The 230,686-nt window shown below is 69.7% G+C and carries 218 protein-coding genes, 1 tRNA gene and 4 pseudogenes (2 of these 223 only partly in view); 110 read left to right on the plus strand and 113 right to left on the minus strand.

The annotated features are described in order from the left end of the window. The 14 genes from FLL47_RS00170 to FLL47_RS00230 form a co-directional block, all read right to left on the minus strand. Positions 1-94, minus strand: partial view of a pentapeptide repeat-containing protein gene (locus FLL47_RS00170; protein ID WP_186315489.1) — the 5' portion only. 1,175 nt of this gene lie to the left of the window's left edge; 94 of the gene's 1,269 nt are visible here — the first part of the coding sequence; the start codon lies at positions 92-94; its stop codon lies off the left edge, out of view. An 8-nt stretch (positions 95-102) separates the two neighbouring features. Further along, the gene (locus FLL47_RS45075; RefSeq protein ID WP_144118331.1) at positions 103-876 is read right to left on the minus strand and encodes a carbohydrate deacetylase; all 774 of its coding nucleotides are present in this window, start codon (positions 874-876) and stop codon (positions 103-105) included. 18 nt (positions 877-894) lie between these two features. Further along, the gene (locus FLL47_RS00180) at positions 895-1,968 is read right to left on the minus strand and encodes an ROK family protein (RefSeq protein WP_144118332.1); all 1,074 of its coding nucleotides are present in this window, start codon (positions 1,966-1,968) and stop codon (positions 895-897) included. Between the two features lie 706 nt (positions 1,969-2,674). Continuing rightward, on the minus strand, positions 2,675-3,013 hold the full coding sequence (locus FLL47_RS00185) for a hypothetical protein (protein WP_144118333.1): 339 nt from the start codon (positions 3,011-3,013) through the stop codon (positions 2,675-2,677). An 11-nt stretch (positions 3,014-3,024) separates the two neighbouring features. Then, positions 3,025-3,750: a hypothetical protein gene (locus FLL47_RS00190; protein WP_144118334.1), complete on the minus strand. Its 726-nt coding sequence runs from the start codon at positions 3,748-3,750 to the stop codon at positions 3,025-3,027. Next, a complete protein-coding gene (locus FLL47_RS00195; RefSeq protein WP_144118335.1) occupies positions 3,747-4,103 on the minus strand; it encodes a type VII secretion target in 357 nt (118 codons plus the stop codon). Before FLL47_RS00195 ends, FLL47_RS00190 begins: the two co-directional genes overlap by 4 nt. Next, complete coding sequence (locus FLL47_RS00200) at positions 4,100-5,212, minus strand: S8 family serine peptidase (RefSeq protein WP_186315490.1); 1,113 nt, start codon at positions 5,210-5,212, stop codon at positions 4,100-4,102. The genes FLL47_RS00195 and FLL47_RS00200 overlap by 4 nt, the downstream gene beginning before the upstream one ends. Beyond that, positions 5,209-6,474, minus strand: coding sequence for a hypothetical protein (locus tag FLL47_RS42615; protein ID WP_186315491.1), 1,266 nt, complete (start codon positions 6,472-6,474; stop codon positions 5,209-5,211). The genes FLL47_RS00200 and FLL47_RS42615 overlap by 4 nt, the downstream gene beginning before the upstream one ends. Continuing rightward, entirely contained in the window at positions 6,471-6,878 is a 408-nt protein-coding gene (locus FLL47_RS00205) for a hypothetical protein (protein WP_144118337.1), read from the minus strand. Before FLL47_RS00205 ends, FLL47_RS42615 begins: the two co-directional genes overlap by 4 nt. A gap of 188 nt (positions 6,879-7,066) precedes the next feature. After that, positions 7,067-8,365 carry a hypothetical protein gene (locus FLL47_RS00210; protein WP_144118338.1) on the minus strand — a complete coding sequence of 433 codons (1,299 nt, stop codon included), beginning with the start codon at positions 8,363-8,365 and terminating at the stop codon, positions 7,067-7,069. Continuing rightward, on the minus strand, positions 8,362-9,039 hold the full coding sequence (locus tag FLL47_RS00215; protein WP_144118339.1) for a GGDEF domain-containing protein: 678 nt from the start codon (positions 9,037-9,039) through the stop codon (positions 8,362-8,364). Before FLL47_RS00215 ends, FLL47_RS00210 begins: the two co-directional genes overlap by 4 nt. Positions 9,040-9,182: 143 nt before the next feature. Next, the gene (locus FLL47_RS00220) at positions 9,183-9,497 is read right to left on the minus strand and encodes a hypothetical protein (RefSeq protein WP_144118340.1); all 315 of its coding nucleotides are present in this window, start codon (positions 9,495-9,497) and stop codon (positions 9,183-9,185) included. Continuing rightward, a complete protein-coding gene (locus FLL47_RS00225; RefSeq protein ID WP_144118341.1) occupies positions 9,491-9,772 on the minus strand; it encodes a hypothetical protein in 282 nt (93 codons plus the stop codon). The genes FLL47_RS00220 and FLL47_RS00225 overlap by 7 nt, the downstream gene beginning before the upstream one ends. After that, complete coding sequence (locus FLL47_RS00230) at positions 9,769-10,383, minus strand: hypothetical protein (RefSeq protein WP_144118342.1); 615 nt, start codon at positions 10,381-10,383, stop codon at positions 9,769-9,771. The genes FLL47_RS00225 and FLL47_RS00230 overlap by 4 nt, the downstream gene beginning before the upstream one ends. A gap of 95 nt (positions 10,384-10,478) precedes the next feature. Here FLL47_RS00230 and FLL47_RS00235 point away from each other — a divergent pair, with 95 nt between their 5' ends. Beyond that, positions 10,479-10,769 carry a hypothetical protein gene (locus tag FLL47_RS00235; protein WP_144118343.1) on the plus strand — a complete coding sequence of 97 codons (291 nt, stop codon included), beginning with the start codon at positions 10,479-10,481 and terminating at the stop codon, positions 10,767-10,769. A gap of 64 nt (positions 10,770-10,833) precedes the next feature. Here the strand turns inward: FLL47_RS00235 and FLL47_RS00240 are convergent, their stop codons facing one another. The 4 genes from FLL47_RS00240 to FLL47_RS00255 all read right to left on the minus strand — a co-directional run bounded on the left by FLL47_RS00240 (position 10,834) and on the right by FLL47_RS00255 (position 13,590). Then, positions 10,834-11,082, minus strand: coding sequence for a hypothetical protein (locus tag FLL47_RS00240; RefSeq protein ID WP_144118344.1), 249 nt, complete (start codon positions 11,080-11,082; stop codon positions 10,834-10,836). 73 nt (positions 11,083-11,155) lie between these two features. Further along, a complete protein-coding gene (locus FLL47_RS00245; RefSeq protein ID WP_144118345.1) occupies positions 11,156-11,611 on the minus strand; it encodes a hypothetical protein in 456 nt (151 codons plus the stop codon). Between the two features lie 685 nt (positions 11,612-12,296). Next, the gene (locus FLL47_RS00250) at positions 12,297-13,139 is read right to left on the minus strand and encodes a TRM11 family SAM-dependent methyltransferase (protein WP_144118346.1); all 843 of its coding nucleotides are present in this window, start codon (positions 13,137-13,139) and stop codon (positions 12,297-12,299) included. After that, positions 13,132-13,590, minus strand: a complete 459-nt coding sequence (locus FLL47_RS00255; protein WP_246157405.1) for a hypothetical protein — start codon at positions 13,588-13,590, stop codon at positions 13,132-13,134. The genes FLL47_RS00250 and FLL47_RS00255 overlap by 8 nt, the downstream gene beginning before the upstream one ends. A gap of 384 nt (positions 13,591-13,974) precedes the next feature. Between FLL47_RS00255 and FLL47_RS00260 the strand changes: the two genes are divergently transcribed. The 21 genes from FLL47_RS00260 (at position 13,975) to FLL47_RS00360 (ending at position 36,733) form a co-directional block, all read left to right on the plus strand. Continuing rightward, the gene (locus FLL47_RS00260) at positions 13,975-14,754 is read left to right on the plus strand and encodes a hypothetical protein (protein WP_144118347.1); all 780 of its coding nucleotides are present in this window, start codon (positions 13,975-13,977) and stop codon (positions 14,752-14,754) included. Between the two features lie 361 nt (positions 14,755-15,115). Further along, positions 15,116-15,415 carry a pilin gene (locus tag FLL47_RS00265; protein WP_144118348.1) on the plus strand — a complete coding sequence of 100 codons (300 nt, stop codon included), beginning with the start codon at positions 15,116-15,118 and terminating at the stop codon, positions 15,413-15,415. A gap of 16 nt (positions 15,416-15,431) precedes the next feature. After that, positions 15,432-16,340, plus strand: a complete 909-nt coding sequence (locus tag FLL47_RS00270) for a TrbL/VirB6 family protein (RefSeq protein WP_144118349.1) — start codon at positions 15,432-15,434, stop codon at positions 16,338-16,340. Then, positions 16,337-17,227 (plus strand): PrgI family protein, encoded by an 891-nt coding sequence (locus tag FLL47_RS00275; RefSeq protein ID WP_144118350.1) that lies wholly within the window; start codon positions 16,337-16,339, stop codon positions 17,225-17,227. Before FLL47_RS00270 ends, FLL47_RS00275 begins: the two co-directional genes overlap by 4 nt. Before the next feature lie 44 nt (positions 17,228-17,271). Further along, positions 17,272-18,975, plus strand: a complete 1,704-nt coding sequence (locus FLL47_RS00280; protein WP_144118659.1) for a VirB4 family type IV secretion system protein — start codon at positions 17,272-17,274, stop codon at positions 18,973-18,975. Continuing rightward, positions 18,972-21,443 carry a type IV secretory system conjugative DNA transfer family protein gene (locus FLL47_RS00285; protein WP_144118351.1) on the plus strand — a complete coding sequence of 824 codons (2,472 nt, stop codon included), beginning with the start codon at positions 18,972-18,974 and terminating at the stop codon, positions 21,441-21,443. The genes FLL47_RS00280 and FLL47_RS00285 overlap by 4 nt, the downstream gene beginning before the upstream one ends. A gap of 201 nt (positions 21,444-21,644) precedes the next feature. Next, entirely contained in the window at positions 21,645-22,502 is an 858-nt protein-coding gene (locus tag FLL47_RS00290) for a replication-relaxation family protein (protein WP_144118352.1), read from the plus strand. A 309-nt stretch (positions 22,503-22,811) separates the two neighbouring features. Next, entirely contained in the window at positions 22,812-23,513 is a 702-nt protein-coding gene (locus tag FLL47_RS00295) for a hypothetical protein (protein ID WP_144118353.1), read from the plus strand. An 83-nt stretch (positions 23,514-23,596) separates the two neighbouring features. Continuing rightward, complete coding sequence (locus FLL47_RS00300; RefSeq protein WP_144118354.1) at positions 23,597-24,298, plus strand: hypothetical protein; 702 nt, start codon at positions 23,597-23,599, stop codon at positions 24,296-24,298. Between the two features lie 9 nt (positions 24,299-24,307). Continuing rightward, on the plus strand, positions 24,308-24,904 hold the full coding sequence (locus FLL47_RS00305) for a hypothetical protein (protein ID WP_144118355.1): 597 nt from the start codon (positions 24,308-24,310) through the stop codon (positions 24,902-24,904). Positions 24,905-25,077: 173 nt separating this feature from the next. Then, entirely contained in the window at positions 25,078-26,403 is a 1,326-nt protein-coding gene (locus FLL47_RS00310; protein ID WP_144118356.1) for a winged helix-turn-helix domain-containing protein, read from the plus strand. 378 nt (positions 26,404-26,781) lie between these two features. Then, entirely contained in the window at positions 26,782-27,771 is a 990-nt protein-coding gene (locus tag FLL47_RS00315; protein ID WP_144118357.1) for a DUF932 domain-containing protein, read from the plus strand. Positions 27,772-27,887: 116 nt separating this feature from the next. Next, entirely contained in the window at positions 27,888-28,286 is a 399-nt protein-coding gene (locus FLL47_RS00320; protein ID WP_144118358.1) for a hypothetical protein, read from the plus strand. Continuing rightward, complete coding sequence (locus FLL47_RS00325; RefSeq protein WP_144118359.1) at positions 28,283-28,720, plus strand: hypothetical protein; 438 nt, start codon at positions 28,283-28,285, stop codon at positions 28,718-28,720. Before FLL47_RS00320 ends, FLL47_RS00325 begins: the two co-directional genes overlap by 4 nt. Positions 28,721-28,811: 91 nt before the next feature. After that, positions 28,812-29,138, plus strand: coding sequence for a hypothetical protein (locus tag FLL47_RS00330; protein ID WP_144118360.1), 327 nt, complete (start codon positions 28,812-28,814; stop codon positions 29,136-29,138). A 216-nt stretch (positions 29,139-29,354) separates the two neighbouring features. Beyond that, positions 29,355-29,567, plus strand: coding sequence for a hypothetical protein (locus FLL47_RS00335; RefSeq protein WP_144118361.1), 213 nt, complete (start codon positions 29,355-29,357; stop codon positions 29,565-29,567). Between the two features lie 82 nt (positions 29,568-29,649). Then, positions 29,650-30,666 (plus strand): C40 family peptidase, encoded by a 1,017-nt coding sequence (locus FLL47_RS00340; RefSeq protein ID WP_144118362.1) that lies wholly within the window; start codon positions 29,650-29,652, stop codon positions 30,664-30,666. 567 nt (positions 30,667-31,233) lie between these two features. Then, a complete protein-coding gene (locus FLL47_RS00345; protein WP_186315492.1) occupies positions 31,234-32,850 on the plus strand; it encodes a tetratricopeptide repeat protein in 1,617 nt (538 codons plus the stop codon). A gap of 1 nt (position 32,851) precedes the next feature. Next, positions 32,852-33,859, plus strand: a complete 1,008-nt coding sequence (locus tag FLL47_RS00350; RefSeq protein ID WP_144118364.1) for a tetratricopeptide repeat protein — start codon at positions 32,852-32,854, stop codon at positions 33,857-33,859. Between the two features lie 1,007 nt (positions 33,860-34,866). After that, entirely contained in the window at positions 34,867-35,751 is an 885-nt protein-coding gene (locus tag FLL47_RS43515) for a DUF2716 domain-containing protein (protein ID WP_222105925.1), read from the plus strand. A 223-nt stretch (positions 35,752-35,974) separates the two neighbouring features. Further along, positions 35,975-36,733 carry a hypothetical protein gene (locus FLL47_RS00360; protein ID WP_144118365.1) on the plus strand — a complete coding sequence of 253 codons (759 nt, stop codon included), beginning with the start codon at positions 35,975-35,977 and terminating at the stop codon, positions 36,731-36,733. A 138-nt stretch (positions 36,734-36,871) separates the two neighbouring features. On the opposite strand, the gene FLL47_RS00365 is transcribed toward FLL47_RS00360, so the two are convergent. Both FLL47_RS00365 and FLL47_RS00370 read right to left on the minus strand, forming a co-directional pair. Further along, positions 36,872-37,396, minus strand: a complete 525-nt coding sequence (locus FLL47_RS00365) for a hypothetical protein (RefSeq protein WP_144118366.1) — start codon at positions 37,394-37,396, stop codon at positions 36,872-36,874. Positions 37,397-37,889: 493 nt separating this feature from the next. Beyond that, positions 37,890-39,098 carry a WapI family immunity protein gene (locus tag FLL47_RS00370; RefSeq protein ID WP_144118367.1) on the minus strand — a complete coding sequence of 403 codons (1,209 nt, stop codon included), beginning with the start codon at positions 39,096-39,098 and terminating at the stop codon, positions 37,890-37,892. Positions 39,099-39,317: 219 nt separating this feature from the next. On the opposite strand from FLL47_RS00370, the gene FLL47_RS00375 reads away from it, so the two are divergent. Beyond that, positions 39,318-40,163 carry a hypothetical protein gene (locus FLL47_RS00375; RefSeq protein WP_144118368.1) on the plus strand — a complete coding sequence of 282 codons (846 nt, stop codon included), beginning with the start codon at positions 39,318-39,320 and terminating at the stop codon, positions 40,161-40,163. 357 nt (positions 40,164-40,520) lie between these two features. Beyond that, positions 40,521-40,661 (plus strand): hypothetical protein, encoded by a 141-nt coding sequence (locus FLL47_RS42620; RefSeq protein ID WP_186315493.1) that lies wholly within the window; start codon positions 40,521-40,523, stop codon positions 40,659-40,661. 565 nt (positions 40,662-41,226) lie between these two features. Here the strand turns inward: FLL47_RS42620 and FLL47_RS00380 are convergent. Continuing rightward, complete coding sequence (locus FLL47_RS00380; protein WP_144118369.1) at positions 41,227-41,466, minus strand: hypothetical protein; 240 nt, start codon at positions 41,464-41,466, stop codon at positions 41,227-41,229. A 240-nt stretch (positions 41,467-41,706) separates the two neighbouring features. On the opposite strand from FLL47_RS00380, the gene FLL47_RS00385 reads away from it, so the two are divergent. Beyond that, positions 41,707-43,083, plus strand: coding sequence for an IS30 family transposase (locus tag FLL47_RS00385; protein ID WP_186315519.1), 1,377 nt, complete (start codon positions 41,707-41,709; stop codon positions 43,081-43,083). Between the two features lie 360 nt (positions 43,084-43,443). On the opposite strand, the gene FLL47_RS00390 is transcribed toward FLL47_RS00385, so the two are convergent. Both FLL47_RS00390 and FLL47_RS00395 read right to left on the minus strand, forming a co-directional pair. Beyond that, positions 43,444-44,658 (minus strand): AlbA family DNA-binding domain-containing protein, encoded by a 1,215-nt coding sequence (locus FLL47_RS00390; protein ID WP_144118370.1) that lies wholly within the window; start codon positions 44,656-44,658, stop codon positions 43,444-43,446. A gap of 290 nt (positions 44,659-44,948) precedes the next feature. Then, entirely contained in the window at positions 44,949-45,275 is a 327-nt protein-coding gene (locus FLL47_RS00395) for a hypothetical protein (protein ID WP_144118371.1), read from the minus strand. Positions 45,276-45,389: 114 nt separating this feature from the next. Here FLL47_RS00395 and FLL47_RS00400 point away from each other — a divergent pair, with 114 nt between their 5' ends. Together FLL47_RS00400 and FLL47_RS00405 are read left to right on the plus strand one after the other, a co-directional pair. After that, positions 45,390-45,776, plus strand: coding sequence for a hypothetical protein (locus FLL47_RS00400; protein ID WP_144118372.1), 387 nt, complete (start codon positions 45,390-45,392; stop codon positions 45,774-45,776). A gap of 122 nt (positions 45,777-45,898) precedes the next feature. After that, the gene (locus FLL47_RS00405; protein ID WP_144118373.1) at positions 45,899-46,123 is read left to right on the plus strand and encodes a hypothetical protein; all 225 of its coding nucleotides are present in this window, start codon (positions 45,899-45,901) and stop codon (positions 46,121-46,123) included. 17 nt (positions 46,124-46,140) lie between these two features. Here the strand turns inward: FLL47_RS00405 and FLL47_RS00410 are convergent, their stop codons facing one another. Genes FLL47_RS00410 through FLL47_RS00415 form a run of 3 tightly spaced genes read right to left on the minus strand, consistent with a single transcriptional unit; the run spans position 46,141 to position 50,325 of the window. Then, positions 46,141-47,553: a hypothetical protein gene (locus FLL47_RS00410; protein WP_144118374.1), complete on the minus strand. Its 1,413-nt coding sequence runs from the start codon at positions 47,551-47,553 to the stop codon at positions 46,141-46,143. A gap of 37 nt (positions 47,554-47,590) precedes the next feature. Continuing rightward, complete coding sequence (locus FLL47_RS42625; RefSeq protein WP_186315494.1) at positions 47,591-47,743, minus strand: hypothetical protein; 153 nt, start codon at positions 47,741-47,743, stop codon at positions 47,591-47,593. Next, positions 47,740-50,325: a BTAD domain-containing putative transcriptional regulator gene (locus FLL47_RS00415; protein WP_246157406.1), complete on the minus strand. Its 2,586-nt coding sequence runs from the start codon at positions 50,323-50,325 to the stop codon at positions 47,740-47,742. The genes FLL47_RS42625 and FLL47_RS00415 overlap by 4 nt, the downstream gene beginning before the upstream one ends. A gap of 320 nt (positions 50,326-50,645) precedes the next feature. On the opposite strand from FLL47_RS00415, the gene FLL47_RS00420 reads away from it, so the two are divergent. From FLL47_RS00420 to FLL47_RS00425, 3 genes and pseudogenes are all read left to right on the plus strand, one after another. Next, the gene (locus tag FLL47_RS00420) at positions 50,646-52,526 is read left to right on the plus strand and encodes an acetate and sugar kinases/Hsc70/actin family protein (RefSeq protein ID WP_144118376.1); all 1,881 of its coding nucleotides are present in this window, start codon (positions 50,646-50,648) and stop codon (positions 52,524-52,526) included. A gap of 435 nt (positions 52,527-52,961) precedes the next feature. After that, entirely contained in the window at positions 52,962-53,132 is a 171-nt protein-coding gene (locus FLL47_RS42630) for a hypothetical protein (RefSeq protein ID WP_186315495.1), read from the plus strand. Then, positions 53,129-54,247 (plus strand): annotated as a pseudogene (locus FLL47_RS00425) (recombinase family protein); the annotation flags it as partial. The gene FLL47_RS42630 and the pseudogene FLL47_RS00425, both read left to right, overlap by 4 nt. A 36-nt stretch (positions 54,248-54,283) precedes the next feature. On the opposite strand, the gene FLL47_RS43830 reads toward FLL47_RS00425, so the two are convergent. After that, a complete protein-coding gene (locus tag FLL47_RS43830) occupies positions 54,284-54,652 on the minus strand; it encodes a hypothetical protein (RefSeq protein ID WP_246157407.1) in 369 nt (122 codons plus the stop codon). A gap of 111 nt (positions 54,653-54,763) precedes the next feature. Next, positions 54,764-54,847: transfer RNA gene (locus tag FLL47_RS00430), tRNA-Leu, on the minus strand. A 137-nt stretch (positions 54,848-54,984) separates the two neighbouring features. On the opposite strand from FLL47_RS00430, the gene FLL47_RS00435 reads away from it, so the two are divergent. Further along, complete coding sequence (locus FLL47_RS00435) at positions 54,985-55,548, plus strand: P-loop nucleotide/nucleoside kinase family protein (protein ID WP_144118377.1); 564 nt, start codon at positions 54,985-54,987, stop codon at positions 55,546-55,548. A 205-nt stretch (positions 55,549-55,753) separates the two neighbouring features. Here the strand turns inward: FLL47_RS00435 and FLL47_RS00440 are convergent, their stop codons facing one another. Beyond that, positions 55,754-58,657 carry a glycoside hydrolase family 2 TIM barrel-domain containing protein gene (locus FLL47_RS00440; protein ID WP_246157408.1) on the minus strand — a complete coding sequence of 968 codons (2,904 nt, stop codon included), beginning with the start codon at positions 58,655-58,657 and terminating at the stop codon, positions 55,754-55,756. Between the two features lie 203 nt (positions 58,658-58,860). On the opposite strand from FLL47_RS00440, the gene FLL47_RS00445 reads away from it, so the two are divergent. Next, positions 58,861-59,565, plus strand: a complete 705-nt coding sequence (locus FLL47_RS00445; RefSeq protein WP_144118379.1) for a DUF4386 domain-containing protein — start codon at positions 58,861-58,863, stop codon at positions 59,563-59,565. A gap of 70 nt (positions 59,566-59,635) precedes the next feature. Here the strand turns inward: FLL47_RS00445 and FLL47_RS00450 are convergent, their stop codons facing one another. Then, positions 59,636-60,595, minus strand: a complete 960-nt coding sequence (locus tag FLL47_RS00450) for a hypothetical protein (RefSeq protein ID WP_144118380.1) — start codon at positions 60,593-60,595, stop codon at positions 59,636-59,638. Positions 60,596-60,804: 209 nt separating this feature from the next. Between FLL47_RS00450 and FLL47_RS00455 the strand changes: the two genes are divergently transcribed. Next, complete coding sequence (locus FLL47_RS00455) at positions 60,805-61,290, plus strand: VOC family protein (RefSeq protein WP_186315497.1); 486 nt, start codon at positions 60,805-60,807, stop codon at positions 61,288-61,290. A 337-nt stretch (positions 61,291-61,627) separates the two neighbouring features. Here FLL47_RS00455 and FLL47_RS00460 read toward each other — a convergent pair whose 3' ends face one another. The 4 genes from FLL47_RS00460 to FLL47_RS00475 all read right to left on the minus strand — a co-directional run bounded on the left by FLL47_RS00460 (position 61,628) and on the right by FLL47_RS00475 (position 66,166). Next, on the minus strand, positions 61,628-64,321 hold the full coding sequence (locus FLL47_RS00460) for a DEAD/DEAH box helicase family protein (protein ID WP_144118381.1): 2,694 nt from the start codon (positions 64,319-64,321) through the stop codon (positions 61,628-61,630). A gap of 47 nt (positions 64,322-64,368) precedes the next feature. After that, on the minus strand, positions 64,369-64,983 hold the full coding sequence (locus FLL47_RS00465; protein ID WP_144118382.1) for a hypothetical protein: 615 nt from the start codon (positions 64,981-64,983) through the stop codon (positions 64,369-64,371). 23 nt (positions 64,984-65,006) lie between these two features. Next, on the minus strand, positions 65,007-65,213 hold the full coding sequence (locus FLL47_RS00470; RefSeq protein ID WP_222105926.1) for a hypothetical protein: 207 nt from the start codon (positions 65,211-65,213) through the stop codon (positions 65,007-65,009). A 155-nt stretch (positions 65,214-65,368) separates the two neighbouring features. Further along, complete coding sequence (locus FLL47_RS00475) at positions 65,369-66,166, minus strand: hypothetical protein (RefSeq protein ID WP_144118383.1); 798 nt, start codon at positions 66,164-66,166, stop codon at positions 65,369-65,371. Between the two features lie 388 nt (positions 66,167-66,554). On the opposite strand from FLL47_RS00475, the gene FLL47_RS00485 reads away from it, so the two are divergent. Continuing rightward, positions 66,555-67,352 carry an inositol monophosphatase family protein gene (locus FLL47_RS00485; RefSeq protein ID WP_144118384.1) on the plus strand — a complete coding sequence of 266 codons (798 nt, stop codon included), beginning with the start codon at positions 66,555-66,557 and terminating at the stop codon, positions 67,350-67,352. A gap of 110 nt (positions 67,353-67,462) precedes the next feature. Here FLL47_RS00485 and FLL47_RS00490 read toward each other — a convergent pair whose 3' ends face one another. The 6 genes from FLL47_RS00490 to FLL47_RS00515 form a co-directional block, all read right to left on the minus strand. Next, positions 67,463-68,008: a hypothetical protein gene (locus FLL47_RS00490; RefSeq protein WP_144118385.1), complete on the minus strand. Its 546-nt coding sequence runs from the start codon at positions 68,006-68,008 to the stop codon at positions 67,463-67,465. Between the two features lie 120 nt (positions 68,009-68,128). Then, positions 68,129-69,295, minus strand: coding sequence for an aromatic ring-hydroxylating oxygenase subunit alpha (locus FLL47_RS00495; RefSeq protein ID WP_144118386.1), 1,167 nt, complete (start codon positions 69,293-69,295; stop codon positions 68,129-68,131). Next, on the minus strand, positions 69,292-70,887 hold the full coding sequence (locus tag FLL47_RS00500) for a phytoene desaturase family protein (protein ID WP_144118387.1): 1,596 nt from the start codon (positions 70,885-70,887) through the stop codon (positions 69,292-69,294). The genes FLL47_RS00495 and FLL47_RS00500 overlap by 4 nt, the downstream gene beginning before the upstream one ends. A 135-nt stretch (positions 70,888-71,022) precedes the next feature. After that, positions 71,023-71,556, minus strand: a complete 534-nt coding sequence (locus FLL47_RS00505) for a permease-like cell division protein FtsX (protein ID WP_144118388.1) — start codon at positions 71,554-71,556, stop codon at positions 71,023-71,025. Positions 71,557-71,617: 61 nt separating this feature from the next. Beyond that, positions 71,618-72,550, minus strand: coding sequence for an NAD(+) diphosphatase (nudC, locus tag FLL47_RS00510; protein WP_144118389.1), 933 nt, complete (start codon positions 72,548-72,550; stop codon positions 71,618-71,620). Between the two features lie 88 nt (positions 72,551-72,638). Further along, positions 72,639-73,493: a class I SAM-dependent methyltransferase gene (locus FLL47_RS00515; protein ID WP_144118390.1), complete on the minus strand. Its 855-nt coding sequence runs from the start codon at positions 73,491-73,493 to the stop codon at positions 72,639-72,641. A 132-nt stretch (positions 73,494-73,625) separates the two neighbouring features. Between FLL47_RS00515 and FLL47_RS44615 the strand changes: the two genes are divergently transcribed. After that, positions 73,626-76,688, plus strand: coding sequence for an ATP-binding protein (locus tag FLL47_RS44615; protein ID WP_186315498.1), 3,063 nt, complete (start codon positions 73,626-73,628; stop codon positions 76,686-76,688). 105 nt (positions 76,689-76,793) lie between these two features. Here FLL47_RS44615 and FLL47_RS00525 read toward each other — a convergent pair whose 3' ends face one another. The 4 genes from FLL47_RS00525 to FLL47_RS00540 all read right to left on the minus strand — a co-directional run bounded on the left by FLL47_RS00525 (position 76,794) and on the right by FLL47_RS00540 (position 81,493). Then, positions 76,794-77,183 (minus strand): hypothetical protein, encoded by a 390-nt coding sequence (locus tag FLL47_RS00525; RefSeq protein ID WP_144118392.1) that lies wholly within the window; start codon positions 77,181-77,183, stop codon positions 76,794-76,796. 97 nt (positions 77,184-77,280) lie between these two features. Further along, complete coding sequence (locus tag FLL47_RS00530; RefSeq protein ID WP_144118393.1) at positions 77,281-77,658, minus strand: hypothetical protein; 378 nt, start codon at positions 77,656-77,658, stop codon at positions 77,281-77,283. A 220-nt stretch (positions 77,659-77,878) separates the two neighbouring features. Further along, the gene (locus FLL47_RS00535) at positions 77,879-79,447 is read right to left on the minus strand and encodes a hypothetical protein (RefSeq protein ID WP_144118394.1); all 1,569 of its coding nucleotides are present in this window, start codon (positions 79,445-79,447) and stop codon (positions 77,879-77,881) included. A 162-nt stretch (positions 79,448-79,609) separates the two neighbouring features. Then, positions 79,610-81,493, minus strand: coding sequence for a trypsin-like serine protease (locus FLL47_RS00540; RefSeq protein WP_246157409.1), 1,884 nt, complete (start codon positions 81,491-81,493; stop codon positions 79,610-79,612). A 240-nt stretch (positions 81,494-81,733) separates the two neighbouring features. Here FLL47_RS00540 and FLL47_RS00545 point away from each other — a divergent pair, with 240 nt between their 5' ends. Continuing rightward, on the plus strand, positions 81,734-82,129 hold the full coding sequence (locus tag FLL47_RS00545; protein ID WP_144118396.1) for a hypothetical protein: 396 nt from the start codon (positions 81,734-81,736) through the stop codon (positions 82,127-82,129). 389 nt (positions 82,130-82,518) lie between these two features. Here FLL47_RS00545 and FLL47_RS00550 read toward each other — a convergent pair whose 3' ends face one another. From FLL47_RS00550 to FLL47_RS00560, 3 genes are all read right to left on the minus strand, one after another. Beyond that, a complete protein-coding gene (locus FLL47_RS00550; protein WP_144118397.1) occupies positions 82,519-83,100 on the minus strand; it encodes a hypothetical protein in 582 nt (193 codons plus the stop codon). Between the two features lie 341 nt (positions 83,101-83,441). Beyond that, entirely contained in the window at positions 83,442-83,864 is a 423-nt protein-coding gene (locus FLL47_RS00555) for a DUF6188 family protein (RefSeq protein WP_144118398.1), read from the minus strand. A gap of 224 nt (positions 83,865-84,088) precedes the next feature. Further along, the gene (locus FLL47_RS00560; RefSeq protein ID WP_144118399.1) at positions 84,089-84,457 is read right to left on the minus strand and encodes a hypothetical protein; all 369 of its coding nucleotides are present in this window, start codon (positions 84,455-84,457) and stop codon (positions 84,089-84,091) included. 176 nt (positions 84,458-84,633) lie between these two features. On the opposite strand from FLL47_RS00560, the gene FLL47_RS00565 reads away from it, so the two are divergent. After that, a complete protein-coding gene (locus FLL47_RS00565; RefSeq protein WP_144118400.1) occupies positions 84,634-85,101 on the plus strand; it encodes a hypothetical protein in 468 nt (155 codons plus the stop codon). A gap of 337 nt (positions 85,102-85,438) precedes the next feature. Here the strand turns inward: FLL47_RS00565 and FLL47_RS42635 are convergent, their stop codons facing one another. Continuing rightward, complete coding sequence (locus tag FLL47_RS42635) at positions 85,439-85,669, minus strand: hypothetical protein (RefSeq protein WP_186315499.1); 231 nt, start codon at positions 85,667-85,669, stop codon at positions 85,439-85,441. A 169-nt stretch (positions 85,670-85,838) separates the two neighbouring features. Here FLL47_RS42635 and FLL47_RS00570 point away from each other — a divergent pair, with 169 nt between their 5' ends. Beyond that, positions 85,839-87,140: an outer membrane protein assembly factor BamB family protein gene (locus FLL47_RS00570; protein ID WP_186315500.1), complete on the plus strand. Its 1,302-nt coding sequence runs from the start codon at positions 85,839-85,841 to the stop codon at positions 87,138-87,140. 81 nt (positions 87,141-87,221) lie between these two features. Here the strand turns inward: FLL47_RS00570 and FLL47_RS00575 are convergent, their stop codons facing one another. Together FLL47_RS00575 and FLL47_RS00580 are read right to left on the minus strand one after the other, a co-directional pair. Continuing rightward, a complete protein-coding gene (locus tag FLL47_RS00575) occupies positions 87,222-88,655 on the minus strand; it encodes an RICIN domain-containing protein (RefSeq protein WP_144118402.1) in 1,434 nt (477 codons plus the stop codon). Positions 88,656-88,686: 31 nt separating this feature from the next. Next, complete coding sequence (locus FLL47_RS00580; protein WP_246157410.1) at positions 88,687-90,105, minus strand: pectinesterase family protein; 1,419 nt, start codon at positions 90,103-90,105, stop codon at positions 88,687-88,689. 249 nt (positions 90,106-90,354) lie between these two features. On the opposite strand from FLL47_RS00580, the gene FLL47_RS00585 reads away from it, so the two are divergent. After that, on the plus strand, positions 90,355-91,308 hold the full coding sequence (locus FLL47_RS00585) for an inositol-3-phosphate synthase (RefSeq protein ID WP_144118403.1): 954 nt from the start codon (positions 90,355-90,357) through the stop codon (positions 91,306-91,308). Between the two features lie 10 nt (positions 91,309-91,318). Here FLL47_RS00585 and FLL47_RS00590 read toward each other — a convergent pair whose 3' ends face one another. From FLL47_RS00590 to FLL47_RS00600, 3 genes are all read right to left on the minus strand, one after another. Next, the gene (locus FLL47_RS00590) at positions 91,319-93,526 is read right to left on the minus strand and encodes a sigma-70 family RNA polymerase sigma factor (RefSeq protein WP_144118404.1); all 2,208 of its coding nucleotides are present in this window, start codon (positions 93,524-93,526) and stop codon (positions 91,319-91,321) included. A gap of 184 nt (positions 93,527-93,710) precedes the next feature. Further along, positions 93,711-94,034, minus strand: a complete 324-nt coding sequence (locus FLL47_RS00595) for a hypothetical protein (RefSeq protein ID WP_144118405.1) — start codon at positions 94,032-94,034, stop codon at positions 93,711-93,713. A 128-nt stretch (positions 94,035-94,162) separates the two neighbouring features. Next, the gene (locus tag FLL47_RS00600) at positions 94,163-94,654 is read right to left on the minus strand and encodes an allene oxide cyclase barrel-like domain-containing protein (RefSeq protein ID WP_144118406.1); all 492 of its coding nucleotides are present in this window, start codon (positions 94,652-94,654) and stop codon (positions 94,163-94,165) included. A gap of 739 nt (positions 94,655-95,393) precedes the next feature. Here FLL47_RS00600 and FLL47_RS00605 point away from each other — a divergent pair. Both FLL47_RS00605 and FLL47_RS00610 read left to right on the plus strand, forming a co-directional pair. After that, positions 95,394-96,029 carry a GNAT family N-acetyltransferase gene (locus tag FLL47_RS00605; protein WP_144118407.1) on the plus strand — a complete coding sequence of 212 codons (636 nt, stop codon included), beginning with the start codon at positions 95,394-95,396 and terminating at the stop codon, positions 96,027-96,029. A gap of 33 nt (positions 96,030-96,062) precedes the next feature. Beyond that, a complete protein-coding gene (locus tag FLL47_RS00610) occupies positions 96,063-97,265 on the plus strand; it encodes a cation:proton antiporter (RefSeq protein WP_144118408.1) in 1,203 nt (400 codons plus the stop codon). A gap of 15 nt (positions 97,266-97,280) precedes the next feature. On the opposite strand, the gene FLL47_RS00615 is transcribed toward FLL47_RS00610, so the two are convergent. From FLL47_RS00615 to FLL47_RS00650, 7 genes and pseudogenes are all read right to left on the minus strand, one after another. Then, positions 97,281-98,378 carry an enoyl-CoA hydratase/isomerase family protein gene (locus FLL47_RS00615; RefSeq protein WP_144118409.1) on the minus strand — a complete coding sequence of 366 codons (1,098 nt, stop codon included), beginning with the start codon at positions 98,376-98,378 and terminating at the stop codon, positions 97,281-97,283. Positions 98,379-98,785: 407 nt separating this feature from the next. Continuing rightward, a complete protein-coding gene (locus FLL47_RS00620; RefSeq protein WP_144118410.1) occupies positions 98,786-99,175 on the minus strand; it encodes a hypothetical protein in 390 nt (129 codons plus the stop codon). 121 nt (positions 99,176-99,296) lie between these two features. Continuing rightward, positions 99,297-99,755 (minus strand): annotated as a pseudogene (locus FLL47_RS00625) (GPP34 family phosphoprotein); the annotation flags it as partial. 144 nt (positions 99,756-99,899) lie between these two features. Continuing rightward, complete coding sequence (locus FLL47_RS00630; RefSeq protein WP_144118412.1) at positions 99,900-100,235, minus strand: MerR family transcriptional regulator; 336 nt, start codon at positions 100,233-100,235, stop codon at positions 99,900-99,902. Positions 100,236-101,260: 1,025 nt separating this feature from the next. Next, entirely contained in the window at positions 101,261-101,980 is a 720-nt protein-coding gene (locus FLL47_RS00640) for a sulfite exporter TauE/SafE family protein (protein WP_144118413.1), read from the minus strand. A 228-nt stretch (positions 101,981-102,208) separates the two neighbouring features. Further along, positions 102,209-104,392, minus strand: coding sequence for an FG-GAP-like repeat-containing protein (locus FLL47_RS00645; protein ID WP_144118414.1), 2,184 nt, complete (start codon positions 104,390-104,392; stop codon positions 102,209-102,211). A gap of 261 nt (positions 104,393-104,653) precedes the next feature. Next, complete coding sequence (locus FLL47_RS00650) at positions 104,654-104,983, minus strand: hypothetical protein (protein ID WP_144118415.1); 330 nt, start codon at positions 104,981-104,983, stop codon at positions 104,654-104,656. A 123-nt stretch (positions 104,984-105,106) separates the two neighbouring features. Here FLL47_RS00650 and FLL47_RS00655 point away from each other — a divergent pair, with 123 nt between their 5' ends. From FLL47_RS00655 to FLL47_RS00665, 3 genes and pseudogenes are all read left to right on the plus strand, one after another. Further along, on the plus strand, positions 105,107-105,964 hold the full coding sequence (locus tag FLL47_RS00655; RefSeq protein ID WP_144118416.1) for a GNAT family N-acetyltransferase: 858 nt from the start codon (positions 105,107-105,109) through the stop codon (positions 105,962-105,964). 207 nt (positions 105,965-106,171) lie between these two features. Continuing rightward, positions 106,172-106,666, plus strand: coding sequence for a hypothetical protein (locus FLL47_RS00660; protein ID WP_144118417.1), 495 nt, complete (start codon positions 106,172-106,174; stop codon positions 106,664-106,666). Between the two features lie 46 nt (positions 106,667-106,712). Further along, a pseudogene (locus FLL47_RS00665) lies at positions 106,713-106,892 on the plus strand (IS5 family transposase); the annotation flags it as partial. Positions 106,893-106,896: 4 nt separating this feature from the next. On the opposite strand, the gene FLL47_RS00670 reads toward FLL47_RS00665, so the two are convergent. The 3 genes from FLL47_RS00670 to FLL47_RS00680 form a co-directional block, all read right to left on the minus strand. Then, on the minus strand, positions 106,897-107,277 hold the full coding sequence (locus FLL47_RS00670; RefSeq protein ID WP_144118418.1) for a hypothetical protein: 381 nt from the start codon (positions 107,275-107,277) through the stop codon (positions 106,897-106,899). Positions 107,278-107,382: 105 nt separating this feature from the next. After that, on the minus strand, positions 107,383-107,961 hold the full coding sequence (locus FLL47_RS00675) for a hypothetical protein (RefSeq protein ID WP_144118419.1): 579 nt from the start codon (positions 107,959-107,961) through the stop codon (positions 107,383-107,385). Between the two features lie 637 nt (positions 107,962-108,598). Beyond that, positions 108,599-108,829: a hypothetical protein gene (locus tag FLL47_RS00680; protein ID WP_144118420.1), complete on the minus strand. Its 231-nt coding sequence runs from the start codon at positions 108,827-108,829 to the stop codon at positions 108,599-108,601. Between the two features lie 47 nt (positions 108,830-108,876). Between FLL47_RS00680 and FLL47_RS00685 the strand changes: the two genes are divergently transcribed. The 3 genes from FLL47_RS00685 (at position 108,877) to FLL47_RS00695 (ending at position 111,931) form a co-directional block, all read left to right on the plus strand. Beyond that, on the plus strand, positions 108,877-109,314 hold the full coding sequence (locus FLL47_RS00685) for a hypothetical protein (protein WP_144118421.1): 438 nt from the start codon (positions 108,877-108,879) through the stop codon (positions 109,312-109,314). A 491-nt stretch (positions 109,315-109,805) separates the two neighbouring features. Continuing rightward, positions 109,806-111,644, plus strand: a complete 1,839-nt coding sequence (locus tag FLL47_RS00690; protein WP_144118422.1) for an RICIN domain-containing protein — start codon at positions 109,806-109,808, stop codon at positions 111,642-111,644. Positions 111,645-111,751: 107 nt separating this feature from the next. Beyond that, positions 111,752-111,931: a hypothetical protein gene (locus tag FLL47_RS00695; protein WP_144118423.1), complete on the plus strand. Its 180-nt coding sequence runs from the start codon at positions 111,752-111,754 to the stop codon at positions 111,929-111,931. A gap of 531 nt (positions 111,932-112,462) precedes the next feature. Here FLL47_RS00695 and FLL47_RS45080 read toward each other — a convergent pair. Beyond that, entirely contained in the window at positions 112,463-112,951 is a 489-nt protein-coding gene (locus FLL47_RS45080; protein ID WP_144118424.1) for a transposase, read from the minus strand. A 903-nt stretch (positions 112,952-113,854) separates the two neighbouring features. Here FLL47_RS45080 and FLL47_RS00705 point away from each other — a divergent pair. Continuing rightward, the gene (locus FLL47_RS00705) at positions 113,855-114,304 is read left to right on the plus strand and encodes an adenylyltransferase/cytidyltransferase family protein (protein ID WP_144118425.1); all 450 of its coding nucleotides are present in this window, start codon (positions 113,855-113,857) and stop codon (positions 114,302-114,304) included. 65 nt (positions 114,305-114,369) lie between these two features. Here FLL47_RS00705 and FLL47_RS00710 read toward each other — a convergent pair whose 3' ends face one another. The 5 genes from FLL47_RS00710 to FLL47_RS00730 form a co-directional block, all read right to left on the minus strand. Beyond that, positions 114,370-114,840, minus strand: coding sequence for an NUDIX domain-containing protein (locus tag FLL47_RS00710; protein ID WP_144118426.1), 471 nt, complete (start codon positions 114,838-114,840; stop codon positions 114,370-114,372). An 11-nt stretch (positions 114,841-114,851) separates the two neighbouring features. After that, a complete protein-coding gene (locus FLL47_RS45085) occupies positions 114,852-115,832 on the minus strand; it encodes a GHMP family kinase ATP-binding protein (protein ID WP_144118427.1) in 981 nt (326 codons plus the stop codon). Beyond that, entirely contained in the window at positions 115,829-117,064 is a 1,236-nt protein-coding gene (locus FLL47_RS00720) for a B12-binding domain-containing radical SAM protein (protein WP_186315502.1), read from the minus strand. Before FLL47_RS00720 ends, FLL47_RS45085 begins: the two co-directional genes overlap by 4 nt. A 10-nt stretch (positions 117,065-117,074) precedes the next feature. Beyond that, positions 117,075-118,064 carry an ion channel gene (locus FLL47_RS00725; RefSeq protein ID WP_144118429.1) on the minus strand — a complete coding sequence of 330 codons (990 nt, stop codon included), beginning with the start codon at positions 118,062-118,064 and terminating at the stop codon, positions 117,075-117,077. A 396-nt stretch (positions 118,065-118,460) separates the two neighbouring features. Then, on the minus strand, positions 118,461-119,132 hold the full coding sequence (locus FLL47_RS00730; RefSeq protein WP_144118430.1) for a GOLPH3/VPS74 family protein: 672 nt from the start codon (positions 119,130-119,132) through the stop codon (positions 118,461-118,463). Positions 119,133-119,358: 226 nt separating this feature from the next. Between FLL47_RS00730 and FLL47_RS00735 the strand changes: the two genes are divergently transcribed. Then, positions 119,359-120,864: an APC family permease gene (locus FLL47_RS00735; protein ID WP_246157411.1), complete on the plus strand. Its 1,506-nt coding sequence runs from the start codon at positions 119,359-119,361 to the stop codon at positions 120,862-120,864. A 72-nt stretch (positions 120,865-120,936) separates the two neighbouring features. Here the strand turns inward: FLL47_RS00735 and FLL47_RS00740 are convergent, their stop codons facing one another. Then, positions 120,937-122,904 carry a primary-amine oxidase gene (locus FLL47_RS00740; RefSeq protein WP_144118431.1) on the minus strand — a complete coding sequence of 656 codons (1,968 nt, stop codon included), beginning with the start codon at positions 122,902-122,904 and terminating at the stop codon, positions 120,937-120,939. A 137-nt stretch (positions 122,905-123,041) separates the two neighbouring features. Here FLL47_RS00740 and FLL47_RS00745 point away from each other — a divergent pair, with 137 nt between their 5' ends. After that, positions 123,042-123,566, plus strand: a complete 525-nt coding sequence (locus tag FLL47_RS00745; protein WP_144118432.1) for a GNAT family N-acetyltransferase — start codon at positions 123,042-123,044, stop codon at positions 123,564-123,566. A gap of 138 nt (positions 123,567-123,704) precedes the next feature. Here the strand turns inward: FLL47_RS00745 and FLL47_RS00750 are convergent, their stop codons facing one another. Then, a complete protein-coding gene (locus FLL47_RS00750; RefSeq protein ID WP_144118433.1) occupies positions 123,705-124,775 on the minus strand; it encodes a hypothetical protein in 1,071 nt (356 codons plus the stop codon). Positions 124,776-124,891: 116 nt separating this feature from the next. Further along, on the minus strand, positions 124,892-125,782 hold the full coding sequence (locus FLL47_RS00755) for a phosphotransferase (protein WP_144118665.1): 891 nt from the start codon (positions 125,780-125,782) through the stop codon (positions 124,892-124,894). 235 nt (positions 125,783-126,017) lie between these two features. On the opposite strand from FLL47_RS00755, the gene FLL47_RS00760 reads away from it, so the two are divergent. Continuing rightward, positions 126,018-126,740, plus strand: coding sequence for a HEAT repeat domain-containing protein (locus FLL47_RS00760; RefSeq protein WP_186315503.1), 723 nt, complete (start codon positions 126,018-126,020; stop codon positions 126,738-126,740). 24 nt (positions 126,741-126,764) lie between these two features. Here the strand turns inward: FLL47_RS00760 and FLL47_RS00765 are convergent, their stop codons facing one another. From FLL47_RS00765 to FLL47_RS00790, 6 genes are all read right to left on the minus strand, one after another. After that, positions 126,765-127,208 (minus strand): hypothetical protein, encoded by a 444-nt coding sequence (locus tag FLL47_RS00765; protein ID WP_144118435.1) that lies wholly within the window; start codon positions 127,206-127,208, stop codon positions 126,765-126,767. Continuing rightward, a complete protein-coding gene (locus FLL47_RS00770; RefSeq protein WP_144118436.1) occupies positions 127,208-127,612 on the minus strand; it encodes a hypothetical protein in 405 nt (134 codons plus the stop codon). The genes FLL47_RS00765 and FLL47_RS00770 overlap by 1 nt, the downstream gene beginning before the upstream one ends. A 46-nt stretch (positions 127,613-127,658) precedes the next feature. Then, a complete protein-coding gene (locus tag FLL47_RS00775; RefSeq protein ID WP_144118437.1) occupies positions 127,659-128,297 on the minus strand; it encodes a GOLPH3/VPS74 family protein in 639 nt (212 codons plus the stop codon). Between the two features lie 79 nt (positions 128,298-128,376). After that, positions 128,377-129,381 (minus strand): acetamidase/formamidase family protein, encoded by a 1,005-nt coding sequence (locus tag FLL47_RS00780; protein WP_144118438.1) that lies wholly within the window; start codon positions 129,379-129,381, stop codon positions 128,377-128,379. Next, the gene (locus FLL47_RS00785; protein ID WP_425457635.1) at positions 129,378-130,841 is read right to left on the minus strand and encodes an APC family permease; all 1,464 of its coding nucleotides are present in this window, start codon (positions 130,839-130,841) and stop codon (positions 129,378-129,380) included. The genes FLL47_RS00780 and FLL47_RS00785 overlap by 4 nt, the downstream gene beginning before the upstream one ends. A gap of 132 nt (positions 130,842-130,973) precedes the next feature. Then, positions 130,974-131,390, minus strand: coding sequence for a helix-turn-helix domain-containing protein (locus tag FLL47_RS00790; RefSeq protein ID WP_144118440.1), 417 nt, complete (start codon positions 131,388-131,390; stop codon positions 130,974-130,976). Positions 131,391-131,570: 180 nt separating this feature from the next. On the opposite strand from FLL47_RS00790, the gene FLL47_RS00795 reads away from it, so the two are divergent. Together FLL47_RS00795 and FLL47_RS00800 are read left to right on the plus strand one after the other, a co-directional pair. After that, positions 131,571-132,296: a FadR/GntR family transcriptional regulator gene (locus FLL47_RS00795; protein ID WP_144118441.1), complete on the plus strand. Its 726-nt coding sequence runs from the start codon at positions 131,571-131,573 to the stop codon at positions 132,294-132,296. Then, a complete protein-coding gene (locus FLL47_RS00800; protein WP_144118442.1) occupies positions 132,293-133,009 on the plus strand; it encodes a sterol desaturase family protein in 717 nt (238 codons plus the stop codon). The genes FLL47_RS00795 and FLL47_RS00800 overlap by 4 nt, the downstream gene beginning before the upstream one ends. A gap of 64 nt (positions 133,010-133,073) precedes the next feature. Here FLL47_RS00800 and FLL47_RS00805 read toward each other — a convergent pair whose 3' ends face one another. From FLL47_RS00805 to FLL47_RS00820, 4 genes are all read right to left on the minus strand, one after another. Then, the gene (locus tag FLL47_RS00805) at positions 133,074-133,667 is read right to left on the minus strand and encodes a GNAT family N-acetyltransferase (RefSeq protein WP_144118443.1); all 594 of its coding nucleotides are present in this window, start codon (positions 133,665-133,667) and stop codon (positions 133,074-133,076) included. Next, positions 133,664-135,109, minus strand: a complete 1,446-nt coding sequence (locus FLL47_RS00810; RefSeq protein ID WP_425457636.1) for an APC family permease — start codon at positions 135,107-135,109, stop codon at positions 133,664-133,666. Before FLL47_RS00810 ends, FLL47_RS00805 begins: the two co-directional genes overlap by 4 nt. Positions 135,110-135,223: 114 nt before the next feature. Next, positions 135,224-135,841, minus strand: coding sequence for a GOLPH3/VPS74 family protein (locus FLL47_RS00815; RefSeq protein ID WP_144118445.1), 618 nt, complete (start codon positions 135,839-135,841; stop codon positions 135,224-135,226). 363 nt (positions 135,842-136,204) lie between these two features. Beyond that, a complete protein-coding gene (locus tag FLL47_RS00820) occupies positions 136,205-138,046 on the minus strand; it encodes a M14 family metallopeptidase (protein ID WP_144118446.1) in 1,842 nt (613 codons plus the stop codon). 164 nt (positions 138,047-138,210) lie between these two features. Here FLL47_RS00820 and FLL47_RS00825 point away from each other — a divergent pair, with 164 nt between their 5' ends. From FLL47_RS00825 to FLL47_RS00850, 6 genes are all read left to right on the plus strand, one after another. Then, positions 138,211-138,483: a Smr/MutS family protein gene (locus FLL47_RS00825; protein WP_120319484.1), complete on the plus strand. Its 273-nt coding sequence runs from the start codon at positions 138,211-138,213 to the stop codon at positions 138,481-138,483. Between the two features lie 132 nt (positions 138,484-138,615). Continuing rightward, positions 138,616-140,604: a tetratricopeptide repeat protein gene (locus FLL47_RS00830; protein ID WP_144118447.1), complete on the plus strand. Its 1,989-nt coding sequence runs from the start codon at positions 138,616-138,618 to the stop codon at positions 140,602-140,604. Between the two features lie 124 nt (positions 140,605-140,728). Further along, complete coding sequence (locus FLL47_RS00835) at positions 140,729-143,329, plus strand: fibronectin type III domain-containing protein (RefSeq protein ID WP_246157412.1); 2,601 nt, start codon at positions 140,729-140,731, stop codon at positions 143,327-143,329. Between the two features lie 92 nt (positions 143,330-143,421). Then, positions 143,422-144,450 carry an AAA family ATPase gene (locus FLL47_RS00840; protein ID WP_144118448.1) on the plus strand — a complete coding sequence of 343 codons (1,029 nt, stop codon included), beginning with the start codon at positions 143,422-143,424 and terminating at the stop codon, positions 144,448-144,450. Continuing rightward, the gene (locus FLL47_RS00845; protein WP_144118449.1) at positions 144,447-145,655 is read left to right on the plus strand and encodes a DUF58 domain-containing protein; all 1,209 of its coding nucleotides are present in this window, start codon (positions 144,447-144,449) and stop codon (positions 145,653-145,655) included. Before FLL47_RS00840 ends, FLL47_RS00845 begins: the two co-directional genes overlap by 4 nt. Next, positions 145,649-147,862: a transglutaminase TgpA family protein gene (locus tag FLL47_RS00850; protein ID WP_246157413.1), complete on the plus strand. Its 2,214-nt coding sequence runs from the start codon at positions 145,649-145,651 to the stop codon at positions 147,860-147,862. Before FLL47_RS00845 ends, FLL47_RS00850 begins: the two co-directional genes overlap by 7 nt. Positions 147,863-147,940: 78 nt before the next feature. On the opposite strand, the gene FLL47_RS00855 is transcribed toward FLL47_RS00850, so the two are convergent. Beyond that, the gene (locus FLL47_RS00855) at positions 147,941-148,219 is read right to left on the minus strand and encodes a hypothetical protein (protein WP_144118451.1); all 279 of its coding nucleotides are present in this window, start codon (positions 148,217-148,219) and stop codon (positions 147,941-147,943) included. Between the two features lie 200 nt (positions 148,220-148,419). Here FLL47_RS00855 and FLL47_RS00860 point away from each other — a divergent pair, with 200 nt between their 5' ends. Both FLL47_RS00860 and FLL47_RS00865 read left to right on the plus strand, forming a co-directional pair. Further along, positions 148,420-149,115: a Clp protease N-terminal domain-containing protein gene (locus FLL47_RS00860; RefSeq protein WP_144118452.1), complete on the plus strand. Its 696-nt coding sequence runs from the start codon at positions 148,420-148,422 to the stop codon at positions 149,113-149,115. Positions 149,116-149,345: 230 nt separating this feature from the next. Beyond that, positions 149,346-150,107 (plus strand): hypothetical protein, encoded by a 762-nt coding sequence (locus tag FLL47_RS00865; protein WP_144118453.1) that lies wholly within the window; start codon positions 149,346-149,348, stop codon positions 150,105-150,107. A gap of 73 nt (positions 150,108-150,180) precedes the next feature. Here the strand turns inward: FLL47_RS00865 and FLL47_RS00870 are convergent, their stop codons facing one another. The 4 genes from FLL47_RS00870 to FLL47_RS00885 form a co-directional block, all read right to left on the minus strand. Then, a complete protein-coding gene (locus FLL47_RS00870; RefSeq protein ID WP_144118454.1) occupies positions 150,181-150,933 on the minus strand; it encodes a hypothetical protein in 753 nt (250 codons plus the stop codon). Between the two features lie 106 nt (positions 150,934-151,039). Beyond that, a complete protein-coding gene (locus FLL47_RS00875) occupies positions 151,040-154,270 on the minus strand; it encodes a lamin tail domain-containing protein (protein ID WP_144118455.1) in 3,231 nt (1,076 codons plus the stop codon). A gap of 125 nt (positions 154,271-154,395) precedes the next feature. Then, complete coding sequence (locus FLL47_RS00880; protein WP_144118456.1) at positions 154,396-155,055, minus strand: hypothetical protein; 660 nt, start codon at positions 155,053-155,055, stop codon at positions 154,396-154,398. A gap of 74 nt (positions 155,056-155,129) precedes the next feature. Continuing rightward, complete coding sequence (locus FLL47_RS00885; RefSeq protein WP_144118457.1) at positions 155,130-156,626, minus strand: peptidase M16 family protein; 1,497 nt, start codon at positions 156,624-156,626, stop codon at positions 155,130-155,132. A gap of 177 nt (positions 156,627-156,803) precedes the next feature. Between FLL47_RS00885 and FLL47_RS00890 the strand changes: the two genes are divergently transcribed. Beyond that, on the plus strand, positions 156,804-157,205 hold the full coding sequence (locus tag FLL47_RS00890) for an LPXTG cell wall anchor domain-containing protein (protein ID WP_144118458.1): 402 nt from the start codon (positions 156,804-156,806) through the stop codon (positions 157,203-157,205). 127 nt (positions 157,206-157,332) lie between these two features. Then, positions 157,333-157,923 carry a hypothetical protein gene (locus FLL47_RS00895; RefSeq protein ID WP_144118459.1) on the plus strand — a complete coding sequence of 197 codons (591 nt, stop codon included), beginning with the start codon at positions 157,333-157,335 and terminating at the stop codon, positions 157,921-157,923. A 46-nt stretch (positions 157,924-157,969) separates the two neighbouring features. Here the strand turns inward: FLL47_RS00895 and FLL47_RS00900 are convergent, their stop codons facing one another. Continuing rightward, the gene (locus FLL47_RS00900; RefSeq protein ID WP_246157414.1) at positions 157,970-158,815 is read right to left on the minus strand and encodes an alpha/beta fold hydrolase; all 846 of its coding nucleotides are present in this window, start codon (positions 158,813-158,815) and stop codon (positions 157,970-157,972) included. A 60-nt stretch (positions 158,816-158,875) separates the two neighbouring features. Here FLL47_RS00900 and FLL47_RS00905 point away from each other — a divergent pair, with 60 nt between their 5' ends. Next, positions 158,876-159,697: a TetR/AcrR family transcriptional regulator gene (locus FLL47_RS00905; RefSeq protein ID WP_144118460.1), complete on the plus strand. Its 822-nt coding sequence runs from the start codon at positions 158,876-158,878 to the stop codon at positions 159,695-159,697. 58 nt (positions 159,698-159,755) lie between these two features. On the opposite strand, the gene FLL47_RS00910 is transcribed toward FLL47_RS00905, so the two are convergent. After that, positions 159,756-160,364 carry a TetR/AcrR family transcriptional regulator C-terminal domain-containing protein gene (locus tag FLL47_RS00910; protein WP_144118461.1) on the minus strand — a complete coding sequence of 203 codons (609 nt, stop codon included), beginning with the start codon at positions 160,362-160,364 and terminating at the stop codon, positions 159,756-159,758. Between the two features lie 70 nt (positions 160,365-160,434). On the opposite strand from FLL47_RS00910, the gene FLL47_RS00915 reads away from it, so the two are divergent. The 15 genes from FLL47_RS00915 to FLL47_RS00980 all read left to right on the plus strand — a co-directional run bounded on the left by FLL47_RS00915 (position 160,435) and on the right by FLL47_RS00980 (position 172,620). Next, a complete protein-coding gene (locus FLL47_RS00915; RefSeq protein WP_144118462.1) occupies positions 160,435-161,013 on the plus strand; it encodes a peroxiredoxin-like family protein in 579 nt (192 codons plus the stop codon). A 123-nt stretch (positions 161,014-161,136) separates the two neighbouring features. Next, positions 161,137-161,595 (plus strand): hypothetical protein, encoded by a 459-nt coding sequence (locus FLL47_RS00920; RefSeq protein WP_144118463.1) that lies wholly within the window; start codon positions 161,137-161,139, stop codon positions 161,593-161,595. Between the two features lie 102 nt (positions 161,596-161,697). Next, the gene (locus FLL47_RS45090) at positions 161,698-161,775 is read left to right on the plus strand and encodes a putative leader peptide (RefSeq protein WP_407924605.1); all 78 of its coding nucleotides are present in this window, start codon (positions 161,698-161,700) and stop codon (positions 161,773-161,775) included. 160 nt (positions 161,776-161,935) lie between these two features. Further along, complete coding sequence (locus FLL47_RS43845; protein ID WP_246157415.1) at positions 161,936-163,681, plus strand: sulfatase family protein; 1,746 nt, start codon at positions 161,936-161,938, stop codon at positions 163,679-163,681. Beyond that, positions 163,681-164,490, plus strand: a complete 810-nt coding sequence (locus FLL47_RS00930) for a formylglycine-generating enzyme family protein (RefSeq protein ID WP_246157416.1) — start codon at positions 163,681-163,683, stop codon at positions 164,488-164,490. The genes FLL47_RS43845 and FLL47_RS00930 overlap by 1 nt, the downstream gene beginning before the upstream one ends. A 75-nt stretch (positions 164,491-164,565) precedes the next feature. After that, positions 164,566-165,069 carry a potassium channel family protein gene (locus FLL47_RS00935; protein ID WP_144118465.1) on the plus strand — a complete coding sequence of 168 codons (504 nt, stop codon included), beginning with the start codon at positions 164,566-164,568 and terminating at the stop codon, positions 165,067-165,069. Positions 165,070-165,179: 110 nt separating this feature from the next. Continuing rightward, on the plus strand, positions 165,180-165,683 hold the full coding sequence (locus FLL47_RS00940) for a hypothetical protein (RefSeq protein ID WP_144118466.1): 504 nt from the start codon (positions 165,180-165,182) through the stop codon (positions 165,681-165,683). Positions 165,684-165,964: 281 nt separating this feature from the next. Then, positions 165,965-166,489, plus strand: coding sequence for a SigE family RNA polymerase sigma factor (locus FLL47_RS00945; protein ID WP_144118467.1), 525 nt, complete (start codon positions 165,965-165,967; stop codon positions 166,487-166,489). Then, entirely contained in the window at positions 166,486-167,658 is a 1,173-nt protein-coding gene (locus FLL47_RS00950; protein WP_144118468.1) for a hypothetical protein, read from the plus strand. Before FLL47_RS00945 ends, FLL47_RS00950 begins: the two co-directional genes overlap by 4 nt. Before the next feature lie 205 nt (positions 167,659-167,863). Then, complete coding sequence (locus FLL47_RS00955) at positions 167,864-168,430, plus strand: septal ring lytic transglycosylase RlpA family protein (protein ID WP_246157417.1); 567 nt, start codon at positions 167,864-167,866, stop codon at positions 168,428-168,430. Positions 168,431-168,456: 26 nt separating this feature from the next. Beyond that, positions 168,457-169,098, plus strand: coding sequence for a DinB family protein (locus FLL47_RS00960; protein WP_144118470.1), 642 nt, complete (start codon positions 168,457-168,459; stop codon positions 169,096-169,098). A 96-nt stretch (positions 169,099-169,194) separates the two neighbouring features. Further along, on the plus strand, positions 169,195-170,898 hold the full coding sequence (locus FLL47_RS00965) for a proline--tRNA ligase (RefSeq protein ID WP_144118471.1): 1,704 nt from the start codon (positions 169,195-169,197) through the stop codon (positions 170,896-170,898). Between the two features lie 10 nt (positions 170,899-170,908). Continuing rightward, positions 170,909-171,979: a GNAT family N-acetyltransferase gene (locus FLL47_RS00970; protein WP_144118472.1), complete on the plus strand. Its 1,071-nt coding sequence runs from the start codon at positions 170,909-170,911 to the stop codon at positions 171,977-171,979. Between the two features lie 9 nt (positions 171,980-171,988). Further along, complete coding sequence (locus FLL47_RS00975; protein WP_144118473.1) at positions 171,989-172,237, plus strand: hypothetical protein; 249 nt, start codon at positions 171,989-171,991, stop codon at positions 172,235-172,237. Then, entirely contained in the window at positions 172,234-172,620 is a 387-nt protein-coding gene (locus FLL47_RS00980) for a hypothetical protein (RefSeq protein WP_144118474.1), read from the plus strand. Before FLL47_RS00975 ends, FLL47_RS00980 begins: the two co-directional genes overlap by 4 nt. 27 nt (positions 172,621-172,647) lie before the next feature. Here the strand turns inward: FLL47_RS00980 and FLL47_RS00985 are convergent, their stop codons facing one another. Further along, on the minus strand, positions 172,648-173,835 hold the full coding sequence (locus FLL47_RS00985) for an LCP family protein (RefSeq protein ID WP_186315505.1): 1,188 nt from the start codon (positions 173,833-173,835) through the stop codon (positions 172,648-172,650). 171 nt (positions 173,836-174,006) lie between these two features. On the opposite strand from FLL47_RS00985, the gene FLL47_RS00990 reads away from it, so the two are divergent. Then, a complete protein-coding gene (locus tag FLL47_RS00990) occupies positions 174,007-174,975 on the plus strand; it encodes a GNAT family N-acetyltransferase (protein WP_144118476.1) in 969 nt (322 codons plus the stop codon). A 72-nt stretch (positions 174,976-175,047) separates the two neighbouring features. Here FLL47_RS00990 and FLL47_RS00995 read toward each other — a convergent pair whose 3' ends face one another. Both FLL47_RS00995 and FLL47_RS01000 read right to left on the minus strand, forming a co-directional pair. Continuing rightward, positions 175,048-175,443, minus strand: coding sequence for a hypothetical protein (locus tag FLL47_RS00995; protein WP_144118477.1), 396 nt, complete (start codon positions 175,441-175,443; stop codon positions 175,048-175,050). Positions 175,444-175,637: 194 nt separating this feature from the next. Beyond that, positions 175,638-176,186 carry a TetR/AcrR family transcriptional regulator gene (locus tag FLL47_RS01000; protein ID WP_144118478.1) on the minus strand — a complete coding sequence of 183 codons (549 nt, stop codon included), beginning with the start codon at positions 176,184-176,186 and terminating at the stop codon, positions 175,638-175,640. 100 nt (positions 176,187-176,286) lie between these two features. Here FLL47_RS01000 and FLL47_RS01005 point away from each other — a divergent pair, with 100 nt between their 5' ends. Continuing rightward, positions 176,287-177,435, plus strand: a complete 1,149-nt coding sequence (locus FLL47_RS01005) for an FAD-dependent oxidoreductase (RefSeq protein ID WP_144118479.1) — start codon at positions 176,287-176,289, stop codon at positions 177,433-177,435. 100 nt (positions 177,436-177,535) lie between these two features. Here the strand turns inward: FLL47_RS01005 and FLL47_RS01010 are convergent. Continuing rightward, positions 177,536-178,146: pseudogene (locus FLL47_RS01010) on the minus strand (class I SAM-dependent methyltransferase). A 40-nt stretch (positions 178,147-178,186) separates the two neighbouring features. Further along, positions 178,187-178,888 (minus strand): MBL fold metallo-hydrolase, encoded by a 702-nt coding sequence (locus tag FLL47_RS01015; protein ID WP_222105927.1) that lies wholly within the window; start codon positions 178,886-178,888, stop codon positions 178,187-178,189. A 134-nt stretch (positions 178,889-179,022) separates the two neighbouring features. On the opposite strand from FLL47_RS01015, the gene FLL47_RS01020 reads away from it, so the two are divergent. Further along, positions 179,023-179,337 carry a hypothetical protein gene (locus FLL47_RS01020; protein WP_144118480.1) on the plus strand — a complete coding sequence of 105 codons (315 nt, stop codon included), beginning with the start codon at positions 179,023-179,025 and terminating at the stop codon, positions 179,335-179,337. Positions 179,338-179,346: 9 nt separating this feature from the next. Here FLL47_RS01020 and FLL47_RS01025 read toward each other — a convergent pair whose 3' ends face one another. Together FLL47_RS01025 and FLL47_RS01030 are read right to left on the minus strand one after the other, a co-directional pair. Next, positions 179,347-179,985, minus strand: a complete 639-nt coding sequence (locus FLL47_RS01025; RefSeq protein WP_222105928.1) for a DUF47 domain-containing protein — start codon at positions 179,983-179,985, stop codon at positions 179,347-179,349. A 19-nt stretch (positions 179,986-180,004) separates the two neighbouring features. Next, positions 180,005-180,973, minus strand: coding sequence for an inorganic phosphate transporter (locus FLL47_RS01030; protein ID WP_222105929.1), 969 nt, complete (start codon positions 180,971-180,973; stop codon positions 180,005-180,007). A gap of 124 nt (positions 180,974-181,097) precedes the next feature. On the opposite strand from FLL47_RS01030, the gene FLL47_RS01035 reads away from it, so the two are divergent. Next, positions 181,098-181,829, plus strand: a complete 732-nt coding sequence (locus FLL47_RS01035) for a DUF7873 family protein (RefSeq protein ID WP_144118481.1) — start codon at positions 181,098-181,100, stop codon at positions 181,827-181,829. Positions 181,830-182,209: 380 nt separating this feature from the next. Here FLL47_RS01035 and FLL47_RS01040 read toward each other — a convergent pair whose 3' ends face one another. The 3 genes from FLL47_RS01040 to FLL47_RS01050 are packed head-to-tail and all read right to left on the minus strand — an operon-like array spanning position 182,210 to position 186,674. Next, positions 182,210-183,418 (minus strand): right-handed parallel beta-helix repeat-containing protein, encoded by a 1,209-nt coding sequence (locus tag FLL47_RS01040; RefSeq protein ID WP_246157418.1) that lies wholly within the window; start codon positions 183,416-183,418, stop codon positions 182,210-182,212. After that, positions 183,415-185,373 carry a right-handed parallel beta-helix repeat-containing protein gene (locus FLL47_RS01045; RefSeq protein WP_144118672.1) on the minus strand — a complete coding sequence of 653 codons (1,959 nt, stop codon included), beginning with the start codon at positions 185,371-185,373 and terminating at the stop codon, positions 183,415-183,417. The genes FLL47_RS01040 and FLL47_RS01045 overlap by 4 nt, the downstream gene beginning before the upstream one ends. Then, positions 185,373-186,674 (minus strand): glycosyltransferase, encoded by a 1,302-nt coding sequence (locus FLL47_RS01050; RefSeq protein ID WP_144118482.1) that lies wholly within the window; start codon positions 186,672-186,674, stop codon positions 185,373-185,375. Before FLL47_RS01050 ends, FLL47_RS01045 begins: the two co-directional genes overlap by 1 nt. 194 nt (positions 186,675-186,868) lie before the next feature. Here FLL47_RS01050 and FLL47_RS01055 point away from each other — a divergent pair, with 194 nt between their 5' ends. Together FLL47_RS01055 and FLL47_RS01060 are read left to right on the plus strand one after the other, a co-directional pair. Then, positions 186,869-187,600: a hypothetical protein gene (locus FLL47_RS01055; protein ID WP_144118483.1), complete on the plus strand. Its 732-nt coding sequence runs from the start codon at positions 186,869-186,871 to the stop codon at positions 187,598-187,600. 32 nt (positions 187,601-187,632) lie between these two features. Next, entirely contained in the window at positions 187,633-188,043 is a 411-nt protein-coding gene (locus tag FLL47_RS01060) for an RDD family protein (protein WP_144118484.1), read from the plus strand. Between the two features lie 77 nt (positions 188,044-188,120). Here FLL47_RS01060 and FLL47_RS01065 read toward each other — a convergent pair whose 3' ends face one another. Next, positions 188,121-189,173 (minus strand): hypothetical protein, encoded by a 1,053-nt coding sequence (locus tag FLL47_RS01065; protein WP_144118485.1) that lies wholly within the window; start codon positions 189,171-189,173, stop codon positions 188,121-188,123. Positions 189,174-189,395: 222 nt separating this feature from the next. Here FLL47_RS01065 and FLL47_RS01070 point away from each other — a divergent pair, with 222 nt between their 5' ends. Continuing rightward, positions 189,396-190,082: a M23 family metallopeptidase gene (locus FLL47_RS01070; RefSeq protein ID WP_144118486.1), complete on the plus strand. Its 687-nt coding sequence runs from the start codon at positions 189,396-189,398 to the stop codon at positions 190,080-190,082. Positions 190,083-190,184: 102 nt separating this feature from the next. On the opposite strand, the gene FLL47_RS01075 is transcribed toward FLL47_RS01070, so the two are convergent. Both FLL47_RS01075 and FLL47_RS01080 read right to left on the minus strand, forming a co-directional pair. Further along, complete coding sequence (locus tag FLL47_RS01075) at positions 190,185-191,693, minus strand: MFS transporter (protein WP_144118487.1); 1,509 nt, start codon at positions 191,691-191,693, stop codon at positions 190,185-190,187. A 26-nt stretch (positions 191,694-191,719) separates the two neighbouring features. Continuing rightward, on the minus strand, positions 191,720-192,280 hold the full coding sequence (locus FLL47_RS01080) for a TetR/AcrR family transcriptional regulator (RefSeq protein ID WP_144118488.1): 561 nt from the start codon (positions 192,278-192,280) through the stop codon (positions 191,720-191,722). A gap of 281 nt (positions 192,281-192,561) precedes the next feature. On the opposite strand from FLL47_RS01080, the gene sigK reads away from it, so the two are divergent. The 6 genes from sigK to FLL47_RS01110 all read left to right on the plus strand — a co-directional run bounded on the left by sigK (position 192,562) and on the right by FLL47_RS01110 (position 198,041). Further along, positions 192,562-193,179 carry an ECF RNA polymerase sigma factor SigK gene (gene sigK, locus FLL47_RS01085; protein ID WP_144118489.1) on the plus strand — a complete coding sequence of 206 codons (618 nt, stop codon included), beginning with the start codon at positions 192,562-192,564 and terminating at the stop codon, positions 193,177-193,179. 49 nt (positions 193,180-193,228) lie between these two features. Beyond that, positions 193,229-193,966, plus strand: a complete 738-nt coding sequence (locus tag FLL47_RS01090; RefSeq protein ID WP_144118490.1) for an anti-sigma factor — start codon at positions 193,229-193,231, stop codon at positions 193,964-193,966. A gap of 99 nt (positions 193,967-194,065) precedes the next feature. Continuing rightward, on the plus strand, positions 194,066-194,716 hold the full coding sequence (locus FLL47_RS01095) for a fasciclin domain-containing protein (RefSeq protein ID WP_144118491.1): 651 nt from the start codon (positions 194,066-194,068) through the stop codon (positions 194,714-194,716). 105 nt (positions 194,717-194,821) lie between these two features. Next, on the plus strand, positions 194,822-196,495 hold the full coding sequence (locus FLL47_RS01100; protein WP_144118492.1) for a molybdopterin-dependent oxidoreductase: 1,674 nt from the start codon (positions 194,822-194,824) through the stop codon (positions 196,493-196,495). Positions 196,496-196,526: 31 nt separating this feature from the next. Next, complete coding sequence (locus FLL47_RS01105) at positions 196,527-196,937, plus strand: ACT domain-containing protein (RefSeq protein ID WP_144118493.1); 411 nt, start codon at positions 196,527-196,529, stop codon at positions 196,935-196,937. 165 nt (positions 196,938-197,102) lie between these two features. Next, positions 197,103-198,041, plus strand: a complete 939-nt coding sequence (locus tag FLL47_RS01110) for an NmrA family NAD(P)-binding protein (RefSeq protein ID WP_186315506.1) — start codon at positions 197,103-197,105, stop codon at positions 198,039-198,041. 99 nt (positions 198,042-198,140) lie between these two features. On the opposite strand, the gene FLL47_RS01115 is transcribed toward FLL47_RS01110, so the two are convergent. Continuing rightward, positions 198,141-198,617, minus strand: coding sequence for a VOC family protein (locus FLL47_RS01115; RefSeq protein ID WP_246157419.1), 477 nt, complete (start codon positions 198,615-198,617; stop codon positions 198,141-198,143). A 613-nt stretch (positions 198,618-199,230) separates the two neighbouring features. Here FLL47_RS01115 and FLL47_RS01120 point away from each other — a divergent pair. The 6 genes from FLL47_RS01120 to FLL47_RS01145 all read left to right on the plus strand — a co-directional run bounded on the left by FLL47_RS01120 (position 199,231) and on the right by FLL47_RS01145 (position 205,449). Beyond that, complete coding sequence (locus FLL47_RS01120; RefSeq protein WP_186315507.1) at positions 199,231-200,307, plus strand: sensor histidine kinase; 1,077 nt, start codon at positions 199,231-199,233, stop codon at positions 200,305-200,307. Beyond that, on the plus strand, positions 200,304-200,987 hold the full coding sequence (locus FLL47_RS01125) for a response regulator (RefSeq protein WP_144118497.1): 684 nt from the start codon (positions 200,304-200,306) through the stop codon (positions 200,985-200,987). The genes FLL47_RS01120 and FLL47_RS01125 overlap by 4 nt, the downstream gene beginning before the upstream one ends. Then, positions 200,984-201,517: a DUF2269 family protein gene (locus tag FLL47_RS01130; protein ID WP_144118498.1), complete on the plus strand. Its 534-nt coding sequence runs from the start codon at positions 200,984-200,986 to the stop codon at positions 201,515-201,517. Before FLL47_RS01125 ends, FLL47_RS01130 begins: the two co-directional genes overlap by 4 nt. Positions 201,518-201,620: 103 nt before the next feature. Then, positions 201,621-202,067: a hypothetical protein gene (locus FLL47_RS01135; protein ID WP_144118499.1), complete on the plus strand. Its 447-nt coding sequence runs from the start codon at positions 201,621-201,623 to the stop codon at positions 202,065-202,067. Between the two features lie 487 nt (positions 202,068-202,554). Continuing rightward, positions 202,555-203,247, plus strand: a complete 693-nt coding sequence (locus FLL47_RS01140) for a hypothetical protein (RefSeq protein WP_144118500.1) — start codon at positions 202,555-202,557, stop codon at positions 203,245-203,247. 153 nt (positions 203,248-203,400) lie between these two features. Next, complete coding sequence (locus FLL47_RS01145) at positions 203,401-205,449, plus strand: Hsp70 family protein (protein ID WP_144118501.1); 2,049 nt, start codon at positions 203,401-203,403, stop codon at positions 205,447-205,449. A 108-nt stretch (positions 205,450-205,557) separates the two neighbouring features. On the opposite strand, the gene FLL47_RS01150 is transcribed toward FLL47_RS01145, so the two are convergent. Further along, positions 205,558-206,082: a hypothetical protein gene (locus FLL47_RS01150; RefSeq protein ID WP_144118502.1), complete on the minus strand. Its 525-nt coding sequence runs from the start codon at positions 206,080-206,082 to the stop codon at positions 205,558-205,560. Between the two features lie 97 nt (positions 206,083-206,179). Further along, the gene (locus FLL47_RS01155; protein WP_144118503.1) at positions 206,180-207,298 is read right to left on the minus strand and encodes an AI-2E family transporter; all 1,119 of its coding nucleotides are present in this window, start codon (positions 207,296-207,298) and stop codon (positions 206,180-206,182) included. A gap of 92 nt (positions 207,299-207,390) precedes the next feature. On the opposite strand from FLL47_RS01155, the gene FLL47_RS01160 reads away from it, so the two are divergent. The 4 genes from FLL47_RS01160 (at position 207,391) to FLL47_RS01175 (ending at position 213,579) form a co-directional block, all read left to right on the plus strand. Further along, the gene (locus tag FLL47_RS01160; RefSeq protein WP_246157420.1) at positions 207,391-208,728 is read left to right on the plus strand and encodes an efflux RND transporter periplasmic adaptor subunit; all 1,338 of its coding nucleotides are present in this window, start codon (positions 207,391-207,393) and stop codon (positions 208,726-208,728) included. Further along, on the plus strand, positions 208,725-209,456 hold the full coding sequence (locus tag FLL47_RS01165) for an ABC transporter ATP-binding protein (protein WP_144118504.1): 732 nt from the start codon (positions 208,725-208,727) through the stop codon (positions 209,454-209,456). Before FLL47_RS01160 ends, FLL47_RS01165 begins: the two co-directional genes overlap by 4 nt. Next, positions 209,453-210,637, plus strand: a complete 1,185-nt coding sequence (locus FLL47_RS01170) for an ABC transporter permease (protein ID WP_144118505.1) — start codon at positions 209,453-209,455, stop codon at positions 210,635-210,637. The genes FLL47_RS01165 and FLL47_RS01170 overlap by 4 nt, the downstream gene beginning before the upstream one ends. A gap of 71 nt (positions 210,638-210,708) precedes the next feature. Beyond that, positions 210,709-213,579 carry an AfsR/SARP family transcriptional regulator gene (locus FLL47_RS01175; protein WP_186315508.1) on the plus strand — a complete coding sequence of 957 codons (2,871 nt, stop codon included), beginning with the start codon at positions 210,709-210,711 and terminating at the stop codon, positions 213,577-213,579. 156 nt (positions 213,580-213,735) lie between these two features. Here the strand turns inward: FLL47_RS01175 and FLL47_RS01180 are convergent, their stop codons facing one another. Next, positions 213,736-214,221, minus strand: coding sequence for an NUDIX hydrolase (locus FLL47_RS01180; RefSeq protein ID WP_144118507.1), 486 nt, complete (start codon positions 214,219-214,221; stop codon positions 213,736-213,738). 140 nt (positions 214,222-214,361) lie between these two features. On the opposite strand from FLL47_RS01180, the gene FLL47_RS01185 reads away from it, so the two are divergent. Further along, on the plus strand, positions 214,362-214,775 hold the full coding sequence (locus FLL47_RS01185) for a heavy metal-binding domain-containing protein (protein WP_144118508.1): 414 nt from the start codon (positions 214,362-214,364) through the stop codon (positions 214,773-214,775). Between the two features lie 76 nt (positions 214,776-214,851). Beyond that, positions 214,852-215,691: a SigB/SigF/SigG family RNA polymerase sigma factor gene (locus tag FLL47_RS01190; RefSeq protein WP_144118509.1), complete on the plus strand. Its 840-nt coding sequence runs from the start codon at positions 214,852-214,854 to the stop codon at positions 215,689-215,691. A gap of 36 nt (positions 215,692-215,727) precedes the next feature. On the opposite strand, the gene FLL47_RS01195 is transcribed toward FLL47_RS01190, so the two are convergent. The 3 genes from FLL47_RS01195 to FLL47_RS01205 form a co-directional block, all read right to left on the minus strand. Beyond that, complete coding sequence (locus FLL47_RS01195) at positions 215,728-217,824, minus strand: amylo-alpha-1,6-glucosidase (protein WP_144118510.1); 2,097 nt, start codon at positions 217,822-217,824, stop codon at positions 215,728-215,730. Then, positions 217,821-219,026 carry a glycosyltransferase family 4 protein gene (locus FLL47_RS01200; protein WP_246157421.1) on the minus strand — a complete coding sequence of 402 codons (1,206 nt, stop codon included), beginning with the start codon at positions 219,024-219,026 and terminating at the stop codon, positions 217,821-217,823. The genes FLL47_RS01195 and FLL47_RS01200 overlap by 4 nt, the downstream gene beginning before the upstream one ends. Before the next feature lie 83 nt (positions 219,027-219,109). After that, positions 219,110-220,396 carry an MFS transporter gene (locus tag FLL47_RS01205; RefSeq protein ID WP_246157442.1) on the minus strand — a complete coding sequence of 429 codons (1,287 nt, stop codon included), beginning with the start codon at positions 220,394-220,396 and terminating at the stop codon, positions 219,110-219,112. 77 nt (positions 220,397-220,473) lie between these two features. On the opposite strand from FLL47_RS01205, the gene FLL47_RS01210 reads away from it, so the two are divergent. Further along, positions 220,474-221,439: a GlxA family transcriptional regulator gene (locus tag FLL47_RS01210; RefSeq protein ID WP_144118512.1), complete on the plus strand. Its 966-nt coding sequence runs from the start codon at positions 220,474-220,476 to the stop codon at positions 221,437-221,439. A 128-nt stretch (positions 221,440-221,567) separates the two neighbouring features. On the opposite strand, the gene FLL47_RS01215 is transcribed toward FLL47_RS01210, so the two are convergent. After that, positions 221,568-222,482 (minus strand): hypothetical protein, encoded by a 915-nt coding sequence (locus tag FLL47_RS01215; protein WP_246157422.1) that lies wholly within the window; start codon positions 222,480-222,482, stop codon positions 221,568-221,570. Between the two features lie 34 nt (positions 222,483-222,516). Between FLL47_RS01215 and FLL47_RS01220 the strand changes: the two genes are divergently transcribed. From FLL47_RS01220 to FLL47_RS01240, 5 genes are all read left to right on the plus strand, one after another. After that, complete coding sequence (locus FLL47_RS01220; protein WP_144118513.1) at positions 222,517-222,723, plus strand: DUF2277 domain-containing protein; 207 nt, start codon at positions 222,517-222,519, stop codon at positions 222,721-222,723. Positions 222,724-222,828: 105 nt separating this feature from the next. After that, on the plus strand, positions 222,829-223,467 hold the full coding sequence (locus FLL47_RS01225) for a flavin reductase family protein (protein ID WP_144118514.1): 639 nt from the start codon (positions 222,829-222,831) through the stop codon (positions 223,465-223,467). Positions 223,468-223,755: 288 nt separating this feature from the next. Continuing rightward, positions 223,756-224,919, plus strand: a complete 1,164-nt coding sequence (locus tag FLL47_RS01230; RefSeq protein ID WP_144118515.1) for a sporulation protein — start codon at positions 223,756-223,758, stop codon at positions 224,917-224,919. Positions 224,920-225,041: 122 nt separating this feature from the next. Then, positions 225,042-225,398: a VOC family protein gene (locus FLL47_RS01235; RefSeq protein WP_144118516.1), complete on the plus strand. Its 357-nt coding sequence runs from the start codon at positions 225,042-225,044 to the stop codon at positions 225,396-225,398. Between the two features lie 159 nt (positions 225,399-225,557). Next, positions 225,558-227,948 carry an ATP-binding cassette domain-containing protein gene (locus FLL47_RS01240; RefSeq protein ID WP_144118517.1) on the plus strand — a complete coding sequence of 797 codons (2,391 nt, stop codon included), beginning with the start codon at positions 225,558-225,560 and terminating at the stop codon, positions 227,946-227,948. 130 nt (positions 227,949-228,078) lie between these two features. On the opposite strand, the gene FLL47_RS01245 is transcribed toward FLL47_RS01240, so the two are convergent. The 3 genes in view from FLL47_RS01245 to FLL47_RS01255 are tightly spaced (at most 57 nt apart) and all read right to left on the minus strand, a layout consistent with a single transcriptional unit that may run on beyond the window. Then, positions 228,079-229,623, minus strand: coding sequence for an MFS transporter (locus tag FLL47_RS01245; protein ID WP_144118675.1), 1,545 nt, complete (start codon positions 229,621-229,623; stop codon positions 228,079-228,081). A gap of 54 nt (positions 229,624-229,677) precedes the next feature. After that, the gene (locus FLL47_RS01250; protein WP_144118518.1) at positions 229,678-230,169 is read right to left on the minus strand and encodes a hypothetical protein; all 492 of its coding nucleotides are present in this window, start codon (positions 230,167-230,169) and stop codon (positions 229,678-229,680) included. A gap of 57 nt (positions 230,170-230,226) precedes the next feature. Continuing rightward, positions 230,227-230,686, minus strand: partial view of a DUF998 domain-containing protein gene (locus FLL47_RS01255; RefSeq protein ID WP_144118519.1) — the 3' portion only. Its footprint extends 167 nt past the window's final position; 460 of the gene's 627 nt are visible here — the last part of the coding sequence; its start codon lies off the right edge, out of view; its stop codon occupies positions 230,227-230,229.

Consider the following 230,686-nt stretch of genomic DNA (forward strand, 5'->3'; position numbering starts at 1 on the left):
TGAGGTCGATTGCGCGCTCAGGGGCTTCGTTGATGTAGGTCTGCCAAGCATTCTCCCCAGCCAGGAGACGCTCTACCGCTTCCACGGACGCCATGTCGCAACCTATGCAAGAGATGGAAATGACACCATGCGGAAATTGTTGCGAGCTAGCCATCCTTCGGTCGCGAGTTCGTGAAGGCTCGTTCGATCACCCTCTCTACCGAGATTTAGAGAAGAGTGGCTCTGAAGATACTCATCCCAGTAAGCGGGGTGCGTTACAAGTTCCACGACATCAGCGTCTTCCATCTTGGCCGCTGTTGCCACGAGAGTGGCTTTTAGCTCATCGGTCCCATGGAATCCACCAGTCCATTCACGTAGAAGAACGGTGCTTCCAACCACGCCATTCGCTTTCATCCTGCTGACGTAGTCCTCGCCCATCCCTCCTCGTACAGACAGTCCATATTCTCGTGCCAAGGATAGGTATACGTCGAAGCAGCCGGGGAGTCGATGCACACCCTGGTGACTATCGAGGTGAGTAGGGCGCCCTCCAAGGAGGTCCGCCGCAGCCTCGATCTGTCGTCTCCACTCTGATTCGACCTCGACCGGATTGACGTTCGTCAGGCTTTGTCTGGGTAGGAAGTTGCCTGATGCCGGATTAGAAAAGCTGGATACCTCCGACAACGGCGAAAGCGGCGCACCACCTGACAGTTGCAAATGTACCCCGGCGATTCCGAGGAGCTCAGGTACCCGCCATTTGCGGCACCGGTCAAGCGCATCCGGGGCTGCAGTCATAAGTGTCGTGTTCGAGATCGCTCCGGCGTCGAGCAATTCTCTGATCGCGCGACAAATTCCGTCACTTAATCCGAAGTCATCTCCGTTGATTACTATTCTCTTCATCCCAATGACCTCTTATCCTTATGTGTTTTGTTGTCCCACGGGGTGGAGCACGTCCTTCAGCATTTCAACAGCCCCTAATACCTGCGCGTCGCGACCCAGAGTGGCAATGCTGATGGTCGTTCGATTCCACGCTAGGCGCCACGAGAATCTACGGGCATATGAAATAATCTTGTCGGCAAATCCCGGCAGTTGCTCGATCATCGCTCCGCCGAGGACAATTGAAGGCGGGTTTACGATCGTAATTACTGCGTTCACGGCGAGGCCGAGGTACTGTGCTGCATTCTCAAGTACCGTGAGGACTATTGGATCCTCTGACTTCATTCCCATGTCAACTTGGCGAACGGTCAGGGCACTCCAGTCCTTTTCCGCGGCGGCCGCCACCGTGGCCCGAAAGGCGTTATTGGATGGGGATTTTGCACCTTGTTTACCCTGCTCGGCCAAATACTCGCCAACGATGTGCTGACTGATCCACGGTCGGGCCGCAAAGACCTCGAGCGGTCCTCGAGACGCGAACGTCTTGTTATATGCGCCGTCGGGTTCAACGACTAGCCGGCCCAAGTGGCCGGCTGACCCCGCTCCCTTAAGAACCTTGCCATCGATGAAGATCGTAGAACCAACCCCTTCATCAACGAGAATGTACGCAAAACTCTCATGCGCTGCCGGCAGACTCGCACCCCTCAGCGCACCGTGGCGGGCCTCGCCCAGGGCAAGACATTCAGTATCATGGAACACGTGGCATTGTGGCGCACCTAGGCGCTTGAATTCGGCAGCTAAGTCGATTGCTTCGCGGATTCCGAGCCTCGTTGAGCGAAGTACTGTTGTATGACTCTCAAGGGTCCCGGGTAGCGTCACTACGACGTTGTCGAAGATCTTTCCGATCTCGCCGGAAAGCGTCCGAACTCTCCGAACCATCTCCTCGGCGAGTCTGAGGCCTGTCGGATCAGTTAGGAAAGGCGTACAGTCCCAGCTGCTCGGTGGTATGGGGATACGCTGCAGGCCGGCAGGTGTAAGCTCGACAACCTCTTGCTTAACATACGTAGCTTCAGCTGCTGCGACCAGGATTAGCCGCCCTTGTTCGGCTTTGCGGGTCATCAGATTGCACCCCGCAGAAGGGGGCAGGGGTCGATTGTGGGTGAGCCGTCATGTGTCGTGCTGAGAAGTCGTCGGAAGCGCCGATTCTTGCCTGGCAATGCAGCGATCAAACGGTCACCACCTCTGGTTGCGGCATGTCGCCGGGATGCACGCAATTACAGCACGTTGCACTGATCCGGTCACTCAAGGTTTTCGACGTGTCCTTGATCTGACTTGTATCTGCGAGCACGCCATGTCGGCTCGACGAAGACGGCGAGGCCGCGAGGCTTTTCCTAGACTGCTGTCTTTGAGCCCGCCCGGTCGAGCCCACCGACGACCACATCGCCGTGCTCGAAAGCTCCCTTGAACAGGTCGCCGACGCACCTTGGCACGGCAACTCAGTAGCCGATGGTAGATCCAAAAAGGAGCGTTATGCCAACGCCGGCTGCGAATAGGCCAACCGACCAGGTGACGAAACGCCACTCTCGCTCAGGACTTCGTCCGAGCAGTGTCCTGACCGCGCAGACCAACGCCGCAGCGAACAGCACGTTGGGAATGATGACCGCCATCCAGTACGGCAGGCTTGTATCCGATCGCGGTCCGCCGAAGAGGCCGACCCTGTCCGCAAGTGCGAACATCGACGTCACGGATACGGCATACAGCACGCACATGAACCACGAGATAGCGCGGCGAGCCTCGCGACCCGGGCTTCTGTCAACCGGCACGGCTACCGCCCATCATGCGGCGGAGCGTCGCGCTCGGCTTCGATCCGCTCGCGCAGCTTCCGGGCCGCTTGTCGAGCGTCACCAGCGTAACGGGAGAACTCCTCAGGACCGATCTCCTCACGCCAGCGCAGGAATCCGGACATGCCGCGGCGGACAGTGTCTCTCGCGGCGGCGGAATCGAGCGCCTCTCGCACGTCCGCGCGGCCGGCGAGCACGTCGCGGGCCAGCTCACGCCAGGCGGTGCCGGCTGCGCCGGTGGCGAGAGTCTCCAGGTGTTTGCGGGTGATCCGGGACAGTGCCGGGTCGTCGCCAGCCGGCCCAAGGGCCTCGTCGGCCGCCATGGTTGCACCTCTCAGGTCAGCGCCGGGTGATGGTAGCTCAGGTCGGGTAGGGCCAGGGCTGGTATCTCACCGAGATCCTTGGTGAGGGCGGCGATGAACGAGCCGCCTCCCACGAGGAGCGTGACGGCTGCCTGGGCTTTGGTGGCCGCCCGGTTGATCAGCTGAATGACCTCGATGACCTGCCAGGCCGCCACACCGTACCCGGCCACCCCGCCGATCACGGTCTCCGACAGCGCGGTGCCCGCAGCGGCGGCGATACCCGCGATGATCAGCCGGTCGAGGATGAGTTCAAGCAGGCCCTGCACCTGCGTGGCCAGCACGTTGATGCCGAAACTGAGGCGCACATACTCCTTGCTAGCAGCCAGCAGGGCCGTCTGCTGCGAGCGGATGCTGCTCACGCAGTCGGCGAAGTAGGTCTGGGCCGACTCGGCGGCGCCGCCCTGCCACGACGTGCCGGCTTCCTTGCTGCTGTGCTGGAGGTTTTCGATGAGCTGCCCGCTGAACAGGCTGAGGCTGTTGAACGCCGCGCCGCACTGGTGGAGCTTCTCCCAGTCGCCGAGGAACACCTGGACGATGTCGCCCAGAGGGTCGAAGTCGAACAGGTCCTCCAGCAGGTCGCTGATGCGCGCGGACAGACTGGCGATGGACGCGAACAATGCCGGGTCGAGGTCGCCGTGCTCGACGTCGTCTGGCGGGGTGGGTGGTTCCGTCAGGAACCGCGTCGGGTCGTCGATCATCGCGGGTCGCTCCGCTCTGTATGGCGTGGCAGCTTGTCGTCGAACGTGCGGGCGGTGTCGCGGTCCGTCGACTCGTAGTAGCGGGCTGCGGCTTCGATGCCGCGTGCGGATTCGGCGAGAAGCGTCTCGAGCCGGTTCGTCCAAGCCAGCAGCTGTGCTCGGTACTGGTCGTGCTCGTCTTGAATTTTCTGCATCAGGCCCTGGTCGTACCAGGAGAGATCGGTGTGGCGGTCGACGTACTCCACTGCCCGATGAGCGTGGGCGCTGTAGTCCGCCAGCTGACGTGACAGCTTGCGCAGGCCTTCGGGCTCGGCGAAGAACGCGGGACCGGCCGAGGTGGGCGAGTCGTTCATTTGTGCCTCCGGCTACGCGCGAACACCACGATGGCGGCCACGACGGCGAGAACCGCCAGCACGCCGCACAGAACCAGGGCGAGCAGTGTGCCGGCGCCTATCTCGGCTCCGGGCGCGGCGATCGCCGTCGGCACGGCGGCCGCGGAGTCTGACGGCTGCGCCTGGGACGAAGGCTTCGCGGCTTTGGCATCCGCGAGCGCACGGACCGGGTTCACCACGCCGTACCCGAACTCGCTATCCCTGCCGGGGGTGCCTTTGTCGGTCGCCGTCTCGGTCAGCAGCCGTACGACCTCGGATGCGGGCAGGTTGGGGTACTTGGAGCGGATAAGCGCGGCAGTGCCCGCAACGAGCGCTGTTGCGTTCGAGGTTCCTGTAGCCACCACGCGCTGGCCATCACGGTAAGCGGTGCTGATCATGTCTGACGGTGCCGACAGCGCCAGCTCAGGACCGGTGACCGAGGTCGCGGAGTGTTCGCCCTTCTTGCCGACCCCGGCCACCGCGATCACTCCGGGGTAGGCGGCGGGGTAGGCGACCCGCGACGAGCGGGGCGTGTTCCCGGCGCCCGCGACCACCACGATGTCTTTCGCGACGGCAGCCTGGACGGCCTGTTGCAGGACCAGGTCGTCGGAGTCGTGGGCCGAAGAGATCGAGATGACCGGGATGTCGTGGTCGGCCGCCCAGGAGACAGCCTGCCCGATCGATGTGGCTGAGCTGCTGGTTCCGTTGGACGCGCGGATGGACACGATCGTCGCGTCGGGTGCGACACCGCGGATCTGGCCATTTCCGGCGATGAGGCTGGCCATCGACGTCCCGTGGCCGTCGGTGTCGGTCAGCCCGTCGCCGGGGCCTTCGCGGCTGAAGTCGGCGCCCGCGACGACCGAGCCTTTGAGGTCCGGGTGCCGGGCGTCGACGCCGGTGTCGATCAGCGCGATTCTGACCCCGTCGCCGCGGCTGACCTTGTGCGCCACGTCCAGGTCGAGGAAGTCCACGTACCACTGGCCGTCGCTGATCCGGTCGGCCGCGCTTGCCGGGGTTGCGGCGAGAGGCGCGGCGGCAGCCAGCAAGGCCGCCACCGCGGCGAGACCACGGCGGCGAAGGAGAGCGTTCACGAGGGCTGGTCCGTTCGTCGAGGCAGGGTCACGCTCAGGTCGTCGGTCCAAGGCGTCGCGACGTCGGCGAACCAGTCGACGAACGCCTGCTCGACCGCTGCGGTCTCTGGCGCTTGTTCTTGTGTAAGCGCAGGCGCCTGGACATCCCCGATGACTGGCGGAACGCCCTGGGCGACCTGCCACACGACGTCACCGGCTCGGCCCCCGCGCGAGCCTCGCTCGGGTCCCCCCGTCGGCGGCACCGCCATTCCGGCCATCGGCATCATCCCCGCCGCACCCCCGGCACCGGCACCCCGCTGAGCCGCGGCAGCCGCTGCCGCCGAGTTGGCGATGCTGGCCGGAACCGGCATCGGCGCGATCCAGCCGCCCCGGCCAACGCCTGGCCCCGGGAGCACGTAGGCACCGCCGGTGGGCGCGTATGCATTACCGGGCGGGACCGGAAGCACGGAGATCGGCGAACCGGGCACGGCCGGCACTGGCTGCGGCATTCCCTCGAGAACCGGACCGCCTGGCAGCACCGGGTCGTATCCCGGCACCGGCGGTGGAGGCACGGCAGGCCTACCGGCAGCGACCATGCCCGGCTTGCCTCCTCCGATGGTCTTGACGGCGGGCGGCGGTGGCGGCGGTGGCGGTGGCGGTTCGACGATGTCCGATATCGAGTCCCGGAACTCGTACTCCGCAGGTATCACCACCCGCGTTCGGTACTGCTTCACGGCCTGCTCGGATTCGAGCATGACCTGCCGCGCCTGCGTATTCAGATCTGCCGCCGCGCTGTCCCACCGCTCCGGCAGCCAGTCGGTGGTGACGCTGTCCCACTCGGACTTCATGTTCCCGAGCTTTTCCTTTGCCGTGGCGAGCACGGACAGGATGCCGTCGAGGCTGCGTGCGGTTGCGGAGTGCGCGTACGCGTCCTCGCGCAGCGAGAAGACGAGGTCGTCGACGACCCTGAAGAACGCCTTGGCGGCGGGCGACCGCTCCGGGTCCCAGCCTGATGCCAGGCCCTCCCGGAGCCTGGCCAGTGAGTCGTGGTGTGCGGCGAGCAGCTGGCCGAGATTCTCCCAACCACGTGCCTGTGCCCAGGCCTGCTCACTTGCCTCGCCACGCACCGAGTCCCACATCCGTGGGACGTCGTAGGCCGGCCAGTTGGTCTGGGCGGCCTCGAAGACGGGCTGCGGCGAGAAGGTCGTCTGGACGGGGCCGATGAACTCGCCTTTGACGATGCTGGAGACCGTGGGAGGGACGGGAGTTACCTGGTCGGTCATTCGGCGAGCTGCCCGCGCGGGATCGGGTACACCTGTTCGGAAGCTTTGACGGCGTCCGAAAGCGTCTTTTCCACCGCCGCTATCTGCTCGGCTGTCGCCAGATCGGCATTGGTGTAGTTGGTGAGGATGTGGTTGACGGCCTTGATGAGGATGTCGGCGGCCTCGATCTGCTTCGCGGCGTTGTGCTGTGCTCGGGCCAGCGCCACCGTGACAGCCTTCCTCGCTGCCTGGGCTTCTCCGCCGATCGACTGGGAGCCGAAGGGGACTCCGGTCAGCGCCTCGCGAGTGGCACGCGCGACACCCGGCCGTAGGCCGAGCTCCGCATCGGACTTAAGACTATCGGCGAAGACCCTGAGCATGCCGAGGTCGACCGAGACCTCGGCTGGTTGCTGACTCCGTTCCAAAGCTGCCCTCCCCGCCGGCCTGGAATGACAGGGAGCGTACCGAACATCACTCGGTGTGTCGATCTTGCTTAATTAGGTCGACTAACTCACTACCCTTTGGTCCATAAGTGCATGGCGCGCTCCACACCGGATGCTTCGGCCGTGGGTGGGCAGGGCGCTGAAGCCCTGCCCACCCGACCAGCTACCGGCTACGCCTCGCCGTCCGCAGCAGGTCGCACTAGGGTGCCGAGCACGCGGACCGTGGTGGACTGCCGGATCGGCAGATCTGCCGAACCCTTCAGGAACGGGTTGATGTAGACCGGTCGGCGCAGCGCGCGGCCCCGCCCGTATGCCTGGTTGCGCCAGTGCCCCGAAGTCCACCACCTGTGGGTGCGCCCGCTACCCGTCCTCTCCGTGGCGGCGGAACCCGCCTCGGTCCGCGCAGTGCCCCGGATCCGGACCAGGCGAACATCCGGTGCCGGGCGCCCAGCGCGCTGGTATGCCTTCCGGATCGGCGGGTCTACCTCTGCGGGCTCGGTTGCCGCCACTGACTCCTGGCCGATGAGCAGCCACGTAGCGAGAAGTGCCGCGGCTGGATGGCCTGCGCCGACCGCGTCGGTGTAGCCGATTTCAGCTGCGTGCGTCGGTAGCAGCCAGCCCACAGCGTCTCGCAGGTGCTGCGCGGCTTCCTCAGAGTGCCCGTCTGTGCTAATCCCGCGGTACCGCACGATCAGCCAGCCGCCAGCCCTACTGCTCCAGCTGGCCGCGTTGATGTCACCGACGGGCGTCGCCCAGACGAGCAGACCGTGCTGGGATGGCGCGAGCTCCGGCACGGCTGCCGCGTCGGGCAGCACTGCTGCCGCGTGCTCTGCCATTTGGCTGAACTGCGCATCCACGTAGTACAGCGGCCCCTGGTCCAGGGTGTCGGCGACGTCTCCCCCGGCGTCGACGAGTGCTGGGGCGCCGAGGACATCCGGGCCGCGTAGCAGTCTTGCCAACCGGTCGCGAACCTTGGGCATCGCCCTCGCGGGAGGTGCCATAGCGGGCCATTCGCTCGTAGTAATGAGGATGCGGCCGGGCAGCAGGCTGTTGAGCACAGCACGCTGCAGGTGTCCGGTGACAGCCAGCCCGATGTCGCCGTGAGGCAAACCGCTGATGGCGGCCGCGCGGTCGAGGAGCTTCGCGGGCTTGGCTGCGGCCAGCCAGTGGGAGCAGGCCGCGCAGGCCGACCAGTCCGTGCCGTAGTGCTCAAGGCGTTGGACGTCACCGCTGACCGCCACCGCGCTGATGGGGCTGGTGCGGTAGATGAACAGCAGCAGCGCTGTGCCCGAGCCGCAGAAGTCGCAGACTCGCCGCAGCTTGTCCAGCCGGTCTGCGGGCACCACGACAGGCCCGTGGTCGACCGGGCCGAGGACGAGCGGGTGCTCGTAGACGGCGATACCGTGCTCGTCGGCGTACCGGTTGAGCACATGGGCACAGATCTGGCAGCCGTACTCGCGCCTGTTCATCGGGCGGCTCCCCCGTGCTCGCGACGGTCGCGGCGCCGCGGGCCGCGCCGGGCCGAGGCTTGGGGCATGGCCATGCCCGCCTCGTAGACGGCATACGGCCGGTCGGACTGCTTGGCCCGGTAGAGAGCAATGTCGGCGCGGCGGAGCAGGGTGTCGAGGGTTTCGGACGGCGCGCCCGTGCACGCCCCGGCGCTGGCAGAGGGGACGAGTTTCACCACCACGTCTTCGACGGCGATGCTGACGGGGAGGCCGGTGATGGCGATGATGGCGTCGACGGCGCGCTGAATGTCGCTCCGGATGGGCAGCAGAACGGCGAACTCGTCACCGGATTGGCGGGCGGCTACCCCGCCGTACAGGTGCGCGGCCTCACCGAGGCTGTCGGCGATCTCGATCAGGAGGTCGTCGCCGGCCTGGTGGCCGTACGTGTCGTTGACGGACTTGAAGTCGTCGAGGTCGAGCAGCACCAGGATGAGCTGCTGCTGCTCCCGCTGCCACATGGCGTGTGCGGCGGTAAGACCGGCCCGGCTGAGCAGCCCGGTGAGCGGGTCATGGTTGATCTGCCGGACCGCGTCGGCGAGCTGCCTGCGCAACCGGCGGATGGGAGGCACGCCGGCGAGCCTGCCGAGTGCGAGCGCCGCCACGAAAGTGGCGATCATGGAGATGAGCTCGGACACTGGAGTCCTCTCTTCACGAGAGAACCCGGGACGCCACGTTTCCTAGGCGATGCGTCCCGGGTCCTGAATGTCGACAGCCCGCCGAGTGGCGGGCTGTCGCGTTGTGTAATGCGGAGGGATCGTGGTGCGGTCTTGATGGCCCGTCAGTCGATGCTTGGCCGGAGCGTGATCACCCGGTCTTCGGCGTGGAGCCAGATCCGCGGGCTCTGGAGGCGGTCGATCTGAGCGCGCATACCGCGGCGGACCTCGTCGGTGAGGTCGACGCTGACGTAGCCGGCCGTCCACGGCGGCCGGATGTCGACCTGGACCGGCAGACCGGTGATGGTGGCGGTAAAGGTGCACGGCCAGCCCCAGGGGCGAAGGTTCGCGTAGGCGTCGGTGGCCGGATCCAGCAGGGTGAGGAGGCTGTCGAGGTCGCGGCGGTCAAAGATGCCGTCGAAGATGTTCAGCATCAGCACCCGGCACCCCCGCGAACGAATGCGTACGGATCGAGGGGTCCGTGCGCTCCTTGGGTGCAGGCCCAGCGGGAGTAGCGCGCTTCGAACAGGTAGGTTCCGGCGTGCGGTGACTTGTACAGCGTGTCGTCGCTGCCGTGGAGCATGGGTGCCTGTTCGGCGCGCAACCGCCGGTCGGCCTGGTAGGTGGCGCATGCCTGGCAGGACGGGCCTTCATGTCCCGGCTCGAAGTCGTTGATCTGCCGCACGGCGAACGGCAGTTCCCAGGGCTGTCTCATCGGGGTGTCTCGCTTTCGCTGGGGTCGATGGAGCAGTCGGGGCGCTGCTCGCCGCCTTGTCGCGGGTTGTCGCCGATGCGGCGCACGCGCAGGATCTGCTCTGGCAGCACCATCGCGGCGAGCAACTTGGTGCGCGGGTGGGTGTAGACGCGGTAACCGCTGGCCCAGACGAGCTGCCATGGCTCGGCGGCGGACCCTGCCCGCGTGTCAGTGGGATCGCCGTGGGAACTGACGCCGAGGTCGGCCAACTGTCCGGCGAGCGAGGTCGCCCGGTAGTGGATCATGCGACCGGCCAGCATCGGGCAGGCGGTGGCGGCGTAGGCGGCGCACACTGGATGCATGGCGGGCTCGTGGCTGGTCAGCGACCGTAGGTCGCTGTCTCGCATGGCGAAGACCAGGCGGGTGTCCAGCGTGGTTCCGCAGGTCTGGCAGAGCTTTTCGTTCATTGCCCGGTTGTGGCGGTCGAGGTCGACGGCACCGAAGCGGTAGCGGCCGTCCGGGGTGCGCCCGGTCGTCCACGGGGCGGCGAGTCCGCCGATGGTGGGCTGACCTGCGAGCTGGAGCGGTATATCGGGGATGGCGGGGCTGGGGTTGTTGCTGTGTGGTTCCAACGGATTCTCCCTGGTGATGGGTGGGTGGAATCCGGGCACGGCTTTCGGCCGTGCCCGGAGGTGCGCGGTTAGCGCGGTCGGCCGGGCGACGGCTGATGGTGGTGCTGGCGATGGCTGCTGGGTGGCGGATGCCCGTGGGCGGCCCGCCGGGGTCACCGGCGGGGCGGGTGGGCGGTCTTGTCGGCGCGCAGGCGGCCGATCAGGTCGTCGGGGATGACGGCGTACGGTTCGACGGCGATCAGGACTTCTGCGGGGTCGAGGATCTGGGCGCCAATGCCGAGCCGGACGGTGTCCGGTTCATCGGGGTTGATCGAGGGGTCCCAGGCGAAGTCAATGACGGTGGCGAGGAAGCTGTTGTGGGGTTCCAGCCGACCTGGATGGTGTAGCGCTCGCAGCCGGGTTTCGGGGTGAGGGAGTACAGGCTCATCGGGATGCCTTTCGGCGCGTGGGTTAGGGCAGGTGCACGACGTGGGTCGTGCCGTCTGGGGCCAGGACGTGCAGGGTGCCGTTGGGTTGCGCAAGGGTGAGCAGGGTTGCGGCCAGGCGCAGGGCGGCGTTGATGGCGTCGGTGCGGTTGGTGCGGGATGCGGCGACGAGCATGTCCAGGGCGGCGACTGCGCGGCCGGTGGCGTTGAAGGTGATGCGGGTCGGGCCGCTGTCGGCGGTGTCGTGCGGCGATTCGGTGTCGGGTGTGGTCATGGCAGCTCCTGCGTGGGAGAAGGAGGCGCGCGTCCGTCGCCGGATCGCGCGCCTTCGGGCGGACGGGTAGGGGTTACTTGGTGAGCCCGCGCAGGGTGAGATGGGCTTCCTTGAGGTGCCCGGCGCAGACCTCACCGCTGGCGCCGGCGGCGCAGAGGCTGTCGATGACGGTCTTGACCGCCGCGGCGGGCAGGTCGGCCAGGCCGGTGAAGGTGCGCTTGTCGCAGTGTTCGGCGAGCTTCTGGATGGTCTGGGTCAGGTGGGCGTGCAGCAGGTTCAGGCCGTGCAGCAGCCGGGCCAGCTCGACCAGGGTGTGACGCCGGGCGTTGTAGGTGATCTCATCGTTGAGGTGCTCGGCGGCGAGCAGGGCCATGTAGGTAGCTGCGGCCGTCTGCGCCGGGCTGAACTCGCCCTCGTCGCTGAGCAGGTGCGGGGAGCTGATTGCAGACTCGACCGTGTCCATCTGCGCCACCTTGGAAAGCGCACCGAAGTAGTCGCCGTCTGTCAGGTACCAGGCCGGTTTGAGCATGTCGCCCTCCAGGGGACAGCAAGAAGGCGGCCACCGAGTGGTGACCGCCTGAAGGGATGGGGATACCGCGCCCCGGTCGCGTACGCCAGGGACGTGGGCTTTATGGGTGCCGGATCTGGGGCTGGCGAAGGCGGCCGACCGTAGGCGGTGGGCAAGGTGCCGTCGCGCGAGGCGTCAGATCGGGGGGCACATAAGAAATAAGGGGAACCTCCAGGCTATGCGCGCCGGAGGTGGGATGAGCGGTGCTGTCAGATTCGCTCGTCTGGCAGAACCTGTCAGACCCGCCCGGCGGACGGTTCTGTCAGGTTCGGCGGTGATGCGGGACCCGGCCGTGCCGGTCGCCGCCAGCAGCGGGACAGGTCCCGCTTCACGGCTGACGGAGCGGGACCTCGAGCGGGACTGTCCCGCCGCGCGGTGACGGCGGGTCCCGCCGCCGGGCGGTGGAGTCCCGCACCCGGACCGGCGGTGCGGTACCCGATGCGGGACCGCCGCCGCCGGATCGCTGCCACGCCGTGCGGCAGCGGGACCTCACCGCCCGGCGGTCCCTCATGGAAGCGAAGCGGTGGCGGGACAGGGCTGAGCTGCCCACATCCCGCCACCCTGCCCGCAGACGAGGCCAAGGACCCACTACCATCAAGCCCGTGACCTGCCCATATGTTCAGGATTCCTGAACTGGCGGTGAGATTCACACCCGGCGCAGGACCAGGACATCCTCGTGCGCCACGAGGTGCACGGGGACGCCTCCGGAGCGGGCACGACGTACCGCCATCAGGCCGAACATGCTGGCCCGGTGCACGATCTGCCCGTCGCGGACGGCGGCGAGCATCGCCGCGCACCGCTCTACCGGGACCAGCCCGACCGACCGGGCGACGGCGAGCAGCTCGCCGGGCAGGTCGATCAGGTCGTCCCGCTGGCGGCGTACCGGTCGGCAGGTGATGACCACGGTCCCGCCGGGACGCAGCAGCAGGGTGCTGGCCGCCAGGATCTCGGCGAACCCGTCGAGCAAGCGGGACCAGCCGCCGTAGGCGAGGTTGCCTTTCTCCCGGTCTCCATAGAGGTGGTCCCGCTTGCGTACCCCGCTACTGGTCGCCCGCACGAGGCCGTGGGTCGCGCGCCCGTAGGGAGGAGAGGTGAGCACGAGACTCACCTGTCCGACCGCGGACGCGGGCACCAGATCGAGCAGACCAGTGGCATCTCCGGTGACGACTCGGCCGCTGCCGGCGGCGCCCTGCGACGCAGCCAGCGCGACATTGGCCACGGCCAGGGCGGTGAACCTCGGCTCGATGTCCAGGCCGATGCCGTGCCGCCCGAGGTGCATGGCCTCCACGAGGGTGGTGCCCGACCCGCACATCGGGTCGAACACCAGGTCTCCCGGCGTGGTGTAGGTGCTGATCGCGTGCGCTGCCAGGTTCGGCAGCATCTTGCCCGGATGGCTGCTGCTCTCCGGGACGTAGCGGCCTCGCCGCTGGTCGCGGGAGGGCTGCTGGCAGGTCAGCCACACGGAGGTGACCGGCATGGGCTCAGTCATCGGTGCCGCCGTTGGTCGTGCTGCGGGTCAGGATCAGCACGTCGGTGTGGATGTCGAGCCGGGTGGGCGTGCCCTTGCGGGGCGGCTGGTCGGCCGCCACGATGTGCTGCAGGTACGCCAGCCCGGCCGCCTTGGCGGCAATGACGACGTCGACCGGGGCGGTCACGTCGTGGGCCAGTAGGACCGCGACGCAGCCGCCGGCCAGCAGCTTGGCCTTGCACCGGGCGAAGAACTCGTCCGGCGTCATCGCTTCACCGGTCAGCGGCCAGCCGGTGACGATCAGGCTGGCCGCCTCCCGGCCCCAACCGCTCTGCCGGGCCGAGCTCAGGTGGCTGCGGCGGCGGGCGGCGATGACCGCGCGGGCCAGCTGCGGCCCGTCTGCCAGGTCGATGACCAGCTGGGACGGGTGGGTGAGGTTGTGCACGAGCCGCACGCCCAGGGCATTGGACATAGTCTCGCCCCGCTGCGGGGCGGGAACAGGCCAGACTGTGATCGGCACGGGCGGGATGCCCGGCACGACGTCCCCGATTGGGACCGGGGCACTGTGGCGGTGGTTGGTTTCGGTCATGGGCACGTGGCCCCCGGACCGGCGGGCGGACTGACGAATCCCAGAACGGCGCTGACAGCCCGATCGAACCCGCCCCCGCCCTGACAGAACCGGTCAGCAGCGGCCGGGCAGCCCGGCGCGCGGGCGTTCTGACAGGCGAAAACCTGACACGACCTGGCAGAACCTGTCCCGATCTGACAAACGCTTGTGGTGTCAGGTCGGCCTGTCCCAATCGGTGTCTTCGAGCCTTCGCATCAGGCGAAGCGCTCCGCTGAGGAGGACGCCACCATGGCCACCACCACCCGCCGCGCCCGGACCGCCGACACCGCCCTGACCACCGCCGAGACAGCATTCGCGCTGCTGACCTGCGAGCCCGCGCCGCTGAGCTTCGACGCCCGGCCGGTGCCTGGCATGCCGGACAAGACCATGCCGCTGGACCAACTCCGCAAAATGCTGCTGTTCGAGCGCTACGACTCCGACACCGTCAATGCCCTGTGGCGGCAGCTGGCTCTGCACGCCCGTGAGTGGGGTCCGGCGTGGGTGGTCGGCGCGATCGGCGTCGCTCTGCCCGCGCTGACCCACCTCGCGGCGAAGATCAGCCGTGGACGGCCGCGGCACGCCGAGGATGTCGACTCGGAGGTCCTGGCGGGCTTCTTGCAGGCGCTGCGCACCGCCGACCTCGACACGCCCCGGCTGTGGCTGCGGCTGTGCTGGGCGGCGTGGCGGGCCGGTGTCGCGGTCATCAAGGACCGCGACACCGAGGAGCTGCCGCTGGACCTGTCCAACGGCTCGCGCTCGCCGCGTATGCCGTACGGCCACCCGGATCTGCTGCTCGGACGGGCCGCCGCCGCCGGCCTGATCTCCGGCGAGGCCGCCGAGCTCATCAGCGCGACCCGGTTCGGTGACTCGCTCATCGAGCAATTGGCCGCCGAGCGGGGCGTGACCGCCTCCTCGCTGCGGATGCGCAGGCGCCGCGCGGAGCGAGCCGTGGCCGCGGCGGTGATCCGGGGAGACCTGACCGGCCCGGTGCTGACCACGGGCCGCCGCGAGCCCGCCCTCGCGGCCTGACCGGCACCACGCACCGCATCAGAGGCCGTTCCGGGCAGCTGCCCGGGACGGCCTCTTTCTGTCTGCGCTTCGGGCATCGATTGCGCGCCAACAGCTTCGCTGTCTGGTTCTGCCAGGTCGTAACAGGAAATCGGCGGGTTCGATCGACCTGACAGCACGGATCTGGGCGTTGCATGTCATCCACGGCATGCCCGCCAGGTGGGGACCGCCCATCGACGAGGCCCATAGGTCCGGCACGGCTGGCGCGGCGTACTGACACCGCAATCCCTTCCCTTGCAAGGGAGGAGCGCCCCCACCGGACCTTCCCAAGGACTTCGCCCGGTCCCCATCGGGCGGCCCCACATCCCTGTGGAGCGCCGCAATGCACACGACTCTCAACCTTCTCAACGACCTCGTCCTGGCCGCGCCCGACCCGGGCGGCGGCGGGCCGAAGACCCTGCCCGAGGTCATCGACGGCATCCGTCTGTGGATCATGGGCATCATCGCCGTCGTCGCAACCATGTTCCTCGTGGTCGGCGGCCTGCGCTACATGGCAGCCGGAGGCGACCCCGCCCAGGTCGAACAGGCCAAGGGCAACTTCAAGTCAGCCTTGATCGGCTACGCCCTCGCCGTGCTGTCTCCGGTCATCCTGACCGTGCTGCAGGGCATCATCGGCGGCTGAGGCAGGACACCCCATCATGGTCGACTGGCTGATGAACGGGCTGGTCAAGTGGCTCGCCGAGCGGTTGCAAGACCTGCTCGGCGGGCTCCTTTCCTACCTGACTTCATCGATGTTCCTATCGCCGGACGTCACCGTCCTGCCGCAGGTGCAGACGATCGCGGGCAAGAGTGCCCTGGTCGTCAACGCCTGCTTCGTCCTGGCCATCATCGCCGTGGGTATCGCGACCATGGTCGGCAGCTCGGTCGAGATGCGCTACACCCTCAAAGACCTGTTCCCCAGACTGATCGTCGGCCTGGTGGCGTCGTACTTCGCGGTCCCGCTGACCTCGGCCACCATCGACATCGCCAACTCGCTGACGGTCGCCATGGTTGGCCCGTCCGCGCCGCACACGACCGATGTGGTCAACATGACCCGGACCCATGTCGTTGCGGCTCTGACCGACCCCGCCAACGCTCTGGTCGCCCTCGTGATCGGTCTTCTGATCGTCGGGCTGATGTTCACCTTCATCACTGGGTGGATCGTGCGGGTCGGGGTCCTGGTCATCCTGGCCGGTATCGCCCCGGTCGCGCTGGCCTGCTACGCCACACCGTGGACGCAGGAGGCCGCGCAGTTGTGGTGGCGAACCCTGCTGGGCTGTCTGGGCACCGTCACCTTGCAGGCCATCGGGTTTTCGACCGGCCTCGATCTTCTGGTCGATCCGGATGCGAACCTGCCGATCCTGCTGGGGCTGCCCGGCTCCGACGTGCTCAACCTGCTGCTGGTCGCGGTCCTGCTGTGGGTCACGATCAAGATTCCGGGCCTCATGCGCCGGTTCGTGACCCGTCAGGGCGGAACCAACATGGGCGGGGTGCTGCTGCGGGCGGTGCTGATCCAGAGCGTCACCCGCAGGATCCCGTTCGGGCGTGCGGTGCGAGGTGGGCGATGACCCGCGACGACACCACACCCCGCGCCGCGGTCCCAGCCGACGTCAACTCCCCCGACCGCATCGCGTTCGGCTTGACGTTCCGGCAGCTGGCCATCATCGGCGGTGCCGTTCTATGCGGCGTCGGCGTCTACCGCACCTTCGGGCACCTGCTCTCGGCGGCAGTCTGGATCGTCGCCGGGATCATCGTGTTCTCCGCCGCCGTCGCCGTAGCCCTGGGCCGACGCGACGGCCTCCCGCTCGATGTGTGGCTGCGCCATGGTTTCGCGCTGTCGCGCAGCCCGCGCCAGTTGACACCGGGCAGCGCTCGGGCCACCTCGGTTGCGGCGTTGGCCGGCAAGACGAGCGTCCCGGCGCCGCTGCGCTCGCCGGTCACGGCGATCAGCCCTACCGGAGTCCTCACCAGCGAAGGCCGCGCCAAGGTGCTCATCGCCTGCGGCACCACCAACATCCACCTGCGTACCGGCGGCGAGCAGAGCGCGCTGCTGGACGGGTTTGGCCGGTTCCTCAACTCGCTGACCGGTCCGGCGCAGATCGTCGTGGCCGCGCAGCGCCACGACCTGACCGGCCACGCGCAGGCCATCGTCGACCACGCCCCGCGCCTGCCGCACACGGCGCTCGCCCTGGCGGCCGAGGACTATGCCGAGTTCCTCCTCGACCTGGACGAGGAACGCGACCCGTTGCGCCGTCAGGTGCTCGCGGTCGTCACCGGCGAGCAGGTCGCCGACGCCGCAGCCCGCGCGCTGACCGGGCTCGGTGTGGAAGCCGCCGCGCTGGACGGCCCGGCGGTGTCGGCGGCGCTGGCCAGCGCGGTCGATCCCTTCAATCCTCCGGTGCCCGGCCCGCGTGCGGTGCCCGGCGCCCCTGTCACCCTACGGAGCACAACGTGAACCTGTTGAAGTCCATGAAGAAGAGCGTTGCGGCCGGGGAGGGCATGCCCTCCCCGGCCGCTTTGTCGGTCACCCCCTGGCACGTGCAGGTCGGTGACGGCTGCAGCGCGACGTTCGCCGTGTGCGGGTACCCGGCAGAGGTCGGCCCGGCGTGGCTGGACCCGCTGCTGTCCTACCCCGGCCGCGTGGACGTGGCCGTGCACATCGACCCGGTCGCGGCGCAGCTGGCCGCGCCAATGCTGAAGAGGCAGCGGGCGCGGCTGGAGTCATCGCGGCGGCTGGACGCCGACCAAGGCAAGCTCGGTGATCCGATGACCGACGCCGCGGCGGCCGACGCCGCCGACCTGGCCGAGCGGGTCGCCCGGGGCGCAGCCCGGCTGTTCGACGTCGGGATCTACGTCACCATCCACGCCCGAGACCTCGACGAGCTGCGCACCGTGACCGCGGGCGTCAAGTCCGCCGCCGCCAGCGTCATGCTCGACCTGCAGCCCGCGACGTTCCGCCACCAGGCGGGCTGGGTCGCGACGCTGCCGATAGGGGTTGACCCGCTGAGGATGCGCCGCATCCTCGACACCAACGCTCTGGCGGCGGCGTTCCCGCTCGCCTCGGCCGACCTGGCGGCCCCGGCCCCCGGCGTCGTCGCCCCGCCTGACGGGGTGCTCTACGGCGTCAACACCACGTCCAACGGGGTGCTGCTGTGGGACCGCTGGCGGCAGGACAACCACAACAGCGTGGTCCTGGCCAGGTCGGGTGCGGGCAAGTCGTACTTCGTCAAGCTCGAAGTGCTGCGGAACCTGTACCAGGGCACGGCGGTTTCAGTCATCGACCCCGAGGACGAGTACGCGCCCCTGGCCGAGCACGTCGGAGGTACCGTCGTGCAGCTCGGCGTGCCCGGTGTGCGGATCAACCCGCTCGACCTGCCGACGGATGGCCGGGCCGACACGCTGACCCGGCGCGGGCTGTACCTGCACACGTTGATCTCGGTCATGCTCGGTGCGACCCCGCCGCCGACCGAGCGGGCCGCGCTCGATCGGGCGATCACGGCCACCTACGCGGCAGCCGGGATCAACGGCGACCCGGCCACCTGGACCCGGCCCGCGCCGCTGCTGCGGGACCTGGCGGCGACCCTCGCCGCCGATGACGACCCCGCCGCCGGGCAGCTGGCCGCGCGGCTGGCCCCGTGGACGGCCGGGAACTTCGCCAGCCTGTTCGACGGGCCGACGACCACCAGCCCGCACGGGCACCTGGTGGTCTGGAGCCTGCGGCACCTTCCCGACGAGCTGCGCACGGTCGGGACCCTTCTGGCGCTGGACTCGATCTGGTCGGGCATCGACGCTCCGGTCCCCGGCGCCCGCCGGCGGCGGCACCTCGTCGTCGTCGACGAAGCCTGGCTGCTGATGCGCGATGGCGAGGGCGCACGGTTCTTGTTCCGGATGGCCAAGGCCGCCCGCAAGCGTTCGGCGGGGCTGTGCGTCATCACCCAGGACGCCGCCGACGTGCTGTCAACTGACCTCGGCCTGGCCGTGGTGAGCAACGCGGCGACGCAGGTGTTGATGCGCCAGTCCACGCAGTCCATCGACGCGGTGTCCGAGGCGTTCTCGCTGACCGCCGGGGAGTCGCGACTGCTGTTGTCGACACCCAGGGGCGAGGGCCTGCTCGTCGCCGGGCGTTCGCGCATCCCGTTTCGCAGCGTCGGGTCGGCGGCAGAGCACAAGATCGCCGTGACGGGGATCGGTGAGGCCGAATGAACGCCGACGTCCTCATCAAGCCCGGCGAGGTCTGGGCCTGGATCGTCGCGCGGCCGTGGCTGGGGTTTATCGCCGCCGCCGCGATCGCGGGCTACGTCTTCGGCCATGACCAGCTGCTCGCGTGGCGGCACGAGCGCTACGCCACCGGCGCGCGGTGGCTGACCATCGCCGCGCCGCCAGAGGTCACCGAGGAGGCCGCCGCGGCGTTCTGGACAACGCTCGTCGGCGTCCTGACGCCTTCAGTGTGGCGGCGGCGGATCTACGGCATCCCGCACGTCGGCTGGGAGTACACCTGGACCGGCCGAGCCCTGGCTATCCGCGTGTGGGTGCCGGGCACGGTGCCGCCCGGCGCGGTCGAGGCCGCCGTGCGGGCGGCCTGGCCCGCCGCCACGCTCACCAGCGAGGACGCCGCCGCGCCGATCCCGCTGACCGTGGGTGAGCAGGTAGGCGGGGCGCACTGGCCGCAGTCGGCCGACGTGCTGCCGCTGCGCACTGAGCACGACGCCGACCCGCTGCGGGCGCTGCTGTCGGCCGGGGCCGAGGTCCGCCACCGCGAGCACGCGGTGGTGCAGATCCTGGCCCGGCCCGCAACCGCGCGGCGGGTGCGTGCGGCCAGACGCACGGCGGCGGCCAGCAGCACGCACCCTCACGGGCGGCCCGATGTGGCCACCCGCGCTGTGTCCGGGGTCGCGCGGCTGATGATCGAGCCGCTGTTGTGGGTCCTTGAAGTGTTCACCCCCGGCCCGTCCCGCCCGCGCACCACGGCCCACACCACGGCGGTCCGGGCGGAGCGGGACCCGGTGGCCACCGCCGACGCCCGCCAGGTGGTGGAGAAGGCGGTGCGGGTGCCGCACTACGAGATGGCGGTGCGGTTCGCCGTGGCTGCCGACCCGGACAAGACGCCGCCGGATAAGCAGCGGGACAGGCAGATCCGCGAGCGGCTCGTCGGGCTCGGTCACACGATCGCTGCTGCGGCGGCGGCCTACACCGGGCCGAACCGGCTGCGGCGGATGAAGATGTCTGCTCCGGTGGCCACGGTCTCCGGACGGCGGTTGCGGCGCGGGTTCCTGGCCTCGGTGCCGGAGCTCGCGGCGATGGCAGCGCTGCCGCAAGACCTCGCGGTGCCGGGCCTGGACCGGGCTCGGGCCAAGGCGGTGCCGGCGCCCGTGGCCGTGCCTTCGGGCGGGCGTGGGGTGAAGCTGATCGGCCGTTCGCAGTTGGGCCGTCACTCGGTCGGTATGAACGTGACCGACGCCCGGCAGCACGTGCACGTGGTCGGCAAGACTGGTGTCGGCAAGTCCACCCTGTTGCTGAACATGATCGTGGGTGACATCAAGGCCGGGCGCGGGACGGTGGTCATCGACCCGCGCGGGGACCTGATCACTGACATCCTCGACCGGCTCCCCGCCTCGTACGCCAAGAAGATCGTCATCATCGACCCTGACCAGGAGAACCCAGGTTGCTTCAACCCCCTTGATGACCGAGGTGATCCACACCTGGCTGTGGATAACCTTGTGGGTATCTTCGCGAAGATCTTCGCCGGGCAGTGGGGTCCGCGTATGGACGACACCATGCGGGTCGCCTGTTTGACCTTGATGAGGCATGCCAAGCCGACCCTGAGCCTCGTTCCGTCACTGTTGCAGGACAAGGAGTTCCGGGCCAGGTTCACCCACGGTCTGGACGATCCGGACGGCCTGGGCGGGTTCTGGGTCTGGTACGACGGCATCAACGAACAGTTCCGGGGCCAGGTCATCGCCCCGGTCCTGGCGAGGCTTCGCGCGTTCCTGCTGCGCGACTTCGTCAAGAGCGTGATCGGCAATGCCCAGTCGTCGTTCGACATGGGCATGATCCTCGACGGCGGAGTGCTGCTGTGCCGGCTGCCGAAAGGCATCCTCGGCGAGGAGACCAGCCGCATCCTAGGCTCGCTCATCGTCGCCCGCGTGTGGCAGGCCGCCATTGCGCGGGCCAGCATCCCTGAAGACCAAAGAAAAGACGCCTGTCTATATATCGACGAATGTCAAAACTTCCTGACCTTGCCTGGCAGCGTCGGGGACATGTTGGCCGAGGCACGCGGGTTCCGGCTCGGCCTGGTGCTGGCGCACCAGGACTTGGCGCAACTGCCCAAGGACATCGCCGCGGCGGTGTCGGCCAACGCCCGATCGAAGCTGTTCTTCAACGTCGACCCCGGCGACGCCCGCGAGCTGTCGCGGCACACCAAACCGGAGATGGACGAGCACGACCTCGCCCATCTCGACGTCTACACCGCCGCCGCCCGGCTCCTGGTCGGTAATCGCGAGCTGCCCGCCTTCACGTTCACCACCAACCCGCCGGTGGAGATCGCGGGTGAGGCGACCGCGATCCGCCAGGAGGTCGCCGCCGCACACAGCCGCGACGGCGAGCAGGAGCCGCCGATGGAACGGCTCGCCCGCACGGCGATGAGACGGCGGATGGAAGCCCGCGAGCGCTGATCAAGCCGCTCGTTTCGGGGCTGCATTGGGTGCTGCATCGGGGGCTCGCTTGGGGGTGTCTGCGACACGAGACCTCAAGCGAGCCCCATCGCCGACGTCTGTCAGGTGCCCGGCCTGGCCAAACCCGGCCAGTGCCGGGCCCACCAGCAAGATCAACCTATCCAGACTCCTATCGGTCTCTCTCTCCAGGGGTATCCACCTATGCCGCAATCGCGTCCTGATGGCCTGCTGGCCATCTACCCGCACATCACCAGCCGTGACCGTCAGCTGCTCCAGCTGCTCGACGACCACCAGGTCCTCACCACCGACCAGATCCACGCCCTGTTCTTCCACGCCCGGCGTACCTGTCAGATCCGCCTGACCGAGCTGCGAGCCCTGGGACTGCTGGACCGGTTCCGGTTCGCCCGCGACGGCGGAGGCTCCCAGCCGTGGCACTGGACGCTGGGCCACAACGGGCACCGCTTCCAGGCCGCCGCCCACGGCCGGGCCGAGCCCACCGCCCGCACGAGCCGCCAGACCACGCAGCGCCTGTCGGCCAACCCGAACCTGACACACCTGCTCACGGCCAACGAGTTTGGCGTCCGGCTGTCGGCCCACACCCGCCGCCACCCTGCTGCGCGGCTTCAGCGCTGGTGGTCGGAGGCCAGCACCAGGACGCAGTTCCGGGTGATCACCCCAGACGGGCACGGCGTGTGGAGCGTCGGCGGCAGCACGGTGGGCTACTGGTTGGAGGTCGACACCGGCACCGAGCCGCTGGGCAAGGTAGCCGCCAAGCTCGACAAGTACGCCGTGCTCGCGCGGCAGGGCGGGCCGCGGTATCCAGTGCTGTTCTGGGTGCACAGCGAGGACCGGGAGGAACACCTCCACGCGCAGCTGCGCGGCCGGCGGGCCGAAGCGGTCGCCTGCGCCACCGCCGTGCACGCCGCCGACCCGGCCGAAGCGGTGTGGCTCGCTGCGGGCGCCGACCGGCGCGTGCGGCTGGTGGAGCTGCCCAGCGACCACGGCCGGGCGGTCGCCGCCAACGCCAACTTCGACGAGAACGGCGTCTTCCTACTCTGACAGAACCTGGCAGCCCCACGGCCAAACCTGTCAGCGCAGGTCAGAGCCTCAAAGGTGTTCCTGACCGAGGGTTGTGGTGTCAGGTCGCAGGGCTACGGTGCAGCTTCCTTTCATTTTGCTCGCACCGCCGCCCGTTTGTCCCTCCCGGACCTGCCTCGCGCCAGCGCGATCACCCGTAGCCCACCCTCCGGTCGGCTCGTGATCCACGCCCCGCGCCTTCAACGGCAGCAGTCCCCGGCCAGACGCCGCGATCCGGTGGCACCGCCAGCACCACTATCCCAACCCACTCCTTCGCGATGGGAGCACCCCATGCCCAAGCCCACCCCGCTCACCGACCAGGTTGTCACCGTCTGCTTCGCCCCCGGCGAGGACGCCGACTGGTTTTCCGCCAGCGAGAAGGTCAACGACCTCCTCAACGCCAACGGCACCCCGGCCCGGCGCTACCGCGTGCGCCACCGCAGCCTCATCGGCTGGCTCACCCGGTTCTTCGGCTACTACCTGCTCGACGCCGCCCGCAAGTTCGGCGCGATCACCATGGCCGCCGGTGGCCGCAAGGGTCGACTCGACCTCAACGCCACCGCCGCCAAGGCCGCAGGCGACGCGATCCTGCGCTGGCGCGCCTGGAACCAGCACATCAACAACACCACCAAGCCCGCCCGCACCTGGGAGGACTTCCTCGCCCAGCACCACGCCGACCCCGCCAAGGTCAGCATCAACGAAGCCCGCCGCCGCTTTCAGCAGCAGCCTCGCGTCCTGGCGATGCTCGCCTACGTCGGCGCCCACACCTTCGACCCCTACGAGCTGGCCGCCTACCAGGCCGGAGAGGCCACCTACGCCGGACTGCACTGGCGCATCGCGATGGTCGGCGATGTCCTGATCACCGTCGAAGGCAAGGTCCTCAAGCCCACCAGCGACACCGTCGCTGACCAGCTCCGCTTCGGCAACGAGGCATGCGCCTACCTGCGCAGCCTCAAGTCCAGCGCACGCCTGTGCGCGGTCGCCATCGCCTAACACCCAGACCACACAACTCGAGGACCGGTCGCAGCCCCGCTGCAACCGGCCTTCGCCATGCCCCCACCACCCGAAGGAGAGCCATGTTCCTCACCGACCGCGCCCTGCGCCGCATCGCCGCTGCCACCAACGAGGTCCTGCCCGATCAGCTGTGGCGCTTCGACACCGCCGCAGAAGACGCCGTGGGCGACCTCGCCCGCCTGCTGCACAAGACCGCGCGGGAATACAACGCCACCGTCGCCTACCTCGACAGCGCCGTACCGCACCTGACGGTCCGCCCCGCACTCCGCACCGCCGGCCAACGCGAAGCCGTGTCCGGCATGCTCGCCGCGATCGAGCGGCACGACGTGCTGTCCAGCGTGCTCATCGACGCCTACACGGCGTGGCGCAGGCACCGCACGGTCGGCGGCGGCAACGAGCAGCACCTGCTGGTGTACCCCGGCGACCCGGCCTACGGCGTGATCACCCTGTCGCGCACCTCGCCCCGCTTCTGGCGCGCGACCGCCGACACCGAAGCCGCCAAGGCGTTCGACGTCCCCTACGCCGGGCGGATTGTCGGGCTGATCGCCGAGACCCCGGACGGCAAGTACGAGGCCACGGCGTGCAGCAACCAGGCCCACGCCGAGTCCGGCTCGCCCATGTCCTACCGGCTTCCCGACCAGGAAGACCTGACCACGGCGTGCCGGTCGCTGCTGCGCTGGTGGCAGCTGCGGCACTCGGCGGCCTGGCGCAGCCGCACCCCCGACCAGCTCGAACCCGCCGAGTTGGACCAGCTCGCCGACTAGGAGGCCGACATGCTCAACATCGACGCGGTCGGCCGCTGGATCACGCGCCGCACCGGCCGCACCCTCGACCAGCACGCCGCCGACCCCATCCCGGCCGCCGCGAACCTGCCCCAGGCCGCCCACGGCCTGCGCACGGCGCGCACCGACCTGCTGCTCAAAGTCGACCAGCTGCGGACCGCGCTGATCAACGAGGACGACCTGTCCGGCAGCATCGCCGACGTCACCGGCCCGTTGGACGCCATCGCCACGCTCGGCAGCGAGTACCGGTACGCCCGCAACTGGGCCGACGTGCTGATCGGCGATGCGGACCGGACCGAGTACGCCGAGGCCCACCGGGCGCAGCCACTGAGGCGGCGCTACGTCAACCCCGGCGACACCGTGCTCGTCGTCCTGCCGCACACCGACGCCTGCCGCCAGCGGCACCTCGCCGGACGGCACACCCACGTGCTTGTCAGCAGTCACGATGCCGAACTCGACCTCATCATCGGCCCCGGCCAGCTGCGCCTTTCCCACGCCGACGCCGGGATCTACCGCGACCCCGCCCACGGCGGCGCTCTCTACGTCCTGGAGCCCGCGGCTGACGAAGCCGCCGCCTCCGGCGACTGACCCCCGGCGGCTGACGCCGCCCCCAGGCCACCGGGCCGCGATCCCAGCAACCACAGCACGGCAGCGCACCGCTCCACGCGCCTGCCGCGATGGCTGCTGCCCCCGACTCGGCGCACCACAGCCCGGCACAACGCCGTACCGGGCTCCAACCCCTAGTTCCCAGGGAGGGAACCATGCAGCACAACCTGTCCATGACTCCTGCCATGCAGGAGATCCTCGACGCCTTGCGCGACCTCGGCCGGGCCAACGTCAACGAGCTGGCCGACAAGTCGGGCCGGGCCGTGTCCACCGTCCACAAGGCGCTCAAGGCGTTCACCGACGCCGGTCTGATCAGCGAGGTCGACACCGGCGCGGACCCCGCCGAGGGTGTCCCCAGCCGGTGGACCTTCGCCGAGGACATCGCCCAGCAGGCCGCCGACCTCGGCGACACCGACACCGCCGGCCAGGCCGAGTTCGACGCCTACGCGGACCCGGACGACCACGCGGACGATGAGGAGTCGCACGCCGACCCGGACGAGGACGAGGACGTGGCGGACGACGACTCGGGCGACGACGCGGACTCGGAGCCCGCCGAGGACGACACGTACCGCGAGGAGTCGGACGGCGAGGAGGACGTGGAGACCGACGACGACGCCGCGGACTCGGAGAACGCCGAGAACGACGACACAGACGACGACACGAGCTCGGACGACGACGAGGACGACGACGACGACGACGAGGACGACGGCCGCATCGTCGTCACGGTCGTTCAGCCGAGCCGTCCCGGCGACCGCAAGATCATGACTATCAAGGCGGTCATCGCCGAGCACGGCGACGATGGCGCGACCCTCGACGAGATCGTGGCCGAGAGCGGTATCGGGCACCCGACCGCCTCCCGGCTGCTGACCGCGATGGAACAGGCCGACGCCGCCCGCCGCAAGCCCGGCACCCCCGCCCGGTGGATCGCCGGGCCGACCAAGGCCAGCGAGGTGGACCCGAACCCGGAGCCGCCCCGCTGCCCCCTGTGCTTCCAGGTGATCAAGGGCTTGACCGAGTCGCCGGAGACGGTCGCCCAGGTGCAGCCCCTCGTGCGCCCGGACGGGACCCTGCACATCCTCGCCGAGGACGGCACTACCCACACGGTCACCCTGCCCAAGCGCACGCCCATCCGCACGACGGGCTTCGCCACGGCGGGGGCGGTGCGCCGCACCGACATCACCGTCAACGCCGACGGCAGCCAGCCGTTCGGCAAGGGCGAGCTGGAGCGGCTGACGTTCGACACGCTCCAGGCCAACGCGGGCCAGACCATGACCCCGCAGGACATCGCCACCTCGATCAGCGCCCAGCTGGGCGGGCGGGCGGTCAGCTCCGGGGCGGTGCGCAACAACTGCGGCAAGCTCGGTGCCGCCGGCCGCATCCTCATGGTCTCCGAGTCGCCGTGGGCCTTCCAGTTCCCGGTGCCCGCCGAGGACAGCGGCGACACGGAGCAGGCCGACGACACCACGGACGAGCAGGCCTGACGCCCAGTGCCGGGGTCGGGCGATGCCTGGCCCCGGCCTCGCGCCGAGGACAGCCCGCCACGGCCGACACACCGTGACTGTCCCGGCTCGTCCGGGAGTACCTGGCCCAACGATCCGGGCAGGCGCTGACGCCTCGCCAGATCGCTGAGGGCATCAGCGCCCGCCTCGACGGCCTCCATGTCGGCGTCGGCGCGGTCACCAACAGCTGCCTGCACGAGGCCGCACGCGGCCGCCTCGTCCAGGCCAGCTCGGCAGTCGTGCCGGTCCTTTCCCACCTGCCAGCACGAGCGCAGGCACCCCTCCATCACCCACGCGCCGGGCGTATCCGCCCGTCAGCGCAGACCAGCTCCCCATATCGCGGAAAAGGAGACAACCCCTATGGCACACGAGCTTGAGACATTCACGAACGGCCAGACGGCCTTCGCCAGCGCCCGGCTGTCGGCCTGGCACCAGCTGGGCACCGTCACGCAGAACACGATGAGCGCCAACGAGATCATGGGCGCCGCCCTGCTCGGCAACTGGGGCGTGCGCACCATCCGTACGGTCGGCATCGACATCGTCGACGGCGTCGAGGTCCAGATCCCCGCCGACGACAAGCGCATGACGGTGCGCCGCAACCCGGTCACCGGGGCCACCGAGTATCTGGGCGTCGTCGGCACCGACTACACAGTGGTCCAGAACGAGCAATGCGCCGAGCTGCTGGACCGGCTCGTGGACCAGGTGGGCGGCGCCCACTTCGAGACGGCGGGCAGCCTGCGGAACGGCAAGTCGGTGTTCGTCACGCTAAAGCTCCCGACCGCGATGGAGATCGCCGGGGTCGACCGGATGGACCTCTACCTGATCGGGACGACCTCCCACGACGGCACCGCCGCGCTGCGCGTGGACGCCAGCCCGATCCGCGTGGTGTGCGCCAACACTCAGCGGGCCGCGTTCGCGCACTCGGTGGGGCACTACACGTTCCGGCACACCTCCAACGTCAACGCCCAGATCGCCCAGGCCCGCGAGGCACTGGGGCTGATGTGGAAGTACATGGACACGTTCGAGAAGGCCGCCGAGCGGATGCTGCAGACCGCGCAGACCACGCGGGAGTTCGAGCAGATCGTGGCCCAGGTGTGGCCAGTTAAGGACAACGCGACCGACCAGGCCAAGGCCAACGCCCGACAGCGACTGGGCACGCTGAAGTACCTGATCACCGAGGCCGACACGCAGAAGGCCATCAAGGGCAGCCGGTGGGCCGGATACCAGGCCATCACCGAGTACCTGGACCACTACCAGCAGGCCAAGGACGCCACCGCCCGCGCCAACCGCGTGCTGACCGGCAAGACCGGCGACCTGAAGCCGGCCGCCTTCGACCTGCTCATGGTCTGACCGCCCCCACCCCTGGCCGGGGCGGCGGTCACCCGGCGGCAGCCGCCCCGGCCCGTCACGAACGGACCAGCACCATGACACACCCCACCGAGCCCAGGCCAGAACGGCTATGGCCGTTGGCCGACCAAATCCGCCATCCCCGCGACGAGCGGCAGTCGGTGTGCGGCCTGCCCGCCGCCGACATCAGCCGATGGGAGACACAGGACCCGCCACGCCCGGAACGCACCTGCGAGGACTGCCTGACCCTGCTGCCCGACGCGGCCCGGCCCGACGACTACCAGCACCCGCCCGGAGACGCAACCCTCATCGACAGCCTCCGGAAGATCGTCGCCGAGCGGCAGCACGCCAAGATCGACGGGGTGTTGGTCGACTTGTGGTCGGCCAGCGTCACCGTCGCCATCTGGGACCGGCTCAAGCCCGACAAGCGAGAGCGGCTGCTGAGGCTGCCCTCGCACGAGCTGATCGGACGCTGCGTCGCGATCTATGCCCGTGTCACCTCCGGGGAGGGCCGGTGACCCAGCCGATACCCCAATGGTTCCACTTCGCCCCGTGGGTGTTCTCGATCCACAAGGCTATGGCGCTGATCGCCGCGACACCCCGCCCGACCCAGCCCCTGGACGTCGCGACCTGGGCGGATGCATACGGCCTGACCCGCCTCGACGACCCGCCGTCCCAGACGATCGGCCTCATCGGCCCGGCCAGCGACGGCTTCGACCGGGTCTACGCCATGTCCACCGACCTGGCCAACCCGGTAATCGTCGCCACGCTGCCCATCCCCGGCCAGCCGCCCGGCCCGCTGCTCATCGACGGCACCCACCGGCTCTACCGGGCCTGGCGCGAAGGCGTGGCACAGCTGCCCGCCCATGTGCTCACCGTCGCCGAGACCCGCCAGGTCCGCCGCGACGCCCGCCTCGGCCCCGACCGCACCCGCCTCAACCCGCCGCACTGACCGCGGCCGCCATTCCCAATCCGCACGCCTCGGCAAGCCGCCAACGCCGGCGGCCCCGAGGCGTACCCCTCTCAACCCCTCGGAGATCCCCGTGAACCACATCCCGCTACCGAAGTTGCTGTGCGACTGCCGATGCCCGCAGCACCACCAGCTGCCGCGCACCACGGTCAACGAGCCCGGCTGCGCCTGCACCATCACCTGCGCCACCCAGCCCATGACCCTGCTCGTCCCACAGTGGCGATCGGCACTGTTCCTCACCCCGCACGGCATGCGCTTCGTCAACGCCCTCGACGCCGGCCAGTGGGACTGGGCCGAGTCCGGACAACTGGACCCCGGCTACGCCGACTTCCCGATGGGGCAACTGCTCGAACACCTCCTACGCGCCAGCGCCATCGCCATCGACAACAGCGACCGCTGACCAGCAACCCAACCAGCTCAAGGTGGGCCGCCCAGGTGGGCGGCCCACGGACCTTTTTGCGCTTCACAACCCACCAGGGAGACAGCTATCTACCGCACCTACCGCAGCGCCTACGACCGTGCCTGCGACTGCAACTGCCCGACCCACCACGACCAGCCCCGCTTCACCTACAACGACCCCGGCTGCCACTGCCAAGCCACCTGCGCCAGCCAGCCGATGACCCTGCTCGCCCCACAGATCGGCGGGGCGCTGTTCCTCAACTACCACGGGACGCTGTGGTACGTGCCCGGCCTCGAACCCGGCCACTGGGACTGGCGCTACGCCCTCGCGGTCGACCTCGGCCACCCGCTGGCCGACGCCGCCGACCTGATCGAGCAGCTCCTGCGCGACACCCACGAAGGACTGCTGCCGCTGATCCACCGCATGTAGCCCTGCCTTCTCGACCTCATCCCCGCCGGCCGCGCACTCGCGCGAGCCCGGCCTTTTTGTCTTCACCGAAAGGCGCATCGCCATGAACAAAGCCATCGGCGGCATCGTCGCCGCCATCATCGTCGGCTGCTTCGGCCTGCCGATGCTCCTTCTATCGGCCGTCATGGGCGGCCCCGGCGGATGCGGCAGCGTCGCCGCGCCCGCCTGGCAGACCTCCGGGCAGCCGCCCAGCGGCAGCTGGGACACCGAACAGCTGGAGATCGCTGCGACCATCATCGACGTCGGCGTTGCCAAGGGCGTGCCGCAGTGGGGCTGGACTGTCGCGCTGGCCACCGCCATGCAGGAGTCCGGCCTGCGTAACCTGCCGCACCTGGGCGACAAGAACGACCACGACTCGATCGGGGTGTTCCAACAGCGGCCCAGCCAGGGCTGGGGCACCGTAGCGCAGCTGTCCGAGCCCGCCTACCAGGCGGGCAAGTTCTTCGACAAGCTGCTCACCGTCAGCGGTTGGGAGAAGATGCCGCTGACCCGGGCCGCCCAGGCAGTGCAGGTGTCGGCGTTTCCCAGCGCGTACGAGAACTGGACCGACGACGCGATACAGCTCGTCCAGCAGTTGACCAGCACCTTGGCCGACTGCTCGGCGGTGGCGCTCGCAGCGCTGCCCGCCGGATTCACCCTGCCGGTCAACACCCCGCCGCAGGTGATGACCGCGATCTTCTGGGCGGTCAGGCAGCTGGGCACCCCCTACCACTTCGGTGGGTCGTGCACCGACCCGCACTCCGGCGACCCCGACAAGCAGTGCGACTGCTCATCACTGATGCAGTCGGCGTACCGGGCCGCCGGAGTCTCCATACCCCGCGTCACCACCGGCCAGGTTCGGGCAGGCAAGGAGATCACCGACCCGGCGATGCTGCTGCCCGGCGACCTCATCCTGATTCCCGGCAGCGAGGGCACCATCTCCAACCCGCGGCACGTCGGCATGTACCTCGGCGACGGCCTGATCATCCAGGCCCCGAAGACCGGCGACGTCGTGAAGATCACCAAGCTCGGCTACTGGCTCAACCAGATCGCCGCGATCCGGCGCATCGTTAAGGCTTAATTATTGCATCTGAAGCAACATTCACCCGGTTCGCGAAGTGAGATACAGCAAGCATTGCCCGCGCCTGTCCTGGTCGACCTGCTCGGCATCAGCCAAGACACCGCCAATCAGTGGGCCAAGCACGCCAGCAGCGGCGAGGCCGCCTACCTCGCATCGCGCAGCTGTCACTGACGCGGCAGTGCGTCCCCGAGATCCGGGCCCCCCGGGTACCGACCGGCCTTGTCCGGCCACAGCAGTTGCACGACTGGAACGGCGGCGGCTGCTGGTAGTCGATCGCCGCCCCGAACAGCCGCTCGTACCATCGGCCGTGCATGCCGCGCGTGCTGGATGGGCTGGTCCCGTCTGCATGGCGCCACGTCGGGCACTACGCCAATCCAACGAGGCTGCGTCCGCGGGGTCGCAGGCAGTCTTCCGTCAGACCGACCCCGTGAGGTTCCTTGAACTGCCGGAGTTTGGGTGTCTTTTATGTGGACTTGGATGTGGCAGAATGCGCTTAGGCAGTCACGAGTGTGCGTCAACCGCAGACGCGTTCGTCCATCTATGTCAGCAGTTTGCAAAACCGATGAGGTGACTGTGGTCAACACTCGGCGCCGGACGGCCTTGCTTTACCTCGCGATTTGTTCGTTCTTGATTGCCCTCGGTGTCCTTTGGTTCGGCGGAATGGGGAGCGTCCTCACTGTTGCGGTATCGGCGGTGTTGTCCGCGATTTCTGGAACGACATTGGGTGTATATGTCCTAGAACGCCGCCGGTCGCAATTCCGGCGCCCCGAGGTGCTACCCCCAGCCGGACGAGTCGACGACCCGACCAGTCTTGGAGTTCATCCAGCAACCATCAACGGCGAACACGCCGGGCTTACGGCGTATGTTCCACGGGATATCGATCATGAGCTGAGGGCGCTCCTGCGGCTCCCTTCCGCGTTTGCGCTGATCATTGGGGATGCAGTCTCGGGAAAGACGCGTACGGCTTTCGAGGCGGTGAAGGCCGAACTCCTACATGCGCACATTCTTGTGCCTGCAGCCGACTCGCCGCTTGCCCAGGTGGTCGAGAACGTGTCCGACATCGGCGATACCGTTCTGTGGCTTGACGATCTTGAGCGTTATCTCAGTTTCGACGGGCTGACGCTGAGAGTCCTCGACGACTTTCTTTCGTCGTCTGCGTCCGGCCGTCGGCGGGTCGTCGTGGCGACCATGCGCAGTAGCGAGTTCGCACGACAGGCGCATCCGGTCGAAAGCGAAGAGGACGCACGCAGAGCACTTCGATCTAGCGCGATCGCCGTACTGAGCAGGGCGACGCTGTTGCGGCTCGGATCGACGCTCAGCGCCCAGGAGTTCCGGGAGGCATCATCCCTCCAGGCAGACCCCCTGATCCAAGCAGCACTCACGTTCTCACATAACGGCAGACTGGCCGAGTATCTCGCCGGCGCCCCGTCGCTGGGGAAACGATTTCAAGACTCCCGCGGCCTCCATCCGCGGGCTCGAGCACTCGTATCCGCAGCAGTCGACCTGCGTAGGGCCGGATATGGCCGACCAATCCCAAGAAGACTGGTTGAGAAGTCCCACACCTATTACTTGCCAGCCGCCGCTGGGAACCCGCCTGAACATGTGGAGTCCCTAAAGGACGCCTGGAACTGGGTAACCTCGCCGATCCTAGGATCGGCTCTGTTATCCGCGAGTGGCGGAAATGTCGAGGTTAACGACTATCTTGTCGCAGTAGCCGAAGGACCGATTCCTGCTGCCGTACTGGTCGATGCACTCGTGGTCGCGGACAAGCACGATGCACATCGTATCGGACTGACCGCATATGATCTTGGATCTTATGCGGTTGCGAGCGAAGCCTTCCGGCGCGCTTACAACATCCAGGTAAGCGAAGATGGCCCGGATCATCCGGATACCCTCACCAGCCGCAACAACCTCGCCCTGGCTCTGCGTGACATGGGTCGTTGGGACGAGGCCCTCGCTGTTCAACAGGAAGTTCTAGCGGCCCGCGAGCGAGTCCTCGGCCCGGATCATCCGGATACCCTCACCAGCCGCAACAACCTCGCCCTGGCTCTGCGTGACATGGGTCGTTGGGACGAGGCCCTCGCTGTTCAACAGGAAGTTCTAGCGGCCCGCGAGCGAGTCCTCGGGCCCGGATCATCCGGATACCCTCACCAGCCGCAACAACCTCGCCCTGGCTCTGCGTGACATGGGTCGTTGGGACGAGGCCCTCGCTGTTCAACAGGAAGTTCTAGCGGCCCGCGAGCGAGTCCTCGGCCCGGATCATCCGGACACCCTCACCAGCCGCAACAACCTCGCGGCGGGGTACGAATCGATGGGGCAGCTGGGCATGGCGAGCGCGCTGTACGAGAGAACATATGCGGATAGTCTTCGATTGCTAGGGCCCGATCATCCCGGAACACTCACGACGCGCAATAACTTGGCGGGCTCATATCGTGAGACCGGCCGATCCGGTGAGGCTGTGTCCCTCTATGAGGAGGTCCTGACCGACCTCCAGCGCGTGCTCGGCTCCGACCACCCGGACACCCTGACCACGCGCAACAACCTGGCGGGCGCATACCTGGAGACCGGCCGAACCAGCGAGGCCGTGTCCCTCTATGAGCAGGTCCTGACCGACCTCCAGCGCGTGCTCGGCCCCGACCACCCAGCTACTCTCACGGCTTCCAGCAATCTCGCGGCAGCCTACGAAGCCTCCGGACGCTCTTCCGACGCAGTCCACCTATACGAGCAAGCCCTTGGCGATCGCATCCGGGTGCTGGGCTCCGACCACCCGGACACCCTGACCACGCGCAACAACCTGGCGGGCGCATACCTGGAGACCGGCCGAACCAGCGAGGCCGTGTCCCTCTATGAGCAGGTCCTGACCGACCTCCAGCGCGTGCTCGGCTCCGACCACCCGGACACCCTGACCACGCGCAACAACCTGGCGGGCGCATACCTGGAGACCGGCCGAACCAGCGAGGCCGTGTCCCTCTATGAGCAGGTCCTGACCGACCTCCAGCGCGTGCTCGGCCCCGACCACCCAGCTACTCTCACGGCTTCCAGCAATCTCGCGGCAGCCTACGAAGCCTCCGGACGCATTTCCGACGCAGTCCACCTATATGAACAGGCCCTGGCCGGACGAGAGCGGCTTCTCGGGCCAGATCATCCGGCCACGCTCGGTGTCCTAGCGAACCTCGCGCGGCTGACGGGATAGCGATGGCTGCCATACACTCGCGACGGAGAGCATTCTTACGAGGCATGGTGGCCGCCGCCATCACCTCCGCGACGGGAATTGCGGTCAACGTCGCCACGGACCTCCGTCACAGCATGCTTGCATGGGCAGCGGTGTCTCTCTTCACGGCGATCAGCGGAGCCGTGGCAGCGTCATCAGAACGCGGGCAAGTCGAGTCCGAACACCAGCGGACCACTCAGCCCACATCAGGAGCTGTCCTGTCGATCGAGTCCCAACGACTCCCTCTCTTCCGTCCGAGGAGCACCCAACGAATTGTGAACAGCCAAGGCATAGTCATGCGGACCGAGGTTGAGATTCGCGCCGATGGAACGCGGATAGAACGTATCGAATACTTCTCGGCCGAGTTTATCCCGAGATCACACGAGCATGGGCGCCCGCAACTGTCGGAGCGAGAGCCCAGTCTGCCGGAGGCTGCAGCCGAGACATCCCCTCAAGACCCTCCAAGCTAACCGGCATGGTGGCTTGGCGCTGCCGATATTCCAACTCGACCGCCTCACTGGGCTGCAGTCGAGGTGCTCGGCCGCACCGAGTAGATCGGGCATGGCTCAGCGCAGGCCAGCGGCGGGACGCCCCAAACCATCCCGCTCCGGAATACGGCTGGGTTCGCATACAAGCACCCCGCCAGTTAAATGGAGCCCTATTCGCATAGCGACGGCGGCCGTATCTGTGCAAGTCCAGGCGCGGTGACCAGAAGACGTTGCTGCGCTGGCCACGAGTCAGGTCGCATCGGATGACCGATTGATGCATCGGCACAAGACTGAGATCTTGCCGATCGCGCCGATCACAGAAGCGGACGTTGTCCTGCCCGGGTTGTTGGACCTACTTGACCCTTTGGGCGGGCCGGTTCACGATCCCGCCCTCCCACACGCGCGCGTGGAGCGGTCCCACGTCTCACCGATCCAGGGGCGCGCAAGCTGGCACCGCGTGGCGGTGACGTGCCGTGATGCCGGATGATCAGCCGTGTGGACATGGACGCTCAAGTTGACCTGACCGGGCTGAACCTGGTCGAGCGGGAGCTGCTCCGGCTCGGCGTCATGCAGTCGGGCGGCAGCAAGGACGAGGTCGCCCGGCTGCTCGAATTCGACGACCGCTCGGCACTGCGGGCCGACGTGGACCGCCTGGCCGGTCTGGTCGCTTCGGGCGGCCCGATGTCACGTCGCGACTGCCGGCGCGTGCTGCTGGCGACTGAGTTGGCGTTCGCGAGCGAGACCCTGGGATGCTCGCGCGACTGGTCGGCCGACACCGGCTTCGCCGACCGGGACACCATCGCGGTGCTGCGCACCATCCAAGAGAAGATCGCCGGCATCGTTCACGGCTCCGACGACCGCGCTACCGACGTCGCCCCGCAACTGCAGCCGGCCTGGAGCCCGATTTCCATGGACGCCGACGACGAGTACTGGACGCCGTTTCACCGGCGGTTCGACTTCCGGCCGGGCATGCACTCCGGGCGGCCTGCAATCGCCGAGCCCGTCCCGTCTGTCACAGTCGACCTCGGCCCGATCTTCGCCGCGCGCAGCCATCCGGAGTTCGCCGCCGGGGCCCGCGCCGTCAATAGCCTCACCCTGCTCGCGCTGGTCAGGATGTTCGAACCGGACACCAGTCTCGTCGTGCTCGACTGGCAGCACCAGACGCACCGGTTTTGGCCGGACCGGCTCGCCTGCCAGCCGGATCCTCAGTGGCAGACGGAGGTCTTCCCGAACGGTGACTACTACATCTTCCTCACCGAGGACATGAGCACAGGCACCTTCGGCCACCCGTGGGAGCAGACACTCTGCGTCTTCGGCGAGCCCCTCGTGTCCGCGCTGGTCCCCCTGCTCACAAGCTGGCTTCCGATCAAACGAACCAACCGCTGATCGAGCGGAGTCCCTGGCCCACGCGACTGGCACGCTAGGGGACGGCATCTCCATGCACAGAAGCTGGCCGAGTCCCGGCCCACGCGCGATCACCGGCAGGTCAGCGTGGCGCGCTCTAGCCGAGTACTCCCGTCTGCGGCACTTTCGGCCGGTGACCCCCGGCGCGAATCTGCGATCGGCAAAATAGGCGGATAGCCAGATGCGTCAACGGCATGATGGTCCGGTGACCGAGATCGAGGAGCTGTGGGACCGGCAGGGACGCGCGGCGACGCTAGTCCAACTGGCCGAGCGAGCTCGTAGCGCTATCGGCGACGTCATCGACCTCAACGCGATGGGCGGAAGGAGACCGCCGCACCCGCAGGAGTGGCGGCAGGTGAAGTCATTCTTGAATTCCTATGGTGGGATTTGCCGGATCCTCAACCCCGGCAGCCGGAAGCAGAAAGCCGATACGGCTAAGTCGCACCAGCTCCGGCTACTGCGCGGAGAGGAGCTCCGGCGCCTCCTGCGCGTCGCCGCCGATTCCCCGCTGCTGAATGCGGAGATCCGTAACAAAGACGAGCACTTCGACGAGTACTTCGACCAGTGGCAGGCGCGCCAGCACCTCGTCACGGCCGATGAGATCGAGGCAGGCCAGCGTCCCACTCACGAGGTGGCGCCGGTCAGACGGTTCCACGCCCACACCTGGACGATCGAAGTGGCCGGAGAGTCGTTGGCTCTCCGGCTCGTCTACCCTGCGCTGCTGCGCCTTGAGGCCAGGTGTCGAGAACTCGAGCCGCTTGCCGGATTCCCCGATCCGCAGCTGGCCTACCTTCTAGCCACGATGCCGCAGCTGCCGGTGGAGCTACGTCTGGACGCGCCGACGCGCCGGCCGCACGAGGGCGTTATGGCAGGCGCCGAGCCGGCCGATGTCCCGGACCTCGAAGTAATCATCGGACAGGCAGTGACCGCCTTCCGCAAAGACCCAGACGAACCGGCTCCGTAGACCGCAGCCGACTTGCCGCGGTCAGTATCGGCATTACCTCAAGCCCTGCGACAAGATTCTGCAGAGCGACCCGCACACGGTGGCGGCAGAAGCGTGCGCGGCAGTGGCCTGCGCGGTGGTATTGGTACGTGCGTCCCACTATTCGAACAGCGAGAGCATGGCCCGTTGGCTCGCCGTCAAGCCCAGCGGCGCGGCGAGTCCCGTTGCCGGAAAGATCTGAGCTGCCGCCAAGTCGGAGCGCCGCAAGCTCGTCGCGACCCCTATCTTGACACCGCGACCAGCCAGGTCGACGTGTAGCCTGACGGCGTCAAACAGGTAAACCGCCGACACGCGCCATCGGTGGTGCCTGTCGCTGGCGTTGCGCCGGGGACCACTCAGCACCAGATAGAAATCGCACGGATGCGCGCCGATATCCAGGCCAGCGCCAGCGTCTCCATAGGTCTTGATGTTGACCGACCGGCCCTCGAGTGGACCGGATCGAAATCTCCCGTCGTAGCCGGCCTGCGTGGCGGTGCCAGCAAGCTCGATATCGAAGATTCTGGCGGCGATGAACTCGCCGACATCGCCCGGCCTTCCAGATCGCCCGGTCAGCGCAGCGATCCGGACATCAAGCTCGTCGCGGGCCTGCAACAACTCAGCCAACTGACACAGGGCATCATCCACATCAGAACGATACCGCCCCTCCTCGGGCCACCAATCGCGGCAAAAGGTTGCGTCTCGCACGAGAGCGACGTCACTGATGTCGCCGTTTGCTTCCGCTGCCACTGGGTCAGCTATCGGCAGCGCAGCATGGAGAGCAGCTTCGGCTTCGACGCCGATACGGCTGTCAGCAAGGCTCTGCGCGACGCGCTGCGCACTACGACGACTCGTACGCCAGGCAAGCCTGGTTGATGTCCCGACTACTGACGCGGGCCAAGACTCGGTCGCGCCTGGTTCCTGAGCCGCGGCTGGCGGACCTCGACGGGCGATCACCCGCCTGGCAGTAAGCGGGCGTCGGTCGATGCTCGATCGGCAGCATGAAGTGCGCCAGCTGGCGTAGGCAGACCCTTGAAGATCGTCGGTTCGAGGTCAACCGCGGACGAATACGGCCTGGTTCGCATACAGGTACTCCGCCAGTTAAGTGAGCATTGTTCGCCAGAAGGTCTCTCGGCAGGTGCTATCGGCGCCGCAGCTCGTGTAGCCGACTTTCGGCTTCACGGACAAGCCAGTCATAACTGTGAATCTCTATGCGATGGTCGTAAGCCAGCTGCCGCAACCGCTGGGCATCATAGTCATCCCGGTCACCGTCGCGGCCGATAATGACCAGGCCGTTTACCTTGTCGTCGATATCGGGCAGGCCGAGACCGTTGCGCGAAGCCGGGCGGTTGGCGTAGTCGCGGTTCTCGGCAAGCCATCGCCGCCAGTCGCGGATCTGGCGGATCCCTTCGTCGAGCTGTTCACTGTTTCGGCCCTTCTTGGTGAAGAGCCTTGGAACCACAGGACTCTGCAACTCGACAACTGTCCATTGGAAGCCGGAGCTGTCGCGTGCGCCGATGATGAAGTCGCTGCGAAACTGAGAACCGAGCTGCTTTTGCGGCAACACCCAGCGGCCGTGGCCCCCTCGCAGGTCCTGAACCAGCAGGATCGGATGCTTCTCCAGATGGGCCTGGAGCGGCCTTTCCGAAGTCGCCGCTGACAGAACGGCCCGGAAGTCATCGATGTCGCTCTGCGAGATCTCTAGCCACCAGACGTGGTTGCCGGGGTGTGGGTCGCCATCGGCGAGGGTTCCGCTAGCCAGCGTGAACACCGATGCCGCGCCGAGTGTGACGGGACCGGCGTCGCCGGTGTTTGCGGGAGCGTACACCACAGCTGCGCGGCCGGACCGGATAGGAAACGGCTCGCAGTTGCGATCCCACTCGTCCGCAAGCGCAAAGAGATTAGCATAGGGGAGGTCGAACGGGAGATAGAAGAAACCCGGCTGGGTCGATGCCCAACTGGGGCGGGCCTCGGCTGACAAGTGCACGCGGATGCGGACGGAGGCGTCGCCGTACTGGGCGACACTGAATGCCAGGTTCGGCTCCGTGAAGTTGAGAAGGAAGTCCGAGTTCCCATGCAGCAGCAGGCCGAACGCGGACTCGTAGCCCTCGGCAAGCGGCGCAACACGCCGCCGGGCGACTTCGCGCAGCCAGCTTGAGAGGATGGGCGTCTCGTAGGCCAACAGGCAAGGGTCAGCAAATCGCCAATGACTACCGTCCGCAGTGCTTACCTCTCCGGTGATGTTGAGCCAATCGGCGTCATATGACGCGGTTGCGGGATCGGCGAGTGGATATTGGTAGGCCGACGGCCGCAGATCGACCATCGCACCATTTGGTGAGGACAACCGCATCGGCACAGCATGACAGCAGGATGTGCACGAGCGACGATGTGGGCGGCAAAGGGATGGGCGGCAGCCTCACCACGTGAACCAGCCGAGGGCGGCCCGACAGTGGAACCCCTGAGTCCACCACGGCTGAGGAATGGCGCAGCCTTGGAGTAGGCGCACTCCACCAGTCAAGCAGCCGCAAGCCCGCGAAAATCGTTAGTGACGAGGCCGTACGCTCGTCCTATGGCCACACTCTTCGACCACGCTTTCGCGCGGCTGGACCATGCCGAAGCGCGGCACGAGGAGTTCGGTTCGGCCTGGGCTGCCTACATCAGCCGCCACCCTTGGGGCGCTGAGCTGCGCGTGGTGTCGGACCAGCTGTTCGAGATCATCGTGCGGTGCCACGAGCCGGCACCCGCTTCCATGTCGCTGGCGTTCAGCGACTGGCTGGCCGCGCTACGCGCGGCACTGGACAATGGCCTCTACGCCTGGGCCGCAGCCGTGACCGGGCAGGATCCGCCACCGGACGCCGCTAAGCTGCAGTTTCCCATCGCCACCACGCCCACGGAGTTCAGGCAGCAGGCCAGGCGGCTTGCGAGCCTGCCTGGCGACATCGTGAGCAACCTGGAGAAGGCGCAGCCCTACCAGTCTCGCTACGGTCCAGAAAGCAACCTCCTGTACTGGCTGCACGAGCTGGCCCGGGTCGACCGGCACCGGCGGTTGCACCTGGGCCTCGGCCAGGTAGCCGAGCACCATGTCCAGGTCGGGGTGCCTGCTGGTGTCGACGTGAGGTTCGACGAGGACGTCGAGCCGTACGCGCCGATCGATGCAGAGCTGGTCATCGCTCGCTTCACTACCAGTGAGGCCGTGGATCCGGCGGACATCGAGTTCAACCCGGCCATCGGCATCGATCCAGAGATCAAGGTGTGGGCACCGTTCCGGCTCGGCGGCCAGCGGCAGTCGCTCAAGATTCGCATGGGCATGACCCAGCTGTTTGTCCGCAACCATCTGGAGAACATGGCTATGTTCTCGGGCACGATGCCACCTGGCGGCTTTCGTACGTTCGGCCTGGAGCAGGCGGCGCCGTAGGGCGGCGGTGCCGCCCGCCAACGAGGTGTTCCAGGGCGGCCAGAGCGAGGTCCGGGCCGAGGCCGGGGCCGGGGCCTGGCGGAGCCTAAAAGAGGGCGGGCCGTTCCACGGCGGCGAGGTCGATTCCTATCGCCGCTGGCGGCGGGGGACGGTGCGGTTCGCGGCTGCGGGCTGCGGGCTGCGGGCTGCGGCCGGACTGTGGTACAGCGCGTCGTGGCCCAGTATCTCGATCTTGCGACGGGTATTGGCGGTGTCGGTGCGGCTGCGGTTGGGATAGTAGGTCTCCCACGCGGCGGCAGGCGGGGTGTTGAGGTAGTCGGCGAACGGACAGCCGTCCAGGTGCGGGCACTTCTCCAGGTGGGTATTGCAGTTGGCGTACAGCAGTCCGCGTTCACCATCGCGATGTGCCTACAGATCCTCGGGTACGGCCTGGCGCTGGCGGTCATCCCCGCGGTGACACGGGTCATGGGCGGACGCGCGACTGGCACGTCACGCTGATAGAGTGCGGCACTCGCTGGCGGTACGCGACCTGGTTCGCATATAGGTACTCCGCCAGTTAAAGATTAACTATTGGACCTGATGCAACCACGACGAGGCCAGGGCCCTGTTCGGCGCCGCCGATCAGTCATCACCCAGTTCTGATGGGGCATCGCGGGCACCGAGTGCCTCCAATAGAAGATCCGTAGCTGACAACGGACCATTCTCGACGCGCTCGAATGAATAGACAAAGGTCGAAGCTTGCTTTGGGTCGATCTCCAGACGATATCGGCAGGTCAAGGGCACCTCACCCGACACATCCTGCCGCGTGCTGTGGATGACCTGCGGTGGCCAACCGCTCTCGTCGAGGGCGACCGAGACCCACTCCCCGATCGGGGGCCGCCGACCAACCCGACTTTGACAATTTGAACACTCATACGGTTTATATCGGACATGAGGCTGCCCGGGGAAGATGCCTCGCCGACGGGACGAGGTGGTATCCCCGTGGCTGGGGCGTCCCCCCGCGAGCATACGGCCAGGTTTGAATACAGGCACTTCGCCAGTTCAAGTTGATTGGACAATGGGCTCAGTGGCGGCCCAGACCTCGGGCGAGTGCCTCGGCCGCCTTAACCAACCGGAGATACATTCCTTTGGAATCGATGTTGGATGGGTAGGAGCCGGTCTGCCCTTTCAGCACGTCGAGATTAAGCCCATAGGAATCGGCGAACTTCGTTCCCCGATCGTTTTCGTAGTCGAAGCGGATCACGAAGTCGGTGGGGGTCGGCTCACCGTTGATGATGCCTCCGTTCCCGTCTGGGACGCCCACCGAGTAGACGTTGATGAGTTCAGCACCGGGGGCAATCGTGGGAATCGACTTCGAGTAGCGGCGATAGAGGAACGGGGTGACCTTCCCGGTCGCTGCGCTGCCCTGAAGATCAGGTATCGGTGGCTCGAACGTGACGCGTACGTTCCTTGCCGCAGTCGGCCCGACGTTGCGTAGGCGGATTCAACTGGTCGTCGCAACACCTTGATTCTGGAGGTGTTGATGGGTCGCCCGGCGGGGTGGATGAAGGCGTTGACGGGCAGGGCCGCGATGAAGTCGCCCGGGGCGCCGTCGCATCGGCGGGACGTGGAGCGGGCGTTCTGGCGTGAGATCGCGACGGGGTGCACGAGCGAGGCCGCTGCCGTGGCGGTGGGTGTGTCTCCGGTCGCCGGAACGCGGTGGTTCCGGGATCGTGGCGGCATGCCGACGTTCATGCGCGCCCGGGTGAAGGGCCGGTATCTGTCGTTCGAGGAACGTGAGGAGATCGCGCTGCTGAGGGTGCAGGGGCGCGGGGTGCGGGAGATCGCCCGGGCTGTGGGGCGGGATCCGTCGACGGTCTCGCGTGAGCTGCGCCGCAACGCGGCCACGCGTGCCGGGAGGCTGGACTACCGGGCCAGTGTCGCGCAGTGGAAGGCCGAGCTGGTAGCGCGGCGCCCGAAGGTCGCCAAGCTCGTCACCAACCAGCGGCTTCGCCAGTACGTGCAGGACAAGCTGTCGGGTGTTGTCCGCGACGCGGACGGTAATCCGGTCGCGGGACCTGACCAGCCGCGGTGGCAGGGACGGAACAAGCCCCATCGCGGCGACCGGGCCTGGGTCCTGGCCTGGAGTCCGGAGCAGATATCCAGGCACCTGGCGCTCGACTTCCCCTATGACGCGTCGATGCGCATCAGTCACGAGGCGATCTACCAGGCGCTCTATGTCGAGTCTCGCGGCGCGTTGCCGCGTGAACTGGTCTTGCACCTGCGCACCGGCCGTGCGCTGCGGGTGCCGCGCGCGCGATCGAAACGGCAGACGTGGGCCCACGTCACGCCCGGGACCCTGCTCAGCGAACGCCCCGCAGACGTCGCCGACCGCGCTGTCCCGGGCCACTGGGAAGGCGACCTCATCATCGGGCTGCAGCGCTCCGCGATCGGCACCCTGGTCGAACGCACCACCCGGTTCACGGTCCTCGTCCACCTGCCCCGCGAGGACGGGTACGGGACGATCGCCCGCACGAAGAACGGACCCGCCCTCGCCGGCTACGGCGCCGCGACGATGACCAACGCCCTGGTCAAGACGATCGGGGCAATCCCCGGGCAGCTGCGCCGTTCAATCACCTGGGACAGAGGCAAGGAGATGTCCGACCACGTCCGGTTCACCACCGCCACCGGCACGGCGGTCTTCTTCGCCGATCCGAAGAGTCCCTGGCAGCGCGGCACGAACGAAAACACCAACGGCCTGCTCCGCCAGTACTTCCCCAAAGGCACCGACCTATCCCGCTGGGACGCCGACGACCTCGCCGCGATAGCCCACACCCTCAACACCCGGCCACGCAAGACACTCGGCTGGCGCACCCCCACCGAAGCCTTCCAAGAACAGCTAAACTCCCTGCAACAACCCGGTGTTGCGTCGACCGGTTGAATCCGCCGTATCACCAACTCCGCGATGTTGGTGGAGAGCACCTCTGGTCTGAGATCAGCGCAAAGCACGGGCCTCGTCCGATCCGCGCTGTCCCTGCGGAGCGCCACCAGCGTGACGATGGCGACGAGGCCCGTGCCGACGGTGGCAACGGCGGCAACGCCGCTCCAGAACGCCGCGTACTGGTCAGGCGTATAGCTCAGAATGTGGCACCTCTCAGGTTGTGGCGCTCGTCAGTTAGTACAGGGACTGCACGGCGGTGCGGTAGCCGCCGAATTTGGCGGCGATCTCATGCATCCCCGCTGGGGTGTACTGGCTCCTCGTCGGACATAGGACCCCGGCTTGAGTGGATTGAGCGCATGCTCAGTACGGGGAGGCGGCTGCATTGTTGCCGCCGAACTTGGCGACGATCTCGTGCATTCTCGCCGGTGGCGTACTGGCCCCTCGCCGGACATAGAACTCGGGCTTGAGCGGGTTGAGGGCGTACCACCTGCCGCCGGCACGGACTGCAAGCACGAGGACCGTCTTGCCGTCCTGTTCCGCAGGCCGAAGGTGGTAGGGAGGTTCCGGCTCGATGTTGTCGCGGATCATGTTGCCCACCGCCAGCATCAGGCCGTCGAGATCTGTGGCGTTGACGCCCACGACATTGCTGTCGTCGTCAACGCCGAAGAGCAGTGTGCCGCCTTCTCCGGAGGCGAACGCGGCGACAGTCTTGAGCACGGTCTTCTTTGAGTCCTTGGCCGAAGGCACTTCCTGCTTGAACTCGACATGCTGGCCCTCGCCTCCAGCCAGGAGCAGGCTCAACTCAGCCCCCGGCTGGTGCCAGATCACGGACTCGTCAGACTCGCTGCTCACCCCGGGGCGGTGAAAGTATCTGTAGTCCAGCCAGTCATCGCCTTGTCGAAGGACCAGGAGCGAGCTTTCGGCCAAGCCGTGGGGCAGCCGCAGGCGTAGTCGGCCCGTACGTCCGACAGGCCGGATGTCTCTACTGGTCGGTGTGCTCAGCTCGGCGGTGACGCCTTCGCCGGCAGTGCCCTTGACCTCAATGGTCATCGCGTCCGCGGCGATAGTGACCCGATGCAGCCACGCCCGCCAGTCGAGTCGCGTTACTCGCCAATGTGGCTGGTGGCTGGCCTGATTGCTCGGCGGCGCACTGTAGAAGAACGAGCAGAATGCCGCCTCATAGCTGACGAACGTTGGACCGTCGCCGACCATTAGTCCGCCTTGACGGGAAAATCCCGAGTTCGATCTGCTGATCTCCCACTGAGTTCGCGGCCAGGGCATTCGAGCCGGGTGCCGGTCAGCCTGGCCTGCAAAACGTTGGAAAGTCCCCGTCGTCGATGCGGCTTCAGCGGTCACCTTGAGGTCGTCGATCTGCTGCGGCTCGGCACGCAGTAGACCAGCCACCATCTCACCAGTCAGGGCGCGTTCGAGGAACAATTCCTCGGCGTATCGCCACATGCGGCTCTTCGGCTCCGCTGCCTCGGACATGGTCACTTCGCCATGGAGGACCTGCCACGCGTCATCCACCCGGACAAGGGCCAGACGGACCTGGACGATGGCGCACGCCTCGATCATGGCGACAAGTTCTGAGGTTTGGACTTGTCCGCTATCCACCCTGTAACCCCAATCACCCGCTCCGACCGCCGTCACAATACGCACACGGAGCCTACGACGCGACCACCTTAACGACGTGGCGCGAGCCCTCTCCGCGACCGATAGCCGAGCCCATCGTCATGGCTGATGTCGGACGAGTTTATGCAGGTCTCGACGATCATGGGCATCGGCGGTCGTACGGGGAATATGGCGTGTTAGGTATACAGGAACTCCGTCAGTTAAGGCTTATTATAATTATCTGTAGGTTTGCATTACGATGTCGGTTTCTCAGAACTTGTCGGTACGGATGTCGGTTCCGACAGAGTTCTGTGAAACCGCTCGGCGTGGCGGCGGCGGCCTGATCGCAGCTTGAATCGCGCTATTTCAACCCGATCCGGGTCCCGGTCGCCCTTGATCTGCGGGTTCTTGCCGTCGTCGCCGGTTCCGGAGCCGCCCTTGCCGTCTCCACCGTCGCCGCCGCTGTCACCTCCGCCGCCACCATCGGTGCCGCCGGAGTCGTTCGGTGCATCGCGTCGCGCCGGGCCGCGGCCGGACAGGCCGAGCACGGTCAGGAGCATGCGGGAGTTGCGGTGCTTCACGATTTGCCTCCTTGAGACAGCTCGGTGGGACATCCGACCCGGCCCTGCCGGCGGAAGCGTGATGTGTCGCCTGGGCGACTGACCAGGGTCGAGCAAGGGACATACGGTGCGGCGATGAAGCTCAGCACTGCCGTGTTCGGCGGACTGGTCGTATGCGCCTTCGGCGCGTTCATCGCCGGAGCGATTAGGGGCGACAACTCCGTACTGGAGCGCGAGCCGACTCCTAATGCCACCGCTGCTCGGGCCCTGAACCCGGGGACCAACAGCGACTCGTTCGTGACGGCGCTGTATATCTACGACACGCTGTTTGCCGGCAACAGCGACGCGGAACTGAAGAGGCTTGGCCAGGAGACCTGCGAGGACATACGGAGCGGCTTCTACACCGAGGAGCAGCTATCGGATAGGGCCGCACAGCGATTCAGCACGGTCAACTTCCGGGCCACGGGCAACAGACACGGCAGGACCGTGGTGGCGGCGGCTCGCAAGTACTTAGGGTGCTGACGTCACCATCAGGTGGCCGTTGGACCAGCCCTCGTCGGTGAGCAACTGCCACAGCCGCGGATCAGGCAGGCGGACATGGCACCGTAGCCGGATCGGTGTCACGAAGCCATTGGGAGTAACCCGTGACCAAGCTGTTGCTGGCGGTCGCCATCATGGCGATCCTGGTCGACTTCCTTACCGCCAACCGGATGTACCTACTTCTGCCGTTTCTCCTGGGACGCAGGGCCGATGAGGTGGGCGATACGCTGCGCCAGGTGGCCGCCTTCGAGCGCAAAGCCCCCCGCAACCACGGAGCAGGGGTGACCCCGCTGATCCGGCGTTTGGTCGAAGCGATGCGCGGCCGGTAGGCCGTTGGACCGGTGCGCTACCTGCCCGCCCCGGCACCAACCTTCAGGTGGTCGGGCAGGTCCGCCTCCCACTCTCGGCGTTTGCGTCGTCCGAGTCCAGTCGTGGGTGGCACCCCGGCAGCGCGGGAAAGCTCCGCGCCGCTGGGGATGCGGCCCCTGCCCGTCTCAACCTCCCAGAACCGGCGCATGGCCGCGACGGCAGACACATCAGCGTCATCGTCGTCGCGCCGCTCGTCGTCCTCAACACCATCGGCATCGTCTTCGCCGTAAGGCGGTTCGTCGTCGTCGGGTGGACGTGTGTCCGTCCACGACGGATCAGGCTGGCCATTTGGCCGGTCGTCTCCGTGCTGATGGGTGTCGTGTTCGGCTGCAGCCGCGAGCGTGTCCCGGTCCGCAGCGAGGGGACTGTCGCTGTCGGTGACCTGCTGGGTGCGGGTTGTGGCGGCGTGCCCGTCAAGCGGCCGGGCGGTGAACTCGGTCAGCGGGTCGGTCACGGCTGGCAGTTGGCCGATGCGGTTGGCATGGGCGTCGGGTGCACCGACCAATCCGGGCGTCGCCGGGGTCGTTCGCCAGGCGTTCAGATGTGCGACGGCTTCAGGGGTGGTGGCTTCAACGAAGCCGTAGAGGGTGGCCATATACATCTGGATGGCCTCGCGTTCGGTGGTCGCGTCGGGAAAGTCGGCCAGGCCGGTGTGCTCGGCGGCGGCCATCGCCAGGCGGATCACCCTGCCGTGGGCGCGGCGTAGCTGCCGTGCGGAGGGCTTCTTGCGGCTCTGCAGCAGGTACAGGTTGAGGCGGGCTCGGCCGAGGCGGGCACGCCGGCGGGCGCGGTCGACCTCGGTCACGTTTCGGCCCTTGGCTTCGGCCAGGTGCAGCCAGACGAAGACCCGCTCCAGGGTCACCGTCCAGTTGATGTGTTTGACGGTGCTGCCCAGCCGGACGCTGCGCTCGGCGGCCAGGGCGCGTTCCCACATGTAGGCCGCGACGAGTGGCGCGGCCAGGCGCAGCGCCACCTCCCGGAAGGAGTCGGCATCCAGCGCTGACAGGCTCGCGGTCAGCGCGGCGAAGAACCACACCGCGGCGCCGTCGACGCCGGTGCCTGCCTTCGGGTCGCGCAGCAGTCGCGCCCGTGCCAGTAGCGCGCTGGCGAACAGGGCGACCTCGATGAACCAGAAGAATGCGTACCGCAGCGGGGACTGGCCGAGGATGTCGGTGAAGAACTTCCACATACCCGATGCGGACACCATCGTGGCCAGCGCGGCGGCGATTACGGTCAGGATGTTGGCTACGAGCAGCGTCGCCCGGTGGCTGGTCATCTTGCGCATCCGGTTGGCGATCAGCAGCAGCAGCCCGACCAGGGTCAATGCAGCGAGGCTGAACACGACGGTCTGGTTGTCCTGGTAGAGCGTGGTGAGGTCGTCGAAGGTCACGACCGGATTCCTCCCGTTGGTTGGTGCGTGGTGCTGGTCACGGCCACAGCGCCACGAGCGCTGCGGCACCGATCAGGAACGGGCCGAGTGGCAGGTGCGCCCCGGTGGCCAGGCGGCCGGTGCGCCGCAGGGTGACGGCGGTGAGCATCGCCCGCGCGCCGGGGCGATTCGGGGTGGTGGCGGTGGTCATTTTTTGTCCAGGCTGGTGCGCAGCTTCGTCGCGAGGGTGATCGTGTCTTCCTGCGGTTCGGCGTCGAGGTCGGCCAGGGCCTTGGTCAGGGCGCGTAGGAGGGTTCGGATGCCGTCGGCGTCGCCGAGTCCGTGGCGGGCGCGCATCGCCTTGACGTATAGGGCCTCGTTGTAGCGGTCCAGGCCGATGGCTTTGTCGAGCAGGTCGGATGCTTCCTGCGGGTGATGGTCGGCGAGCAGGTCTTCGGCCAGCAGCAGGTGCGCCTCGGTGCCCCAGCGGCGCACGGTCTCACGATGGGGTGGCAGCCATTCGTAGTCCTGCCCCTCCGCGAGGGGCGCGGTGTAGAGGCCGCAGGCCGCGGTCAGCAGCTCCCGTCGTGCCGGGCTGGAGGCGATGACCGCATTGCGCATCAGGTCGCGCAGCGTCCACACGTCGACATCGACGGTGGCTGGGTCGAGCCTGTAGCGCCCGGCGGACTTGATGAGGTAGGCGTTCTTCGCTTCCGATGTGCCGGCCCGGCCGAGCACGTGCCGCAGGTTGGAGGCATTGGTGTGCACGCGCTGGTCGGCCTGGGCCAGGCGAGCGTCGGGTTCGAGGTATTCGCCGATCTCGCGGGTGGCGGCCCCGTCCGGGTGCGCGGCCAGGTAGACCGCCATCTCTAGGGCTTTGGCGCGCAGCGGCCGGCCTTCGGCGGTGATGTCCTCGATACGCGGTTGTCCGATCACCCGCAGCTTGGCACGCGCCGACGCGGCGGCGGGCACAGCAGCGGGCACGGGGTTGGGCGTGCGGGCGACGGGCGTGGCTGTGCCAGTCTCGGCCGGGTCTGGTTCGGGCGGGGCGGTGCGGCTGACGTGCAACGGCACGATGGTGACCGGCACGGCCGGGACCGCGATGGCGGGCGGCTCACCGGTCTGGGCCTCGCGCAACGTGGTGAGGATCTGGATCGCGGTGGCCGGGTCCAGAACCGGCAGGCGAGGCGGGACCGGCTCGGCGGCCTGTCCGGCGACGAACTTGGTGTGCCCGTCCTGGGCGACCTCCACCGTCGCGCCATGGGCCCATTCGCCGAGCAGCAGCGCCGACACGTGCAGGCGGCCGCCGAGGGCGAGGGAAACCTTGGCGCGCATGCGGGCACCCGCGGGCGGGGTCTCGGTGATGAACATGACCGGCGGCAGCACTTCTTCGTCAGGTGCCTGCTGGCGCAGCTCGTCGAGGTCGGTCAGCGCGTGCTCGTCGAGGATCCGGCTGCGGTGCAGCAGCCGGGACTCGACGGCGGTCAACGCGTCGTCGATGTTGTCCGCCACGTGCAGGCGCGGCCACGCCCCGAGGGTCACCACGTCCGGGCCGAGCAGCGTAGCGAGTGTCGCGGCGTCGATGACGACCTCGCCGCGTGAGTCGCGGTGGTGCGGGCCGCCAGAGGCCAGCACGGCGACGAGCGCGGCACGGGCTGCGGCATGCGCGCCGTCGCCGGTGATGCCGGTCCCGCCGGGCGGCAGCGGCGCGAGGTCGGGCACCAGCGCGGGCGGCTCGGTGTCCTCGGTGTCGGGTCGGGACAGTTCGGGGTTGCGGACGACCGCGCGGCGCAGCTTGACCACCGGCGGCGGCAGCTCGGTCGGCGGGTCGTCGTCGAGCTGGTTGGTGTAGCGGCGGCGGCGCTGCATCCACACCAGCATGGCGGCGGCGCTGATCGCGATGGCCAGGCCCCACGGCAGCCAGTTCGCTTCGAGCTGGACGCCATACTCGTCGGTGGTGACGCCGGGGGTTTGGCTGTCGCTGGGGGCCGGCGACGCCGAGGGCGACTCGGACACAGCCGGGGCCGAGGACGACAGCGGCGATGGAGACGACGGCGCCGAGGGTAGAGCCGAAGGCGACGCCGCGGCGGTGGAGGGCACCCCTGACGGCACGACGGCCGGGTCTTCCGCAGTGGGGCTCGCGGTGACGTTAGGGCTCGGCGTCACGGCCGGGCTGCTCGGCGCGGCGGGCGAGGGCGTGACGACGACCGGCGGCTTCTTCACCGGCGGGTTGGCCGGGGCGGCTCCGGCAGGCGGGCGGGCATCGGCGGGCAGCCGCAGGTCCCAGCCCGGATAGATCAGGTCGCAGTCGCGCAGCGTCCCGCCGACACGCGGGAAATGCCGGTGCTTGTTCAGGCTGCAAATCTCCGGCCAGCGGTCCGCGTCGCCGAGCCACGCTTTGGCGATCTTAGATAGGTAGTCGCCGCGTTTGACGACATACACATACTTCTGATTCCCGACGTGGATGATGGCGGGGCCTTCGGCCTCGCCCGCCAACATCGACACGGGTTCTGCGACTGCGACCAGCGCGGCAGGTGCGGACGGTGGGTTCACCGCGACGGCGACCGTCGCCTGAGGTGGTGCGCTGGCACGGGCTGCGGTACTGGTGAGGGCGATGACGATAGCGCTGACGAGTCCGGCCACCACAGTCTGCACCGGCGTTGCGAGCCGGAGGCGAGGCAGGTCAACGCGGGCGACGCGAGCGACGATCTCAGCCGCGAGAGCGGCAAGGATCAGTGCCCAGATCAGCCAACCCGCGCAGGCCATGGCTTTGACGAGGAACTCCGTGGTCAACGGTTGCCGTCCCCAGTCCAGCCACTGTTCGCTGGTGGGCCACTGTCGCGGTAGTGGCCATCCGATGAACTCAACCAGCGCCAGAGGTAACCCCACGAGCAGCAGAAGCAGACCGACGAGTGAGCCGATCCCGCTCACAAGCTGCCGGAGCATGGCGGCGGGGCCACGATGTCGCTGTCTGGTGCCGGTACTCATTGGCTGTCCCCCCAGCTATGCGGTACGTGCCACGACATCGAGTGCCAGGAGCTCATCGCACTCATGCGCAGACATCGAGACTAATCGCATTCATCAAGTTGCAGCCAGTGATAAAAATGATCCTTATGGACTCCGCGACGCTTGCTGTGAACGTCGGCATGGAAGGGATTAGCGCGATCGTCGCTGTCTCCGGTCGTCGTATCCCAGTGCTGTTCGGCAACTCGACCACGCTTCCCCCTCAAGCATGGGTGCTCGACCACGGTGCAATCTCAGCAACGGCGGTCGAGGAAGGCACCATGGTCGACGTAGGACAACTGTTGGCCACTGCATCACCCGACCACAGCTCGCATGTCATCGAGGCGCTGTCAGCCCTGCTTGCGTTGGTCGGGGCTAGAGCGCGAGACACCGCCGCCGTCGGCCTCCTCGTGCTGGCTCTCCCCGAACAATGGGGTCCTCGCCGACGGACACTCGTCCGCCAGGCCGCCGAGCAGGCTGGACTACCGACGCCAATCGTCGTCGGCACCGCTGAGGCGACCGCTGCACATGCCGCGACGGCCACCCCCATCGAGGTCGGCTCGTCTTTGCTGGTGTGCGACTTCGGTGACCGGGCCAGCAGCGTCACTCTGCTGGCCCGAGTTGCCACCGGTTGGCAGGCGCTGGCCACCATCCCATCGCAGGCCATCGGTGCCGCAATCGACGAGGGCATCCTCGCTGGCCTCGACTTCGACGACAACCTGCGTGAGCAGGTCATCGGCGCCGGCACAACTGACGACCCGCAGGTCCGCGCGCAAGTACTCGCCGCCGTCCGCGCCACGACCGGCACAGGCTCCGTCAGCCGGGCAGCGATCCTGCTTCCTGAGCCTTACCCGCCAGCGGTGATCACTGGCATGCAGATCGAAGCCGCAACCACACCCGTACGTGGGATGGCCATCGAGACCGCCCGGCGGGCCATCGAGGCTGCCGACATAGAGCCCGACTCCATCGCGGGCGCGGTCGTCACCGGCACCGCCGCGGCCCGGCTCGGCATTTCCACCGGTCTCACACAGGAGTTGGGGTTGTCGCCCTTGCCGGTACCTTCACCGGAGTTGGCCGCCGCCAACGGCGCGCTAACGCTGCACGTTGACCAGGGACCGCCGGACACGCTCGGCCTACTAAGGGCTAGACAGATCGGCTTGCGCCACCTTGGCGCGGTTCTCACCCCGATGATCCTAGGCTCGGTGCTGCTGTTGCAGACCGTCACCGACGCACGCCGACTCCTGCCCTCGCTGCCGTTCGGCGGCAGCTATCACCCCAACGAACTCAACGCCTACCTGAGCATCAACGCCTACGCCCTGGCAGCATTGTGCGCTGCTCTTAGCCTTATCGCCGGGGGCCGAATCGGTGCCGCTGTGTGGACGCGCTACGACCACGAGAACGACACCCCCGGCCGTCACAGCCGTCGAGCCGGACGCACGCTCGCCGCAGCTGCCGCACTCGGCCTCGCCATGGCAGCCATGTTCGGGCTGCTCGGTGAAACCCTCTTCGGCACCAGCGACCCTACGAGCGGCATGTTCCTGCGCGCCACCGTACTGGCCGCACTCGCTCCGGCGCTCCTCAGCGTCGGGATCGGGTTTCTCGCGCCGTACTCCACCCGGATCCGCGACGTCTGGGCCGACCACCTGCACTACCCGGCTACTCCCGTGATCCTCGCCGTCATCGGCACGATGGCGACGCAAGCCGCAGCGGCCGGACTGCCGTGGCTGACAGTTGTCGACTACGCCTACGTCGACGTCTTCGGCGGCCGTATCGGAACCGGTCTGTTGGGCATCGCAGTGGCACTGACCCTCGCGCACAGCCGTCTCACTCGCCTTGGTCTCGCCGCGGTCCTTGGAGTTGGCGGAGCACTGGTCTACAGCATCAACAACGCGCGCCTGTTCACCTTCGCCTACCTGGCAGCAGTCGTGCTGTGGTGGACCGCACGCGCCATCCGCCTCGCCATCGCGGCTGCCCCACGCCCTGCGGTCTAATCCTCACACCTTCAAGACAGCCACTGCCCGCCGCGCTTGCGCTCGGCGGGCAGTTTCGCATCACCACCCGAAACATGGCAGCAATTGATCATGAAGACCATCGCCGCACCTCGCCGGGCCGAGACCCTCCATCCGCCTCGTGGTTACGAGAGCGACTGATGGCCTGCTTGGAAGCTTGGCGGTGGCTTGACGATCACAACAGATCGACCGACGATCGACCGTCCACTGGACGTTGATCTTGCCGTGAATGATCACCGTCGATTCAGCGGCCGACAGCCGCACATTGACCGCCGCCACGCATCACCCGCACCGACATCCAGCTACCCATGCCCTGCCCAGATGCGGCAGGCCGCATCGTTCGCGCGAAAGGAGGACCCGGGATGGCCACTCGATTCGCGACGCCATCCCATGGCGTCGCCTACCCCCTGGGGACGCATGGAAGACGTCAGACGCACCACCGCCAACAGCTCCGAGAACCAGCTATCGATTCAGCTTCCCGAACATGACCCGCTGATCAGCACACAAGCGGCCACCACGCTGCTCCGCCTGATCCGCAACGTCAACCGCAATCGCACCGAAGCCTCTGACCAGCAGGAGAATCCATGAGATTCGCGTTCTATGGCCGCGTTTCTACCGAAGACCACCAGGACCCGGAAGCCTCGCGCAACTGGCAGTTCACCCGTGCCCGTGGGCTCATCGAACCTGCGGGCCACGAGATCGTCACTGAGTACTTCGACATCGGCACGTCACGGTCACTGCCCTGGAAACGACGGCCGAGAGCCGCGCAGCTGCTGGCAGCGTTGCGCGACCCACGTCGCGGGTTCGAGGGCGTTGTGATCGGCGAGCCGCAGCGCGCGTTCTACGGCAACCAGTTCGGTCTGACGTTCCCGCTCTTCGAACACTTTGACGTCCAACTCTGGATTCCCGAGGTCGGGGGTGCCGTTGATCCTGGCAGCGATGCTCACGACCTCGTGATGGCGCTGTATGGCGGGATGAGCAAGGGCGAACGCAACAGAATCAAAATCCGCGTTCGCTCGGCAATGTCGGCGCAGGCCGCGATGGAGGGCCGCTTCCTCGGTGGACGTCCGCCCTACGGCTACCGCCTTGCCGATGCCGGACCACACCCGAACCCCGGCAAGGCTGCCGATGGCAAACGGCTCCATCGTCTGGAGCCCGATCCCTCGACCGGACCTGTGGTGCAGCGGATCTACCGGGAGTTCCTCGGTGGGGCCGGCATTTATGCCATCGCCGAGGGCCTGACGCGCGACGGCATCCTGTCACCGTCCGCCACCGACCCTCAGCGCAATCCGCACCGCAACGTGCAGGCTTGGGGAAAGTCAGCTGTTCGCGTCATCCTCACCAACCCGCGATACACCGGGCGGCAAGTATGGAACAAGCAGCGGAAGACCGAAGTGCTTCTCGACATTGAAGACGTGGCGATGGGGCACGAGACCAAGATGCGGTGGAACCCGCAACAGGATTGGATCTACTCTGCCGCTCCAGCCCACGACGGCTTGGTCGATGACGAAACCTTCCAGCAGGTTCAAACACGCATCTCCGCTGGCGCGCGACGGTCGGACGTCGAGCGCAAACCGCGGCGCAGCAAGCGCAACTACGCACTATCCGGCCTGCTGTACTGCGGGCTCTGCGAGCGGCGCATGGTCGGCAGCTTCAACAACGGCCGCAACCACTACCGCTGCACCTACGCAGCCGAGTACGCCGACTCCGAACGCCTCACCCACCCACGCAGCGTCTACCTACGCGAAGACAAGATCATCGAGCTGCTCGACCCGTGGGTAGGACAGGCGTTCTCCCCTGAAAACATGCGCGAGACCTTGCAGGCGATGGCCGACTCCCAGCACAACGGACCTGACCAGTACAAGGTCCAGGCAGCACGAGACAAGATCACCGCCTGCAACAATAAACTCGGACGCTACCGGGCAGCACTCGAAGCGGGGACAGACCCAGCGCTGGTTCAGCAGTGGATTGCCGAGACCCAGGCAGAGAAGGCGGTCGCCGAGTCGGCGCTTCGGGCAACAGATGGGCGCCGGGGAATGACCACCGACGAGATCCGAACGATAGTTGAAGCCATGTCCGGAATTGCGGCGATTCTCAAGGCGGCTCATCCCGCCGATAAAGCCGAGCTATACAGAGAACTCGGACTTCGCCTCACATATGAACCAGGCCCCCGCTTAATCAAAGCGGAGGCCAGTCCAAGTAGATCATGTACTAAAATGTGTCCGAGGGGGGACTTGAACCCCCACGCCCTATACGGGCACTAGCACCTCAAGCTAGCGCGTCTGCCATTCCGCCACCCGGACCGGTGGTGTCCGACCTTCTCCGGCCACCTCCGGAGGCATATCTCCGCTGGTGTCCGGCGTCAGCCGCACGAGCCACAACGATACACGCCCTCCGGTGATCACGCACATCGGGTTACCGGAGTCGGTAGTCTCCGGGCGTGAACGCTGCGGTATGGGTCGTCGCCGGCCCACCAGGGGCCGGCAAGAGCACCGTCTCCCGACTGCTCCTGGCCGCACTGGACCCGGTCCCGGCCCTGCTCGACAAGGACATCCTGTACGGCGGCTTCGTCGCAGCCACACTGCAGGCCGCGGGCCGCCCGCACGGCGAGCGCGAAGGCCCCTGGTACGACGAGCACATCAAGATCCACGAGTACGGAGGCATGACGGCCGCGGCCCGCCTGGTCCGCTCCCACGGCTGCCCCGTACTCCTCGACGCCCCGTTCACCGGCCAGATCCATGATCCAGACAGGTGGGCGGCCTGGACGACGGAGCTCGGCGGCGACCCCGTGCACTTGATCTGGGTACGCACCGACCCCGCGACCCTGCGGGCTCGCCTACACGCCCGAGGTCTGGCCCGCGACGCCCAGAAACTGGCCGGGTTCGACGCGTTCGTCGAGCAGATCCGGGCCGGGATCGAGCCCTCGGTCCCCCACCTGACCGTCGACAACCGCTCCGGCGCGGAACCGCTGGAGTCCCAGCTCAGAGACCTCCTGCACCGGTGACCCAGCCCGCACGACGACCGGGGTGAACGGCGCCACGCCGCAAGGCCGGGTCTGCGCCCCGGCCTCAGCCGCGAGGCCTGCAGCCTTGCCGATCCCACGGTGCGACGCCCGGTCCCCGAGGCGCGAAATCGTCTGCCGCGGGTCCCGCCGGTCACCGAATGAGCATCATCCGAGCACGCCAGCCGATGCAGGATCCGGCCGGTGTTCAAACCAGCGGAACGAACACCACCGTGAACGTCGCCGGGGCGGCCTGCAGCCCATGCTCAGGCAGGACACCTGGCCCGCAGGAGTTGCTGCCGATGCCGTGCTGGGCCAGGTCGACGTTCACCCACACATGATCACCCGGCACCAGATCCGTCAGATGACGGGCGGCGTCGAGCTGCTCGCTGGTCCACCGCCGGGCGGTGAACTGGAACGGCGATCCGCCCCCGATCCGCAGCCCGGCGCCGGCGGCGTCGGTGAGGTTGGCCCACCGTACGTCGAGCCGGGACCCGTTCTCCTGCGGGAACACGTACGGGGTCTGCAGCGCGTCGACGGTGCTGGTGAATCGGCCGACGCGGGCGGCGAGCCGGGTGTCGGCGTACGCCTCGCCGGGTCCGCGCCCGAACCACTCGACCTGGCCGTAGTCGGCGGGTAGGCCGAGGCGGAGACCGAGCCGCGGCAGCGGCACCGTCCAGACGCCGTCGGGGGTGATGTCGAGCTGCAGCCGCAGCACATCTCCGGCTTCGCTCCACCGGTAGGTGACCAGCAGCCCGGCGTCGGTCGCGGCCGGGGCGACCCGGGTACGCACCACCAGCGCGTCGCCGTCGGCTATGACGTCGACGGTGCGCTCATGCACTCGGTGCATGCCCGCGTGCCGCCACGTCGCCGCCAGGGCGTGGGCGTCGTTGTCGGTCGGCGCCCGCCACAGGTCGACCCGCGGGGAGACCAGGCCGATCCCGCCGATCTCCACGAGCCGACCGCGCTCGTCGAACCGCGCGGTCCGCGGCATGCCGAACCCGGCCTCAGCGTTCTTGATCTCGACGGGTGCGATGCCGTCGAGAGCCAGCCCGGTCGCCTTGACCCCGTTGACCGGCCCTGCGGCGTCCACGGCAGGCCACTGCCCCCAGGCGATCTCGTGCCCGGCCTGCGACCAGGCGGTGTCCTCGGCGAGCACGGCCCGTACCGTCCACCACGCCTCGCCGCCGTCGGCCGGCGCGTCGACGGCCGGCAGCGTCACCGTCTCGGATCTGCCCGCCGCGAGCTGCGGGCACGGCAGCTCGCCGCCTGCGTGCTCGACGCCGTCGATCTCGTACGTCCAGTGCAGGGTCAGGCCGGTGAGGTCGGTGAAGTCGTGGCGGTTCTCGATCGTGAACGTGCCGGTGCCGGCGTCGGTGATGCGGATCGGTTCGATGACCTTCTTGTATTCGAGCAGCCCCGGCGACGGTGTGCGGTCGGGGAACACCAGGCCGTCGCAGATGAAGTTGCCGTCGTGCAGTTCTTCGCCGAAGTCGCCGCCGTAGGCGTGGAATTCGCGCCCGTCGGTGGTGCGGCTGCGGATGCCGTGGTCGATCCACTCCCAGACGAACCCGCCGTGCAGCCGGTCGTACTTTTCGAATAGCTGCTGGTATTCGTGCAGGCCGCCTGGGCCGTTGCCCATGGCGTGGCCGTACTCGCACTGCAGGAACGGCATAGCGCGGCGTCGGGCGTCGAGTTCGGAGTCGTCGAGCGGGGCCTCTTCGCGGCGGCCGATGAGTTCGACTTCGTGGTGGTCGGCGTACATGCGGCTGTACACGTCGGTGTACCGGCAGCTCTGGTCGCCTTCGTAGTGCAGCGGCCGGGTGTTGTCCAGGGCCCGGATCGCGGCGGCCATGTGGCCGAGGTTGTCGCCCTCACCTGCTTCGTTGCCCAGCGACCACATGACGATCGACGGATGGTTGCGGTCGCGGGCGACCATGCGCTGCGCCCGGTCGACGAGGGCGTCGCGCCAGGCCGGGTCGGCGGTCGGGTTGCGCCGCCAGCCGTTCTCCCCGAATCCGTGGGTCTCCAGGTCGCACTCGTCGATGACCCACATGCCGAGCTCGTCGCAGAGGTTGAGGAACTCCGGGTGCGGCGGGTAGTGGCTGGTGCGTACCGCGTTGATGTTGTGCTGCTTCATCAGCAGCAGGTCGGTGCGCATCAGTTCCTCGGTGACGACGCGGCCGTGGTCGGGGTCGAACTCGTGCCGGTTGACGCCCCGGAACAGCACGGGGCGTCCGTTGACGGTGAACCGCCCGTCTTCGATGGCGATGGTGCGGAACCCGACGGCGAGCACGGCCCGCTCGGCGGCGGTGGCGACCTGGAGGCGGTACAGGTGCGGCGTCTCGGCGGTCCACGGTGTCACCGGCAGCTCGAAGACTTCGCCTGCGGGGGCGGCGGACAGGCCGAGTTCGGGGCAGGTCAGCGTCGCGTCCGTGACCGTGTCGACGCGCAGGGTGCCCAGGCCGGTGCGGTGGTCGTATCCGGCGTGTACGCGCACGTCGGTCAGGCCGCCGGTGGGGCGGGCGAGCAGGGTGACGTCGCGGAAGATGCCGGGCAGCCACCACATGTCCTGGTCTTCGACGTATGTGCCGGCCGACCACTGGTGCACGCGCACGGACAGTGTGTTGCCGGTCGGGCGCAGCAGGTGCCCGACCGCGAACTCGCTGGGCAGTCGGCTGCCGAACGTGACGCCGAGTTCGGTGCCGTTGAGCCAGATGCGGCCGCAGGAGTCGATGCCGTCGAAACGCAGCAGGACGTCGCCGTCGGGCCAGCCGTCGGGCAGGTCGAAGGTGAGCCGGTGGTCACCGGTGGGGTTGTCGGTGGGCACGTGCGGCGGGTCGACGGGGATCGGGTAGCGCACGTTGGTGTAGATAGGTTTGCCGTAGGGGTGGTCGGGCCCGCCCTGCAGGGTCCAGTGCGACGGGATGGCGATCTCGTCCCAGCCGGTGTCGTCGAAGTCCGCGGCGGCGAAGTCGTCGGGGGCGTCGGCGGTCGGTGACACCCGGAACCGCCAGGTGCCGTTGAGGCTCAGGCGTGCGGCGTCGGTGGCCAGGTGGGCGCGGGGTGCGGTGGCTCCGTACCCCGTAGAAATCGTTTCCAGGTATCGCACCTCGACAGATTCCAACACGACCCATCAGATGTCAACGCGGTCGGCCAATGTAAAGAATATTTGACTCGACCGTGCGCCGCGACGTACCTTCAACATGTCAAACATTTTTGACTCCCCCGGCTCGGCGGCCCGCAAACGTGCCGCCCCTCCAGCGCAGACGCACCGCACAGCCCGGCACCCATCCCCACCCCTGGAGCGGTCCCATGACGAACACGAAACGCACCGCCCGCATCACCGGCCTGGCCTACCTCGGCCTCGCCATCAGCGGCGTATTCGGCTTCCTCCTCATCCGCCAGCAGCTCCACGTGCCCGACGACGCCACCCGCACCGCAGCCAACCTGATCGCCCACGAGTCACTCGCCCGCCTCGGCGTCGTCGCCGACCTCTCCATGGTGTTCACCCAGGCCGTCGCCGCCGTCTGGTTCTGGAAACTGTTCCGGCCGGTCGAACCCGTCGCCGCCGGCTCCATCGCCGCCTACGGCCTGGTCAACGCCGTAGTCGTCCTCGTCGCCGCCATGTGCTCCAGCACCGCCCTCGACGTCGCGCTGCGCGCCGACCCGACATCGGCCGCCGACGCGCTGCTGCTCTACGACCTCAGCACCACCGCGTTCACCCTCGGCGGCCTGTTCTTCGGACTGTGGCTGATGCCCATGGGCTGGCTGGCCATCCGGTCCGGCTACATGCCCCGCCCACTCGGCTGGACCCTCATCGCCGGCGGCATCGGATACGTGCTCAGCGTCCTGGTCGCCGTACTCGCCCCCGACGCCACCGCCGCCGTCACCGCACTCGTCGTACCCGCGACCATCGGCGAGTTCTGGATGGTCGGACACCTGCTCGTCAAAGGCGTCTCCGACAAGAGCGCCCCGAGCCGCCAATCGCAGCCCGACCCACAGCCCGTGGCGGCCTGACCCGCCGGCCTGCGCCGGCACGATACGCAGCGGCGCCGCCCGGGGCGCGGCGCCGCTGCTGGAATGATGCTCAGTGCCGCAGCCGGTCCTCCATCAACCGCCGGACCGCTTCGGCCTGCTCGTCACCGGCGTGAAAGCGCATCGGCGACGTGTCCGCGTAGACCCCACTGCTCTCGTACGCCCGATCCTCAAGCTGCACCACCTGCCAGTCCGCGGCCAGCCGCTCGGCGATGCTGAGGCCACGTCTACCGGACAGGAACAGCGTCTCGCCGTCAGAGTTGGCCTGCGCCGCCGCGATGAGCCCGATGCCGGGCGCGTAGGCGTGTCGCACCGGCGGGGCGAGCAGCGGGCTGAACTCTTCGACGATCAGAGCGTCGTCGTAGCAGATGGCGGGTGCGCAGACCTCGTCGGCGGCGGTGTCGACGACGAACGCGCACCGGAGCAGCCCGATGCCGGGCGCGTCGGCGCGCAGATACGGTGGCTCGTCCTCGTCGGGGTCTCCCGGCACGACGATCCCGGCCCGCGCACCGGTCACGCCTGCGATCCAGGCGCCGGGCGCGCCCGCGGGCAGCTCGTCGTCGATCAGTTCGGGGTACTCCCCCAGCTGCCAGACGGCGCCGTCGTCGTCCTGGGCCTGGAACACGAGCGCGGAGACCTCGGCGACGCCGTCGCGCCAGTCGCGCTGCCACAGCACCCGCGTCCACACGCCGTCGATCTTCTTGACCAGGTCGGTGGCGGTGAGGACGACCACGTGGGGCAGCAGGGCGCCGCCGTCGTTGGCGACGGCTTGCAGGGTGAGCTCGGTGCCGGGTCGCAGCGGCTGGTAGGCGTTGTCGAGGTCGGCGGAGTCGCTGAAGTCGCGCGGGCGGAAACGGGCCGGTGGGCAGGGTCCTGGGTCGGCTGTCGCGGCCTGGGGCAGCACGGTGGCGGCCGGGCCGGGATCGGTGGTCGGGTCCGGTGTGGCCTGCGCGGGCGTGGCGGTCAGGGTGAGTGCGGCGGCGAGCGCGACGGCCGCCCGGGCGCGGTGCATTGTCCGTCGTGGACGAGCTTGATGGGTGTGCATGGTCCCGCCCCTCCTCGGCCGTGAACCTGTGGGTACTTATGCCCCATGTTCGGACAGTAGGGGGCTTTGGCAGGAATCTCCTATCAGGGTCACCCGTCTGCGTTTCCGTTTGACTCTGACGTGGCGGGAGGCGGCACCGTCGAGGCCGAACAGTTCTTCCAGCACTGAGGAGTGCCATGACCACCGAGCCCTTTACCCGGACCGCGCCGGGCATCGACCGTGACATCTACCCGATGCCCGCGTTCGTGAAGTTCGAAGCCGCCGACCTGCCCGCGACGACGAGGTGGTACGAGGCCGCCGGGTTCGTGGTCCTGGCGGCCATGCCCGGACCCGGCGGGTCGACGGGCCTGGTCCACCTGCGACGGCAGCGCTACCAGGACATCCTGCTCGTGCCCGCGCGCGGCCCTGCCGCCGGCGGAGGGCGGGTCACGATGGCGGCCGGAGGCGACGACCTGCGGCTACGCGCCGCGGACCTTCTCGCCGCGGCCGGCGGCGGCACCGTCGAAGGGCCCGCCCCCACACCGTGGCGCAGCGACGACCTGACGCTTACCGACCCTGACGGCAACGTCGTCGTGCTCACCGAGCCGCGCCGGGCCGACATCGACGCCGACACGCAGTGGTCGGCGATGGTCCGCGACAGCGTCAACCGCACAGTCGCCTAGAAACGGCCGCACCACCTGGCCCGCCCACCCCATCGCGCGGCACAGCGGAATTCACCCTGGTCACACCTCGCCGGCCGGGCGATACTGCTGGTGACGGCCATCGCGGCTGACCGAGAAGCGGGGAAGCTTACTCGGCCACCACCGCGATGGCCGTTCCGTCACCGCCCGCAGGACCGACACAACCCCAGACGGATCCGGCCCGTCGCCCGGCGGCCGCCAGGTGCGCAAGATCCAAGAGGGACCCGGGTCAAGGACGCAATGGGCCGGTGAGGGATTCGAGGCGGTGGCGGCCGTGCGGTTCGCGGCGCCAGGTGAGCAGGACCTCGAAGCGCGCTGGTCAGAACCAGTAATCCATGCGTTTGGCTACGCCCTGGGCTGCCGCGGCGAACGACCTGGTCTGCGCGTGGATCAACGCTGCGCGCCCGACATCGGACCGGGTGAAGACCAGCTCGGCGGGAGTGACGTGCCTGCGCCAGGCACGAAGGAACGCCTGCGCACGCTCAGCCTGCAAACCGAGCACGGCCGGCACCGCATGGTAGTCGGTCTGCTGCCGTGACCAGCGGTCCATGCTGCGGGTGATCAGGTATCGGGGCTTGCGGATCGGAGCGAGCACCTGATGGACGCTGTCGGCGAACAGCGACCGCTCGGCGAACGTGCCGCCGCCGAGGGCGACGTGGTAGACCCCCATCGCGTTACGACGCACGACGATCGGGGCATCGCGCAGGGTGGCGGGGATCAGGCCGGTGTCGCACAGCGCGTCGCGTACCGCGTTGGCGATCGGTTCGATCGCACCATCGACCGGCAGGAAACGCAGCCACAAAATGGCCGCCCTGACCAGCTTGGGACCGGTCACCGCGGTCGCCAGCAGGGCGACCACCAGGAACGGCGCAATCGTTGCCGGGCCGCGGCCGAGCAGCTCCATCACCTGCAGCAACGCGACCGACACGAAGATCGCCAACTGCACCATGAGCGCAGCCAACGTGCCACGGAACCGCAGAACCCGGAATTTCGGCGGTACGGGCAGCGCCACGCTCGGCAGGATCCGTCCCTCGGGGCCGGCCAGGACGGCATGCCAGCGCTGTGCGCGATCCTGGCGGTCGCGCAGCCGGGCCGCCATGACCGCGTTCTGCGCGGCGGCGTCGATCGGAACCTGGCAGCGGCCCCGGGAGTAGAAGTCGACACCGACCCGGCCCAGCCCGGTGACCAGAGCCGGCTCGTTTTCGGCGATGCCGCAGAACGTCTCGAACCGCTCGGCCATCTCCTCGATGTCGCGGCAGTCCCAGCCGCTGTCACCGACCTCGGCGTAGGTGGCCAGATGCCAGATCGAAGCCACCTTGCCAGGCTGGGCCGGGTCGGTGCGGATCGCCCGTCCCCGCATCTGGTTCGTGGTCATGAACGAGCCGACGAAACTGGCCAGGACCAGCGAGTTCACCTGCGGGGCGTCCCAGCCCTCGCCGAGCAGCGCGCGGGTCGCGACGATGACGTTGATGCGGCCCTCGGCCAACAGCGCGGTCAGCGCCCCGGTCAGCCGCTGCCCGCCAGCCAAGGTGACCTGCCGGTACCGGGCCAGCGACGCCACGGGCTGCACCTGCAGCCGGTCACCGTCGACCGCGGCTCGCAGATCCGTGATCAGGTCTTGGTGCACGACAGTCAGCCGGCCGGTGTGCAGGACCAGGCCGGTCGCGTCGCCCGGCCGGGCGGCGAGGCGATGAAAGATCGGCCACGCCCCCAGCGACAGGCCGCGGGGCTGCTCGCGGGCATGGTCGTCGTCGCGGATGTAGTCGGTGAGGATCACCTGACGCAGCTCGTCGCCCCGTTCGGCGGCTTCCAGCTCGTGGATCTGCACGCACGCGTCGACCTTCGTGCGGCTGAGGTTCAGCTGCGGCCAGCCACGGCCTGGCTCGTCCAGCCCCCATTCGCGCCGCCACAGCAGGCCGTCGGCCCGCAGCCGTTTGCTGAGCAACTGCCGCCGGTCGGTGCCCGGGCCGTGCTCCCACTGCCTGGCGAACAGATATTCGTGCAGCACCAGTTCCAGCTCCACCGGGCCCGGCCGACCCAGCTGGCCGGCTTCGGCGCCGAGGACGGCCTGCAGCGCTTCACTGGGCGTACCCGCCGAATGCAGCAAACGCGCGAGCGCGAGCGCGGTCTCCGGCGAGCCGGCGATCTGCGCCGCGTGCGCCCGCGGCTGCCGCGCCCACGGATGGGCGGCAAGCTCCGCGACGACCTGCGCGTCGTGCATCACGTCGTCGCCGAGCAGCTCAACCATGCGGCGATGCTCGGCCAGGCGGGCGGAGTCGGCGCCGTCGGCCTCGGTCAGCCAGATGTAGTCATCGTGCGGGCACAGTGTCCCGGCCTTGACCAGTTCGGGCACGGAGATCTCGGCGTCGATCGGCCCGCAGAGTTCGAGGTAGCGGGCGAACTCGTGCCCCTGCACGTCGTAGGGCGGCGTCGCGGTCAGTGCGATCACGGTGAGGCCGTCGAGCGCGGCGACGATCTGCTGCAGCGCCGTCCACCAGCTTGCCCGCAGGTGGTGGGCCTCGTCGAGGATCAGCACCTTGATCTGCGCTACACGGAGCAGGTCGATCACGTGCTGCAGTTCGCCGCCGGACGGGCCGAGCTGCTCGGCTTCGTCGTCGGATTCTCCCGTCGCGGCGGCTTCGAGGTCCTGCGGTGCCGCTGCCTGTTCGCGCGCGCGGGTGTGCAGGGCCTGGTAGGTGATCGAGTTGAAGAACCGCAGCTCGGCGAGGTCACGGCTGCGCCAGGTGGGGTCGGGTGTTTGATCCGGCGGCAGGAAGTCGCGCAGGCGGTCCAGCCATTGGTCGCGGATCGTCCGGGTCGGCGACATCACCACGGTGGGCCGGGCCAGCCGCCGGAAGAGTTCGATGCCCACCACGGTTTTGCCGGAACCGGGCGCCGCCACGACGTGCAGGCGGCCGTCCTGCAGCAGGGTCGGCAGTTCGTCGAGGACCCTGGCCTGGTACTCCCGCCAGGGCCAGCGGAACGTCATGCCGGCGACCTCTGCTGGGATCATGCCCCGGCACGCTAATCGACACCGGCAAACGCCGTGCGTCAGTTCGTTCACATGGCGATGTCCACCAGGACCAGCAGCAGGAACGGCAGCGCACCCAGGGCCCAGCAGATGCCCGCCGTCACGAGCACCACCTGGTAGAACCGGCCCGGCCGACGCGCAGGCACCTGCGCATCGGCGTTTTCTGCCTGCGCCGTATCCGGCTCGTCCGCCGAGGCGCGGACCTGCGGGAAGAGTCCGCCGACACAGGCGACGACGGCGAACGCGGGCAGTACGGCGATCAGCCACGCCACGTAGGCGCCCTTCGCGCCGCCGCCGCGGCCGCTGCCGAAGTCCGGCGAGACCTCAGGGCCGATGTACCAGGCCAGCAGCCCGACCACTGCGGCGTACGCCAGCACCAGGGCGGCGTTGCACCAGCCCAGCCGGATCGACCGGCCCGCGTCCCGCGCCCAGAACGAGTGCAGCAGCGCTCCGGCCAGCGTCGCCACGACGAGCGAGGTCAGCAGCACGAATCCGATCCCGTGCCAGCGTCCGTACGCTTCGCGCAGCAGCGGAACCTCGTCGGACAGCGCGCCCAGCCAGATGGTCGCGCCGATGGTGACGATGACGGCCACGAGGCTCAGTACTGCGCGCTGGTCACCGCTCCGAGGGGGATCTTGGATCACGGCGGGGATGGTACACAGCGGTGTCACGGCTGCTCGGCGACCTCCTCGCCCGACACCGCGTCGACGAGGTAGACCTGCTCGCCGGCGCGCGGATCGCGGGCCTGCAGGAGGTGGAACAGCGGGGAGGCCGGGCCGCCGAGGTCGACCACGGTGGCTCCGGCGCCCAGGACGGCGCGTTCCCAGCGCGGCGGCGCGGTGAAGTCGATGCGGGTGACCACACCGGGTGTCACCCACACCGGTATGCCGCGCAGCAGGCCGAACAGCTGCAGGTGGAAGTGGCCGCACAGGATGGTTTATTGAGCGCCGATCAGCGCGGCCCGAGAGTGAATCGCCCGCGAGCAGTGTGGGCTTTGAGCGCAGGCAGCTCAGCGGATACGCGACGCTTTCACTGCCTCAGCAATAGCAGCTCATCGCCCCAGGCGTCGATGATCGGCCTGAGGAGCGGCTCGGTGCGTTGGCTGTCGAACGCTGCACACAACGTATCGATCCGTTGAAATGTCGCGCGCACGGCGGCAGGGTCGCCATCGAGCGTCGCTGTCAGCAGGGCCAGCAGTTCCGCCGCATCCCAACCGGGCACGGGGTGGTGATGCAGCTCCCAGGGCAGGTACTTGTGATACGGGCGGACGCGGCCTGCGAGCGTGAAGATGACGTCCAGCAGCCAAGGCATCGACTCGGCGGCGTCAAGGCGGCATTCGAGCCCGCGGCCGTCACGGTTGTTCTTGAGGGCGCGATAGGCGTAGTTGATCCAGCCGTCGAGTCGGTCGTGCTCGACGAGGATCGACTCGGCTTCGCCGGTGGTAACGGTCGCCTGGCGGCTCATCGCGGACTGCACGCGTCCTGCGGTGCGGTCCAGCAGTACAGGCGCCCATGCGTACGACCACCGGAACCACCAGCCTGCCGATCCGAATGCCGGCACCTCCTCGAGCTCAGCGAGGGTGACCGGGATTTCATCAAGCGCAGCGGAGTGCACTGTGCAGCGTCGGCCTTTGTCGGCCAGTACGACGTAGACATCGAGGTCGGATAGGTCGGTGGCGAGGCCTCTGCCCGCCGAACCGGAAAGAACCATGCCCAACAGACCCGTGCCGTGATCGGCCTGATTCCGGCACGCCACATCGATGAGCAGGCTGCGCTGCTCCGCCGGCAGCTCGGGCGGGAACTGCAGACGAGGCGTTCGATCGATCATGGATAGTCATCTTGACGTCGGACAATGGCAGCCGCAACCGAGTTGCGCCCACGGCAGGCAGACGTGCAAGGCATCCGTAGCCGTGAGGCAACCAAGCTGCTCTGCCGAACACGGCTGTCGCCCCCAACGACGTCAGCCGCGGCCGAGTCACGATCCGCTACGAACGCCGCGCCGACATCCACCAGGCCCTCGTCAGCCTCGCCTGCTCGATCATCTGTCTACGCCACCTGCGAGATTCTTTCTGAACTGATCTCTAAGCCATGTACGGCAGGTGCCCGGGTTCTGTCCCAGCTCAGGTTCGCGACGATGCCGCTTGCCTCACCGGCGAGGAGACGATGCCGGCCTGACCGGTGGGGATCAGCTTCTCCTGCCGGATATTCTGCGCGGCGTGATCAACTCATACGCGAGGCCTGACGATGTTGAGGTTGCGTTAGCTGCGGCTCGTGCGGGCGCGGACGTGGTGCACAACATGTACGGCCTGCGGCTCACCCGCATCGACAAGGGCGCGGGGGACTTCGCCACCGCCGCCGATGTGGAGGCTGAGAAGGCGATCCTCGGCGTTATCCGTGCTGCTCGGCCCGATGACGCGGTCCTCGGCGAGGAAGGCGGGCAGCAGGGCGCGACCGGCGCTGTGCGCCAGTGGCTGGTCGATCCCTTGTGCGGCACGTTGAACTATGCCGTCGGCAGCATGCTGGCGGCCGTCAACGTGGCGCTGCGCAACGGGGCGGCGGCGGTGGCGGACCCGTTCAGCGGCGAGGCCTTCTTCACCGACGGTAAGATCGCCTGGGTCCGGCACGACGGGGTCCAAACGCGGCTAGCGCCCACGCCGGCCACTCAACTCGTGGACGTCAACCTGGATCCGCCGTTCCCGAACGCGCCCGGATTCCGGGCTGTGGACCTGCTGGCCCACCCCGAGTTCGTCAAGCGGTTCCGGCCGCGGGTCGTGTCCACGACGCTGGCGTTGTCCTGGGTCGCAGCCGGCAAGCGCGCCGCGTATGTCACCGATGGCGGAGACCTGTCGGAGAGTGTGCATTTCGCCGCCGGCATCGCTGTGTGCCGGGCCGCCGGCTGCGTGGTCACCGGAATCGACGGCGCCCCGATCGGGCAGGCAGGCCGCGGGCTTGTGGCGGCCGCCGACGCCGAGACCCACGGGCTGTTGATGTCGATGATCCATAGCCGAAGGTAGGGCTGGGACGTGGGCCAGGGCTGCCGTTCTGAGCCGACGTCCGCCCCAGCAGATGCCTTTCTCGCTGCAAATTGCTGGCCCACTGCTCTGATCACGACTCCATAGCGGCCCTAGAACGGTGGTGACCACTCGCCTGCCCAGGTCGCCGTGGACCGGGCCGAAGGCCACACCTTCTCCTCATCCTCATGTGGGTTGGGCCAGAGGTATCCGACCCATTCGCTTTCAGGGATCGCGCCTTCCCAGTCATCGGTGCAACGCTCGGCCCACTCGCGACCAACCAGCACGGGCCGGGTAAGTAATCCATCCGCGGTGTCCTGCACCCGCAGTATCAGACCGAGCTCGTCGATCCCCGGGTTGCCGCGCGGCCCGAACCGCAGGCCACCCATTGCATCAGGCAGGTCGGACAGCCACTGCTCCAGCTCGGCGGGGTTGCCGCCGGTCAACTCCATCCCGTCCAGCACCATCCGGGGTCCGTGAACAGCGTCAGCTGCAATGCAGAACAGTCGACCTGTCTTGTCGAAGTACTCGTAGAGTGCAGGCACCGATGGTTGGAAAACCAGCTCGATGCCTACGACCTCCGGGAAGTAGGGCTCGGCCTGGAACCGGCGAATCTCCTGGGCCTGCGGCAGTGCCGCGGCAGCCTCCGCAGCAGTCATGCCAAACCGCAACGGCCCGACGCCCTCCAGCGGTGTGACCACCCACCGTGGCCGGAGGTGCGCGACGGCTTCTCGAGCATCTGGCGACGTCATCCCGTCCGTACCTTCCTTTGTCGGACCCTAGTCTGCCCGGCCCAGCACGCCTGCAGGATCGCGATACGCCCGAGCCAGCAGCGTCACCCAGTCGTAGATCGCGGTCTCGTTCGGAGCGAGCGGCCCCGGCGTGTAGTGCGGCGAGCTCAGGCCGCGCTGCACCGATTCGCACGCCGCCCAGTCCTGCCGGTTCGTGACGTCCCAGAACTCGACCGCGTACGACGGGTCGGTGACCGCGTCGTCGAACAGCCACAGGCACTCGACGAGGGTCCGGTCCGGTGCGAGCGGCGTCATCCGGTGCGCCATCACGTAGTCGGGGTGCAGCGACAGCAGCACGTTCGGGAACAGCCCCAGGTAGCGCACGGTACGCGGGTCGACGCCGTCGAGCATCACCCCGCGCGAGCGCCCATCGAGGGACATAGTCTCGGCGTGTTCGCGCAGCTCCATCGACCCGCCGAGCCAGTGGCCGGGCTCGTGCCAGTTGTCGCCGGAGTTCGGCGGGGTGACCGCGCACAGCTCCGGGTGGATCAGCGGGCAGTGGTAGCACTCGTGGTAGTTCTCGGCGATGACCTTCCAGTTCGCCGCGACCTGGTAGCGGTGCACCGCCTTGACCGTCAGCTTCTCCGGCGCGTACGGCGCGACGAGCCGGTCGAGGGTGCCCAGGTGTTCGTCGAACGGCATCGCGGTGCCGGTGGCGTTGACGAACACCCAGCCGTGCCAGTCCACCGCGGGCAGTTCGACGAGCCCGAACTGCCTGGCCGGGAAGTCGTCGTCCATCCGCGGCGCGGTCTTGAGCGCGCCGTCGAGGTCGTAGGACCAGCCGTGGTACGGGCACACGATCGCCCGCCGCTCACACGTGCCGCCGTCGGGCAGCAGCTCGTGCCCGCGGTGGCGGCACACGTTCGCGAACGCGCGCACCCCCGCGTCGGAGACGGTCAGCACGACGGCGACGTCGCCGACGGTCAGCGCGTGCTGGTTGCCACCCTCGGCCAGCTGCGCCAACCGGCCCACGCACGTCCACGACCCGGCGAACAGGTGCCGCCGCTCCCATTCGAGGACCGCCGGGTCGGTGTAGGCCTGCACGGGCAGCATCCGCGAGGACCCGAACGGTCGCAGCGCGGCGTCGAGACCGTCGGCGGGCAGCGGCGCGGGCACCGGACCGGCCGCGACGGGGCGGGCGAGTGCGGCGGTCATCGCCGGCCCCGGCGGCCGGTGTCGTGCAGCACCTGCCGGACCACGTTGCGGCCCGGAATACCGGTGACCCCGCCACCCCCGTGCGTGGCGGAGCCCGCCTGATAGAGACCCTTGATCGGGGTACGCAGATCCGCGTAACCGGCCGCGGGCCGGCAGTGGAACATCTGCCCCGGCGTCAGCTCGCCGTGGAAGATGTTGCCGCCGACCAGGCCGTACTCGTGCTCCATCTCGTGCGGGCCGATGACCTGACGCCCGATGACCGAGTCGGTGAACCCGGGCGCGACGGCCTCCATCCGCGCGACGAGGCGGTCGGCGTACGCGTCGAGTTCGGTGGTGTGCGGCTGTGCGGCCCAGGTGTGCGGCACCCACTGGGTGAACATGCTGATCACATGCTGGCCTTCGGGCGCCAGGGACGGGTCGAACACCGACGGGATGCACACGTCGGCGAACGGCAGCGTCGCCGCCTTGCCTGCGGCGGCCTCCTGGAACGCGGTCTCCACGTCGTCGAGCGATTCCGACAGCACGATCGTGCCGCCGTACACCGCGGGGTCGAACTCGGGGTGGCTGGCGAAGCTCGGCAGCCGGTCCACCGCGAAGTTGACCTTCACCGTGCCCGAGCGGGTCTGCCACGACTCGATGTCGGCCACGAAGTCACCCGGCAGCTCGTCGCGGTCCATCATCCGCAGGAACGAGATCTTCGGATGCGCCGTGGTGATCACTGTCGGCGCGGTGAGCTGCTCGCCCGATTCCAGCGTGACGCCGGTGACCCGGCCGCCGGTGGTGTCGATGCGGGCCACGGTCGCCTCGGTGCGGATCTGCGCGCCGAACGAGCGCGCGGACGCGGCCATCGCCGCGGTGACCCCGCCCATGCCGCCGCGCGGGAAACCCCATGCCGCGGACTGGCCGCCGGTCTGGTCCAGGTGGTGGTGCAGGGTGACGAACGCCGTCCCGGCGCTGCGCGGCCCGCCCCAGGTGCCGATGACGCCCGACACCGACAGCAGGCCGCGCATGGCGTCGGACTCGAACCGGTCCTCGACCAGGTCGGCGATGCTGGCGGTGAACAGCCGGGTCAGGTCGAACGCGGCCCGCACGTCGATCTTGCGCAGCGTCTTGAGCAGCGCAGCCTGCCCGAGCAGGTCACCGGGGCGCTTGGAGCCGAGCTTCGGCGGGATCGCGTCCAGCAGCGGGCCGACCTTCGCACCGAGCCCGCCCAGCCACGCCTCCCAGCGCTCGTAGGCGTCCGCGTCGGCCTTGGAGAACTTGGCGATCTCGGCGTGGCGGCGCTGCGGGTCGCTCGCCAGGTGCAGGTGGCGGCCGTCGCGGCGGGGTGCGAAGTAGGGGCCCTGCTCGTACACGTGGTAGCCGTGCTCGGCCAGTCGCAGGTCGGCGACCATGTCCGGCGGCAGGAGGCTCACCACGTATGACAGGGAGGTCACCAGGAAGTCCGGGCCGAACGGGCGCTCGGACACGGCGGCGCCGCCGACGGTGTGCCGTCGCTCCAGCACCACCACCCGCCGTCCGGCCCGCGCGAGGTACGCCGCGGCGACCAGACCGTTGTGCCCACCACCGATGATGATCACGTCATGCGTCACGCCAAGATTCTTACTGACTGACCGCTCAGTTGGGAAGACCCTTGTTCACCAGATATTATTCACCATCGTCGGTTTATACGCTCCGTGACCAATACAAGAACCCGGCCTCGGCCGCAAAGCCAGACGAGCAGTTCCCTACAGCAGGTTGCCGCAAGAGACGGTCACACCAGGTTGATCGCTACGCGGCCGCCGCTGCACGACGATCGTGTCCACACCCTCCATCGGCTTGACCCGCGTCAGCATCTCGCAGTCGAACACGGTTGCGATGAAAAGGACCTGGAACGATTCGGGCAGCTCCCCCGGCTTGATGCTCCCGACGATGTCCGGGCTGTCTTTCATCAATTCCTGGAAGTTCCGGTAGGCCTGCTCGCGGCTTTCGTGCCGGACCCCGTTGACCGGGTCAAGGGCAGCCAGCGCGGTCCGCACCGCAGCCCGCTGCTCCTCGGTGACATCGCGATCCAGGTAGACGCTGACATTGAACCGGTGCTCCGGCTCGGACCGGCCCAGGACCATGAACGCGGCGGTTGCCAGGACCGCCCCCGCGAGCAACGCCCCCAGTATCGCCGCCAGCGGGAGCCAGCGCTGCCTCGCAGACGGCGGTTCGGCGACGGGCGTCGGAGCAGTCGGCGACGCCGAGTCCACGGACGGCTGATCGATGTGGTCGGACATGGCCACCACTTCTACCACCAGGCACAGGTCCGCAGGGGGCAGCCGAGACAGCTCCGATGCCTCAGTCGCCTTCTTCCAGCCAGCTGTGCAGCAGCAGCCGGTCGATCGAGTCCTCGTTGCCGAGCCGGCCGCCCGCCGCGGCGTGTGCCCGCAGTTCGGCCCGGGTGAACCAGCGCGCCTCCACCAGCTCCTGCCCGTCCACGGTCACGGTGTACGCGGTGGCCGTGGCCCGGAAACCCAGCATCAACCCGGCCGGAAACGGCCACGCCTGCGAAGCCACGTACGTCACCGACCCGACCGGCACCCCCGCCTCCTCGGCCACCTCACGCCGCACCGCGTCCTCGAGACTCTCGCCGATCTCCACGAAACCCGCCAGCGTCGAGTACCCGCCGACGGCCGACCCGCGATGCCGGGCCAGCAGGCAGCGGCGCGGGGTGTCCGCCGACTCGACCAGCATGATCACCGCCGGTTCGATCCGCGGGAACAGCAACCGACCGCATCCGGCATCCGCGCACACCCGCAGATGGCCGCCGTTGCGGCTGACCGTCGCCGCCCCGCACGAGCCGCAGAAACCCTGGTGGCGGTTCCAGTGCAGGATCCCACGCGCGTACGCCGCCATCGCCGCCTCGCCCGGCGACAGCAGCCCCACCAGCGCCCGGACGTCCAGGACACGTTCCGCACCGGCCAGGCCGAGCGCCTCGGACTCCGCCAGCGCGGACAGATCCACGGCGAACACGGCCGCACCGCCGTCCAGCCCCAGGAAGACCGGCCCGACGGCGGCCTGACGGACCGCATCGACCCTGGCACCGGTCAGGACCACCGGAGCCTGCGACGTGCCCGCCGTCAGGCACTGATCGCGCCACATCGGGATCAGCCGGACGTCCGGCGCCGACAGGGCCGCCTCGATCCACAGCGGGTCGGCCCGCCGGTCGCCTGCCCGGTCGAGTTCACCGCCGCAGTAGGTCAGACGCGGCACCAGCTGCAGGTCAGTCATGCGGGCCAGCGTCCCAGACCGCTCAACCCGCACGCGTCCGGGGGCCGACCGGAGCAGAGGCGCCCGGCCGGTCCCCGGATGCGGGCCGTCAGCGAGTCGCGGACACCACCAGCATCTCGCACGGCCCGACGAAACCCTCCGGGCCCTCGAACGCCGCCAGCTCCGCGGTGATCTCCGCCCAGGCATCGTCCCGCTCCGCCTCCGACAGCCCGGCCAGCATCTGGTGCAGGGCGCCGAACGACTCCCGCTCGAACCGGACGCAGTCGGCCGCCGACGGCAGCCGCACCGGCGAGTCGACCGCATCCACGGTGATGTCGTGGAACCCGGCGCGGGCGAACACCTCCTGCGCCGCCCCCGGCGCACCGAGGCTGAACGGTCCCGGCTGGCCCGGCAGCGGCGGCGGCAGCGCAGCCCGACGCCGGATGATCCCCACCGGCAGGGAGAAGAAACCGTTGCGGTCCGCGCCCGAATACACGACGGCCGCGACCCTCCCGCCGGGCCGCAACGCGGCACGCATCCCCGCCAGCGCCGCCTGCTGATCCGGGAAGTAGATCAACCCGACCCGGGAGATGACCGCATCGAACGACGCCTCCGGCACGTCCAGCCGCTCCCCGTCCAGTTCGAGGACCGCCACGTTGGACAGCCCCGCATCGCGAGCGGAGCGCTCCGCGTACGCCAGGATCGCCGGCGAGATGTCGGTGGCCAGCACATGCCCCGCCGGCCCGGCACGATGCGCGGCCGCCAGCGTCTGCCCGCCCGCACCGGCGGCCACGTCCAGCACCCGGCTACCCGCGGAGATCCCCGCAGCGTCGAGCATCCGCCGCGTGGCGGCACCGAGCCAGTCCTCGATGAGCGGCCCCCACCGGTGCCAGGCCTCAGCGGCGTCCTGCCACTGCCGCCGAGTGGTGGACTTGTACACCTGCGGGTCGAACGTGGTCGTCACGGCAACTGCCCTCCGGAAATCATCCGCCGGTCCTGTCCTGTCACCCCGATACGCGCCAGAACGGCACCCGCATCCGCCAGAAAACACCTGGCACTTCCCGACCGGACGCCGAAGCTGCGCGACAATGCCCGGGTGTCCACCTTCGTCGGCCGCCAAGACGCCCTGTCCCGCCTCGCGGCCGCGCTGGCCACGACCGGCGGCACCGGCTGGCGCCGGCCCGCACTGGTACTGGTCAGCGGCGAAGCCGGGATCGGCAAGACCGCACTGCTGGCCAGGTTCACCACCGACGCCGCCACCGCAGGCACCCGCACCGCATGGGGCACCTGCTGGAACGGCGAGCAGGCACCCGCGTACTGGCCGTGGACCCAGGTGCTGCGCTGCCTCGACGAACCCGGTCCGCAGCCAGGACAAGCCACCGCCGTGCCCGCGGCGAGCCTGCTCGACGCAGGACCGCCCAGCGGCGACGGGGCCGCCGGCCGGCTGCGCGTCTTCGACGCCGTCGCCCGCACCCTGGCCGCAGCCGTCCGCCAGGCACCGGTCGTGGTCGTCCTCGACGACCTCCAGTGGACCGACGACGCCAGCCTGGAACTGCTGCGCTTCCTCACCGGCACGACCTACCCCGGCGCGCTGCTGCTCCTGGCCGCCTACCGCCCCGACGAACTCGCCGGCCCGGCCGCCACCACAATGGCCGACGTCGCGCTCCTGGCCGAACGCCTGCCACTGCGCGGCCTGTCCCCCCAGGAGATCACCGACCTGGTCCAAGCCGTCGCGGGCCCTACCGCAGCCGACCAGTGGGCACCGGTGGTACATGAACGCAGCGGCGGACACCCGTTCTTCGCCGCCGAACTCAGCCGACTGATCTCCGACGGCCCCGCGGTCGGCGCCGTACCCGCCGCAGTACGGGAGGTCATCGCGCGACGCACCTCCCGGCTGTCAGCCGACTGCGCCCGCCTGGTCGAAGCCGCCGCGGTCGGCACCGGCACGCTACTGCCCGACGTGCTCGCCGAGGTCACCGGACAGCCGCCCGCCCGCATCACCGACCTGACCGAACAGGCCACCGCCGCCGGCATCCTGACCCCCGCCGCCGACGGGACCCGCTTCACCCACGACCTCTACCGCGAATCGATCTACTCGGGACTGTCCACCGCACAACGCCTGCACCTGCACGCCCAGCTCGCCGCGGCGTTACAGCGCCGACACGAACGCGGCGGAACCGTGTTCGCCGCCGAGATCGCCCACCACTGCACCGCCGCCCTCCCGCACACCATCACCCCGGCCCTGCACTGGGCCCGCCGCGCCGCACAGGCCGACGCCGACCGGTACGCGTTCACCGACGCCGCCGCCCACCTCGGCCGCGTCCGCACCGCCGCCCTGACCACCGGTGCGGCCCTCAGCGACACCGACCACGTCGACCTGCTCACCGCCGAAGCCGACCACCGCCTCCGCGCCGGCGACACCGCAACGGCACGCGACCTGCTCGACACCGCATGGCAGCGCGCCCGACACACCGGCGCACCAGACCTGATCGGCACGGTCGCGCTGGGCATCGACCGCATCGGCGCCCGGTTCGCCATGCCACGCACCGACCTGGTCGACCGCCTCGAACAGGCCCACCACGCCCTGTCCGGCACCACCACCGCCACCGAAGCACAGGTCACCGCCGCGCTCGCCCGGCAACTACAACACTCCGTGCCCGCCGACCGGCCGCGCGCCGCACCGCTGGCCGAACACGCCATCGCCGTCGCCCGCCACATCGCCGACCCGGCCACCCTCGCCGACTGCCTACTCGCCCAACACGACGTGCTGTGGACGCCCGGCACCGCCACCCGCCGGGCCGAGATCGCCACCGAGATCGGCGAACTGTCCCGGCAGGCCCACAACCCCGAACGCCAGACCCAAGCGCTGCTGCTCACCGCCACCGCGCAACTGGAGACCGCCAACCCCGCATTCCGGGCCACCCTGCACGCCTACGACCACGCCGCCCGGCAGCTACGCCAACCCCGCCACGACTACAACCTGCACATCCGCCGCGCCGCACTCGCCCTGCTCGACGGCGACCTGGCCGCCGGCGAGCAGCTCAGCGCTCAAGCCGCCACACTCGGCGAAGCCGTCGGCGACGCCGACACCGGCAACGTCCGCATGTCACAGCGCCTCGAAATCGTCCGGGCCCGCGGCGACGCCGCGCAACTACGCGACACCGCCGCCGAAGCCGTCTCCTGGTGGGTCGGCGCACCCGCCCACGCACACGCCGTGGCCGCCGGCTTCTACGCCCGCGCCGGCGACCTCGACCTAGCCAGACGCGAACTGGACACCGTACTCGCGCTGCCGGACTGGCGCACCGACCGGTCCTACCTGTGGTCGGTGTTCGTCGGCGAACTCGCCACCGCCGCCGTCGCCCTCGACGACCGCCCCCTGTGCCGACAGCTGCTAGGCGACCTGCTGCCGCTGTCGGAGACCTGCGCCGTCAACGCGGCACTGGTCGCGTTCATGGGCGCGCACGCCCACCGGATCGGATCGCTGCACGCGGCGCTGGCCGAGCAGGTCCCGGCCCGGCAGTGGCTGGGCCGCGCCGCCGAACTCCACCGGCGGCTGGGCGCCCGGAGCTGGCAGGCCGAGTCGCACGCGGCGATCGCCGCCCTCGACACGCAGCCACGAAAACCGCCCCCGCCCCGGCACCGTGACGGCGAGGTCACGCTACAACGGGTCGGCGACATGTGGCAGGCCCGATACCAAGGCCGGACCGTGTTCCTACGCGACTGCAAAGGGCTGCACGACCTCGCCGCGCTGCTCGCCGCGCCGGGCGTCGACCACCCCGCGCTCACCCTGGCCGGAGCCGCCGCAGCCGCCGCCGACCGGGCCGATCCGGTGCTGGACCGCACGGCACTGGCCGCCTACCGGCGACGCCTGGCAGCACTTGAACAGGAGATCGCCGACGCAGACGACGACCACGACCTCGGCCGCCGGCACGCCGCAACCGACGAACGCGAGCAGCTGCTGACCCAACTGCGCCAGGCCACCCGCCCGGACGGCCACAGCCGGCCCCTGGGCACCTCGGCGGCCGAGCGGGCCCGCAAGGCGGTGACCGCCCGCATCCGCGACGCGATCACCCGTATCCGCGAGGCGCTACCCGAGCTGGCCGCCCACCTGGATCGAACCGTACGAACCGGCAACACGTGCCGCTACGACCCGCGTTGACGGCGAGCGCCCACCGGCTCGTCACCGTCGCCCTCGACGAGCAAACCGTCACCGCCTACGACGAGGCGGCGTGACACGACGCGGAATTCCGTCGCTCGGCGACGATCACGTTCCTGGAGGATCAGGAAACCGGCGGTCGCATTCTTCGCATAGCGTGAGTTCGATTCTGCGCCATCCGCGCAGCTCTGCAGCGGCACTGCACCACTCGCACACCGACTCGGACCGATGTGTGAACTCATCGGTGATCGCTTCCAGCATGGCGGACTGTTCGCTCGACCAGTACGGCTGGCCTTCTACCCGTGGGTGCGGCAAGGCCTGAAATGACAGCACGCCGTGTTTCTGCTCGACGTTCACCAGCACATACGTCGGAAACGCCGCTGCCAGCTGCTCGTGACACTCCCCCACGAGGCAACGCCAGCCCTCGCCAACCCAGGCGACGTCGAAATCACCGCCGGCATGAACACGTAGCCGATTGATCAACTCGGCGCTGTTCACCGGATCGAGGCACCACACAGACAAAGGCTGACACATGCCTCGCCGTCCACCAACCAGGAATCAGCGCATTACACGGCCAACCCCAAGGGACGCGGCACTAGCGCCTGAAGGCGGCTGGGTCGGCGAGATACCGGTCAAGATCCGGATCCTCCTGCAGCTCTTCGACCCGATCGGTGATCTGCCAGTCCGGTCCGAGTTCGCCACGGAGTCGGCTGACAGCTTGCTGGACCTCCTGGTTGAACCGGGCGCACTCATCCTCGCGCCAGGGACCAGGATCGGGCGGATAGTCCCAGTTCACCGAGGTGTCGTACCGCGCTGCAAGGTCTGCCAGCTCACGCCGTAGCGCTTCACTGATCGGGAGCCGGCCAAGGTCCACGGGATGGCCCCAGGCCCCCCAGGCAGCCTGCCCGCTCATCCACAGCACGCCGCCAGACCCGGCGTCGAAGAAGATCTGAGCGCGATGCACGGTTCCCATGGTCAAAGGAAGCTAGATCATCTGTCAAGCAGCCACCAGTGTGCCGAGTCCTTGATTCGCTTGCAGTAAACGGCGAGGCTGGCAAGGATCTCGTCGGCGGTCTTGGTCCACACGTACGGGCGTGGCTGCTCGTTCCACAGGTTCGCTCCGACGATCCGTGTCGACGGCGAGCGCCCACCGGCACACCGCCGGTGGGCGCTCGCAACGAGCCGGTCGGCCGTCAGCCCGCGACGGTGAACGCGTAATCGTAGGGGGCGGCGAAACGGGGCTCGCCGTTCGCGTCGTCGCCCAAATAGGGCAGGACGTTCAGGACCATCGGCCCGGCCGCCGTCGGGGTGTACGTGAACGACGCCGTCCCGTCGGGGCCGGGCACTGCATCGCCCGACTCCGCGCCGAGCGTGTAGTAGTACGTCACCACCTGCTCGCCGCCGGCGGGAGGCGTGAACGTGAACGTGCCGGGCACGCCCACGCCGCCGGTGGGCTCGCCGCCCTCGGCGTACACGTCGGAACTCACGCCCGCCGGACCCGCGAAGATCACATACACGTAGAGGGTCAGCGTCGGGGAGTAGTTGCCCGCCCGGTCGAGGGAACGGACCTTCAGCGTCCAGGAACCGCCGCCGGGCGCGGTGATCGCCGCCGTCGCCGTCCCGCCGACACCGTCGGCGTCCACCTGTCCCGGCGGCGGCGTGCACGTGTAGTGGCCCGCGTCGTCGGGTGCGCAGCTCGGCGAGCTGAACTCCGACCACGTGTACTGGTAGGCCGCGACGTCGGCGGCACCGCCGGCACCGAACGTGAACGTCGCCGTGCCGCCGACCCATGCCGTGGTGTCCGGGTCGTAGGCCGGTGACACGGCCGTCGGCATGGACGGTGCCGTCTTGTCGGCGATGAACGAGCACGTCGGCGACCACGGCGACGTGTTGAAGTAGTCACGGGCCCGCACCCGCCACGAGTACACGGCACCGTCGTGCGCCAGCGGCCCGAACCGGGCCACCGGGCCCGTCTCGACGGTGATCTCCTCAGGCGCGTCGGCCGGCCACAGCTGGTACTCGTAGTTCAGAAAGCCCCACGGGTCGTCGGCGTCGACGCCGCGGGCGTCCATCCACGGCTCGTCGGTCACGTACGGGTACGGCTCGGCCGTCGCGCACGGCTTGAAGTTGTTGTAGAGCGTCGTCGGGTCGATCACCGGCAGCGGGTCGTGGAACACCGACGTCGGTACACCGTACGCCGGGTCCAGGGTCCGGCCGTAGCGCAGCGCGGACTCGTGCGCGGCGGGCACCCGCAGCTCCAGCGTCAACGCCGGATCACCGCGCCGTACCGCCTCGTCGAACGCCGTCTGCAGCTCGGTGCCCAGGGCACCCGGGCAGTCGTAGTCCGACGGGGCCAGCTCGGCGACACGCTCGATCGCCTGCGGCGGGTTCGCCCAGGTCGGCGCGTTCGAGATGGGCGCGGTTCGCCACAGTTCGACCGTGCGCCGGGTGCAGTCGCCGGACAGCTCCTTCACCTTGAGGATCACGATGCGGACCGAGGAGCCCGAATAGGCGCGCAGGTCGAAGGTGACGTACACGCGGGACAGGTGCTTGCGGCCCGCGGTGTCCTTCCATGCGCCGACCGGCACCGGTGCCGTGCCCCAGGCGAAAGCCCTGTGTGGGGCGCGACTGTCGGTGTAGCCGAGGTAGGTGGCCGTCGCGGGCCCGCTCAGCTCGGCCTGGGCGGGTGCGGCCCACAGCAGAGGCAGCGCGACGGCCGCACACAGCAGTGCGGCGCCCCGGCGAAGCGACAGGAGAGTCAAAAGTTCGTCCTTTCCGGACGCGGAAGATCGAAAGTTGCCCGATCGTAGCGGCCTGGCCTGATCTTCACCGACCTGTTTTCCGTCGTCACCGGCCTTCGATTGCCGCGGTGGGTGGCAGCTGCCACCCACCGCGGCAGTCGGCGAGCAGAACGCATGCCCGCGTCAGTGCTCGTAGATCAGCCCCTTGCCCGGGTACAGGTACAGGTGGCCGTCACTGTCGAGCGCCGCCACGTCGGCGTTGCCGTCGCCGTCGATGTCGCCCAGGGCGACGCTGCGGAACCCGCCCCAGCCGGCCCCCTGGTCGCGCGGCGCCCAGAACGACGTGTCCATGTCCTCGATGGTCCCCTTGCCGGGGTACAGGCTCAGTCGGCCGTCGGTGTCGCGGGCGGCCAGGTCGGCGTCGGTGCCGCCGTCGAGGTCGCCCAGCGCGACGCTGACGACCCCGTCCCACCCGTCGCCCTGGTCACGAGCCGCCCAGAACGACGGACCGTCGTCGTTGATGAAGCCCTTGCCCGGGTATATGTAGAGGTGGCCGTCGTTGTTGAGCCCGATCAGGTCGGCATCGGTGCCGCCGTCGAGGTTGCCCAGCGCGATGCTGCGGAACCCGCCCCACCCGTCGCCGTCGTCACGAGGCGCCCAGAACGACGAGCCTTCGTCTGCGATGACTCCCTTGCTGGGATAGATGTAGAGGTGGCCGTTGTCGTTGAGGCCGACCAGGTCGGCGTCGCTGCCGCCGTCGAGGTTGCCCAGCGCGATGCTGCGGAACCCGCCCCACCCGTCGCCGCCGTCACGGGCCGCCCAGAACGATGCGCCGCCGTCCACGATGGCCCCCCTGCTGGGGTAGATGTACAGGTGGCCGTCGTCGTTGAGACCGGCCAGGTCGGCGTAGCCGTCGCCGTTGATGTCGCCGAGCGCGATGCTGCGGAACCCGCCCCACCCGTCGCCCTCGTCACGGGGCGCCAGGAACGACAACGACGTCGGCACCGCCGTCTGCTCGGCTGCCCAGGTGGCGAGGTCGTCCAGGCGTGTGCCGGTGACGGCGGTGGTGCCCGCCGCGGTGTCAAAGCATCCGGCCTGGCCGGATTCGGTTTGGATGGCGACGATGTCGCCGTCGGCGTTGAGGACGGGGCCGCCCGCCGCGCCCTTGCAGACAGGGCCGGAGAAGGTTCCGCTCAGGGTGGTGGCGGCGACGGCGGCGACGGTGGTGCCGGCGGTCTGTTGCGTGTCGCTGGTCCAAGCGGTGGCGGTCCGGCTGTAGCCGATGGACGACAGCACCGCACCGACCGCCGGGGTGGTGCTGGACAGGTGCAACGCGGCGACGTCGGTGACGGCGCCGGCGAGTTTGGCCAGGACCACGTCCCGGTCGGTCCTGGGCACGAGCCGGGTGATCGCGATCGGGGCCTTGCCTGGCAGGACGAGATGCGCCTCACCGGCCGGCGGGCCGACCACCAGCGTGCCCTGACCGGAGTTCGGGGCGAAGCAGGCCCCAGCCGTCAGCGCCCAGCTGCCAGCGATGAGCGTCGCGGTGCAGCTTTTGCCGTCGGTGACGAGTTTGCCGACGGCCGGCTGCGCACCGGTGACAGCGGCCGGGCCGTCACCGGCGCGTAGCTGCAGCAGGATCGTCGGCGGGTTGTTCGGATCGGCGCCCAGGCCGACCTGGGTGCTGCCGTCGGGGTCGACGTCGACGGTGATCTCGTCACCGGCCTCGGTGGTCAGCTCGGCGGTCACCTCATGCCCGGTGCCGGCCCGCTGACCGTCGCCGCGGATCTCGTACACGCCAGGAACCTCAAGGTTCAACCAGCCCGCAGCAGCAGTCACCTTGAAACAGACCCGGCCGATGCCGTCGGCGCCGATCGTCTCGTCGGTGGTGTAGACCTTCAGCACACCGAAGTCCCCGGACGGCGGCGTCGCACAATCCGCGATCACGATATGCCCGTCGCCCGACAGCAACCGCACATTCTGCTCGGCGAGAATCGCCGCAGCACCCGGATACACGCCGTCTTCCACCAGCGACGCCGCAGGATCCGCATGGGCGGGACCCGTCACCGCCAACACACCCAGAGACGACGCCAGCACGACGGCCGAAAAAGCCGCACAGCGATGCCTTGTTCTCATTTTCACCCCCGTGAATATGCCGCGAGCCAGATCACCCTCAGCGCGCGCACGTTATCGCCCCGCGCGCACGACCGTCAATGGCGCGGCCAGAACCAGCCACAAAGGACACGACTTCGCCCGCACGAGTGTCGCGGGACAGCGGCGTCGGCAGCCGTGTCCCCATAATGGAGCGTGCTCACGCGCAGGTACTGCCGCATCGCGGCCGTCGTGTTCTTCCTGTTCGCCGCGTACCCGCTGGTCGTCAAACTGGCCGAACACCGGCTCGCACACGACTGGGCGCACGTGGTGCTGCACCTGCTGTCCATGCTGGCGGCGGTGTACGCCGGCTGGATCGCCGCGACGGACCTGCCGGCGCGGCTGTTCACGTGGGCGGTCGGCGTCGGGTACACGCTGCTGGGCACGGTCGGCTGGTTCATCGACGGCCTGCTCCTGACGACACCCCTGGCGATCCCGCTCGCGCCCGTCGACAACGTCTTCCACCTGGCCCTCGGGCTGGCCGCCCTGGCCGTGCTGGCCCGTGACCGGAACGTCCGCACCGTCCCCGGCACGAGCGGGCGGCTGGGCTGACGGCACCGCCGCGCAGGTCGGCAGGTTCGCCGTCCTCAGCCGGGCAGCAGCGCGGACACGGCCGACCCGAATATGAACGGCATGTCGCTGGACTGTTCCTCATCATCTCGGCAGGGCGGCCGTCGCTCGCCGCCCGATGCACGGCAACTCCCGCCATCGACCTCACCCGCGCCAAGGTCTCGCATTCGAACACCATCCCGGTGAAAGCAAGCAGGAACAACTGGGGCAGATTCCCCGGCTCGAGGCTCTTAACCAGGGTCGGGATCGTCCTTGAGCAACTCCTGGAAAATCTGCCACGCCCACTCGCGGGCTTCCACCAAGACCCACGGCGCACGGGGCACCGGGGCGGCGACTTCATCGAGTGGCACCACAAGGTGCCGCTGTCAGAGTCAGGCGCGGCCGTCACCCGCATCAGTGGCTTCGCCCTGCTCTGCTCGAACTGCCCTCGCATGGTCCGCCGACATCGTCCTTGGCTCACTTTCGACGAACTGGTCGGCCTGGTCGCGCAGTCTCGCGTTGCCGCCGCTCCGGCTGTTGTGTATTGCAGCAGCACGTAGCACTTGTTCCCGAGTGGCAGGCCCAACCGGCCCGCCGCGCTGGGGCGACCACGTGACCCGCAGCGCCAGCGTCGCCAGCAGCGCCGGCACGGTGTACGCGACGGGGGCGAAGCCGAAGAACCACCACCAGGGATCGCCGCCGCTTGCGATTCCGGTCATGGCCACCACCCAGGTGAGCCCGAGCATCGCGAATGGCCCAACGATGCCGACCAGCCAGGGCCGCCGCAGACGCAGTACCCACGCGACCAGCCACCCGACCGTGATCGCCGCGAGCATCGCGATGGCGACGGTGAGCAGGGCGACGGGAAGGCAGCCCAGGTGCGGCCGGTGGCAGTCCTCGGCGGGCAGCGCGACGAGGCGTGCTGCGGATATCGCGAGCAGTCCGGCGAGCGCACCGCGAGCGGCGGTGATCAAGTATCGCTTCAAGCTGCTCTCCTCGAGATCGTGTGCCAGGGCTGAAGGGGCCCGGCACCGATCCACGCACCCGGCCATGATCACCCTGGCCTGGTCACCATCGCACACAGCCCCGCCAGTCCGCAGTCCCGATCTGATCAAGCTGGCCCGAGCCACACGCCTGGCGAACACGATCCTGCCCGCCACCGCGACCCAGCGTTGGTGACCATGGTGACGACGACGATGCCGAGTTGTGCGAACCCTGGACCTACGGATTTGACGCGCACCAATCGGTGCACGGTTAAAACGGCGAGCCTGATCGCCTGCGGTCAATGAAGTTTGACGCCGCTGCTGTACTGCGGTCACGGCCGAGGTGACCAGACGGCGAGTTCGCCTCCCGGAAGACTCACGACCAACATGCCACCAGGCCCACTCGTGGTCCATGCCTCGTACTGGGGGTCAGGTCGGGCTTTGAGCACGTGACCGCTGCTGAATTCGATGCGAAGTGACCCGGACTTGAACGCCACGGAGGACAACACGTCGGCGTTGAAGACGGCGAGGCCGGCAGCCACGTCTTGGCGCTCGGGGTCCAAGGTGATCGTCTCGGGCCTCACCCCCGCGTCGACCCAGCCCAACGTGGCCTTGCCCGCGATTCGTACCTCGCCGACGTCGTCCAGGCGCAGGCCGAATGCGTAGTCCACGAGAATCTGAGTTACGCGAAGGCCACGAAACGGCAGAATCCAACGGTCCTCGTGTTCTACCAGGGCAGGCAACTGCTCAGTCACCTCGGCAGTGTGCCCGACGCTGGACGATCGCGGCGGGCGGCCCGCCTTACAAGCGGAGGGTCGCAGGTTCGAACCCTGCCACGCCCACCATCGGGACCAGGTCATTCCGCCTGGTCCCAACTGCTTTCCGGGCTCGGCTGCTTCGTCGCTCTCTCGCCGTGGTCGACCGCCATGAGCCGTGTTTCGCCGACTCTTATCGCACGGATATCGCACGCGAGATCGTTCTAGAACATCTCCAGTTGGCCGGGGTACCGCGCCGGTGGGTCCGGCTCTGGGAGGAAGTCTGCGGCTTCGATCGCGAGGCGGTCGATCGTGTCGACGGGCATGAGGAAGGCGATGTGCCAGGTCTCGTCGTCGTGGCCGATCAGCGCCGTGACGGTGTCGTCGTTGATGCACCAGTGGACTGGGATGCCGGCGGCGTCGCCGATCTGCAACGCGCGTCGGGCGGACCAGTCGGCCTCGCGGATAGATCGCAGGCGTGCGAGCTCGCTGAGGTGAGCCGAGAAGTGGAACTCCCACGACGGCGCTTGCAACATCACCGTCACGACAGCGGGATCGCCCTCCCCGCCAGGGTGAATCGACACCTTGACCATCGGAGAAGGATGGCAGACCTCGTTGCCTGTCTCACGCCTGGGAGGGGTCAAGCGCACCAGATGGTTGACCGTCGAAACTCAGCCGTGACCGCCTGCTGGGGCACGCTCGGTGCACGGTTCGATCTTGCCCGTCAGCCTTTGCCCCCGCCCGTGGCCGTGGCACCTAAGATCGAACGATGCCAGCACTGCACACGCCTGCTTTGACGTGGAAACTCGGAGGAATCGGTTGGGCGCATTTCACCTGGACATCGGGCGGAGAATCGGTGCACATTCGGACGTCCTACATCGGTGATGCGCTCAAGAACCTGCTGGCAGCCACCGTGGACCTCCAACTCGGCTCAAGTGCGACTTTCACGCACTTTCTTGACGAGCCCAGCGGACACCGAATGTTCTTCTCTGGCGTCGCAGACAACGCCATGTATGTCCAGATCGTCGAGTTCGACGACCTCTACTCCGAGGACAATAGGTGGGCTGGCGGTGTGCCCCGCTGGCACGGACGGGTCTCAGTGCCGCATTTCATTGACGCTGTTCGGGCTATGGCGGAGGCAGTGCTTGAGAAGCACGGCGAAGAGGGCTACCTCAAGTCATGGGTACATGCACCATTCCCCAGTCGTGAGCTGGCACTGCTTCAGCGCAACCCGTAGCGCCCGCCGCATTCCGTCCGCCGTCGACCCACACGTAGGGAACGCGGGTTCCGGCTCCCCTGTCCAGGTGCAGCGCCCACCGACGACCCCGGCCACTCAGGCACCGGTCACGAGCACCCCGCCGCCTCCGTGCACCCCGCCGCGACGATCCGTGTCGACAGCGAGCGCCCACCGGCACACCGCCGGCGGGCGCTCCCATAAGAACCGGTCGGCCGTCAGCCCGCGATGGTGAACACGTAATCGTAGGGAGCGGCGAAACGGGGCTCGCCGTTCGCGTCGTCGCCCAGGTACACCAGGACGTCCAGCACCATCGGCCCGGGCGGCAGGTTCGCCGTCCTCAGGCGGGCAGCAGCGCGAACACGGCCGACCTGAGCACGAAGCCCGGCATGGGCATGTCACTGGACTGTTCCTCGAACCAGTCCATCTGCCGGTCGGCCATCCAGGCGAACAGGCCGAGCGGGCCGAGGCAGGCGACCGCCACGATGCACACGATCGCCACGGCGGCGATGGCCACGATGACGGTGATGTTGCGCGCGGTGTTGTCAGGCTGCGGTGGGGTCGGTGTCACGGGCGGCAGCTTAGGACAGCCGCGCAGCCTGCGCATGCCCCCTGTCGGCAGGCCCGGGGCGGTGACAACCGCAGGTACGCCCCACGGCGTTCCACCACGCGACGGCAGACCGCCTCGCGGCACCGGCACATCACGCAAACGCGATCCGGCGGGTAAAGGAGCGGTGACGGTGAACGGGCAACCGACGTCCGGCGCGAGCGCGGTGATCGACCTCGGCGCGGGCTGGCAGCAACAGCAGCCCGGATCCGACCGGCCGCGCCCACGCGCCGTGCAGCGCCCACTGACGGCCGCCGTCGCCGTGGCCCTGGTGCTGGCGCTGGGCGGTGCGGCACCTGCACGCCGCCTGGACGAACTGGCCGCCATCACGCTGTCCCTGCAGGGCGACTTCCAGATCGTCGACGAAGTGCTGCTGGTACGCGACGCGGACCGGCTCGCCGGCTACAGCCTCGACGACGGCACGCAGCGCTGGAACATCGCGCTGCCCGGAATGGCGGGCAGCGGCATGGCACCCGCCGGGACCGTGCCCGGCCTGATGGTGACCGAGATGCAGGACAAGCTCACAGGCCACCGGACCACCTACGCCGTCGACGTCGCGACCGGCGCGATCAGATGGCAGGACGACGACCTGTCCCTGACACCGCTCGCCGACGTGGCGGTCGCGATCACGCCGACCGGCGAGGACCTCGCCTTCGCGCAGATCACCGTCCGGGACCTGCGCACCGGCCGACCGCGCTGGAGCGCGCAGAACGTCCTGCCGGCCGTCAACCACCTGGCCCTGCTGGCCGGCCCGGGCCCGATGCCGATCTGGACGCTGCAGACCACCGGCGAGCTGAGCGAGCGTGACCTGCGCGACGGGCGGCTGCTCCGCAGCCATCGGCTGGACCTGGGCGAGGCTGTGCCGGTCGACCTGAGCATCGTCGGCGACGAGCTGATCCTCGAGACGGTGCTGGGCGATACGAAGACGGTGGCACGGTACTCCACCGCCGACCTGGCACCTGTCCCGCTCACGGCACCGTTCGTGCGCCGCGCCGACTGCGGCGCGTACTGGTGCACGTCGTCGCTGTCGGCGGAGCTGGGGCCGACGGCGGATCCGGTCGAGATCGTCGACAAGGCCACCGGCGTCGTACGCCGGCGCTTCGCCGGGGGCAGCCTCGTCGTGCCGACACCCGTCGGGCTGCTGGTCGTCGGCCCGGAACCTCGCGGCCGCGGGCTCCCGGCGACCGCGCTGCTCGACGCGGCCACCGCCGAGCCGCTGGCCGACCTCACCGGCTGGAACGTCTACCTGGACTACCCCGGGACGGTGACGGTGCTGACCCGCGGTACGGGGCCGGGGCAGGTCGCCTGGCTCAGGCCCGGTGGCCTCGACATGGCGCAGCTGCCCGTGCCCGTGGACCGGTGCGTGTTCGCACCGCGGGCGGTCGCGTGTCCACACCCGGCGGGCGTCCTGACCGTGTGGCGGCGGACCGGCTGAGCACGGCGGCGCGCCGCGACCGAGGCGGTGGACCGGTCGGCGCTGCCCGCAACGGCGCCGACCGGCCCACCGATCGCCGGGTCAGCCGATGTTGGCCTGCGGTCCGGCGTAGGTGCGGAGCAGGTTCGGCACGTCGGCGGCCGGGTCGAGGGTGTAGGTGTAGAAACTGCTCGGCGTGAACGCCGACCCCAGCGTCTGCTGCTTGCCGGTGCAGTTGACGAGGATGCTGCCGCTCTGGCGCAGCTGCGCCGTCGAGTCGGGGTAGAACGGGTCCTTCACGTTCTCGAAGTAGCTGTTCTCCAGCACCATCTTCGTCGCGCCGCGGGCGTAGTTGCCGTACGAGGCGACGTTGCTCAGGTAGTTGTTGTACAGGTGGGCGTAGGCCACGTTGTCGGTGCTGGGGTTGCGCTGGTTGGTGTCCTTGATCCAGTTGTGGTGGATCGTCATGCGGGCGGTGACGTTCTCGGTCCAGCCGATGCCGAACGCCTTGTTGTTGCTCGCCAGCACGTTCCACGAGATCGTCAGGTAGCTGGTGTCCTTGCGGCTGTCGATCAGGCCGTCGTTCATCCGCGTGATCGTGTTGTGGTCGATCCACACGTGGTCGGCGGTGTCCATCTGGATCCCGTCGTAGTCGTACACCTTGTCGTCGGGGTCGTCGTCGGCCATCTGCGTGTCGCGGATGGTCAGGTTCCGGATGATGACGTTGCGGACGCCGGTGCCGAGGAAGAACCCGCCGCCGACGATGTGGCCACTGGTCCCGACCCCGACGATGGTCTTGTTGGAGGCGACCCGCAGCTCGGTGCCCTTGGGCGTGACGGTGATCGCGCCGCTGACCCGGATGACGTAGGGCTCGGTCGCGGTGACGTAGCGCTGCAGGTCGGCGAAGGTGCTGACAGTGACGGTCGCACCGGCCGCGCCGCCGGTGGTGCCGCCGCCGGTCGAGGCGAACCCGTCAGGGCTGCTGGACCAGGTCCGTCCGCCGGCACCGGTGAACGCCCACTGCTTGTTGGTGTTGGCGGTGCAGGTCTCCTGGATGATCGCCGCGCCGTTGGCGGTCGAGGCGTCCTTGAGGCTGACGCACAGCCCCGAGTGCACGCTGATGATCTGGTACGTGTTCGTGCCGCTGGCGACCAGCCGCCACTGCTGATTGGCCTGGCTTGACACGCAGCCGTACTGCTGCAGCTGCACACCGGAGACCGTGGACCAGCCGGGGATGTCCACACATTTGCCGCTGCTCACGTTGACCAGCTGGTAGTTGGAGCCGACCGCGGTCAGCCGGAACTGCTGCCACGGCGAGTTCGCGGTGCAGCCCCACTGCTGCAGCAGCGCACCGTTGGCCGACGACGCCCCCGGCACGTCGATGCACTTACCGCTCTTGGTCACCACCAGCTGGTACGCCACACCGATGGCAGGTGCGGCCTGCGCGGGCGAGGACGGCAGGCCGACGAGAGTCGCCAGCAAGGTCGCGGCGAGCGCCGCGAGGGCGTACCGCCGCCTGGTTCTGTTGTTGCTCATGACTTGTTCTCTCCTTGAGGGTGGGAGCGGCTCAGCCGACCGGGTTCCAGCCGTCGGTGCCGGCGAGGTATCTCTGCGGGGTGTAGTTCGGGGCGGCGGCATCCGACAGCTGCGGCCGGTTGCCGTTGGTGCCCGCGCCGGAACCGGTGTTGCGGTATTCGAGGAACCGCGCGTTCTGCCACGTGTTGGTCGACATGTCGGTCCACGGCTGCGCGGTGCGGATGGTCGCGGACAGGTTCGATTCGCGGAACAGCACCTGCGCGGCAGGCCCCCAGGGGCGGCCGAGCTGGGTGACGCCGTTGGCCGCGCCGGTGATCGTGCAGCGGTAGACGAGGATGCCGTAGACGTTGGCCGGGTCGGTGCGGGCCGCGGTGATCGGGCCGCCGCTGGTGCGCTTCTCGTGGATGGTGCTGGCGTTGAACACCGCGGTGCCGCCGCCGAAGATGAAGTCGACGGTCCCTTCGACGTACGAGTTCACGATGTAGGCGCGGTAGTTGTTGAGCAGCAGCGTGTCCTGGTTGCCGAGGAACCGGACGTTGTCGATCACGGCCCGGTCGCCGTTGAGGTTCGCGGCCACGGCCTGGCTGCCTTCGCCGTAGTCGTTGGCGATGGTCAGGTTCGTGGCGCGGAAGTCGCGGCCGTTGACGAACACGGTCGCGCTGCCGGAGGTGCCCCACCCGCCGGCGGAGCTGTGGTTGTTGACGATGACGGTGTTGCTCGCCGATCCGCCCATGCCCTGCAGGGTGATGTTGGGTTTGTTGGACGGGATGGTGACGATCTCCCGGTAGGTGCCTGCCTTGATGGTGATGACCTGGCGGGTGGTGCTGTTGACGGGTACGGCGTCGACGGCGGCCTGCACGGTGGTGTACTGGCCGGTGCCGTCGGCGGCGACGGTCGCATTGGCTCCGCTGCCGGCGCCGGTGAACGCCCACTGCTTGTTGGTGTTGGCGGTGCAGGTCTCCTGGATGATCGCCGCGCCGTTGGCGGTCGAGGCGTCCTTGAGGCTGACGCACAGCCCCGAGTGCACGCTGATGATCTGGTAAGTGTTCGTGCCGCTGGCGACCAGGCGCCACTGCTGGTTGGCCTGGCTGGACACGCAGCCGTACTGCTGCAGCTGCACACCGGAGACCGTGGACCAGCCGGGCACGTCCACACATTTGCCGCTGCTGACGTTCACGAGCTGGTAGTTCGACCCGACCGCGGTCAGGCGGAACTGCTGCCAGGGCGAGTTCGCCGTGCAGCCCCACTGCTGCAGCAGCGCGCCGTTGGCAGCCGACGCCCCCGGCACGTCGATGCACTTACCGCTCTTCGTCACCACCAGCTGGTACGCCACACCGGTGGCCGGTGCGGCCTGCGCGGGCGACGCGGACATCGCCGACGCTGCGCCCTGCGCGGCGATCGCGAGCACCACGGCCAGCCACAGCCTTGCTCTTGTCGGTTTCCCTGCCACTGCTGTTCCTCCTTCTCGAACGGTCAGGCCGTGGCGCCGTGTCGCGTGGCGCACCCGCTGCGGTGCCCGGATCGGCCTTTGTTTCGATATGGAGACGGCACGGCGTCGGGCGCGATAACAGAAACCGGCGAGTTTTCTCGCCCGACCCGACAAAGTCCATGCACCTCGGACGCTCGTGCCATGCCCTGCCCGCATGGCCGGACCAGGCGCGCCCCCGGCACGTGGCGGCGCGGCGGTAACCTCGTCGTCATGATCGAGAAAGTCAAGGTCGCCGCCGTCGGAGTGGGCAACGACGTTTCAGCACTCGTGCAGGGAATCGCGTTCTACCGCGCCTCCGGCAGCCTGGTCGGCATCTGCCGCCCCGTGGTCGACGGGCTCGGTGTCGGCGACATCGACTTCGTGGCGGCGTTCGCCGTCTCCGAGGCCAAGGTGGGCGCAGACCTCACCGAGGCGATCTTCATGGCTCCCAACAACTTTCCGCGTATCGGCGCCGAACTGCCGCGCTCGGGCGTGACCGTGGAGCGGGGCCTGACCGACGCGACCGAGGTCGACCGCGTCGCCAAAGCTCTGGCCGGTGCCGAGGTCGTGCTGTATGCCGCACCGTCCGGGCGGCCCGAGGTCGCCCGCGCCTACGCCGAGGCCGCGCTGCAGGCCGGGGCGGCGTTCGTCAACACCACCTCCGACGTCGTCGCCCGCGACCCGCAGTGGATCGAACGGTACGAGGCCGCGGGCCTGCCACTGCTCGGCGACGACCTGACCAGCCAGTTCGGCGCCTCGATCGTGCACAAGACGCTGCTGGGCCTGCTCGAGGAACGGGGCCTCACCCTGACGAGTTCCTACCAGGTCAACCTGGGCGGCACCGAGGACATCCGCAACCTGGCGGCCAACAGCGGCAGCAAGAAGCAGTCGAAGCTGAACGCCCTGGCCGCAGGCCACGCCGCGAACAAGGTCGAGATGGCGCCGATCGGGCACATCACGAGCCTGAAGTCGGAGAAGGTCGCCTACCTCAACATCGAGGCGCAGGGCTGGGGCGAGACGTCGATCAGTCTCGACATCAAGCTCAAGGTGCACGACCCGAGCGGCGCCGCAGGCGTCACCGTCGACCTGATCCGCATGGCCGCCGGTGCCCTGCGGGCCGGGCGCGGCGGCCACGTCCCGGCGGCGGCGACCATGCTCAAGTCCCCGCCCGGAACGACGGCCTGACCGGGCCGGGTCACGCCGGCGGCGGAACGTCGCCGCCGGCGGTCATCGACGCGCCCATCGTCTTGTCCTTGCGGTTGAGCAGGAACGTCGTCGGCGGCAGCTGCCCGGACGGGGCGCGTTCGCCGCGGGCGGTGGCCGGGTCGCCGCTGCGCAGCACCGTGGTCGCCCAGCCGTCCTGGCCCCACGAGTTGTCCGCGTCGTCGACGCCGCCGCCGACCTGGACGTCGCGGCCGTTGGCCAGGGCCAGGTTGTTCCGCAGCCGTGCGGAGGAGTACACGAACGCGAACCCGGTGCCGCCGTTGCGGTAGGCGGTGTTGTTGGTGGCCGTGAGCCGCCCCGGGTTGCTGGCCTCGGTGAAGCCGTAACCGGCGTTGTCCCACGACGCGTTGTCGACCACGACGTGCGCGACGGCCGGGGCGGGCGCGCCGCCGCCGAGTTTGATGCCGTTGCCGGGGCCGTTGAACGCGGCGATGTCCCACCGGTTGTGGCCGTTGCCGTAGGCCCAGTTGCCGACGACCGTCACCGGGTCGGTGAAGTTGCTCAGGTCCAGGCCGTCGCCGGAGTTCTCGGCGAACCGGCACCCGCGTACGACGTTGCCCGCCCCGGCGCCGTTCTTGATCGCCAGACCGTCGGCGCTGCCGCCGCGGTCGACGGTGTCGTGGTTGCGGGCGAAGTCGCTGTCGAGGACATGATTGCCCTGCGTGCCCGCATCGCGCAGGGTCAGCGCGGTGTCGCCGTTGTCGTGCAGCCACAGCCTGCGGAACACGTTGCCGCGGCAGGCCCGGCAGACGTAGGCGTGGCTGGGCGCGTTGCGCATCTCCAGGCCCTGCACGGTCCAGTACCCGCCGCGCTGGGTGATCAGCCACTGGCCGCCGGGCAGCGCGGAGCCGTCGACGACGGGCCGCTCCCCCACCAGGTTGCTGACGGTGATACGACGGCTCGCGGTGCCGACGATGGTGATCTCGACGGTCGCGGTCGGCCGGTGCGTACCCGCGCGCAGCGCGACGACCTGCCCCGGCTGCACCACCTGCACCGCTTTGGCCAGGGTGGCGTAGGGCCGGGCGGCCGTCCCCGGGCCGGTGTCGTCGCCGTCGGTGGCGACGTAGATGTCGGCGCTGGTGACGCCCTCGGCCGTCACCACATGGCGGGCGGGCGCGGGCGGTGCCGACGGTGACGGCGTCGCCGACCGAACAGGTGCGGCACTGGTCGCGGGCGCAGCCTGCGGCGGCGGGCCGGGTGTCGGCGGCGCGACCGCCGGTGGCGTGGTGCCGGAGACCGCCAGCACCGCGGCGGTGGCCGCGGCGACCCCGACGCCCGCCGTGCCGACGACCTTCACGTTGAGGTATCCGATCACGCGACGCACCGCGTCGACGGCCGGCGCCACCGCGCCGAGGCCGCCGCCCGACGTCGACGCGACGATCTCCGGGAGCCGCCCGGCGAGGACCGCAGGCACCGGCAGCAGCCACGGCAGCGCCAGCACCCGCACCGCCGGCACGCCCCGGCGGCCCGCGAGCAGGCACACCTCGCAGTCGGCCACGTGCCGGCCGAGCCGCTTGAGCCAGCGCGGCTCCGCGGTGCGATCCCAGGTCGCGGCCACCTCACCCAGGCCGGGACAGCGCGGCGTCGACCGCAGCGCCCGCAGCACCGTCAGCGCCAGGTCAAGGCGGGCCCGCATGCGCTGGACCCGCACGGCGGTATGCGCCGGACTCAGCGACAACGCCGCCGCGACCTCGGCACGGGTCATCGTCCCGGCGACCTCCTGCGACCACAGCGCCAGCGTCTGCCGCTCGGCCGGGTTCAGGAACCCGGCCGCATGCGCGATCAAGCGCAGCTCGCGGTCCAGGTCGACGCGGTCCTCGGCCAGCGCCGCGACATCGGTCTCCGGGTCGGGAGGCTCGGCGGCGTCGACGGCGAGGTCGATCGGCTGGGCGGCGCGGGCGCGTTGGCGGGCCAGGCGGCGCGCGCGTTCCTGGATCTGGCTGACCGCGATCGACACCAGCCAGGCTTTGAACCCGTCGGCGTCGCGCAGCCCGCGCAGGTGCCGCACCGCGCGCAACATGGTCTCCTGCACCACGTCGTCGACGTCAGGGTCGGCGCCCAAGGCGCGGCGGACCACCGCGTACACCAGGGGCAGGTGGTCGCCGAGCAGGGACTCCAGGGCATGCCGGTCGCCTGCGCGGGCTGCGGCCACGCGCGCGGCATCCGCCGTCGGGGACAAGGCGTGTCAACTCCTCGGTACGCGTATCGCGACCGGGACCGGGCCGGTCGGCACGTGCCCGACATGGTGACACCCGTGAATGTTCGTTGTAAAGCCGAACTAACCAGGTACCGACGTAGGTCTCGAAGGTCGACGAATCCACCCGACAGCGCCGACCCTGAATCCCGCCGTACGCTGCCGCCCGTCAGCGATAACGGCCGTCGAAGCCGGTGCCGTCACGCAGGCTCGTGAATCGCAACCCCACGATCGCTCCCGCCTCGACCATCCAGTGAAGGTCGTAGCAGGCTCGATAGTTCGGTGGCCAGAATGAGCAGAATCGCCCGTCGTCCACGGACCACTCGCCGTGGGTCTCGACTCCGCCTTCAACGTAGGTTGTGGCACCCGACGCGTCGAAGACCTGGGTAGCGCCGTCCTGGTACACGAACGGACCTGCGGTGACGGCTGCCGGAATCAGATCGGCGGACACCGGTTGGCCGTCGGCGACGTCGACGCCCGAAAACACGTTCATGATTTAACGTTACGTCGCCCGCGTGCCCCTGCAGGCCATTCGACGCTGCCGGCCGCCGCACGACCGGCTCCGCAACACCGAACGCACTGACGGCGGACTGCCGTCGAGGCCCGACGAACCCGAGGTCGTCACCGGATGATGTGGAACGTGAACTGTCTCACCGTCTCGCCCGCGGGCACGGTACGGATGTATCCGCGGACCCCCGCGTACGCGCCAGAGCCCCCCGTGATCGCGACGTCGACCGATGACGGGGCGGGTAGGCGCAACAGAGCCTGTGATGTCATCTGCCCGTCCGGGAGCGCAAACGTCCCCACGCACTGCAGTTCCTTGGGCTCGATGCGGACGTAGTTGCACAGCACACTGTGGTCGCCGACCTTCTTGTCGTCGCGGTACAGGTCCTCGGCGACGATGAACTGGTCACCCAGGCTGATGCCCTTCTGCCCCAGATCCAGGTTCAATGACTCGGTCTGCCTACCGACTATCTCCATGACCTCCTCATACCGGCTGGCGTGAACGCCGGCGGCCGGCGGTGAAGACGTGGCCGGCGTTGCCGAGACAGCGGCAAGGGCCGCGCTCAGGCCCAGCCCAGCGGTAAATCGGCGAGCCTGCACTCCGCGCATGGCAGCTCCCGCAACAGCGTAGACACGAATGCTCACGGACATGCCGTCCCGGCAGCCCGCCCGTGCGCCCATGATCCCGTGAGCTGCTCTTCCGGAGACCTCCAGATAACTGATTATCGCCCTGTATCAAGCAGCGCACCGAGCTTCGCGTGAATGCAGGTGCCGACTCTGGCAGCGCGCTGTTCAGCGGCCCGACCACGTGGCTGGACTGCGTCCTGCAGACCGCGAGCACGGGGCCCGGTGGCCTCCTCGTGGCGGGGGTCTACGCCCGTGTCGAAGCGCTCGGAGTGTGGTTCGTCGCCGCGCCACCTCGGACGCCAGTCTCACCCAGCCGCGGGGCCAGCGGCCACGGGATGCGGATGTCAGGTGTCTCCGGGCGCTTCGCCGACCATCCGAGGATCACGCGGTGCGTCGCCGATCCATCCATTCCTCGAAGTCGGCAGAGGTACGGATGCCGCCGTCGAGGACGGCAGTGTAAATGTCCCAACTGGATACACCTATGCCGTACTCGGGTCGCACGGCCCAGGCGTCCTCCACCACCAGGATCGCGGCACGGGTTTCCCCGGTCAATCTGGCAGGAATTTCCTCCCCCTGCCGGTGGCACCCATCGCATTAACCGATGACAACCACTTCCTGGTGTGCAGCGGTCGACCCGAGACCCGGTCGGGTTCCTACGCCGCCGTACCGACCGCACGTTCGAACTTTGGCCGGCCTGCTCGCGTACTGAAGAATCCCCCGCATGCCTAATGATCTTCACGGTGACGCCGCGGTCCGCCTCGAATGGCCCACTCGGGCCGACGAACGGCTGCGCAGCGAATGCCATCGCGTGATCACGGCCGTCGTCGAGCAGGGTGGCGCGATCGGCTGGCTGCAGGTGCCGTCCCGCGAGAAGACCGACGCGTGGCTCAACGGAGTCCTCCAGACCGCAAGTGCAGGGCGTGGCGGCCTCGTCGTGGCGCGGGTCGACTCGCGCGTCGAAGCACTCGGAGCATGGTTCGCCAACCAGCCCGGACCCGTGGGCCACGTCGCAGAACTGACCAAGGTGATGGCCCACCCGGACGCACGCGGCCTCGGCCTGGGCAAGCGGCTGGTCCCCGCCCTGGTGAACGCCTGCGCCGACGCCGGGATGGAGGTGATCACCCTGGGCGTACGCGGCAACAACCACGGCGCGATCGCACTGTACGAGGCCTGCGGCTTCCGCACGTGGGGCGTCCTGCCCAACGCCGTCGCGGTCGACGAACTCCGCTTCGACGACGTCCGCATGTTCCTGCCGCTGCCCCTGCCCGACGGCGTCCGCATCCACGGATCCGCCGCGGGCGGTCCGGGAGGCTCCGACCGCGGGTCCTCACCGACTTCCCGCCACGAACAGGACTAAATCCCCCAGAATGGGCAGGGTGAGGAGTCGCCCGTGCTCGCCGTACTGATGCTCGGCCTGGTCCTGGTCATCTGGGCCGTGCTCGCCCGACCGGCGCAGCGCTACAGCGTCACCGTGCCCATCGCCATGGCCGCCTCCGGCCTCATCCTCACCAACGGCACCTATCCCCTGGTCGATGTCGAGGTCACCGGACCCGTCGTCCGCCACCTCATCGAGATCACCCTCGCCCTGGTCCTGTTCACCGACGCCACCGACATCAGCATGCGCTGGCTGCGCGAGACCGGCCGCGTACCCATGCGCATGCTCTTCATCGCATTCCCACTGACCGTGCTACTCGGCTTCGCCGCCGGCGTCCCACTGCTACCCGGCGCCGGCTGGTGGGTCTGCGCCATCTGCGCCGCCGTACTCGCCGCCACCGACTCCACCCCGATCCTGCCGATGCTGCACGACCAGCGTCTGCCCTCCGGCATGCGCCACACCATCACCGTCGTCAGCGGCCTCGACGACGGCATCGCCGCACCCCTCGTCCTGCTGCTGCTCGCCGGCGCGATCGGCACCACCGACCTGGAAAGCGTCCTGCTGGAACTGCTCATCGCACTCGTCGCGGGTCTGATCACCGGCTACGGCGGGGCAAGGCTGCTCACCCTCGCCCGCCAGCGCGGCTGGAGCACCGAGGAAGCCGAACGTGTCGGCCTGCTCGCGGTGGCGATCACCGCGTTCGCGATGGGCGAGGTGCTCCACGGCAACGGCTTCGTCGCCGCGTTCGTGGCCGGGCTGGCCGCCCGCGCCACCGCGCCGCACATGCCGCGTGCAGCGCTGCAGACCGTGTCGGACACCGCACTGGTGCTGTCGGCGGCGGTCTGGTTCGTGTTCGGGTCGCTGATCGTGCCCGCGTTCACCGACGGCCTGGAGTGGCGGGTGTTCGTGTACGCGTTCCTGTCGCTGACACTGATCAGAATGCTGCCGGTGGCGCTGTCACTGCTGGGCAGCCACGTGCCGTGGCGCGAACGCTGGGCGCTGGGCTTCTGGGGACCGCGCGGGCTGGACAGCATGGTGCTGGGCATCATCGCCCTGGAACAGCTGTCGGGCCTGGACGCCGACTGGGTCGCCGACGTCGTCGTAGTCGTGATCAGCCTGAGCATCCTCGTCCACGGGCTGAGCGCCCGCTACTTCGCCTCCTGGTGGGACCGGCGCAGCCGCGCCCTCACGGGGTCGGCCAGCCCTTCCGGCGACTAGCGGAGCTTGGGCGTCTTACGATCCGACGTGTGGTGGTGCAGGGAGCGACAGATCACTGGATCGGCGTGGTCCTGTCGCGGTCAGGTCGAGGTCGTCGGCGGTGGGAGCGAAATAACCGGCGATCGTGTCGACGTCGACACCGGCGAGGCTGGCCGGCTTCCAGCGAGGGCTGCGATCCTTGTCGATGATCTGGGCGCGTACCCCTTCGGCGAAATCCGCCGACCTCAGCATCGCCGCCGACAGCCGGTACTCCTGCTCCAGCGCCGCTTCCAGCGACGGCAGTCCGGCCGCGGTGCGCAGCGACCGCAAGGTGACCACCAGCGCGGTCGGGGACCTGGCGGCGATCTCTTCCGCGGCCGCGCGCGCCGCAGGGGCGGGGTCGGATCGCAGCCGGTCGAGGATCTCGGGTACGGAGTCGGCGGCATAGCACCGGTCGATCCATTCCCGGCAGGCCGCGAGCTCTCCCTCCGGCGGACAGAGCGCGTACGAGGCCACGGCGCCGTCGGCGTCGGCGTCTGCCAGCGCCCCGGCCAGTCGTGCCAGCTGCTCGGCGGGCACGAAGTGGTCGGCGAGTCCGGCGTGAACGGCATCGGCGGCCCCGATCGACGTTCCGGTCAGGGCCAGGTGTGTGCCGACCTGCCCAGGCGCGTGCGACAGCAGCCAGCTGCCGCCGATGTCGGGGTGGAAGCCGATGCCGACCTCCGGCATCGCCAGTCGCGAGCGTTCGGTGACGATCCGGACGCCGGCGTGTGCGGAGATCCCGATGCCGCCGCCCATCACCAGGCCGTCCATCCAGGCCACGATCGGTTTGCGGTATCGGGCGATCGCGGCGTTGAGCCGGTATTCCCGCGCCCAGAAGTCCAGTGAGGCGCTACCACCGGACACCGCGTCGGCGTGGATCGCGCGGATGTCCCCACCCGCGCACAGCCCTCGCTCACCGGCACCGGTGAGCAGCACCGTCCGGACCCGGTCGGTGGCGGCCCACAGGTCGAGCACCTGCTGCATGATCCTGACCATCTCGGTGGTCAGCGCGTTGATGGCCCGCGGCCGGTTGAGGGTGATCACGCCCAGGTGGCCGGTGAGCCGGGTCGACACCGGCGGAGGGGCATTCACTCGGCAGCCTCTCTCGCGGGCACCAGGATCCCTTCGACCAACTCCACGAAGATCATTACGATATCAGTATCACCTGCCGATGGACGCGCGATGAGCCTTGGCATCCTCATCCACGGGCCGAGCGCGCTGCATCGCTCGCTGGTGGGACCGGCTCAGGCGCACTCCGGCCGGTATGCCCCGGCGGACGCCGCCGCGTCGTGGTGTGCCGCATCGACATGAGTGCCGGACGTGGTGCAGTGAGCCGCCCGGTTCAGGGTTCGACTGATGTAATCCGAATCCTGAACCGGGCGGCGGGTTGCGCCCAGAGATCTTCGACGGTGCGTTGGCGTCGTCCGGCTTGCAGTATCCGCATCGACCCGGGAAGGAACCGGCATCGGGTTGCTTGCGGGCGGCAGACCGGTATCAGATCAACATGGGTCTTTTGACCCACGGTTCGTCAGATAGTAATCCGAGACCCAGCCGTAGTAGTTGCCGCTGCCGCTGTTTTTACGGACCCAGGACCACGTGTGAACGCCGTTCACCGTATCGCCCTGGTCGTAGCACATCATCTCCAACTGGTGTCCGTTGGCGAGAGTCCCAAAACTCGTGCAGTTGACGTGGGGCCCGAAGCGGAAATGCACCCCGCTCGGGGCTCCGGTCACCGATTCGTACTGGATCGTTGGCCCGTTGTAGGCCTCGTGCCCACAAGTTGCCTGGGCAGGCCCGGCCATGACCGCCGTCAAACCGGTGCTTGCCGCCAACACCACGACTGCCTTCGCCGCCAGTGCACGCAGCGGTCGTTTCTTTCCGACCCACATAGGGTCCCCCCCGTTGTGTTATGGAATTACCATGATCGATGAATCACCATAGATCTTCGATCTGATCAATGTCAATGCATCACACGAACCGGGCGCTGAGGCGGCAGTCTGCCGGCCCGGCTCAACGGCGGACTCGGCGGGCGAGCGCGGCATTGGTCGTCGCGACACCCTTGATGATCGCCTGTTCGGCCGGGTGCATGCGATCCAGCAGCAGCACCGAGTTGTACGCCGCCTCGTCCGGCCCGACCGTGGCAATCGCCTCCCACATCTCGATCGCCGCGACCACCGCGTAGTGCGGGTCGGCCGGCGGCCGGCGGCGGCCCGGCGGGTCGCACAGCACGCCGAGCATCAGCGAGCGCGGCCGGGCGGCGACGAACGGGTCGACCGCCACGAGGCGGTACTGCCGGCTGAGCAGGCCGCGCTGCACCTCCTCGATCACCGCCTGGCGCTTGAGCCGGTCGGCGACGAGCACGTACAGGTCCTCGCGCAGGTAGTCGATCCACGACGCGGCGGGGTGCAGGACCGGCTCCTGCGAGGCGATCTTGCCGAGCACGTGGTCGAGGACCGGGTCGCCGGTGAAGGTGGGGGTGGGTGCGCACGAGCACCGCGCCCTCGTCCACGGCCTGTCCGCGCGCTACTTCGCCCGCTGGTGGGGCCGACACATACGCACCCCCGGTGACACGGCCCCGGGGCGGCCACGCCTGACACTGCTACGCCGGTTCGGTCAGCGGTCGCCCTGCGCGGCGCGGCGTTCGGCCTCGTACCGCTGGTTGAGCTCGAGGGCTTCCTGGAGCTGGTCCTCCAGGATGATGATGCGGCACGCAGCCTCCACCGGCGTGCCCTGATCCGTGATCTCACGGACCCGGGCGGCCAGCCGCAGCTGGTAGCGCGAGTAGCGGCGGTGACCGCCGTCGGAGCGCGCCGCGACGAACAGATCGCCCTCCAGCGAGCGCAGGAAGGCCTGCGTCACGCCGAGCATGTCGGCTGCCCGGCCCATCGTGTACGCGGGGTAGTCGTCGTCGTCGAACTTGTCGGCCGAAGCCTTATCCGCAGAGGTCATAGGCACCTTTCCTAGAACGCAGGTAAGGATCCCGGCGCCTGGCGGCGCCGGGATCCTTTGGGAGATCGAGTTACATACCATCGCCGGTCACGTGCACCGGCTCATCGTGTTCCCGAACCCGCCGACTTTCGCGGGTGTACGGGGATCGCGTGGATACGACCGGGGACCACCTTCCGTTCGGGGTCTGCGGCCCGCCGACGGCGACGCCGGGCGGGGATCCGATGGCACCTACTCCTCTCGTCTTAACCTGAAATACTTGATCAACTGCTGGTCGTGCGGTCTTGCGACTACCGGTCATGCCATACCGGGTCGACCCCGGTCCTTCACCCGACTCGCGGTCCCGAAGCCCCTTTCGCCTGCATGGCCTCGCGACCCGAACCCGTCGGGCGGTCCTGCTTCCTACGTCGTGCGCCAGTTCGCCTGCCGCATTCGATAGATCTTCGTTCGCAACGAGTGGAACATTACCTACGCCCCTCGCAGATGTCTACTACCGCCGCTGAAGATTTTCGGGATCGGCGAGTCGCCACTGTCAGCTTCCCGGTGTCCCGGTTGCCACCTGAACGAAGTAGCCTCCTCACCGGGCGACGGCGGGCCCCGGGCATCGAGCTGCTGCAGTCCAGCTACCACTGCAGGTCGTTCGCCCTGTATGCCGGCATGGGCTTCGAGTTCCGCGAGACATCGGCCTGCCGTCAGTGCCCGCCGTTGCCGCAGCCCGCCGGCACTGCGATCAGATGACCCGACAAAGCCTGGTTCTGTTTTCCGGGCCATGCCTACGTCCGCCTGGTTTCCACTGTCGCGCGCACCTCCCGGAATGGGGACTGCCGCACTCAAGATCTACCGCCGCGACGACGTACTGCATTGACACCCGCGTTCCGGGACGTCCCAAGAGACGGGAGTCGGGCGGCCCAAATTTCGGGTACGACGGCGCAGGCCGGCCCGCCTGCGACACGCTCAGCGCGGTCGACGTCGACAACGGCGGCAAGGCAGACCTCGTCGGCCGTGTCGACAACCGCTGTGGATCAAGCTCAGAATCCGGCGAGGAACATCAGCCCTGCGATCACGAGGCCGGCTTCGACCAGGTGCACGAACACCTTGTCGCTGATCTTGCCGACAATCCTCTTGCCGGCCCAGGCTCCAGCCAGGGTCGCCGGGATCAGGGCCAGGCCCAGTCGGAGTACCTGACTGGTGAGCAGGTCACCGGCACCGTAGGCGGCGATCTTCGCGCAGTGCAGGGTCAGCGCACACGCGGCCTCGGTGCCGATGTAAGCGGTCCGGCGCAGGCCCTTGGCGAGGAAGAACGGAGCGGTGAGCGGGCCGACGGAGCCCAGCAGCGCGGAGCCGAACCCGGAAACCACGCCCACGCCGACGAACGCCCTGTCTGAGGGCGGTTTCGGGTGCGGATTCGACCGCCGCCACACCACCACCGCAAGCAGGAAGACGCCCAGAAGTCGTTTGAGTGGCGCCAGGGGCGCGTGCGCGAGGAGTAGACCCCCCGCGACGGCCAGGGGCACCGCGCCGACGGCGAATCGGCCGATCAGTTGCCATCTCAGTTCGCGACGGTTGAACCAGACCCGCCCGCCGTTGCTGGCCAGCTGTGCGATCGTGAGAACCGGGACAGCGACCCGCAGCCCGAAGAGACCGGTGAACACCGGAAGCAGCAACACGCCACCGCCGAAGCCTGCGACCCCAGACAACAGCGCCAGTATGAACGCGGCCACTGAAGCCCACGCCAAAGTCAGGATCACCGTTGCATCCCGCCTCCTACGCCCAGGGCCGCGGATCTCTGCCGAGATCACCAACAAGCTGCGCCGCGGCGTGCACCGCAGCGTCACCGCCCCTGGAGAAATACATACGGGCGTGGCTGGACGTGTGAACCGAGCAGCCACGCCCGTATGTGTGGACCAGGACCGCCGACGAGGTCCTCGCCGGCCCCCGTACTGCGACGAATCAAATACTCAGCACGCTAGTCAGCGTTATCGGATTCGCGTGCCGTTGCTGGTGAAGGTGAACAGTCCGGTGTGGCCCGGCTCCTCATAACGGTAGAAGGCGGCAAGGTCCGACTTGCCATCGCCGTTGAAGTCACCAGCCAGGTAACTCGCCCGATCAGAATCCCAACCCTCAGCCGCCTCCCACACCAGCTGCCGATCGGCGAACCCGGAGCCATTGCTGGTGAAGGTGAACAGACCCGTGTGGCCCGGCTCCTCGTAGCGGTAGAAGGCGGCAAGATCGGTCTTGCCATCGCCGTTGAAGTCACCAGCCAGGTAACTCGCCCGATCAGAATCCCAACCCTCAGCCGCTTCCCACACCAGCTGCCGATCGGCGAACCCGGTGCCATTACTGGTGAACGTGAACAGACCCGTGTGACCCGGCTCCTCATAACGGTAGAAGGCGGCAAGGTCCGACTTGCCATCGCCGTTGAAGTCACCAGCCAGGTAACTCGCCCGATCAGAATCCCAACCCTCAGCCGCTTCCCACACCAGCTGCCGATCCGCGAACCCGGAGCCGTTACCGGTGAACGTGAACAGACCCGTGTGACCCGGCTCCTCATAACGGTAGAAGGCAGCAAGATCGGTCTTGCCATCGCCGTTGAAGTCACCAGCCAGGTAACTCGCCCGATCAGAATCCCAACCCTCAGCCGCTTCCCACACCAGCTGCCGATCCGCGAACCCGGTGCCATTACTGGTGAACGTGAACAGACCCGTGTGACCCGGCTCCTCATAACGGTAGAAGGCGGCAAGGTCCGACTTGCCATCGCCGTTGAAGTCACCAGCCAGGTAACTCGCCCGATCAGAATCCCAACCCTCAGCCGCTTCCCACACCAGCTGCCGATCCGCGAACCCGGTGCCATTGCCGGTGAACGTGAACAGACCCGTGTGACCCGGCTCCTCATAACGGTAGAAAGCGGCAAGATCGGTCTTGCCATCGCCGTTGAAGTCACCAGCCAGGTAACTCGCCCGATCAGAATCCCAACCCTCAGCCGCCTCCCACACCAGCTGCCGATCGTCAACACCTGTCCACGTGTTGACGCCTACCCAAGCGACGATGTCGTCGACACGAGCCTGCACAACGCTCGTGCCATCGGGCGAGGCACCCAGGCAGCCGGACTGCCCGCCGCGGCTGAGAACGGCCGTGATCTCGCCATTGTCGTTGTGTACCAGGCCGCCTGCGTCGCCTTTGCAGACATTGCCGGAAGAGGTGCTACCTGTCAGCGTCGTGCTGGTTACCTCGGTGACGGTAACGGCCGCGCTGTGCTGGGCGTCGGTGACCCATTCGGTGGCCGTCCGCCCGTACCCGACTGTTTGCTGGGCGGCGCCGGCGGCGGGGACCGTGGTCGCCAACTTGGCGGGGGTGATGTGGGTGACCGAAGTCGCGAGTTTGCCGAGGACCAGGTCTCGATCAGTCCGCGGGACAAGGTGCGTGATCGCCACAGGTGCGTGACCGGGGAAGGCGATTTGTGACGCCCGGGTGGGTGCTCCCGGGACAAGGGTCGAGGGCTGGCCGGGGTTGTCGGCGAAGCAGCTGGCTGCTGACAGGATCCATTGCGTGGCGATCAGGGTCCCGGTGCAGGCACGGCCGTCAATGTCGATCTTGCCTACTGCCGCGTTGGCGCCGGTTACCGCGGCCATGCCCTGGCCGGTGCGAAGTTGCAGAAGAGTGGTGGGTGGGCTGTCGGGGTCGGCTCCCAATCCCACCTGGGTGCTGCCATCGGGGTCGACGTCGACGATGAGGTCCTGGCCGGGACCGGTGGTGAGGGTAGCGGTCACCTCGTGACCGGTGCCGGTGCGCTGGCCGTCGCCGCGGATCTCGTAGACGCCGGGGATCTGCAGGTCGAGGCGGCCGGTGTTGCCGTTGACTTTGAAACACACCCGGCCGATGCCGTCAGCACCGATGGTCTCGTCGGTGGTGAACACCTTCAGCAGCCCGATGTCGCCTGACGGAGGGTTGCTGCAGTCGGCCAGCACGATGTGGCCGTCGCCGGAGATGAGTCTGACGTTCTGCGCTTGCAGAATCTGCTCGGCGCCTGGATAGCTGCCGTCTTCGACAAGTGGCGTGGTGGTCGAGGTCTCGGCGTGTGCCGGACTGGACATGAACAGTCCACTCATCGAGACGGCAACGATGACGGCGCCGGTGACGGCCCGCCCTGAGCGTGGTCGCATGCTTCTCCCCGTGTGAAATTGACCGGCATGATCTTCCGGTGCGGGGACACTACTGTCATCACGGACCGTCCGTCAACGGATACCCACCGCCGCACCGACCAAATTGGCGTGTCCGGGGCGAATCAATCTCGCGCGACCGTGGACGACGTGCCTGTTCAAATTGGTCAATCCAAAACCACGCAGTCTCGACCATAGATAGACCTGCCGGCCTCGCCTTGAACTCCTCGACCGACCGATTGCTTGATCCTCCACCTTCCCGGCTCAGCGGCGCACCCGACAGGCCAGGGCGGCCTTGGTAGTGGCGGCACCTTTGACGATCGCCTGTTCGGCCGGGTGCATCCGGTCGAGCAGCGGCCCGGCGTTGTACGCCGCCTCATCCGGCCCGACCGTGGGGATCGCCTCCCACATCTCCATCGCCGCGACCAGCCCCGCCAGCACCGCGTAGTGGGCGTCGGCCGGCGGCTGGCGGCGGCCCGGCGGATCACGCAGCACGCCCAGCATCAGCGAGCGCGGCCGGGCGGCGACGAACGGGTTGACCGCCACCAGGCGGCTCTGCCTGCCGAGCACCCCGCGCTGGACCTCCTCGATCACCGCCTGCTGACGTCTGGCGCTGGCCAGGTGGCGGGTGTTTCATGGAGTCGAGACTTCTGGATCAGGCCGGACGAACGCACCAGCCGACGGTGTGCGATTCCGGCACCGGTGACGGAGGTGGCCATGGCGTTGCTGCTGCGTCCGGGAACGCAGGCCGATGCAGCCGAGTGCGGAAAGATCTGTTTCGCCGCGTTCGACCGGATCGCCCGCGAGCACGGTTTCCCCGGTGACATTCCGAGCCCGGAAGCCGCCACGGACCTGATGAAGGATCTTCTGAACCATCCGGGCTTCTATGGTGTGGTCGCCGAGCGCGACGGGCGGATAGTCGGCAGCAACTTCCTCGACGAACGCTCGTCGATCGTCGGCGTCGGGCCGGTGACCGTCGACCCCGAACGCCAGAACCACGGGGTAGGCCGCCGGCTGATGGAAGACGTCGTGCACCGGGCCGCGCAACGGCAGGCCCCGGGCATCCGGCTGCTGCAGTCCAGCTACCACTGCAGATCATTCGCCCTGTACGCCGGCATGGGCTTCGAGTTCCGCGACACGTTGGCCTGCCTTCAGGGCCCACCGGTCGGTGTAACGATCGCGGGCCATGCGGTGCGACCCGCCACCGACGCGGACCTGGCCGCGTGCAACGACCTGTGCCGCCGAGTGCACGGAGCCGACCGCGGCGGAGAAGTCGTCGACGCACTCAAACAGGGCACAGCTCGCGTCGTCGAGCACGACGGCCGGCTGACCGGCTACGCCACGGGTCTGGCGTTCTTCGACCACGCGGTAGCGGAGACCACGGATAGCGTGAAGGCTCTGATCGGAGCCGCCGAAGCCTTCGGTGGTCCGGGGATCCTCGTTCCGGCGAGCAACAGCGCGCTGCTGCAGTGGTGCCTGCACAACGGCCTGAAGGTCACCCAGCTCATGACCTTGATGTCGATTGGCCTGTACAACGAACCGGCCGGGGCATACCTGCCCAGCATCCTGTACTGAGAAAGCCTTGCGGATCGAGCCCGAAGAACGGGTGCGTCCTCCAGCCCGCCCTACGGTCATGGAGCATGGGCTCACGCTCCATGGTGCCCGCGGGCCGCCGCCGACACTGGAGCAGACCGGCCCCGACGGTGCCTCGTTCCGTCTCCCGGGCCATGATTGCCTCCGTCCGATGTCCGCTGTCGCGCACCTCCCCGAAGGACGACTGCCATGCTCAAGCTCTACCGCCGCGACGACGACGGCGTGCTGCACTACCACGAGTCCTGGGTCGACCCGAGCGATGGAACGGTCGCCGACCACCGGGGACGTGCAGGACAGCGCGGCACGGTGGATTACTACGCCATCCCTGACGGTGCCGACCACGACGACTGCGTCGAAGACATACTCGCCACGGCCCGGGCCGCCGGGTACGCCGAACTGCCCGCAGACGCGCGCACTCTCATCGAGGTCCAGTACGACCTCGAAGACCCGTGTGGCAGCACCGCCGACCTCGACCTGCGGGAGGCCGTCGACCGCCTTCTCAACGAGGAGCTGGGCTGGCACGGCCTAGGCGAATGGGTCGGCGCGAGCATGGGCTCGGGACAGATGGAGATCGCATACACGGTGGTCGACGTTGAGCAGGCCGTGCGGACCATCAGGTCCACACTTGAGCGCTCGCCATATCCCATGTACTCCCGGATCAACGTGCAGGAACCCGACAACTGACGCCCATCACCTCTGCGCCCGCCTGGGGCGCGGTTCAGAAGTGGGTAAGGCTGATCAGGGTGGACGGCCGCCGACCTTCGACCCCGAGATCTACGAGCAGCGCCACGCTGTCGAGTGCGGCATCAATCGGCTCAAGCGAAACCAGAGCCTGGCCACCCGGTACGACAAGCTCGCAGTCCGCTACCAGGCAACAATCCACGTCGCAGCGATCAACGAATGGCGCTGACCGCTTATGAAGCGCGCCTTGGCCAGGGGATCTGCAGTCCGGGCGTGAGCGCCAGCTCGCAACCGTCCCGCATCATGAACGCGTGGAATCGCCCGGACGACACCACCCTGGCGAACACCACACCGAGCGCCGAGATGCCCGGCACCGTGTCGGCATGTACCCCTTCCGGATAGACGTCCAGCACATATGGGCAGGCGCGGTCGAGCGCCGACTCGGCCTCCTGATCCAGCTTGAGGATCAGCCGCGCGAACTCCTCCGCCGACGCGTACTCACCTCCGCCGCCGTCCAGGAACCAGATCTCGATGGTCTGCTCCAGCAGTTTCACCACCTCGGCGTGGCTTAGGGACGTGTCCACCGGACCGAATCGGACTGTCAGGTCCGTCATGCCTGCTCCCTTGGCCCACTTCTCGTTCATCAGAAGATACCCACAGGTAGGCGCTGGCCCCGGGGCATAGCGGCAGGCTCCGAAAGGTGTGCAACCAGTTCCGCTTCAACCTCTGCTCACAGTTGGTACGGGCGCCATCGGCAGGATCAGTGTGCTGCCCTCCCGTGGCCGCAGCATAAGGAAGGCGCGATCGCCGTCGGTGAGTCGCATGAGGTCCACCATGATGTGGGCATCGGCCAACTCCTCCGCAGCCGACCGCCCCGCCAGCAGCCGGACGAGTTCGCCATACTGCCGCACCACTTGGTATGCCTGGCCGGCCATCCGCATCTCGAAGGGAACTCCACGCCGCAGAGCCGAGAGTAGCCCGTCTCGCTCGGCCCCCGGCTCGGCGGTGGCCAGAAGAGTGTCGTGCAACTGCTCGTACGGGCCTGGCGTCGTGGGCATGGCACTGACGAGTTCGCTGCACCGCTGGCATGAGCTGTTGCGGTTCGGTCGGAACGGATGCCGCATCGTCACGATCGGTCGCGGTGGGTCGCCGACCAGCCACGACGGGAGTCGGCACAGCGTACCGCCAGCCGTCACCGCGTGTTCGCGGTTCGGCAGCGGCCACAGCTTCCGTACCCCAGCGCCGAACAGGGCCGGGACACGAGTGCTAGCGAAGTAGGCGCGATCAGATTCAAGCACGGCGGGACCGTAACAAGCCCACGCCGAACTACGCCGCGGCGGGCAGCAGCAAGGCAGCAAGAGCTCGGCCAACATGGATGTGAGCCGATGAAATCGCGTACATCATCGGGGCGGCGTTCGGGCCGGCCCTGCCCGCCGCCGTCCTCGTAGACCTGGCGTGGCGGCCGCAACCGGCGTACGTTGCTGGCCATTAATGCGGTGCTTTCCGCCGGCGGCCTCGTCACGGCCTACCTGGCAGGTCCCGCCGCCCGCATCACCGTCGCCCCGGACACCGTCACGGTCGTCACCCCCGTCCGGTACGACGTCCCCAGGCACCTGGCCGAAGGCTTCAACGTGCTGGACACCCTGTCAGTGCGGCTGCGTGTGCGCGGCCACCGGCCGATCAAGGTCAGGACACTGCTGCCCAGGCTGGCCACAACCCCCAGCCGACGTGCCTGTCTCGCGACCTCGACCGGCTCGAGCGATACCTGGACCAGGTGCCCCGGCTGCCGTCAGACAGCGAAGTACGGTGCAGCCGCCGGACGCTCAACATGGCCATGCTGGCCACCGCCGTGATCGGGTTCGCCGGGAGCGTCGCCCTCGCCGCGAACCTCGGACTCTTCACGTAATCAAGACACCGTGCCCGGACCGACGCAAGTTACAGCAGCTCAACAGCGAAATCGTGACCGCGTACCAGATGCAGAGGTGTGCTGTAATCGACGCCGTGAATCGCCGCACTGCCCTTGTCGCCGGGAGCCTGGCTCTCGTCATCGCCGCCGGTTATGGGATCTACGACTGGTGGCACAACCGACCACCGTTCGAGGCCGCCGACATCCAGCCCGTCGCCATAGTTGAGCCGCTGGAAGACTCCGCCCACAATCGCATTCACTACCTGGAACCGGGCGGACCTGAGTTGGTGGCGGCGAGGGCCACCAGATGCTGCGCGGCGAAGTCACGTGGAAGGTACTTCCGGGACTGAGCTCGGATTGGGACGAGGACGGCTGGTTCGAGATCGTGATCCTGGACAAGCGCTCGGAGCTGAAACCTTCGTATGTCGTGGGGACTTCGGCCAGCGGACTCGACGTGTCACCCGGTGGCGCCGGTGTCCTCGTCCGGGTCGCGGAGAAGTATTCGTGGCTTCGGGGGGCCGGTGGCACCAAGGTGGGCGAGAACACCTGGCGCAGTAACGGTTACACGCTCGCCACAGCACCGGCGGCGGGTTCGGTGAAGTTCCTCGCGCACTTCCCGCAGATCAAGGCCGAGGAGCGGCGATCCGTCGCGTCTGCGCCGATCGCGCAGTCCGACATAGTCATCGCGTTGGTCTTCATCGGATCCGACCGGCAGGTCTACTGGGCGGCGCGTCTGTACGGCTGACGTACTTCTGCCGCAGCCCCGGTCCAACCGCCACAACACCGCAAGTGGCACGGTCAGGACCATCAGCAGAGTCGCGCCCATGGCCGGCGCGAGGGTCAGTCTGCCCACCACGAACTGCGACCCGACCAGCAGGAAGAAACTGGCGAGCGCGGTGAGGGGCAGCAGCGCGGTCAGGTAGCTGCGCGGGAAGACGCCGGTTGCAGTAACACTAAAAGCATCGACAGCGGCGTCAAACCCGCGATCAGAGCCCGGCGCCTGGCCGCGTCCCAACGACGCGGCCTGGTTATCACGAAGTCAGGTGACAGGCTCAAGGTTCTAAGTCCGGCGGTCACAACCCTCGCAGGAAGCCCGCCCGGCCTTCGGTCGATACTGACTGGCCATCGACCGTCCCGTATGAGATATGTTCCGGCATCCATTGACGGTCGGGTTGTCCTGCCAGTAGTGTCCCCGCGCCGGAGAATCATGCCGGTCATTGCTCACGGGGAGAAAACATGCGACCAAGCTCGCGACGGGCCGCCACCGGCGCCGTCATCGCTGCCGTTTCGATAAGCGGACTGTTCGTGTCCAGTCCAGCACACGCCGAAACTCCAGCCATCACAACGCTCGTGGAAGACGGCAGCTACCCGGCGGCCGCGCACATCCTGCAAACACAAAACGTCAAGCTCATTGCTGGCGACGGCCACATCGTGCTGGCCGACTGCAGCAACCCGCCCCCGGGCGACATTGGGCTGTTGAAGGTCTACACCACCGATGAAACCATCGGCGCTGACGGCATCGGCCGTGTGTGCTTCAAAATCAACGGCAGTGTCGGCCGGCTCGACCTTCAGGTACCCGGCGTCTATGAGATCCGCGGCGATGGCCAACGCACCGGAACCGGCCACCAGGTGAAGGCCACCCTCGTCACCGACACGGGAGTAGACCTCACCGTCGACCTCGACCCCGACGGCAGCACCCAGGTCGGCCTGGGAGCCGACCCGGACAGCCCACCCACCACCCTCCTGCAGTTGCGCGTCGGCCAGGGCATGGCCCCGGTGACTGGGCCCAACCCCGCGGTCGGCAAGCTGGACATTGACGGCCGCACCTGCACTGGAACCTTGATCGCCCCACAATGGATCCTGTCAGCGGCCAGCTGCTTCGCCGACAACCCCGACCAGCCCAACGTTGCAGCCGGAGCCCCCGCGAAGGCATCCCAGGTCGTCTTTCCCGGACAAACTCCAGCGGGTATCACCTACCTGGTTCCACACGCCGACCGGGACCTGGTTCTGGCCAAACTCGCCACCATGGTTGTTGCCATCGCCCCGGTCCGGATCGCTACAACCCCTCCCGCCGTCGGTGCGGCCTTGCAGGCGATCGGATATGGCCGCACCGCCACCGAGTGGGTCAACGACAAACAGGAGACCGCGCCCGTGAGCCTGACAGGTGTCACCGATGCCACCTTGACGGCTACCACTACCGGCCAGGTCTGCAAAGGTTACGCCGGCGGCCCGGCCTTCAACGGCCAAGGCGAGATCGTTGGCATTCACAGCCGAGCCGGTCAGAGCGGCTGCCTGGACGCCGCCGGCACGGCCACGACGGTGACCGATGTCCGCGTGGATAACATTCCGGACTGGATCAGCGCTAACACTCCTCTGGTGCCATCGTTCACCCCTCTGGTGCCATCGTTCGTGATCAACAAAGTGTCGGAAAAGTGTCTGGTGATCGGGCACAACGACAGCGACGTCGCCAGTCAGTGGGGATGTTGGGATCAGCCCGAGATGAAGTGGCGGATTCAGCCCTGGGGGACGGGCACCTACCACATCGTCAACGACGTCTCCGGCAAGTGCCTGGTGATCGGGCACAACGACAGCGACGTCGCCAGTCAGCGGTCGTGCTGGGACCAACCGGAGATGAAGTGGCGGATCGAACCCTCAGGGACGGGCACCTACCACATCGTCAACGACGTCTCCGGCAAGTGCCTGGTGATCGGGCACAACGACAGCGACGTCGCCGGTCAGTGGTCGTGCTGGGACCAGCCCGAGATGAACTGGCGGTTCCAGACCGCCCCGCAAACCCCGGGCCCGGTGCCCCCAGTGGCGTTCGTGATCAACAAAGTGTCGGAAAAGTGTCTGGTGATCGGGCACAACGACAGCGACGTCGCCAGTCAGTGGGGATGTTGGGATCAGCCCGAGATGAAGTGGCGGATTCAGCCCTGGGGGACGGGCACCTACCACATCGTCAACGATGTCTCCGGCAAGTGCCTGGTGATCGGGCACAACGACAGCGACCAACTGAGTCAGTGGGGGTGCTGGGACCAGCCCGAGATGAACTGGCGGTTCGACCGTCTGTCTTAGCTTCACATTTTAGCTGGGCTGGGCTTTGTCCCTCGCGGTGGGGAATGACAGATGCGGCCATCGCGGTGGTGTTCGAGTAAAGCTTCCCCGCTTACTCGGAGGCCGCGATGGCCGCTACCAGCAGTAGCACCCTGCCCGGTGTCGGTGACCAGGGTGAACTTCGCCGGTTCCGCGACGATGTCTACGAGTGCTCCGCCCGCTGGCCAGATGCGCTGTTTGAGTTCGCGGATGTTACCGGTGACGGCAATGCCGAGCTGATCGGCCGGTACAGCGGTCACATGTGGTAGACGCTCAACACCACCGCGACGAACTGACAGACTAGACCAGCTCTCGGCCGTGGAGCCGGTGTCGCCGCCGAGCCGCCGCGACACCGGCTTTCCCACATTTCCATATGTCGACTGATCGAGGTGCAGCTCTTGGCCGGACCGGCCGTACGTGGTGTCAGCATCAGCGTGACGTGCAGGTGGGCCTCAGTCCAGGGGAGCTGGTGCGCCGGAGGAACCGACGTCGCCTGGCTCGTGACCCTCGCGAGGAAGGATTGCCCCTGACGGGCGGTACGCGCCGTCCGGCCAGAGCCCCAGACAGCAGTCCTTGACGCCGCGCACTGCCGGCACCGGGATAGCCCTCGGCAGCCAATGGGTTGTCGCCACGGGTGGTGGGCCAGGTGCCGCCCACCCGGAAGCACGTCGCGCATGATCATGGGCATGTGTCTGCCTGGAACCACGTCTGCGGTGGTGACGGGGTCTGATCGGTACCGGGTTCCTGGCTCTAGCTGGCCGCGGGTGATAAGACGACGGGCGCCGTAAACGCACCCGTGCTCAGCCCGCGCCAGGCGGGCCGTCGCGGCACGGGAGGCGTCCTGCTCCACACGCACTGGCGCCCGCTGGCGACCACCACGCTGCCACTCGTAGAAGGAGCTGTGACCGACGCCCAGCAGCCGGCACGGCAGACGGACCGGGTAGCTGGTCTTCTCCGCCGCGATGAATCGGTACACGTCGTGCCGGTTCACCGCTCCGTCTCGCGTGCGAAGAAGACCGCGGCTTTTTCAAGATCTCCTTCTCGAGCTCCAGCTGCGCGACCTGCCGACGCAGCCGCAGCAACTCGGCCCGCTCATCGGCGCTGATCACCGCTGTCGACTCCGACGTTCCGGCCTGCCGTTCTTGGCGCAGCTTGTCCGTCCAGTTCCGCAGCGTCTCATGATTGACGCCCAGCTCACGACCCACGTCACGAATAGTGCGGCCGCAGTCGAGCACCAGCGCGGTGGCCTGACGCCGGAACTCCTCGGGGTACTCGCTCTGTCGAACCAACGCACTTCCTCCTCAGCAGAATGCCAAGTCAGGAGGTGTCGGGTCTCAGAGGGTCACTTCAGTTGTGCTCAGCAGCGTTGTTGCCGACTTCGACTCGTCGCTTGTTCGACAAGGTCACGACCACGAGGCGAGGCCGAACCGCGCCACCCGGGGCCGGCCGTACCAGCACTCAAGTCCCCCTCGCAGCGAATGTTTAGGTGTCATCGATGGGCAGGCTCGGCTACCTCGCTAACGGCGTGTCGTCATCAGCAACCGTTAACCTAGTGCGAGGCTCCTCCGAGTACCCTATTGAGGCAGGCTTCACGGACACCTCCGACCCGAGCCTCCGCGGGTGAAGGCCGTTGCTCTGCGTAGCGCACTATGGGCACTGTGTACTCACCCCTGCGACGAAAGCGAGCTAGAGCGATGACCGACTTTCGTATTGAGCTTCCATCTGAGCCCCTGGGCGACGTCAACCGCGAACTTGACTGGGATCAGCAAGGGCTCAGGTGGACGCGCTCCGAGCGCGAGTACGGGGACGTCCGGTGGGACCAAAACCTCCAGCCTGCTGCTGCGGACCTTGATTATTTACGCACGTTCTTCTACCTCGCAGACGACATCGACGGCTCTGCCCTTGCCTCAATGTCCCCAGGAGAGCTAGCTCAGCTACATGCGGCACAGGAAGCAGGGTCACCTAAGGTAGTCGCAAGGCTGTGCCCGGACTGCGGCGCACACTGGATCGTCGACCGTAGCGACGGTGCTGACGGCCCGTGGCGCCGATATGGAAGGACATGCAACTATCGATGGATTCGTGGACAGATAGTTGAATCGCCGCCACAGAACAGCCCCACGCATTAAGGTAACCTTGCAAACGGGTCCGGTAAGTACGCGGACCACGCAAAGAAAGTATGCGGAGCTCCAAGAATGAACAATATTGCCGACATTTCAGTTATTAGCGGATATTTCAATCCGATGCACATCGGGCATCTTCGCCTAATCCAAGCAGCGAAAAAGATCGGTCCGCATCTCGTCGTCATCGTTAACAACGATGTACAACAAGAGCTGAAAAAGGGCAGGATCATTATGCCCGAGGAGGATCGTCTTGAGATTGTATCTGAACTAAAGAGTGTCGACAGGGCTCTTTTGGCGGTAGACGAAGACCCTACGGTTATCAAGTCACTTAGGTTGGTCCGAGAATTGTACCCGAGGGCAACTATCGCATTCTGCAACGGAGGAGATCGTTCGACCTCGGACGACGTACCGACTCAAGAAAGTCAAGTCTGTGCAGAGCTCGAAATAGAAATGTGCTACGGCGTAGGTGGAACCGAGAAGCTGGATTCCAGCACTCGAATCACTAGCTCTCAAGCTTCATAGGCTTCACGGCACTTACCGGCCACAGCAGATCTTCAGGTCCTCGCGAGTTACAATCTGCACTTGCCTCACAATATCATCGGCAATGCTCCTGGCTCATTGAGCCAAGCGAAGTATCGCTCAAGGATTTTGTGATGATCTGCAGCCATCTCGCGAGGACCTGGTTTATCTGAATCGCTAAAGAGCTTGACAGCGCTTACCTCGCAGCTCTCACGGGGAATGCCTTCCCATTGTTTCACCAAGAATACGAGCGTAATATTCTGGCGTTCTCTCGCATCTCGCCTCGGGTCGCTCATCACAGCGAACAGGTCAGCCGACAACACTTCTACGCCAATCTCCTCGGCGACCTCCCGGACAAGGGCCTCCATTACCGTCTCGTCACGGTCTATGTAGCCACCAGGGAGTGCCCAGCACCCAGCTTGGGGAATTCCTTCAGCGCGCATTGAAAGTACGACGCTACGCTCTTTCACGAGAAGCGCGTCGACAGTCGTGTGCCGCATAGAAACTTGAGTTCCATCCTCAAGCTCACACTTTATCATTCAGCACTTCCTTAGTTGTCAGCTTGGTGCCTGAGCATCCCCCACGCCTCGACTCTAAATTGTAGCGAACGGTAACCGCAGTGCACCATAACTCGCTCAAGTTCAGGTTGCTTTCCGTCTGGGACCAACACTAGTAGTGCGGAGCCGGCACCGCCACCCCCTTGTAATTTAGCGGCACCTCCGAATCGGTTTTCTATAACATTGACAAGGCGTTGAACTTTAGCTGAAACGATAGTGTCATGCAGGGCCACCTGAGCCGAGTGAACTTCTCTAACCGCTGCAATCAATCCGCCATTATTACTAGCTTGTATCGCTTGCTTGATCGCGGGGTAGGCGTGAATTAGGCGTGTGATCGCCGACCGCGCATTGGGATTTCCATTTCGCAAGCTCAACACCAAGTGATCGACTAGCCGTCCCGACGACCGCGGTTCGTCTTTGTGCCACAGGCTGGCGATCTGTTCTATCGAGTGATCGCCGGTTGAGCTTACTCGGCTTCTACTAAACGGTTCGTCTCTAGAGAACTCGAGCGCATTTATGCCGCCGTAAACAGCTGCTACGTGGTCCTGAAATCCGCACTCATTACCTGCCCGAAGCTCGGCTAAACGAGCTACTTGAACGGTATCGGGCTCGGAAAGGTCTGGCGCAGCGGCAGCGACAGCGGCAACTGCCAAAGACGCAGAGGAACCCAGACCACACCCCTTTGGCCCGTCAGCGCGGACCGCGGCTCTTTTGGGGGGTTGCAGAGCCAATATCGAACTCACGTGAAAAAGCAGCTTTTCGGCGAAGATCATAGACTCTGAGCTAGGCCGGTAAATAGATTCACGCTGGTCGGACGACGTATTGTCGACGTTGCTTTCTGCCAGACAGACGTAGGTTCGGTAACTTACGGCCAGGTTTAACGCCACACCACCTACTTCTTGGTATATCGCGGGAACGTCGGTATACCCGCCCGTTAAGTCGATTCTAAGTGGTGCTGAACCCGCAGAGCTCATCCGGCACCACCAACGTGCAGGAGGCGTCCGACGCCGGCCTTCTCGCTTGCCTGCATTCCGAAGAATTGAGGCATCACGTCAGAAACGTCCCAGAACTCGGCTAAAGCCCTGGACCAGTGCGAATCCCGCGAGAAGTCCCGGTTTGCGAGATCAAAGTGTGCAAGCACGTTAACCACTAGATCATCTAGATTCAGTCGTCTGCACAGATCGAGAGTGTCGAGCGCTTGTCGCCGCGCGAGGCCGTTTCCCCCGATTAGCACATATCCAGTGACCTTGAGGGAAAGTTCCTTTGCTGTCTGTACGGCGAGCTCGATTCCGGCTACTGTCTGCCGCTTGCCCATCTCGCTAAGTTGGAGATCGGACCCAGACTCGATTCCCAGCTTTATCTGAGTAACTCCAATAGCGGACAATCGTTCCAATATGGGCCTTTTGCATTTTGCCACGCTTAGTTCGCAGGCAAACTGGCGCTCTGTGCCACGGAAAGCAGCCTCAATGTCGCGAAAGCGCGCTTCACTCATGGGGAAGATCGCGTCTCCAATCTCGATATAACGAGACTTTCGAGAGGTAAGATCCCTAATGACGGAGTCTATGTTCAGCTGTCTGGATCCGGTGGACGCACCGAGGCAGAAATTGCAGCCCAGTGGGCAGCCGACATGAGTCATTACGACGTTTGCAACGTCCGCGTTGTCGAGGTCATCGATCAGGGGTCTGGCATCTGTGGGTATCGACTCCCCGACGATTTCACCACCGATCCTGTGTTGAACTATGTCGCAAATAGTTGGTGATGCCGAAGCGAGCAATAGGGCGTCGAAGTCATCCACGAAACGGCCGCGAACCTTGTTAAAGAAGGGACCGACGCCAATGCAATAAACGCCATGGTGCCTTAGCGATCGGGACAGCAATGAGGCTACGAATGGATTACCGAGATCTGCCCATGGCGTAAGTGAATCCCCGCCAGCCAGTACTACAACATTGGCGTTCCGTGAAAGGATGCGCTCAATCGACTCATCGAGAAGCGGCGAGTTTCCATTGAAGAAGGATTCGATAAGGTTTGAGTTCTGGTATAAACCGCTCCAAGGTATCGAGACAGAGGCGTCGGTCTTGTCGAGGTTCAGAACATGGCTAGTTATGCCAACTTCGGCGAGAAAGCGATGAAGGTAATGCAGCTCCAGTGGTACGCGGTTATTGTGCGATCCGTACAGCCTCAGGTACGGCGGCTGTACAAGCAGCACGCGTGGCTTGTTAACCATTATTCGCCGCTCCTCCTCCACCTTTTGCCCTCGTGAGGGCGATCGCCAATGGCAACTTTGCGGTAAGAATTGTGACAAAGAACAGCAGTTCGGCGCCTACGAGTACCTGCCCGATCGACGTATTTTCTGGTGTGACGACTTCGCTTCCGAGCGTCAGGAATACGCTGAGACTGTAGTACAAAGCATTGCTGGAGTCGGCTAAGAATGTGCTGCCCATGTCGTTCGCAAAGTGCACGTAGAGGATGGCAAAGCAAATAACTGCCTGAGCTGGAGCGGTCGGAAATAGGGCAAACCAGCGAATCGGGTCTTGGACCAGCAAGAAATGTCCGTCTTTATCGCGATGCTTAGATGGATTAATCAACAAATCCCTCAGGGTGGCGACCAGTAGGTCCCAGAGTCCATAGATCGCTATAGCGACGAACGCGATGCTGCTCGCAGGTTTGGCTAAGTATAGCGCTAGTGCTTCGATTCCTATAACTAGGACTAGATAGCCATCGATAATGACGCGGGTCCAAAATATTCGTCTAGCGCTACTGCGGAGATAAGGAAATACAAACCGCCGCATCCATGTCATCGGGAGCGGCGCAGCCAGCAGGTTCACTAGCCCGATAAGGACGTACATGAGCGGTGATGACACGTTTCTTAACCGCATGAAGGCATCCGGTGCCAATGGCAACGCGGTTGCCTTGTCATTACTTGTTACGTCGGCCTGGTCCGCGTCGGCGGGGGTGGCTCCCGCTGCCTCGTCCGGCTCGGCGCGCTCTGGCTGTGGGTCCGCGTCGGCGGGGGTGGCTCCCGCTGCCTCGTCCGGCTCGGCGCGCTCTGGCTGTGGGTCCGCGTCGGCGGGGGTGGCTCCCGCTGCCTCGTCCGGCTCGGCGCGCTCTGGCTGTGGGTCCGCGTCGGCCTGGGCGGCGTCGGCCTGCCGTGGGTCTCCGTCAGCCCGGTCGGCCTGGTTGGCGGGCTGCTCTGTCGCCTGGGACATGACGTACGCTCGCAATGCCGGAATCGATGGTTCTCGAAGCATACGAATCCGTTGCCTGGCGCGCCAGGCACCGATTGGTCTTTGTCCAAAGCGGAACGCACGTTGCTCGCTCCGCCTGTCGAACCGGGGTCATCCGTGTGACCGTTGCGCCTCCGGCACCGCCTACGTTCGGTCGCCGGCATAGCTCCCTCCCGGTCGTCAACTGTGAATGATCTTTATCGTGCGTATGAGTTGTCGGGGGTCTAGCCCTGTCGCCCGGGTGTTCTTTAGGGCGTCCGACGATGGTGATGCTCGTATCGAGCACTTCTGCCACATCGCGAAGGGTGCGGCGAGGGCTTGTCGGCCGCCGGCGCTTCGAACTGTGCGACTGGCTGCCTGGCCGGCCACCGGCCCGGTTCAGCGGCGCACGCGGCGGGCGAGCGCGCTCTTGGCGCTGGCCACGCCCTTGATGATCGCCTGTTCGGCGGGGTGCATCCGGTCGAGCAGCAGCGCCGCGTTGTACGCCGCCTCGTCCGGGCCGACCGTGGGGATCGCCTCCCACATCTCCATCGCCGCGACCAGCCCTGCCAGCACCGCGTAGTGGGCGTCGGCCGGCGGCTGGCGGCGGCCCGGCGGATCACGCAGCACGCCCAGCATCAGCGAGCGCGGCCGGGCGGCGACGAACGGGTTGACCGCCACCAGGCGGCTCTGCCTGCCGAGCACCCCGCGCTGGATCTCCTCGATCACCGCCTGCTTCTTGAGCCGCTCGGCGATCAGCAGGTACAGGTCCTCGCGCAGGTAGTCGATCCATGATGCGGCGTGGTGCGTGACGGGTTCCTGCGCGGCGACCTTGCCGAGCACCTGGTCGAGGACCGGGTCGCCGGTGAAGGTGGGGGTGGTGCGCACGATCACCGCGCCCTCGTCCAGGGCGATGGCGCGCTGCCAGCCGAGCTCGATCAGCACGGCGGCGGCCAGCCCGAGACCGAACACCTCGTCGCCCGCGTGCCGTTTGCCGGTGTATTCGTGGTGGCCGATGAGAAAGAGTTCGTCGGCCACGGCGAACCTGTCCGAGACGGAGAAAGTCGACATGGGGGTCCTAGATGATCACTGCTCGGCGGGGGGTCGTTTCCGCATGCCGCGACGCATGCTCTCGTCTGTGCAAATTGGAAAGGTTAGTGGACTTCGCCGATCCGTTCAACAGGGGATCCATCGATGGTGACGGACTTCATTAACAATGCATTGCATGCATTGATCCATGTACCTGCACGCATTACTATGCACCGACCGTTCACCCCGAAACAGGACTAGAGGAACCATGACCACCTCTGAACAGACACGGGGAGCCGCGATCCCCTCGGGCGCCTCAGGCCCCCTGCCGCCGATGCTGGCCCCCGCCGACCTCGGCCTCGCCCGCCGCCGCCTGAGCACCAGCTCACTGGTCTTCTTCACCGTCTCAGCCAGCGCCCCGATGACCGTCCTCGCCGGCGGCGTCGTCGCGACGTTCGCCGTCACCGGCTCGATCGGTGTGCCGCTGGCGTTCCCGATCGTCGCCGCCGCGCTCGCGCTGTTCGCCGTCGGCTACGCCGCGATGAGCCGCCACGTCGTCAACGCGGGCGTGTTCTACGCCTACGTGTCACAGGGACTCGGTGGGGCGCTGGGGGTCGGCGCCTCGTTCGTGGCCCTGCTGGCATACAACGCCATCCAGATCGGCCTCTACGGCCTGTTCGGCGCGGCACTCGGCGGGTTCGTCGAGGCCAACGGCGGCCCGGCACTCGCCTGGTGGGTATGGGCACTGGCCGCGCTCGCCCTGGTCGCGATCCTGGGCCTGCTGCGCGTCGACCTCAACGCCAAGGTCCTCGCCGTGCTGCTCATCGCCGAGGTCGCCGCCGTCGTCCTGTTCGACTTCGGCGCGCTCACCAACCCCGCCGGCGGCGCGATCACCTTCGACGGCCTCGACCCGGGCAACCTGTTCGGCCCTGCCATCGGCGGCGTGCTCGCGTTCACGGTCGCCGCGTTCGCGGGCTTCGAAAGCGCCGGCGACTACGCCGAGGAGGCCAAGGACCCCCGCCGCACGGTGGCCCGGGCCCTGTACGTCGCCATCGCCATCACCGGTGTGCTGTACGCGCTGTCGGCGTGGGCGCTGACCGTCGGCGCCGGCCCCGACAACGTCGTCGCCCAGGCCCAGGACCCCGCCGCGGGGCTGCCGTTCTCGCTGATGGCCGCACACTTCGGCGACACCGTCGCCAACATCGCGAACCTGCTCCTGCTCACCAGCGTGTTCGCCGCGCTGCTGTCGTTCCACAACACCGTCGCCCGGTACCTGTTCGCCGCCGGACGTGAGAAGGTGCTGCCCGCCGCGCTGGCCCGCACCGGCCGGCGCACCTCCGCGCCGTTCGTGGGATCGCTGCTGCAGACGATCCTGGCCGTGATCGTCGTGGCCGTGTTCGCCGCGCTCGGCCGCGACCCGGTGATCGAGCTGTTCACCTGGCTGTCCTACGTCTCCGCCGTCGGCCTGCTCGTGCTGATGGTCGGCACGTCCGTCGCCGTGCTGGCCTACCTGAACCGGCACTCCGGCGCCGAGACGCTCTGGCAGCGCACCATCGCCCCGGTGCTGGCCACCCTCGCCCTCGGCGCGATCACCGTCATGACGATCGTGAACTCCGACGCGATGCTGGGCGCCGAGGCCGACTCGCCGCTGCGCTACATCCTGCCGGGCCTGGTCGGCGTCGCCATCGTGCTCGGCGCCGCCTGGGGCCTGGTGCTGCGCTCGACGAAGCCCGCCGTGTACGAGCGGATCGGCAAGGGCGGCCCCGCGGAATGAACCGCCCCCACGGGGGCACAGATGTGAAAGGTGGGGCGGACGCCGAAGCGTCCGCCCCACCTTTTGCCCTGCTCAGGAGCAGCAGCTACTGTCCCCCTCGGCCGCGGGCGAGGCGCAGTGCGACGCCGTCGACGCGGGCACGTCCAGGGTCGGGTTGCGGTCGAAGAAACCGACCGGCTTGAGCGTGAACCCGGCCCGGTCCACCGGCATCACCGGCCAGTCCTCGGTACGCAGGAAGTGCGTCAACCCGAACGTGTGCCACAGCACGATGTCGGCGCCCTGCAGGTCACGGTCCTGCGCCGTCCACGCGGGCAGCCCCGCCCCGCCGACGTGCTGGTTCGGCAGGTCACCCGACGGGTAGCGCTCGGCCGGGTCGTACTGCGTCACCCACAGGTGGTGCGTCGCGAATGCGGCCCGCTGCGAGATCGACGCCGCCGGGTCCGCGGCCAGCACCGGCTGGCCCTGCGGGTACAGGGCGTAGCCGACCGGCCCGCCAACCCGGTTGTGCTTGGTCGGGTTCACCACGTGCCACGCCCGGGCGCTGGCGGGCTCGGCCATCCTCGCTCCCTGCGACTCCCGCTCCACCGGCGTCACGCGCTTGGTGAACGCGTTGCCGTACGGGTTGTCCGGGCCGATCGGCAGCCGCTGCAACTGCACCTCGTTGACCGAGTTGACGACACCGTCGACGGTCATGTCCAGCCGCGCACACCACAGGTGCTGGTGGTACGGCCCGCCCAGCCCCGGCGCGACCTCGTCGGCCCACGGGCTGCCCGCCACGTACGCCGACGTGAACATCACGCCCGTCGCCTTGCACTCCAGCTCGATGGCGCCGTCCAGGTACAGGTACCAGTAGAAGCCGTAGTCGTAGTTGCCGACCGTCACGAACGACGAGATCACCAGCCGCCGCTGCCGGCGGGTCTCCGACGAGCCGGTGAACAGATCGGTGTGCTTCCACAGCACCCCGAAGTCCTCCTCGTGCATGCAGATCGCGTTCGGCCGCGTCTGCGGCTCCCCCAGGTCGTCGGCGATCACCGCGTCGAAGTAGTGGATCTCGCCGAGGCAGTCGCAGCCCAGCTGCAGGGCGTTGACCTGCGCGCCGAGGCTGTACTCGCCCGCGTCGAAGTAGTTCTGCCACCACCGCGCCGGCGACGGGTCGGCGTACGGCACCACCATCTCGGCGATGCTCGCCCGGTAGACCACGTCACGGCCGTGCAGCGACAACTGGTGCAGGGTCAGGCCCTCGCGGGCGTCGAACCCGATCCGGAACCGCCACCCCTCCCAGCTGACCACGTCGTCGTCGACGGTGAAGCTCGGCCCTTCCGGCTGGGTGATCTCGATCGGCTTCAGCGTGGTGCGCAACGGGCCGACATACTCCGGGTCGTCGTGGTTGTGCTCCTCCGACGGCACCGGCAGCAGCACGTCGTCGATCAGCTCGATGACACGCCGCTGCGTCAGGTCGACGTAGGCCACCAGGCCGTCGACCGGATGTGCCCACGGGTGATCGGTCTCGCGGTGGCGTACGAACGACAGCACCCGCACCATCCGCCGACCCTGCTCGTCCGGCTTGGTCGCCGCACCCGCCGACAGCGGGCACGGGCACACCAGATCCAGGTCGGTGATGCCACGCCGCGCCATCGCCGCCTGCCAGCCCGCATCCGCCTTGACGATCTCGTCGGCGGCGATGTACTCCTCCAGCATGATCGCCGGCTGCCCGTCCACGAGCGGATCCAGCTGCCGCTGCCGGTCCACCTCACCCTTGGTCAGCGACACCACCGTGTCGGTGGCCACCCCGGTCGCGACGTCCAACAGGATCGCCCGGGCCCGCCGCGGCACCAGCGCACCGCCGGTGTCGAGCACGTCGCCCTTGGCCGGCTCCTCCAGACCCACATACGTGAACCTGGTGCTCTCGGCAACCAGGCCCGCGGCGCTCAACACGGCACGGACCTGCCGGATCTCCTCGGCACCGAGCCGGGCCAGCGGGTGGACACCGGCCGGGTCAGGCCGCTGCGAACCTATCTGGTGCAACGCTGAAGAACTCATCAGAACACGCCTCTTTCATCGACAATCTCGCACACGCGAACATCCTGATCGCAGTAAAGTCCAATGTCGAGCCCGGACATCACACGACGGTGATCAATGCCGGGCGACGGCGCCGGCGAGCGAGCGGAGTCACGGCAGTGTTCGAGTTCCAGCCCACCCTGACCGGCGAACTCGTCCACGTCCGGCCCCTGCGGGCGGCAGACTTCGTCGACCTGTACGCGGTGGCCGCCGATCCGCTGCTGTGGGCACAGCATCCTCAGCAGGACCGTCACCAGCAGGACGTCTTCCGGCGGTTCTTCCTCGACGCGCTGTCCTCCGGCGGCGCGCTCGCGGTCGTCGACGCTGTTGACCGCCGCGTCATCGGAACGTCCCGCTACCACGGCCACGACCCGCAGCGCCGCGAGATCGAGATCGGCTGGACCTTCCTCGCCCGGTCCCACTGGGGCGGCGCCTACAACGGCGAACTCAAGCGCCTGATGCTTCGCCACGCCTTCCGGTTCGTCGACACCGTCGTCTTCCTCATCGGGCCGACGAACCTGCGCTCGCAGCGGGCGGTGGAGAAGATCGGCGGGGTGCGCGCGGGGACGAGACCGGACGCGAGCGGCTCACCCAGCGTGGTCTACCGGATCGCGTCCCACGACCGGCCCGAGGCCGCGCCGTGAGCTCCCCCACTCCGGCACCGACGACGTGAACACAATCAGGCGACCAGCGCGTAGACACCCGCACCATGGCCGCACGAGCACGGACATCGCGGGCCAGTCAATGTGCCCGGGTCACGTCGGGCAGGCACCCGCGAGCACTCAGAAGGGAGCCGGACCGTTTCGCAGGTTCAGGCGGTCGTAGATCGCGCGCAGCCACGGCAGCCGGACCTCGGGCAGCCGGGCCAGCGTGAACAGGAACAGACTCCGGTCCAGGTGGAAGGTCCGTGCCGTCGGCAGCGGCGCGGGCGGGTAGTCGCGATGGATCTCGTCACGCAGCGAGCCACCTCCCTGGACGATCCTGCGGTCGCGGTCGCGGTGAAAGGCCAGAAACGCCCACGTGTCCCAGGCGAGCGGCACGGCAGTGACCGCCCCGACCTGCGGCCAGTGCTCGCCGGTCTGCGGATGCTGCGGCACCAGCGCGATGTCAGCCGACACCGCGGGCAGGCCCGGTCCGGCCAGGGCCAGCGCCCGGGCCGCCGGTCCCGGTGGCAGCAGCACGTCGAGCGCTCCACGGAATGCGTCGGCGACCGGGCCGTCCGGAACGATCACCGGGGCCCCGCCGGATGCGGCCAGCAGCTGGGCCAGCGCGACCGCGGCGGCGGCCTCCCACCGCGAGTCCCAGCGGCCGTCCGGCTGAACCGGAGGCGTTCCGGGCCTGCAGCGCCGTAGCGTCTCCCAGCCGAGCGGCGGGTCGGTCGCCGGTTCGCCGGGGACGCTGCGGACCACCCGTGGGTCCAGCCACACGGCCTGCCAGCACTCGCAGTCGTCGACGTAGGTCGCCACCGCAGTGCCGCACTGTGCACAGGCCACGTTGGGTCCGGCCCCGCCGTTCAGCCCTAAGCAGCCGACCAGGCGGTCCGGTATGAAGACGGTCCCACGGACGTCGCCGGACGCGACCGCGACGGCACCCGCCGGCCCGTACGGCACGGAATACACCGGTGCGTACACACCCCGCGCGGCTGCCTCGACCTCACCGACCTCGGCCCAGGGGTGGAACGGCGGCCCGTAGGCGTAGGGGCGCACCGCGTAGGTTCCGGGCTCCATCAGCACGCCGAGCAGTTCGTGACCGGAATGCGGGTTGACGTGGGCGTCGGCGTGGGCGGGAAGCGGAACGCGCGCCACCGGCACCGTGAGCGTGGCACCACAGCACGCACATGCGAACACCGTCATGCCGACACCCCCGTACCTCACCCGGCCACCGCAGGGACTGCCGTGTCCGGGCCCTCGCCCAGATGTTCATCATGTCCAGCGGGTCAACCCGAATTCGAGGGCCCAGTGGACGGATGTCATTCCGCGGCCAGGATGCGTGCCAAGGTCCGCCGGCCCATCAGGCTCATGGCCGGGTTGCTGTCGACGTAGTACCAGGCCGCGCCGATCGCCTGCTGGAATGCCCAGGCCCTGCCGCGCTCCCAGGTCGCGTCGTCGCAGCCGAGTTCCTCGCGCAGCACTTCGCGTGGCCCGGCTTCGAGCAGGTGCCACCCGCTCACCAGGTCCAGCGCCGGGTCGGCCGGCTTGAGACCTCCGACGTCGAGCACCCCGGCCAGACGCCCGCCGGAGACGAGCACGTTGCCGGGGATGAGGTCGCTGTGGTTCATCACGTCCGGGGTGTCGCCGCGTGGCAGGTCACGCAGCCGCGCCCACAGCCGCCGCAGCCGCGGCACGTCGAACAGCTGCTCGCTGTGCCCGAAGCAGGTCTGCACCCAGTCGTCGTGTCTGTGCAGGTCACCGCCGCGCCCGCCGCCTGTGAAGCGCCGGCCGCCGGTACCGATGGCGCGTACGTCGGTGATGAAGCAGGCGAGGTCGCGGGCGAACGCCACGGAGTCGCCCGGATCTTCGTCGGTCGCGATGGCGCCTGGCACCCACGTCTGCACCGACCACGGCATCGGGTATCCCGGTCCGGGCCCGCCGAGCGCGACCGGCTCGGGCGTCGGGAACCGGGTGCGCGACGCCAGCTCGCGACCCGCCGCGGCTTCGGCCTCCAGCTCGCTGCGAGTCGACGCGATGTCGCCGGGCTGCAGCGGGAAGCGGGCGGTGAGTCCGTCGCCGATCCGGAAGATGGCGTTGACCGTGCCCTGCGAGCGCAGCTCGGTGACCGGCAGGGTCTGCCACTGCGGGAACTGCTCGGCGATCAGCGCGCCGACCGTCGCCGCTGTCACGGTGAGCTGGTTGGCATGCATCTGCACTCAGGAAGCATCGCCCAACCGGTCCCGCGCGGCAAACGCTTTCACGGCCACCGGAACCGGGCCACCGCATCCGGGACAGTCGCTGAGGGAGCTGTTCGCCTCGGAATGGTGTACCGCTGTCTGCCGACCCGCTTCTGACATCACCGCGGGATTCCTGCGCCACGCGTCGTGCCCGTCCCGGATGATCGGAGGCCGACCTGACTGGCGTTCCTGTGGCACCCTCAGCGAGGTGTTGACTCACCAGGTGACCCACCTGCTGAAACAGGCGAACTGCCCGAATCCGGCCGAGCGGCGGGCCGCCGTCACGGGACTCGGCACCATCGCCAGCCGCCCGTTTCTCACACCCGAACAGGCTGAAGACATCGCCGCCGCCGTCATCGCCGCCGCAAACGACACCGACCCGACGGTGCGGGCGCGGGCGGTTCGCGGACTCGGCCGCCTACCGGCCGCCCGCGTGACCGCGACGCTGACAATGCTCGTCAGCGACGACCACCACGCGACCCGCGAGGCGGCCGTCCGCACACTCGTCCGGCTCGATCCCACGGCAGCCGCCCCGGCCCTGGTGTCTGCCGCCGCTCATCAGGACTATTCGGTCCGGGTCGCTGCGCTGACCGGGCTGCGGTGGCTGCCCACGCTCGATGAGACGGTTTGGGTGGTCCTCATCGCGGCTCTGTCAGACGAGCACCCGGGGATCCAGGGAACCGCGATGACCGGCCTGTTGTCGCTGGCCGCCCGCAGCGCGCAGATGTCACCCGCTGTCATCCGGCTGGCCCGTGACGGCCTCGGTTCAAGCAGCCCGCCACGGCGGGAGATATCCCTGGAACTGCTGCACCGGCTCGGCGTGCCCGGCCACCGCGACCGGTGCCTCGCCGCCCTCACCGATGTGCATCCACGGGTGCGGCAACGTGCGGCCCGCAGCCTGGAGAACGCCCGCGACCAGGACGGAACGTAAACCCGCGGCATACACACCGCTGTCTCAGCCCAGGGAATCGGCGTCCGGGCCCTCGCCCCAGATGTGCATGGCGGTCCAGCGGGTCAGGCCGTAGACGAGGGTCCAGCCGACGGGTGTGAGGTAGAGCGCCACGATGACGTACGCGGCGATGGTGCCGGCCTGGATCCGGTCCCGCAGGGACTGCTCGCCTTCGCCTTTCAGCGCCTGCCGCCCGCGCCAGGCCAGCAGTGCCGCGAGCAGCGGCGCGAGCCACGCGACCACCATCGCGAGCAGGGTGAGCACGCCGAACGGGTTCGCGATCGAGCCTCGTATCGAGGTTCCCTCGGGCAGGGGCGCGTACACCATGTCGTAGACGCTGTTGCTGTTGCCGCCGTGGACGCCGCCGAGCAGGTCGAACAGGAAGAGGAACACGGCCAGCCCGAAGGCCCACACCAGGGTCAGCTGCGCGCGCCAGAGTCGGTCGGTCATCAGTCGAGGATCCAGTTCAGCAGCAGGCGGCCGGGCGGCGTCAGGGTGAAGGCGATGAACACGACGGTGATCCCGCCTGCGATGTACATCCACCGCCGCAGCCGCTCGGACATCTGGCGGCGTCGTCGGGCCAGCGAGGTGAACGACATCAGCAGCGACAGCACCGCGAGCGGCGGACCGATCATCGCGATGAGGATGGCGGGCACGGCCAGCCACAGCAGCGGACCCGGGAGCACATCGCCGGGCGCCTGGCAGCCGGTCAGCTCCGAGCAGTGCGTGGTGCCGTGGAACGTGAACAGGATCAGGTACGGGACTGCCGCGCCGAGGGTGTAGAGCGTGACGCTCGCGAGCTGCGCGGCGATGAGCAGCCGTGCGGCGAGGAAGCGGGGCGGGGGCTCTGACACGTTCGGAGCATACGATCCGTGGATCTTCGGCGCCAGGTCCATGTCGTCAGCCGTGTGCTTGCAGGGCGACCGCGGCGACGGCGGAGTCGACGGCGGAGAGCAGGTCCCGGTAGGCGGGGATCAGGCGGCCGGGCAGTTCGGCCAGGCGCTGGCGGACGGCCGAAGGTGACTGGGTGGGGGCGACGATTTTCAGGTCGACGGCGTTGGCGATGCACGCCAGCAGCGCCGACTGCGGGTCGAAGTCGGCGGGGCGGCCGATCAGGAAACCGAGCCGCACCACGGAGCGGGTGGCCTCGTTGGGGTCGGTCGCGGGGAAGCGGACCTGTACCCGGCCGGTGAAGCTGCGGCTGGTCTCGCGTGTGACGACTCCGTGGCCGACGAGGCGGTAGGCGACGAGTTCCTTGATGTCGCCGCGCAGGTGCTCGACCCACTGGTGCACCCGGTGACCGGGGCCGACCTGCTGCAGTAGTGCCACGATCTGGTCGACGACCGGGTCGCCGTTCTGTTTGGCGGTCCAGCCGGTGACGCGGCCGCCGTCGACGGTGAGCGTCTCGGCGATGAGCAGTTCGCCGAGTGCGGCCGCGGCCAGCCCGACCGAAAGCACGTCGTGGTTGAGCTTCGGCTTGCCGCTGTATTCGTCGTGCCCCATCACGAACAGCTCGTCCGCGAGCGCCAGCTCTGGCATCGATTCCCCCCAATGGACCCCGGAAACGCGTCGTGGCCGGAGCACCGCTCCGGCCACAACGCCTGATCTGATCCTGTCGTTACCGGTACGCCGCGCCCAGCGCCTTGAGCCGGTTGTGCACCCCGTCGTACGCGCCGGCGCGTCCCAGGTACGCCTTGGCCACCTTGGCGACCATGGTGTAGTTGGTGTCGCAGACGTTGCCGACGGGCGCCTCACCGGCCTGGCTGACCAGTTGCAGCGAGTCGAGCAGGTCGAGCCCGGTCAGCTCGGACACCCAGGTCACCAGGTCGTGCTGGCTGATCCGGAACGCGTCCTCCAGCGGCCGGGCCGAGCCGGTCGCCATCAGGTGCGTGTCGGACTCCAGCCGCGGCCACGGCGTGCCGACGCCCTTGACCAGGTCGACGACGAGGACGGTCTCCATCGCGGCCTCGACCGCGACGCCGGACACCTCGCCCTGGCCCTGGCGGGCGTGGCCGTCACCGACGGCGAACAGGGCGCCCTCGACGTTGACGCCGAAGTACGCGGTCACGCCGGCCCGCAGTTCCGGGGTGTCCATGTTGCCGCCGTGCGCGTCGGGCGTGATCGTCATCCGGGACTCGAACGCGCCCGGTGCGACGCCGACCGTCCCGTGCATCGGGTCCAGCGGCAGGTCCACCGTGAAGTCCGAGTTGCGGGCCGAGTAGCGGGCGACGCCCGCGGCGAGGTCGATGTCGTACACCCAGACCCGCTCTTCCAGCGGCGGCTGCAGCGTCGCCGTGTGCGACGTCGACGTCAGCGCCCCGAAGTGCGGGAAGGTGCTCGACACGGCCCAGTCGCGGGCCGGGGTGATCGACACGAAGTGCAGCGCCAGGGTGTCGCCCGGCTCGGCGCCCTCCACGAAGAAGGGGCCGGTGACCGGGTTGAGGTACGGGAACCGGCAGACCTGCGAGGGCAGGTCGCCGAATCCCCGCACCACGCCGCCGAAGCAGTCCTCGGTGCGGATCTTGAGCACGTCCCCGGGGCGGACCTTCGCCACGGGCGGGTTGGGCCCGAAGGTGTAGGCCAGCTGCTCCGGCGTCGGGTTGAACTCGATGTACTCGCTCACGCGGCGTCCACGCCGCCTTCGGTGCCGCCGACGCCGGACAGCTTCGGGCGGCGGCCCATCGCGAACAGCACGCCGAGCACGACCAGGCCGAGGCCGATCCAGATGAAGCCGGTGATCTGGGTGTAGAGCTTCATGTTGATGAGCACCGCCACCAGCAGGCCCGCGCCTACCACCGGCACGACCAGGTGCAGCAGCCAGTTGCGGCTGCCGTTGCGCACCACGTAGTGCCAGATGACCGCGGCGTGCAGCAGCAGCCAGGCCACCATCGCGCCGAAGTTCACCATCGTGGCGATGAGCGTGATGGTGTCCTCGCCCTTCTCGGTGAGGTAGTACAGCGCGGTGCCGCTGATGGCCAGCGAGACACCGGCGGTGAACAGGACCGCGTTGACCGGCGACGCGTGCTTGCTGGACACCTTGGCCAGGAACTTGGGCAGCTGCTTGTCGCGGGCCATCGCGAACAGCAGGCGCGACAGCGCGGTCTGGGCGACCATCGAGTCGGGCAGGCCCCACGCGATCGCGGTGGCGACCAGGCACAGCGTGGCCAGCCACGGGGCGCCCGCGGCGACCTCGGCAGCGGCGTAGAAGGCGTTGCCGATGGTCGCGGCGTCGCCGTTGATCAGGCCGGCCGGGTCCGTGACGAACAGCGACGCCACCCAGGTCTGGGCGATGAAGATCAGACCGGCGAGCAGCAGCACGACGGCCATGGCGCGGCCGACCTGGCGGGCGCCGCCCTTGCTCTCCTCGGCCAGCATCGAGATGCCGTCGAAGCCCAGGAAGCTGAGCGCGGCGACCGACACCGAACCGAGCACGATGCCGAAGCTGAAGTTGTCGGAGTTGAAGAAGGCGGTGGTCCAGTCGCCGTTGCCGCGGCCGTCGGCCATGCCGATGATGCCCATGACCAGGAAGATGCCGAGGACGATGAGTTCACCGGCGATCATGATGTTGATGGCCATCGCGGTGAGCCGGATCCCGAAGTAGTTGATCACGGCGTTGATGGCGACGAAGCCGACCAGCCAGATCCACGCCGACACCGACGGCACCGCCGCCTCGATGGTGACCGAGGCGACCAGGTAGAGCAGGCCCGGGACCAGGAAGTAGTCGAGCATGATGGCCCAGCCGGCGATGAAGCCGACCGGTGCGGCGATGCCGCGGCCCGCATAGTTGTAGACGGAACCGGCGATCGGGAACGCCTTGATCATCTGCGCGTACGACGAGGCGGTGAACAGCATGACGATCAGGCCGGCGATGTAGGCCAGCGCCACCATGCCCTGCGAGGCCGCGTACACCGAACCGAAGATCGCGAACGGCGCGATCGGCACCATGTAGATGAGACCGTAGAACAGCAAATCGGTGAAGGTGAGCGAGCGGCGCAGCTGCGGGGTGTACCCGAATGTGCTGAGCTCGGGGTCACCGGCCGGCGTGGCCGCGTCCCCCGTGGCCGCCGTGGCAGGCGTTAGCACGGACATAACCGGAGCCTCCAGTAGTTGTCTGATGTTCGACGTAGAGTGGCGCGACGTTCACGCCAACGTCTCATTTGCGAGCACTACCGTTGCGCCGCATAGATGTCCGATCCGGACAAGTACTCACACCGGCTAGTTGTCCGGGCCATCCAATGCGGCCAGCGCATCCCGGACGAACGGATGAGTCGCCGACAGGTTCGTGTCCGCCAGCACCATCGACAGCAGTCGCCGCGCATCGTCGACCGAGGCGTCCCCGGCCTCCTTGCGCCGGCGGCGCCGCCCGTCGCTGGCCTGCTGCTCGGCCCGCACCGCCGGATACATGCCCGACAGCAGGCCGCCCGTCTGCAGCACCTCGTCGCAGCGGCGCGCCAGGTCCTCGGTCGGCCAGCGCTCACCCGACTCGACCTTGGCGATCATCGCCTCGCTGTGCGGCATCCGCTGCGCCAGCCTGCCCTGCGAATACCCGCGCACGCCACGCCACCAGCGCAGCTGCGCCGCGAAATCCCGCGCCGCCGACGCCTGCGCGCGGCCCGTCAAGGGCTCGGTCATGCCCCGCCTCCGAGGGGTCAGTGTCCACAAAGGACGAACCGTACCGCCCCACCCCCTGCGGCTGAAATCACGAGCCAGTAAACAACACCGAACCGCAGCAGTCCATGCATGAATACCCGTGAACGAACATGACTGGTCAGACCACTTGACCACCTGACCGGTGTCGTCGATGGTGGACGTATGACATTCGCGAAGATCGAACGACGATCACTGCCCGGCGAGGTCTACGACCGCGTGCTCGGCGAACTCGTCGCCGGCTCGCTCGCCCCCGGCCAGGCGCTGCCCAGCGAACGGGCCCTCGCCGAAGCGCTCGGCGTCAGCCGCCCCGCCGTACGCGAGGCGATCGGGCGCATGGCCCACGCCGGCCTGGTCAAGGTCCGCCAGGGCGGCGCCACCACCGTCAGCGACTTCCGCCGCACCGGCGGCCTCGACATCCTCCCCCACCTGCTGCTGCCCGGCGGCGACATCGACCTCACCGTCGCCCGCAGCATCCTCGAAGCACGCCTGGCGATCGGCCCCATCGTCGCCGGGCTGGCCGCCGAACGCCACGGCCACAACAACGCCGCCACCCTGGACGCGGCCGTCGCGGCCATCGAGACCGACACCGACCCCGTCGGCCGCCAGCGCCAGGCACTGGCCTTCTGGGAACACGTCGTCGACGCGGCCGACTCCGTCGCGTTCCGGCTGATGTTCAACAGCCTGCGCGCCGCCTACGAACCTGCCCTCGTAGCCCTGTCGACCGTCATGGCCGACGAGGTCAACCGCGTCGGCGACTACCGCGCCCTGGCCCGCGCCATCACCACCGGCGACGCCGACGATGCCCGCCACCAGGCCCACGAACTGCTCAGCCACGCCACCCAGGCCCTCCTGCACGCCCTCGACCTGCTGGAAGGAGACCGACCATGACCCGAGCCGAAAAAGCCGCCGCCGAGCGAGCCGCCCGCGACCGGCTCGCCGCCGACGAAGCCACCGGACCGGCCCGCACGGCTGTGACCCTGCCACGGACGTTCCGCCGATTCTGGTACCACCCCAGCCCGTGGATGATCCTCGCCGTGCTGGGCTCCGCCGTCGCCTGGCGTACCACCGAAGGCGGCTGGACCCTCGCCGACCTGCGCGCACCGGCACTGCTCGTGGCCGCGTTCCCCGCCCTCGAATGGGTCGTGCACGTGTTCGTCCTGCACTGGCGACCCCACCGGATCGCCGGCCTGACCATCGACTCCGAACTGGCCCGCGACCACCGCCGCCACCACGCCGACCCCCGCGACACCCCACTGGTCTTCATCCCGTGGCGGTCGCTGACCCTCGTCATCGCCGCCTACACCACCGTCGCGCTGCTCGCGTTCCCCCGGCTCGGCGAGGCGCTCACCTTCATCGGCAGCGTCGCCGCCCTCGGCCTGCTCTACGAGTGGACGCACTACCTGATCCACAGCGACTACCGGCCGCGCGGACGGCTCTACCGCGCCGTATGGCGCAACCACCGGCTGCACCACTACAAGAACGAGCACTACTGGTTCACCGTGACCACCGCCGGCACCGCCGACCGGCTGCTGCGCACCTACCCCGACCCGGCGACGGTGCCGACCTCGGCCACGGCCCGCAACCTGCACGCGACGCCCTGACCCGCGGCGCACACACGGACGGGGGCGGTGATCGATGATCACCGCCCCCGTCGCACGACCCGGCCTAACGCGCCTCGCGCCACATCGGGTACATCGGCGGACCGCCGCCGGGCAGGTGGTATGCCTCGCCCAGCAGCGTGAAGCCGTGCCGCAGGTACAGGTCCCGCGACCCCTGCGTCGACGCCTCCAGGTAGGAGGGCACGCCCGCGGCGTCCAGCAACGCCAGCCGCCGTGTCAGCAGCTGCCCGCCCAGCCCTGCGCCCTGCCGTCCCGGCCGGACGGCCAGCAGCGCGAGGTGCCAGTGCGGGCCGGCGTGCGGGTGGTGCTCCGCGAACACCTCGTCCAGCAGCGTGAACCGGTCCAGGTGCGGACCGGCCACCTCCGCCAGCCGCTCGTCGTAGCCGTCGATCCACGGCGCTTCGACCGTGTTGTCGAACCACACCGCGACCGCATCGTCACCGATCACGTCCACGGCGCCGTACGCGAGCGCGTGCTCGGCGAACCAGCCGAACTGGACGCCCATGATGCGCTCCCGCTCGGCCGCGTCGTCCATCAGCCACGCCGAAACGGCCAGCTGCTGGAACGACGCGGCGATGAGCCGGCCCGCGGCCGCGGTGTCGACGGCCGTGGCCGCCTGCGCCGCGTCATTTCCGGTCATGCCGTGACCTTGTCAGCCTCCGCGGCCGGGTTCGCGGCCGTCTTCGTCTGACCGGCCTCGACGCCCCGGCCGATGCCCTGGTAGAGGGCCGGCTTGCCGCTGCGCAGCACCAGCGCGACGATCACGCCGATGACCGCGAGCACCAGGTACAGGCCGGGCAGGATCCAGCGGACCGGGTCCGACTCCTCGAGCATCAGCATGGTGCCGTAGTCGCGCACGGTCTGCTGGGCGGCCCAGATGAGGAACACCGCGGCGATGATCGGGGCGACCAGGCGCGTCCACACGTTCTCGCCGCGCTTGTCCCTGACGAAGTACACCACCACGGCGACGCTGGTCGCCGCGAGCAGCAGCAGGATGCCGAAGCCGCCGGTCATGCCCAGCCAGAAGAACAGGTGCAGGAACGGGTCCCAGCCGGCCAGCGCGTACACCGCGATGAACGCGAAGCCGACGACGCTCTGCAGCAGCGACGCCGCGACCGGGGCGCCCGAGCGGGCACCGGTGCGGGACAGCGGGCGCGGCAGCACGCCCTCACGCGCCAGCGCGAACGTGTACCGGGCGACGGTGTTGTGGTACGACACCATCGCCGCGAAGATGCTGGTCACCAGCAGCACGTTGCCGATGTCGGCGAAGACGGTGCCCAGGTGCTCCCCGGCCAGCGCGAAGATCAGGTCGGCCTGCGCGGCGTGCGCGATCGACTGCTCCACGATGTGGTCCGGGCCGGTGGCGACGGTCAGCGACCACGAGGTGAGCGCGTACACGAACACCATGACCGCGAGGCCGCCGAAGGTGGCCAGCGCGATGGTGCGCCGCGCGTCGCGGGACTCCTCGGAGAACACCGGGCCGGCCTCGAAGCCGGTGAAGCCGGTGACGGTGACGACCAGCACCGCGCCCAGCGCACCGGGCACGAACAGGTTGTCCGGGGCGAACGCGGCGAAGCTGACGCCACCGTCGCCCGGGTTGGCCAGGAACACCAGGTCGTAGATGAGCACGATGAGCAGCTCGGCGCCGAGCAGGATCAGCAGCACCTTGCTGTTGAGCTCGACCCGGGCCATGCCCAGCACGGTGACCAGGGCCCAGCTGACCAGCGCGATGATCCACCAGGCGATGTCGACGCCGAACATCACGTTCAGCAGGCCGTTGGCGGCGGCGCCGAAGATGCCGTAGAGGCCGACCTGCAGCAGGTTGTAGGCCAGCAGCGCGACGAGCGCGGCGCCGACGCCGGCCGGGCGGCCCAGGCCCTGGGAGATGTAGGAGTAGAACGCGCCGGCGTTGCGGATGTGGCGCGACATCGCCACGTAGCCGACGGTGAACAGGCCCAGCGCGGCACCGATGATCAGGATGCCCAGCGGGAAGCCGATGACCTGGACATTGGCCCAGCCGGCGACGATGACGCCGCCGATGACCATGAGGGGGGCGGCCGCGGTCAGCGCGAACGACGCCACGGACGCCGAACCGAGCCGGTCGGCGGCCAGTGCCGACGACAGCGCGGAGCTAGGGGGTGCGGACACGGTGTTGCTCCTTACAGAGGGGTGGGGGGTGTTGGGGGGTGGGGTGGTTCAGGTGAGGGTTCCCACGGCCTTGCTGACAGCCAGCTCGGTCTCGGCGATCAGAATCCGCAGCGGCTCGTCGAGCGCCGCGATGACCAGGGACAGGGCGCGCCCTCGGACGTCGTCCCAGGCGAAGGTGTTGCTCAGGCCGGTGGCGAAGGTCAGCCCGGCGAGGATCCGGTCCTCGACGGACATCTCCTCCTGGCGGCGCAGCCTGCCGATGATCCTGGCAGTGGGCCAGGCTGCGTCGTTGACGGAAACCGGCATGTATCGGCGCTGCACGCCCAGCAGTCGGCGCGTCTCGACCAGTTGGAGCGCCCCCGTGGCGGTCATCCTGACGGCGATGTCGGCCTCGGCGGTGCGCCCGAGGAACGCGAGCCAGTCCCGTACCGGGTGCAGTTGCGGCTCTGCCAGCAACTGCCCGTGTACGCGGGCGACCAGCGCGTCGGCCGGCGGCGGCGCGTTGCGCACCGCCACCCCCTCGACGGCAGGACGCACCAGGTCCAGCATGCACAACTCGGCCAGCAGCGCGGCTGCCAGTCCGAATCCGACGGCTTTGGCGTGCAGCCGGGAGTCGCCGCTGACATCGTCATGCGTCATCAAGTAGAACTCGTCGGCTATCGGCACGAGAACGCACCCTACAGAATGGATCTACCCGCTGTCACCGCCGAGCACTCACTGTTTACCTACGCACATCCGCAGGTAGCGTCCGGTTTGGACCCCACGGAGCAGTTGCTCCGGCAATATTCCCGGCGCGGTTCGCGCCCCGCCGGATCCACGGCACGAAAACCTGCGCACGCCATCCAGGCCCCCGCCTGCACCGCACTCCGGCCGACCGCACCACTTCATCGATATGAGCCCGGCCGGCAGAGCGGCACACCGCACAAACAGAGCGGCCCCGCCGCCGCACCGGCCCGCGAGGGACCGGCACGGGCGACGGGACCGCCCGGCAACCTGGTGGCTGCCGACCTCAGCAGGCCGGGCAGCCCGTCACGACTGCGTCACCGTGAGGTTGTCCAGGCCCGCCTCGACGAGGCTGGCCGTGCTCGCGTCCGCCGCCTCGACCAGGAAGCGCACGCTCTGGCCCGCGTACGCGGTCAGGTTCGCCGTCGCACCGCCCCAGGCCCCGTTGCGGTTGCTCGCCGCGCCGGTGATGGTGGCCAGCACCGTGGTGCCGCCGCTGTGCACGACCGAGATCCGCAGGTAGTCGGCACTCGACGAGTTGGACCCGTGCGCCAGATACCACTGCCAGTTCGCGTTCAGCGTGCCGGTGGCCGGCAGCGTGACCGCGGGCGAGCGGATCGAGCTGACGCCGCCGTCGAGGTCGAAGTCACCTGCGGCGGTGCCCGCCGACACGCCTGTCGCCAGGTCGTTGGCGCCCGCGAACGGGGTCAGCTGCTTGGCGCCGCTGGAGTTGGTCGCCTGCGCCGCGCCGCGTGCCCACTGGCCGGCGGTCGCGGTGTCGGTGCTGCTCGGGTTGACGGTCCAGCCGGTCGCGGTCTCGAACGTGTCGGACCAGACCGTGGTGCCGCCACCGCCGGTGCCGCAGTACGTCGACTCCTTGCCGATCACCCGGTACGGGCAGTCGGCCTGCTGCAGCAGCATCAGCACCGCAGCCCGGTTGCGGGTCGTCTGCGCGGTGATGACCTCGTCGGGCGGGTAGAAGCCGCCGCCGCCCGAGCTGCCCGGGTACATCTCGAAGGTGTACGCCCAGATCTTGTGCGTGCCCCACATCCAGTCGATGGACGTGCCGTCGGCGACGTAGAGGTCACTGGACTGCTCCGGGGTGTAGCTGTTCGTCGCGGCCATCTGCTGGCCCAGCGTGGCGAACGTGTTGTACTCGTCCGCGCTCATGCCGGAGGGGTTGTTGGCCGTCGTGTAGCCGAACGGCCACAGGATGAGCTGCGAGTACGTGTGGAAGTCGATGTTGGCCTTGATCTGCTGGACGCCGCCGACGACCCGGCTGTTGACGAAGTTGCGCAGGTTCGTCGACTCCGGCGCGGAGAACGCCGACGGGCCGCGGTACGTCTCGCTGCTGGTCGTGCCGCTGGACCCGCCGCAGCAGCCCCACTGATAGGACCAGTTGCGGTTGAGGTCGGTGCCGACGTTGCTCGAGCCGCTGTTGGGCTGGCGGTTCTTGCGCCACGACCGGTAGCTGCCGGTGGCGATGTCGTACTCGCCGCCGTCGGGGTTCATGTCCGGCACGATCCAGATCTCGCGGCTGTTCACGATGTTCGTGATCGCGGAGTCCGAGCCGTAACCACTGGTGAACAGGTTCATCAGGTAGATGGCCATCTCCACCGTCAGGTGCTCACGCGCGTGCTGGTGGTGGTTGAACAGGACCTCGACCTCGTTCTCGTCCGTGGCGACGTTGTCCGAGATTTTGATCAGGGGCATGTTGCGGCCCTCGTAGGAGTTGCCGATCGTCGTCACCCGGAAGATCGACGGGTAGGACGAGGCCAGCGAGTTGATGACGCTCATCATCTCGCTGTAGTCGTGGTAGTTGGAGTCGGCCGGCGGGAACGCCAGCGGCATCGGGCCTTCCGGCTGGACCGGCGTGAGGACCCTGGTGACCGTGAAGCCGAGGGCCTTGATCGCGGCGGCCTCACCCGGGGTGGCGGTGACGTCCATGATGCCGTGGTCGAACCCGTCGATGGCCGCACCGGTGCCGGCGATCGCATTGCGCTGGGCCAAGGTCTTGATGCCCTGCACGGTGTAGTGGCCGGACGAACTCGTCTCGGGCGCGAGCGGAGCGCCGTCGGCCGGTCCGGTCAGGACCATGGTGCCGGCGAGCGCGAGGGTGGATACGAAGACGGTTAACCGTCGCCGCATGACTGCCTCCAAGCGGGGGTAAAGGAGGCACACAGCAGACCACCAGAAACATGGTCATTGCAATATGTCGATCTATGAAAATCATGCTGACCCGCAGGTCGAAAGCTTTCGGCTACCCCAAGGACCCTGACCAGCAACGATCACAACAGGTACGCTCAGAGGCGATGAAACTCGTACTCGACCTACACGACATCTTCAACAAGGGCCGCGACATCGAGCGGGCCTTGAACGACATCATGGCCGAGGCCATCGCCAAGAAGGCCCCCATGATCGAGATCATCCCCGGCAAAGGCTCCGGCGCCCTGAAGAAGACAGTCCTACGCTTCCTCGAACAAAAAGAGGTAAAAGCCCTCTACCACCGCGTAGAGAAGGACTCCAAAAACTTCGGCCGCCTCTTCGTCCACTTCAAGCACAACACCCCCCGCGGCCGCCGCTGACGCACGATCTTGCGCGGGATGTGGGGACGACACACTCGTTCCGGACAAACCAGCAACAGTTCGCGCAAGATCATCGCGATCTTCGCCGCTGCGGGTGGCGAGAGGTCCGGGGGTATGGGCAGGATGTGACCCGTGCCGTCACCGACCTCGCTGTCCGACATCCGAACTGAGGCGCTTGCCCGCCGTGACCGCGGCGACCTGAACAGCGCCCGCACGCTGCTGGAGCAGTCCCTCGAAGCGGCGATCATGGCCGCCGGCGAGGACCACCCCGAGGTGCTGGTCACCGGCCACCTGCTCGCCACGATGCACCGGCAGGCCGGCGACCTGAGCGCCGCCCGGCGGGTGCTGGAGAACGCGCTGTACAACGGCGGCTACCGCTTCGGCGAGGAGCACCCGCTGCTGCTGTCGATGTCGTTCGACCTCGCGCAGATCGCCGACGAGCTCGGCAACCGCCACGAGGCGCGCCGCCACTACACCCGGGTCGCCACGTACGGCCCGCAGGCGACCGGCTTCGACCCGCAGCCGGTCCAGGTCGCCCGCGCGTGGCTCGGCCCGGACGCCCCCGCGCCGGTCGCCCCCGCGCCCGTGACCCCCGCGCCGCCGCCCGCACCGCAGCCGCCCGAGGACAGCACCGCGCTGCTCCCGCCGCCGTCGCGGCCGACCACCTACGTGTCGCAGTCCGTCCCGGCGACGCCGGAAGCCCCGGCCCCGCGCAGCACCCCGGCGGACCAGGCCCCGCCGGTCTGGCCGCTGCCCCCGTCGACCCCGCAGACGACACCGCCGCCGGCCCCGGACGACCGCACGGCCGTGGTCATGCCACCGAGCACCCCGGCCACGGCGCACGCGCCCGCCGAGCGGACCTCGGTGCCCACCCCGCCGGCTACACCTGCACCCCAGGCACCGGACGACCGGACGTCGCTGCTCACACCACCCGCGCGGCCGGCAACGCCGGTAGCGCCGAACCCGGCCGACGACCGCACGTCACTTCCCACGCCGCCGGCACGGCCGGTAGCACCGAATCCGGCGGACGACCGCACCTCACTGGTCACACCACCCGCGCGGCCGACCACCCCGGTAGCGCCGAATCCGGCGGACGACCGCACCTCACTGGTCACGCCGCCCGCACGGCCGACAACCCCGACCATCCCGGTCACGCCCGAGACGGCCGACCGGACCCCGCCGCGGATCCCGCCCGCACGGCCGGCGGAGGCCGCGCCCGCGCACGAGGACGACCGGATCGCGCCCTACGGCCTGACCATTCCGCCGCGCGACCAGTCCGCGACCCGAGCCATGCCCATCGTGCCGACGCCTCCGGTCGTCCCGCTCCCGCCCGAGCGCACCCGGCCCGCGCAGCCCGACCCGGCCCGACCCGCGCCGCCCCACCAGCAGCCGCCCCACCAGCAGCCGCCGCGGCACGACACCGTGCGCCCCGAGCAGGCCCGCCAGCACCCTGCCCACCAGCAACCGCCACGGCAGGACCCGCCGCCCCACCAGGGGCAGCCGCGGCAGGAGCAGCCGCGACGCGACCTGCCGCCGGTCGACCAGGCCCGCCGCCCCGACGGGCACTCCCCCGCCATCCACGTGGCGCCGCCGCCGCAGAGCCCCGTACGCCACCTGCCGCAGCAGCCGCAGCACGTCCCCACCGTGTTCGCGCCGCCCACACCACCCGCCGCACCACCGCGTCGCAGCCGCGGCCCGGTAATCGCCGCGACCGCCGCCGCGATCATCGCCGTGATCGCGGCCGTGGCCACACTGCTGCTGGTGGTGCTGCCCGACGACGACGAGCAGACGCCCGGCCCCGGCCCGACCGTCAAAGCCCAGCCCGCCAGCGACGTCTTCGTCACCAGCGCACCCAACGGCGACATCACCGTCACCTGGTTCGACCCCTCCGACGGCTACGCCGCGCAGGTGCTGCTCGGCGCCCGCAAGGACGAGCAGGTCGCGACGATGGGCAAGCCCGAGAACGGTGATACGCGGTACACCGTCACGGGTCTGAACCCCAACTGGGACTACTGCTTCGTCGTCATGAGCATCTACAGCCAGGATGAGCTGCTGAAATCCACCCAGGTATGCACCGACCGCGCAGCGTCGGCCGGACCGTCGCCCACCGTGACACCATGAGCGTCCTCACTCGACTTTCACCGTTGACCTGCAACGCCTAGGATGACGTCGGCTTCTGGGGAGAACGCCAGTCGGCGAGCGGGGTGGCTCCGAAACACCCCGCGCTCATGGGGAGGGGCGATCCGTGGCGGATCTGTCACCGAGCGCGATCACACGCAGGGCACGGACCAAGGGTGGCGTCGTCACCATCGTCACGGTGCTGGCGATGCTGGCCGCCGTGAGCCTGACCTGGTTCGGGATCAGCGCCAACGACCAGGTCTCGGCCGGCTACGACAGCAGCTCCTGGCTGTGGAGCCTCACCCGCGGTGAACTCGCCCGGGTCAACGGCCTGACCGGCAAGGTGGACACCCGCACGCAGGCCCTCGCGGTCTCGCAGGGCCACTACGTGCAGGTCAGCCAGTCCGACCGCTACCTGATCGTGCGCGACCAGCACACCGGGCGCATCAGCGCGCTCGACCCCGCGACGCTGCAGCTCACCGCGTCGCAGGAGTCGCAGGCGGGCCTGGGTGTGTCGGTGGCGCTGCACAACCAGGCGGCATTCGTCATCGACCCGGTGCAGGGCGTGGTGCGCCAACTGGACCCGGCGACGCTGCAGCCGATCGGCGAGCCGCTGCGCTTCCCGCCGGGCATCACCGGCGGCCACTTCGACGGCACCGGCCGGCTCTGGCTGGCCATACCCAGCCAGGGCACCGTCTCGGCGATCACGCCCGCGCCACTGACGCCGCCGTCGGGCGGCACGGGCGGCAGCGGGCCGTCGCAGGTCCGCACCGAACCGGTCGCCGAGGCGTTCCACGACCTGGCGCTGTCCGCGCTGGACGACGGCGTGGCGGTGCTGGACCAGACCAACGGTTCGCTGACCCTGCTGCGCGGCGACGAACTGAAGAAGGTCGAGATCGCCGGTGCGGCCGGCGGTGAACTGCCGGACCGTTCCACCGGCAAGGACATCGCGGTGACCGTCGTCGAGGGCCGCAAGGTGTATGTCATCGCCGGTGAGCAGGTCAACGAGTTCACCGTGCCGGGCGCCGGCGGGACCGCGCGGCCCGCGGTGGCCTGGGCGGGCCTGTTCTACATCGCCGACGACGCGGCGGGCAAGGTCTACGCGATCGACCGCGAGGGCAAGCTGGTCAACACGATCGAGGCGGGCAAGCCCGGCGGCCGGCTCGACCTGGAGGTGCGGGAGAACCAGCTGTTCATCAACGCGCCGGGCGCCTCGACCGCGCGCGTGGTCAACGACAAGCACCAGGTCAGAGTCGTCGACAAGTTCAACGACGACGTGGTGGGCGGCGACCCGCCGCCGGTGGCGCCGCCGCCCCCGCCCAAGCCGCAGATCGGCAAGCCGGGTGCGCCGCGCAACGTGACCGCCGCGTCGGGCGACTCGCAGGTGCGGCTGAGCTGGGGCAAGGCTGCCGAGAACGGCTCGAAGATCACCAAGTACGTGGTGGAGGGCGACGGGCGGACCTGGACCGTCGGCGCACGCAACCGCTCGCTGGTGGTCGACAAGCTGACCAACGGCAAGACGTACACGTTCACGGTGTACGCGGTCAACGGCAAGGGCAGCGGCCCGAGCCGCAAGAGCAATCCGGTGATGCCGACCGGTGACGTGCCGGATCCGCCGACAGGTGTGAAGGCGGTCGAGAAGCCCGACGGCACCGTCGAGGTGAGCTGGACCGCCGCCAACGGCCAGGGCCGCAAGATCACGCGGTACGAGGTCACGGCGGTCAACGCCGGCAGCGGCGCCCTGATCGGCACCACACCCGGCGCGACGAAGCTGGTCGTCAAGGACGGCGAACTGGAGTACGGCACGCAGTACGCGTTCACCGTCGTCGCGGTCAACGACAAGGGCGCGGGTTCGGAGGTGTCGGAGCCGTCGGGCTCGGTGGTGCCGTTCAACAAACCGGAGCAGGTGCGCAGCCTGTCCGCGGCCACGGTCGGCACCGAGAAGGGCACCATCCGGGTCGCCTGGGAGACCCCGGCCGACAACGGCCGCCAGATCACCGGCTACAAGGTGACCGCGGGCGGCAAGACGCAGACGGTCACCGCCACCAACGCCACGCTCGACGGCTTCGGCGACGGTGAGATCGTCGGCGTTGACGTCGCCGCGGTCAACGAGGCCGGCACCGGCCCGAAGGACACCACCAGCGCGAAGACCATCGCCGACGCGACCGTGTCGAACGTGTCCGCCGGTGGTGCGACCTACAAGGGCTTCACGGTCAACTTCGCGTTCAACGACGGCGGCGGCACCGCCACGTGCACGGTGACCATCAACGGCGCGGCCCGCGCGGTCGGCTGCAACACCGGCGCGGGCGGCTACGCGGTCAACGAGGTGGCCACCGACAGCGCGTTCACGATCACGGTCTCGGTGAAGAACGCCACCGGCCAGACCGCGACGTCGGCCCCGGTGACGGTGCGCACCAAGCGGCTCAACGGCACCATCCGCTGTGTGGGCTGCTCCAACGGCATCGGCATCTACAGCAACTCCCGCCAGCAGTCCAATGAGGCCGTCGGCGACGCCCAGAGCGGCGACACGTTCAAGGCGTTCTGCTGGAAGCAGGGCACGGCCGGCAACCAGAGCGGCGACGCCGAACTGTTCGCCGCCGGGGAGAACAGCAACAAGCGCAGCGACAAGTGGATCGAGATCACCTACCGCGGCAACCAGCGTTACGTCCCCTTCATCTGGCTCAACCTCGACGACGGCGACGACTACAACGACGTGCCGCAATGCTGATCCGCTGAGCCTCCCCGGCACGAGCCCCCACCGAGCCCGTGCCGGGGATGTTCCGTCTCCGCCCCTCTTCGAGCACAAAGGACACACCCGTCATGAACCAGCCCCTCCCACCGCTGTCCGCCGGTCAGGTCCGCGCGTTCGCCGACCTGACCGAGAAGCTGGCTGGCGCGATCTCGACCGTGGTGCTCGGCAAGCCGGAGGTGGTCCGGCTGGCGCTGGTCGCCATGTTCGCCCAGGGCCACGTCCTGCTCGAGGACGTGCCCGGCACCGGCAAGACGACCCTGGCCCGCGCGATCGCGGCCTCGGTGCAGGGCGCGTGGCGGCGCATCCAGTTCACGCCGGACCTGCTGCCCTCCGACGTCAGCGGCGTGACCATCTTCAACCAGGCCAGCCGCGGCTTCGAGTTCCACCCGGGCCCGATCTTCGCCAACATCGTCATCGCCGACGAGATCAACCGGGCGTCGCCGAAGACGCAGTCGGCGCTGCTGGAGGTCATGGAGGAGCGCTACGTCACCGTCGACGGCGTACGCCACGCGGTGCCGCGCCCGTTCATGGTCGTCGCCACGCAGAACCCGGTCGAGATGGACGGCACCTACCGGCTGCCCGAGGCGCAGCTGGACCGGTTCCTGATGAAACTGTCGGTCGGCTACCCCGACGAGGCCGTCGAGATCGAGGTGCTGCGCGGGCACACGCTGCGCTCCCCCGACGCGATCACCCCCGTCACCGACACCAAGACGATCGGCGAGGCCGTGGCGCTGGCACACCGGGTGCACATCGCCGACCCGCTGTACGCGTACGCGGTGCGCCTGGCCGTGGCCACCCGCGAGCACAAGCACGTGCGGGTCGGCGTCAGCCCTCGCGGCGTGATCGCGCTGACCCGCGCCGCCAGCGCGTACGCGCTGACCGAGGGCCGCGGCTACGTGCTGCCCGAAGACATGAAGGTGCTGATCGAGCCCGTGTTCGCGCACCGCGTGCTGCTCACCCCCGACGCGCAGCTGCGCGGGGTCACCGCGACCGAGGTGCTGCACGACGCGGTCGAGGCCGTCCCGGTGCCGCTGCCCGGCCAGGAGTCCCCGACCGGCGAGCCGGCCCCGGCCGGAGCGGCGCGGCACGCCGGATGATCGTCACGCTGCGGGGGGCGGGCCTGACCATCGGCGGCGTCGCGCTGCTGGCCACCGGTTTCACCTTCGGCTACCCGGAACTCGCGGTGCTCGGCGCGACCGCCGTCATCGCCCAGCTGCACGCGCTCATCCACGCGGCCCTACGGCCGCAGCTGTCGGTCACCCGCTCCGTCGAACCCGACCGGGTCGCCCGCGGCGAAGGCAGCACCGTCACCCTGACCGTCCGCAACACCGGACGGTTCGGCGCGGCGACGCTGGTCGCCCACGATCAATGCTCCCGAGGGTCGCACTCCGGCCGTGGCGGCCGAGCCGGGCAGACCGGCGCGACCGTGCCGGTGCCCCTGCTGCGGCTGCGTCCCGGCACGGACACCGACGTGTCCTACCCGGTGCCCACCGACCGCCGCGGCGTCGTCGACGTCGGCCCGCTGCAGGTCACCCGGCGAGACCCGCTCGGGCTGGTGTCCGTGTCACGCAGCCATGGCGACACCGCCCGCATCTGGGTGTACCCGAAGAGCCACCTCATCCGGGCCGTGCCCGCGGGCATCTCCCGCAGCCTCGACGGCCGCCTCGACCGCGTCCCGCACGGCGCGATCACCTTCGACACCCTGCGCGAATACGTCATCGGCGACGAACTGCGCCACGTGCACTGGCGCACCAGCGCCAAGGTCGGCGAGCTGATGGTCCGCGAACACCTCGACACCAGCCTGCCGCAGCTGGTCGTACTGCTCGACGACCGCGCCGCCTCCTGGGCCGACCGCGACGCCGCCGGATCGGCCTCGTTCGAGAGCGCCTGCGAGGCCGCCGCGTCGATCGTCGCCGCCGCGACCCGCGAAGACCTGCCCGTGACCCTGCACCTGGTCAGCGGCCCCGCGGCGGGCGGCGGCCGGATCCGCGGCGCAGCCCGGCACCTGCTGGACCTGCTCGCCGAGGCCGAACCCGCACCCGGCGGCGACGAACTGCTGGTCGACGCGACCAGCCGGCTGCGCCAGCACCGCCCCGGCGACACCCTGATCTACCTCACCGGCACCGCCGGACTGGCCGACCTCGCACTGGTGTCCGGGCTCAAAGGCCCGTTCCCGTCGGTCGCCGTCGGCGTGCTCGGGCCGCGACTGGCAGCCGAGCCGCAACCGGCCGGGGTGCTGCTGCTGCGCGCCGAGGACGGCGAGGACTTCGCCGCGGTATGGGACGGAGTCGCCCGATGGTAGCCCGCGCGCTGCGCATCCTCCTGCCACCGGCGCTGATCACCGCGATGCTGGTGCTCAGCGGACTGGTCGCCGACCGGATCTACAACGGCACCCTGTTCACCGTGCTCATCGCGGGCGCGGCCGCCGGGTCGGTCTCGATCAGCCTGGCCCTGACCCGGCTACGGGCCTGGATCGTCGCGCCGCTGTCGATGCTGGGCCTGGCCTGCTACCTGGCCTTCGCACTGAACCTGTCCGCGCAGCGCGCGGGCATCACCGGTGACCTCCCGACGATCGCCACCGAGGCGCTGGGCGACGGCATCCCCCGGCTACTGGCCGTGCTGGTGCCCGTCGAGCCGCAACCCGACACGGTCGCGGTGCCGGTCATCGCGACCTGGCTGGCCGGGCTCATGGCGATGGAACTGACCGTACGCACCCGGCGCACCCTGGTCGGGCTGACCCCGCCGGTGCTGCTGTTCGCCGGGGCACTGTGGCTGGTCGGCCCGGCCGCACCGCGTACCCCCTGGCTGGCCTTGGCTTTCGCGGCGCTGGCCATCGCCGCACTGGCATTCACCGGCCGGGTCCGCACCCCCGACACCGGCATCGACCCGGCCACCCGCAAGGCACTGCGGCTGCGCGCCGCGCTCGCCGGCGGCACCGGGTTCGCGCTGATCCTGGCACTGGTCGCCGGTGCCGCGCCGCCGGTGGCGCAGCAGGTCACCGGGGCGCCGTTCGACCCGCGCAGCCTCATCGACCCGCCCGACCTGGACGCCCTCGACGAGAACCCGCTGATCAGACTGTCCGGCTGGGCGCTGCAACCGCAGGAGAAGCTGCTCGACGCCGACGTCGCGGCCGACACCCGGATCCGGCTGGCCGTGCTGTCCGACTACGACGGCGTGACCTGGAAGGTCGGCGCGACCTACCGCCCGGCCGGGCGCAGCCTGCCCCGCCCGCCCGGCGAACTCGCCGGCAAGCCCGTGCAGCAGCGCATCACCGTCGCCGGGCTCACCGGCAAACTGCTGCCCGCCGCCGCCACCCCCAGCCGCGTCGACGGCGTACGCGTCGCCTACGACCAGTCCACCGGCACCATGCTGCACCCGGAAGGACTGAACACGGGCATCGCGTACACCGTCACGTCGCTGCACAGCGAACCCGACGTCAACCTGCTCCCGGTCGCCGACGTGCCCTCGGGCACGACGATGTCCCGCTACGTCACGCTGGGCCCGAACGTGCCGGACAACATCAGCCGGCTCGCGCAGCAGCTCGGCGCGGACAACGGCGCCCCGTACCAGCGGGCCCTGGCGATCGAGCAGTTCCTCGCCGAGCACTACAAGCTCGACCCGCAGGCACCCAGCGGACACGCGTACCCGAACCTGAACTTCTTCCTGTTCGGACCCGCCGGCACCGGCGCGGGCAAGGGCACCTCGGAGCAGTTCGCGGCGTCGTTCGCGGTGCTCGCCCGGCTGCTGAACCTGCCCAGCCGCGTCGTCGTCGGGTTCACCGCCCGCGCCGGCAACCACCCGATCACCGCAGGCGACGCCCTCGCCTGGCCCGAGATCTACTTCACCGACCTGGGCTGGGTGCCGTTCCACCCGCTGCCCCAACCGAACGCCGAGACCAAGCCCCTGGAAGACGAGTTCAAGCCACAGCCGGAGACCTCCCAGCCGCCGCCGTCGGACGAGCCGATCCCGACCCTGGAGCCGACCGCGGACGCGTCCAGCGCCGCCCCCGGGGCCGGTGAGACGGCCGCCGGAGGCGCGAACGTGGCCCTGGTCGCCGGTGCCGGCGGCGGCGGGCTGGTCGTGCTGCTGCTGGCCGCGTTCGTGGTGTTCGTGCTGCTCGCCCGGGGCGCGCTGCGGCGTCGACGGCTCGACGAGGGCAGCCCCGACTCCCGGATCGAAGGCGCGTGGCTGGAGGTCGGCGACGCACTGCGGCTGGCCGGGCGGCGCGCGCCGGAACATCTGAGCGCCGCTGAGGTCGCCGCGCACGCCGCCGAAGCCGCCGCGCCGGTACGTGGCAAGCACGAGGTGCGCCTGGCCGCGCCGACGCTGCACGAGCTCGCCGACGCGGTCAACCAGACCGTGTTCGGGCCGGGCACCGCCGGTGACGCCGAGGCCGAGGCGGCCCGCAGCCGGGCGGTGGCGTACATCGACGAGCTGAAGGCGCGCCGCTCGTGGTGGCGGCGGCTGCTGTGGACGCTGCACCCCGGCCCGCTGCGCTGGCGGCGCTGACACCGACGCCTGACCGAGCCTGCCCGGCGGTCCACCGCCCGACGATCGGCAGGGCGGCGGACCGTCGACCGGGCCGGGTCAGGCGAAGCGCTCCCCACGGATGACGGCCTGGGCGACCCGGCGCAGCTGCTCCGGATCGGGCTCGAAGCCTTCGGCGATGTCCGGGTGCAGGCCCTCCCGGGTCTCCCGGAGGATCCAGCCGGTGACCTCGTCCTCGCTCTGCCCGTCGTACTGCTCGGCGACGCGGTTGGCGGCCTGTTCGAGCGCGGAGGTCAGCTGCGCTTCCAGCGGTTCCTGGAGTTTGCGCTCCACCGCGTTGAGATCGTCGCCGTCGAGCGACACGTGCACCTCGGTCATGATCAATCCTCCGGTCGTCGGCCCTGTGATACCCCGGGAGAAGCTGCGCCAAGCATGGCGCACGCCATCAACCGGCGGTCCGCTTCGACGGGTCGTGGCTTGCTCTTATTCCAGAACGGATGCGCCGTGTACCGGCCCCACACCCGGGGATCGTCAACCTAGGGTTGACGATCCCAGCCGCGTCAACCTAGGGTTGACGCATGGCTGAGACACCACGACTCGACGACCTCATCGACGTCATCAAAAAGCGCCACCCCGACGGCGACACGCTCCAGCAGCTCAGCGACGCCGTCGTACTGGGCCAGCACCTCGGCGAACTCGCCGACCATCTCATCGGCCACTTCGTCGACCGGGCCCGCCACTCCGGCGCGTCCTGGACCGACATCGGCCAGAGCATGGGCGTCACCAAACAGGCCGCCCAGAAACGCTTCGTGCCCAGGGAGTCCGACGCCTCCGAGTCCGACCTGCGGACCTTCGCCCGCTACGACGACCACGCCCGGCAGGTCCTGGTGTTCGCCCAGCAGGAGGCCATCGCCGCCGGGCACGAGCACATCGGCCCGCAGCACCTGGTATCGGCGATGCTGCGCAACCCCGGCAGCCTTGGCACGCGGGCGATCGAGGCCACCGGCGCCGTCGAAGCGGTACGCACCGCACTGGCGGAGCGTTTCCCCGCCACCGACACCCCGGGCACGGCCCCTGTGCCGTTCGCGCCCCAGGGCAAGAAGGCCCTCGAACTCACTCACCGCGAGGCCCTGCGCCTCGGCGACGAGCACATCGGCACCGAACACCTGCTGCTCGGCATCCTCGACCTGGCCGAGGGCGACACCGTCGACCTGCTCACCCGTTGCGGCGTGACCAGAGAGAACGCCGAGGCCGCGCTCGCCGGCCTGCGCTGACGACCCGCATCACGGAGGATCTGACCGCGTTCCACCGCACCTGCACCCGACCTGTGACGAAGCCCGTCCACACCGAGGCGGGCTTCGTCCATCAGACGCGTCGTGCCCGCCCGTCCACATAGCTTGAGCGGGTCGGAGATCTCCTTCCAGGAAGAGCTTCCGACGCCGCTTGCTTGATCGACTATTGTGGCTCCTTCGGGCGCGAGCGGTCGAAGACCACGGGGGTTCACATGGCGACAAACGGCAACGCCCTGCTCAGAATCAGTCTCATCGGTACCCTCCTCGCCGCCGGCGGGTGCGGCGGCGGCGAGGCACCCGACCCGACGGCCTGGCCGAGCACGGCCGTGCCCTCGCCGACCCCCGACCAGGCGCGGGAGGACTTCCTGCAGGCGCTGCAACGCACCCACCGCGCCGCCTACCGGTACACGGTGCGGGGCGATCTGCCCGAGGGGGCCGACGTCCAGGCCACGGGCGCACATGATCCGGCAGCACGACTGTTCGAAGTCAAGGTCACGGTCAATGGCACGGCGAGTCCGTCGGCCACCCATCGAATCGTGACGGGCGAGCACAACTACCTGCGGGACCTGGACGACAAATTGTGGGTACACCTGGACCTGAGCCGCATGAGCCAGGACAGCCTCGTGTACTTCGACATGAGCGACCCTGCCGGCCTGGCCAGGTTCAGCTCATCGATCGGGTCCGTGCGCAGGACGGGCCCGAACGCCTACGCGGGCCGGTTCAACCCCGAGAAGAACCACGTCAAGCACTTCATCCCGGTGGGCGCACCGACCATCTTCACGTTGGGCGTCCTGTTCGCGGACTTCACTGCCACGACCGACCGCGGCTGGATCACCTCGATCACCGTCGAAGTCGACCCCAAGGGCCCGCCGCTGCACATAACGACGGAGTTCAGCGGCCACGGCACCAAGATGCAGATCAAGGCTCCGCCGAAGGCGCAGGTCCGGGAGGCCAACATCTCCTATTACGAGTAGCGAGCGCGGCGGCACGCGCGAGATGACGTTCCGCCGGGCGGCGAACCGCCCGGCGGAACAGACGCGCTCAGCGTCAGCAGGAGCGCAGCCGGCTCGGCTCGTGCCAGCCGTCGAAGAGGTAGAGGTCGGCGGCGCGGCCAAGCTCGGCACCGTACTGCCGCAGCGAGTCGCAGGCCCCGGTCTGCACCGCCGGGTCTGCGCTGTCCAGATAGACGCGGAAGGAACCGTGCGAGGTGTCCGCGGCGAGCAGGTGCGACACCCAGGCGCTGGCCTGAAAGCGCGTCCGCAACTCCTCATGAACCGCGCGATTGGCGGACACGTGGGGAACCAACAGCACGGACGCGGCCAATGCCAAGCCCAGGGCCGCGATGCCGAACGTCCACCACCGCCCCGCCGACGCAGAATGCGCCGGCCTCGCGTCGGCGGGAATCTGCTCGAGCCGCACCGCGCCGTACCCCAGGATCGCCGCACCCACGCTGATCCACACGCCGTTGCCTGCGAACCCGCGCTGGAAGTCCGCCTCGTCGGTCACGCCGGTGCTCGACAGGAAGTAGTTGACCACCGCCAGGACCAGCAGCAGCGCACCGCCGATCTTGACCGCCGGTGGCAGCACCCGCAGCAACGGCCAGAACTTCGCCATCGGCAGGTGCCCGAAGTAGCTGCCGTTGACGGCTTTCATCACCCCGATAAAGCAGACGAAGGTCAGGGCGAACGGCACGATCACCACACCCATCGGGATACGCGGCCCGCCCGGCAGCAGCGTATCCACCACCATGACCAGGAACAACCCGGCACCGGCCAGTGCACCCGCGATCAGCTTTCGCATGAACGCGATCGTAGGGCTCGCGGTCGATCCTGTCCGACCCGTGCGCGGCCGGATACGACGTGGGGCCGGGGCGCTATACGCGCACCCGGCCCCACGTGCCCCACCGCTAGCCTGTGATCGTGCCCTGGCCGGTGATGTCGGCCAGGTCGACGACCCGCGGATCGGCCACGACACCGAGCCACAGCTTCTCAGCCGGCTCGGTCACCTTGTCCGTCCTGGTCTCGACCGGGAACGACACCGACACCTGGCCCGCCGGGATGGTCCGGCAACCCAGGTACGGCGTGAAGTCCAGCAGGAGTCTGGCAGTGTCCGGCACGGTCGCACCGCACACGCTCAGATCCTGGGACAGCGGCCGCGACAGCGTCACCGTGAACGCCAGCGGCTGCCCCTCGACGGCGGTCGCGTCCGACACCCGCAGCGAAGCACGGGTACGGAACACGGCCACCTGCGGGTCGTGGTCGCTGGCACCGCGGGCGCCGTCACCGTCGTGGTCGGCGGGCCAGTCGGCGTTGATGTGCGCCGCCCGGATCCGCACCAGGTCACCGTAGAGCTCGTCGTTGACGAACAGGTGGTCCAGCGTCTGCGCCTGGCCCTGGAAGACGTACGAATAGGCGCTGCCGGGAACCTGCGCGGCCAGGTCGGACCACAGGTTGTGCAGGCCCAGCTCGTACAGCGGCTTGAGCTGGTCCGACGGGATGTCGCTGTCGGACATGGCGATCGGGTCGTCCGGACGCGGGAACACGTTCAGGTCACCGCCGTACACCACGCGGGCGTGCGGGGACGCCGCCTCGATCGCGGCGACGATCGCCGCACCGTAACGGGCCTGCTCGGTACGCTGACCGACCCGCGCCTGCGGGGTCGACGAGTAGTGGTTCGAAACCGCCCACAGCTCGTAGGACTCGGTGCCGCCCGGCTGCGCCGCGACGGTGAACCGGGCCACCTGCGGGGCACGGGTGAACACGTTCGACCCGTCCACGCCGGTGGACCTGTCCACGTCGGCGGGCAGCACCGCGTTGAGCGACTTCGGGTTCTGCACGTCGGCGTTGTAGCCCAGCGCCGCCGACCGGAACTCGACGCCCGGCGTCGCCGTCAGCACCGCCGACGGGGCGGCCAGGGTGAGCCGGTCCGTGCGGTACAGGAACCCGGCGACGATGCCGCGCACGTCCGAGCCGTCACGGTCGTACGCCGCGTCGTAGGCCGGACCGCCCGCCGCCGCGACCGCAAGAGCCAGCTCCTGCAGCGTGTCCGGCTTTCCGTCGGCGTTGTTCACCTCGCCGCAGACCAGCGCACCCGCGGTGACGGAGCAGATGTCCTGGTCCTCGGCCTCCTGCACCAGCAGCAGGTCGGGGGCGTGCAGGTCACCGGCGATCTGAGACGCCAGCGCACCCAGGTGCGCCTGGTAGTCGGCCTCGTTGAGCGGCACGTAGTCGAACGGCGGCGAAACGCCGGGGCAGCCGGAGTTGCCCAGGTAGTCGCAGCCGTCGAACGGGTCGTCGCGGAAGTCGTACAGGTTCTCCACGTTGTACGTCGCGATCGCCAGCTCACGGTCGCGGTTGATCGGCGCCGGCGCGCTGTTCGCCGACGGGTCCGCACCCGCGCCGAAGTCGGCCGACGCGACCTGGATGCCGTACTTGTCGAACGAGAAGTTCAGACCGCCGACCGCGTCCGCGGCCAGCACGTCGAACGTGTGCGCCGGCGGCAGCAGCGCCGCCATGTCCTGCGCGGCCCACTTCACACCGGTGGTGCCCAGCATGATCCGGGTGCCGTTGCCGTCGTCGAACACGTGCGTCGTGTCGTTGTCCATCGGGTGCGCGTCACGGTAGACCCGCCGGGTCAGCGGGTCGGTCCGGTCCAGCAGCGCGTCGTCGACGTCGAGGACGTACACCTCGGAGTCGGCGGTCGAGGCGAACACGTCACGGCCGCTGGCCGCGACACTGCCGGCCCGCACCCGCAACTGCTCGCCCTCGTGGCGCTCCCAGAACCGGTTCGCCGCGGCCAGGTCCTGCGGCGGCGTGGCGTTCGTGACGGCGGTGTCGGTGACCCCGGACCCGATCAGGCGGACCAGCGACGCCGAGGACAGCTGGGTCATGAAGAAGTACTCCGAGACCCGTGCCCGCAGCACCACCTCGTCGCCGACGGTCGGCACGTAGCCGCCGAGCAGCGACGTGAAGCCGCCCATGAATACGAAGACGCCGTCGGAGCTGGTCGGGTCGCCGTCCGTGGCGCCGGTGCGCGACTGCAGGAAGAAGCCGTACTGCGCGGCGCCGGCGGAGGTGCGTGCCAGGGTGCGCTGGGTGATCACGCCCTGCACGTCGACCAGGCCGCTGGTGCCCGAGGCCGGGGCCAGCGGCGAGCGGTCGGTCACGCCGTTCTCGGCGTCGGTGGTCGGGCCCTGTACCTCGCCGACGGTCAGCACCCGGTTGACGGTGACGGTGAACCCGCACGTCGAGGTGGTGCCGTCGAGGTCGGTCGCGGTCATGGTGACCGTGTACGCCCCGGACGGCAGGCTCGCGTCGGCGGTGACCGTCGCGGTGGCGGTGCCGCCCGCGGTGGCGGCCGGGGTGAACGCGGTGCGGGTGATCGAGCCTGCGGCCGGGGCCGGGGCGATGTTCGTGACGGCGAGGTCGACGATCGTGTCGTCGGCGTCGGTGGCGGTGACCGCGCGGGTGCCCGCTTCGCCCTGGCCGACGGTGAGCGCGCCGCCGCAGGTCAGGGTTGCGGGAGCGTCGACGGGTCCGCCGCCGGAGCTGTGTGCGCCGAGGCCGTCGACGGTGTCGGTGGCGTAGCCGACCCAGCCGGTCGCCGGGTCGAACGCGTCGCCGGGCTCGGTGTCGCCGAGCGACACGGCCGCGTCGCGGCGGATCGTGTTGTCGGCGGTGCTGTTGAGGCCGGTGCCCCATTCGGTGCCGGGGTCGACCCCGGTCTGCCCGAGCGAGTCCACTACCGTCCCGGATGCGCCGCCCTTGCGCAGCACGATCGCGTCGTCGCCGTTGTAGAAGCTGGCGGCGCTGGTCTGGTCGGCCTGGGCCAGGATCGCGGCGTTGGCGCTGGCGTGGGCCAGCACGAAGACGTCACCGTCGGCGACCGTGCCGGTCAGCGCGATGGTGCCACCGGCGGTGGTCGCGCCGTTGAAATAGAACTGCACGACGTATTGCCCGGCGGCCAGATCCACGGCCGAGCCGGTGCCGTTGTAGAACTCCAATGCCTTGTTGTTGGAGCTGCCCTCGACGTACTCGGAAATGAGCAGGTCGGTCGGCGCGGCCAGGGCGGCGGGTGACGCCGCGGTGATTCCGGCCAGCACGGCAAGCACAACAGCGGCGCGCAAAGTGCGACGCATCGGTTTCCTCCTGGGGGTTTAGGAGGATGACCCTACTGGCCGGTCACGAAGAGGTAAACCCACCCCGATGACCCGTGGATGAATACTGTGCACGCGAATACAACCACCGACCGATCAGGACAGAATCAACGTCCGGGCACCGGCGCGGGCAGCACGCAGCCGCCCTGCCGGCTGGTCACCGTGAGTGTCGGACCGTCGAAGTCGACAGCCCCTGACCTGCCGTCGCGAAGCCGGATCGTCACCTGGTCGGGAGCGGTGAACCCGACCCAATCCACCGGATCGTCGTAGCTGTCGCCGTCGTGTTCGGCGAAGCAGCCGAGGTCGTCGGCCGATTCCCGGCTGAACAGCCCCGACCTCGAACGCAGCCACAGCACGTCCCGGTCGGAAAAAAGGCCCTCGCGGCTGACCAGTTCGAACCGGCCGTCCACGGAGACCGCGACAACCTGCGTCGGCCTGCCCCGCGCACTGAACTCGTCCAACTGCGCGCCGATGAACCAGAGGCAGGTCGCGCCGAGCGTCACGACGGCGGCGGTCCCGTAGGCGACTCCGCGCGCTCGCCCGGAACGAAACCCGAACACCGGCCCAGCGGCGGCCAGCAGCAGGCCCGACAGCCAGATCAGCACCATCGCGATCGCCGTGCCGCGATCGAGCAGCACCACCCACAGTCCCGGGCCCCGGATGATCGCGGCGGCCGCGACCAGCAGGATCACGGCGAGAGACCACATCACACCGCCCGCCACGGCCCGTACCCTGCTGCGGCGCGGCGGCGCCCCGTCCGGCACCATCGCGCCAGACTGCCACGCGGCGGGCCGCCTCGCTGTCCCCGAAAGGTTCGGCTCCGGTCTGACCTGCGGCTGCGCTAGTCGTACGCGATCCGGTGGCGGCGCGGCGGCACCCAGGTGACCAGCTTGTCGACCCCGGTGAATCCGCTGACGTCGACCAGGCAGCCGTGGCGCAGATTGCCGAGCAGCGTCTCGCCCCGCCGCTGGACCAGCATGACGTCGTCCATCGGGAAGGTGTGCACCGTGCCGTCGGCCGCGACGAGGTGGCAGGCGTCGTGGCCGAGCACGAGCCCGTCCTTGGCGCCGCGCAGCCGCCGGGCCAGCGACGGCCGCAGCAGCTCGCCCTGCGGGGTGAACGAGCCGACCGGGCAGCCGGTCCGGGTCATGCCGTCGAGCGCCGCGTCCACGCCGATCGGGACCACCAGCAGCGCCGACGGCAGCCATGACGCCGCCGCGGCCCGCACGTCCGCCGGAGCGAGCCGGGCCGCGGCGGCCACCTGGGCCTCACCGAACTCGTCGTACACGTCGAACAGCTCCCGGTGCCCGGCGTCGGCCAGCGGAGCCTGGGCGTGCGCTTGCTCGGCCGCGGCGAGCACGCCGAGGCGATCCAGCTGCCCGCGCAGTTGCGGGTCCTCGGCCGGTGGCCGGGTGTAGCGGGTGACGACGGCGTCCAGCTCGGCAGGCGCGGGCTCCTCGGTGGCCAGCCGCCGCAGTTCCTGCCACAGGATCCGCGCCGCGGTCGCGCTGTCGCGCTGCCTGGTCTTGCCCCGTAGGTGCAGGCTCAGGCCCAGTTCCAGGCGGTCGTCGCCGACCGGGGTGGACCACTCGGTGGACCAGGCTTTCACCGCGGCCTGTTCCAGCGCCGCGTCGACCCGCGTGCCGAGCACCCGGAGCAGCAGGAACGCGTGCGGGCCGGCGGTGGCGCCGACGGCGATGCCGGGTGCGACCACTTCGTCGGCATACCAGGCCGGTCCTGCGGTGCCGCGTACCGGGCATGTCGCGTGGGCGGCGCGCGGCCCGGCGGGCAGCGGCAGGCGCAGCCCGGCCGGGGGCGGGCCGGTGCAGGTGAGTACGGCGTTGCCGGCGGTGAACCAGCGGGCCAGGTGGGCGCGGACCTCGTCTGCGGTCAGGCGACGCGGGTCGACGACGGGCCAGCGCAGCAGGCCGGGCCCGGTCGGGCCGAGGCGGCGCGCCAGCAGCGAGCCCCACGGGTCGCGCACCGCGTCGTCGACGTCGAGGTCCAGCTCGGTCGCCCGGTCGGCGGTGTCGAGCTGCCGTGCGGTCAGCACGAGGCCGCCGAGGTCGGGGTTCGCGACGAGCGTGGCGAGGTCGTCGAGGTCCTCGGCGACCTGGTCCGGGTCTCCCGACAGGGTGAAGGACGTCTCCAGCAGGCCCGCCGTCTCGTCGGGCTCCGCGAGCAGGCTCAGCAGCAGGTGCCGGGTGGCCAGGTGGGTGATGCCGAGCTGGTCGACGTCTTCGTCGCGGGCGCCCACCGCGAACGCCAGCGTGGCCGTGAAGTCACCGGGCAATTCCTGCCAGAGCACCCGTACGGTGTCGATTTCCGCCCGTCGCATGCGCGGATAGTACGAGCCCGGGTCAACCTGCGGCCGACCTGTATGGCGCTTGAGCTGCCCAAACGGCGCGACAAGGCGACCTGACGGGCCGTGAAGACGGACCGCCGACGGGATCAGAACAGGCCGCCGACCGGGCAGGATCACCATGCACGATGCTGACCGACCCTCGGAGCGAAGATGAAAAAGCGCGAGCGCATCGCGATCACCGCGGGCGCTGTGCTGGCCACCGGCATCATCGGCTTCGCCGCGGCCCCCGCGGTGGCCGCCGACAGGCAGGACGCTCCCTACCACGTCGTGCTGCAGGAGTCCCCCGCGCCGAGCCTGTCGCCTCCGCCGCAGGCCGGCACGTCGCCCTCCGCCGAGGCGGGCGCTTCACCGGCGGCGCAGGTCGACGGCTCGGCGCAGAGCAGCCCCTCGCACGGCTCGCCGTCGGTTTCGGCGACCACGTCGCCGGGTGCCGGCTCGCTGCCGCGCACCGGTGCCCCGCTGGCCGGGGTCGCGCTGGCCGGGGTCGCCATGGTCGGTCTGGGTGCGGTCCTGCTGGTGACGTCGCGTCGGCGCCGCGAGTACACCGTCTGAGCCGTCGTCGCCGGCTGAAGGGGGCCGCCCGCACGCCGGGGAGCCTCCTTCATCGCATACCGGCTGGTCGGAGACTGCACGTCCGGCCGGGGCACGGGCCGCTGCCGCGGGCCTTACCCTCATCGCCATGCGAAACCCCTTCCGCGCGATGCATCCCCGCCAGCTCCGCGGCCTTCGGCTGTTCCTCGTCATCACCGTGGCCGCGCTGGCGGCGGGGCTCGCGGGCTCCGCGCTGCTGCCCGCCGAGCACCGCGGGCTGGCGGTCGGGCTGATCCTGGCCGCAGGCTTGGCCGCGAGCTGGTTCGCGCTGTCCGGGTTTCGTCCGGTGTGGACCGCCGTGGCCGCGGTGATCGGCTTCCTGTTCGTGGTGATCGTGCTGCGCGAGACCGGGCCGAGCCTGCTGCAGCTGCGCGGCGGGCAGGTGGAGGCGCAGGTCATGTCGCTGCGGGAGAGCGGCGGGTCGGCCGACCGCTACCACTACGCGATGGCCGCGCACTCCGGGCGCGCCGTCGGCGGTGAGCTCACCGTCGACGAGAACGCCTACCGCGTCGGCGAATCCGTGACGGTGGTGGAGGACCCGGACGGGCTGGCGCATCCGATGCTGCCCAGCCAGCTGACCGAGCACCGGCAGAGCTGGCTTGCGGTCATCGTGCTGTACCTGGTCACCGCGGTGCTGTGCCTGCTCGCCGGGCGGCCGCGGCGGGCGAAGGCGAGCTGATCGGCGCCATTGCGCGGCGGACCGGTACGGTCCTGGCGGCTCGGTCTCAGCGGTGGGACTCCAGCCAGGGGCGCAGCACCGGCAGCACGGCCGCGGCCTGCATCGCCTGCATGTGGTCCAGTCCGTCGAGGACGGCGACGTCCCAGCCGAGGGTTTCGAGTGCGGCCCGTCCGCGTTGCACGGGTCCGGCGATGTCGACGGTGACACCGCCCCACTGCTCGCCGTACTCGATGGTGTCGGCGGAGCCGACGATGCACAGCCGTGGGCAGGTCAGCGACGGCTGGGCGGCGCGGTCGTCGAAGTCGCGCAGCGCCTCGTAGAGCGTGACGAACTGCCTGGTCTGGTCGACGGTCGTGGTGACCGAGACGGTCGACCAGTCGCCGGGCACGGTCTCGGTGGGCGCGGGCGGGTTCTCCACGGCGGCCAGGGATGCCGCGTGGGAGGCGGTGGTCACCGCCAGCATCGCCGCGTACGGGCCGCCGACCGGCGGGTAGCCGCCCATGACCAGCGCGGACAGCCGGTCGGTGCGCAGTGCGAGCTGCTGGCCGAGCAGGCCGAGCCAGGAGTAGCCGTAGTAGGCGAACCGGCCGGCGCCGGCCGCATCGGCGACGGCCAGCAGGTCGCGGGCGGCGTTGCCGGGGGTGAGGGTGTCGGGTTTGGGGTGTGCCATCACGTGGCCCTCGTAGTCGACCGCGACGACCCGGAACCGGTCGCTCAACCCGCTGATCAGGGACTGACCGAGTGCCGGGTCGGCGCCCCAGGCGCGCATCGCCTCGGCCTTGGCGCCCTGCGCCGGGCTGGGGTCGACCGGCAGGAGCACGACGGGTCCGTCGCCGTGCACCTCGAATTCGATCATGCTGCCGTCGTGCAGCGCCACGCTCGCCATCATCATCTCCGTATGCTGTAAAGTGATCCCCGAACGACATTAGCTTACGGCGTACGGAGTTGTCACATGACGTTGTACGGCGGCCAGGGCGACCCGGCCCGGACCATGGCTCTGCTGTGGCGGGCGCACTCCCCCGAGGCCGCCGCCGAGCAGGCGACCGCAGGCCGGGCCGGGCGCACCGCACCCGGCCCGAAGCAGGGCCTGACCGTCGACACGATCATCGAGGCCGCCATCAGGCTCGCCGACACCGTCGGGATGGAGCGGCTGTCGATGCGCGCCGTCGGCGAGCGGCTGGGCACCTCGGCGATGGCGCTCTACACCTACGTGCCGAGCAAGCGCGAGCTGGTCGACCTGATGTACGACCAGGCTCACGCGGGCCTGCCGGACGCATACCGGGTCGACGGCGGCATCCGGCCCGCGGTGCTGGCCTGGGCCGACGACCTGTGGGACTGCTACCTGCGCCACCCGTGGCTGCTGCAGGTGTCCTACGCCCGGCCGGTGCTCGGCCCGCACGAGCAGGCGGTCCTCGAATCACTGCTGGCCGTCCTGCACGCGGCCGACCTGCCGCCACGCAAGCTGCGGCCCACCGTCAGCGCGCTGTTCCACCTCGTGCGCGGCGCCGCGCAGACCGCCGCCGAGGGCCGGGCCGCCGCGTCCGCGACCGGCACCTCCGACCAGCAGTGGTGGACCGAACGCTCCGCGCTGCTGGCCCGGCTGGCACCCGACTTCGCGCAGCGCTTCCCGCGCTCGACGGCACTGGCCGGCTCGTCGTCCACCACGCACTACGACCCGGTCCGCCAGGCCAAGGACGCCCTCGACGGCGGCCTGCACCTGCTGCTGGACGGCCTGCTCCCCGCCGAGGACGGAGCCGGCACAGGCGCAGCCTGATGCCCGCCGCTCCCGCGCGGGGCCGCCTGCCGGCGGCGAACGGGAACCCGGAGGCAGGTCAGGGGGTGAGACCTCGGAGCACGAGGGCCAGGCCCTCGCCGAACTCACGCTGCGGTGACACGTTTCGCGCCGTCACCGCCGTCTCGGCCAGGTACGGGTACTGCTCGCCGAGCGCGGCGAGTGCTTCGGTGCCGGGTCCGGACAGCGGCCCCAGCCCTTCGGCCTGCAGCGCACCGACCAGGTAGGCCAGCAGCGCCCGGAACGCGATGACGCGCCGCTCGCCGGAGAATCCCGCCCGCGCCATGATGCCCAGCAGCGCCTCCCCGCTGCGGCGTACACCCGGCGAGGCGTGCCGGTGCAGCAGCAGCAGCGGCACCACGGCCGGGTGCGCCTGCACCGCCAGCCGGATGCGTTCGCAGATCTCGGCGACGCACTCCTGCCAGGTGGGCAGGTCGGGCACGGTGAAGTCGACGCCGCCCAGTACCAGCTCCACGACCAGCCGCTCGAGCTGCTCCCGGTCGCTGACGTAACGGTAGAGCGACATCGTGCCCATGTTCAGCTCCTGCGCCACCGTACGCATCGTCAGCGCGGCGAGGCCGTCGCGGTCGACCACCGCCAGGGCGGCGGCGGCGAGCTGGTCGGTGGTGAGGGATCGCCTGCGGGGCACGGCTTGACAGCGTACAAGATACGCTTATAGCTTCGTAGGCGTACGTTGTACTCTTACGAAGGGCGTACTCATGGCCAAGCTGACAGCAGGCGACCGGGCACCCTCCCTCAACCTCACCACCGTCACCGGCGAACCGGCGCGATCACCGGACCCGGACCGCCTCGTCCACCTGCAGTTCCGGCGCTTCGCCGGCTGCCCGATCTGCCACCTGCACCTACGGACCTTCGTCCGCGCCGCGGACCGGCTCACCGAGGCGGGTGTCCGCGAGATCGTGTTCTTCCACTCCGGAGCCGACGAGCTCCGCGAGCACGTGAGCGACCTGCCCTTCGCGGTCATCGCCGACGAGGACAAGCGGTGGTACCGCACATTCGGCGTCGAGGCCGGGGCGCGGGCGCTGCTCGATCCGCGCGCCTGGCCCGGGATCGTGCGCTCGGTGGCGACAGCCCTCCTGCTCCTGCCGAGCCGCAAGGCCCACCTGCCCGCGGCGAACCCGGCCGGCGGCCGCCTCGGACTGCCCGCGGACCTGCTCATCGGACCGGACGGCACCGTCCTGGCCGCCAAGTACGGCACGCACGCCGACGACCAGTGGAGCGTCGAGGAGGTGCTCACCCTGGCCCGCACGGCCGGACATGCCGCCGTCGGGGCATGAGCCCGGCCGGCGGCCACGCGGAGCGAGCCGGGCCGGGCGCGAGGACGACCGGCTCTTGCCGCACCACGGCCGATCGGCGATGATGACCCGTCGTTGATCACCTGAGCGGGGAGGGTGTTCGTCATGCTTCGGGTCCTGGGCCGTGGTGCGCTGGTCGGTGTCGCCTCCTTTCTGGTCGCCGGCCTGGTCGGCCTCCTGCTCGGCGACGCTCCGGCCGGATTCGACGCGGCGCACGACGTGCTGGTCCCGGCCGTCGCCATGGTCGCGGCGGCAGTGGCGGCCTGGCTGCTGAAGCTGCGGCAGCCGGTGCTCGTGCCCGTGCTCGCCCTGGTCGTCAACATCGCGGTGAACCTGGCGCTGAGCTGGATCGTGACCAGCGCGATGACCGACGACGAGGGCGTGCTGCACCCGGACCGGCAGCCCTTCGACCTCACCGGTTCGCCGCTGGGAGCACTGCTGTCGCTGCCCAGCCCCCTGCTGCACTGCCTCTACCTCGTCGCGCTCGCCATGGTGGGTGCGGTGATCGCCGACCGCGTCGCCAAGGCCAACGCCGAGATCGACGCCTCCTCCCGGCGCCGCTGACAGCCGACGGCGCCCTGCTCGGCGCAAGCCGTTAACACGGTTTCCTATGACGAAATATTTAGTTTCTTGAGATCGTCGAGGGCGCTTTCTAGGCTCAGTCACATGGAGCGCAGGCCCTTGTTCACGGCCCGCCGGCACGTCGATCTGCGACGGCAGGCGAGTTCCCTCTGTCTGCGCTGACCTGCGCGCTCAGGCCGCCCGTCGGCGGCTGAACGCCCGCACTGCGCACCGCGGCCGCGTGGCACCGCCACCGCCGCCCGCTCCCCCACCGACCGGCTGCGCGCCGGGCACCCCATGCTGCGCGGCGTGACGCTGCCGTGCGCGTACGAAAGGAAGGCCCATGTCCGAGACCACCCCCTCGCTCAAGCGGCGCACGTTCCTCGCGGCATCCGCCGCGGCGGGCGCGACCGCGGCCGCCGGCTGGCCCGCGACCGCCGCGCAGGCCGCCGACACCAGGCCGAACATCCTCGTGATCGTCACCGACGACCATCCGAAGGGGACCGGCTGGGCGCTGCCCAAGACCCGGGCCTGGCTGACCGGCAACGGCGTCGAGTTCACCCGCGGACACGCGACCACGCCGCTGTGCTCGCCGGGCCGGTCCTCGATCTTCACCGGCCAGTACGCGCACAACCACGGCGTACGCGGCAACCAGCACAGCGCGAACCTCAACCACCACTCCACCGTGCAGCGCTACCTGCAGCAGGCCGGCTACCGCACCGGCCTGTACGGCAAGTACCTCAACGGCTGGGACGTCGACGACAACCCGCCCCACTTCGACGAGTTCGCCGTGCTCGCCCCGCCGACCTTCAACAACGGCACCTGGAACGTCGACGGGACCGTGCAGACGATCAACAACTACACCACCACCGTGGTGAAGAACCGGGCGCTGAGCTTCCTGGACCGCAGCGCCGCCGACACCCGCCCCTGGTTCCTCTACCTCGCCCCGTACGCCTCCCACGGCCCGAACACCCCCGAAGGCAAGTACGCCGACACCGAGGTGCCCGCCTGGAGCGGCCGCCCGTCGGTGCCCGAGGCCGACCGCAGCGACAAGCCCAGCTTCGTCCAGGACGCCACCGGCACCCTGGCCGACGGCCGCAACATCCGCACCAACCAGCTGCGCACCCTGCTGTCCGTCGACGACGCCGTGCAGGCGGTGCACGACAAGCTCGAAGCCCTCGGCCAGCTCGACAACACCCTGGTGTTCTTCATCGCCGACAACGGCTTCGCCTGGGCCGACCACGGCTGGACCAAGAAGTCGGTGCCCTACACCCCCGTCATCGAGGTGCCTTTCTTCGTATCCTGGCCGGCCGGCGGCCTGGACACCGGAACCGACGACAACCGGCTCGCGGCCAACATCGACATCGCGCCGACCATCCTCGACGCGGCCGGGATCACCCCGGACGCGCAGTACCCGCAGGACGGGCACTCGCTGCTCGGCCCGCACCGGCGCACCCGCGTGCTGACAGAGTTCTTCAAACACGGCACCGGCGCGGGCGGCCCCCTCACCTGGGCCTCCTACGTCGGCGCGAACAAGCAGTACACCGAGTACTACCAACTGCACACCGACGCCAACGGCCTGCCCACGGGCTCGGGCGCGGTCCTGTTCCGCGAGTACTACGACCTGGTCAACGACCCGCACCAGCTGGTGAACAAGCTCCACAACGCCACCCCGGCCCAGGAGCAGGCGCTGGGCATCCCCCCCTGGCGGCGCAGCTGGCCGCCGACCGCGTCAGCTCCGGCAGCACCGCACCCTGACCGACCGGCCCGCCCGGCGGCGGGGCATGTCCCGCCGCCGGGCACCAGGAAGGAGCGCCCATGGCCGCGCACCCTCCCGCCTGCTGCGCGCCCGCTGCGGGCAGCGGGGGACCTGCCCTGCTCACGCTTGCCGCGCCACCCGCGGGCGACGCGGGCACCACTGCCGTTCCGCACAGCGTGGCCGATGCCACGCCCGGCTCGGCCCCTGCGCACACCGGCGCGGCCGGTCCGCCTGCCGGGCACCGGCCCCGCCTGCGCACCGCCGACGGCATCGGCACGCTGTCACGGGCCGCATCGCGCACCGTCGCCCTGCCCGGCGGCAGGTTCCTGATGGGCACCGACGACGCCGAAGGATTCCCCGCCGACGGAGAGGGCCCGGTACGCGAGATCAAGCTCGGCCCGTTCCGCATCGACCCGACCACGGTCACCAACGCCCAGTTCGCCACGTTCGTGAAGGCCACCGGGCACGTCACCGACGCCGAGCGGTTCGGCTTCTCGTTCGTGTTCGAGGGATTCCTGCCGCCACAGCACGCCCGGCAGGCGCAGCGGGTCCAGGCCGCGCCCTGGTGGGCGGCGGTGCCCGGCGCCGACTGGCGGCACCCGCACGGACCCGGCTCCGACGTCGGCAGGCTGCAGAACCATCCCGTGGTGCACGTGTCCTGGCACGACGCATCGGCCTACTGCGACTGGTCCGGCACCCGGCTGCCGACCGAAGCCGAATGGGAGTACGCCGCCCGCGGCGGCCTGGAGCAGGCCCGCTACCCGTGGGGCGACGAGCTGACCCCGGCCGGACGGCACCTGTGCAACATCTGGCAGGGCGAGTTCCCGACCCGCAACACCGCCGCCGACGGCCACCTCGGCACCGCCCCCGTGAAGTCCTACCGCCCCAACGGGTACGGCCTCTACAACGTCGCCGGCAACGTGTGGGAGTGGTGCGCGGACTGGTTCAGCGTCGACTTCCACGTCACCGGACCCCGCGTCGACCCCGCCGGGCCCGCCGACGGCACGGCGCGGGTCATGCGCGGCGGCTCGCACATGTGCCACGCGTCGTACTGCAACCGCTACCGCATCGCGGCCCGCTCCTCGAACACCCCCGACAGCTCCGCGGGCAACATCGGCTTCCGGGTCGCCGCGGGCTGACCGCCCAGTCGTGTCGTCGGCGCGCCCCGTCGCGGCGCGGCCCGGGAACGGCACGCCGTCGGCGACAATACCGACATGTCGGTCGTTCGTCTGCACCCGCTCGCGCAGGCCCTGATCAACAGTGCCTTGCTGCTGGCCGTGTACTTCGTCATACCCACCGACATCGGCCACGGCACCTGGTCGCTGCTCGCCCGGACCATCGCGACGCTCATCGGGCTGACCGTCGCGGTGGCGCTCATCCTGCGCCAGGTCAGCCGCCAGATCGACGCGGCGGAGGCCCCGCTGACCGGACTGCTCACCGCCCTGGTCGCCGGGGTGCTGTTCTTCGCGCTCGCCGACTACCTCGTCGCGATCAACGCACCGGGCCAGTTCGTCGACCTGAACACCCGCATAGACGCGCTCTACTTCGCGATCTCCACGCTGGCCACGGTCGGGTTCGGCGACGTGCACGCACAGGGTCAGGCGGCGCGCGGTCTGCTGTGCCTGCAGATGCTGTTCAACGCCGTCATCATCGCCACCGGGCTGTCCGTGCTGTCCAGGCAGATCGCCGCGCGGGTACGCGAGCGCCGCGGCGGCTGACCCGCCGGCTCCTCCGCCTGCCCACGCTGCGGCGAATCGCCGCGCACCTGGCAGCGACCCGCATCAGGGTGGCGTCGGCTTCGTAGGATCGCGTCATGAGGCGACGATGGATGTCGATCGCGCCGATAGTGCTGGCGCTGCTGGCGGGCTGCGGTCCGGAGGTTGCCGGAACCGGCGGTGTCCGCCTCGATGATGCCGGCCGCCTGGTGGCCGTCCTCGCCTGGTGTGAGAGTTTCGGCGCGCCCACGAAGATCGCCCTGTATGCGGTGCACTCCGACGGCAGCGTCGGCGATCCCCTACTGCAGCTCACGCGGGCAGGCGATGCACCGGCCGCGAACTACGCCGAGATCCCGCTCGCCGAACCCGGCCCGGTATGGCGGGCCGACGGTCCGATGCCCGCCCTGGAAGACGAGAAGAGCTACGAAGTGCGGGCGTGGGACAGCACGGGCGAACGCCGGGTCACCAGCTTCCCGTTCACCATCGCCGAATTGCGCACGACGGATCCGGCGCGGCCCATCCTGACCAGGACTCACGTCGGCGACGGCCGCTATGACAGCTCATTCGCGGGGGCGCAGGAGTTCCAGCAGGCAGCCGTCGCAGACTGCGGCGGCTAGCCGACGTCGCGGCACCCGGCACGGCCAGTGGTAGCCACGGGTCCGCCCGGCCGTCCCGAAGGACGGTGGCGGCGAGCCGTCCACCGGGGCGCATCCCGCGCCGGACGTCGGCGCAACCGGGGACCGGGTCGGCCGGCAGCATCAGGGCCATCCGGGGGTCGCCGCGTCGAACGGCGCACCCGGAAGGTTCTCGGCGGTCTCGACCGCTTAGTCTCGCGGTCCGCCCAACCGGAGCCGTCGCGGCACCCGTCGACCGGGTGAGTGCGACTACCGGAGGTGTGATGAACGGGGAACAGGAGCGGGAGTACGTCGCGTACGTGACCGCCCGCCTGCCCGCGCTGCGGCGGATCGCCGCGCAGCTGGCAGGCGACCCGCATCGGGGCGACGACCTGGTGCAGCAGGCCATCACCAGGCTGTTCGTGAAATGGCGGCAGGCGAGCCAGGCCCGCAACCTCGACGCGTACCTGCACACGATCCTGGTGCGGACCTTCCTGGACGACCGCCGCCTGGCCTGGAGCCGGGTCAGTCTCGCCCCGGAGGCGGGCACGGAACGGGCGGCGACCGGCGCGGACGTCGACACCAGGCTTGACCTGCAGGTGGCACTCGGACAGATGCCGCCGCGGCAGCGTGCCGCAGTGGTGCTCCGCTTCCTCACCGACCGCTCGGTCGACGAGGTCGCAGAGATCCTCCAGGTCTCGCCGGGGACGGTGAAGAGCCAGACCTCCGACGGCCTGGCCACCCTGCGGCGGCTGCTCGGCGAGCAGCCCGTCGCCTCGGCGACCACAGCGAAGGGAGCGGTCCGATGATGGACGAGGATGTGCTGGGCGCGTTCCGGGAGGACCCGCTGCCGGCCTCCGGCGTGGACGTGGCGCGCGCGGTGCGCACCGGCCGCAGGCAGCGCCGGATGCGGGCCGCGGGCGCGGCCGGCGCGCTGGCACTGCTGCTCGCGGGCAGCGCGGCGGTGCCCGCCTGGTTCGCCGGAGGCAGCGGACCGGCGCAGCTGGGTGCGAGCCCCGGGGTCACCCTGGGACCTCCGCCACCACCCTGCCCGAGTCCCGAACCGACACCGTCGGCGGCGGCCTCGCCACCCGCGGCCGGGCAGGCGCCGACCGAGTTCGAGATCCTGCGACACTGGGTGGACGTCAGCAGCGTGTCCGGCATGCACGTGCTGGACGCCACCACCGCCCGGTACTGGCAGCAGGTGTTCCTCTACGACACGGCCGAACGCTTCTTCACCGAGGTGCTTGTGTTCGCGGCGGGCGGCAAGCCGTTCTTCGGCCCGCCGCTGGCCCGCGAGCTCGCCCCGGTCGACCTGACCGGTGCCGAGAGCGCGGGAGAGGTCGGCGGCAGGCCCGCCGTCTGGCTGCCGGGACGGCAGGGCCACTACCAGTCGGACGTCGCCCGCCTGGGCTGGCAGTGGGCGGACGGCGGCTGGGCGTTCGTCGCGGTCGGCGACAACACACAGGAGATCGGCGTGCAGCCGTCGGCCGAGGCCATGGCCGGGCTACGGGACAAGGCCCGGCAGGTCGCGGACGCGCTGACGATCGGCCGCGGGGCGGCGGTGACGATGCCGTTCACGGTCGCGGGCACACCGGAGTGCTCCCGGCTGACCCGCACCAACGTCTACCGGGGCACCCACGACAACGGCACCCCGTTCGTCCGGGCGGGCCTGGTGTTCGGCCGGGCCGACAACACCGACCCGCTGCGGTTCCCGCCGGACCTGTCGACCGAGGTGACAGCGGACTCGGTCGCAACCCCGCAGGACAAGCCCGGCTCGGTGAACGAGCAGGTGGACGGCCATCCGGCGGTGGTCGAGGACGGTTTCGTGACCCTGCATGGCGTGGACGGCTTCGCGCTGGAGATCCGCTCGCCGCTGGGCCGTGACGCGCTGGTGGCGTACGCGCGCTCGGTGCGGATCGTCGAGGGCGCGCACGGCGACGAGAGCAAGTGGACGGACCGGCCCGTCCGGCCGTGACCGTCGGGTGACGACACCGCCCCCGCGAGCGCCAGGCTCGCGGGGGCGGTGTCGTTCGATCGGGCGAACCTTGTGGGGCAAATCATCCCAATGTTCACGATCCTTTTGACATGGCATGTGTGGGCCTCGATACGGTCGGTTCGGCCCCGGTCGGCCCGAACACGCGGCCGGCGCCCGACCCTGTTGCCTACGGAAGGTCAGCGCCTTGCCCGGCCGACATTCACTGCCCCGTAAGCCCCGTCGCAAGCTCGCCCCGTTCGCCACCGCCACCGTCGCCACGGCCGTCCTGGTCGGAGGCGGTCTGATCGCCGCCGAAGTGGCCGCCGAACCCCAGCACACCGATGCCACCGCGACCGCCGGAGAGTCCACCGCGTCGCCGCCGTCACCGAAGGTCACCGACGCCGCGGCCCGCCGAGAGGCCCCGCAGCGCCCGTCGCGCGGCAACCGCAACGCCTCCGCGCCGAGTCCGACCGGCACCCCCGCGGTGCTCGACTCCGGCACCTGCAAGGCGTCCTTCTACGACGAACCGCAGGGCACCGCCAACGGCGAGACCTTCGACCCGGACGCGCTGACCGCGGCGCACAAGTCGCTGAAGTTCGACACCCGGGTCCGCGTGACCAACGTCGCCAACGGCAAGTCCGTCGTGGTGCGCATCAACGACCGCGGCCCGTACATCGCCGGGCGCTGCCTGGACCTGTCCCGGGCCGCCTTCGCCGAGATCGCCAACCTGGGCAGCGGCGTGACGACTGTCCGGTACGACATCCTCGCCTGACCGATCGGACATGCCAGGATGTCTATGTGACGTCGGTATACCTCGAGCTCGGCTCAAAACGGATCTTCGCGTGCGCGCTGGAGTGGCCCGGCTGGTGCCGCTCCGGCCGCGACGCGGAGCGCGCCCTCGCCGCGCTGACCTCCTACACCGAGCGCTACGCGGTGGTCGCCGAGCACGCGAAGATCCCGTTCGAGCCCGGTGACGTGCGGGTCGTGGAACGGGTCAAGGGCGGCTCGACCACCGACTTCGGCGCGCCAGAGCAGCCCGCGAGCGCCGACTTCGCACCCCGCGACCACGAGACCGCGCAGCGGCAGGCCGCGCTCGTGCAGGCCGCCTGGGACGTCTTCGCCGAGGTCGCCGCGGTGACCCCGGCCGAGCTGCGCAAAGGTCCACGCGGCGGCGGACGCGACCGGGACAAGATGATCGACCATGTGATCGGCGCCGAGACGTCGTACGCCCGCAGGATCGGGGTCAAGCACCCCGCGCCCGCCACCGGCGACACCGCGGCCGTCGCAGCCCTGCGCACGGACATCCTGGACGTGCTGGCGAGCCCGTCGGACGGCACGCCGCCGCCGCGCGGCGGCTGGCCCCCCGCGTACGCGGCGCGGCGCATCGCCTGGCACGTGCTCGACCACGCCTGGGAGATGCAGGACCGCGCCACGCCGTAATCCGCTCGTGCCGCATACCCGCTGCTCATAGGATCGGCGGATCGCCCGGCGGACAGGTCGCCGGTTCCGACGGCAGAGAGTGCAGGTGTACGTGTCATGCGCTGGTCAGAGCTCTACGTCCCGACCCTCCGCCAGGACCCGGCAGGGGCGGATGCCGTCAGCCACCGGCTGCTCCTGCGCGCGGGCTACATCCGCCAGCTGATGGCGGGCCACTACAGCCTGCTGCCGCTGGCCGTGCGGGTCCGCACGAAGATCATCGACGTGATCCGCGAGGAGATGTCGCGCATCGGCGCGCAGGAGTTCCTGCTGCCCACCATGCAGCCGGCCGAGGTCTGGCAGAAGAGCGGCCGCTGGGACAAGATCGGCGCGGAGATGTTCCGGCTGACCGACCGCAAGGGCGCCGACCTCGCCCTGGGCATGACCCACGAGGAGATCTTCACGACCGTCGCCCAGGAGCTGCGCTCCTACCGCGACCTGCCCCAGCGCTGGTACCAGTTCCAGACGAAGTTCCGCGACGAGCCCCGCCCCAAGAGCGGCCTGATCCGGGTCCGCGAGTTCACCATGAAGGACTCCTACAGCTTCGACGTCGACGCCGCGGGGCTGGACCGCTCCTTCGACCTGCACCACGAGGCGTACACGCGGATCTTCGGCCGGCTCGGCATCCCGGCCATCCCGGTCGAGGCCTCCAGCGGCATCATGGGCGGCACCGACTCGATCGAGTTCATGTCCCCGACCGCCGCCGGTGAGGACATCGTCGTGCACTGCACCTGCGGATACGCCGCGAACGTCGAGAAGGCCACCTCGCACCTGCCCGCGGCCGCCGACGGCGACGGCTCGTCCGCACCCGAGGCGTTCGACACCCCCGACGTCCGCACCATCGAAGACCTGGTCACCGGCTTCGGCGTCACCGCCGACCGCCAGGTCAAGACCCTGGTGTACGTCGTCGACGACCAGCTCACCCTGGTCCTCATGCGCGGCGACCACGCGCTGGTCGAGCAGAAGCTCATCGACACCCTCGCCGCGGTGAACGTGCGCCCCGCCCATCCGGAGGAGATCCGTGAGGCGCTCGGCGCGCTGCCGGGCAGCCTCGGCGGCGTCGGCGTCACCGGCCTGCCGATCGTCGCCGATCTCGCGCTGACCGGCCGCCGTGACATGACCACGGGCGCCAACCGCGACGGCGTGCACCTGCGCGGCGTCGACGTCGCCCGCGACATCGCCGTGGACCGCTGGGCCGACCTGCGCGAAGTCGGCGCCGGCGAACCCTGCCCCCGCTGCGAGCAGCCCCTGGACGTGCTGCGCACCGTCGAGATCGGGCACATCTTCAAGCTGGGCCGCCGCTACACCGAGACCCTCGGCGTCACCGTGCTCGGCGCGGACGGCGAGCGGGTCAACCCGGTCATGGGCAGCTACGGCATCGGCGTGGAGCGTGCCCTGGCCGCGATCGTCGAGACGCACCACGACGACAAGGGCATCGTGTGGCCGGTCGCGGTCGCGCCGTTCGACGTCGCGATCGCGGTGCTGGGCGACGCCGACGAGGTCGTCGCAGCCGCGGAGTCGCTGTACTCCGGGCTGCGCGGACAGCGCATGGACGTGCTGCTCGACGACCGGGCCGAGCGGCCCGGGGTGAAGTTCAGCGACATCGAGCTGATCGGCATCCCGTACCGGATCACGGTCAGCGCCCGCGGCCTGGCCGACGGCACCGTCGAGTTCACCGACCGGGCCACCGGCCACACCGAACGCATCCCGCTGGCGAGCGCCACGGCCCATGTCACCGCAGCGGTGCGGGCCACCGAGCAGTGACCGCGCCCCGGTGCGCGACGTACCGTTCATGCCGCGGGTGCGGCACGGGCAGGCGGCGCGCACCGGGCCGGACGAGGAGGCGGAGCACGTGCCGAGCACACTGCGGATCCAGCGGCACCACACCGGCAGCGCCGAGTCCCGCGAGCTGCGCCGCGAGTTCGTGGCCGAGCTGGCCCGGCGTTACCCGGAACAGGACTTCAGCGCCGACACGGTCACCGACGAACTGCCGGTGCTGGACGCACCGGGCGCGGCCTGGTTCGTGGTCTACGACGGCGAGCAGCCCGTCGGCTGCGGCGGCCTGCGCGGACTCGACGAGCACACCGGCGAGATCAAATGGGTGTTCCTGCGCGAGGCCGCCCGGGGCCGCCAGGTCGGCCGCTCGCTGCTGGTCGAGCTGGAGGACACCGCCCGGGAGTTCGGCTACACGCGGCTGCGGCTGAGCACCGGCGACCGCCAGCCCGAGGCATTGGGTCTGTACATCTCCGCCGGATACCGGCCCGTCGACGACGGTATGCCGGTCGCGCACCGGCTGGAGAAGGACCTGCGTCCGGGGCCCGCCGACGTGCGCGTGGACTTCCGCAAGTACGACGGCTCGCTGCGCTGGCACACCACGCTGCGCCGGCTCGGCGACGACGGGCACGGGACCTGGCTGGGCGGAACGCGGCACACCGCGTGGCGGCGCGGCACGCTGGCCCCGTACTTCCCGAAGGCCGCCCATGTGATGCTGGTACCGCAGATGGGCGACTGGGTCGCGAACTTCCACGCCCCGCCACATCGCACCGCGCTCTACGTCGACGTCGCCGCCCGTCCGGTGTGGACCGGCACCGGCCTGGTGACCGTCGTCGACCTCGACCTCGACGTGGTGCGCCGCCGCGACACCGGCACGGTCGAACTGCTCGACGAGGACGATTTCGCCGAGCACCAGGTCCGCTACGGGTACCCCGCCGACGTCGTCGCCGGAGCCCGGCGTACCGCCGACCACCTGCTGGACGCCGTGACCGTGGCACGCGAGCCCTTCGGCACCGCGCACGCGCCCTGGCTGGCACGTCTGACGGACTCGCCACAGGGTATGAGGATGTAGCATGAAGTTATGAGCCGACGTGTCACGGTCAACGTCCCCGACGAGGTCGCCGAGCGGCTCGAACGGGAACCGAACGTCTCCCAATACGTCACCACCGCGATCCGCGACCGGATGCGCCACGAAGAACGCCTCGCCGCCACCCGGCGCCTGCTGGCCGACGCCGGCTACCAGCTCAGCAGCGACGGCATCGAGCGCATGCGTACACGTCTGGCCGAGCACGACGCCCGCCGGGCCGCCGGGCGCGAGCAGGGCGCATGAACATCCACGTCGTGCTCGACAGCAGCGCGCTGGCCGCCTACGCCCGCCTGGACGCCCTCGCGGTCGGCGAGCTCATCACGGTGGTCGCCGAGAACGGCGGCACGGTCGGCATTCCCGCGCCCGTCTTCGCCGAGACCTATCGCATCGTCGACGAAGACGAGCGCAAGCGCCTGACCCGGCTGCTCACCGACGACGTGTACACGCTGATCCTGCCCATGCTGGCAGACGACCTGCTCGACGTAGCCGAACTCGGCCGGCGCCTGCCGCTGCCGCTCGCCCACGCGGTCACCCAGACCCGCCGACACGGGGCGTCCCTGGCGACCCTGGAGCCGGGTGCGGTGCGCGCCGACCTCGACGACTACGACGTCATCAACTTGAACTGACGCGGTCCCCGACGCCACCGGCTGCCGCTAGGCCTTCCTGTTGACGAAGTTCGGGTAGAGCGCGATGAACTCGCCCAGCTTGTCGAGTGTGGCGGCCTTGAACATCAGCTTGGACTCTTCGTTGAGGTCCTCGAACGACTCACCGTTGATCTCGTAGCCGTTGTACCAGCCGGCGTTCGTCTTCAGCGACACCAGATCCGCTGCGGCGAGGTCCTGCAGGGCGAAGAAGAAGTCGATCACTTCCATGCCCTGGGGCAGGCTCAGCAGCATCGACTCCCCGGCGGCACGGATCAGGTTGTTCACCTTGCCGATGTCGGTGAGCACGCCGGCCGACGTCGCCTTGGCCACGATGGCCTGGATGAGCTGCTGCTGGTGGCGCTGGCGGCCGTAGTCGGTGGAGCCGTCGGGCAGGTAGCGCTGGCGGGCGAAGTCCAGCGCCTCCCAGGCTCGCATGTTCCGGCAGCCCTTCTTGTGCACGAAGCGCTGGTTGCCGGTGCGCCCGGCGTACCGGTCGGCCTCTTTGTTGTCCGCAATGCCGCCGATGTACTTCGGCTTGCCGTTGACGACGTAGTGGTGAATGGACTTCGTGTCGTCGTCGACGCACATCCGTACGCTGCCCAGGGCCGTGATGATCTTATTAAAGCCGTTGAAGTCGATGACCGCCGCGGCCTCGAAGGTGATGCCGGTGAGCTTGCCGATCGCCTGCGTGGCGGTCTTCAGGCCGCCCTTCCAGTCGCCCTGCGGCCCGAGACCGGCCTGGAAGGCGCCATTGATCTTGCGGTGGCCCTTGCCGGGAATCTCCACCCGCACGTCGCGCGGCACCGACATCAGGTACGCCTCCTGATGCGTGCCCGACACGTGCACGATGATGATCGTGTCGGAGCGGGCATCGTCGGCTTTCTGCCCGGGGCGCGTGTCGATACCGAGCAGCAGCACGTCGAAGGCGCCCTTGAGCGCCTTCGCATCCGGAGCGGCCTGCCCCGACGGGCCGGCCAGGACGTCCGCGCCGGCCAGGTCGACGGCGTCCTCGAGCGTGCCGACGACCGAACGCAGCATGACGATGCTGGTTCCGGCGATCATCATCAGCACGGCGCCGAACGTCAGCACCAGCTTGCTCCACAGCGGCGCCTTGGGGCGCGCGGCGGCGGACCTGCCGGGGGTGGACCTGCCAGAGGCACGGGGGCGGCGCTTGGACACGGGGGTGGTCCTCTCCACGGGCGACGTGGTGCGCCCGCTCCCCCCAGAGGACGCGCCCACCCACCGTAGGTGTTGCCCGCCACCGCGGCGAAGTTCGTCCGGCGTCCACATCGCGACAGGGAGCCGCCCGTCACCTCACCCGGCGTGTAGGGCATTCTCGACCTGAACCGAACCGAGGGGGGCCGTGCCGTGTCGCAGGTGCGCATCGTGCTGGAGGACGCCGACGACCCGGTGTCGCGGGAGCTGATCGCGGAGTTCTTCGCCGACATCGCCGCCCGGTACGCCGGCGCCGCCACCGCCCCTCCCCCGCTGGACCTCGCCGAGCTGCGCGCCCCGGACGGCACCTGGCTGGTGATGTACGACGGCGACGAGCCGGTCGGCTGCGGCGGCATGCGCCGCAGCGACGACCACACCGCCGAGGTGCGCCGCGTCTTCCTGCGCCCGGCCGCACGGGGCCGCAACCTGGCCCGCACCCTGATGGCCGAACTGGAGGACGTCGCCCGCCGCCGCGGCTACCGGCGCATCCGGCTGGACACCGGCGACCGGCAGCCCGAGGCACTGCGGATCTACCAGACCAGCGGCTACCACGAGATCGGCGACTACAACGGCAACCCCAACGCCAGTCACTGGCTGGAAAAGGACCTCACCCCCCGGCCCGGCGACGTTCGCGTGGTGGCCCGCAAGTACGACGGCCGGCTGCACTGGCACGCGACCCTGCCCCGCCTCGGCGAGGACGAGCACGGGGTCTGGCTGGGCGCCACCCGGCACACGCCGTGGCGGCGCGGCGCCGAACCGGCCGTGTTCATCCCGGCCACCCACGTGGTGCTGATCCCGCACGAGGGCGACTGGGTGGCCGCGTTCAACGCCGCCCCGCACCGCACCGAGATCTACATCGACGTCTCCGACCGGCCGGTGTGGCACGGCCCCGACGAGGTCGTCTCGATCGACCTGGACCTCGACGTGGTACGCCGCCGAGAGTCCGGCGACGTGCTGCTGCTCGACGAGGACGAGTTCGACGAGCACCGGGCCGCGTTCGGCTACCCCGACGACGTGGTCGCCGCAGCCCGGCGCACGGCCGAGGACCTGCTCGCCGCGGTACGCGCCCATGCCGAGCCGTTCGGCAAGGCGAGCACGCCGTGGCTGGAGCGGATGGGCTGACCATCGCAACACCCCAGGGAACCTGCACGGCAGCGGCAGATGGGGATATGCGCAGGTAGCCGGACGCGTAGGTCAGGACCGCTTCGGGGCTTGCCAGCACATCCACAGCGAACCGACGCCGATCCCGCCGAGCCCGACCGCCATGATCAGATAGGGGACGATGTTTCCCCAGTTGCCTGGGGTCACGGCCTGGTTCGCGGCCTCGCCGAAGACTTTCGCCGGAAGCTCATCGCCGGGCTGCGGCGTCGCCGCGTCGTCGACGTACAGCGAAACCTCGTCGATCGTGTAGGAACCGTCGGCGGCACGGAACTGGCCGTAGCAGTCCCACTCGTATTTGGTCCGCCCGCAATCGGACACGACGACCACCCCCGCATCGCCGCCGATGAGCGCGCCGAGCTCCTGGAACAGCAGACAGGATCCGCCCAGCCCGACGCAGCAGAGGGCGATTCCGAGCAGCCCGAGAATCACATAGGACAGACTGAACCGGGACAGACCAGGCGGTGCGGCGGGAACGCGGCCCGCAACCGGGACAAGTCCGGCGGTCAGCTTCCGCCGCGGTTTCCGCCAGCCTCGGTGCCGCTTGTTGTCCCTCATCAATGGCCGAGGGTAGCCGTCTCGTCAAGCGCGCCCCGCGGGCTGACGGGAATTGGCGGCCTGCGAGTTCAATCGGCAGTCAGGTAGCGCTGGATCGTCGGGCCGAGCCAGGACACCAGCTCGTCCTCGGACATGCCCACCACCGGCGGGAACTGCAGGATGTATCGCGCCAGGCCGATGCCGAGCATCTGCGCGCTGATCATCGCGGCACGCACCGGTGCACTCGCGGGGTCCCCGGTGAGTGCGGCGATCCTCGGGGCGAGCTGCCCGGCGAAGATCTCGCGCATCCGCTCGGCCGCGCCGTCGTTGGTGATGCCGGTGCGCAGCAGCACCTGCAGCGCCTCGCCGGCCTCCCACTGGCGCAGGAAGTGCCGGACGAACGCCGCTCCCAGCTGCTCGCGCGGGACGTCGGCGAGGGCGTCGAAGCGCAGGTCGAACTCGGCCGCGGCGGCGAACAGCTTCTCCTTGCTGCCGAAGTAGCGCATCACCATGGCCGGGTCGATCTTCGCGTCGGCGGCGATGGAGCGGATGGTGGCCCGTTCGTATCCGTCGGCGGCGAAGCGCTCACGTGCCGCCGAGAGGATGATCGACTTTGTTTCCGCCGAGGTGCGCCGCATGTCAACAACTGTAGGCCAACACGTGTTGACAATCAACTCGGGCCAGGTCTAACGTCGAAGTCAACAGATGTTGGCCAACAATCGTTGACCTGGAGGTACCATGTCCACCCCGACAGTCGACGTGCTCATCGTCGGCGCAGGCCCCGCAGGACTCACCGCGGCGGTCGTGCTGACCCAGCGCGGACACACCGTCACCGTCGTCGACACGCAGGCCGAGGGCGCCAACACGTCCCGCGCCGCCGTCGTCCACGCCCGCACCCTCGAGGTGCTCGAGCCCTACGGCGTCACCGCGACGCTGAACAGCCACGGGATCCCCGCATCGCGATTCACCATCCGCGACCGCGACCGGCTGCTCGTCGCCGTGCCGTTCGGCGGGCTGCCCACGCCCTTCCCGTACACCTTGATGATCTCCCAGGCGGAGACCGAGGCAACCCTGCTGGCCCGGCTCCACGAGCTGGGCGGCACCGTGCTGCGCCCCGCCACGGTCAGCACCGTCGAGCAGGACGGCACCGGGGTCACCGCGACCCTCGACGACGGGCGGCAGATCCGCGCCGCGTACCTCATCGGCGCCGACGGCATGCACAGCACGGTCCGCGAAAGCGCCCGGATCGGCTTCACCGGCAGCACGTACGCCGAGTCGTTCTCGCTGGCCGACGTCCGGCTCGGCGGATCCGCCACGGACGCCGAGGTCGTCCTCTACTTCTCCCCGGCCGGGATGGTCGTCGTCGCCCCGCTGCCCGGCGGGACGCACCGCATCGTCGCCACCGTGGACGCCGCACCCGAACACCCCGACGTCGCGTTCGTACAGCACCTGCTCGACACCCGCGGGCCGCAGTCCGCACCGGTCGTCGTCCACGAGGTGGTGTGGGGCTCGCGATTCCGGGTGCACCACCGCATCGCCGACACCTTCCGCCACGGCCGGGTGCTGCTGGCCGGCGACGCCGCCCACGTCCACTCACCGGCCGGCGGCCAGGGCATGAACCTCGGCATCGACGACGCGGCCGCCCTCGGCGACACGCTCTCCCGCGTCCTCGACGGCGCCTCACCCGACCTGCTCGACGAGTACGCCGCGACGCACCGCGCGCACGCCCGCAAGGTCGTCGCGCTGGCCGACCGGCTCACCGCCCTGGCGACCATGCGCGCCGCCTGGCGACCGGCCCGCAACCTGGCACTCGGGCTGCTCGGCCGCATCCCCGCCTTCCGCCACCGCCTGGCCTGGAACCTGGCCGGCCTGGACCGCCGCCGGTGACCTCCACCGCCGGGACCGGCGACGGCCGGGTCTCCAGACTCGAATGCGTCCCGGGACGGGTTCGTCTCCCGAGACGCATTCGAGTGCGCCCCGAACCGGCTCAGGGTTCGCCCAACACCGCCGCGATCGCGGCCTGCGGCCGCTGGGTGCCGTCACCGGGCCGATGCTGCCGATCGACTTCCGTGAAGCCGGCCCGCGCCAGGCGCGCGGAGAACTCGTCGACCGGCCAGCGATAGGCCGTCACGACCTTGTGGTCGAAGGCGGAGACGTCGTCGCCGTAGACGAAACCGACCACCAGCGTGCCGCCCGGGGCCGTCACCCGCCGGAACTCGGCGAGCACGCCGTCGAGATCCTGGGGCGGCAGGTGGATCAGCGAGTACCAGGCCAGGATGCCGGCGATGGAACCGTCGTCGGCGCTGCGAGGCTGTTCATCGACCCGAGCCGGTACCTACCGTTCGGGTGCGCCGCCTTCGCATGGGCGATGAACTCGGCAACCGGGTCGATCCCCGCAGCGTCGACACCGAGCGACCGGAGGTGGTCGGTGAGATGGCCGGGGCCGCAGCCCAGATCGAGCACCTGGCCGGGCCGGATCGACAGATGCCGCCCGATGAAGGCCAGGTCCTCGGCATCCACCTGCTGGGTCGTGCCGAACATGTCGATGTAAAGGTCTGCGATGGACGCATACGCGTCCCGAACCTGCTCCACGTTCACCACGTGACTATACGAGTCCTCGGAGCCGGCCCACCGAGCGCTAGAGCTGCAGGCGAAGGCCCGGTTGCGCCAGCACCACGGGGCAGCCGGCGTGCCGGGCGGCCTCGTCCAGCAGGCGGCCGTGGTCCAACCAGGAACGCAGGTGCGTCAGCACGAGCAGGCGCGCCCCGGCCCGCGCCGCGAGCCGCCCCGCCTCGCCCGCGGTGAGGTGCCGCGGCACGCCCGTATCGTCGAAGCCCGCACCCTCGGCCAGCAGCACCTCGCAGCCCTGCGCGAGCTTGTCCAGCGCCTCGCAGGGCGCGGTGTCGCCGGTGTAGCACAGCGCGTCACCGACCCGGAAGGCGTACGCCTCCATGCCGTGCTCGACCGGTGCGACGGTGACCTCCAGCGGCCCGGAACGCAGCAGCCCCGACGGCAGATCGTGGAAGCGGAACTGCGGCGCGGGATGCCGCCAGTTCAGCTCGTCACGCAGGTTCGCCGGACCGTGGACGTCCAGCGGCGCCGCCTCGACCCGGTGGCGCAGGTAGGCGATGGCGCTCAGGTCGGAGCAATGGTCCGCGTGCGCATGCGAGATCAGCACCGCATCCAGGCGTGCCGGATCGCAGTGCCGCTGCAACGGCCCCGCCGCGCCCGTGCCCACGTCCAGCAACAGCCGGTGCCCGGCCTGCTCCACCAGGTAGCAGGACCCGGCGCTGTCCGGACCGGGCACCGACCCGGCGCATCCCACGACTGTCAGCAACATCGTTCGGCCTCCCCGTCGATGCCACCATGATGCCGCAGGACGCGCTGTCACGTGACCGTCGTCATCGGGACCACGTGTGGACGATGTCCCACCAACACCGCACAATGGACCACCCAGTGAAAGGACCCTAGATCATGTCCCGGTTCCCTGAGGTCGTCGAACGCATGGCGATCGACCCCGAGTTCGCCGCGCACGCCCGTGCCCACCCAGACGAGGTCAGCGCCGAGTACGGGCTGAGCCCAGAGGAGGCCGCCCAGATGCTGGCGTTGACCGACGCCGGCTCGGGTGGCCCGACCGAACTCGACCAGCGCCTGTCCAAGAGCGGCATCGGCAGCGGCGCACTGGCCGGCCTGCTGGCGGCCGTCGAGCGGCCCAAGAAGGACGACGACGAGAACTCCACCGACCGGCCGCTGGGCCGCTGGGTCGGGCCGGGCTCGAACGACAAGTGACGCCCGCGGTCACAGGCTCCGTTTGAGCATCGCGTCGGCCAGCGCATCGGCGCACTCGGCCAGCCGCAGCCCCACCACGTCGAGGCGGCGCAGCAGCTCGCGTTGCTTGAGCACCCGGCCGGTGACCTCGCCGCTGAGCAGCTCGGCCAGGCCCTGGGCGTAGAGGTGGCGCACCCGGCCGGAGCGCTTGTGCGCGGCCAGCGCCGCCTCCGCGGCCTCGACCGGGCGATCGACCAGGCGATCCAGCGCCCGGCGCAGGTCGCGCAGGCCGACGGCGACCTGTTCCAGCATCGCCACCGCGTTGTGGTCCAGACGCACCCCGTACAGGTCCGTCTCGCGTACGTAGTCGCGCAGGTGGTCGAGCACGTCGTCGACGGAACGGGACAGCCGGAACAGGTCCTCGCGGTCGATCGGCGTGGTCAGCGTCGCGGCCAGCTCGGCGACCAGGCGCCCCCGGTGGGCGTCGCCGTCGTGCTCGATCTCGGCGATGCGCAGCCGGGCCAGCGGCGGCTCAACCTCCCCGATGGTCACCATGACCGCCAGCGCCACCCCTTCGAGGGCGGCGTCGATCTGCGCCAGCACGATCGCCAGCACCCGCTTCGGGGCCCGCCCCGCGAGGTCGTCGAGCACCCGCCGCAGCCTGATCACGGCCGCCTCCCGGCCGGGTTCACAGCGTGCTCCGCAGCGCCAGGCCCGCGGCATACCCCAGGGTGAGGCTGGCGGGCACGGTGACCAGCCAGGCGGTCAGCACCGGGGTGGCGAACTGCCAGCGGATGCGGCGCACGCCGGTGCTGGCTCCGGCGCCGACCAGGCCCGCGGTGGCGGACTGGGTCATGCTGACGGGCACGCCGATGCCCGCGCTGCCGAACACCGCGGTCGCCGAGGCGAGACCGGCCGTGACCAGGGTCCACGGGCGCTGCGGGGTGAGCCCGCCGGTCGCGCCCTGGGCCATGCGCCGCAGGCTCAGCACCGCCCCGGCCGCGAACACCGCCGCCGTCGCGCACAGCAGCAGCAGCGGTGGGGCCTGCATGCCGGGAGCCTGATGGGCGACCCCGAGCGCGACGCCGACCACGGCGAACATCTTCTGCCCGTCGTTGGCGGCATACGCCAGGCTCTGCCCGGCGAACGCGGTGACGTGCGCGTACCGCATCGCGCGGGGCAGCCGGGAGCTGGTCGGCAGGCGGCGGGCGGCCAGGCCGAGCAGGTAGCCGAGGCCGCCGCCGACCAGCGGCGCGAGCGCGGCGACCGCGAGCACGACGGCCAGTGTGGACCAGGCGGGCGGCACGCCCAGCCCGGCGCCGACCCCGGCGAGGCCGCCGAGCACGGCCAGGGTCACGCTGGTCGGCACGCCACGCCAGGCCAGGCCGAGCACCAGGGCGAGCGCGACGCCGACACCGGCGAGCACGACCAGCGGCCCGCGGACGCCGCCCGCGTCGACGAGGCGGTCGGTGAAGGTGTGCGCGACGGCCAGGCCGAACAGCGCGGGACCGGCGATGATCGCGGCCAGCAGCACGGCCAGCACGCCGTAGAGCGGCAGTTCGCGTTGGCGCAGGGCCAGGGCGAGCAGGGCCGCGCCGTCGTTGGCGCCGCAGACGAAGACGAATCCGGTGGCCAGCATCGCAAAGCCGATCACCACGGCCGACCACCCCCGACTCTGCCAGGAGTTCACCGTACTTGATCAACTCAGTCGGGGTGGCGGGAATCCGGATTGCCGCTCGACCGGGTGATCCCTTAGCGTCACTCCCCGGGAGGAACACTTCATGGCGAAGCTGAACCAGATCATCGCGGTCGAGAAGGGCATCAAGAGCCGCTCGTTCCAGGACCTGACCGAGGCCCACCACGCCGTGCAGAAGCCTGCGCTGCTGTCGGGCATCTCGCGCACGTACCAGGCCAAGGACGAGGAGGGCGAGCAGCTGCCGCCGGAGTCCACGAAGGTGCAGACCCGCGCCGAGGACGTGCTGCGCCAGATCGGCACCACCCTGACCCGGCTGTTCGACGTGACCGCGGCCAAGGACGCGACCAACTGCGTGGCCCGCGCCGACGTGGTCGTCGACGACCGGGTGCTGGTGTCCGACGTGCCGGTGACCTACCTGCTGTTCCTCGAGAAGCAGCTCACCGACCTGCACACGTTCGTCAAGAAGCTGCCGGTGCTCGATGCCGCCGAGTCGTGGGTGTTCAGCGACTCCGCGGACTGCTGGTCGACGGAGCCGGTGCGCACCATCCGCACCAAGAAGGTGCCCCGCAACCACGTCAAGGCCGAGGCGACCGAGAAGCACCCGGCGCAGGTCGAGGTGTACTACGAGGACATCGCGGTGGGTTACTGGACCACGGTGAAGTTCTCCGGCGCGCTGCCGGCCAAGCGGGTGTCGACGCTGCTGGAGCGGGTGGAGAAGCTGCAGCAGGCGGTCAAGTTCGCCCGCGAGGAGGCCAACAACGCGGAGGCGGTGGACAAGCACGTCGGCGACCGGGTCTTCGGTTACCTGTTCGCCTGACCCATGAACTCCCCGCCGGAGGGCGGGGGGCGCGGAAGCGCAAGCTGAAGTTGAAGCCGAAACTGAACAACGCGGTCACAGTGTGGGTTCGAGTCCCACCCCCTGCACCACCTGCGGGGGTAGCCCAACTGGCAGAGGCAGCCGCGATCAGACTCAGATTCTCGCTCCAGACTCAGCATTCGCCGCCGAACACCAGATCGACCGCGTACGGGCGAAATCCCCGAGGTGCCGGTTCGAGCCCGGCCCGCACCTCTTTCCTGGTGCGGTAGTCCAAACGGTAGAGACACGGGGTCTTCACGGCTGACCCGTTCGCTTAAACGTGCTGGTGTGTGCAATTCGGCGGCACTCCGAGGCCCGGGAGAGGGACAATCTCCCGGGCTTCACCATTTCTTTCGGCAGGTCGTATTGGCCAGGCCTTTCGTGGCGCCGGTGACGGTGTTGTCGCAGCCGACGATGTTCGCGGCGACGGGTGCGAGGTGGAAGCCCCAGCCCGGCCCGGCTACGTCGGCGGTGTTGCGGGTGAACACGTTGCGGTCGCCCCAGCCGTCGGCGACGCGGTGGGTCTGGAAGCCGTCGCCGCGCGAGTGGCGGCCGGTGTTGCCGCGGATCAGCCAGCCGTTGCCTTTGACGTCCACCCACGAGTCGGCGAACGAGCCGGTCATGGCCGCGCCGTCGAACGTGTTGTCCTCGACGGTCCCGCCGGTGGTGCCCTCCTTGACGTCGACGGGTTCGGCGGTCACGGCGCTGATCCGGTTGCCGCGGATGATGTTGCGGTCGCTGCGGTCGGGCTCGCAGCCGGTGACGTCGCACCAGTTGCCCGCCGCGGTGCCGACGTAGACGCCCTCGCCGAACTGCGCCTTCCGCAGGCCGGTGGCGCGGACGGTGCTGTGCTGCACCACGTTGTCGGAACTGAAGGCGCGCAGGTGGATCGCCTCGTCGCCGACGTGTTCCACGGTCAGGCCGGTGAGCACCGCGTGGCTCGTGCCGTCGAACATGACGCCCTTCTGCGCGTTGCGGACCGTGAACCCGGTCAGCCGCCAGTGGTCCGCGCCGTGCAGGTGCAGGGCGTACCCGTGGCCGGTGCCGCCGCCGTCGAGCACCGCACCGGCACCGCCGCACAGGTGCACGGGTTTCGCGGCGGTGCCGGGGGTGGTGACGGCGAAGCGGCCCTCGTACACCCCGTCGTTGAGCCTGATGCTGTCGCCGGGCCGGGCCCGCGCCAGCGCCGCGGCCAGCGCGGATGCGTCGCCCACGGTCACCGTGGCGAGCGGGCAGGCCTCAGCGGGCCGGATAGGAGACCGGCCCGGAGCAGGCGCGGCCGTGGTGCCCGCCGGCGTGCCTGCCGTCGAGGTCGTGGTGCCGGGCGTGGACCCGCCGCCCCTGGACGGCGGGGTGGCACCGGGTCCGGTGGACGCTCCCGGCTGTGGCCGCCCGCACGCGGCCAGCGCCATGAGCAGCAGGACGAGCATCCCTGCCAGCAGCGACGTCGCGGCGAACGGCAGCACCCACGCAAGCCCGCGCGGGCGCTGCCCCGGCCGACGGGCCTCCGGCTCGCTGGTGTCCGGCACGTCGGTGGTCGGGTTGCTCACTCGGCCATCACCGGCACCCGGGCCCGGCCGCGGGCCACCTCGCGCGGGCTGTGCCGGCCGGGTTCGGGCCGTGTGCCGGGCGGTGCGCCGCCGTCGCGGGGGAACAGCGGTTTCGTCGCCGCGTACGGGTGGCCGTGGTCGTCGCGGCGGCGCCGGAACGCCAGCACCACGATCAGCAGCAGGATCGCGGTCCACAGCAGCGTCATCGGGCTGGCGTAGTGGCGCACCCGCGCCCAGAGCGTGCTGGTGTCCAGCCAGGCGTCGGTCTGGTTGTCGCGCAACGTGACCTTGCCTGCGGCCCGGCCGGTGTCCAGTGCGCTGGGGCCGACGCCGGTGATCGCGTTGCCCGCGACGACCGAGCCGCCGACCGCGCCGACGAAGGTGACGCCGTGGCTGTTCGCGTCGTGGATGGTGTTGCCGCGGACCTCGGCGACGGAGTCGCGCACGTACACCCCGGTCCGGGTGTTCTCGATGAGGTTGCCGGTGATGCGGGCCTTGGCGACGCCGTCGCGGATCGCGATCGCCTGGCGGCGCTGGTCTTTGAGCCGGTTGGCGGTGACGGTCAGGTCGCGGGCCCCGAGCCGCGCCACGATGCCCATGTCGCCGCCCTCGACCTGGTTCTCCTGGATGCTGACGGCGATGCCGCCGAGGATCTCGAAGCCGTAGTGGCCGTTGCCGCGGGCGGTGCTGTGCGAGACGGTGTTGGCGCCGTACCCGGCGGTGGACTGCCCGGACGCCGAGGGGCCGTCGGCGAGCGGCCGGCCGCTGAGGGTGAACCCGTTGCCGCCATTGCGTTCGGCGGTGGTGTTGGTGATGCGCACCTGCTGGGTGGCGCGGGAGAGCAGGAAGCCGTCGCCGCCGTTGTTCTTCGACACGGTCCGTTCGATGACGGCGTTGGTGGCGAAGCGGTGCAGCATCACGCCGTGCTGCAGGCTGTCGCGCACCGTCGTGTCGGTGATCTTGATGCCGTCGGCGCTGGACACGAACAGCCCGTAGGCGTTGCCGATGAGCTCGCTGTCGCTGATGGCGCCGGAAACGTAGGACAGGCTGGGTACGGTGAAACGGCTGTCCGGGGTGGCGACGCGGCCCCCGGACAGGACGCGCACCTCGCCCGGCAGGAGCCGTCCGGGGGTCGCGGCGTCGGGGCCCTCGACCGCGCCGGTGTCGGGCCGGTCCGTGCCGGTCAGGCTCACCCCGCCCGTGCGGCCGCTCCAGAATCCCAGGTGGGACACCCGGGTATGGCTCATCGCGAAGTGACCGCCGATGGCCCGCAGGTAGGCCCGGCCGTCGCCGACCTCGGTGTCGGGTTTGCCGGTGCGCGGATCCCAGCTGGTCACCCGCACCGGGGCCTGCTTGGTGCCCGCCAGGGTCAGGCCGCCGCCGAACGACACGATGGCCACGAAGCCGCTGCTGCGGCTGGCCAGGCGCAGTTCCAGGCCGCCGGGGTGGGCCAGTTTCAGCCGGGCCCCGGAGTTGACGTAGATGTTCTCGGTGAGCAGGTACGCGCCCTGCGGCTGGCGGACGAACGTCTGCGGTGCCAGGCGCAGCAGGTCGTCGACCGTGTACGCGGCCGTGCGCGCGGTCAGCACCAGCGTGTAGCCGCCTGCGGTGTCCAGCCGGTAGGGCCGGTCCCACTTCTGCGTGGTGCTGCCCGGGGCGCGACTGAGCAGGTCGCGCAGCGGCGCGACGGCGCTGACCGCACGCACCTGGTTCAGCCACCGGTCCTCGGCGGCCACCAGCGCGGCCTGGCGCTCGGAGTCGGCCGCCGCGGTGTCGGCGGCGGCGGCGCGACGAGCCGCGGTCGGGGCCGCGGACGCGGGCGCGGCGGCTGCGGCGCCACCTGCGGTGAGCAGCAGGGCGAGCACGGCCGCGGCCCTGGCCGAGGAGCCGCGGAGCGCGGCAACGGCCTTGGTGCAGCGGGCGGGCGCGGTCGCCGCGGGGCGGGCCGGGCGCATCACGCCGCCTCCGACGGCACGGCCACGGCCCGCCGCCCGGCGGGAGTGGGCGGGGACGCCGACAGCGTGCTCGCGGCCTGGCCGTCGCCGCCGATGCGGTCGGCGCCGCGGGTGAGCCAGCCCTGCCGGTTCATGGTCGCGAAGGCGTACAGCTTGATCGGCAGGGAGATCGCGATGACGACGGCCGCGACCAGCGGCAGCATGAGCAGTTCCCGCGGATGCCGGCGCAGGTGCGACCAGCCGCGGATGCCGCGGCCGGCCAGCAGCCAGAACAGCACCACCACCGCGCCGCGCGGGCTCAGCTCCAGGCGCGACAGCAGCAGGTAGCCCAGGGCCATGCCCATGGTCACCGGGGTCAGCAGGATCTGCAGCACGGTGATCTTCGTGACCAGCGGGGTACGCCACAGCCAGCCCTTCCACAACGCGGTCAGATAGCAGCGGTACGAGTTGCGGCTCCAGCGCACCCGCTGCTTGACGAAGGCCGAGAACGTCGCGGGGAACATCGACATCGCCCGGGCCGACGACTGGTGCACGGTGCGATAGCCCGAGGCCAGCACCAGCCAGGTCAGCCTGCCGTCGTCGCCGGCCACGCAGCGCCGGCCGAGGAAGAACTCGTTCTCCAGGTGGTCCAGCACGGGCATCACCACCGAGCGCCGGTACGCGGCGGTGCGCCCGGACAGGCAGGCGACCGCCCCGGCCCGGCCCATCGCCGGGACGTAGTCGTAGTAGCGCAGGTTGACCAGCCAGTCCGCGACGCGCCGCCAGATGCTCGTGCCGCGCTGGTGCACGTTCTGCTGGGTGCCGACGCCGCCGACGGTCGGGTCGGCGAACGGCATCTGCACGGCCGCCAGCAGCCCGCGCTGCCAGCGCGTGTCGGAGTCGACCAGCACGACGAGCTCGCCGCGGGCGGCGCGGATGCCGACGCCGAGTGCCGAGCGCTTGCCGCGGTGGGTGAACGGCAGCACGCACAGCCGCGGGTCGTCGACGGCGGCCAGCCGCCGCAGCACCTCGGTGTCGCCGACGTCGGGCACGATGACGACCTCGTCGGGGTTCTGGGCGAGCCAGCTGCGCAGGCATTCGAGCAGGATGTCGGGATCCTCGCGATAGGAGGGCACCACGACCGACACCGTGGTGCGGAAGTCGTTGAGGATCGGCCGGTCCAGGCGCGACAGCAGCACCCGGTAGAGCCACAGCCCCCATACGAACGCGCCGGCCAGGCCCAGCGGCATCAGCTCGCGCCAGGAGGTCTCGGCCGCCGCGGCGACCAGCCACGACCAGACGCCGTCGAAGAACCGGGACAAGTGCCGCCTCCAGCGTTGCGGCGGGCCGCCGTGGCCCGCTCCACCGCTGTAAACCTGTGTGCGCCCGGAAACGGGCCGCCCCGTCCGGGCGTTTCTGCCCGCGCCGCGCGAACGCCGGCCGCGAACACCGATTACCGACGGGTAATACTTGGGCATTCACACCGCTATGTGACGGTCTGGAGTAAATTCATGTTATGACCGATCCCGCGAGGGCGCGGCATGGCGTGCCGGGCCTCGCCCTCGGCGCCGCGATGCTCGTCGCCGAACGACTCCGCCGACTCACCGGCCCGGTCGACCCTGCCGAGCAGGCCCGCATCGAGGACCTGCTCACCAGTGGCGTCGAGCCCTCCCCCACCAGCGCACGCTCACCGGTCGCCATCGCCGTCGGCCTCACCCAGCAGAGCTTCGACCTCGCCGTACGCACCGGGACCCGGGTCGGCGAGGCCACCCGCGACCAGGCCCGGCGGCTGGCCGGGGCGACCCGCGCCGCCCTGCCCTCGGCCTCCCCGATCGACACCGCCCGCGACGTCGTCACCGCCGCCGGGCTGCGCGGGCGCGACACGCTCGTCTCCAGCCGCGCCGCCGCGGCCGTCGCGCTGCGCGACACCGTCGACGAGAGCCTGACCTGGGTCGAGAAGTCGATCGTGCCGCGCATGGTGGACAACCTGATGCCATACCTGATCAACAGCGTGGTGCCGCGGCTCGTCGAGGGCGCCATCCCCGAGATCAGACGCAAGGTCATCCCCGTCGTCATCGACGACATGACCCGCGACCCCCGGCTCCAGGAACTGATCACCGAGCAGAGCCGCGGCGTGCTCGCCAACGCCACCGACGAACTGCGCGAGACCTCCGCGACCGCCGACGACCGGATCGAGTCCTCGTTCCGGCGCGTCTTCCACCGCCACAGCACGAACGGTGATCGGTGACCGCGGCTGGCCAACATCCACCCTACGCAGGCATGGTTTCCCGGATCTCAGGGCTGGCCATCGACGCCGGCCTGCTCGCGGTCGCCTCGTCCTTCGCCGTGTCCGGCGTACCGGCGGTGTGGTCCGCGCTGGCCGGCGAGCCCCCCGGCTGGCTCAAGGCCGCGTCGGCGGTGGTCGCCGCGGTGCTACCGGTCGTCTACTTCACGGCCTGCTGGTGGATGACCGGCCAGACCCTGGGCGCGCTGCTGTTCGGCACCGTCGTACGCCGCACCGACGGCCGCCACGTCGGGTTCTGCCGCGCCCTGCTGCGCGCGCTCGTCGGCCTGGCCATCCCCGTGCTGTGGCTGATCGGCATGATCGGCGTGCTCACCGACGACAAACGCCGCGCCTGGCACGACCGCCTGTTCGGCACCGTCGTCCGCTACATCGACCGCGGCCCCTGACGAAGGAAGGGCACCTTCTTATCGCCATACGTAATGGAAGGGCACCTTCTTAACCTCACCTGCCGAGTGACCTGCGGTCAGCCGGCCGATTGCGCGGCGTGGCCGTCGGCCCAGGCGGACCAGGCTTCGAACCAGTCCTCGTCCACGGCCGCACGGACCTGGATCGGCACATCCCGGCGGCGGACGGTCTCCTCACGGTGCAGCCAGGCACGCTGCGCGGCGACGCTGGACACGGCCTCACTGATGCCGGTGCCGAACAGCAGCGTCTCGGCGACCGCCCGTTCCCGCAGGCGGGCGTCGTCACGGAACCACTCGGCCTTGTCCTGCAGCGTCGACAGCTGCGCCAGGGTGCTGCTGACCGCCTGGTCGGCCACCGGCTCAGACTGGTCGGCCAGGTCCATCTGCCGCCGCACGGCCGCCCGCCACAGTGTGCGCCAGTAGCCCGGCAGCTGCGGCCCGGGGCCGCCGTCGGCCAGCCACGCCGCACGCTCACGGCCCAGCCGCAGGGAGAGGTCCACCAGGGCACGATGCGGCTCGCCCGCGAGGTCTTCGGGGATCTCCCGCTCGTGGTGCCCCGTACCGGGATCCGGCGGCGCCGTCGGCGGTCCAACGTGCACCCGTGAAAGCATCGCCGTCAGGTCGATGACGGTGTGCGCGCTGAGCACCTCGGGGTGCCAGTCACGCGCGACCACGGTGATCTCGACGTCCTCGAGGCTGCAGCGAGCCGCCCACCAGCGGCTTCCGGCCCGTACGACCCGCCCGGCCACGGGCACGCCGTCGACGACCACCGTGGTGTCCCCCTCGGTCCACTCGACGTCGGAGATCCGGTGACCGTGCCCGCGCATGCAGTGCTCGACCTCCCCGCGCAGCGGGGCAAAGCCGATCGGCGTGCCGGCCCGGCGGGCGGTCTCCACGGCGGCCCAGGGCAGCGTCAGGCCTTCCCCGTACACGACCCGCACGGTGGTGATCCGGTCGTCGGACAGTCCCAAGCCGCCGAACCGTTCCACACCGGGCAGCGCCGGGCCCGTCAGTGCGAACACCGGCAGGCCGCTGTCGAGCAGTTCCCGGTGCAGCCGCTTCTGCTGGCGGACGAAGCGTTCCCGTGCGGCTTCGGACCGCTCGAACCTCATCCGGCCTCCTCAAGCCCATGCGCCGACCCGCATCTGCGGCGTGACGCCCGACGGACACGTGACGGGCCTGCGGGCGTCACCCGCATCGACGGCCGTCCCCGAAGGACGTGGACATCCTGTGTACACGAAGCCGCGCCGCCGACGTCGCGATGGCCACTGTCGCATTCCTGCACGCCCAGCGCACACGACGCCCGACCCGACCCGCGGGAGTAGGGTCGCCGGGTGCGTTCCCACCTTGTACCGCTGGGCCTCGTGACCGTCCTGGCGCTCGCCGCGTGCGGCGGGCCGGCGCAAAGGCCTGTGTTCACGCCCGCCGCGGCGGCCACGCCCGCTCCGACCGCGACACCGGACGCCACACCCTCGCCCTCCCCCGCCTCGTCGCCGTCCGCGGTCCACCACGTCTTCCCTGTGCTGGGCAAGACCTCTTACGGGCGCAGCCACCATGACTACCAGGCGACGGACATCATGGCGCCGTGCGGCGCGAGCGTCGTCGCGGTCATCGACGGCGTGGTGCTGGAGATTTCGCCGGTGGACCTCTACGACCCGAAGACCGACGACGGCGCGACCCGCGGCGGCAAGTCCGTGTCCCTGCTCGGCGACGACGGCGTGCGCTACTACGGCTCGCACTTCTCCGCGATCGACTCGAAGATCCACGCCGGGGCCCGTGTCAAGGCGGGACAGCCCTTGGGCAAGGTCGGCCGTACCGGCCTGGCGAGCGCCTGCCACCTGCACTTCGGCATGTCCCCGGTGTGCGCGCGCACCGGCGACTGGTGGATCCGCCGCGGCGTGATCTGGCCCTGGCGCTACCTCGACGCGTGGCGCAAGGGCGCTGCGAAGTCCCCCGTCACCGAGCTCCAGACCTGGGAACGCAAGAACGGCTGCTCCACCAAGCCGCCCAAGGGCGCCTGACCGCGCCGCGCGATTTACATAAACGCTGGCCTATCTCATCGAAAATTCGTCGGTCGAATTCGATGAGATAGGCCAGCGTCTACAGCAAGCGGGACGGTGGCGTCAGCCGACGTGGACCGCGCCCTCCACGGGCAGGTCCGACTTGCGGACCTTGATCAGCACGGTGATCACGATCGCGGACACGACCAGCAGGCCGCCGCCCCACGCGAACGCCGTCGCGAACCCGTGCACCGCTGCCTCGGCCTGGACGAAGCCCGCCATCTGCGGGTCCATCCCGGGCTTGAGGTTCTCGGCCGCGTAGTCCGAGGTCGCGTTGAGCGCGAACGTGCTCAGCAGCGCCGCGCCCAGCGAGCCGCCCACCTGCTGGGTGGCGTTCAGGGTGGCGCTGGCCGCACCGGCGTCGTGCTGCGGCACGCCGACCAGCGCGAGGCTGGACAGCGGCACGAACGTGAAGCCGAGGCCCAGACCCAGCACGATCGCGCCGGGCAGCACGTGGGTGGCGTACGAGGTGGTCACGCCGATCTGGGTGAGGAACAGCATGGAGCCCGCGGCCAGCACCGCACCGGCGATCATCAGCGGCTTCGCGCCCAGCTTGGGCAGCAGCTGGCTGGCGATGCCGGCGGAGATGAACACGCCCGCCGAGATCGGCAGCGAGGCCAGACCGGCCTCGATCGGGGTGTAGCCGAGCACGCCCTGGAAGTAGAACGTCAGGAAGAAGAACGCGCCCATCAGCCCGGCACCGGTCAGGGTGCTGGACAGGTACGCGCCGCCGCGGTTGCGGTCGAGCAGGATGCGCAGCGGCAGCAGCGGGTTCTTCGAGAACTTCTGGATGATCACGAACACGATCAGGAGCAGCAGGCCGCCGCCCATGTAGGCCAGCGCCTCCGGGGAGTCCCAGCCGTGCTCCGGCTCGGCGGCCTTGGTCAGGCCGTACACCAGGGCGACCAGGCCCAGGGTGACCGCGATCGCGCCGGGGATGTCGTAGCGGGTGTTGCCTTCGGCCTTGCTCTCCGGCACGAACGGGATCGCCGCCGCGATCGCGAGGACCGCGATCGGGATGTTGACCAGCAGGCACCAGCGCCAGTCGGCGTACTCGGTGAGCACCCCGCCCAGCAGCAGGCCGACCGCCGCGCCGCCGCCCGCGATGGCGCCGTACACGGCGAACGCCTTGGCGCGCTCCTTGGCGTCGGTGAACAGCACCGTCAGCAGCGCCAGACCGGCCGGGGCGAGCAGCGCACCGAACGCGCCCTGCAGGCCGCGCGCGGCGAACAGGCTCAGGCCGTCCCAGGCCAGGCCGCCCAGCGCGGACGCGGCCGCGAAGCCGATCGCACCGGCGATGAAGGTGCGCTTACGGCCCCAGTAGTCGGCGATGCGGCCGCCGAGCAGCAGTAGGCCGCCGAAGGTCAGCGTGTACGCGGTGAGCACCCACTGGCGCTCGGCGTCGGTGATGCCGAGGTCCACCTGCATGGCGGGCAGGGCGATGTTCACGATGGTCGCGTCGAGCACCACCATCAGCTGCGCGATGGCGATGATCGTCAGGGCGAGCCAGCGCCGCGGATTCGGGGCGGCGGAGGGCTCCGCTGCCTGGGGTCGGGAGACCGTGGTGGTCATCGTCGTGCCTTTCGGTGGAGGGTGTTTCAGCGAGCCAGGACGGGGAGCAGGACCTCGTCGCAGACCCGGGCCAGGTACTCGTCGTCGAGCGGCCGGCCGTGTCCGAGGTGCCTCGCCATCAGCTGCGCCGTGACGAGGTCGGGAAAGAGGCTGTCGAACGGCTGCGGCTTGATCTCGCCGCGCTGCACCGCGCGCTCCAGCAGTGCTTCGGTGTGCCGGTGGATCTCGGGGTACACCTGGCCCCGCACGATTCCGGCGAGTTCGGGGTCGGTCTGCATCGCGAACGAGAGTGCGTGGATCAGCGGGCCCTCGTCGACGACGCAGCGCGCCGCGGCGTACAGCAGCTCGATCAGGTCGCCGCGCAGGCTGCCGGTGTCGGCGGGGACGACGTCCTCGGCCTGCTGCTGGCGCAGCACCTGGGCGACGAGCTCGGGCTTGCCCGGCCAGTGCCGGTACAGCGTCGCCTTGCTCATGTGGGCGCGCGACGCGATCGCGTCCATGGTCATCTTGTCGTAGCCGACCTCGCACAGCAGCTCGCGCACGGCGGCGCACAGGGGCGCTCCGGCGGGCACGCGGGCACGGCTCATGACAGGCTCCGGGGGAAGGGAGATGCGGAACGGTACGGTTCCGTTTCCTGACGATACGCAGATGACCTGGTCAGGCGCGTTCCCCTGAGAGGTGGATCACCTGATCGATGTCGGCCTTCACGTGACCGTCGTTCTCCTTCCTGTCGCGGTGGCGACACGAAGCGGGCGATGATCGCAGTGGGTGGTAGACGAGATCGGACCCATCCGCGGCGGGTCCGGCGCCGAATCATCGGTGATACGCAAGTGACGGGTGAACAGATCCATGCCGGAAGGGCGGAACCGTGAACGGTGACGAACAGCCGTACCAACGGCCCGATCGGCTGTCGAGCGTGCCCGACGTGGCTGCGCCCACCGACGCCGAGACGCTGCTGCGGGCCGTGGCCCGCGGCGACGAGGCCGCCTTCACCAGGCTCTACGAGCTGGTCGCGCCGCGGGTCTACGGCCTGGCCCGGCGCGTGGTGCGCGACCCGGCGCAGGCCGAGGAGGTCGCGCAGGAGGCGCTGGTCGAGGTGTGGCGCACGGCCAGCCGGTTCGACCCGGCCCGCGGCTCGGCCACCGGCTGGGTCTTCACCATCACCCACCGCCGCGCGGTGGACCGGGTGCGCTCCGAGCAGGCGGCGCTGGACCGGGTGCAGCGGATGGCGCCGGAGGCGACGCAGACGCCCGCCGACGAGGTGGTCGAGCAGGCCACCGCGCGGTTGCAGCGCCAGCAGGTACGCCGGTGCATCAAGACCCTGACCGACCTGCAGCGCGAGGCGATCACCCTGGCCTACTACGGCGGTTACACCTATCAGCAGGTCGCCCAGTTGCTGGGCGCCGGGCTGCCCACCGTGAAGACCCGCATGCGCGACGGCCTGATCCGGCTGCGCGACTGCCTCGGCGTGGAGGTGTCGGCATGAGCGAGCCCATCATGAGGTATGCCGGCAGCGAGGGTAGCGAGGTGTCGGCATGAGTGAGATCCACTCCCTGGCCGGTCCGTATGTGCTGCACGCGTTGGACGAGGCCGAGCGCGAGACCTTCATCCAGCATCTGCGCGGGTGCGAGACGTGCGCGGCCGAGGTGGCCGAGCTGAACGAGACCGTGGCGCGGCTGGCCGACGACGCCTGGTCGGTGCCGCCGCCCGCGATGCGGGACAACGTGCTGGCCGCGGTGCGGCGCACCCGCCAGATCCCGCCCGCCCGGCCGGTGCGCGGGCGGCGCGAGCCCGCCCGCTGGTGGCGGCATCCGGCGGCGCTGACCGCTGCCGCGTGCCTGCTGGTCGCGGCGCTGGTCGGCGGGTCGACGTGGGCGGTACAGGAGCAGCGGGTGCGTGACGAGCGGGCCGCGGCGCAGGCGGCGCAGCAGCAACTGGCGCGCACGCAGGCGGTGCTGACCGCGCAGGATGCGACGGTGCGCACCTCCGACGTGGCCGGTGGCGGCAAGGTCACCGTGGTGGCCTCGCCGAGTCAGGACGCCGCGGTGATCCTGCTGGCCACGCACTCGCCGGGTGAGCAGAAGGCGTACCAGTTCTGGCTGATGGAGGGCACGACTCCGCACTCGGCCGGAGTGCTCGCCGCCGGGCAGGGCACCGCCACGCACCTGGTCAGCGGGGTGAACGCCGCCGACGCGATGGGCGTGACCGTGGAGCCGGCGGGCGGTTCGGCCAGTCCGACACTGCCCATCATCGCTGAGATCCCCATGAAATAGAAAAAAACAGACAAAAATCGCGCTAATCGCTCCAAACCATGACGGGTTCAGTGTCGAATCACCGGTGGAGGTTTTAACCGGAGGAAAGGAACCACCGTCATGCACCGGAAGAGGAAACTCACCGCGCTCGCGGCCGTCGCCGCGTTCTCGTTCTCGCTGGCGCTCAGCGCCTGCGGGGGCGGGACCACGGCGGCGACCACGCAGCCGACCGCACTGCCGAGCGGCGTACCGACCAGCGTGCCCACGGCCCTGCCGTCCCTGCCTGCCACCGGCGGCGAGTTCGGCCCGGCCTGCGCCGGCATCCCCAGCGACCCGGCCAACCCGGGCAGCCTGGAGATGATGGCCCAGCAGCCCGTGGCCACCGCGGCGGCGGCCAACCCGCAGCTGTCCACCCTGGTCGCCGCGATCCAGGCCGGCGAACTGGCCGACACGCTCAACAGCGCCGAGGCCGTCACCGTCTTCGCGCCGACCAACGACGCCTTCGCCAAGATCCCGAAGGCCGACCTGGACAAGGTGCTGGCCGACAAGGAACTGCTCAAGAAGGTCCTGACCTACCACGTGGTAGCCGGGAAGACCGCGCCCGACGCGCTCGCCGGCACCCACAAGACGCTCGAAGGCCAGGACATCACGGTCACCGGCAGCGGCACCGAATTCAAGGTCAACGACACCGCGATGATCGTCTGCGGCAACATCCAGACCCGCAACGGCGTGGTCTACCTCGTCGACGGCGTGCTCATGCCTCCGTCCTGACCGACGGCGGGAAGGGCGCCTGCGCCGCAGCCGCGGCACGAGCACCGGCTCCGCCCGCCTTCCGCGCGGAAGGCGCCCTTCCCGATTCCTCCAAGGAGGACTCCCATGCGACGTTTGATCCTTCCCGCGCTCAGCGGACTGCTGGCCGCAGCCGGCGGCATCGCCGCCGCCGAACTCGTCGCCTCGCTCCTGCGGCCCGAGTCCTCGCCGCTGGTCGCCATCGGCGGCACCGTCATCGACGCCACCCCGACGCCGGTGAAGGAATACGCGGTCGCGACCTTCGGCACCTACGACAAGCCCCTGCTCATCGGCACCATCCTGGTCGTACTCGCGGCCCTGGCCGCCGCGGTCGGCGTGCTCGCGGTGCGCCACCGGACCGCCGCGCTGCTCGCGATCGGCGCACTCGGCCTCGTCGGCGCGGCCGCCGCACTGGCCCGCCCCGGTGCCCGCCCGCTCGACGCCCTGCCCGCCCTGCTCGCCGGAGCCGTCTCCGCCGGGCTGCTGGCCTGGCTGGCCCCGAAAGCCGTCACCGCACCCCCGCCCCCATCCCCGGTACCCGATCCGGATGCCGCCGCAGGCACGACCGAGGCGGCTTCCATCGCCGCGGCCGCGACGGAGTCGGGAACTCCACCGGAGCCGGACACTTGTGCGGGCACAGGAACGCCGAAGGACCCGGCGGCTGCGACCGCTCCCCCGGCGGACCACGAGACAGCGACCGCAGCAGGCCGCACCGGACGGCGCTCGTTCCTCATCGCGGCCGGGCTGGTGGCACTGGGCACCGCTCTGGCGGGCGGGCTCGCGTCGATCATCCGGCGCAGCGGCACCCAGGCCGCAGACGAGGCCCGCGACGCGATCACCCTGCCCGCTCCCGCCGACCCGGGACCACCACCGGAGCAGACACCCGGCTTCTACACGCCCAACCAGGACTTCTACCGCGTCGACATCGCGCTCACCGTGCCGCGCGTCGACCCGCGCCAGTGGAGCCTGCAGATCACCGGCATGGTCGACCGGCCCGCCGAACTCAGCTTCGACGACCTGCTCAAGCAGCCGCTGATCGAACGCGACATCACGCTCAACTGCGTGTCCAACGAGGTCGGCGGCCCGTACGTCGGCAACGCGCGCTGGCTCGGGGTGCCGCTCGCACCGCTGCTGCGCGCCGCGGGCGTGCAGGCCGGCGCCGACCAGATCGTCGCCCGGGCCGCGGACGGCATCACCATCGGCACCCCGGTCGCCACCGTGCTCGACGGCCGCGACGCGATGCTCGCGCTGGCCATGAACGGCGAGCCATTGCCGCTGGACCACGGCTTCCCGGTACGCATGCTCACCCCCGGCCTGTACGGCTACGTCGGCGCCGCCAAATGGATCACCTCACTGGAGCTGGCGACCTTCGGCAGCTTCGACGCGTACTGGGTGCAGCGCGGCTGGGCCGCGATGGGCCCGGTCAAGACCGCCTCCCGCATCGACCGGCCGAAGGCGTTCGCGCAGCTCCCGGCAGGCACGGTGACCGTCGCCGGGGTCGCCTGGGCGCAGCACCGCGGCATCAGCGCGGTCGAGGTCCAGGTCGACGACACGCCGTGGCAGCAGGCCCGGCTGCTGCCTGTCCCGTCCACCGACACCTGGGTGCAGTGGGTCTGGGACTGGCCGGCCACCACCGCGGGCAGCCACACGCTGCGAGTACGTGCCGTCGACGGCACCGGCGCCGTGCAGACCGAGCAGCGGGCCGACCCGTTCCCCGACGGCGCGACAGGTTGGCAGACGCTCGTGGTCACAGTGACCTGAGATGACCCCTGGAGCTGACAAGATGACAGTCGTGACCGGAGAACGCGACCTGGGCGCGCTGCTGCACGGGCTGCAGCCGCAGCGCCACCCGTACGAATACGTCTTCACCACCGTCACGGGCAACGTCCCGCCGGGGGTGCACCCGGTCGTCATGGTCGCCGAACCGGAGGGCACCACCCTGGTGGTGATGCGCGCGGAGGCCGACGCGGCCGGGCTGCCCTACGACTTCGTCGCATCGTGGATCACCCTGCGGGTGCACTCGGCGCTGGACGCCGTCGGCCTGACCGCGGCCGTCTCCACCGCCCTGGCCGACGTCGGCATCAGCTGCAACGTGGTGGCCGGATACTTCCACGACCACCTGTTCGTCGGCTGCGCCGACGCCGACCAGGCGATGGCCGTACTGGCCGGGCTGTCCACCGCCACCCGCCCCGTCAACGCCTGAGCCGTACCCGCAGGCAGCCGCCGTGCGGCGTCAACCAGGCACTTTCCGGCACGCATAGGGGTTCGCGCCCTGGCACGGCCGCCTGGTCATGACCGGACCGCGGACACCCGTCGTCACGTTCGGTGGCGGCCGGCATTTCCGGCAACGCAGTTTAGGATGTTTTTCATGAATGCCGTGAAACCGCCGATTCTGGTGACCGGAGCCACCGGTCGCCTCGGTGGCACCGGCCGCCACGTCGCCGCCGAACTGCTCAGCCGGGGACTGCCGGTCAGAGCCATGGTTCGCCGGCTCGACGAGCGATCCGAGGAACTGCGCGGCATGGGAATCGAGGTCGTGCTCGCCGACTTCGCCGACTACACCAGCCTCATCGCGGCACTGGAGGGAATCGAGGCCGCGTACTTCTCTTATCCCGTCGGCGCCGGCCTCGCCGAAGCCGCCGGGTTCTTCGCAGCCGCAGGGCGCAAGCAGGGTCTGCAACGCATCGTCGACCTGTCCCTGGACGCCGCCTTCCCCGAAAGTCCCAGTCCACAGGGACGTGCCCAGTGGGTCGCCGAGCAGATCTTCGAGTGGGCCGGATACGGCGGCACCCATCTCCGGGTCGCCGCCTTCTTCATGGAGAACCTGCTCGCCCTGTACGGGCACCAGGTCCGTGAACTCGGCCAGATCCGCAACTCCTTCGGCGATTTCGAACCCTCCTGGATCGCCAGTTCGGACGTCGGCGCGATGGGCGCGGCGCTCCTGGCCGACCCGGGATCGGTCACCGACCGCACCACCATCGTCGGCGGGGCCGAGCGCGCCGGTCACGCCGCCATCGCCGAAACCATCAGCAAGGCCACCGGTCGTCCCGTGCGCTACCAGCCACTTACACCGGAGGAGTGGCGAGACGAGCTGATCGCGAACCTCGCGGCCGCAGGACAGCCCAACCCCACAGCCGCAGGGCACCTGTCCGCGCAGAGTGTGGAGCTGCGCCGTCGCAGCACCCACCTGGTGACGGGCGACATCCAGCGGCTGACAGGACGGCCCCCCGTCACCCTCAAGGACTTTCTGGAACGCAACCGGCAGAGTTTCCTGCCCGACCCGGGACAAAACGCTTCCTCGGCTTGAGGATGATTCGTCGTCCTGTCGGCGATCACTCGCGTGCCTCTTGTGGAGCAGCTCAGGTCGATGCCGAAAACCTCTGGCGCCAGTTGGTCTGGCCGCCGTTCACCACGACCGGCCCGGTGCCCGCGCCTTTACCTCCTGAAGCACCCAGCCGTTGCCGTCGGGGTCTGTGAAGGTGGCGTATGAGCCATAGGCGGCTCGATCCGGGTGCGGCCCTTCCTGCCTGGAGGAATCGCCGGCCGGGTAGGTGAATTCGCCCTGGTCGTCGTGGCCGTGCACGAAGACTCCTGCGGAGTCGTGGAACACGTCGCTGACCTCGATGCCGCGGGCGACGAGGTCGGCGCGCGCCTGTTCGATGTCGGGGACGATGAGGTATATGCCTTGGGTGGATCCCGGTGCGGCGGTGGTGATCCCTTTGCCGAACATGATCGAGCCCTCGGATCCGGGTGGTGTCAGGTGTACCGCCCGCCAGTTCTCACCGACGGCGTTGTCGACGTCCAATCGGAATCCTGCCGCCTGGTAGAAGGCTTTGGCCCGGTCTACGTCGGATACCGGCAGCATGATCAGTTCAAGTTTCATATCCATGGACGTTCCCCTTCTATGGGAATTTCCTCACGTTACGTCCATTTTTCGGCCTTGTCCGCCCGTCCTTGACGCAGTTTGCCCTGGCAGAAGCACTCGGGACAGCTTGGCGCCGGCGCCATGTACGGGCACCTTGCAGCGTCCAGGCATCCAGCCAGTTGTGAGTCATCGCGTGAGCGCGTTCGAACAGGTCGGCGGCAGAAGTCTGTGGATGCCGTTGCTGTGGCACAGGCAGCGCGGACCAGGCGGCCCTTCAGCCGGGCACTGATCCGGCTCAGCTTAAATATTATCCCCAGCCATGCCGGTGCCCAGCTGAAGACCCAGGTCAGAATGGGCGCACGGGACGGGCGTTCGATTCGATCGCGGTCTGTCGCGCTATGCACGGAGATCTTTCGGCACGCGGCCATGGCGGGAGCGGGCTGCGGCCGAGCGGGTCGGGGTATTACGGCAGACCCCCGTGCGCGATGTGAAGGTGCCCTTCCTTCGTACTCCCGGGGGAGTACACGGGGTCACTCCCGCTGTGCGACGACGGGGCACCCCCACCGCGCCTAGCGTGGTGACCATGACCTGGGAACACCCTCAACGGCTCCGGGGACGCAGATTCTTCCCCGTGGCCATCGCCCTGATCCAGATGGTCGGGGTGACCTTCGCCGCGACGGTTGCCGGCAGCCACAACGGCGTCGCCGCGCCCCGGCCGCTCGACTGGTTCGGCTACGCCCTGCTGGCCGGGTCCGCCGCCGCGATGTGGTTGGCCCGCGTGCACGTATACGCCGCCCTCGGCGCGGTCACCGCGCTCTCCCTGACCTACGTGGCGCTGGGCTACCCGTGGGGCCCGTTCTTCCTCGGCTTCCTGTTCACGCTGATCGCGGCCGTGGTGCTCGGCCACCGGACCGCGGCCTGGATCACCGCGGGGCTCGGATACGCCCTGTTCGTGCTCGTCGGCTGGCGCCTGCGCGACCAGGCACTACTGTCCTGGCACTGGGTCGTGGTCGCCGCTGTGCTCGTCGGGGTGCTGCTCATCGCACAGGTGATCCGCAGCAACCGGGACCGGATGCTGGAGATGCGCCGCCGCCGCGTCGGCGACGAGCGGCTGCGCATGGCCCGCGAGGTGCACGACGTCGTCGCCCACCACATCTCCCTGATCAACGTGCAGGCCGGAGTGGCGCTGCACCTGCTCGACGACGACCCGGAGCAGGCCCGCACCGCGCTCGCCGCGATCAAGACGGCCAGCCGGGACACCCTGCGCGAGCTGCGCGCCACCCTCGGCGTGCTGCGCGGCGTCGACGAGCAGGCCCCCCGCAGCCCCGCGCCGAGCATCGACCGGCTCGACGAACTCGTCGAGCGCTTCGCCGGGGCCGGGCTGCGGGTCGACGTCCGGGTCACCGGAACGCCGCGCGAGCTCCCCACGCCGGTCGACCTGGCCGCGTACCGGATCGTGCAGGAGTCGCTGACCAACGTGCACCGCCACGCCGGCGTCGACAGCGCCCAGGTGACGATCGGATACGACACCGACGAGCTGGTCGTCGACATCACCGACCGGGGACGCGGCGGCGACACCGCCGACGGCAACGGCCTGTCCGGGATCCGCGAACGGGTCGCCTCGCTGGGCGGTACGGTCGCGATCGGCCCGCGCGCCGAGGGCGGGTTCACCGTCTGCGCGGTCCTGCCCGCCGGGAGCGAATCATGATCACGGTATTGCTGGTGGACGATCAGGCGCTGGTCCGCGCCGGGTTCCGGGCCCTGCTGTCCGCGCAGGACGACATCACCGTGGTCGGCGAGGCCGCCGACGGCGAGGACGGCGTACGCCAGACCGCCGCGCTGCGCCCCGACGTCGTGCTCATGGACATCCGCATGCCGCGCCTGGACGGCATCGAAGCCACCCGGCGCATCGCCGCCGACCCGGCGCTGGCCGAGGTGAAGGTCGTCATCCTGACCACGTTCGACCTCGACGAGTACGTGTTCGACGCGCTGCGCGACGGGGCCAGCGGCTTCCTGGTCAAGGACACCGAACCCGCCGACCTGATCCAGGCGGTGCGGGTCGTCGCCCGCGGCGACGCGCTGCTGTCCCCCGGTGTCACCCGGCGGCTCATCGCCGAATACGCCCAGCGCTCGCGGCGGCCCAAGGACTCCGGCCGCCTGGCCGCCCTGGACGCGCTCACCGACCGCGAACGCGAGGTGATGGCCCTGGTCGCCGCGGGGCTGTCCAACGACGAGATCGGCGAGCGGCTGTTCGTCAGCCCGGCCACCGCCAAGACCCACGTCAGCCGGGCCATGGTGAAGCTCGGCGCGCGCGACCGCGCCCACCTGGTCGTCGAGGCGTACGAATCGGGCCTGGTCCGGCCCGGCTGGACAGGAGACGACGCATGACCGCCACCGACACTCCCGTCCGGCGCACGCCGCGCACCCGGCCCGGACCGCCGCGGCTGCCCCGCAACGCCCGCCGCTTCCTGCTCACCGTGCACGTCGTCACCTCCGTCGGCTGGCTCGGCGTCGCCTACGCGCTGCTCGTCATGGCGCTGACCGCGCAGGCCTCCGCCGACCCGGGCACCCGCGAGGCGACGTACGCCCTGATGCTGTCCTTCGACACCGCCGCGATGCTGCCGCTCGGCCTGGCCGCCCTGGTCACCGGTGTGATCCTGGGCCTGGGCAGCCACTGGGGCGTGATCCGCCACTGGTGGGTCGCCGTCAAACTCGTACTCAACGTCGCCGTGCTCGTCGTCCCGATGCTGACCCGCCACCCCGCCCTGGTGGACGCCGTCGACACCGCCCGCGCCGGCCTGCTCACCGACCCGGCCCAGCAGGTCCTCGACGGCTCCATCGCCTCGGTCATCGTGCTGACGGTCGCCACCGTCCTGTCCGTCTACAAACCCTGGGGCAAAACCGGCGCCCCGATCTGACCGACTTCCGTCAATGCGTCCGGAGACATTCAGAGGATAGTGATGCGTACGGGTTGCATCATTCTGATCCGTCCAGGCACTTTGCCCCGGAAAGGTGCAGATCATGAAGCGTACCGTCAATGCACTGCTCACCGCAGGGGTGGTGCTGGCCTCCGTCCTGCTACCCACGGCGGCGACAGCGGCCGGGCCACACACCTCCAGCGCCGCGCACCATTGCGGATCGCTGCGGCCCGACACCGACTTCTACGCCGCCGGCCGGGTGGCGACCGTGCTCCTGACCGTGCCGAACAACCCGTCCTGCCAGACCATCAGTGTCTCGCACCTCAAGGACCCGACCGTCCCGTCGGACCGGTGTCAGGTCTTCCTCGTCATCTTCTACCCCGCGGACGGCAGTGAGCCCACCGCCACCGAGCCGGTGAACGCATGTTTCCACGGACCCCGCTCCCGCCCGGTGGTCCTGGCCACCGCAGTACCGGACGGGACGCAATACCGGGTGCTGTACCAGATCGACTACCTGATCCAGCACCTCACGTTCAAGGTCTGGCACTGACCGACCGGGGTGGCCCGGCGCCGCCCGCTCGCTCCTGAACCACGATGCCGACCGGCATGCCGCCGGTCGGCATCACTTTCCGGATCTGTCAGGCCACGTCAGAGGGTCGGGAAGTTCATCCGGTCTGACGGCCGAGATCTCGGCGGTGCATGTCATCCACGGCATGCCCGCCGCGGTGGGGACCACTCATCGCAACGGCCTACGCTCACCGGCATGGCTCCGGAACTCGCCGCAGCCGTGGCCGAGCTCTACACGGTGTTCGCCCGCCATCCGCTCGCCCCCGGCGTCGACCTGCGCCTGCGGCGGCCAGGGCCGGACCTGGGACGGACTCCCTTGCGCGAGCTGACCGCGTATCAGCTGGACCCGCACCTGTTCGTGGGCTGGCACGACGACGCCGACTTCAGCCATTTCCTCCCCCGCGTCCTGGAACTCGGAGCAGTGGGAAACGGCAGGAGTGTGCGCTGCCGTTTCGCCTACGATCGCCGCCATGCATCCCGATCTGCAGGCGGCCGTCGCGGAGCTCTACGCCGTGTACGCGCGGCACCCACGGGCCGAGCGGATCGGCTACTGCGGCCACTGCGTCGACGACGCGGAGGCCCTGGTCCTGCAACGGGTGCCACTGCGCCGGCTCACCGCGGCCGACCTGGCGCGCTTCACCTTCAAGCTGATGTCCACCTGGGGCGACGAGGCCGATCTCCGGCACTTCCTGCCGCGCATTTTGGAGCTGTTCGCCACCGGTGAACAGCGCGACGGCCACCTGCTGACCAAGACGCTGAGCAACGTCCGCTACCACGGAGCTGCCTGGGGCCCGGAAGAGCTGGCGGCCCTCGAAGGCTACCTAATGGCGCTGATGCGGCAGATACTCACCGATCGCGGCTCTCACCTCCAGGTCACCGCACTGCTGGAGGGCGCCGCCGAGAACGGGCATACCGTCGAGCCGTATCTGGCGGTCTGGGCACAGGAGCCCGGCGAGACCGCGACCGTGCAGCTGACCACCCTCATCGACGACTTCGGCTGGACCTACTCCCGCGACGACCGCTACCACCGGGAGGTCCGGGCCTGGCTGCGCACCGGCATTCCCCAGAGCAGGCTGGAGGCGGCGTTCCTGGCGACGGACGACCCGGAGGCGGCGAGCTCGTTCGGCCAGGCACTGGAGCAACTCGAATTCCTGACCGTCTGAGCCACACCGAGCACGCCTGGCGCACAAATCGTCGACGCCGACACGCGAACGGTTAACCCGCCTGCAACAGCCGGTCGTTAGCATCGGCGATCATCAACACGGCAGACGACGGCGTCACTTCGGGTCGCTTCAAGCAAACTCGGGAGTTCCGCTATGGTTCAGCACCTCCTGGTGGTCGACTTCGGCACGTACCAGACCACGGCGGCGCTCGTCGCCGGGGCGCAGGTCCACCCCGTCCCCTGCCCGGTGACCGGCGCGTTCAGCTGGCCGTCGGCGGTCTGCCTGGACGGGAACGACCTGCTGGTGGGCACGGCCGCGGTGCGCAGGCGCGAGGCTCTTCCCCGCTGGTTCGCCACCGGGCCGCGGCAGTCGCTGGACAGCGGCGAGCCGGTCCGGCTGGGCGACCGGCAGGCCTCCGGCCAGGAGGTGCTGGCCGTGTTCCTGCGTACGCTGCGCCAGGAGGCCGAGCACCGCTTCGGTGTCACCGTCGACCGGCTCGCGATGACCGTGCCGGCCGCCTACGCCCCGCACGACGAGCGCCGCGACGCGCTCATCGCGCTGGCCGCCGACGCCGGTTTCCCCGACGTGGAGCTGGTCCCGGACGCCACCGCGGCGGTCATGGACCCGCACACCCACGGCGACCAGCCGGACGGCGCGCTGGTGCTGGTCTGCGACCTGGGCGCGTCGTGGACGGTGTCGCTGGCCCGGATGCACGCCGAGCGCCCGCAGGTGCTGGCGCACGAGACCTCGGGCAGCGGCCAGGACTTCGACCTGCTGCTCGTCAACGACCTGCGGGCGGTGCTGCACGACTGGCTGACCCCGGCGCTGCAGTCCGGCGGCGACACCGGGCTGCACGCCCGCTACGCGGCGAGCGAGTTCGTACGCTCGGTCAAGCACCGGCTGGCCGACACCGACGAGGTCGTTGACCGGATTACGCCGCACGCCCCGCCGTACCGGCTGAACCGGGGCGGGCTGGACCGGCTGGCCGAGCCCGCGCTGCGGTGGCTCGCCGCGAGCTGCCGTGCGGTCGTCGCCCGAGCGGGCTTCGGCCTCACCGACGTGGGCGGCGTGCTGCTGGTCGGCGGCGCGTCACGGCTGCCCGCGGCCCGCGCGGTGCTGCACGCCGAGCTGGGCCGCCCGGTGCGGCACCCGACGGAGCCGGAGTACGCGGTGATCCGCGGGGCGGCGCGCTGGGCCGGGCGGGTCGCCGCGCGGCGGGTGCCGGCCAACACCGCGTCGTGGCGGATGGAGCCGCTGAGCTGGGACCTGCCCGACGGCCGGGCCCGCCTGGTGCGCTGGCTGATCGGCCAGGGCGAGCAGTACGGCCCCGGGGCGGCGCTGGCGCAGGTCCGCACCGACGACGACCGGGTGTACGAGCTGACCGCGCAGCGCGAAGGCATCCTCATGGAGCACCGGGTCGCCGCCGGGGCGTTGCTGACCTCGGACTCCGTCGCGGCGGTGGCGCGTTCGGTGAAGCTGCTCAGCGGCGACCGGGCCGCCAAGCGGCACCAGCTGCGGGTGGCCGGGGACTGGCTGCTCACCCCCGACCACGAGCTGCTGGTGGAGTGCGAACGCTCGGGGGCGTACGTGCGGATGCGGTCCATCGCCAACGGCGCGGTCGTCAACGAGGTGCGCCCGAAGCAGCGCGTCGGCGACGGCAGCGGCAAGGTTTTCGTCGGGCCCGGCGGCCGGCTGGCGCTGGTCGCCTGGAACACCGACGGGCAGTTCACCGTGTGGGACATCGCCAGCGGGCACCTGACCAGCAGCTTCAAGGCGGCTTCGAACAACAGGCCGGTGAAGGTCCTGGTGCACGAGGGCCAGTGGCGGCTGATCGCCGAGGCGGACCGCAAGGTCCACGTCGGACGGTACGTGCGCGACGTGGCGACGATGTGGGACCTGGGCACCGGCACGGTCGTCGAGGAGATGGTCGGCGAGGACCTGCACCGCCGTTACGACGGTTACACCGAGCACAGCCCGCACGACGGCTTCGCGCCGCAGTGCGACAGCCCCGACGGGCGGCTGCGCGCCGGGACCGCGGGCAACGCGGTGTGGCTGCACGAGTCCGGCACCGACGAGGAGGTGTTCCGCACCGACATCGCCGCCGCGCGCTCCGTACGCACCGCCTTCAGCGCCGACGGCCACCACCTGCTCGCCCGCTGGACCACCGCCGACACCACCTGCGTAGACGTCTGGCAGGTCTGACGCCGCGCACCCCACCCCTGGGCAACTCTTTAAGACTTGCGCCCTCGGCGGGCTGCCAAGGACGCAAGTCTTTAAGAGTTGCGCCAGGTCGGTGCGTCAGGTCGGGGGTCAGCAGGAGGTGACGGGGCGGAGGTTGGCGACGGTGGTGAGGTGGACCTCCAGGGTCTCGCCTGTGGTGGTGTTGAGCCACATGGCGCCCGCTGGGGCGCCCTCGGCGACCTGGCCACAGGCCTTGCTGCCGTTGCCGAGGCTGACCTCGACGGACGGGGCCTGGTCGGTGGGCCACCAGGCGGACAGGCCCGCGAACGCCATCAGCGCCACCGCGACGATGGTGGTGCGGATGCCGGAGCGCAGTCGGCCGCTCATCTCGGCGGGGTCGGCGGGCGCGGCGGGGTCGCCGGTCGGCCAGGCCACCTGGCCGACCATGACGATCGACCACAGCGCCATGACGAACGCGCCGACAGAGCCGCCGGTGGCCAGCCACTGCAGCCAGGCGGGGCCGGGTGCTTCCGCGCCCATCTTCAGCACGCCGCAGAAGCCGATGAAACCGAGCACGCCGAGTTGTATGCCGTGCCAGCCGCGCGCCGAGTCGATCAGCTTGGCCAGCGGGTCGGCACTGTCGACTGTGGACACGGCGGAGAGGGAGGTGCCGTCGGGTTGCATGCCGACAGTCATACCGCATGCGTGCGCGCGGTGGTGTGTCGGCCTTCTGTCGGCTTCTCCCCTGCCGTCAGATGCGGTCCAGGTGCGGCATCGCGATCTTCCGCATGGTCAGCTGCACCCCGGCGACCACCGGGATCGCGATCAGCGCGCCGAGCGCGCCCAGCAGCACCGCGCCGATCAGCGCGGACAGGATCACGGCCAGGTCGGAGACGTCGACCGAGCGCCGCAGCACCCGCGGCGCGATGACCCAGTTCTCCAGCTGCTGGTAAACGATGAAGAAGACGACGCAGGCGATGCCGGCCGTCGGCGAGTGCGCGAACCCGGCGATGACCACCACGATCGCGCCGAGCGTCGCGCCGATCTGCGGGATCAGGTCGCACACCGCGACGACCATGGCCAGCGCGAACGCGTACGACACCCCGACGATCAGCAGGAACACGAACGTGCTCACCCCGGCGACGAACGCGATGGCCAGCGAGCCGAGCAGATAAGCGCCGATCTTCTCGAAGATCTCGTCGCCGATCTCGCGGGCGGTGTCCCGGCGCGAGGCCGGGAACAGCTTGTAGAAGCCCTCCTTGAGCCGGGTCCACGCGGCCAGGAAGTAGATGGTGAGCACGAACACGGTGAGCACGTTGAAGATGGCGCCGAAGACGGCACGCACCCCGCCCAGCGCGCCACCCAGCGCCTTGGTGATGTTCTCGCTGGTGACGGCCTCTTTGAGCCGGTCGATCAGGTGGTAGCGCTCGCTGAACTCGGCGACCTGCGGATTGCGGTTGATGTCGTCGAGGTAGGCGGGCAGGTTCGCGACCAGGTCGCCGGTCTGCGTGATCAGCGGCGGGGCCAGCGCGCCGAGGCCGCCGCAGCCCACCAGCACCACGCCGAGCGCGACCACGGCGACCGCGAGGCCGCGCGGCAGCCCGCGCCGCTGCAGCCAGGCCACCGCCGGGTGCAGGCCGATCGCCAGGAACAGCGCCGCGAGCATCAGCAGCAGGACCGACAGCGTCTCGCGCACCGCCCAGGTGAGGATGATGGCGCACATCAGGCCCAGCCCGCCGAGGAAACCGACGACGAACACGTGCCGGTTGCGGCGGGCGGCCTGCGCGTCCGGCGTGTTCGGGTCGACGTCGGGCCGTCGCTGCGCCGGTGCCTGCTTCGCCGTGTCCTGCGCCGTTTCCTGCTCGCTCATCGCGCACCTCCGGGGAGAGCCTGCCACATCGGGTGTCGTCACGGCAGCTCCCGGATGGCCACGGGTTGACCATCCTGGATAGGCTCGCGCAGGTGCGCACCCCCCTTCGTTGCACCGCACGACCCGCGCTCGCCCTCGGCACGGTGCTCCTGCTGACCTCGCTGACCGCGGCGTCCTGTGAGGACACCGCCGACGTGACCGTGGCCGAGGTCGGCCGGTCCACCGTCAGCGAGGTCGTCGACGCCCCCGCCTCGGTCACCGCGCGCGCCGCCGCGACCGTGACCGCGCCCGCCGAGGGCACCCTGGCCAGGCTCGCCGTGACGCCGGGCCAGCAGGTCGCCAAGGGCCAGCTGCTGGCCGTGATCGACTCCCCCGCCACGCGCACCCGGCTGCGCCAGGCCAAGCAGGCCCTGGACGCCTCGAAGCGCTCCGGCGGCGGCACGGTGCGGGTCGACCTGTCCGCCGCCCGGCGCAAGCTGGACAAATCGGCCCGCGAGGCGTTCGACCATGCCCGTGACGCCGCCGAGCAGGTCGCCGACCCGTCGACCAGGGACGCGCTGCTCACGCACGTCACCGCCGCCGAGGCCGGCTACCGGCAGGCGTCGGCCGGTGTGGCCGCGGCCGCCGACGCGGTACAGCGCGGTGTGGCGAGCCTCGGTTCGGCCATGCAGGCGCTGGGGTCGGCGCAGCGGCTGCAGGCCCAGCAGGCGTACGACCTGGCGAAGGCGAGCGTGGACGCGCTGACCCTGCGCGCCCCCATCGCCGGTGTGGTGCAACTGGGCGGCACCTCGTCCGCCGCGGCCGGCCCGGACCTGAGCAGCCTGCTCGGCGGCATGACCACGGGTATGCCCACCGGGGTGGCCGGGCCCGTCGCGGCACCCGCCGGGGTGGCCTCGGCGCCGGCCGTCGGCGCTCCGGTCAGCGCCGGTACCGCGATCGTCACCGTGATCGACACGAGCGTGCTCGGCATCGTCGCCGACGTCGACGAGACCGACATCCTGCTGGTGCGCACCGGGATCACCGCCGAGGTGGAGCTGGACGCCGCGCCCGGCGTGCAGTATCCGGCCCGGGTCGGCGCGGTCGACGTGCTGCCGACCCCGAACAGCCGCGGCGCGGTGGCATACCGGGTGCACCTGACGCTGCAGACCCCGGCGGACGCGCCGACGCCGCGGCCCGGCATGAGCGCGGTCGCCCGGCTGAAGGTGCGCGAGGAGGCCGGAGTCATCGCGGTGCCCGCCGCGGCCGTGTTCACCGGCGACGGCCGCGACAGCGTCTGGGTGCGCGGCCCGGACGGCAAGGCCCAGCGGCGCACCGTCGTCGTCGGCGCGTCCGGGATGGACACCCTGCAGATCACCGACGGGCTGCGCGAGGGCGAGCGGATCGTGGTGCGCGGCGTGGACCGGGTCACCGAGGGAGCCCAGCTGCCATGACCCAGCACGCCGCGATCGAGGCGATCGACGTGGCGCGCACGTACGCCCTGGACGGGGTGAGCGTGCCGGCGCTGCGCGGGGTGACGCTCACCATCGCCCACGGCGAGCACGTGGCCGTCGTCGGGCCGTCGGGCTCGGGCAAGTCCACGCTGATGCACCTGCTCGGCGGCCTGGACCAGCCGACGTCAGGCCGGCTGCGCATCGGCGGGCGCGACGTCGCCGGGCTGACCGCGGCGGAGATGGCGCACCTGCGCAACGCCACCATCGGTTTCGTCTTCCAGTCGTTCCACCTGCTGTCGCGCACCAGCGCGCTGGACAACGTGGCACTGCCGCTGGTCTACCGCGGGCTGGGCGCGCGCGAGCGCCGCGAACAGGCCGCGCGGATGCTCGAACGGGTCGGGCTGTCGCACCGCATCGGGCACCGGCCCAACCAGCTCTCCGGCGGCGAGCAGCAGCGCGTGGCGATCGCGCGGGCGCTGGTCACCGAACCGGCGGTGCTGCTGGCCGACGAACCGACCGGCAACCTCGACCAGGCCACCGGCGCGGCGGTGCTGGAACTGCTGGAACAGCTCAACACGGCCGAGGGCGTCGCGGTGGTGCTGGTGACGCACGACCGGGAGGTCGCCGCGCGGGCCCGCCGCCAGATCACCATGCGCGACGGCCGCGTCGTCTCCGACACCGCCGACGATGCGGAGACCGCCTCCGACGCCGGGGAGGTGCCGCGATGAGGCTGGCCGAGGCGTGGCGGGTGGCACTGGACGCGCTGCGGGCCAACCGGCTGCGCAGCGGACTCACCATGCTGGGCATGGTGATCGGCGTCGGCGCGGTGGTGATCCTGGTAGCGCTGGGCACCGGCACCAAGAACGAGGTGCAGGCCCAGGTCGAAGGGCTGGGCTCGAACCTGCTGCTGGTGGTCCCGGGCCAGGTCAGCCTCAACGCCGCGCCCGCGGTGTCCCGGCTGGACCAGTCCGATCTGGATGCGGTGATCCGCATCGCCGGGGACCGCGACCGGGTCGCCGTGTCGCTGACCTCGGGCGAGAACGTGCGCGCGGGCAAGGAGCAGGTGTTCACCAGCCTGCTCGGCGTGCTGGAGACGACGCCGAAGGTGTTCCTGCGCGACGTACGCGCCGGGGCGTACCTGACCCGCACCGACGTGGAGACCGGACGCCGGGTCGCGGTGCTCGGCAGTTCCGTCGCCAAAACCCTGTTCGGCGAACGCGACCCGGTCGGGCAGCAGGTCACCATCGCCGGGGTCCGGTTCCGGGTGATCGGGGTGTTCGCGCCGCTGGGGCAGAGCCTGGGCGTGGACCGCGACAACGAGGTGCACATCCCGCTGTCCACGGCGCAGCGGCTGCTCGCGACGAAGCGGGTGGACGCGTTCGCCGTCAAGGCGCCCGACGCCGAGACCATCGACCGGTTGGGCCGCGACATCGTCGCCGAACTGCACCGCCGCCACCCCGACGAGGAGTTCAGCGCCGTCACGCAGGAGCAGATCCTCGGCGTGCTCGGCGACATCCTGGGCGTGCTGACCGCCGTGCTGGCCGCGATCGCGGGCATCTCGTTGCTGGTCGGCGGGGTCGGCGTGTCCAACATCATGCTGGTCTCGGTGCGCGAACGCACCCGCGAGATCGGGCTGCGCATGGCGCTGGGCGCACGGCCGCGCGACATCGGCCTGCAGTTCCTGCTGGAGGCGGTGCTGCTGACGACTATCGGCGGCCTGCTCGGCATCGCCTTCGGCGTCGGCGCGTCGCTGGCCACAGCCGCGCTGAGCCCGGTGCCCGCCGCGTTGACCTGGTGGTCGATCGCACTGGCGTTCGGCGTCAGCTGCGCCGTGGGCATCGTCTTCGGCGTGGTGCCGGCGCAGCGGGCCGGGCGGCTCGACCCGGTCGTCGCGCTGCGTTCCGAGTGACGGAACGCAAGTGAACCTCCGGCATGGAGGTTCGTAATCTGTACACCTGCAAGCGTCCACAGGGAGGCAAGGTGTCGATCTTGTTCCGGCTGCTGGGGCCGGTAGCCCTCGGCCGGAGCGGGAACCCCGGCGGCATCACCGTGCCCAAGGTCCGGTGCATGCTGGCCGTGCTGCTGCTCGACGCCGACCGGGTGGTCAGCCTGGAGCGGCTCACCGACGAGCTGTGGGGCGACCAGCCGCCCCGCTCGGCCGTGGCCAACCTGCGCTCCTACGCCCTCGCGCTGCGCCGCGCCCTGGCCGCCGCGGGCATCGACCCCGACCGGCTGGCCACCACCCCCGGCGGATACCGGCTGCACGTCACCCACGGCGAGTACGACGTGTCCGTCTGGCAGTCGCTGGCCGGCGAGGGCACCGCGGCACTAGCCGAGGGCCGGGTCCGCGATGCCGTGACGCGCCTGGGTAGGGCGCTGGACTGCTGGACCGGCCCGGCACTGGCCGACGTTCCGGTCGGCCCGGCGCTGGCCGCCCGCGCCACCGCGCTCGACGAGCTGCGCACCGCACACACCGAAGACCTCCTCGAAGCGAGGCTGCTCTCGGGTGAGGGCATCGCACTGGTCACGCCGCTGCGCGAGCACATCGCCGCGTATCCCACCCGCGAACGCGCCTACGGCCAGCTCATGCGGGTGCTGTACACCACCGGCGACGCCGCCGCCGCACTCGACGTCTACCAGCAGGCCCGGCAGGTGCTCGCCGAGGAGCTCGGCCTGGAGCCCGGCGACGGGCTGCGCGAGATCCAGGCCGCGGTGCTGCGCCGCGACCCGGCACTCGCATCGGGTCGCGGCAACGCCGAGGTGCGGCCACGGCAACTGCCCCCGGACGCCACCGACCTGGTCGGACGCGAGCGCGAACTGGTCCGGTTGAGCGAGGTCACCGCCCGGGTACGCAACATCCACGGGCCCGGCGGGGTGGGCAAGTCGGCGCTGGCGATCCGGCTCGCGCATGCCCTCGCCGAGGACTACCCCGACGGGCAGCTGTATCTCGACCTGCAGGGCTCCAATCCCCGGCTCACCCCGCTGGATCCCGGTGACGTGCTGCGCCGGTTCCTGCGCGCACTGGGCACACCCGACGACGACACCCCCGCAGACACCGCCGAAGCAGCCGCGATGTTCCGCACCCAGCTGGCCGGAAGGCGGCTGCTGGTGCTGCTCGACAACGCCGTGGACGCCGCCCAGGTGCGGCAGCTGCTACCCGGCACCCCGCACTGCCTCGTGCTGGTCACCAGCCGCCGCGCGCTGACCTCGCTGGACTCGGCCGCGCTGCTGCCCCTGGACGTGCTCGACGAGGCCGACGCGCTGCGGCTGCTCGGCAGCCGCGCCGACGCACAGGCCGCGCAGCAGCTCGCGGCCCTGTGCGGGCGGCTGCCGCTGGCACTGCGCATCGCCGCGGCTCGGCTCGACGCCCGGCCCGACTGGTCGGCGGCGGACCTGGTCGAGCGGCTGGTCGACGAACGCGGCCGGCTCGACGAGCTGCACACCGACGACATGGCCGTACGCTCCTGCTTCCAGGCCAGCTACCGGGCCCTGGATGCGCCGGCCGCCCGCGCCTTCCGCATGGCGGGCCTGGCCCGCGCGCCGCACCTGAGCGTCACCGCGATGGCCGCGCTGCTGGGCCAGACCCGCGCGGTCGCCGCCTCCGCCCTGGATCGGCTCGTCGAGGCGCGGCTCGTGGACATGTCGACCGGCCGCGTCCAGCTGCATGACCTGCTGCGCCTCTACGCGGCCGAGTGCGCGCTGCACGACGATCCGGCGCAGGAGCGGGCCGAGGCGCTGCACCGCCTGTTCGTCTATTACGTGGGCACCGCGCACCGCGCACTTCAGCAGGTCGTCGGGGTCGTCCGACCGGTCGACGCCACCCTGCAGGGACCGGAGGGCACCGAACTCGTGCCGATCCGGACGCTGGCGGACGCAAGCAGCTGGCTCGATGCCGAGCTGCCCGCCGCCACGGCGGTCGCGGCGCAGGCCGGGGAGGCGACCCCGGTGGACCGGCGGTATCCGGCACAGCTGCTGCGCGCGATGAGCAACTATCTGCTGCGCCGCGCACCCGACCAGGTCGACCAGCTGGCCGCGTTGGCCCTGCGGCTGCATGCCCCCGACGACCCGCAGTCGGCGGGCATCGCGCACAACATGCGCGGCCAGGCGTACTACTTCCGTCGCCGCTACGCCGAATCGCGGGCGTCGCTGGAGCAGGCGCTGTCGTTCTGGCGGGCGCGCGACGACCCCGACGGCATCGCGACGGTCACCAACAGCCTGGGCATCCTGGCCAGCCGGATGGGCGAACTGGACGAGGCGCTGCACCACTTCCAGGACAGCCACGACGCGCTCGCCGTCATCGGTGCGACCAAGCTGCGGGCGCTGGTGCTGCTCAACGTCTGCGAGGTACTCACCTCGCAGGAACGGGTCGACGAGGCCATCGCCACGGTGCACCGCAGCCTCCGGCTGGTCCGCCGCGACCGGGGAGCCGCCCACACCATGATGGCGCTGGGCATCCTGGCCCTGCTACATGCCAAGGCCGGCGACCCTCGGCAGGCGCTGAGCTACTGCCGTCGCAGCATGGCGATCGCGGACGCGCAGGGCGACGTGGCGTACTTCGTGGACATGGCCCTGGTCCGCTCGGAGATCCACCTGCACGTTCAGCGGCCCGACCTGGCCGGCGCCGACACGCAGACGGCGCTGCGCCGGGCCCGTGACATCGAGGACTTCGGGCGGCAGGGCGCGGCTCTGTGGCAGATCGCCAAGGTGCGGCAGGCCGCCGGCGACCGTGCGGCGGCGGCGCGGTGCCGGGCCGAGGCGTCCCGGTTGTTCGAGCAGTACGGCAGATCTCAGGAGCAGGTCGTCGAAACGTTCCTCGTCGGTGATGGCCCGGCCCTCCCGCACCCTCCGTAAGCAGCTCGCGCTGCCAGCGTGGGATGGCCGGGCCATCACCGCTTCCCCGCGACCGCACCCCGTCCCGGCCGCGGTGACCACACTAGGCAGCGGCGCATACAGCGGTCGATATATTGACCGCGACGATTGTGCGAGATGCAACTTCCGCCGGCGGCGTCAGCGCACGTAGCTCCAGCTCACCATCTGGCCGTCGCGGTAGGGCATGACGCCGTGGAACGGGCGCGGGTCGTCGTCGAAGACCATCGGCAGCCACTCGCGGTCGCTGGCCCACATCGGCACGTCGTACAGGCGCTCGCGGGGCACCCAGCCCAGGGTGCCCTCGTGGTTGCCCTGATGGGGCTCGCCGGTGAACTCGTCGACCCGGAACACGAACCCGAACCAGTCCTCGCCGCGGCGGCCGAAGCCGGGCCAGGAGACCGTGCCGCGCAGCGACAGCCGCTGGGCGATCAGCCCGGACTCCTCCTCGACCTCGCGTTTTACGCCGGTCAGCACGTCCTCGTCGCGCTCGACCCGCCCGCCCAGGCCGATGTGCTTTCCGAAGTGGATGTCGTCGGGCCGCTTGTCGCGGTGCAGCAGCAGCACGCTGCCACCGTCGGGGGACAGCACGTAGGCGAGGGTGGCGATGATCGGAGTCAGCGGCATCAGGCGATGGTCGCACGTGCCCTGGCCCGTGCCCTATCTGCCCCATTAACACAAAAAGGTGGTAAATGAGTACCAAATGATTGGCGTTTCATTCACGATGGACATACCACTCGTATCGGACTTTTCAGGAGGTGGTGTTCATGCGTGACGCCGTCAACCGCGGGGGCGTGCTGGTGGTGACCACCGACCAGCTGCCGGGCCACGTGATCAGGGCAGTCTACGGCGAGGTCCTGGGCCTGTCGGCGCGCACGCTGAGCGCATACAGCGAGGGTTTCAAGTCGCCGATGGACGGCAGCGGGGTGAGCATGGCTGAGCGCATTCACATGCTGACCGAGTGCCGCCTGGAGGCAGTCGACCGGATGGCGCGCGTGGCGCTGCGTCTGGGTGCCAACGCCGTGCTGGCCATGCGGTTCGACCACCGCCCGGTCACCGAGTCGTGGATCGAGATCTGCGCGTACGGCACGGCGGTGCAGGCGGAGGTGGCGAGGTTGCCGCGCCCTAGAAAGCCGGCAACCCCGGCCACCGAAGCTGACATGTCGATAAAATCCGCTTAGTGAGTCTGACTGCTGAGGGCCGGTGACCCGATGCCGCGCAGGGCGGCGCGACCGGCGTGACCGGCGGATGGCGGCGATGAGCACCCATGCGGACGCGTTGAGGATCGATGCCGTGCTGGGCTCCCCGGAGCCGGCCGGTGAGGCGTGGACCGCCGAGCGCGACCGCCGGGTGTCCGTGGCGCTGGCCAGGCTGCACCGCATCCCGCCGGACGACCCCGCGCGGGAGCGGGCCCGGGCCGCCGTCATCCGCGCCGGAATGCCGCTGGCCCGGCGGCTGGCCCGGCGGTTCAGCTTCCGCGGCGAGGACCCCGACGATCTGGTCCAGGTCGCGCTGCTGGGTCTGATCAAATCGGTGGACCGCTACGACAGCAGCCACGGCGTCCGGTTCGAACACTTCGCCGCGCCGACCATGCTCGGCGAGCTGCGTCGGCACTTCCGCGACCGGGGCTGGGCGATGCGGGTGCACCGCCACCTGCAGGAGCTGCACCTGGAGATCAGCCGCGCGGTGCCGCAACTGTGCCAGTCACTGCAGCGCACCCCCGAGATCCGCGACCTGGCCGCGTTCCTGGGCCGGGACGAGGACGACATCCGCGACGGGCTGGAATGCGCGCACGCATACGCCATCGGCTCGCTCAACAGCGTGGTGCGCAGCGGCAGCGGCTTCGCCGAGCTGGGCGAACTGCTCGGCGAGCACGATCGGCGGCTGGAGTCGCTGCCCGACCGCCACGCCATCGGCCGCGCGGTGGCCGGGCTGGCGCCCCGCGACCGGCACATCCTCGCGCTGCGCTTCGCGGCCGACCTGACCCAGGCCGAGATCGCGCAGCGCCTGGGGCTGTCCCAGATGCACGTGTCCCGCCTGCTCACCCGCTGCCTGCAGCACCTGCGCCAGGCCCTGTCCGCCCAGGGCCTGGCATGAGCTGCCGGCGCTCGACTCCGCGAGCGCGCGGTGACCTCAGTTGATCACTGTGGAGGGTTCGGGCAGGCCGCGGACCTCGGCGTCGCTGCCCGACGCCGTGATCTTGAGCAGTGACCCGGCGAACGGCAGCCGGTCCACCGTCACGGTCCCCCACTCCTGCGGCAGCCGCGGCCGCAGCACCAGGCTGCGCTTGGGCACGTCCAGGTCCAGGCCGAGGAAGGCGCGCACGATCAGCAGCGGCGCCGCGCTGGCCCACGCCTGCGGCGAGCACGAGGTCGGATACGGCACCGGTGGACGGAAGCGGTCCGCCGCGAAGCCGCAGAACAGCTCGGGCAGCCGCCCGCCGAACGACATCGCGGCCCGCAGCAGCCCGTCGGTGAGCCGGTGCGCGAGCTCGACCGCACCGGGGATGTGGGCGTATCGCATCAGCCCGGCCACGCACAGCGCGGTGTCGTGCGGCCACACCGACCCGTTGTGGTAGCTCATCGGGTTGTACGCGCCCATCCGGTCCGACAGCGTGCGCAGCCCGTACCCGCTGTCCATGTCCGGCTCGGACAGCCGCGCGATCAGCTGCGCGGCGTGCTCGTCGGTGACGATGCCGGTCCACAGGCAGTGCCCGGGGTTGCTGGACATGGCGTCCATGCGGCGCTTGCGCCCGTCCAGCGCGATCGCGAAGTAGCCCTCGTCGGGCAGCCAGAACGCCTCGGCGAACAGCGAGCGCAGCTTGTCGGCCCGCGCCCGGCAGGATTCGGCCAGCGCCGTCTCCCCGAACGCGTCGGCCAGTTCGGCGCGGGCCAGCCACGCCGCGTACGCGTACCCCTGGACCTCGGCCAGCGCGACCGGCGGCTCGGCGAGCTGCCCCGCCGCGTCGTTGACCCCGTCCCAGCTGTCCTTCCAGCCCTGGTTGAACAGGCCGCGGTCGGTGGCGCGCTGGTATTCGATGAACCCGTCGCCGTCGCGGTCGCCGAAGCCGTCGATCCAGGCCAGCACCGCGTCGGCGGCCGGCAGCAGGGCCCGCACGTCGGACTCGGCCGCGCCCCACTTCCAGGCCTCGCCGAGCAGCGCCACGAACAGCGGGCTGGCGTCGATGGTGCCGTAGTAGTGCGAGCCGCCCAGAGCGGACGTGCTCTGCGGCCCGAGCCGCAGCTCGTGCAGGATGCGCCCCGGCTCCTCCTCGTTGCACGGGTCGACCTGGCGGCCCTGCAGCGCGGCCAGCGTGTAGAGGGTGCCCACGGCCAGCGACGGGTCCAGCGGCAGCGCCATCCACGAGGTGAGCAGGCTGTCGCGGCCGAACAGGGTCATGAACCAGGGCGCGCCCGCGGCCACGAAGGTGTGCGCGGAGTCCTCGCCCGCGGCGATGCGCAGCGCGTCGAGGTCGCGCACGCTGCGCCGCAGCACCAGACCCAGCTCCTCGTGCTGGGTCCGGATCGAGGTGACCTGGCGGCGCCACGAGTGCTCCTCGGCCTCCTCGGGCGTCAGGTGCTCGCGGAAGCGCGGCTCGATGCGCCTGCTCTCCACCACCGGATGCACGATGATCTCGGTGCGCCACTCGTCCCGGGCCGGGATGACCACCTGCCAGCTCAGCCCGTTGTGGCTGCTGACCGGCTCGCCGGTGGCATGCACGAGCAGGCCGCGCGAGTTGTCGGGCCGGCTGAACACCAGGTTGACCCCGCTGGCCTGCGCGTGGGTGGCCGAACCGGCGGCGTGGCCCTCCTTGACCGCGAACAGGTCGGCGAAGTCGGCGTCGACGTGCAGTTCCAGGTGCACCAGGGTGGCCTCGCGGCCGACGTTGGTCAGCGTGATGACCTCGCGCATGCCCTCGCCGACGATCCGCTGGCGCACCACCAGCAGCGTGCTGTCGGCGTGCCCGGCCGCGGGCGCGCGCCGCAGCATGAACCGGGACGAGAACGTGTCGGTGTCGGCCACCGACAGCGGCTGCGGCGCCTGGCCGTCGATGCGCAGCTGCCAGCGCGAGATGATCCGGGTGTCGCGGAAGAACAGGCCCTGCGCGCCCCCGGGTTCCATGTCCCCGTTGGGCGCGCAGATGCTGAACGTGGTGCCTTCGACGATGGTGACCTGACCCTGGCCGAGCGGCTGCGGGTCGCCTGCGTTGAGCGGTGCGGGATTCGTCACCGCTCACCCGCCGTGGTCAGCCGTCCGGCACGGACCGCCGAGCGGCCGTTGCGGCTGGATGTGCGCGGCCTGCGCCGCTCTGCCAGCGCGGCCCGGTAGGCCTGCACGTAGCCGACCGCCATGCGCTGGTCGCTGAAGCGCCGCACCACCTGCTCCCGGCACTCCGCCGGGTCCAGCTCCGACACCTTGCGCAGCGCCGCGGGCAGCTCCGTCGGGTCCTCGCAGATGAAGCCGCTCACGCCGTGCTCCACCACCTCGGGCACCGCGCCGCCGCGCAGCGCCACCACGGGCGTGCCGCATACCATCGCTTCGATCATCACCATGCCGAAAGGTTCCTCCCACTGCACAGGAAACAGCAGACAGCGGGCATTTGCCAGCAACTCACGCTTGAGTGTCGCGTCGGCGATGCCGATCATCTGGTCGTTCGGGCCGAGCAGCGGCTCGACCTGCTCCGCGTAGTACTTCTTCTCCGCCGGCTCGGCGCACTTGCCGGCCAGGATCAGCGGCAGCCCCGCCGCGTGCGCCGCGAGCACGGCGGTGTGCGCGCCCTTGTCGGCGCTGAACCGGCCCAGGAACAAAGCGTAGTCCTTCTTCTCCCGCTGGAACGGCCAGTCGGACGGGCACAGCCCGTTGTGCACGACCCCGATCCAGTTCAGCTCCGGAGCCAGCGAGCGCTGCCGCTGACTGATGCCGACCAGGGACAGGTCGCGGTCCAGGGTCTGGTAGTAGCCGCGCAGCTCCGAGTCGACCGGCCCGTGCACGGTGGCGACCGTGGGCAGGCCCATCGCGTCGTACGCGGGGGCGTTGAGCGGCCCGGCGAACGTGTGGTCGTGGACCACGTCGACCTCGCCCGCGGCGACGAGGTTCTCCACCACCCGGCGGGTCAGCGTGGCATAGATGATCTCGGGCCCGGGCTCGCCCAGCCGTTCCGGCACGGCCCGGTCCCACACCTGCCAGAACCTCGCCCTGGTGCCGTCTCGGCCGGCGCCGATCATGGTCACCCGGTGCCCCAGGTCGACCAGGGCGTTGGACAGGTCCGCGAGAACCGCCTCGATCCCCCCGTAAGCGGCCGGTGGCACGTCGAAGTAGGGCGGCGCCACCATCGCGATCTTCAACGGGGCGGTGCCGTTGGCAGGCAGGGTGCTCTGCACCCTGGCGAGATGTTCGGGCGTGGACACACCCTTCACCAGCGTGGTTATCACGGGTGTCTGCATACCCGGAGTAACCGGATTTCATGCCTGTCCCGACCCGCACAAGATCCAGATCGGGGCAGGTCAGGCCGCGATCATGCAGCCAGCCGCCAGCGCCGCAGCACGCCCGGCCGGGTGATGGCCAGGGACATCGCGGTCGCAGCCAGTGACAGCAGCCCGGCCCCGTAGAACGCCGCGGCGTACGAGCCGCTGCTGTCCCGGACCAGGCCGGCGACCAGCGCGATACCCGCCGCCCCGAACTGGTGCGAGGCGAAGACCCAGCCGAACACGATCGCCCCCGACGCGCCGAAATGCTGCCGGCACAGCGCGATCGTCGGCGGCACGGTGGCCACCCAGTCCAGCCCGTAGAACAGGATGAAGACCAGCATGCTCGGGTGCGGATCGGCGGCGAACAGCTCCGGCAGCAGCATCAGCGACAGCCCGCGCAGCGCGTAGTAGACGCCCAGCAGCCAGCGCGGGTCGAAGCGGTCGGTGAGCCAGCCCGACGCGATGGTGCCGACGATGTCGAAGATGCCGACCAGCGCGAGCAGGCTGGCCGCGGTGGTGGTGGGCATGCCGTGGTCGTGCGCGGCCGGAATGAAGTGCGTGCCCACGAGGCCGTTGGTGGTCGCGCCGCAGATCGCGAAGCCGCCCGCCAGCAACCAGAACGTGCGCGTCCTCGCGGCGTCGCGCAGCGCGCCCAGGGCCCGGCGGGCGGCGCCCGTGCTCACGGACGGGGCGGCCGCGGGCGCGTCGGGGTTCGCGCCGTACGCGGTGATGCCCAGGTCGGCGGGGTCGTCGCGGAGCAGCCAGAGCACCAGCGGCACCACCAGCAGCGCCGATCCGGCGACGGTCAACGCCGCCACCCGCCAGTCGTAGGCCTGCACCAGGCTCGCCAACAGCGGCAGGAACACCAGCTGCCCGGCCGCGCCACCCGCGGTCAGCACGCCCGTCACCAGGCCCCGGTGCTTGACGAACCAGCGGCTGGTGAACGTGGCCACGAACGCCAGCGCCATCGAGCCGGTGCCCAGGCCCACCAGCACGCCCCACAGCAGCATCAGCTGCCAGCTCGCGGTCATGAACACGGTCAGCCCGCTGCCCGCGGCGACCAGCAGCAGCGCCCCGGCCACCACCCGGCGCATGCCGAAGCGCTCCATCAGCGCGGCGGCGAAGGGCGAGGTCAGGCCGTACAGCACCAGGTTGATCGATACGGCGGCCGAGATGGTGCCACGCGACCAGCCGAACGCCTGCTCCAGCGGCTCGATGAGCACGCCGGGCGTGGCCCGGAACCCGGCCGCGCCGACGATGGACACCAGCGCCACTGCGGCGACCGCCCAGACGAGATTCTGACTTCTCGTCCTCTTCACCCTGTTTTCCAGCAACGTCACGCCGTCCATGGTCCGGATTCCATGCACCGGCAACCAGTGGCTTGACCGCCACTATGTGAAAGAATTCGGCCATGACCGTCCGCCACCGGGTCGCCGTGCTCGCCCTCGACGGGGTGATGGCACTGGACCTCGGCATCCCGAGCCAGGTGTTCAGCTGCGCCACCGACAGCGCCGGTCACCGGCTCTACGAGACCCGCGTCTGCACCCCCGACGGCGGCCCGATCCGCGCCAGCGCCGGCTTCGCCGTGCAGCCCGACCACGGCCTCGACCTGCTCGACTGGGCCGACACCGTGATCGTGCCCGGCATCCACCGCGAGCGCCTCGACGCCCCCACCACGGCTCAGGCCATGACCGCGCTCCGCGCGGCCCACGCCGCCGGCAAACGGATCATGTCCATCTGCACCGGAGCGTACGTACTGGCCGCCGCCGGCCTGCTCGACGACCGCCCCGCCGCCACCCACTGGGCCTACGCCGAGGACTTCCGCGGCCGGTTCCCGCACGTCGAGCTCGACGCCGACGTGCTGTTCATCGACGACGGGCAGGTGCTCACCTCCGCCGGCGTCGCCGCCGGACTCGACCTGTGCCTGCACGTGATCCGCCGCGACCACGGCAGCGAGGTCGCCAACCGGGCCGCCCGCCGCTGCGTGGTGGCCCCGTGGCGCGACGGCGGCCAGTCCCAGTTCATCGAACGCCCGCTGCCCGCCCCCGGCGACACCTCTACCGCGGCGACCCGCGACTGGGTGCTGGCCCGCCTCGGCGAACCCCTCGACCTGGAGCAGCTCGCCCGCCACGCGCGCATGAGCGTACGCACGTTCACCAGGCGGTTCCGGGAGGAGACCGGGCTGTCTCCGGGCCGCTGGCTCACCCGCCAGCGCGTCGAGCACGCCCGCCACCTGCTGGAGAGCACTGACCTCACCATCGACCAGGTCGCCGACCAGGCCGGTTTCGGCACCGCCGTCTCACTGCGCCAGCACCTGCGCGCCACGGTCGGCACCGCCCCGCTCGCCTACCGCCGCACCTTCCGCACCACGACCTGAGCGCACGTCGTCCGCGGGCCGCCTTTTTATAGACGTTGGCCTATCTCATCGAAAATGATCTCAAAATAGTCGATGAGATAGGCCAACGTCTATGACAGGGCGGGGTGGGTGTGCGGGGCCGGGCGGTGTCAGTGGCGGGTGTCGGCGGTCGGGGTCGGGGTCGGGGTGTCGGCCTCGGCCGGGTGGGCGGCGCCGGGGGTGAAGTGGCCGTTGCGGCCGGCCCGCCACAGACCCCACAACGCCAGCAGCGCCGCGACCACCAGCGGGCCGCCGTCGCGGACCAGCCCGTCCACCCCGAGCATCAGCATGCACAGCGGCAGGTGCATCAGCAGCACCAGCAGTGTCAGCAGTACCAGCAGCCAGCGCGCCCACGCCTTGCCCTTGACCAGGAAGATGCTCAGGAACAGCGCCGCGTAGCTGACCACGAGCGCGAACACGAACCAGCCCACGACCACGGGCAGCAGGGTCACCTCGCCCTCGAACACCCGCCCGATCGACACCACGCAGGCGACCAGCATCAGCGCGCTGTAACTGAACACGGCCACCCGGGTGGTCAGCACCCAGCCGGGCACCTGCGGGCGGCTCGGCATCTCCTTGCGGGTCAGCCCGTCGCGGCTGATCCACCAGCGCAACTTCGGCCGGCTCAGATACTCCTGCACGCTCGCCGACCGGTACAGCAGCAGCACCACGGTCAGGCACAGCACCGTCACCACGCCGAACCCGATGATCCCGGGCACCGCCGGCGAGCCGTGCCGCGGCACGACCAGCCGGGCCAGCGCGAACAGCGTCGTGACCGCGAGGATCAGACCGAACGGCGCGGCGCCGTGCCGGCCCCGCCACAGGTGGAAGATCAGCACCAGGAACAGCAGCGAGCGCAGCAGCGCCCAGGCGGTGCGCACGAACAGCGGGTAGCCGCCGTCCTCGGCGTAGTACCAGTTCAGCCACTCGACCGACGCCGTGGCCAGGGCGGTCACGGCGAGCAGGAGGGCCAGCACGCGTACGGCGGCGGGTCGGCTCTCGGTCATCGGCACGGCTGCGGACACCCGTCCATGATGCCCGCGGAGCACAATGGCAACCATGTGCCGCAGTATCAAGACCCTCCGCCCGCCGTTCCAGGAGATCGTCACCGAGGAGGACGTGCAGGCCGCCGCGCTGCAGTACGTCCGCAAGATCTCCGGTTTCCGCGCCCCGGCCGCGCACAACTCAGAGGCCTTCGACAAGGCGGTGGCCGCCGTGGCCGCCGCGACCGCCGAGCTGCTGTCCACCCTGCAGGTGCGCCGCTGACCTGATGCCACGTCCGTTCCCCGCCAGCGTGGCGGCCGCCGTCCCGGCAGTCTCGGAACCGGCCCCGGCACCGCGGGGCGCGGACGCGACTCCAGGACGGCGACAGTGCACCAGACCCTCGACCTCAAGGTGCTGTACTTCGGCACCCCGGTAGTGATCATCAGTTCCCGCAACCCGGACGGCACGACCAACCTCGCCCCGATGTCCTCAGCCTGGTGGCTGGGCAGCACCTGCGTGCTCGGCCTGGGCGACAGCGGGCAGAGTGCCGCCAACCTGCGGCGCGAGCGCGAGTGCGTGCTCAACCTGGTGCCCTCGACGCTGGTCGACGCGGTGGACCGGCTGGCGCTGACCACCGGCTCGCCGCAGCCCTCGTCGCGCAAGCTGGCGATGGGCTACCGCCACGTGCCCGACAAGTTCGCGGCGGCCGGGCTGAGCCCGCAGCCCTCGGAGCTGGTCGCGCCGGACCGGGTGGCGCAGTGCCCGATCCAGCTGGAGTGCGAGATCAGCGGCACGTTCCCGATCGGCGGCCCGGACCCGTTCGGCACCGCGTTCGTCGCCGAGGTCCGCCGCGCCCACGTCGAGCAGGACCTGATCATTCCCGGCACCCGTTACGTCGACCCGGTCGCCTGGGACCCGCTGATCATGAAGTTCTGCGAGTTCTTCGGCGGCGGCGACAACCTGCACCCGTCCCGCCTCGCCGCAGGCTGGCAGATGCCCCACGACCGCCGCCTCACCCCCGCCTGACGGACCGGCCCGCATCCGCGCTCGGCCTCCTCCACAATCCGGTCCCGCGCGTGCCCGGCCCCGTATGACCCCGGCCCCTGCCCCACCGGCCGCGAACGTCCGGCCCACCCGCTCGCGACCGCCCACCCGCCCAGCCCCAAGATCACGACCGCCCACCCGCCCGCCCCGCCCAGCCCAGCCCCAAGATCAGGCGACTTGCCCGGCACCTGTGCGTAAGCGCGGCCAAGATACGCACAGGTGCCGGGCAAGTTCGCAGATCTTGGGGCTGGGCGGCGGCATGATGGAGGCATGGTCCTGCGGCGCATTCTCAGCAGCCTGGGCTTCGGCGGGGTCGACGTCGACACGGTGCTGTCCACCCCGGCGACCAGGCCGGGCGGCGCGTTCTCCGGGCAGGTGCGCCTGCACGCCAAGGGCGACGTGGAGATCACCTCGGTGCAGCTGCTGCTGGTCGCGAACTCCGGCGGCGCGGAGGTCGAGCTGGGCCGCTACCCGGTGGCCGACCGGCTGGCGCTGACCGGGGGCACCGGCCATGCGGTCGGGTTCCACCTGGCCACGCCGTACTCGGCCCCCGTCACGCTGGTCTACGGGCACCCGATGCCCGGGGTGACCGTCGGGGTGCGCACCGAGGTCACCGTCGCCCAGGGCTCGGCGAAGACCGACTTCGACCCGCTGGGCGTCGAGCCGACCGAGATCGCCCAGTACGTGCTGGACGCGCTGGGCACCGTCGGCAGCCGCTTCGCGCGCAGCGAGCTGCGACCGGGCTCGCCGGTGACCCAGGCGATCACCTTCTACGCCCCGGTCCCGCAGGGTCAGCCGGTCGGACCGCACATCCCGCAGCTGGTGTTCACCCTCGCCGCCGACCCGCAGGGGCTCACCGTGGCGGCCGAGCTCGCGGGCCGGGCAGGCCCCGGCGACGTGCACCGGGTGACCGAGGAGCAGTTCCGGGCGCTGATCGCGCAGCCGGCCCAGTGGATCGAGCTGGTCGACGGCTGGGTGCGCCGCGCCCTGGACCGCGTCGCGGCGCTGCCGGACCAGGACCCGGGCTCGTTCATGCAACCCCCGGTGCAGACCGGACCGGCCGCGCCGGGACAGCCCCGCAAGCCGTACGCCTACCCGGGACAGGGCTTCGGCGGCTACCGCTACAGCGGCTACCGCGGCACCGGCACGCTGATCGGCGCCGGGCTGGGCGGCGCCGCGCTGGGCTTCCTCGGCGGCATGGTCGTCGGCGACATGATCCACGACGCGCTCACCCCGGACGTCGCCCCCGACACGACGGCCGCCGACACCCAGGACGCCGCAACGGTGGACGCCCAGGACCCGGGTGCGGCCGACACGTACGCCGACACCGGTTACGCCGGGCAGGGCCAGGGACCTGAGTCCGGCGGCTACGAAGCGGGCGGCTACGACTCCGGCGGTTTCGACTCCGGCTTCGGCGACTTCGGCGACTTCTGAGGGCCGGCGGGCAGACCGGCTCACACCGGCGGGCAGACCGGTCAGGAATGGAGAAGCCGACGCTCCTCACGGTCACCTAGAGTGACCGTCGTGGACATAGCCACTACGACCTGGGAGTGAACATGACCGACTCTTCGACCGCGGGCATCCTGACCGTGCTGCACCCGGTGACCGACCTCGCGGCGGCCAAAGCCGTGTACTCCGCGCTGCTCGGCGTGCAGCCGCAGGCCGACGGGCCCTACTACGTCGGTTTCGATGTCGCCGGTCAGCACATCGGCCTGGTGCCGGGCGGCGGGCCGCAGGGCATGACCTCGCCGGTCGCCTACTGGCACGTGCCGGACATCGAGGCGAAGCTGGCCGAGGTCACCGCCGCGGGCGGCAAGGTGAAGGAGCCCGCTCGCGACGTCGGCGGCGGCCGCCTGGTGGCCACCTTCACCGACCCCGACGGCAACGTCCTCGGACTCCTCCAGGACCAGTGAGCGCGACCGTCTGAGTGACCGGCCTGACGCCTCGGCCGGTCACTCAGCGTGTCCGAGGCCACAGGGATTCCACGGCCCGAAGCGGCATGGCTACCGTGGTTGCTGCGCCGAACGCCGACCCCCGCCGATCAGGTGGACCCGCCGACAGATGGAGACACGATGAGCAAGGCCACGAGGACGGACAAGCAGCCGCCCGAGGTGCACGCCGCCGACAGCCATGACCTGATCCGCGTGCACGGCGCGCGCGTGAACAACCTCAAGGACGTCAGCGTCGAGCTCCCCAAGCGCCGGCTCACGGTGTTCACCGGCGTGTCCGGCTCGGGCAAGAGCTCGCTGGTGTTCGGCACGATCGCCGCGGAGTCGCAGCGGATGATCAACGAGACATACAGCGCCTTCGTGCAGGGCTTCATGCCGACGCTGGCCCGGCCCGACGTCGACGTGCTCGACGGGCTGACCACCGCGATCATCGTCGACCAGGAGCGGATGGGCGCCAACGCCCGCTCGACCGTCGGCACCGCAACGGACGCCAACGCGATGCTGCGCATCCTGTTCAGCCGGCTCGGCAAGCCGCACATCGGCTCGCCGCAGGCGTACTCGTTCAACGTCGCCTCGATCAGCGGCGCGGGCGCGGTCACCATCGAAAAGGGCGGCACCACCACCAAGGAGCGCCGCAGCTTCAGCATCACCGGCGGCATGTGCCCGCGCTGCGAGGGCATGGGCCGGGTGAGCGACTTCGACCTGTCGGCGATGTACGACGACAGCAAGTCGCTCAACGAGGGCGCCCTCACCATCCCCGGCTACAGCATGGACGGCTGGTTCGGCCGCATCTTCAGCGGCAGCGGCTTCTTCGACATGGACAAGCCGATCCGCAAGTTCACCAAGAAGGAACTGCACGACCTGCTCCACAAGGAGCCGACCAAGATCAAGGTCGAGGGCATCAACCTCACGTACGAGGGCCTGATCCCGAAGATCCAGAAGTCGATGCTGGCCAAGGACGTCGAGGCGATGCAGCCGCACATCCGGGCCTTCGTGGAGCGGGTCATCACCTTCGGCACCTGCCCCGACTGCGGCGGCACCCGGCTGAGCGAGGCCGCGCGCTCCTCGAAGATCGGAAAGATCAACATCGCGGACGCCTGCGCGATGCAGATCAGCGACCTGGCCGACTGGGTCCGCGGCCTCAAGGAGCCGTCGGTCGCGCCGCTGCTCGCCAAGCTGCAGCACACCCTCGACTCGTTCGTGGAGATCGGGCTCGGCTACCTCTCCCTCGACCGGCCCGCGGGCACGCTGTCGGGCGGCGAGGCGCAGCGCACCAAGATGATCCGCCACCTCGGCTCGTCGCTCACCGACGTCACGTACGTCTTCGACGAGCCCACCATCGGCCTGCACCCCCACGACATCCAGCGGATGAACGGCCTGCTGCTGCGACTGCGGGACAAGGGCAACACGGTGCTCGTCGTCGAGCACAAGCCCGAGGCGATCGCGATCGCCGACCACGTCGTCGACCTCGGCCCCGGCGCCGGCACCGGCGGCGGCACCGTCTGCTTCGAAGGCACCGTCGAGCAACTGCGCACCAGCGGCACCCTCACCGGCCGCCACCTCGACGACCGGGCCACCCTCAAGGAGAAGGTGCGCACCGCCACCGGCAGCCTCGCCATCCGCGGCGCGAAGGCGAACAACCTGCGCGACGTCGACGTCGACATCCCGCTCGGGGTGCTGGCCGTCATCACCGGCGTCGCCGGCTCCGGCAAGAGCTCGCTGGTGCACGGGTCGATCCCCGACGACGAGGGCGTCATCTCCATCGACCAGGGCGCGATCCGCGGCTCGCGGCGCAGCAACCCGGCGACCTACACCGGGCTGCTCGAGCCGATCCGCAAAGCGTTCGCGAAGGCCAACGGCGTCAAGCCCGCGCTGTTCAGCGCCAACTCCGAGGGCGCCTGCCCCACCTGCAACGGCGCCGGCGTCATCTACACCGACCTGGCGATGATGGCCGGCGTGGCCACCGTCTGCGAGGAGTGCGAAGGCAAGCGGTTCATGGCCTCGGTGCTGGAGTACCGTCTCGGCGGCCGCGACATCAGCGAGGTCCTGGCGATGTCGGTGACCGAGGCCGAGGAGTTCTTCGGTGCGGGCGAGGCCCGCACCCCGGCCGCGCACGCCATCCTCGACCGCCTCGCCGATGTCGGCCTCGGCTACCTCAGCCTCGGCCAGCCGCTCACCACGCTGTCCGGCGGCGAGCGGCAGCGCCTGAAGCTGGCCACGCACATGTCGGAGAAGGGCGGCGTCTACGTCCTCGACGAGCCCACCACCGGCCTGCACCTGGCCGACGTGGAGCACCTGCTCGCCCTGCTGGACCGGCTGGTCGACTCCGGCAAGTCGGTCATCGTCATCGAGCACCACCAGGCGGTCATGGCGCACGCCGACTGGATCATCGACCTCGGCCCCGGCGCCGGCCACGACGGCGGCCTGGTCGTGTTCGAGGGCACCCCAGCCGACCTCGTCGCCGCCCGCTCCACCCTCACCGGCCAGCACCTCGCGACGTACGTCAACCGCTGACCGAGCGCGCGGACCCGCATCCGACTCGCGTCGCCCCGACTGGTGAAAGCCGCCGGGGCGACGCGAGACAGGTGACGGAGAGCGAACCGCGCCAGGCGCCCGTCCTCGGTGACGTGGTGTCGGCGCAGGTTCAGGCGTCGTAGACGGTCTGCTGGTCCAGAGCCGGGTCCTGTCGCGACCGGTCCACGCCCCCCACACGGCGCTCCGCCGTCGGCAGGCCTCCGGCGACGCCGGGACGGGCCGATTCCCGGGCCGCGGCCCGGTGGCTCGCGCGTACGTCGATCAGCGCGATGACCAGCGAGACCAGTACGAAGGCGATGGTCACCCACAGCCCGTGCCGGAACGCGAGGGCGAAGTCGCCGCCGGTCGTGGCGACCGTGGCGAAGAAGACCGCGCCGACCACGGCGATGCCCACCGCCGCGCCGATGCGCTGGCCTGTCTGCAGCACTCCCCCGGCGCTGCCCGCGCCCACGACGGGCACCTCGGCCAGCGTCAGCGTCTGGTTCGGCGCGATCACCAGCCCGCTGCCGATACCGGCGACCAGCAGCGGCAGCGCCGTGGCCCAGCCGTCGTGGCGGCCCGGCACCAGCTCGACGGCGATCTCGACACCCACCAGGCCGATCGCCACCAGCCCGAGTCCGATCGCGATCAGCCTGCGGCCGACCCGGGTCACCACCCGGCCGCCGAGGCTGGCCGAGACCGCCGAGCCGAGCGCGAACGGCACCGTCGCGACGCCCGCCTGCAGCGCCGTGTAGTGCAGACCCTGCTGCAGGTAGAGGGTGAAGATGAAGAAGATCGCGGTGAACCCGGCGAAGTAGGCCAGCCCCAGCAGCGCGCCGAGGGCGTACGAACGGCGGCGGAACAGGCTCAGGTCGACCATCGGATGCCCGTGGCGCGCGTACCGGCGCTCCCAGGCGACGAACCCGCCCAGCACCGCCACCCCCGCCGCCAGCAGCAGCCACTTGCCCTGCCCGACCCACACCTCCTCCTGGATCAGCGGCAGCAGCACCAGCACCACACCTGCGGCCAGCAGCACGACCCCGACCGGGTCGAAGCTCTCCTTGCGCCGCTGGTCGTCGCAGAACTTCGGAATGAAGCGGTACGCCAGTCCGATCGCCAGCGCCCCGACCGGCACGTTGACGTAGAAGACCCAGCGCCACCCCTCGGCCGTACCGGCGGCCTGGATCAGCAGGCCGCCGAGCAGCGGGCCGATGGCGGTGGAGATACCGACGGTCGCGCCGAGCATGCCGAACGCGCGGCCCCGCTCCGCACCCCGGAACAGCTGCTGGATCAGCCCGCTGATCTGCGGATTGATGATGCCGCCCGCCGCCCCTTGCACGATGCGCGCGACCACCAGCCACAACGCGCTCTGCGCCAGCCCGGCCGCGGCACTGGCCAGAGTGAACAGCGTGACCCCGGCTACGAACGCGTTGCGCCGCCCCTTCATGTCGCCGAACCGCCCGGCGGGCACCAGCAGCAGGCCGAAAGCCAGGGCGTATCCGGAGACGACCCACTGCAGCGCGCTGTCGGAGGCGTGCAGTCCTTCCCGGATCGACGGCAGCGCCACATTGACGATGCTGACGTCGAGCAGCGCCATGAACCCGCCGACCAGGCACACGCTCAGCGCTCGCCAGCGGCGCGGGTCCGGCGTGTAAACGTCGCCTTCGCCACCCATACGCACAGGTCAGAGCGTATCGGCGAACCATGCCCGCGAGTCGGCTTTCGCCCGTCACCGACCGGATCGCACCCGCCCGACGGCGACCAGGCCGTCCGCCAGGCGCTGCAGCAGCTCGTGCCTCGCGACAGCCTCATTGATCAGCCGCGCCACTTCCTCACTCCGGCGTGGACGGCGGCGCCACGGGTTGGCCGCGAGCCACATGGCCGCCTTGGCGACCACCTCGTCGCCGTCCCGCAGGTGGACGTGCACCCCGCCCAGGCGTGCAGTCGCCTGCGCCACCTGCGCCAGCGGCACTTCCCGGCGACTGCTCGCAAGGTTGTCGACGATGACTCTGTCCTCGGTCAGGACCAGCGTCTCGCGCCAGCCCGCACGCACGACCAACGCGCCTCCGGCCGCGACGAGCCCTTGGATGATCAGCGAGGCGATGCCCTCGTCGCCGTCAGCCCAGCCCCGTAGGGCCATGCCGGTGATCCAGGTGTAGACCAGCACCAGAGCGCCGCAGCGGATGAAGCGGATCGCAGGTGAGGGCCAGGTGCGTGACACCCGGGGAGCATAGACCGGCCCGCACAGCCCTCCACCTGCGGATTCACCAGGTCCTCGTCACGAGGTCGCCATGTAGGCCTTGGCGCGCCAGGCGAGCATGGTCAGCCAGGTCCAGCCCGTCAGCAGGGACAGGCGCTGCCACAGCCCCGCCGTGTCCACCAGTGACGAATCCTGCTGGAAGCCGACCCCGGACAGGAAGAAGAACCCGAGGAAGGCCAGCCCGGACAGCACCGAGTACACCGCCCAGGTGCGGCCGGAACCGGCGGCCAGTACGAAGGTCGCCGCGCCGAGACTGAAGAAGGCCACCACGGAGAACAGGTCGTGCAGCGCCCCAGCGGTGCTGTAGGCGGCGGGCAGGGCCGGGGTGCCCGCGGGGTAGCCGCTGACCGGGTCGGTGACGAACAGTCCCGCACCGACGAGGCCGACACCCCAGAGCCCGACGAGGACCGCACCGATCTTGCGGCGTACGCCCGAAAGGTGCAGCAGAGCTGCCGCGAAGGCCACCGTGAGCAGGCCG

It is taken from the genome of Catellatospora sichuanensis, assembly GCF_007483665.1.
In the GTDB taxonomy this organism is placed as follows: Bacteria; Actinomycetota; Actinomycetes; order Mycobacteriales; family Micromonosporaceae; genus Catellatospora; species Catellatospora sichuanensis.

Coding starts and splice junctions, on each gene's coding strand:
- FLL47_RS45075 (WP_144118331.1), bottom strand. CDS start 876: ATGAAGAGAATAGTAATCAACGGAGATGACTTCGGATTAAGTGACGGA.
- FLL47_RS00180 (WP_144118332.1), bottom strand. CDS start 1,968: ATGACCCGCAAAGCCGAACAAGGGCGGCTAATCCTGGTCGCAGCAGCT.
- FLL47_RS00185 (WP_144118333.1), bottom strand. CDS start 3,013: ATGGCGGCCGACGAGGCCCTTGGGCCGGCTGGCGACGACCCGGCACTG.
- FLL47_RS00190 (WP_144118334.1), bottom strand. CDS start 3,750: ATGATCGACGACCCGACGCGGTTCCTGACGGAACCACCCACCCCGCCA.
- FLL47_RS00195 (WP_144118335.1), bottom strand. CDS start 4,103: ATGAACGACTCGCCCACCTCGGCCGGTCCCGCGTTCTTCGCCGAGCCC.
- FLL47_RS42615 (WP_186315491.1), bottom strand. CDS start 6,474: ATGACCGACCAGGTAACTCCCGTCCCTCCCACGGTCTCCAGCATCGTC.
- FLL47_RS00210 (WP_144118338.1), bottom strand. CDS start 8,365: ATGAACAGGCGCGAGTACGGCTGCCAGATCTGTGCCCATGTGCTCAAC.
- FLL47_RS00225 (WP_144118341.1), bottom strand. CDS start 9,772: ATGAGACAGCCCTGGGAACTGCCGTTCGCCGTGCGGCAGATCAACGAC.
- FLL47_RS00235 (WP_144118343.1), top strand. CDS start 10,479: ATGGTGGTGCTGGCGATGGCTGCTGGGTGGCGGATGCCCGTGGGCGGC.
- FLL47_RS00240 (WP_144118344.1), bottom strand. CDS start 11,082: ATGACCACACCCGACACCGAATCGCCGCACGACACCGCCGACAGCGGC.
- FLL47_RS00245 (WP_144118345.1), bottom strand. CDS start 11,611: ATGCTCAAACCGGCCTGGTACCTGACAGACGGCGACTACTTCGGTGCG.
- FLL47_RS00250 (WP_144118346.1), bottom strand. CDS start 13,139: ATGACTGAGCCCATGCCGGTCACCTCCGTGTGGCTGACCTGCCAGCAG.
- FLL47_RS00255 (WP_246157405.1), bottom strand. CDS start 13,590: ATGTCCAATGCCCTGGGCGTGCGGCTCGTGCACAACCTCACCCACCCG.
- FLL47_RS00260 (WP_144118347.1), top strand. CDS start 13,975: ATGGCCACCACCACCCGCCGCGCCCGGACCGCCGACACCGCCCTGACC.
- FLL47_RS00265 (WP_144118348.1), top strand. CDS start 15,116: ATGCACACGACTCTCAACCTTCTCAACGACCTCGTCCTGGCCGCGCCC.
- FLL47_RS00270 (WP_144118349.1), top strand. CDS start 15,432: ATGGTCGACTGGCTGATGAACGGGCTGGTCAAGTGGCTCGCCGAGCGG.
- FLL47_RS00275 (WP_144118350.1), top strand. CDS start 16,337: ATGACCCGCGACGACACCACACCCCGCGCCGCGGTCCCAGCCGACGTC.
- FLL47_RS00280 (WP_144118659.1), top strand. CDS start 17,272: ATGCCCTCCCCGGCCGCTTTGTCGGTCACCCCCTGGCACGTGCAGGTC.
- FLL47_RS00285 (WP_144118351.1), top strand. CDS start 18,972: ATGAACGCCGACGTCCTCATCAAGCCCGGCGAGGTCTGGGCCTGGATC.
- FLL47_RS00290 (WP_144118352.1), top strand. CDS start 21,645: ATGCCGCAATCGCGTCCTGATGGCCTGCTGGCCATCTACCCGCACATC.
- FLL47_RS00295 (WP_144118353.1), top strand. CDS start 22,812: ATGCCCAAGCCCACCCCGCTCACCGACCAGGTTGTCACCGTCTGCTTC.
- FLL47_RS00300 (WP_144118354.1), top strand. CDS start 23,597: ATGTTCCTCACCGACCGCGCCCTGCGCCGCATCGCCGCTGCCACCAAC.
- FLL47_RS00305 (WP_144118355.1), top strand. CDS start 24,308: ATGCTCAACATCGACGCGGTCGGCCGCTGGATCACGCGCCGCACCGGC.
- FLL47_RS00310 (WP_144118356.1), top strand. CDS start 25,078: ATGCAGCACAACCTGTCCATGACTCCTGCCATGCAGGAGATCCTCGAC.
- FLL47_RS00315 (WP_144118357.1), top strand. CDS start 26,782: ATGGCACACGAGCTTGAGACATTCACGAACGGCCAGACGGCCTTCGCC.
- FLL47_RS00335 (WP_144118361.1), top strand. CDS start 29,355: ATGACCCTGCTCGCCCCACAGATCGGCGGGGCGCTGTTCCTCAACTAC.
- FLL47_RS00340 (WP_144118362.1), top strand. CDS start 29,650: ATGAACAAAGCCATCGGCGGCATCGTCGCCGCCATCATCGTCGGCTGC.
- FLL47_RS00350 (WP_144118364.1), top strand. CDS start 32,852: ATGGGTCGTTGGGACGAGGCCCTCGCTGTTCAACAGGAAGTTCTAGCG.
- FLL47_RS43515 (WP_222105925.1), top strand. CDS start 34,867: ATGGACGCTCAAGTTGACCTGACCGGGCTGAACCTGGTCGAGCGGGAG.
- FLL47_RS00370 (WP_144118367.1), bottom strand. CDS start 39,098: ATGCGGTTGTCCTCACCAAATGGTGCGATGGTCGATCTGCGGCCGTCG.
- FLL47_RS00375 (WP_144118368.1), top strand. CDS start 39,318: ATGGCCACACTCTTCGACCACGCTTTCGCGCGGCTGGACCATGCCGAA.
- FLL47_RS00385 (WP_186315519.1), top strand. CDS start 41,707: ATGAAGGCGTTGACGGGCAGGGCCGCGATGAAGTCGCCCGGGGCGCCG.
- FLL47_RS00390 (WP_144118370.1), bottom strand. CDS start 44,658: ATGATCGAGGCGTGCGCCATCGTCCAGGTCCGTCTGGCCCTTGTCCGG.
- FLL47_RS00400 (WP_144118372.1), top strand. CDS start 45,390: ATGAAGCTCAGCACTGCCGTGTTCGGCGGACTGGTCGTATGCGCCTTC.
- FLL47_RS42625 (WP_186315494.1), bottom strand. CDS start 47,743: ATGACCACCGCCACCACCCCGAATCGCCCCGGCGCGCGGGCGATGCTC.
- FLL47_RS00420 (WP_144118376.1), top strand. CDS start 50,646: ATGGACTCCGCGACGCTTGCTGTGAACGTCGGCATGGAAGGGATTAGC.
- FLL47_RS42630 (WP_186315495.1), top strand. CDS start 52,962: ATGGAAGACGTCAGACGCACCACCGCCAACAGCTCCGAGAACCAGCTA.
- FLL47_RS43830 (WP_246157407.1), bottom strand. CDS start 54,652: ATGAGCCGCCTTGAGAATCGCCGCAATTCCGGACATGGCTTCAACTAT.
- FLL47_RS00445 (WP_144118379.1), top strand. CDS start 58,861: ATGACGAACACGAAACGCACCGCCCGCATCACCGGCCTGGCCTACCTC.
- FLL47_RS00450 (WP_144118380.1), bottom strand. CDS start 60,595: ATGCACCGCGCCCGGGCGGCCGTCGCGCTCGCCGCCGCACTCACCCTG.
- FLL47_RS00455 (WP_186315497.1), top strand. CDS start 60,805: ATGACCACCGAGCCCTTTACCCGGACCGCGCCGGGCATCGACCGTGAC.
- FLL47_RS00460 (WP_144118381.1), bottom strand. CDS start 64,321: ATGATCCCAGCAGAGGTCGCCGGCATGACGTTCCGCTGGCCCTGGCGG.
- FLL47_RS00475 (WP_144118383.1), bottom strand. CDS start 66,166: ATGATCGATCGAACGCCTCGTCTGCAGTTCCCGCCCGAGCTGCCGGCG.
- FLL47_RS00490 (WP_144118385.1), bottom strand. CDS start 68,008: ATGACTGCTGCGGAGGCTGCCGCGGCACTGCCGCAGGCCCAGGAGATT.
- FLL47_RS00495 (WP_144118386.1), bottom strand. CDS start 69,295: ATGACCGCCGCACTCGCCCGCCCCGTCGCGGCCGGTCCGGTGCCCGCG.
- FLL47_RS00505 (WP_144118388.1), bottom strand. CDS start 71,556: ATGTCCGACCACATCGATCAGCCGTCCGTGGACTCGGCGTCGCCGACT.
- nudC (WP_144118389.1), bottom strand. CDS start 72,550: ATGACTGACCTGCAGCTGGTGCCGCGTCTGACCTACTGCGGCGGTGAA.
- FLL47_RS00530 (WP_144118393.1), bottom strand. CDS start 77,658: ATGGGAACCGTGCATCGCGCTCAGATCTTCTTCGACGCCGGGTCTGGC.
- FLL47_RS00560 (WP_144118399.1), bottom strand. CDS start 84,457: ATGGTCAAGGTGTCGATTCACCCTGGCGGGGAGGGCGATCCCGCTGTC.
- FLL47_RS00565 (WP_144118400.1), top strand. CDS start 84,634: ATGCCAGCACTGCACACGCCTGCTTTGACGTGGAAACTCGGAGGAATC.
- FLL47_RS00575 (WP_144118402.1), bottom strand. CDS start 88,655: ATGAGCAACAACAGAACCAGGCGGCGGTACGCCCTCGCGGCGCTCGCC.
- FLL47_RS00585 (WP_144118403.1), top strand. CDS start 90,355: ATGATCGAGAAAGTCAAGGTCGCCGCCGTCGGAGTGGGCAACGACGTT.
- FLL47_RS00595 (WP_144118405.1), bottom strand. CDS start 94,034: ATGAACGTGTTTTCGGGCGTCGACGTCGCCGACGGCCAACCGGTGTCC.
- FLL47_RS00600 (WP_144118406.1), bottom strand. CDS start 94,654: ATGCGCGGAGTGCAGGCTCGCCGATTTACCGCTGGGCTGGGCCTGAGC.
- FLL47_RS00605 (WP_144118407.1), top strand. CDS start 95,394: ATGCCTAATGATCTTCACGGTGACGCCGCGGTCCGCCTCGAATGGCCC.
- FLL47_RS00620 (WP_144118410.1), bottom strand. CDS start 99,175: ATGTGGGTCGGAAAGAAACGACCGCTGCGTGCACTGGCGGCGAAGGCA.
- FLL47_RS00630 (WP_144118412.1), bottom strand. CDS start 100,235: ATGACCTCTGCGGATAAGGCTTCGGCCGACAAGTTCGACGACGACGAC.
- FLL47_RS00645 (WP_144118414.1), bottom strand. CDS start 104,392: ATGCGACCACGCTCAGGGCGGGCCGTCACCGGCGCCGTCATCGTTGCC.
- FLL47_RS00655 (WP_144118416.1), top strand. CDS start 105,107: ATGGCGTTGCTGCTGCGTCCGGGAACGCAGGCCGATGCAGCCGAGTGC.
- FLL47_RS00660 (WP_144118417.1), top strand. CDS start 106,172: ATGCTCAAGCTCTACCGCCGCGACGACGACGGCGTGCTGCACTACCAC.
- FLL47_RS00670 (WP_144118418.1), bottom strand. CDS start 107,277: ATGACGGACCTGACAGTCCGATTCGGTCCGGTGGACACGTCCCTAAGC.
- FLL47_RS00685 (WP_144118421.1), top strand. CDS start 108,877: ATGCTGCGCGGCGAAGTCACGTGGAAGGTACTTCCGGGACTGAGCTCG.
- FLL47_RS00690 (WP_144118422.1), top strand. CDS start 109,806: ATGCGACCAAGCTCGCGACGGGCCGCCACCGGCGCCGTCATCGCTGCC.
- FLL47_RS00695 (WP_144118423.1), top strand. CDS start 111,752: ATGGCCGCTACCAGCAGTAGCACCCTGCCCGGTGTCGGTGACCAGGGT.
- FLL47_RS00705 (WP_144118425.1), top strand. CDS start 113,855: ATGAACAATATTGCCGACATTTCAGTTATTAGCGGATATTTCAATCCG.
- FLL47_RS00710 (WP_144118426.1), bottom strand. CDS start 114,840: ATGATAAAGTGTGAGCTTGAGGATGGAACTCAAGTTTCTATGCGGCAC.
- FLL47_RS45085 (WP_144118427.1), bottom strand. CDS start 115,832: ATGAGCTCTGCGGGTTCAGCACCACTTAGAATCGACTTAACGGGCGGG.
- FLL47_RS00725 (WP_144118429.1), bottom strand. CDS start 118,064: ATGTCCCAGGCGACAGAGCAGCCCGCCAACCAGGCCGACCGGGCTGAC.
- FLL47_RS00730 (WP_144118430.1), bottom strand. CDS start 119,132: ATGTCGACTTTCTCCGTCTCGGACAGGTTCGCCGTGGCCGACGAACTC.
- FLL47_RS00735 (WP_246157411.1), top strand. CDS start 119,359: ATGACCACCTCTGAACAGACACGGGGAGCCGCGATCCCCTCGGGCGCC.
- FLL47_RS00740 (WP_144118431.1), bottom strand. CDS start 122,904: ATGAGTTCTTCAGCGTTGCACCAGATAGGTTCGCAGCGGCCTGACCCG.
- FLL47_RS00750 (WP_144118433.1), bottom strand. CDS start 124,775: ATGACGGTGTTCGCATGTGCGTGCTGTGGTGCCACGCTCACGGTGCCG.
- FLL47_RS00755 (WP_144118665.1), bottom strand. CDS start 125,782: ATGCATGCCAACCAGCTCACCGTGACAGCGGCGACGGTCGGCGCGCTG.
- FLL47_RS00765 (WP_144118435.1), bottom strand. CDS start 127,208: ATGACCGACCGACTCTGGCGCGCGCAGCTGACCCTGGTGTGGGCCTTC.
- FLL47_RS00775 (WP_144118437.1), bottom strand. CDS start 128,297: ATGCCAGAGCTGGCGCTCGCGGACGAGCTGTTCGTGATGGGGCACGAC.
- FLL47_RS00790 (WP_144118440.1), bottom strand. CDS start 131,390: ATGACCGAGCCCTTGACGGGCCGCGCGCAGGCGTCGGCGGCGCGGGAT.
- FLL47_RS00795 (WP_144118441.1), top strand. CDS start 131,571: ATGACATTCGCGAAGATCGAACGACGATCACTGCCCGGCGAGGTCTAC.
- FLL47_RS00800 (WP_144118442.1), top strand. CDS start 132,293: ATGACCCGAGCCGAAAAAGCCGCCGCCGAGCGAGCCGCCCGCGACCGG.
- FLL47_RS00805 (WP_144118443.1), bottom strand. CDS start 133,667: ATGACCGGAAATGACGCGGCGCAGGCGGCCACGGCCGTCGACACCGCG.
- FLL47_RS00820 (WP_144118446.1), bottom strand. CDS start 138,046: ATGCGGCGACGGTTAACCGTCTTCGTATCCACCCTCGCGCTCGCCGGC.
- FLL47_RS00825 (WP_120319484.1), top strand. CDS start 138,211: ATGAAACTCGTACTCGACCTACACGACATCTTCAACAAGGGCCGCGAC.
- FLL47_RS00840 (WP_144118448.1), top strand. CDS start 143,422: ATGAACCAGCCCCTCCCACCGCTGTCCGCCGGTCAGGTCCGCGCGTTC.
- FLL47_RS00845 (WP_144118449.1), top strand. CDS start 144,447: ATGATCGTCACGCTGCGGGGGGCGGGCCTGACCATCGGCGGCGTCGCG.
- FLL47_RS00850 (WP_246157413.1), top strand. CDS start 145,649: ATGGTAGCCCGCGCGCTGCGCATCCTCCTGCCACCGGCGCTGATCACC.
- FLL47_RS00855 (WP_144118451.1), bottom strand. CDS start 148,219: ATGACCGAGGTGCACGTGTCGCTCGACGGCGACGATCTCAACGCGGTG.
- FLL47_RS00860 (WP_144118452.1), top strand. CDS start 148,420: ATGGCTGAGACACCACGACTCGACGACCTCATCGACGTCATCAAAAAG.
- FLL47_RS00865 (WP_144118453.1), top strand. CDS start 149,346: ATGGCGACAAACGGCAACGCCCTGCTCAGAATCAGTCTCATCGGTACC.
- FLL47_RS00870 (WP_144118454.1), bottom strand. CDS start 150,933: ATGCGAAAGCTGATCGCGGGTGCACTGGCCGGTGCCGGGTTGTTCCTG.
- FLL47_RS00875 (WP_144118455.1), bottom strand. CDS start 154,270: ATGCGTCGCACTTTGCGCGCCGCTGTTGTGCTTGCCGTGCTGGCCGGA.
- FLL47_RS00880 (WP_144118456.1), bottom strand. CDS start 155,055: ATGGTGCCGGACGGGGCGCCGCCGCGCCGCAGCAGGGTACGGGCCGTG.
- FLL47_RS00885 (WP_144118457.1), bottom strand. CDS start 156,626: ATGCGACGGGCGGAAATCGACACCGTACGGGTGCTCTGGCAGGAATTG.
- FLL47_RS00890 (WP_144118458.1), top strand. CDS start 156,804: ATGAAAAAGCGCGAGCGCATCGCGATCACCGCGGGCGCTGTGCTGGCC.
- FLL47_RS00895 (WP_144118459.1), top strand. CDS start 157,333: ATGCGAAACCCCTTCCGCGCGATGCATCCCCGCCAGCTCCGCGGCCTT.
- FLL47_RS00900 (WP_246157414.1), bottom strand. CDS start 158,815: ATGATGATGGCGAGCGTGGCGCTGCACGACGGCAGCATGATCGAATTC.
- FLL47_RS00905 (WP_144118460.1), top strand. CDS start 158,876: ATGACGTTGTACGGCGGCCAGGGCGACCCGGCCCGGACCATGGCTCTG.
- FLL47_RS00915 (WP_144118462.1), top strand. CDS start 160,435: ATGGCCAAGCTGACAGCAGGCGACCGGGCACCCTCCCTCAACCTCACC.
- FLL47_RS00920 (WP_144118463.1), top strand. CDS start 161,137: ATGCTTCGGGTCCTGGGCCGTGGTGCGCTGGTCGGTGTCGCCTCCTTT.
- FLL47_RS45090 (WP_407924605.1), top strand. CDS start 161,698: ATGGAGCGCAGGCCCTTGTTCACGGCCCGCCGGCACGTCGATCTGCGA.
- FLL47_RS43845 (WP_246157415.1), top strand. CDS start 161,936: ATGTCCGAGACCACCCCCTCGCTCAAGCGGCGCACGTTCCTCGCGGCA.
- FLL47_RS00930 (WP_246157416.1), top strand. CDS start 163,681: ATGGGCACCGACGACGCCGAAGGATTCCCCGCCGACGGAGAGGGCCCG.
- FLL47_RS00935 (WP_144118465.1), top strand. CDS start 164,566: ATGTCGGTCGTTCGTCTGCACCCGCTCGCGCAGGCCCTGATCAACAGT.
- FLL47_RS00940 (WP_144118466.1), top strand. CDS start 165,180: ATGTCGATCGCGCCGATAGTGCTGGCGCTGCTGGCGGGCTGCGGTCCG.
- FLL47_RS00945 (WP_144118467.1), top strand. CDS start 165,965: ATGAACGGGGAACAGGAGCGGGAGTACGTCGCGTACGTGACCGCCCGC.
- FLL47_RS00950 (WP_144118468.1), top strand. CDS start 166,486: ATGATGGACGAGGATGTGCTGGGCGCGTTCCGGGAGGACCCGCTGCCG.
- FLL47_RS00965 (WP_144118471.1), top strand. CDS start 169,195: ATGCGCTGGTCAGAGCTCTACGTCCCGACCCTCCGCCAGGACCCGGCA.
- FLL47_RS00975 (WP_144118473.1), top strand. CDS start 171,989: ATGAGCCGACGTGTCACGGTCAACGTCCCCGACGAGGTCGCCGAGCGG.
- FLL47_RS00980 (WP_144118474.1), top strand. CDS start 172,234: ATGAACATCCACGTCGTGCTCGACAGCAGCGCGCTGGCCGCCTACGCC.
- FLL47_RS01000 (WP_144118478.1), bottom strand. CDS start 176,186: ATGCGGCGCACCTCGGCGGAAACAAAGTCGATCATCCTCTCGGCGGCA.
- FLL47_RS01005 (WP_144118479.1), top strand. CDS start 176,287: ATGTCCACCCCGACAGTCGACGTGCTCATCGTCGGCGCAGGCCCCGCA.
- FLL47_RS01015 (WP_222105927.1), bottom strand. CDS start 178,888: ATGTTGCTGACAGTCGTGGGATGCGCCGGGTCGGTGCCCGGTCCGGAC.
- FLL47_RS01020 (WP_144118480.1), top strand. CDS start 179,023: ATGTCCCGGTTCCCTGAGGTCGTCGAACGCATGGCGATCGACCCCGAG.
- FLL47_RS01035 (WP_144118481.1), top strand. CDS start 181,098: ATGGCGAAGCTGAACCAGATCATCGCGGTCGAGAAGGGCATCAAGAGC.
- FLL47_RS01045 (WP_144118672.1), bottom strand. CDS start 185,373: ATGCGCCCGGCCCGCCCCGCGGCGACCGCGCCCGCCCGCTGCACCAAG.
- FLL47_RS01055 (WP_144118483.1), top strand. CDS start 186,869: ATGACCGATCCCGCGAGGGCGCGGCATGGCGTGCCGGGCCTCGCCCTC.
- FLL47_RS01060 (WP_144118484.1), top strand. CDS start 187,633: ATGGTTTCCCGGATCTCAGGGCTGGCCATCGACGCCGGCCTGCTCGCG.
- FLL47_RS01065 (WP_144118485.1), bottom strand. CDS start 189,173: ATGAGGTTCGAGCGGTCCGAAGCCGCACGGGAACGCTTCGTCCGCCAG.
- FLL47_RS01075 (WP_144118487.1), bottom strand. CDS start 191,693: ATGACCACCACGGTCTCCCGACCCCAGGCAGCGGAGCCCTCCGCCGCC.
- FLL47_RS01080 (WP_144118488.1), bottom strand. CDS start 192,280: ATGAGCCGTGCCCGCGTGCCCGCCGGAGCGCCCCTGTGCGCCGCCGTG.
- FLL47_RS01090 (WP_144118490.1), top strand. CDS start 193,229: ATGAGTGAGATCCACTCCCTGGCCGGTCCGTATGTGCTGCACGCGTTG.
- FLL47_RS01095 (WP_144118491.1), top strand. CDS start 194,066: ATGCACCGGAAGAGGAAACTCACCGCGCTCGCGGCCGTCGCCGCGTTC.
- FLL47_RS01100 (WP_144118492.1), top strand. CDS start 194,822: ATGCGACGTTTGATCCTTCCCGCGCTCAGCGGACTGCTGGCCGCAGCC.
- FLL47_RS01110 (WP_186315506.1), top strand. CDS start 197,103: ATGAATGCCGTGAAACCGCCGATTCTGGTGACCGGAGCCACCGGTCGC.
- FLL47_RS01115 (WP_246157419.1), bottom strand. CDS start 198,617: ATGAAACTTGAACTGATCATGCTGCCGGTATCCGACGTAGACCGGGCC.
- FLL47_RS01125 (WP_144118497.1), top strand. CDS start 200,304: ATGATCACGGTATTGCTGGTGGACGATCAGGCGCTGGTCCGCGCCGGG.
- FLL47_RS01130 (WP_144118498.1), top strand. CDS start 200,984: ATGACCGCCACCGACACTCCCGTCCGGCGCACGCCGCGCACCCGGCCC.
- FLL47_RS01135 (WP_144118499.1), top strand. CDS start 201,621: ATGAAGCGTACCGTCAATGCACTGCTCACCGCAGGGGTGGTGCTGGCC.
- FLL47_RS01140 (WP_144118500.1), top strand. CDS start 202,555: ATGCATCCCGATCTGCAGGCGGCCGTCGCGGAGCTCTACGCCGTGTAC.
- FLL47_RS01145 (WP_144118501.1), top strand. CDS start 203,401: ATGGTTCAGCACCTCCTGGTGGTCGACTTCGGCACGTACCAGACCACG.
- FLL47_RS01155 (WP_144118503.1), bottom strand. CDS start 207,298: ATGAGCGAGCAGGAAACGGCGCAGGACACGGCGAAGCAGGCACCGGCG.
- FLL47_RS01165 (WP_144118504.1), top strand. CDS start 208,725: ATGACCCAGCACGCCGCGATCGAGGCGATCGACGTGGCGCGCACGTAC.
- FLL47_RS01170 (WP_144118505.1), top strand. CDS start 209,453: ATGAGGCTGGCCGAGGCGTGGCGGGTGGCACTGGACGCGCTGCGGGCC.
- FLL47_RS01180 (WP_144118507.1), bottom strand. CDS start 214,221: ATGCCGCTGACTCCGATCATCGCCACCCTCGCCTACGTGCTGTCCCCC.
- FLL47_RS01185 (WP_144118508.1), top strand. CDS start 214,362: ATGCGTGACGCCGTCAACCGCGGGGGCGTGCTGGTGGTGACCACCGAC.
- FLL47_RS01190 (WP_144118509.1), top strand. CDS start 214,852: ATGAGCACCCATGCGGACGCGTTGAGGATCGATGCCGTGCTGGGCTCC.
- FLL47_RS01210 (WP_144118512.1), top strand. CDS start 220,474: ATGACCGTCCGCCACCGGGTCGCCGTGCTCGCCCTCGACGGGGTGATG.
- FLL47_RS01220 (WP_144118513.1), top strand. CDS start 222,517: ATGTGCCGCAGTATCAAGACCCTCCGCCCGCCGTTCCAGGAGATCGTC.
- FLL47_RS01230 (WP_144118515.1), top strand. CDS start 223,756: ATGGTCCTGCGGCGCATTCTCAGCAGCCTGGGCTTCGGCGGGGTCGAC.
- FLL47_RS01235 (WP_144118516.1), top strand. CDS start 225,042: ATGACCGACTCTTCGACCGCGGGCATCCTGACCGTGCTGCACCCGGTG.
- FLL47_RS01240 (WP_144118517.1), top strand. CDS start 225,558: ATGAGCAAGGCCACGAGGACGGACAAGCAGCCGCCCGAGGTGCACGCC.
- FLL47_RS01245 (WP_144118675.1), bottom strand. CDS start 229,623: ATGGGTGGCGAAGGCGACGTTTACACGCCGGACCCGCGCCGCTGGCGA.